General features: G+C 53.7%; 206 protein-coding genes and 9 pseudogenes (2 of these 215 running past the window's edge). 107 read left to right on the top strand and 108 right to left on the bottom strand.

Features of this window, described 5'->3' with window-relative positions; translation table 11 throughout:
- Both ynaL and dbpA read left to right on the top strand, forming a co-directional pair.
- Positions 1 to 112, top strand: the 3' portion of a protein-coding gene (gene ynaL / locus BH714_RS24475) for a proline-rich small protein YnaL (protein ID WP_020882481.1). The gene continues 71 nt to the left of window position 1, outside the view; the window shows 112 of its 183 coding nt (coding positions 72-183); the start codon falls outside the window, past its left edge; its stop codon occupies positions 110 to 112.
- Positions 113 to 139: 27 nt separating this feature from the next.
- Positions 140 to 1,513, top strand: coding sequence for an ATP-dependent RNA helicase DbpA (gene dbpA, locus BH714_RS08055; RefSeq protein ID WP_014170312.1), 1,374 nt, complete (start codon positions 140 to 142; stop codon positions 1,511 to 1,513).
- 58 nt (positions 1,514 to 1,571) lie between these two features.
- Here the strand turns inward: dbpA and ttcA are convergent, their stop codons facing one another.
- A complete protein-coding gene (ttcA, locus tag BH714_RS08050) occupies positions 1,572 to 2,507 on the bottom strand; it encodes a tRNA 2-thiocytidine(32) synthetase TtcA (RefSeq protein WP_032678259.1) in 936 nt (311 codons plus the stop codon).
- Between the two features lie 141 nt (positions 2,508 to 2,648).
- Positions 2,649 to 2,765 (bottom strand): annotated as a pseudogene (locus BH714_RS23545) (site-specific integrase); the annotation flags it as partial.
- Between the two features lie 90 nt (positions 2,766 to 2,855).
- On the opposite strand from BH714_RS23545, the gene BH714_RS08045 reads away from it, so the two are divergent.
- The 5 genes from BH714_RS08045 (at position 2,856) to BH714_RS24310 (ending at position 4,690) form a co-directional block, all read left to right on the top strand.
- Positions 2,856 to 3,200: a DUF1294 domain-containing protein gene (locus BH714_RS08045; protein WP_040017614.1), complete on the top strand. Its 345-nt coding sequence runs from the start codon at positions 2,856 to 2,858 to the stop codon at positions 3,198 to 3,200.
- Positions 3,201 to 3,344: 144 nt separating this feature from the next.
- Positions 3,345 to 3,794: a hypothetical protein gene (locus BH714_RS08040; RefSeq protein ID WP_040017613.1), complete on the top strand. Its 450-nt coding sequence runs from the start codon at positions 3,345 to 3,347 to the stop codon at positions 3,792 to 3,794.
- Positions 3,795 to 3,928: 134 nt separating this feature from the next.
- Positions 3,929 to 4,126 (top strand): hypothetical protein, encoded by a 198-nt coding sequence (locus BH714_RS08035; protein WP_014170281.1) that lies wholly within the window; start codon positions 3,929 to 3,931, stop codon positions 4,124 to 4,126.
- A gap of 3 nt (positions 4,127 to 4,129) precedes the next feature.
- A complete protein-coding gene (locus tag BH714_RS08030; RefSeq protein WP_020884007.1) occupies positions 4,130 to 4,543 on the top strand; it encodes a GFA family protein in 414 nt (137 codons plus the stop codon).
- Between the two features lie 69 nt (positions 4,544 to 4,612).
- Positions 4,613 to 4,690, top strand: coding sequence for a hypothetical protein (locus tag BH714_RS24310; RefSeq protein WP_223263916.1), 78 nt, complete (start codon positions 4,613 to 4,615; stop codon positions 4,688 to 4,690).
- A 58-nt stretch (positions 4,691 to 4,748) separates the two neighbouring features.
- On the opposite strand, the gene BH714_RS24040 is transcribed toward BH714_RS24310, so the two are convergent.
- The 3 genes from BH714_RS24040 to nifJ all read right to left on the bottom strand — a co-directional run bounded on the left by BH714_RS24040 (position 4,749) and on the right by nifJ (position 10,125).
- Positions 4,749 to 4,955: a hypothetical protein gene (locus tag BH714_RS24040; protein WP_063934306.1), complete on the bottom strand. Its 207-nt coding sequence runs from the start codon at positions 4,953 to 4,955 to the stop codon at positions 4,749 to 4,751.
- A gap of 143 nt (positions 4,956 to 5,098) precedes the next feature.
- Complete coding sequence (gene ompC, locus BH714_RS08020) at positions 5,099 to 6,208, bottom strand: porin OmpC (RefSeq protein ID WP_032678256.1); 1,110 nt, start codon at positions 6,206 to 6,208, stop codon at positions 5,099 to 5,101.
- Between the two features lie 392 nt (positions 6,209 to 6,600).
- Positions 6,601 to 10,125: a pyruvate:ferredoxin (flavodoxin) oxidoreductase gene (gene nifJ, locus BH714_RS08015; RefSeq protein WP_040017609.1), complete on the bottom strand. Its 3,525-nt coding sequence runs from the start codon at positions 10,123 to 10,125 to the stop codon at positions 6,601 to 6,603.
- Between the two features lie 272 nt (positions 10,126 to 10,397).
- Here nifJ and BH714_RS08010 point away from each other — a divergent pair, with 272 nt between their 5' ends.
- Positions 10,398 to 10,664 (top strand): putative hemolysin, encoded by a 267-nt coding sequence (locus tag BH714_RS08010; RefSeq protein WP_040017607.1) that lies wholly within the window; start codon positions 10,398 to 10,400, stop codon positions 10,662 to 10,664.
- On the opposite strand, the gene hslJ is transcribed toward BH714_RS08010, so the two are convergent.
- The 4 genes from hslJ to BH714_RS07990 all read right to left on the bottom strand — a co-directional run bounded on the left by hslJ (position 10,665) and on the right by BH714_RS07990 (position 13,767).
- Complete coding sequence (gene hslJ, locus BH714_RS08005) at positions 10,665 to 11,102, bottom strand: heat shock protein HslJ (RefSeq protein WP_014170275.1); 438 nt, start codon at positions 11,100 to 11,102, stop codon at positions 10,665 to 10,667.
- Positions 11,103 to 11,228: 126 nt separating this feature from the next.
- On the bottom strand, positions 11,229 to 11,357 hold the full coding sequence (locus tag BH714_RS08000; protein WP_014170274.1) for a DUF2474 domain-containing protein: 129 nt from the start codon (positions 11,355 to 11,357) through the stop codon (positions 11,229 to 11,231).
- Complete coding sequence (gene cydB, locus BH714_RS07995) at positions 11,357 to 12,367, bottom strand: cytochrome d ubiquinol oxidase subunit II (RefSeq protein WP_040017606.1); 1,011 nt, start codon at positions 12,365 to 12,367, stop codon at positions 11,357 to 11,359. The genes BH714_RS08000 and cydB overlap by 1 nt, the downstream gene beginning before the upstream one ends.
- Positions 12,367 to 13,767 (bottom strand): cytochrome ubiquinol oxidase subunit I, encoded by a 1,401-nt coding sequence (locus BH714_RS07990; protein ID WP_040017605.1) that lies wholly within the window; start codon positions 13,765 to 13,767, stop codon positions 12,367 to 12,369. The genes cydB and BH714_RS07990 overlap by 1 nt, the downstream gene beginning before the upstream one ends.
- Positions 13,768 to 14,161: 394 nt before the next feature.
- On the opposite strand from BH714_RS07990, the gene ymcF reads away from it, so the two are divergent.
- From ymcF to BH714_RS07945, 9 genes are all read left to right on the top strand, one after another.
- The gene (ymcF, locus tag BH714_RS07985) at positions 14,162 to 14,350 is read left to right on the top strand and encodes a cold shock small protein YmcF (protein ID WP_020884014.1); all 189 of its coding nucleotides are present in this window, start codon (positions 14,162 to 14,164) and stop codon (positions 14,348 to 14,350) included.
- Positions 14,351 to 14,432: 82 nt separating this feature from the next.
- Positions 14,433 to 15,842, top strand: coding sequence for an aminotransferase-like domain-containing protein (locus BH714_RS07980; protein WP_040017603.1), 1,410 nt, complete (start codon positions 14,433 to 14,435; stop codon positions 15,840 to 15,842).
- 273 nt (positions 15,843 to 16,115) lie between these two features.
- Positions 16,116 to 17,261, top strand: a complete 1,146-nt coding sequence (gene ydcS / locus BH714_RS07975; RefSeq protein WP_020884016.1) for a putative ABC transporter substrate-binding protein YdcS — start codon at positions 16,116 to 16,118, stop codon at positions 17,259 to 17,261.
- Between the two features lie 15 nt (positions 17,262 to 17,276).
- Positions 17,277 to 18,290 carry an ABC transporter ATP-binding protein gene (locus tag BH714_RS07970; RefSeq protein ID WP_020884017.1) on the top strand — a complete coding sequence of 338 codons (1,014 nt, stop codon included), beginning with the start codon at positions 17,277 to 17,279 and terminating at the stop codon, positions 18,288 to 18,290.
- Between the two features lie 43 nt (positions 18,291 to 18,333).
- The gene (locus BH714_RS07965) at positions 18,334 to 19,236 is read left to right on the top strand and encodes an ABC transporter permease (protein WP_200900464.1); all 903 of its coding nucleotides are present in this window, start codon (positions 18,334 to 18,336) and stop codon (positions 19,234 to 19,236) included.
- Positions 19,226 to 20,032 carry an ABC transporter permease gene (locus tag BH714_RS07960; RefSeq protein WP_040017600.1) on the top strand — a complete coding sequence of 269 codons (807 nt, stop codon included), beginning with the start codon at positions 19,226 to 19,228 and terminating at the stop codon, positions 20,030 to 20,032. Before BH714_RS07965 ends, BH714_RS07960 begins: the two co-directional genes overlap by 11 nt.
- Positions 20,033 to 20,056: 24 nt before the next feature.
- Positions 20,057 to 21,481: an aminobutyraldehyde dehydrogenase gene (gene patD / locus BH714_RS07955; protein ID WP_040017599.1), complete on the top strand. Its 1,425-nt coding sequence runs from the start codon at positions 20,057 to 20,059 to the stop codon at positions 21,479 to 21,481.
- Between the two features lie 155 nt (positions 21,482 to 21,636).
- Complete coding sequence (locus tag BH714_RS07950; RefSeq protein WP_032670341.1) at positions 21,637 to 21,810, top strand: GhoT/OrtT family toxin; 174 nt, start codon at positions 21,637 to 21,639, stop codon at positions 21,808 to 21,810.
- A gap of 85 nt (positions 21,811 to 21,895) precedes the next feature.
- Positions 21,896 to 22,654, top strand: coding sequence for an alpha/beta fold hydrolase (locus BH714_RS07945; protein WP_020884021.1), 759 nt, complete (start codon positions 21,896 to 21,898; stop codon positions 22,652 to 22,654).
- Between the two features lie 33 nt (positions 22,655 to 22,687).
- Here BH714_RS07945 and BH714_RS07940 read toward each other — a convergent pair whose 3' ends face one another.
- From BH714_RS07940 to BH714_RS07930, 3 genes are read right to left on the bottom strand one after another with little or no spacing between them, the layout of a single operon-like run.
- Positions 22,688 to 24,862, bottom strand: a complete 2,175-nt coding sequence (locus BH714_RS07940; RefSeq protein ID WP_040017598.1) for a virulence factor SrfC family protein — start codon at positions 24,860 to 24,862, stop codon at positions 22,688 to 22,690.
- Entirely contained in the window at positions 24,859 to 27,840 is a 2,982-nt protein-coding gene (locus BH714_RS07935) for a virulence factor SrfB (RefSeq protein ID WP_020884023.1), read from the bottom strand. Before BH714_RS07935 ends, BH714_RS07940 begins: the two co-directional genes overlap by 4 nt.
- 4 nt (positions 27,841 to 27,844) lie before the next feature.
- Complete coding sequence (locus tag BH714_RS07930) at positions 27,845 to 29,197, bottom strand: SrfA family protein (protein ID WP_040017597.1); 1,353 nt, start codon at positions 29,195 to 29,197, stop codon at positions 27,845 to 27,847.
- 283 nt (positions 29,198 to 29,480) lie between these two features.
- Here BH714_RS07930 and BH714_RS07925 point away from each other — a divergent pair, with 283 nt between their 5' ends.
- Together BH714_RS07925 and BH714_RS07920 are read left to right on the top strand one after the other, a co-directional pair.
- Positions 29,481 to 31,079: an ABC transporter substrate-binding protein gene (locus BH714_RS07925; RefSeq protein ID WP_040017595.1), complete on the top strand. Its 1,599-nt coding sequence runs from the start codon at positions 29,481 to 29,483 to the stop codon at positions 31,077 to 31,079.
- A 51-nt stretch (positions 31,080 to 31,130) separates the two neighbouring features.
- Positions 31,131 to 31,364, top strand: coding sequence for a YdcY family protein (locus BH714_RS07920; RefSeq protein ID WP_020884026.1), 234 nt, complete (start codon positions 31,131 to 31,133; stop codon positions 31,362 to 31,364).
- A gap of 14 nt (positions 31,365 to 31,378) precedes the next feature.
- On the opposite strand, the gene BH714_RS07915 is transcribed toward BH714_RS07920, so the two are convergent.
- Entirely contained in the window at positions 31,379 to 31,828 is a 450-nt protein-coding gene (locus tag BH714_RS07915) for a DMT family transporter (protein WP_014170257.1), read from the bottom strand.
- On the bottom strand, positions 31,825 to 32,343 hold the full coding sequence (locus BH714_RS07910; protein WP_040017594.1) for a GNAT family N-acetyltransferase: 519 nt from the start codon (positions 32,341 to 32,343) through the stop codon (positions 31,825 to 31,827). Before BH714_RS07910 ends, BH714_RS07915 begins: the two co-directional genes overlap by 4 nt.
- Positions 32,344 to 32,493: 150 nt before the next feature.
- Between BH714_RS07910 and BH714_RS07905 the strand changes: the two genes are divergently transcribed.
- From BH714_RS07905 to BH714_RS07895, 3 genes are all read left to right on the top strand, one after another.
- Positions 32,494 to 33,069, top strand: coding sequence for a helix-turn-helix domain-containing protein (locus BH714_RS07905; RefSeq protein WP_014170255.1), 576 nt, complete (start codon positions 32,494 to 32,496; stop codon positions 33,067 to 33,069).
- Between the two features lie 65 nt (positions 33,070 to 33,134).
- Positions 33,135 to 34,175: an NADP-dependent oxidoreductase gene (locus BH714_RS07900; protein ID WP_040017592.1), complete on the top strand. Its 1,041-nt coding sequence runs from the start codon at positions 33,135 to 33,137 to the stop codon at positions 34,173 to 34,175.
- A 254-nt stretch (positions 34,176 to 34,429) separates the two neighbouring features.
- The gene (locus BH714_RS07895) at positions 34,430 to 35,098 is read left to right on the top strand and encodes a GntR family transcriptional regulator (RefSeq protein WP_020884031.1); all 669 of its coding nucleotides are present in this window, start codon (positions 34,430 to 34,432) and stop codon (positions 35,096 to 35,098) included.
- A 133-nt stretch (positions 35,099 to 35,231) separates the two neighbouring features.
- On the opposite strand, the gene pqqU is transcribed toward BH714_RS07895, so the two are convergent.
- Positions 35,232 to 37,346 carry a TonB-dependent receptor PqqU gene (gene pqqU, locus BH714_RS07890; protein ID WP_040017591.1) on the bottom strand — a complete coding sequence of 705 codons (2,115 nt, stop codon included), beginning with the start codon at positions 37,344 to 37,346 and terminating at the stop codon, positions 35,232 to 35,234.
- A gap of 241 nt (positions 37,347 to 37,587) precedes the next feature.
- On the opposite strand from pqqU, the gene yncE reads away from it, so the two are divergent.
- Positions 37,588 to 38,649: a 7-bladed beta-propeller protein YncE gene (yncE, locus tag BH714_RS07885; protein ID WP_040017589.1), complete on the top strand. Its 1,062-nt coding sequence runs from the start codon at positions 37,588 to 37,590 to the stop codon at positions 38,647 to 38,649.
- A gap of 71 nt (positions 38,650 to 38,720) precedes the next feature.
- On the opposite strand, the gene ansP is transcribed toward yncE, so the two are convergent.
- On the bottom strand, positions 38,721 to 40,217 hold the full coding sequence (ansP, locus tag BH714_RS07880) for an L-asparagine permease (protein WP_020884034.1): 1,497 nt from the start codon (positions 40,215 to 40,217) through the stop codon (positions 38,721 to 38,723).
- Between the two features lie 347 nt (positions 40,218 to 40,564).
- Positions 40,565 to 42,100 carry a methyl-accepting chemotaxis protein gene (locus BH714_RS07875; protein ID WP_040017587.1) on the bottom strand — a complete coding sequence of 512 codons (1,536 nt, stop codon included), beginning with the start codon at positions 42,098 to 42,100 and terminating at the stop codon, positions 40,565 to 40,567.
- 343 nt (positions 42,101 to 42,443) lie between these two features.
- Here BH714_RS07875 and BH714_RS07870 point away from each other — a divergent pair, with 343 nt between their 5' ends.
- The 10 genes and pseudogenes from BH714_RS07870 (at position 42,444) to pptA (ending at position 51,528) form a co-directional block, all read left to right on the top strand.
- Positions 42,444 to 42,983, top strand: coding sequence for an AAA family ATPase (locus BH714_RS07870; protein ID WP_025204120.1), 540 nt, complete (start codon positions 42,444 to 42,446; stop codon positions 42,981 to 42,983).
- A 110-nt stretch (positions 42,984 to 43,093) separates the two neighbouring features.
- Positions 43,094 to 44,113, top strand: a complete 1,020-nt coding sequence (locus BH714_RS07865) for an LLM class flavin-dependent oxidoreductase (RefSeq protein WP_040017586.1) — start codon at positions 43,094 to 43,096, stop codon at positions 44,111 to 44,113.
- A complete protein-coding gene (locus BH714_RS07860; RefSeq protein ID WP_040017585.1) occupies positions 44,092 to 45,213 on the top strand; it encodes an amidohydrolase in 1,122 nt (373 codons plus the stop codon). Before BH714_RS07865 ends, BH714_RS07860 begins: the two co-directional genes overlap by 22 nt.
- Positions 45,214 to 45,229: 16 nt before the next feature.
- Positions 45,230 to 47,493: pseudogene (locus tag BH714_RS24305) on the top strand (NtaA/DmoA family FMN-dependent monooxygenase).
- Positions 47,494 to 47,502: 9 nt separating this feature from the next.
- Entirely contained in the window at positions 47,503 to 48,012 is a 510-nt protein-coding gene (locus BH714_RS07845) for a GNAT family N-acetyltransferase (protein ID WP_020884041.1), read from the top strand.
- 9 nt (positions 48,013 to 48,021) lie between these two features.
- The gene (locus BH714_RS07840; RefSeq protein WP_020884042.1) at positions 48,022 to 48,948 is read left to right on the top strand and encodes an amino acid ABC transporter permease; all 927 of its coding nucleotides are present in this window, start codon (positions 48,022 to 48,024) and stop codon (positions 48,946 to 48,948) included.
- Positions 48,932 to 49,705, top strand: coding sequence for an amino acid ABC transporter ATP-binding protein (locus tag BH714_RS07835; RefSeq protein WP_014170239.1), 774 nt, complete (start codon positions 48,932 to 48,934; stop codon positions 49,703 to 49,705). The genes BH714_RS07840 and BH714_RS07835 overlap by 17 nt, the downstream gene beginning before the upstream one ends.
- Before the next feature lie 9 nt (positions 49,706 to 49,714).
- Complete coding sequence (locus BH714_RS07830; protein WP_040017582.1) at positions 49,715 to 50,602, top strand: transporter substrate-binding domain-containing protein; 888 nt, start codon at positions 49,715 to 49,717, stop codon at positions 50,600 to 50,602.
- Between the two features lie 40 nt (positions 50,603 to 50,642).
- Positions 50,643 to 51,260 (top strand): glutathione S-transferase family protein, encoded by a 618-nt coding sequence (locus tag BH714_RS07825; protein WP_020884044.1) that lies wholly within the window; start codon positions 50,643 to 50,645, stop codon positions 51,258 to 51,260.
- 37 nt (positions 51,261 to 51,297) lie between these two features.
- On the top strand, positions 51,298 to 51,528 hold the full coding sequence (gene pptA, locus BH714_RS07820; protein WP_040017580.1) for a tautomerase PptA: 231 nt from the start codon (positions 51,298 to 51,300) through the stop codon (positions 51,526 to 51,528).
- Between the two features lie 43 nt (positions 51,529 to 51,571).
- Here pptA and BH714_RS07815 read toward each other — a convergent pair whose 3' ends face one another.
- Positions 51,572 to 51,871 carry an ArsR/SmtB family transcription factor gene (locus BH714_RS07815; protein WP_014170235.1) on the bottom strand — a complete coding sequence of 100 codons (300 nt, stop codon included), beginning with the start codon at positions 51,869 to 51,871 and terminating at the stop codon, positions 51,572 to 51,574.
- 160 nt (positions 51,872 to 52,031) lie between these two features.
- Between BH714_RS07815 and fusA the strand changes: the two genes are divergently transcribed.
- Positions 52,032 to 54,131: an elongation factor G gene (gene fusA, locus BH714_RS07810; RefSeq protein WP_040017577.1), complete on the top strand. Its 2,100-nt coding sequence runs from the start codon at positions 52,032 to 52,034 to the stop codon at positions 54,129 to 54,131.
- Between the two features lie 42 nt (positions 54,132 to 54,173).
- Here the strand turns inward: fusA and BH714_RS07805 are convergent, their stop codons facing one another.
- Entirely contained in the window at positions 54,174 to 54,749 is a 576-nt protein-coding gene (locus BH714_RS07805) for a flavin reductase family protein (RefSeq protein ID WP_020884047.1), read from the bottom strand.
- Between the two features lie 143 nt (positions 54,750 to 54,892).
- On the opposite strand from BH714_RS07805, the gene nhoA reads away from it, so the two are divergent.
- The gene (gene nhoA / locus BH714_RS07800; protein ID WP_020884048.1) at positions 54,893 to 55,738 is read left to right on the top strand and encodes an N-hydroxyarylamine O-acetyltransferase; all 846 of its coding nucleotides are present in this window, start codon (positions 54,893 to 54,895) and stop codon (positions 55,736 to 55,738) included.
- A gap of 42 nt (positions 55,739 to 55,780) precedes the next feature.
- Here the strand turns inward: nhoA and narI are convergent, their stop codons facing one another.
- The 6 genes from narI to BH714_RS07770 form a co-directional block, all read right to left on the bottom strand.
- Positions 55,781 to 56,461 carry a respiratory nitrate reductase subunit gamma gene (gene narI, locus BH714_RS07795; protein ID WP_014170231.1) on the bottom strand — a complete coding sequence of 227 codons (681 nt, stop codon included), beginning with the start codon at positions 56,459 to 56,461 and terminating at the stop codon, positions 55,781 to 55,783.
- Positions 56,458 to 57,153 carry a nitrate reductase molybdenum cofactor assembly chaperone gene (gene narW / locus BH714_RS07790; protein ID WP_025204126.1) on the bottom strand — a complete coding sequence of 232 codons (696 nt, stop codon included), beginning with the start codon at positions 57,151 to 57,153 and terminating at the stop codon, positions 56,458 to 56,460. The genes narI and narW overlap by 4 nt, the downstream gene beginning before the upstream one ends.
- Entirely contained in the window at positions 57,153 to 58,697 is a 1,545-nt protein-coding gene (gene narH, locus BH714_RS07785) for a nitrate reductase subunit beta (protein ID WP_020884050.1), read from the bottom strand. The genes narW and narH overlap by 1 nt, the downstream gene beginning before the upstream one ends.
- Entirely contained in the window at positions 58,694 to 62,434 is a 3,741-nt protein-coding gene (locus BH714_RS07780; RefSeq protein ID WP_040017575.1) for a nitrate reductase subunit alpha, read from the bottom strand. Before BH714_RS07780 ends, narH begins: the two co-directional genes overlap by 4 nt.
- 66 nt (positions 62,435 to 62,500) lie before the next feature.
- Positions 62,501 to 63,886 (bottom strand): NarK family nitrate/nitrite MFS transporter, encoded by a 1,386-nt coding sequence (locus BH714_RS07775; protein ID WP_025204128.1) that lies wholly within the window; start codon positions 63,884 to 63,886, stop codon positions 62,501 to 62,503.
- Positions 63,887 to 64,092: 206 nt separating this feature from the next.
- A complete protein-coding gene (locus tag BH714_RS07770; protein WP_040017574.1) occupies positions 64,093 to 64,668 on the bottom strand; it encodes a TetR family transcriptional regulator in 576 nt (191 codons plus the stop codon).
- 116 nt (positions 64,669 to 64,784) lie between these two features.
- On the opposite strand from BH714_RS07770, the gene BH714_RS07765 reads away from it, so the two are divergent.
- Positions 64,785 to 66,272 (top strand): MFS transporter, encoded by a 1,488-nt coding sequence (locus tag BH714_RS07765; protein WP_040017572.1) that lies wholly within the window; start codon positions 64,785 to 64,787, stop codon positions 66,270 to 66,272.
- A 38-nt stretch (positions 66,273 to 66,310) separates the two neighbouring features.
- Here the strand turns inward: BH714_RS07765 and BH714_RS07760 are convergent, their stop codons facing one another.
- The 3 genes from BH714_RS07760 to yddG form a co-directional block, all read right to left on the bottom strand.
- A complete protein-coding gene (locus tag BH714_RS07760) occupies positions 66,311 to 66,769 on the bottom strand; it encodes a GFA family protein (RefSeq protein WP_020884055.1) in 459 nt (152 codons plus the stop codon).
- Positions 66,770 to 66,848: 79 nt separating this feature from the next.
- Positions 66,849 to 67,922 (bottom strand): porin OmpD, encoded by a 1,074-nt coding sequence (ompD, locus tag BH714_RS07755; protein WP_020884056.1) that lies wholly within the window; start codon positions 67,920 to 67,922, stop codon positions 66,849 to 66,851.
- Between the two features lie 630 nt (positions 67,923 to 68,552).
- Positions 68,553 to 69,431 (bottom strand): aromatic amino acid DMT transporter YddG, encoded by an 879-nt coding sequence (gene yddG, locus BH714_RS07750; RefSeq protein WP_014170222.1) that lies wholly within the window; start codon positions 69,429 to 69,431, stop codon positions 68,553 to 68,555.
- A 221-nt stretch (positions 69,432 to 69,652) separates the two neighbouring features.
- Here yddG and fdnG point away from each other — a divergent pair, with 221 nt between their 5' ends.
- From fdnG to fdnI, 3 genes and pseudogenes are all read left to right on the top strand, one after another.
- Positions 69,653 to 72,700 (top strand): formate dehydrogenase-N subunit alpha, encoded by a 3,048-nt coding sequence (fdnG, locus tag BH714_RS07740; protein WP_088202968.1) that lies wholly within the window; start codon positions 69,653 to 69,655, stop codon positions 72,698 to 72,700.
- An 11-nt stretch (positions 72,701 to 72,711) separates the two neighbouring features.
- On the top strand, positions 72,712 to 73,596 hold the full coding sequence (fdxH, locus tag BH714_RS07735; RefSeq protein WP_014170219.1) for a formate dehydrogenase subunit beta: 885 nt from the start codon (positions 72,712 to 72,714) through the stop codon (positions 73,594 to 73,596).
- Positions 73,589 to 74,241: pseudogene (gene fdnI, locus BH714_RS07730) on the top strand (formate dehydrogenase-N subunit gamma). Before fdxH ends, fdnI begins: the two are co-directional and overlap by 8 nt.
- Positions 74,242 to 74,284: 43 nt before the next feature.
- Here fdnI and ppk2 read toward each other — a convergent pair.
- Positions 74,285 to 75,103, bottom strand: a complete 819-nt coding sequence (gene ppk2, locus BH714_RS07725; protein WP_025204134.1) for a polyphosphate kinase 2 — start codon at positions 75,101 to 75,103, stop codon at positions 74,285 to 74,287.
- A 166-nt stretch (positions 75,104 to 75,269) separates the two neighbouring features.
- Between ppk2 and araJ the strand changes: the two genes are divergently transcribed.
- Entirely contained in the window at positions 75,270 to 76,448 is a 1,179-nt protein-coding gene (gene araJ, locus BH714_RS07720; protein ID WP_040017569.1) for an MFS transporter AraJ, read from the top strand.
- A gap of 30 nt (positions 76,449 to 76,478) precedes the next feature.
- Here the strand turns inward: araJ and BH714_RS07715 are convergent, their stop codons facing one another.
- Positions 76,479 to 77,681, bottom strand: a complete 1,203-nt coding sequence (locus tag BH714_RS07715) for an NAD(P)/FAD-dependent oxidoreductase (RefSeq protein ID WP_040017566.1) — start codon at positions 77,679 to 77,681, stop codon at positions 76,479 to 76,481.
- A gap of 199 nt (positions 77,682 to 77,880) precedes the next feature.
- Between BH714_RS07715 and BH714_RS07710 the strand changes: the two genes are divergently transcribed.
- Complete coding sequence (locus BH714_RS07710; RefSeq protein WP_014170178.1) at positions 77,881 to 78,387, top strand: RrF2 family transcriptional regulator; 507 nt, start codon at positions 77,881 to 77,883, stop codon at positions 78,385 to 78,387.
- Between the two features lie 43 nt (positions 78,388 to 78,430).
- On the opposite strand, the gene adhP is transcribed toward BH714_RS07710, so the two are convergent.
- From adhP to BH714_RS07680, 6 genes are all read right to left on the bottom strand, one after another.
- Positions 78,431 to 79,441: an alcohol dehydrogenase AdhP gene (adhP, locus tag BH714_RS07705; RefSeq protein ID WP_040017565.1), complete on the bottom strand. Its 1,011-nt coding sequence runs from the start codon at positions 79,439 to 79,441 to the stop codon at positions 78,431 to 78,433.
- Between the two features lie 204 nt (positions 79,442 to 79,645).
- On the bottom strand, positions 79,646 to 81,355 hold the full coding sequence (locus BH714_RS07700; protein WP_040017563.1) for an ABC-F family ATP-binding cassette domain-containing protein: 1,710 nt from the start codon (positions 81,353 to 81,355) through the stop codon (positions 79,646 to 79,648).
- 323 nt (positions 81,356 to 81,678) lie between these two features.
- A complete protein-coding gene (locus BH714_RS07695) occupies positions 81,679 to 83,376 on the bottom strand; it encodes an NAD-dependent malic enzyme (RefSeq protein WP_020884079.1) in 1,698 nt (565 codons plus the stop codon).
- 176 nt (positions 83,377 to 83,552) lie between these two features.
- Entirely contained in the window at positions 83,553 to 83,690 is a 138-nt protein-coding gene (sra, locus tag BH714_RS07690; protein ID WP_013096533.1) for a stationary-phase-induced ribosome-associated protein, read from the bottom strand.
- Between the two features lie 95 nt (positions 83,691 to 83,785).
- The gene (gene bdm / locus BH714_RS07685) at positions 83,786 to 84,001 is read right to left on the bottom strand and encodes a biofilm-dependent modulation protein (RefSeq protein WP_020884080.1); all 216 of its coding nucleotides are present in this window, start codon (positions 83,999 to 84,001) and stop codon (positions 83,786 to 83,788) included.
- Positions 84,002 to 84,232: 231 nt separating this feature from the next.
- On the bottom strand, positions 84,233 to 85,084 hold the full coding sequence (locus tag BH714_RS07680; protein WP_025204138.1) for a Vmh family MBL fold metallo-hydrolase: 852 nt from the start codon (positions 85,082 to 85,084) through the stop codon (positions 84,233 to 84,235).
- A gap of 111 nt (positions 85,085 to 85,195) precedes the next feature.
- Here BH714_RS07680 and BH714_RS07675 point away from each other — a divergent pair, with 111 nt between their 5' ends.
- Positions 85,196 to 86,071 carry a LysR family transcriptional regulator gene (locus tag BH714_RS07675; protein WP_020884082.1) on the top strand — a complete coding sequence of 292 codons (876 nt, stop codon included), beginning with the start codon at positions 85,196 to 85,198 and terminating at the stop codon, positions 86,069 to 86,071.
- A 23-nt stretch (positions 86,072 to 86,094) separates the two neighbouring features.
- Here the strand turns inward: BH714_RS07675 and BH714_RS07670 are convergent, their stop codons facing one another.
- Complete coding sequence (locus BH714_RS07670; RefSeq protein ID WP_032678222.1) at positions 86,095 to 87,054, bottom strand: hypothetical protein; 960 nt, start codon at positions 87,052 to 87,054, stop codon at positions 86,095 to 86,097.
- Positions 87,055 to 87,181: 127 nt separating this feature from the next.
- Between BH714_RS07670 and BH714_RS07665 the strand changes: the two genes are divergently transcribed.
- On the top strand, positions 87,182 to 87,610 hold the full coding sequence (locus tag BH714_RS07665) for an OsmC family protein (RefSeq protein ID WP_040017560.1): 429 nt from the start codon (positions 87,182 to 87,184) through the stop codon (positions 87,608 to 87,610).
- A gap of 78 nt (positions 87,611 to 87,688) precedes the next feature.
- Here the strand turns inward: BH714_RS07665 and BH714_RS07660 are convergent, their stop codons facing one another.
- From BH714_RS07660 to BH714_RS07650, 3 genes are all read right to left on the bottom strand, one after another.
- Positions 87,689 to 88,108, bottom strand: coding sequence for a hypothetical protein (locus BH714_RS07660; RefSeq protein ID WP_040017559.1), 420 nt, complete (start codon positions 88,106 to 88,108; stop codon positions 87,689 to 87,691).
- Positions 88,086 to 88,478 (bottom strand): polymorphic toxin type 44 domain-containing protein, encoded by a 393-nt coding sequence (locus tag BH714_RS07655; protein WP_040017558.1) that lies wholly within the window; start codon positions 88,476 to 88,478, stop codon positions 88,086 to 88,088. Before BH714_RS07655 ends, BH714_RS07660 begins: the two co-directional genes overlap by 23 nt.
- 146 nt (positions 88,479 to 88,624) lie before the next feature.
- A complete protein-coding gene (locus tag BH714_RS07650; protein WP_040017557.1) occupies positions 88,625 to 89,530 on the bottom strand; it encodes a LysR family transcriptional regulator in 906 nt (301 codons plus the stop codon).
- 153 nt (positions 89,531 to 89,683) lie between these two features.
- On the opposite strand from BH714_RS07650, the gene BH714_RS07645 reads away from it, so the two are divergent.
- On the top strand, positions 89,684 to 90,433 hold the full coding sequence (locus BH714_RS07645; protein ID WP_020884087.1) for an SDR family NAD(P)-dependent oxidoreductase: 750 nt from the start codon (positions 89,684 to 89,686) through the stop codon (positions 90,431 to 90,433).
- Between the two features lie 29 nt (positions 90,434 to 90,462).
- On the opposite strand, the gene BH714_RS07640 is transcribed toward BH714_RS07645, so the two are convergent.
- The 7 genes from BH714_RS07640 to BH714_RS07610 are packed head-to-tail and all read right to left on the bottom strand — an operon-like array spanning position 90,463 to position 97,297.
- Positions 90,463 to 91,392: an oligopeptide/dipeptide ABC transporter ATP-binding protein gene (locus BH714_RS07640; protein WP_040017554.1), complete on the bottom strand. Its 930-nt coding sequence runs from the start codon at positions 91,390 to 91,392 to the stop codon at positions 90,463 to 90,465.
- Positions 91,385 to 92,371 (bottom strand): ABC transporter ATP-binding protein, encoded by a 987-nt coding sequence (locus BH714_RS07635; RefSeq protein WP_040017552.1) that lies wholly within the window; start codon positions 92,369 to 92,371, stop codon positions 91,385 to 91,387. Before BH714_RS07635 ends, BH714_RS07640 begins: the two co-directional genes overlap by 8 nt.
- Positions 92,368 to 93,264, bottom strand: a complete 897-nt coding sequence (gene ddpC / locus BH714_RS07630; protein WP_020884090.1) for a D,D-dipeptide ABC transporter permease — start codon at positions 93,262 to 93,264, stop codon at positions 92,368 to 92,370. The genes BH714_RS07635 and ddpC overlap by 4 nt, the downstream gene beginning before the upstream one ends.
- Positions 93,261 to 94,283 (bottom strand): ABC transporter permease, encoded by a 1,023-nt coding sequence (locus BH714_RS07625; protein WP_040017551.1) that lies wholly within the window; start codon positions 94,281 to 94,283, stop codon positions 93,261 to 93,263. The genes ddpC and BH714_RS07625 overlap by 4 nt, the downstream gene beginning before the upstream one ends.
- A gap of 23 nt (positions 94,284 to 94,306) precedes the next feature.
- Positions 94,307 to 95,839: an ABC transporter substrate-binding protein gene (locus tag BH714_RS07620; protein ID WP_040017550.1), complete on the bottom strand. Its 1,533-nt coding sequence runs from the start codon at positions 95,837 to 95,839 to the stop codon at positions 94,307 to 94,309.
- A 15-nt stretch (positions 95,840 to 95,854) separates the two neighbouring features.
- A complete protein-coding gene (ddpX, locus tag BH714_RS07615) occupies positions 95,855 to 96,430 on the bottom strand; it encodes a D-alanyl-D-alanine dipeptidase (protein WP_014170160.1) in 576 nt (191 codons plus the stop codon).
- Positions 96,431 to 96,442: 12 nt separating this feature from the next.
- A complete protein-coding gene (locus BH714_RS07610) occupies positions 96,443 to 97,297 on the bottom strand; it encodes a MurR/RpiR family transcriptional regulator (protein ID WP_025204147.1) in 855 nt (284 codons plus the stop codon).
- 266 nt (positions 97,298 to 97,563) lie between these two features.
- Here BH714_RS07610 and BH714_RS07605 point away from each other — a divergent pair, with 266 nt between their 5' ends.
- From BH714_RS07605 to BH714_RS07555, 13 genes and pseudogenes are all read left to right on the top strand, one after another.
- A complete protein-coding gene (locus BH714_RS07605) occupies positions 97,564 to 99,045 on the top strand; it encodes an alpha/beta hydrolase (RefSeq protein WP_040017548.1) in 1,482 nt (493 codons plus the stop codon).
- A 93-nt stretch (positions 99,046 to 99,138) separates the two neighbouring features.
- Positions 99,139 to 100,350 (top strand): diguanylate phosphodiesterase, encoded by a 1,212-nt coding sequence (locus tag BH714_RS07600; protein WP_040019032.1) that lies wholly within the window; start codon positions 99,139 to 99,141, stop codon positions 100,348 to 100,350.
- An 89-nt stretch (positions 100,351 to 100,439) separates the two neighbouring features.
- The gene (locus tag BH714_RS07595) at positions 100,440 to 101,345 is read left to right on the top strand and encodes an aminoimidazole riboside kinase (RefSeq protein WP_040017547.1); all 906 of its coding nucleotides are present in this window, start codon (positions 100,440 to 100,442) and stop codon (positions 101,343 to 101,345) included.
- 173 nt (positions 101,346 to 101,518) lie between these two features.
- The gene (locus BH714_RS07590) at positions 101,519 to 103,036 is read left to right on the top strand and encodes a carbohydrate porin (protein WP_014170154.1); all 1,518 of its coding nucleotides are present in this window, start codon (positions 101,519 to 101,521) and stop codon (positions 103,034 to 103,036) included.
- 67 nt (positions 103,037 to 103,103) lie between these two features.
- Positions 103,104 to 104,474 carry a sucrose-specific PTS transporter subunit IIBC gene (locus BH714_RS07585; protein WP_025204151.1) on the top strand — a complete coding sequence of 457 codons (1,371 nt, stop codon included), beginning with the start codon at positions 103,104 to 103,106 and terminating at the stop codon, positions 104,472 to 104,474.
- Complete coding sequence (locus tag BH714_RS07580; protein ID WP_040017546.1) at positions 104,474 to 105,880, top strand: sucrose-6-phosphate hydrolase; 1,407 nt, start codon at positions 104,474 to 104,476, stop codon at positions 105,878 to 105,880. Before BH714_RS07585 ends, BH714_RS07580 begins: the two co-directional genes overlap by 1 nt.
- A 28-nt stretch (positions 105,881 to 105,908) precedes the next feature.
- Positions 105,909 to 106,925: a LacI family DNA-binding transcriptional regulator gene (locus BH714_RS07575; RefSeq protein WP_040017544.1), complete on the top strand. Its 1,017-nt coding sequence runs from the start codon at positions 105,909 to 105,911 to the stop codon at positions 106,923 to 106,925.
- A gap of 97 nt (positions 106,926 to 107,022) precedes the next feature.
- Positions 107,023 to 108,573: a methyl-accepting chemotaxis protein gene (locus BH714_RS07570; RefSeq protein WP_040017542.1), complete on the top strand. Its 1,551-nt coding sequence runs from the start codon at positions 107,023 to 107,025 to the stop codon at positions 108,571 to 108,573.
- A gap of 148 nt (positions 108,574 to 108,721) precedes the next feature.
- A pseudogene (locus BH714_RS24470) lies at positions 108,722 to 108,973 on the top strand (replication endonuclease); the annotation flags it as partial.
- A 283-nt stretch (positions 108,974 to 109,256) separates the two neighbouring features.
- On the top strand, positions 109,257 to 109,451 hold the full coding sequence (locus BH714_RS23535; RefSeq protein ID WP_072040318.1) for a hypothetical protein: 195 nt from the start codon (positions 109,257 to 109,259) through the stop codon (positions 109,449 to 109,451).
- 11 nt (positions 109,452 to 109,462) lie between these two features.
- Positions 109,463 to 110,047: an ABC-three component system protein gene (locus tag BH714_RS07565; protein WP_040017541.1), complete on the top strand. Its 585-nt coding sequence runs from the start codon at positions 109,463 to 109,465 to the stop codon at positions 110,045 to 110,047.
- A complete protein-coding gene (locus BH714_RS07560) occupies positions 110,041 to 110,541 on the top strand; it encodes an ABC-three component system middle component 5 (RefSeq protein WP_040017540.1) in 501 nt (166 codons plus the stop codon). The genes BH714_RS07565 and BH714_RS07560 overlap by 7 nt, the downstream gene beginning before the upstream one ends.
- Positions 110,528 to 112,474 (top strand): AAA family ATPase, encoded by a 1,947-nt coding sequence (locus BH714_RS07555; protein WP_040017538.1) that lies wholly within the window; start codon positions 110,528 to 110,530, stop codon positions 112,472 to 112,474. The genes BH714_RS07560 and BH714_RS07555 overlap by 14 nt, the downstream gene beginning before the upstream one ends.
- Positions 112,475 to 112,784: 310 nt before the next feature.
- Here BH714_RS07555 and BH714_RS07550 read toward each other — a convergent pair.
- Positions 112,785 to 113,397: pseudogene (locus tag BH714_RS07550) on the bottom strand (phage portal protein); the annotation flags it as partial.
- Between BH714_RS07550 and BH714_RS24300 the strand changes: the two are divergent.
- The 8 genes from BH714_RS24300 (at position 113,387) to dsbG (ending at position 120,000) form a co-directional block, all read left to right on the top strand.
- Positions 113,387 to 114,337, top strand: a complete 951-nt coding sequence (locus BH714_RS24300) for a hypothetical protein (protein WP_236918397.1) — start codon at positions 113,387 to 113,389, stop codon at positions 114,335 to 114,337. The pseudogene BH714_RS07550 and the gene BH714_RS24300 sit on opposite strands and share 11 nt — an antisense overlap.
- A gap of 11 nt (positions 114,338 to 114,348) precedes the next feature.
- On the top strand, positions 114,349 to 114,777 hold the full coding sequence (locus tag BH714_RS07540) for a WapI family immunity protein (RefSeq protein WP_040017536.1): 429 nt from the start codon (positions 114,349 to 114,351) through the stop codon (positions 114,775 to 114,777).
- Positions 114,778 to 115,054: 277 nt separating this feature from the next.
- Positions 115,055 to 115,474 (top strand): hypothetical protein, encoded by a 420-nt coding sequence (locus tag BH714_RS07535; RefSeq protein WP_014170113.1) that lies wholly within the window; start codon positions 115,055 to 115,057, stop codon positions 115,472 to 115,474.
- A gap of 5 nt (positions 115,475 to 115,479) precedes the next feature.
- Positions 115,480 to 116,040, top strand: a complete 561-nt coding sequence (locus BH714_RS07530) for an RNA polymerase sigma factor (RefSeq protein ID WP_080010525.1) — start codon at positions 115,480 to 115,482, stop codon at positions 116,038 to 116,040.
- A gap of 87 nt (positions 116,041 to 116,127) precedes the next feature.
- Positions 116,128 to 116,499: a hypothetical protein gene (locus BH714_RS07525; protein WP_040017533.1), complete on the top strand. Its 372-nt coding sequence runs from the start codon at positions 116,128 to 116,130 to the stop codon at positions 116,497 to 116,499.
- Positions 116,500 to 116,546: 47 nt separating this feature from the next.
- Positions 116,547 to 118,580: a protein-disulfide reductase DsbD family protein gene (locus tag BH714_RS07520; RefSeq protein ID WP_040017532.1), complete on the top strand. Its 2,034-nt coding sequence runs from the start codon at positions 116,547 to 116,549 to the stop codon at positions 118,578 to 118,580.
- Between the two features lie 7 nt (positions 118,581 to 118,587).
- Complete coding sequence (locus tag BH714_RS07515) at positions 118,588 to 119,199, top strand: DsbA family protein (protein WP_020884110.1); 612 nt, start codon at positions 118,588 to 118,590, stop codon at positions 119,197 to 119,199.
- Between the two features lie 42 nt (positions 119,200 to 119,241).
- Positions 119,242 to 120,000, top strand: a complete 759-nt coding sequence (gene dsbG, locus BH714_RS07510; protein ID WP_040017530.1) for a thiol:disulfide interchange protein DsbG — start codon at positions 119,242 to 119,244, stop codon at positions 119,998 to 120,000.
- 47 nt (positions 120,001 to 120,047) lie between these two features.
- Here dsbG and BH714_RS07505 read toward each other — a convergent pair whose 3' ends face one another.
- From BH714_RS07505 to BH714_RS07495, 3 genes are all read right to left on the bottom strand, one after another.
- Positions 120,048 to 121,340 (bottom strand): glycoside hydrolase family 10-like protein, encoded by a 1,293-nt coding sequence (locus BH714_RS07505; RefSeq protein ID WP_040017529.1) that lies wholly within the window; start codon positions 121,338 to 121,340, stop codon positions 120,048 to 120,050.
- 7 nt (positions 121,341 to 121,347) lie between these two features.
- On the bottom strand, positions 121,348 to 121,635 hold the full coding sequence (locus tag BH714_RS07500; RefSeq protein WP_014170105.1) for a VF530 family protein: 288 nt from the start codon (positions 121,633 to 121,635) through the stop codon (positions 121,348 to 121,350).
- 153 nt (positions 121,636 to 121,788) lie between these two features.
- The gene (locus BH714_RS07495) at positions 121,789 to 123,279 is read right to left on the bottom strand and encodes a UbiD family decarboxylase (protein WP_040017527.1); all 1,491 of its coding nucleotides are present in this window, start codon (positions 123,277 to 123,279) and stop codon (positions 121,789 to 121,791) included.
- A gap of 115 nt (positions 123,280 to 123,394) precedes the next feature.
- Here BH714_RS07495 and BH714_RS07490 point away from each other — a divergent pair, with 115 nt between their 5' ends.
- Entirely contained in the window at positions 123,395 to 124,279 is an 885-nt protein-coding gene (locus BH714_RS07490) for a LysR substrate-binding domain-containing protein (RefSeq protein ID WP_040017526.1), read from the top strand.
- Here the strand turns inward: BH714_RS07490 and BH714_RS07485 are convergent.
- The 4 genes from BH714_RS07485 to BH714_RS07470 all read right to left on the bottom strand — a co-directional run bounded on the left by BH714_RS07485 (position 124,270) and on the right by BH714_RS07470 (position 127,773).
- A complete protein-coding gene (locus BH714_RS07485) occupies positions 124,270 to 125,181 on the bottom strand; it encodes a LysR family transcriptional regulator (RefSeq protein ID WP_040017525.1) in 912 nt (303 codons plus the stop codon). The two genes, BH714_RS07490 and BH714_RS07485, sit on opposite strands and share 10 nt — an antisense overlap.
- A gap of 13 nt (positions 125,182 to 125,194) precedes the next feature.
- Positions 125,195 to 126,181: an MBL fold metallo-hydrolase gene (locus BH714_RS07480; protein ID WP_040017524.1), complete on the bottom strand. Its 987-nt coding sequence runs from the start codon at positions 126,179 to 126,181 to the stop codon at positions 125,195 to 125,197.
- Between the two features lie 142 nt (positions 126,182 to 126,323).
- Positions 126,324 to 127,067 (bottom strand): 5'-nucleotidase, lipoprotein e(P4) family, encoded by a 744-nt coding sequence (locus tag BH714_RS07475; protein ID WP_249221881.1) that lies wholly within the window; start codon positions 127,065 to 127,067, stop codon positions 126,324 to 126,326.
- A gap of 178 nt (positions 127,068 to 127,245) precedes the next feature.
- On the bottom strand, positions 127,246 to 127,773 hold the full coding sequence (locus tag BH714_RS07470; protein ID WP_020884118.1) for a GNAT family N-acetyltransferase: 528 nt from the start codon (positions 127,771 to 127,773) through the stop codon (positions 127,246 to 127,248).
- Between the two features lie 132 nt (positions 127,774 to 127,905).
- On the opposite strand from BH714_RS07470, the gene treZ reads away from it, so the two are divergent.
- The 3 genes from treZ to glgX are packed head-to-tail and all read left to right on the top strand — an operon-like array spanning position 127,906 to position 134,250.
- Entirely contained in the window at positions 127,906 to 129,693 is a 1,788-nt protein-coding gene (gene treZ, locus BH714_RS07465) for a malto-oligosyltrehalose trehalohydrolase (protein WP_040017521.1), read from the top strand.
- Positions 129,690 to 132,158, top strand: a complete 2,469-nt coding sequence (treY, locus tag BH714_RS07460; RefSeq protein WP_040017520.1) for a malto-oligosyltrehalose synthase — start codon at positions 129,690 to 129,692, stop codon at positions 132,156 to 132,158. The genes treZ and treY overlap by 4 nt, the downstream gene beginning before the upstream one ends.
- A gap of 16 nt (positions 132,159 to 132,174) precedes the next feature.
- Positions 132,175 to 134,250, top strand: coding sequence for a glycogen debranching protein GlgX (gene glgX / locus BH714_RS07455; RefSeq protein WP_025204167.1), 2,076 nt, complete (start codon positions 132,175 to 132,177; stop codon positions 134,248 to 134,250).
- Here the strand turns inward: glgX and BH714_RS07450 are convergent, their stop codons facing one another.
- Positions 134,251 to 134,799 (bottom strand): winged helix DNA-binding protein, encoded by a 549-nt coding sequence (locus BH714_RS07450; protein ID WP_014170092.1) that lies wholly within the window; start codon positions 134,797 to 134,799, stop codon positions 134,251 to 134,253. It lies immediately after the preceding gene.
- A gap of 245 nt (positions 134,800 to 135,044) precedes the next feature.
- On the opposite strand from BH714_RS07450, the gene BH714_RS07445 reads away from it, so the two are divergent.
- The 3 genes from BH714_RS07445 to BH714_RS07435 are packed head-to-tail and all read left to right on the top strand — an operon-like array spanning position 135,045 to position 137,772.
- Complete coding sequence (locus BH714_RS07445; protein ID WP_014170091.1) at positions 135,045 to 135,767, top strand: DUF969 domain-containing protein; 723 nt, start codon at positions 135,045 to 135,047, stop codon at positions 135,765 to 135,767.
- Positions 135,764 to 136,750: a DUF979 domain-containing protein gene (locus tag BH714_RS07440; protein ID WP_014170090.1), complete on the top strand. Its 987-nt coding sequence runs from the start codon at positions 135,764 to 135,766 to the stop codon at positions 136,748 to 136,750. The genes BH714_RS07445 and BH714_RS07440 overlap by 4 nt, the downstream gene beginning before the upstream one ends.
- 26 nt (positions 136,751 to 136,776) lie before the next feature.
- Positions 136,777 to 137,772: a DUF2891 domain-containing protein gene (locus BH714_RS07435; protein ID WP_040017518.1), complete on the top strand. Its 996-nt coding sequence runs from the start codon at positions 136,777 to 136,779 to the stop codon at positions 137,770 to 137,772.
- Between the two features lie 35 nt (positions 137,773 to 137,807).
- Here the strand turns inward: BH714_RS07435 and BH714_RS07430 are convergent, their stop codons facing one another.
- Positions 137,808 to 139,217 (bottom strand): MFS transporter, encoded by a 1,410-nt coding sequence (locus BH714_RS07430; protein ID WP_040017517.1) that lies wholly within the window; start codon positions 139,215 to 139,217, stop codon positions 137,808 to 137,810.
- Between the two features lie 116 nt (positions 139,218 to 139,333).
- On the opposite strand from BH714_RS07430, the gene BH714_RS07425 reads away from it, so the two are divergent.
- A complete protein-coding gene (locus BH714_RS07425; protein ID WP_014170087.1) occupies positions 139,334 to 140,257 on the top strand; it encodes a LysR family transcriptional regulator in 924 nt (307 codons plus the stop codon).
- On the opposite strand, the gene BH714_RS07420 is transcribed toward BH714_RS07425, so the two are convergent.
- Both BH714_RS07420 and silR read right to left on the bottom strand, forming a co-directional pair.
- Positions 140,244 to 141,704, bottom strand: coding sequence for a Cu(+)/Ag(+) sensor histidine kinase (locus tag BH714_RS07420; RefSeq protein WP_040017515.1), 1,461 nt, complete (start codon positions 141,702 to 141,704; stop codon positions 140,244 to 140,246). The two genes, BH714_RS07425 and BH714_RS07420, sit on opposite strands and share 14 nt — an antisense overlap.
- Positions 141,694 to 142,377, bottom strand: a complete 684-nt coding sequence (gene silR / locus BH714_RS07415) for a copper/silver response regulator transcription factor SilR (RefSeq protein WP_032670366.1) — start codon at positions 142,375 to 142,377, stop codon at positions 141,694 to 141,696. Before silR ends, BH714_RS07420 begins: the two co-directional genes overlap by 11 nt.
- A gap of 190 nt (positions 142,378 to 142,567) precedes the next feature.
- Between silR and BH714_RS07405 the strand changes: the two genes are divergently transcribed.
- The 5 genes from BH714_RS07405 (at position 142,568) to BH714_RS07385 (ending at position 149,268) form a co-directional block, all read left to right on the top strand.
- The gene (locus BH714_RS07405) at positions 142,568 to 143,953 is read left to right on the top strand and encodes an efflux transporter outer membrane subunit (RefSeq protein ID WP_040017513.1); all 1,386 of its coding nucleotides are present in this window, start codon (positions 142,568 to 142,570) and stop codon (positions 143,951 to 143,953) included.
- A 33-nt stretch (positions 143,954 to 143,986) separates the two neighbouring features.
- Positions 143,987 to 144,328: a cation efflux system protein CusF gene (cusF, locus tag BH714_RS07400; RefSeq protein WP_014170083.1), complete on the top strand. Its 342-nt coding sequence runs from the start codon at positions 143,987 to 143,989 to the stop codon at positions 144,326 to 144,328.
- 11 nt (positions 144,329 to 144,339) lie between these two features.
- On the top strand, positions 144,340 to 145,590 hold the full coding sequence (locus BH714_RS07395) for an efflux RND transporter periplasmic adaptor subunit (protein WP_040017512.1): 1,251 nt from the start codon (positions 144,340 to 144,342) through the stop codon (positions 145,588 to 145,590).
- Positions 145,591 to 145,600: 10 nt separating this feature from the next.
- On the top strand, positions 145,601 to 148,735 hold the full coding sequence (silA, locus tag BH714_RS07390) for a Cu(+)/Ag(+) efflux RND transporter permease subunit SilA (RefSeq protein WP_040017510.1): 3,135 nt from the start codon (positions 145,601 to 145,603) through the stop codon (positions 148,733 to 148,735).
- A gap of 221 nt (positions 148,736 to 148,956) precedes the next feature.
- On the top strand, positions 148,957 to 149,268 hold the full coding sequence (locus BH714_RS07385) for a hypothetical protein (protein ID WP_040017509.1): 312 nt from the start codon (positions 148,957 to 148,959) through the stop codon (positions 149,266 to 149,268).
- 156 nt (positions 149,269 to 149,424) lie between these two features.
- On the opposite strand, the gene BH714_RS07380 is transcribed toward BH714_RS07385, so the two are convergent.
- The 3 genes and pseudogenes from BH714_RS07380 to BH714_RS24295 form a co-directional block, all read right to left on the bottom strand.
- Entirely contained in the window at positions 149,425 to 150,627 is a 1,203-nt protein-coding gene (locus tag BH714_RS07380) for a serine hydrolase domain-containing protein (RefSeq protein ID WP_040019030.1), read from the bottom strand.
- Between the two features lie 77 nt (positions 150,628 to 150,704).
- Positions 150,705 to 151,436, bottom strand: a complete 732-nt coding sequence (locus BH714_RS07375; protein ID WP_040017508.1) for a putative quinol monooxygenase — start codon at positions 151,434 to 151,436, stop codon at positions 150,705 to 150,707.
- A 29-nt stretch (positions 151,437 to 151,465) separates the two neighbouring features.
- A pseudogene (locus tag BH714_RS24295) lies at positions 151,466 to 151,567 on the bottom strand (hypothetical protein); the annotation flags it as partial.
- A 4-nt stretch (positions 151,568 to 151,571) separates the two neighbouring features.
- Here BH714_RS24295 and BH714_RS07370 point away from each other — a divergent pair.
- A pseudogene (locus BH714_RS07370) lies at positions 151,572 to 152,156 on the top strand (substrate binding domain-containing protein); the annotation flags it as partial.
- A 49-nt stretch (positions 152,157 to 152,205) separates the two neighbouring features.
- On the opposite strand, the gene BH714_RS07365 reads toward BH714_RS07370, so the two are convergent.
- Together BH714_RS07365 and BH714_RS07360 are read right to left on the bottom strand one after the other, a co-directional pair.
- A complete protein-coding gene (locus tag BH714_RS07365) occupies positions 152,206 to 152,667 on the bottom strand; it encodes a hypothetical protein (protein ID WP_236918396.1) in 462 nt (153 codons plus the stop codon).
- 138 nt (positions 152,668 to 152,805) lie between these two features.
- A complete protein-coding gene (locus BH714_RS07360; RefSeq protein ID WP_236918402.1) occupies positions 152,806 to 153,501 on the bottom strand; it encodes a hypothetical protein in 696 nt (231 codons plus the stop codon).
- 792 nt (positions 153,502 to 154,293) lie between these two features.
- On the opposite strand from BH714_RS07360, the gene BH714_RS07355 reads away from it, so the two are divergent.
- The 6 genes from BH714_RS07355 to BH714_RS24035 all read left to right on the top strand — a co-directional run bounded on the left by BH714_RS07355 (position 154,294) and on the right by BH714_RS24035 (position 161,858).
- Positions 154,294 to 154,704 carry a hypothetical protein gene (locus tag BH714_RS07355; protein WP_040017505.1) on the top strand — a complete coding sequence of 137 codons (411 nt, stop codon included), beginning with the start codon at positions 154,294 to 154,296 and terminating at the stop codon, positions 154,702 to 154,704.
- Positions 154,705 to 154,864: 160 nt separating this feature from the next.
- A complete protein-coding gene (locus BH714_RS07350) occupies positions 154,865 to 155,254 on the top strand; it encodes a hypothetical protein (protein WP_040017503.1) in 390 nt (129 codons plus the stop codon).
- Positions 155,255 to 155,679: 425 nt separating this feature from the next.
- Positions 155,680 to 157,878: a hypothetical protein gene (locus BH714_RS07345; protein WP_208599396.1), complete on the top strand. Its 2,199-nt coding sequence runs from the start codon at positions 155,680 to 155,682 to the stop codon at positions 157,876 to 157,878.
- Between the two features lies 1 nt (position 157,879).
- Entirely contained in the window at positions 157,880 to 159,811 is a 1,932-nt protein-coding gene (locus BH714_RS07340) for a hypothetical protein (RefSeq protein WP_040017501.1), read from the top strand.
- A gap of 3 nt (positions 159,812 to 159,814) precedes the next feature.
- Positions 159,815 to 160,792, top strand: a complete 978-nt coding sequence (locus BH714_RS07335) for a coiled-coil domain-containing protein (RefSeq protein WP_040017499.1) — start codon at positions 159,815 to 159,817, stop codon at positions 160,790 to 160,792.
- A gap of 589 nt (positions 160,793 to 161,381) precedes the next feature.
- Positions 161,382 to 161,858, top strand: a complete 477-nt coding sequence (locus BH714_RS24035) for a hypothetical protein (RefSeq protein ID WP_061356415.1) — start codon at positions 161,382 to 161,384, stop codon at positions 161,856 to 161,858.
- Between the two features lie 101 nt (positions 161,859 to 161,959).
- Here BH714_RS24035 and BH714_RS07330 read toward each other — a convergent pair whose 3' ends face one another.
- Together BH714_RS07330 and BH714_RS07325 are read right to left on the bottom strand one after the other, a co-directional pair.
- Positions 161,960 to 162,880: an AbiTii domain-containing protein gene (locus tag BH714_RS07330; RefSeq protein WP_040017498.1), complete on the bottom strand. Its 921-nt coding sequence runs from the start codon at positions 162,878 to 162,880 to the stop codon at positions 161,960 to 161,962.
- Between the two features lie 245 nt (positions 162,881 to 163,125).
- Positions 163,126 to 164,226, bottom strand: coding sequence for a hypothetical protein (locus BH714_RS07325; protein WP_040017497.1), 1,101 nt, complete (start codon positions 164,224 to 164,226; stop codon positions 163,126 to 163,128).
- Positions 164,227 to 164,624: 398 nt separating this feature from the next.
- On the opposite strand from BH714_RS07325, the gene BH714_RS07315 reads away from it, so the two are divergent.
- From BH714_RS07315 to BH714_RS07295, 5 genes are all read left to right on the top strand, one after another.
- The gene (locus BH714_RS07315) at positions 164,625 to 165,227 is read left to right on the top strand and encodes a site-specific integrase (RefSeq protein WP_040017496.1); all 603 of its coding nucleotides are present in this window, start codon (positions 164,625 to 164,627) and stop codon (positions 165,225 to 165,227) included.
- Positions 165,228 to 165,435: 208 nt separating this feature from the next.
- Positions 165,436 to 166,803: an HNH endonuclease signature motif containing protein gene (locus BH714_RS24290; protein ID WP_236918395.1), complete on the top strand. Its 1,368-nt coding sequence runs from the start codon at positions 165,436 to 165,438 to the stop codon at positions 166,801 to 166,803.
- 660 nt (positions 166,804 to 167,463) lie between these two features.
- On the top strand, positions 167,464 to 169,851 hold the full coding sequence (locus BH714_RS07305) for an ABC-three component system protein (protein WP_040017493.1): 2,388 nt from the start codon (positions 167,464 to 167,466) through the stop codon (positions 169,849 to 169,851).
- Complete coding sequence (locus BH714_RS07300) at positions 169,844 to 170,389, top strand: hypothetical protein (RefSeq protein ID WP_040017492.1); 546 nt, start codon at positions 169,844 to 169,846, stop codon at positions 170,387 to 170,389. Before BH714_RS07305 ends, BH714_RS07300 begins: the two co-directional genes overlap by 8 nt.
- Positions 170,382 to 173,123 carry an AAA family ATPase gene (locus tag BH714_RS07295; RefSeq protein ID WP_236918394.1) on the top strand — a complete coding sequence of 914 codons (2,742 nt, stop codon included), beginning with the start codon at positions 170,382 to 170,384 and terminating at the stop codon, positions 173,121 to 173,123. Before BH714_RS07300 ends, BH714_RS07295 begins: the two co-directional genes overlap by 8 nt.
- A gap of 41 nt (positions 173,124 to 173,164) precedes the next feature.
- On the opposite strand, the gene BH714_RS24465 is transcribed toward BH714_RS07295, so the two are convergent.
- Positions 173,165 to 173,323, bottom strand: coding sequence for a pPIWI-associating nuclease domain-containing protein (locus BH714_RS24465; protein ID WP_162182836.1), 159 nt, complete (start codon positions 173,321 to 173,323; stop codon positions 173,165 to 173,167).
- Between the two features lie 303 nt (positions 173,324 to 173,626).
- Entirely contained in the window at positions 173,627 to 174,544 is a 918-nt protein-coding gene (locus BH714_RS07290; protein ID WP_040017491.1) for a hypothetical protein, read from the bottom strand.
- Positions 174,545 to 175,061: 517 nt separating this feature from the next.
- Here BH714_RS07290 and BH714_RS07285 point away from each other — a divergent pair.
- Positions 175,062 to 178,301, top strand: coding sequence for a hypothetical protein (locus BH714_RS07285; RefSeq protein ID WP_040017489.1), 3,240 nt, complete (start codon positions 175,062 to 175,064; stop codon positions 178,299 to 178,301).
- A gap of 338 nt (positions 178,302 to 178,639) precedes the next feature.
- Here the strand turns inward: BH714_RS07285 and BH714_RS07280 are convergent, their stop codons facing one another.
- From BH714_RS07280 to BH714_RS07275, 3 genes are all read right to left on the bottom strand, one after another.
- Entirely contained in the window at positions 178,640 to 180,943 is a 2,304-nt protein-coding gene (locus BH714_RS07280) for a hypothetical protein (protein WP_250637391.1), read from the bottom strand.
- 61 nt (positions 180,944 to 181,004) lie between these two features.
- A complete protein-coding gene (locus BH714_RS24410) occupies positions 181,005 to 182,141 on the bottom strand; it encodes a DEAD/DEAH box helicase (RefSeq protein WP_250637390.1) in 1,137 nt (378 codons plus the stop codon).
- Positions 182,128 to 182,904 (bottom strand): HamA C-terminal domain-containing protein, encoded by a 777-nt coding sequence (locus tag BH714_RS07275; protein WP_016237032.1) that lies wholly within the window; start codon positions 182,902 to 182,904, stop codon positions 182,128 to 182,130. Before BH714_RS07275 ends, BH714_RS24410 begins: the two co-directional genes overlap by 14 nt.
- A 227-nt stretch (positions 182,905 to 183,131) precedes the next feature.
- On the opposite strand from BH714_RS07275, the pseudogene BH714_RS24285 reads away from it, so the two are divergent.
- Positions 183,132 to 183,384, top strand: a pseudogene (locus tag BH714_RS24285) (hypothetical protein); the annotation flags it as partial.
- 893 nt (positions 183,385 to 184,277) lie between these two features.
- Here the strand turns inward: BH714_RS24285 and BH714_RS23520 are convergent.
- The gene (locus BH714_RS23520) at positions 184,278 to 184,574 is read right to left on the bottom strand and encodes a helix-turn-helix domain-containing protein (protein ID WP_061356411.1); all 297 of its coding nucleotides are present in this window, start codon (positions 184,572 to 184,574) and stop codon (positions 184,278 to 184,280) included.
- A gap of 312 nt (positions 184,575 to 184,886) precedes the next feature.
- Complete coding sequence (locus BH714_RS07265) at positions 184,887 to 185,435, bottom strand: hypothetical protein (RefSeq protein ID WP_040017488.1); 549 nt, start codon at positions 185,433 to 185,435, stop codon at positions 184,887 to 184,889.
- 97 nt (positions 185,436 to 185,532) lie between these two features.
- Here BH714_RS07265 and BH714_RS23515 point away from each other — a divergent pair, with 97 nt between their 5' ends.
- Positions 185,533 to 185,865, top strand: coding sequence for a helix-turn-helix domain-containing protein (locus tag BH714_RS23515; protein WP_072040316.1), 333 nt, complete (start codon positions 185,533 to 185,535; stop codon positions 185,863 to 185,865).
- A gap of 174 nt (positions 185,866 to 186,039) precedes the next feature.
- Here BH714_RS23515 and BH714_RS07260 read toward each other — a convergent pair whose 3' ends face one another.
- From BH714_RS07260 to BH714_RS07245, 4 genes are all read right to left on the bottom strand, one after another.
- The gene (locus BH714_RS07260; RefSeq protein ID WP_001140767.1) at positions 186,040 to 186,543 is read right to left on the bottom strand and encodes a hypothetical protein; all 504 of its coding nucleotides are present in this window, start codon (positions 186,541 to 186,543) and stop codon (positions 186,040 to 186,042) included.
- Positions 186,536 to 187,390 (bottom strand): hypothetical protein, encoded by an 855-nt coding sequence (locus tag BH714_RS24280; protein ID WP_236918393.1) that lies wholly within the window; start codon positions 187,388 to 187,390, stop codon positions 186,536 to 186,538. Before BH714_RS24280 ends, BH714_RS07260 begins: the two co-directional genes overlap by 8 nt.
- 48 nt (positions 187,391 to 187,438) lie before the next feature.
- A complete protein-coding gene (locus BH714_RS24275) occupies positions 187,439 to 188,212 on the bottom strand; it encodes a hypothetical protein (protein WP_236918392.1) in 774 nt (257 codons plus the stop codon).
- Between the two features lie 568 nt (positions 188,213 to 188,780).
- Positions 188,781 to 190,400: a mechanosensitive ion channel family protein gene (locus BH714_RS07245; protein ID WP_040017485.1), complete on the bottom strand. Its 1,620-nt coding sequence runs from the start codon at positions 190,398 to 190,400 to the stop codon at positions 188,781 to 188,783.
- Positions 190,401 to 190,626: 226 nt separating this feature from the next.
- Between BH714_RS07245 and BH714_RS07240 the strand changes: the two genes are divergently transcribed.
- Positions 190,627 to 190,989, top strand: a complete 363-nt coding sequence (locus tag BH714_RS07240; protein ID WP_020884136.1) for a TIR domain-containing protein — start codon at positions 190,627 to 190,629, stop codon at positions 190,987 to 190,989.
- 60 nt (positions 190,990 to 191,049) lie between these two features.
- Here BH714_RS07240 and BH714_RS07235 read toward each other — a convergent pair whose 3' ends face one another.
- Positions 191,050 to 191,823, bottom strand: coding sequence for a DeoR/GlpR family DNA-binding transcription regulator (locus BH714_RS07235; RefSeq protein ID WP_040017484.1), 774 nt, complete (start codon positions 191,821 to 191,823; stop codon positions 191,050 to 191,052).
- Positions 191,824 to 191,909: 86 nt separating this feature from the next.
- Between BH714_RS07235 and BH714_RS07230 the strand changes: the two genes are divergently transcribed.
- Positions 191,910 to 192,494 (top strand): NUDIX hydrolase, encoded by a 585-nt coding sequence (locus tag BH714_RS07230; RefSeq protein WP_014170069.1) that lies wholly within the window; start codon positions 191,910 to 191,912, stop codon positions 192,492 to 192,494.
- Positions 192,495 to 192,576: 82 nt separating this feature from the next.
- On the top strand, positions 192,577 to 193,335 hold the full coding sequence (gene tam / locus BH714_RS07225) for a trans-aconitate 2-methyltransferase (protein ID WP_040017483.1): 759 nt from the start codon (positions 192,577 to 192,579) through the stop codon (positions 193,333 to 193,335).
- 6 nt (positions 193,336 to 193,341) lie between these two features.
- Here the strand turns inward: tam and BH714_RS07220 are convergent, their stop codons facing one another.
- The 5 genes from BH714_RS07220 to BH714_RS07200 form a co-directional block, all read right to left on the bottom strand.
- Entirely contained in the window at positions 193,342 to 194,532 is a 1,191-nt protein-coding gene (locus BH714_RS07220; RefSeq protein WP_040017482.1) for a cytochrome c biogenesis protein/redoxin, read from the bottom strand.
- A 137-nt stretch (positions 194,533 to 194,669) separates the two neighbouring features.
- Positions 194,670 to 195,968: an ATP-binding protein gene (locus BH714_RS07215; RefSeq protein WP_020884141.1), complete on the bottom strand. Its 1,299-nt coding sequence runs from the start codon at positions 195,966 to 195,968 to the stop codon at positions 194,670 to 194,672.
- Positions 195,965 to 196,705: a response regulator gene (locus BH714_RS07210; protein WP_025204193.1), complete on the bottom strand. Its 741-nt coding sequence runs from the start codon at positions 196,703 to 196,705 to the stop codon at positions 195,965 to 195,967. Before BH714_RS07210 ends, BH714_RS07215 begins: the two co-directional genes overlap by 4 nt.
- Before the next feature lie 44 nt (positions 196,706 to 196,749).
- A complete protein-coding gene (locus BH714_RS07205; RefSeq protein ID WP_040017481.1) occupies positions 196,750 to 197,745 on the bottom strand; it encodes an alpha/beta fold hydrolase in 996 nt (331 codons plus the stop codon).
- Between the two features lie 145 nt (positions 197,746 to 197,890).
- Positions 197,891 to 198,331 (bottom strand): GNAT family N-acetyltransferase, encoded by a 441-nt coding sequence (locus tag BH714_RS07200; protein WP_014170062.1) that lies wholly within the window; start codon positions 198,329 to 198,331, stop codon positions 197,891 to 197,893.
- A 143-nt stretch (positions 198,332 to 198,474) separates the two neighbouring features.
- Here BH714_RS07200 and BH714_RS07195 point away from each other — a divergent pair, with 143 nt between their 5' ends.
- Positions 198,475 to 199,023: a GNAT family N-acetyltransferase gene (locus tag BH714_RS07195; RefSeq protein WP_020884145.1), complete on the top strand. Its 549-nt coding sequence runs from the start codon at positions 198,475 to 198,477 to the stop codon at positions 199,021 to 199,023.
- Here the strand turns inward: BH714_RS07195 and BH714_RS07190 are convergent.
- The 9 genes from BH714_RS07190 to sad all read right to left on the bottom strand — a co-directional run bounded on the left by BH714_RS07190 (position 199,011) and on the right by sad (position 209,380).
- A complete protein-coding gene (locus BH714_RS07190) occupies positions 199,011 to 199,925 on the bottom strand; it encodes a bestrophin family protein (protein WP_040017480.1) in 915 nt (304 codons plus the stop codon). The two genes, BH714_RS07195 and BH714_RS07190, sit on opposite strands and share 13 nt — an antisense overlap.
- Positions 199,926 to 200,127: 202 nt before the next feature.
- Positions 200,128 to 201,579 (bottom strand): tagaturonate reductase, encoded by a 1,452-nt coding sequence (locus BH714_RS07185; RefSeq protein ID WP_040017479.1) that lies wholly within the window; start codon positions 201,577 to 201,579, stop codon positions 200,128 to 200,130.
- Between the two features lie 117 nt (positions 201,580 to 201,696).
- Entirely contained in the window at positions 201,697 to 202,224 is a 528-nt protein-coding gene (locus BH714_RS07180) for a GNAT family N-acetyltransferase (protein WP_020884147.1), read from the bottom strand.
- An 82-nt stretch (positions 202,225 to 202,306) separates the two neighbouring features.
- A complete protein-coding gene (locus BH714_RS07175) occupies positions 202,307 to 203,272 on the bottom strand; it encodes a sensor domain-containing diguanylate cyclase (RefSeq protein ID WP_014170057.1) in 966 nt (321 codons plus the stop codon).
- Between the two features lie 109 nt (positions 203,273 to 203,381).
- Positions 203,382 to 204,827 (bottom strand): sensor domain-containing diguanylate cyclase, encoded by a 1,446-nt coding sequence (locus BH714_RS07170; RefSeq protein ID WP_040017478.1) that lies wholly within the window; start codon positions 204,825 to 204,827, stop codon positions 203,382 to 203,384.
- A 113-nt stretch (positions 204,828 to 204,940) separates the two neighbouring features.
- Positions 204,941 to 205,297 carry a DUF4186 domain-containing protein gene (locus tag BH714_RS07165; RefSeq protein WP_014170055.1) on the bottom strand — a complete coding sequence of 119 codons (357 nt, stop codon included), beginning with the start codon at positions 205,295 to 205,297 and terminating at the stop codon, positions 204,941 to 204,943.
- The gene (gene glsB / locus BH714_RS07160) at positions 205,297 to 206,223 is read right to left on the bottom strand and encodes a glutaminase B (protein WP_025204200.1); all 927 of its coding nucleotides are present in this window, start codon (positions 206,221 to 206,223) and stop codon (positions 205,297 to 205,299) included. Before glsB ends, BH714_RS07165 begins: the two co-directional genes overlap by 1 nt.
- A 62-nt stretch (positions 206,224 to 206,285) precedes the next feature.
- Positions 206,286 to 207,875 (bottom strand): methyl-accepting chemotaxis protein, encoded by a 1,590-nt coding sequence (locus tag BH714_RS07155; protein ID WP_040017476.1) that lies wholly within the window; start codon positions 207,873 to 207,875, stop codon positions 206,286 to 206,288.
- Between the two features lie 116 nt (positions 207,876 to 207,991).
- Positions 207,992 to 209,380, bottom strand: coding sequence for a succinate-semialdehyde dehydrogenase (gene sad, locus BH714_RS07150; RefSeq protein ID WP_040017474.1), 1,389 nt, complete (start codon positions 209,378 to 209,380; stop codon positions 207,992 to 207,994).
- Positions 209,381 to 209,479: 99 nt separating this feature from the next.
- On the opposite strand from sad, the gene ptrR reads away from it, so the two are divergent.
- Positions 209,480 to 210,358, top strand: coding sequence for a putrescine utilization regulator PtrR (gene ptrR / locus BH714_RS07145; RefSeq protein ID WP_014170051.1), 879 nt, complete (start codon positions 209,480 to 209,482; stop codon positions 210,356 to 210,358).
- Here ptrR and BH714_RS07140 read toward each other — a convergent pair.
- Complete coding sequence (locus BH714_RS07140) at positions 210,312 to 210,794, bottom strand: GNAT family N-acetyltransferase (protein ID WP_014170050.1); 483 nt, start codon at positions 210,792 to 210,794, stop codon at positions 210,312 to 210,314. The genes ptrR and BH714_RS07140 overlap by 47 nt on opposite strands.
- Before the next feature lie 61 nt (positions 210,795 to 210,855).
- Entirely contained in the window at positions 210,856 to 211,767 is a 912-nt protein-coding gene (locus BH714_RS07135) for a LysR family transcriptional regulator (protein WP_236918391.1), read from the bottom strand.
- A gap of 92 nt (positions 211,768 to 211,859) precedes the next feature.
- Between BH714_RS07135 and BH714_RS07130 the strand changes: the two genes are divergently transcribed.
- Complete coding sequence (locus BH714_RS07130; protein ID WP_040017472.1) at positions 211,860 to 212,822, top strand: NmrA/HSCARG family protein; 963 nt, start codon at positions 211,860 to 211,862, stop codon at positions 212,820 to 212,822.
- Positions 212,823 to 212,873: 51 nt separating this feature from the next.
- Here BH714_RS07130 and BH714_RS07125 read toward each other — a convergent pair whose 3' ends face one another.
- The gene (locus BH714_RS07125) at positions 212,874 to 213,674 is read right to left on the bottom strand and encodes a PhzF family phenazine biosynthesis protein (protein ID WP_040017471.1); all 801 of its coding nucleotides are present in this window, start codon (positions 213,672 to 213,674) and stop codon (positions 212,874 to 212,876) included.
- Positions 213,675 to 213,701: 27 nt separating this feature from the next.
- Positions 213,702 to 214,490: a PhzF family phenazine biosynthesis protein gene (locus tag BH714_RS07120; RefSeq protein WP_040017466.1), complete on the bottom strand. Its 789-nt coding sequence runs from the start codon at positions 214,488 to 214,490 to the stop codon at positions 213,702 to 213,704.
- A 177-nt stretch (positions 214,491 to 214,667) separates the two neighbouring features.
- Here BH714_RS07120 and BH714_RS07115 point away from each other — a divergent pair, with 177 nt between their 5' ends.
- Positions 214,668 to 215,864, top strand: a complete 1,197-nt coding sequence (locus tag BH714_RS07115; RefSeq protein ID WP_020884157.1) for a sugar transporter — start codon at positions 214,668 to 214,670, stop codon at positions 215,862 to 215,864.
- 58 nt (positions 215,865 to 215,922) lie between these two features.
- Here BH714_RS07115 and BH714_RS07110 read toward each other — a convergent pair whose 3' ends face one another.
- Complete coding sequence (locus BH714_RS07110) at positions 215,923 to 216,588, bottom strand: MarC family NAAT transporter (protein ID WP_020884158.1); 666 nt, start codon at positions 216,586 to 216,588, stop codon at positions 215,923 to 215,925.
- A gap of 256 nt (positions 216,589 to 216,844) precedes the next feature.
- Between BH714_RS07110 and marR the strand changes: the two genes are divergently transcribed.
- Genes marR through marB form a run of 3 tightly spaced genes read left to right on the top strand, consistent with a single transcriptional unit; the run spans position 216,845 to position 217,931 of the window.
- Positions 216,845 to 217,279 (top strand): multiple antibiotic resistance transcriptional regulator MarR, encoded by a 435-nt coding sequence (gene marR / locus BH714_RS07105; protein ID WP_020884159.1) that lies wholly within the window; start codon positions 216,845 to 216,847, stop codon positions 217,277 to 217,279.
- A gap of 20 nt (positions 217,280 to 217,299) precedes the next feature.
- Positions 217,300 to 217,680: an MDR efflux pump AcrAB transcriptional activator MarA gene (marA, locus tag BH714_RS07100; RefSeq protein ID WP_008502237.1), complete on the top strand. Its 381-nt coding sequence runs from the start codon at positions 217,300 to 217,302 to the stop codon at positions 217,678 to 217,680.
- 32 nt (positions 217,681 to 217,712) lie between these two features.
- Positions 217,713 to 217,931, top strand: a complete 219-nt coding sequence (gene marB / locus BH714_RS07095; RefSeq protein WP_014170042.1) for a multiple antibiotic resistance protein MarB — start codon at positions 217,713 to 217,715, stop codon at positions 217,929 to 217,931.
- A 38-nt stretch (positions 217,932 to 217,969) separates the two neighbouring features.
- Here the strand turns inward: marB and eamA are convergent, their stop codons facing one another.
- Entirely contained in the window at positions 217,970 to 218,869 is a 900-nt protein-coding gene (gene eamA, locus BH714_RS07090) for an O-acetylserine/cysteine exporter (RefSeq protein WP_020884160.1), read from the bottom strand.
- Positions 218,870 to 219,116: 247 nt separating this feature from the next.
- Between eamA and ydeE the strand changes: the two genes are divergently transcribed.
- Together ydeE and BH714_RS24025 are read left to right on the top strand one after the other, a co-directional pair.
- Positions 219,117 to 220,319 carry an efflux MFS transporter YdeE gene (gene ydeE / locus BH714_RS07085; RefSeq protein WP_040017463.1) on the top strand — a complete coding sequence of 401 codons (1,203 nt, stop codon included), beginning with the start codon at positions 219,117 to 219,119 and terminating at the stop codon, positions 220,317 to 220,319.
- Positions 220,295 to 220,456: pseudogene (locus tag BH714_RS24025) on the top strand (efflux MFS transporter YdeE); the annotation flags it as partial. The gene ydeE and the pseudogene BH714_RS24025, both read left to right, overlap by 25 nt.
- A gap of 48 nt (positions 220,457 to 220,504) precedes the next feature.
- Here BH714_RS24025 and zinT read toward each other — a convergent pair.
- The 8 genes from zinT to BH714_RS07045 all read right to left on the bottom strand — a co-directional run bounded on the left by zinT (position 220,505) and on the right by BH714_RS07045 (position 228,521).
- On the bottom strand, positions 220,505 to 221,143 hold the full coding sequence (gene zinT, locus BH714_RS07080) for a metal-binding protein ZinT (RefSeq protein WP_040019025.1): 639 nt from the start codon (positions 221,141 to 221,143) through the stop codon (positions 220,505 to 220,507).
- 52 nt (positions 221,144 to 221,195) lie between these two features.
- Positions 221,196 to 221,894, bottom strand: coding sequence for an urea ABC transporter ATP-binding subunit UrtE (gene urtE, locus BH714_RS07075; protein WP_014170038.1), 699 nt, complete (start codon positions 221,892 to 221,894; stop codon positions 221,196 to 221,198).
- A gap of 9 nt (positions 221,895 to 221,903) precedes the next feature.
- Positions 221,904 to 222,701, bottom strand: coding sequence for an urea ABC transporter ATP-binding protein UrtD (gene urtD / locus BH714_RS07070; RefSeq protein WP_040017462.1), 798 nt, complete (start codon positions 222,699 to 222,701; stop codon positions 221,904 to 221,906).
- A complete protein-coding gene (gene urtC, locus BH714_RS07065; RefSeq protein WP_032678138.1) occupies positions 222,701 to 223,774 on the bottom strand; it encodes an urea ABC transporter permease subunit UrtC in 1,074 nt (357 codons plus the stop codon). Before urtC ends, urtD begins: the two co-directional genes overlap by 1 nt.
- Positions 223,774 to 225,348 carry an urea ABC transporter permease subunit UrtB gene (gene urtB / locus BH714_RS07060; RefSeq protein ID WP_040017461.1) on the bottom strand — a complete coding sequence of 525 codons (1,575 nt, stop codon included), beginning with the start codon at positions 225,346 to 225,348 and terminating at the stop codon, positions 223,774 to 223,776. Before urtB ends, urtC begins: the two co-directional genes overlap by 1 nt.
- A gap of 24 nt (positions 225,349 to 225,372) precedes the next feature.
- Positions 225,373 to 226,644: an urea ABC transporter substrate-binding protein gene (gene urtA, locus BH714_RS07055; protein WP_020884166.1), complete on the bottom strand. Its 1,272-nt coding sequence runs from the start codon at positions 226,642 to 226,644 to the stop codon at positions 225,373 to 225,375.
- 203 nt (positions 226,645 to 226,847) lie between these two features.
- The gene (locus BH714_RS07050; protein WP_040017460.1) at positions 226,848 to 227,951 is read right to left on the bottom strand and encodes a cobalamin-independent methionine synthase II family protein; all 1,104 of its coding nucleotides are present in this window, start codon (positions 227,949 to 227,951) and stop codon (positions 226,848 to 226,850) included.
- Between the two features lie 156 nt (positions 227,952 to 228,107).
- Positions 228,108 to 228,521, bottom strand: a complete 414-nt coding sequence (locus BH714_RS07045) for a rhodanese-like domain-containing protein (RefSeq protein ID WP_040017458.1) — start codon at positions 228,519 to 228,521, stop codon at positions 228,108 to 228,110.
- A gap of 73 nt (positions 228,522 to 228,594) precedes the next feature.
- On the opposite strand from BH714_RS07045, the gene ftrA reads away from it, so the two are divergent.
- Positions 228,595 to 229,596, top strand: coding sequence for a transcriptional regulator FtrA (gene ftrA, locus BH714_RS07040; protein ID WP_040017456.1), 1,002 nt, complete (start codon positions 228,595 to 228,597; stop codon positions 229,594 to 229,596).
- Positions 229,597 to 229,754: 158 nt separating this feature from the next.
- Here the strand turns inward: ftrA and BH714_RS07035 are convergent, their stop codons facing one another.
- Positions 229,755 to 230,117 carry a hypothetical protein gene (locus BH714_RS07035; protein WP_020884170.1) on the bottom strand — a complete coding sequence of 121 codons (363 nt, stop codon included), beginning with the start codon at positions 230,115 to 230,117 and terminating at the stop codon, positions 229,755 to 229,757.
- A gap of 242 nt (positions 230,118 to 230,359) precedes the next feature.
- Here BH714_RS07035 and BH714_RS07030 point away from each other — a divergent pair, with 242 nt between their 5' ends.
- The gene (locus BH714_RS07030; protein ID WP_025204219.1) at positions 230,360 to 230,590 is read left to right on the top strand and encodes a DUF2554 family protein; all 231 of its coding nucleotides are present in this window, start codon (positions 230,360 to 230,362) and stop codon (positions 230,588 to 230,590) included.
- On the opposite strand, the gene BH714_RS07025 is transcribed toward BH714_RS07030, so the two are convergent.
- Positions 230,591 to 230,686: the 3' portion of a peptidase U32 family protein gene (locus tag BH714_RS07025; RefSeq protein WP_040017455.1), read on the bottom strand. Its footprint extends 1,869 nt past the window's final position; only the last 96 of its 1,965 coding nucleotides appear in the window; its start codon lies beyond the right edge, outside the window — the gene reads right to left on this strand; the stop codon is at positions 230,591 to 230,593.

The raw sequence follows: 230,686 nt of genomic DNA, 5'->3' as shown, positions 1-230,686 counted from the left end.
GATGCCCGATCCTGTTCCGCGTCCGCAACCGATGCCTGACCCGCCGCCCGATGAAGAACCGATTAAATTGTCGCATCGAACCCCGAGATCTGCGAGGATACGCGCCATCTGACCGCAAAGATGACCACGAGAGACTATTGTGACCGCTTTTTCAACCCTGAATGTACTGCCCGCCGCCCAACTCGATAACCTCAACGAGTTGGGATACCTCACCATGACGCCTGTTCAGGCGGCCGCATTGCCCGCCATTCTTGAGGGGCGTGATGTACGCGTTCAGGCTAAAACAGGGAGCGGAAAAACGGCGGCTTTCGGTCTGGGTCTGCTGCAGCATATTGATGCTGCGCTGTTTCAGACGCAGTCTCTGGTGCTGTGCCCAACCCGCGAACTGGCGGACCAGGTCGCGGGCGAGCTGCGTCGTCTGGCGCGATTCCTGCCTAATACCAAGATTTTAACCCTCTGTGGCGGACAACCGTTTGGCGCACAGCGTGATTCGCTTCAGCATCCACCACACATCATTGTGGCGACGCCTGGCCGACTGCTCGATCACCTGCAAAAAGGTACGGTCTCGCTGGATGCATTACACACGCTGGTCATGGATGAGGCAGACCGGATGCTGGATATGGGCTTCAGCGATGCTATCGATGAAGTGATCCGTTTCGCGCCTGCAGACCGTCAGACGCTGTTATTTTCGGCGACCTGGCCTGAAGCGATCGCCGCAATCAGTGGCCGCGTGCAGAAAAATCCGCTCACCATCGAAATTGACAGTGTTGATGCGCTGCCTGCTATCGAGCAGCAGTTTTATGAAACGTCCCAGCATGGAAAAATCGCGCTCCTGCAGAAGGTGCTCAGTCAGCATCAGCCCGCTTCCTGCGTGGTGTTCTGTAACACCAAAAAAGATTGTCAGGCGGTCTGTGACGCCCTGAATGCCGCAGGTCAGAGCGCGTTATCGTTGCATGGCGATCTGGAACAGCGCGATCGCGATCAGACGCTGGTCCGTTTCGCCAACGGCAGCGCCCGCGTGCTGGTTGCCACCGACGTGGCGGCGCGCGGTCTGGATATTAAATCGCTTGAGCTGGTCGTGAACTACGAGCTGGCATGGGATCCTGAAGTACACGTTCACCGTATCGGCCGTACTGCGCGTGCCGGAAACAGCGGTCTGGCCATCAGTTTCTGCGCACCGGAAGAGGCGCAGCGCGCCAATATTCTGTCTGAAATGCTGCAGATTAAGCTTAACTGGGTGAATGCACCGGGCAACGTCAGTCTCGTTCCGCTGGAAGCTGAAATGGCAACGCTGTGTATTGATGGCGGTAAAAAAGCCAAGATGCGTCCGGGTGATGTGCTCGGTGCGCTGACCGGAGACGTGGGGCTGGATGGGGCGGATATCGGCAAGATTGCGGTACATCCTGCACATGTTTATGTTGCTGTTCGCCAGTCGGTTGCCCATAAGGCCTGGAAACAGCTGCAGAACGGGAAAATCAAGGGTAAAACCTGTCGCGTTCGTCTGCTGAAATAAAGTTTAAACGCGTCTCAGACGGTGGTCTGAGACGCGTTTGCGTTATTTCACTATTTCACTATTTTACTTCCACGACATTCAGGCGCAGTTCTTCAAACTGATTGTCATCTTCTTCTGGCTGCCAGCCAGCAGGTTTCACGGGGATCTCTTCCCGGTCAAACGCCAGATCGCCGCCATTCACCACTTCCGACTCATGGTTGATACCTTTGAAATCGAAAAGCTCAACGTCCGCGAGGTGAGAAGGCACCACGTTCTGCATCGCGCTGAACATGGTTTCGATACGGCCCGGGTAGCGTTTGTCCCAGTCACGCAGCATGTCACCAATCACCTGACGCTGCAGGTTCGGCTGAGAGCCGCACAGGTTACATGGAATGATCGGGAACCCTTTGGCCTGAGAGAACCGCTCGATATCTTTCTCGCGGCAGTAGGCAAGCGGGCGGATCACAATGTGTTTGCCGTCATCGCTCATCAGTTTTGGCGGCATGCCTTTCATCTTGCCGCCGTAAAACATGTTCAGAAACAGCGTCTGCAGGATATCGTCGCGATGATGGCCGAGTGCGATTTTGGTTGCACCCAGTTCTGTCGCGGTACGGTACAGGATGCCGCGGCGAAGACGAGAGCAGAGCGAGCAGGTGGTTTTGCCTTCCGGGATCTTCTCTTTCACAATCCCGTAGGTATTTTCTTCTACGATTTTGTACTCAACGCCCAGTTTTTCCAGGTATTCCGGCAGAATGTGTTCCGGGAAACCAGGCTGCTTTTGATCGAGGTTAACCGCCACCAGGGAAAACTTCACCGGCGCGCTTTGCTGAAGATTACGCAGGATCTCCAGCATGGTGTAACTGTCTTTACCCCCTGACAGGCAGACCATAATGCGGTCGCCTTCTTCAATCATATTGAAGTCTGCAATGGCTTCACCGACGTTACGGCGCAGACGCTTTTGCAGTTTATTCAGGTTGTATTGCTCTTTCTTATTAATATCTTGATTTTGTTGCATTTAATCTGTACTCAAATTTCAAATGGGGCACCAGTGGGGCAAACGGTTTAGAGGGGCAGCTTATGTCAGCATTGCCCTCTCTTTGCTGTTCATCTCTTCACTCTATGAAGCTTAGATTTCAAACACCCTCTGCGCAGTTTAGTGCCCCATCTGACTGGCAATAAAAGACGGGTCAGCGCCTGCGGTTAACCACCAGCATGCGAAAGTGTGCCGTGTATGGTACGGATTGTTGCGCCGAATGCCAGCACGTTTTACAGGATTTTGAATTGTGGACGGCAGCAACCTTGCTTTGTGATATCGCGTATAATGCGGCTTCGACATACTCTGAACATTCCAGTGGCTTGTGCTATGACCCTCAATCGCTTTTGTTATTTGCTTCTGTTGATCGCCGCAATAGGAAGTCTATTCACCTCGCATCCGTTTATCCTGTGGCTCCTGCTTATCAACGTACTGACGTTAGCGACGTATGGCGCCGACAAAATGGCGGCGCGAAGGGCCATGCGCAGAGTGCCGGAAGCCACACTGCTGGTATTTGGCCTTATCGGCGGATGGCCCGGGGCGATTATAGGTCAGCAACTGTTTCGCCATAAAACGCAAAAGCAGCCCTTCAAAACCTACTTCGTTGTCAGTGTCATCGTCAGTATTTCAGCGATGGTGGCGGTGTACCAACTCTTTCCTGTTTTAACGTACTGAGCGTGTACAAACGGAATGCAATAACGCGCTGACCACGGTAGATAACTAAAAACGACTGCCAATAGTAGTAGGAATATTCTTGAGGTGTTGCTGTTTTTTGCACGATCTGAATAATGTGTGCAACGACACGGATGACAACATCTCATGAAAATTCAAACTATTACACTGGCAATGCTGGTGGTCGTTTCTGCGCCTTCGAGGTCAGCTTTTCAGGAGCGGGAATATAATACCTGGTATATAAAAAATGCTGTTCTTTACGATATGACCCAGACTTCAGACGGTTTCCCGGTCATGTTGAGCATCTCCCAGCCTGAGCGGAAATCAGCAAATTTGCTGGTCTCCTATATCACCGAAGGGCGCTGTGACGGGACCCGGCAAGAACTTAACGTGAATGGCAAAGTGCTTGCGGCCACGTATTATTGTGTTCAGGTCGGGCAGAACCGGATAGAGCATTTTTCGGTGAAAGATGCGCAGAGCGTTAACGGCATGGTTAACCATCTGAAATCGGATTTCACCTTACTTCTTCAAAACGACATCAAGGTCTGGGCTGCGAACATTAATGCGCCCAAATACGGCCTCGCGCCGCGATTCTGACACGTACACCTCGACCTCATCGCCTGTTAGCGTAGGGGTTACGCCCTGTATCACAGAATAAATAGCATCCGTGACAACGCCACGTTTTACCACAATCCTGCTACGCTTTTTGTGTTGTACAAGGGAGCACAAACATGAAGAACAAAGATGAACAAACGGGATTAGTGGGACTGGCAATTGGTGCCGCCGTTATCGGTCTTGTTTCAGCACAGCAACCCATCCATCGAGACAGTATTGTGAGTGAACTGGTCAGACTCGGCAGACAGAAAGGCGATGGCGTTGAAGACGAGGTTTTCGTTAAGGCTGCCGAGCTCGTGAGAAAGGGGGTGTAACCGATGGCTGATATTCGTCATGCACAGTGCCATTGTGGCGCGGTGGCGTTTACCGTTGAACTTTCAGACGGATTAAATACCGCCCGGCGCTGCAGCTGCTCTTTTTGCCGGATGCGGGGCGCCGTGGTGGTCTCGGCACCGCTGTCAGGCATTACCGTAACAAAAGGGGCGGATAAGCTCACGGAATATCGTTTTAACACAGGAACAGCCCGCCATTTCTTCTGCTCGGTCTGCGGGATTTATACCTTCCATCAGCGGCGTTCAAATCCCAACGAATACGGCGTGAATGTGGCCTGTTTTGAAAATGTGACCCCCTTTGATTTTGCCGAAGTGGCGGTGATGGACGGCGTTAATCATCCCGCGGATGGCGACAGCGGGGTTTTCGGCTACCTCTCTTTTCGTCAAAAAGAAGCATAACTGCCGCCTGGCCAGATTTTAACAATGCGGCCTATAGTGGGGAGTGGGTATCCGAAACAGGAGAGAAATATGCTGTATGTTGAGAAAGACGATCCGCGTGAGGCGCCTGAGTCAGGTGATAAAAAGCCTCAGCCGGTCAAAAAATAGTCCGTTGATACGTTTCCCGCCACCGGCCCTGCTGGTGGCGTATTGTTTGGGGGAAACCTTAACTGCCATCCAGATGGTTCAACAGCGCGCCGAGATGCCCAACGACACCACCAAAATCAAAAATTAACGCCATCCATATAATCGCCAGAAGGGTAAGTACGGCAACTGATACACGACCAAACAATGCAGTTATCCTTAATGAAGCAAAGTCTATAAGGTGAGTGTACACGGGTTTCTTTAAACTTACCCTTAACGACACCGTCATAAATTTTCCTTTTGAGATGATTCACACATTCACTGAGCCGACAGGCGCGCAGAGAGGGAAATATGATGGGAGAGAAGAGGAGGGCTGGCTTCAGGCGTCGCAACGAAAATAACGAGCCCGCATCACGATGCGGGCTCTTGGGATCAGAACTGGTAAACCAGACCTAATGCAACGACATCATCCGTGCTAATGCCGTTATTTTTGTAGAAACTGTCATCTTCATCCAACAGGTTGATTTTATAATCAACGTAGGTGGACATGTTTTTGTTGAAGTAGTAGGTTGCGCCTACGTCAGCATATTTAACCAGATCCTGATCGCCCTGACCGTTGGCCAGGTCTTTACCTTTAGACTGCAGATAAGAAATTGCCGGGCGCAGGCCGAAGTCGAACTGATATTGCGCGGTCACTTCAACGTTTTGCGTTTTATTGGCCACGGCATCCGTATTATCGCCATAAGGGGTCATATTGCGGGTTTCAGAATACATTGCCGCCAGATAAATATTGTTGGCGTCATATTTCAGGCCTGCAGTCCAGGCATCCGCTTTATCGCCACCGGCAGTGGTATTCATCACCTGTTCGTTGGTACGGTCAGAAGAGGTATAGGCAGCACCCGCGCTGATACCCATGCCAAAGTCATAGGTGGTGGAGATACCGAAGCCGTCACCGTTCTCATGGCGCGTGTCGCGACCATTGTTGGTGCCTTCCTGGTTGTTGCTGGCATCTTCGTTCTTACCCTGATACTGCAGGGCAAAGTTCAGACCCTGTACCAGACCATAAAAGTCAGTGTTACGGTAGGTTGCGACCCCGTTGGCACGGCCAGTCATAAAGTTGTCTGCATTGGTGTAAGAGTCACCACCGAATTCTGGCAACATATCGGTCCAGCCTTCCACGTCGTACAGAACGCCATAGTTACGACCGTAATCGAAGGAGCCATAGTCACCGACTTTAATACCGGCGAAGGCCAGACGCGTCCATGACTGGTTATCAGACCCTTCAGTGTTATTGGCCTGGATGTTGTATTCCCATTGGGCGTAACCGGTCATCATGTTGTTGATCTGGGTTTCACCCTTGAAGCCCAGACGCATGTAAGTTTGATCGCCATCTTTAGAGGCATCGTCGGAGAAGTAATGCAGACCATCTACTTTTCCGTACAGATCTAATTTGTTGCCGTCTTTATTATAAATTTCTGCAGCATGCGCAGCGCCAGCCATTAACAGCGCTGGAATCATCAGGGCCAGTACTTTTCTTTGCATTTTGGAATTCCTTTGCAGTTGTTTTTATTTAATTACGTATTGAACTTTCCGCACGAGAAAGCTGTCTCATGCTAAATCACTCCTGACCAAGAATAATAAAATATAATTGTTACGAGTTAAGTTAATTCTTAACCGGATTATGCGACGGAAATAGTCATTGGTTTTGTGAATGATTTAAAGCTAATCATATTAAATAAAAATTATTAATTGCTCATTAAATCGGATAATCTCAGCGGCGTTATATGCCTTTAAGATTTTTCATCCATAATTTATGTGAATGTCATTTAGTGAATTAACGTGATATTCATTAATTATCTGGACTCGCCCGGTGTGAATACATCGGGCTTTTTTTATGGCAAAAAAATGCCCGGACAAGCCGGGCAGAGGGAGAGTCAGTCGCGGGTGGGTTTTTCCGCTTTTCCGGCCATTTGCGCCAGGAAATCATACCGTTTTTGCAGATCGGCGGCGGCATCTTTCCACAACTGCTCGGCCACCTCTGGTTGTTGCGCGTTGAGGCGGCGGAAACGTTGTTCCTGCATTAACGTTTCGGCCAGCGCATCGGAAGGCGGACGTGAATCCAGCGCCAGAGGCAATTTACCTTCATCGGCGCGGCGCGGGTCGAACCGGTAGAGCGGCCAGAAACCGGTTGCGGTCAGCTGGCGCATCTGATCGTGGCTGAGTGCCAGGTCGTAGCCATGCTCTTCACACGGGCTGTAGGCAATGATCAGCGACGGACCCGGGTTGGCTTCCGCTTCCTGAATGGCTTTCACCGTCTGGTTCAGCTGCGCGCCCAGCGAGATTTGCGCGACATACACATGGCCGTACATCATCATGCTGACGCCGAGATCTTTACGCGCCTTGCGCTTGCCGTGTTCACCAAACTTAGTTACTGCGCCAAGCGGGGTAGCTTTTGACGCCTGGCCACCGGTGTTGGAATAGCACTGCGTATCCAGAACCAGAATGTTGACGTTTTCGGTAAGGCTTAACACGTGATCCAGCCCGCCAAAGCCGATGTCATACGCCCAGCCGTCACCGCCGATCAGCCAGATTGATTTTTCCACCAGCGCGTCAGCGTCGGTCAACAGCTGCCCGGCACCTTCCACGTCCTGCAGAGCGTTGCGCAGTTCCGCAACCTGCTCACGACGACGTTCTGGCGTTGCATCGGCGTGCAACGCCTCATTCAGCTCCGCCGGGATGTGGCCAGCAAACTGTTCCAGTAACCGCATCACGCGTGCGCGGTGCTGGTCAACGGTCAGACGGAAGCCCAGACCAAACTCGGCGTTATCCTCAAACAACGAGTTCGCCCATGCCGGACCGCGGCCATGGGCGTCGGTGGTGTACGGCGTGGAAGGCAGATTACCGCCATAGATTGATGAACAGCCCGTGGCGTTAGCGATCAACATTCTGTCGCCGTACAGTTGTGTGAGCAGCTTGATATACGGCGTTTCACCGCAGCCGGAGCAGGCGCCTGAATACTCGAACAGCGGAGTAATGAGCTGCGAGGTACGAATATCAATACGCTCCAGCGTGCTGCGGTCGATCTCCGGCAGGTTCAGGAAGAAGTCATAATTTACCTTCTCTTCTTCGACATGCTCGAGGCGCGACATCATATTGATGGCTTTGATGTCCGGATCCTGACGATCTTTCGCCGGACAGACCTCAACGCACAGATTACATCCGGTGCAATCTTCCGGAGCGACCTGCAGAACATACTTCTGTCCGCGCATATCACGGGATTTCACATCAAGTGAATGCAGGCTGGCCGGGGCGTCTTCCATCGCTTCCGGGGAGACAACTTTGGCACGAATGGCCGAGTGCGGGCAGGCTGCCACGCAGTGGTTACACTGGGTACACAGCTCCTCTTTCCAGATGGGGATTTCTTCGGCGATGTTGCGTTTTTCCCAGCGCGTGGTGCCCATCGGCCAGGTGCCATCGGGTGGCAGTGCGGAGACGGGAAGGGCATCACCCAGCCCGGCCAGCATGGCTGCCGTCACGGTTTTCACGAAATCCGGTGCCGCGTCAGAAACCACCGGTGGACGGTTCGGGCTGGACGCATCAACCGCTTGCAGCGGTACTTCAAATAAAGACTCGCGTGCCAGCGCCAGCGCCTGCCAGTTACGCTCGACCAGCTCCTGACCTTTACTGCTGTAGCTTTTGGCAATCGCCCCCTGCAGTTCCATTAGCGCGCTGTCTCCCGGCAGGATCTGCGTCAGGTGGAAGAAGGCCATTTGCATCACGGTGTTAATTCGCGCGGAAAGGCCACACTCGCGGGCAATTTTTGCAGCGTTAATGACGTAGAAGCGGGCTTTTTTCTGGTTCAGCACCGCCTGCACTTCCTGCGGCAGTCGCGACCAGACTTCATCCACGCTGTACGGCGTATTGAGCAGGAAAATACCGCCCGGTTTCAGGCGCTCTGCCATCTGGTACTTATCGATGAACTGCAGCTGGTGACAGCCCACAAAATCAGCCTGCGAGATAAGGTACGCCGAGCGGATAGGGTGCTCGCTGACACGCAGGTGGGAAACGGTCAGCCCGCCTGCTTTTTTAGAGTCGTAGACAAAATACCCCTGGGCATACCACGACGTGGAGTTCCCGATGATCTTAATGTTGTTCTTGGTCGCGGAGACGCTACCGTCGCTGCCCAGTCCATAAAACAGTGCCTCAAGTTTTGCGGTGGAAGGCAGCGTGTTTTCCGGCAGGGGCAGAGAGAGGTTGGTCACGTCATCATAAATACCGACGGTAAAGCGCGGTTTTGGTTTAGCCTCGCTCAGCTCATTAAACACCGCCAGCACACAGTCCGGGCCAAACTCTTTGGAGGACAACCCATAGCGACCCCCGATCACGCGCGGCAGTGTTTCGCGCTCACCGCAATTAAACGCTTCAGCCAGCGCGGACATGACGTCCAGATACAGAGGTTCTGCGTGGGCGCCAGGCTCTTTAGTGCGATCGAGCACCGCCACGGTGCGCGCGCTTTCCGGCAGGGCGGAGAGCAAATGTCGCGCGGAAAACGGTCGGTAGAGCCGCACTTTGAGCACGCCGATTTTTTCACCACGGGTCAGCAGTTCATCCACCACCTCTTCACAGGTGCCAATGGCTGACCCCATGAGCACAATGACCCGTTCCGCCTGCGGATGACCGTAGTATTCAAACGGTTTGTATTGACGTCCGGTGGCCGCGGCAAAATCATCCATCGCCTGCTCAACGTGATCATAAACGGCGTTGTACCACGGGTTCGTTGCTTCCCGGGACTGGAAATAGGTATCCGGGTTGGCCGATGTCCCGCGGATCACCGGGTGTTCCGGGTTCAGCGCACGGGCGCGATGCGCGTCGATTTCCGCCTGCGGCAGAAGATTGAGGAGGGTGTCGTCAGCCAGCGGAACGATTTTATTGATTTCGTGAGAGGTACGAAAACCATCAAAGAAATGAATAAAGGGCACGCGACTCTTCAGCGTCGCCATATGCGAAATTAACGCGAAGTCCTGTGCTTCCTGAACGCTGCTGGCGCACAGCATGGCGCAACCGGTCTGGCGGACGGCCATCACGTCTGAGTGATCGCCAAAGATGGAGAGGGCGTGTGTCGCAACGGTTCGTGCGGCAACGTGAAGCACAAACGGGGTAAGTTGTCCTGCCAGTTTATAGAGCGTCGGGATCATCAACAATAATCCCTGCGACGAGGTGAATGACGTCGACAGAGCACCGGTCTGCAGCGCCCCGTGTACGGTCGCGATAGCGCCAGCCTCAGACTGCATTTCCACGACTCGTGGGACGTCGCCCCAGACGTTTTTCAGTCCGTTGCCCGCCCAGGCATCGGCCTGCTCGGCCATCGTAGAACTTGGCGTAATTGGGTAGATGGCGATAACTTCACTGGTGCGAAACGCGACGGACGCGACTGCACCATTACCGTCAATAGTTTGCATAGGACAACACCCTTACATTGCGCAAAAAAAGGAGCCCGAAAAAACTCAACGGGCTTTGAATATTATTCCCTTAGTTTAGCAAAGGTCGGATTTTACGATTTTCGCTTTTGTGTCCTCGGTATTCTCGACATCAATGAGTAGATCAATCTTTTGGTGAAAAAATTGCGAGAAATTGTTTCAGGAGCGCATAAATACGCACTTTCGCTCTCGACGACACGGCATGTGATGCCTATTATGCATAGGTTTCGCATTATTAATGGGGGAGAGAGAGCATGCGTTCAGCATTTTGGGTCGGGTGTGCCGCGTTATTATTATCGGCATGCAGCAGTGAACCTGTTCAGCAGGCAACGGCGGCACACGTAACGCCGGGAATGAAAGCGGCGATGTCCAGCTCCGGACAAGCCAACTGCGCGATGATTGGCGGCTCGATGTCTGTTGCCCGCCAGCTTGACGGCTCAGCTATCGGGGTGTGCGCATTGCCAAACGGCAAACGCTGCAGTGAACAGTCGCTTGCCGTAGGATCCTGCGGAAACTACTGATTACTCCGCACGCTTAAACATCAGCGTTTTATCGGCTGTCGCCAGCGTTAACTGGTCTTCAGTCAGGTCGACCTGCGCCCCTTTGCGCAACATGTCGCCAATGGCCTGATCCAGTTCGTTTAACTGTGGTTCGGTACAGAGCTTGCGCGTCATGGCGAGCGTTTTGACCTTGAGCTCACCTTCGGACAATTTCCCCTGTCCGTTAAACGTGTTACACATCACGCCGGAAACGCTAATGTTATTAACCAGACTGATATCAGACAGGGCTTTGAAGCTGATCTCTGGTTGCGTTGTCGTGGCCTTAACGGCTTTCCCGTCCACATTCTCCAGTACAAAACGGTGGCTCTTAAGTTGGTCCGGCTGAACGGAGGCTTTACCAGGATTAACGCACCCGGTGAGGACAAGACTGATAACACTTAACGCAATGAGCTTTTTCATTTTTCTTCTCAGACGATAGATACTGTGAATCTTTTTTCAGTGTAACGATACTCTGCCGTGCGTTAATGGGGTTTATCTGAAAGTGCGGGCGGGTACCGGGCAACGTTGTCGTTGCCCGCAATACGATCAGTGCGATTTAAACCCTGCGGCCGTCATTAACATGCGAAAGAGCATACTGACCGCCGCCAGTGCCAGTACGCTGCCGCCCCAGATAATGGCCAGCCACATTACTCTTTTCCAGAAAGGTTGTTGCATCAGTGATAACCCTCTCCATGCTGTACTTTTCCGCGAAACACGTAGTAACTCCAGAAGGTGTAGACCAGAATCACGGGAATGATCAACAACGCGCCCACCAGCATAAAGCCCTGGCTTTGTGTCGGAGCCGCCGCCTGCCAGAGCGTGATTGACGGGGGAATAATGTGCGGCCAGATGCTGATCCCAAGTCCGCTAAAGCCGAGAAAAATCAGCCCTAACGTCAGGATAAACGGCAGATGATGGCTCTCTGGGTTATTCAGGCAACGCCACTGACATAGGCTCAGGATCACCACCAGCACCGGCACGGGCAGCAGGAAGAAGAGATTCGGCAGGGTAAACCAGCGCGCGGCGATGGCCGGCTGCGCCAGTGGCGTCCAGAGGCTGATTGCTGCAATGAATACCAGAAGCAGGATCAGGAGCGTTCTGGATACCCGTCGCATTCGCTGTTGCAGCGCGTTTTCGCTTTTCATCACCAGCCATGTCGAGCCTAACAGCGCGTAGGCCACCACCAGACCTGCGCCGCAGAACAGGTTAAAAACGGTCAGCCAGTCGAACGGTCCGCCACTGTAGGCACGCCCGGTGACGCTAAAGCCGTTAATCACCGCGCCCACCGTCATGCCCTGGGTAAAGGTCGCCAGGATCGAACCGCCGATAAACGCTTTGTCCCAGAAAGGGCGGTGTGCCGGCGTGGCTTTAAAACGAAACTCAAATGCCACGCCCCGGAAAATAAGTCCGATCAGCATTAACGTCAGCGGAATAGTGAGGGCATCAATAATGACCGCATAGGCCAGCGGAAACGCGCCAAACAGCGCCGCACCGCCGAGCACCAGCCAGGTTTCATTGCCGTCCCAGACCGGCGCAACGCTGTTCACCATCACATCGCGATCGTCGGCATCAGGCGTAGCCGGGAACAGGATACCTATCCCCAGATCAAAACCATCCATCACGATATACATCAGCGTGGCAAAGACGATGATAACAAACCAGATAATGGAAAGATCGATACCCATTATGGTTGCTCCTTATGTTCAGTAGTAACGGCAGAAAGCGGGCGTGCGGGACGTCCATCGGACTCGGTGGCAAACGATTCATGAGGCTGAGGTCCTTTTTTAATCAGGCGGACCATATAGCTGTAACCCACGCCAAATACGGAGGTGTAGACGACGAAGAAGGACAGCAGACTCGCGCTCATATGCAAGTCACCATGGGCAGAAACCGCATCCTTCGTTCGCTGAAGCCCGTAGACGACCCAAGGCTGGCGGCCCACTTCGGTAGTGACCCATCCGGCCAGGATGGCAATCAGCCCGGTGGGTCCCATCAGGAGGGCAAACCACAGGAAGGGACGCGAAGCGTACACGCGCTTTTTATAACGTAACCAGAGTGCCGTCACCCCAAGCAGCAGCATCAGCATGCCTAAGCCCGCCATAATGCGGAATGACCAGAAGACGATGGTGGAATTTGGCCGGTCTTCTTTTGGAAATTCTTTCAGTGCCGGAACCTGTTTGTCGAGGCTGTGCGTCAGAATAAGGCTGCCAAGCGCCGGGATCTCCAGCCCAAAGCGGGTGCGCTCCTGTTCCATATCCGGCCAGCCAAACAGCAGCAGCGGGGTGGGTTCACCCGGTGGGTTCTCCCAGTGGCCTTCAATGGCTGCTATTTTGGCGGGCTGGTGCTTCAGGGTGTTCAACCCGTGCATATCACCTACCATCGCCTGAAGGGGAGCCACAATCAGGGTCATCCACAGCGCCATGGAAAACATCGCACGGATGGCGGGGGTGTTGTTTCCGCGCAGCAAATGCCAGGCTGCGGATGCGCCGACAAACAGGGCGCTACTCAGGAAGGCCGCTATCGACATATGCAGCAGGCGATACGGGAAGGAGGGGTTAAACACCACGGCAAACCAGTCTACCGGCACCACCTGTCCGTTGACGATTTCAAAGCCCTGTGGCGTCTGCATCCAGCTGTTTGATGAGAGGATCCAGAAGGTTGAGATAATGGTCCCCAGTGCCACCATACAGGTTGCAAAGAAATGCAGACCCGGCCCGACTTTATTCCAGCCGAACAGCATAACGCCGAGGAATCCTGCCTCGAGGAAGAAGGCAGTAAGCACTTCGTAGGTCAGGAGCGGGCCGGTAATACTGCCGGCAAATTGTGAAAACCCACTCCAGTTGGTCCCAAACTGGTAGGCCATGACCAGCCCGGAGACCACGCCCATACCGAAGTTAACGGCAAAAATCTTCGACCAGAAATGGTACAGCGAACGCCAGACCGGGTTTTTGGTTTTCAGCCACAGGCCTTCTAGCACAGCGAGATAACTCGCCAGACCGATGGTGATTGCCGGGAAAATAATGTGGAAGGATACGGTAAAGGCAAACTGTATCCGTGCAAGATGAAAAGCATCTAAACCAAACATGCACAACCTCAATGTCAAACGGTGTGCTGTTATGGTATAGGGGCGAAATAACCAGTATCAGACGCAGAAAAGCGAAATTTACCTATAACAGTTCATGAAAACATCACGCTTTGCACATCTGATATAGCTTGCGTGAGAGAATAAAAAAATTATTTTTATGAATTTTATGCATTAAACAGCTTGCCTTGTTATCAACAACATGCGTTAATGGCCCTCTGGGTTTGAGTCCAAATAAACATCTGACGTAGTTTTATAAAGCAGTTCTCATCACGTTGTGCCTCTCCGCAGCCTCTCTTGGGTCTTTTTCTACACTCCGATTAGTTTTTGTTTCAAACCACTATCGCCTGAAGGGCCCATTAAGCAATTAACGTTTTTACGTTTACAGGAGAATCCTATGACTTCTTATATCCATTTCCGCTGCCCATGCTGCCATGGTTCGCAGTACCGTACCTCAGCTTTTGATGTGTCTGAGAAAAACCCGTTCGGTGCAAAATGCATTTTTTGCAAATCGTCGATGATTACCCTCGATCATCTGGCCGCTGCCCGCCACGCTCAGCGTAACGTCACCGAACTGCGTAAGTAATGCATCTGGCTAACTATAACAGTTAGCAAAATCTTCTCTTTTTCTCCTGCTGATATACACTGTCGGTCATAAGGAGAATCTGATGAAAAAATACCAGCGTCTGGCGCAACAAATTATCTCGCAGATCGAGCTTGGCGTATGGTTGCCGGGCGATAAGCTGCCTTCTCTGCGAGAGCAGGTCGCGAGCAGCGGCATGAGTTTTATGACCGTGGGCCACGCGTATCAGATGCTGGAAAGCCAGGGGCGTATCGTCGCCAGGCCGCAGTCGGGCTATTACGTTGCCTCGCGCCCGACCGCACAACAACCTGCGCCGCCTGCCCAGGTGATGCGGGACGAAGTGGTAGATATCAACACCTATATCTTCGACGTATTACAGGCCAGCCGCGATCCGTCGGTTGTTCCTTTCGCTTCGGCCTTCCCCGACCCCCGGCTTTTCCCGCTGCAGCAACTTAACCGTTCGCTGGCCAATGTCAGTAAAACCGCCACAGCAATGAGCGTGATTGAAAACCTGCCTCCGGGTAACGTTGACCTTCGCCACGCCATTGCCCGCCGCTATGCGCAGCAGGGAATGAATATCTCGCCGGATGAGATTGTCATTACCGCAGGCGCACTCGAAGCCCTGAATCTTAGCCTGCAGGCCGTTACCGAGCCTGGTGACTGGGTGATTGTCGAAAACCCCTGTTTCTATGGTGCACTGCAGGCGCTGGAACGCCTGAAACTTAAAGCGCTGTCGGTGGCGACGGACGTCCGCGAAGGGATCGATCTGAATGCGCTTGAGCAGGCGCTCAATGAGTATCCGGTCAAAGCCTGCTGGCTCATGACCAACAGTCAAAATCCCCTCGGCTTCACGCTCAGCGCAGAAAAAAAAGCGCACCTGGTCGCGCTTCTCGCCAGGCACAACGTCACCCTGATCGAAGATGATGTCTACAGCGAACTCTATTTTGGCCGGGAGAAACCCCTGCCAGCGAAAGCATGGGATCGTGACGATATGACGCTGCACTGCTCGTCCTTCTCGAAATGTCTGGTGGCGGGGTTTCGCATCGGCTGGGTGGCGGCAGGTAAACATGCGCGACGCATTCAGCAGCTACAGCTGATGAGCACCTTATCGACCAGTTCACCCATGCAGCTGGCGCTGGTGGATTACCTGGCGACAAAACGCTATGACGCCCATCTTCGCCGCCTGCGACGCACGCTGGCCGAACGCAAACAGCAGGCGTGGCAGTCGCTTTTACGCCATATGCCGGCAGGCGTAAAAATTCATCACAACGACAGCGGCTATTTTTTATGGCTGGAACTCCCGGCGCAGCTGGACGCCGGACTGCTGAGTGAGAAAGCGCTAATGCACCACATCAGTATTGCCCCCGGTAAGATGTTTTCGACCTCTGACGCCTGGACACCGTTCTTCCGGTTTAATACCTCCTGGGCGTGGGGGGAGCGGGAAGAACAGGCTGTGATTCAGTTAGGGAAATTAATTAGCAGCATGCTCGAATAATAATCTCCGCACCTTTCTAAAATAATCATTCCTTATCCTGATGGCGGCACGGCGAATATTCCGCAGTACCGCATCATAGGAAATCTGCATACCGCCTCTCAACGCTAACTCCTTGTCTATAATCCAGTTAACGGGGAATGCGCCCTCGGTCACACCTTGATGAAATTTCTTTAAGCCGCACGGTACGGCGCATTTGCGCGGTCTACGTTTAATAAGGGAGATATTTTTACGGCACGGCTGCCGCTAAATTTCATTGCGACAGGAGTAATTCTTATGAGCAAAAAATTTGCCCGCAGCAGCCTGTGCGCGCTCGGCATGACCCTCATGACAGCGCACGCCGCAGAGCCACCGAAGGCTATCGGCGACGGGGAAGGACGACTGGATATTATTGCCTGGCCCGGGTACATCGAACGGGGACAAACCGATAAAAATTATGACTGGGTCACCCAGTTCGAAAAAGAGACCGGCTGCGCGGTGAACGTAAAAACCGCGGCCACCTCGGATGAAATGGTCAGCCTGATGGCGAAAGGAGGATACGATCTGGTCACTGCCTCGGGCGATGCCTCACTGCGCCTGATCATGGGGAAACGCGTTCAGCCGATTAACCCCGACCTTATCCCAAACTGGAAAACCCTCGACCCGCGGATCGTCAAAGGTGAATGGTTTAACGTCGGCGGAAACGTCTACGGTACGCCGTATCAGTGGGGGCCAAACCTGCTGATGTACAACAGCAAAACGTTCCCGACGCCGCCGGACAGCTGGAGCGTCGTCTTTACGAAACAGAATTTACCTGACGGTAAAACCAATCAGGGTCGCGTGCAGGCCTATGATGGCCCGATTTACATCGCCGATGCGGCGCTGTTTGTCAAAGCCACGCAGCCGCAGCTGGGTATCACCGACCCGTACCAGCTAACAGAAAAACAGTATGCCGCCGTACTGAAGGTATTGCGTGACCAGCATGCGCTGATCCACCGCTACTGGCATGACACCACCGTTCAGATGAGCGACTTTAAAAATGAAGGCGTAGTGGCCTCCAGCGCCTGGCCCTATCAGGCCAATGCCCTGAAAGCGGAGAACCAGCCTGTCGCCACTGTTTTCCCGAAAGAAGGGGTAACCGGCTGGGCGGACACCACCATGCTGCACGCGCAGGCCAAGCACCCGATGTGCGCCTACAAATGGATGAACTGGTCGCTTACGCCTAAAGTGCAGGGCGATCTGGCGGCCTGGTTTGGCTCGCTGCCCGTGGTACCGGAAGGGTGTAAAGCCAGCACATTGCTCGGCGATAAAGGCTGCGAAACGAACGGCTACAACTATTTCGACAAAATCATGTTCTGGAAAACCCCGATTGCAGAAGGCGGCAAATTCGTTCCTTACAGCCGCTGGACACAGGATTACATCGCCATCATGGGCGGCCGTTAATCGCAGGAGCAGAACATGACGTACGCAGTAGAGTTTAATGACGTTTCCCGTCTGTACGGTGACGTGCGGGCGGTGGATGGGGTCACCATTGCTATTCATGACGGAGAGTTTTTCTCCATGCTGGGGCCTTCGGGCTCCGGCAAAACTACCTGCCTGCGTCTGATCGCCGGTTTTGAGCAGCTGTCAGGCGGCGCAATCAAAATCTTCGGTAAAGAGGCGAGCGCACTTCCCCCCTGGGAACGCGATGTGAATACCGTGTTCCAGGATTATGCGTTGTTCCCGCATATGTCGATCCTCGACAACGTCGCGTACGGGCTCATGGTCAAAGGTATCGACAAGAAAACGCGGCATGCGCAGGCGCGTCAAGCGCTGGAAAAAGTGGGACTAAGCTTTGCTGTCACGCGTAAGCCTTCGCAGCTTTCCGGCGGGCAACGTCAACGTGTCGCCATCGCGCGGGCGCTGGTCAATGAACCCCGGGTATTGCTGCTGGATGAACCGCTCGGCGCGCTCGATCTTAAACTGCGTGAGCAGATGCAGTTCGAGCTGAAAAAGCTGCAGCAGGAGCTCGGCATCACCTTTATTTTCGTCACTCACGATCAGGGGGAAGCCCTGTCGATGTCTGACCGGGTCGCGGTTTTCAATAATGGCCGCATTGAGCAAGTCGACACCCCGCGCGATCTCTATATGCGTCCAGGAACGCCCTTCGTGGCGAGCTTTGTCGGGACCTCGAACGTGTTTGACGCCGGTATGGCACACAACGTGTGCGGGATGGAAGGCATCTATTCTTTACGGCCGGAACATATTCGCCTCAATGAGAGCGGTGAGGTTCAGGTTGAGGGCGTGGTGCAGGCAGTACAGTATCAGGGGGCGGCAACGCGTCTTGAGCTAAAACTCGCTGATGGTGCAAAACTGCTGGTCAGCCAGGCCAATTTTAGCGATGCCGCAACGCTGAGCGGCGTGACGCCGGGACAGGCGGTGATGGCGTCGTGGTCACGTGATGCCATGGTTCGCCTGCAAGAGGAGAGGTGACATGAACACGCATGTCGCGCAGCCTCCCGCCCACCGTAGCCGCATGAGCCGCCTTACCGCACTGTTCTGGCGTAAGCCATCGCTTGGGCTGTTCCTGCTGCTGCTCGCGCCGCTAATGTGGTTTGGCATCGTTTATCTGGGATCGCTTCTCACGCTTTTATGGCAAGGGTTTTATACCTTTGACGATTTCACCATGGCGGTCACGCCGGACCTGACGTTTGCTAATATCCTGGCGCTTTTTAATCCGGCAAACTATGACATCATTCTGCGTACGCTGATGATGGCCATTGCGGTGACCATCGCCAGCGCTATCCTCGCGTTTCCGATGGCGTGGTACATGGCACGTTACACCCGCGGCAAGTGGAAGGCGTTCTTCTATATCGCCGTGATGCTGCCAATGTGGGCCAGCTATATTGTTAAAGCCTATGCCTGGACGCTGCTGCTGGCGAAAGACGGGGTGGCGCAGTGGTTTCTGAGCCACCTGGGGCTGGAGCCGATCCTGACCGCGATCCTTACGCTACCGGCCATTGGCGGAAACACGCTTTCCACCTCCGGGCTGGGGCGTTTTCTGGTGTTCGTCTATATCTGGCTGCCGTTTATGATCCTGCCGGTACAGGCGGCGCTGGAGCGGCTGCCCGCGTCGTTACTGCAGGCTTCAGCCGATCTCGGCGCGCGACCACACCAGACTTTTCGTTACGTCGTTTTGCCGCTGGCAATCCCGGGCATTGCCGCAGGGTCAATCTTCACTTTTTCCCTGACGCTGGGCGATTTCATTGTTCCACAGCTGGTGGGGCCGCCGGGGTACTTTATTGGCAATATGGTCTATTCCCAGCAGGGCGCTATCGGCAATATGCCCATGGCCGCGGCCTTCACCCTTGTGCCAATTGTCCTCATCTCTCTTTATCTGGCGTTCGTGAAACGTCTGGGAGCATTCGATGCACTCTGAACGCGCACCGTTGTTCCTGAAAGTGGCAGCCTGGGGAGGCGTTATCTTCCTTCATTTCCCGCTGCTGATTATTGCGACCTACGCCTTTAACACCGAAGACGCCGCGTTCAGTTTTCCGCCGCAGGGGTTGACCTTGAAGTGGTTCACCGTGGCAGCGGGGCGTGGCGACATCACTGAATCAGTGACGTTGTCACTTCAAATCGCTGCGCTGTCGACGGCTATCGCGCTGGTGCTTGGCACGCTTGCTGCAGCGGCGCTGTGGCGAAGCGCGTTTTTTGGCAAAAATGCGATCTCGCTGTTGCTGCTGTTGCCGATTGCGTTACCGGGGATTATCACCGGTCTGGCGCTGTTGACGGCGTTTAAAACCATTGACCTTGAGCCGGGTTTTTTCACCATCGTGGTCGGTCACGCCACGTTCTGCGTGGTGGTGGTGTTTAACAACGTGATTGCCCGTTTCAGACGCACCTCCTGGAGTCTGGTCGAGGCGTCAATGGATCTGGGGGCCGACGGCTGGCAAACCTTCCGTTACGTGGTCCTGCCAAATCTCGGTTCGGCGTTGCTGGCCGGGGGGATGCTGGCGTTTGCACTCTCGTTTGACGAAATCATCGTCACAACATTTACCGCGGGACACGAGCGCACGTTACCGCTGTGGTTGCTTAATCAGCTCGGGCGTCCGCGCGACGTGCCGGTCACCAACGTCGTCGCACTGCTGGTGATGCTGGTCACAACCCTACCCATTCTGGGAGCCTGGTGGCTAACCCGCGACGGCGAAAACAGTGCCGGAAGCGGGAAATAACATTGATTTCAACAGGACAATGCTATGCAAACACAACTGCTGATAAATGGTGAACTGGTCGCCGGAGACGGGGAAAAACAGCCGGTCTATAACCCTGCCACCGGAGAGGTACTTCTGGAGATTGCTGAAGCGTCAGCAGTGCAGGTCGACGCGGCGGTCCAGGCCGCCGATCGCGCATTCATTGAATGGGGACAAACCACGCCTAAAACGCGTGCCGAGTGTCTGCTGAAGCTGGCTGACGTGATTGAAGCCCACGGCGAAGAATTTGCCCGTCTCGAATCGCTCAATTGCGGTAAGCCGCTGCACTGTGCGTTGGGAGATGAAATTCCGGCTGTGGTCGACGTTTTCCGCTTCTTTGCCGGCGCCGCCCGCTGCCTGAACGGGCTGGCCGCCGGCGAATATCTTGACGGTCACACATCGATGATACGCCGCGATCCGGTGGGCGTGGTCGCCTCCATTGCGCCATGGAACTATCCGCTGATGATGGCGGCATGGAAGCTGGCACCCGCGCTGGCCGCGGGTAACTGTGTGGTGATCAAACCTTCGGAGATTACCCCACTGACGGCCCTCAAGCTGGCGGAACTGGCGAAAGACATCTTCCCGGCAGGCGTTCTGAACGTTCTGTTTGGCCGCGGAAAAACGGTCGGTGATCCGCTGACCGGCCACGAAAAGGTGCGTATGGTGTCGCTCACCGGTTCTATTGCCACCGGCGAACATATTATTGGACACACGGCGTCCTCGATTAAACGCACCCATATGGAGCTGGGCGGCAAAGCCCCGGTTATCGTTTTCGACGACGCCGATCTTGATGCGGTTGTTGAAGGGGTACGTACTTTCGGCTTCTACAATGCCGGGCAGGATTGTACGGCAGCCTGTCGTATTTATGCGCAGAAGGGCGTTTATGCCGCGCTGGTGGAAAAACTGGGTGCCGCGGTGGCGAGCCTGAAGATGGGCGCGCCGGAGGAGGAAACCACCGAACTGGGACCGCTCAGTTCCGAAGCCCATCTTTCACGCGTCTGTAAGGCAGTTGATGAGGCTAAAGCCCTGAGCCATATTCGCGTGGTGACCGGCGGCAGCAAAAAAGAGGGGGCAGGCTACTATTTCCAGCCAACCCTTCTGGCAGGGGCAAAACAGGACGATGCTATCGTTCAGCGAGAAGTGTTTGGCCCGGTTGTAAGTGTCACCGAGTTTGATGACGAAGCGCAGGTGCTGGCATGGGCGAACGATTCGCAGTACGGCCTGGCATCATCGGTCTGGACCCGCGATGTAGGGCGTGCCCATCGGATGAGCGCGCGTCTGCAGTACGGCTGCACCTGGGTTAATACCCATTTTATGCTGGTGAGCGAAATGCCGCACGGCGGGATGAAGTTATCCGGCTACGGCAAAGATATGTCGGTGTACGGCCTTGAAGATTATACCGTTGTTCGCCACGTGATGATAAAGCACTAAGCCCCCATGCCCGGTCGCATTCAGCGCCGGGCATTCTCTCCTTTCAGTACATTATCCATAGTATTCAAATGGTTATTCTGTAACGAAAAAACTTGATCTGTATCAACATATGACGCATATTGCGTGCGGTTATTTTTTCGGCTCTGGTAAACAGAATGACGTTGTATCAAAAGATGTTGGTTTTTTACGCAATCATGGCTTCTGTCTGTGCATTAATTACCTGGTTCCTCTCTAAAGACCGCAAACGTATCCGACTGCTCAGTGCTTTTCTGGTGGGGTCAACCTGGCCAATGAGCTTTCCCGTTGCGCTGTTGATCTCGCTTTTCTGAAGCACGCTCCCGTTTTAAAAGATGAACATAGCATTCCAGACATGAAGACTGTATAAATACACAGTAAATCGTTAAAGGAGTGCTTATGAACAGTTTTTACTCGCAGCAGGCCGGCTGCGTTGTGCGCTGGCACGATCTTCCCGGCTCTGGCGATCCTGTGGTGTTTATTCACGGGTTAGGCTGCGCCTCTTCTTATGAATATCCTCGTATCGTCTCTGACGCCCGGTTTGGTGCGCGCAGAGCCATTCTTATCGATCTCCCGGGCAGCGGTTACAGCGACAAACCCGTGCAGTATCGTTATCGCACCAGCGAGCAGGCGCGAGTGGTGGCTGAACTGTTGGACCATCTCAAACTCAATAGCTTCTGGCTATATGGTCATAGTATGGGTGGCAGCATTGCTATCGAGGCAGCAGGACTGATGGCGCCACGCGTAAAAGGGTTGATGGTGTCGGAACCCAATTTTCACGCCGGAGGTGGCATGTTCAGCCGCTCTATTGCTGCACAGACGGAACAACAGTTCCTGGCGCAGGGGTATGATGCGCTGCTCAGTGCAGAAACCTCACCCTGGGCGGGCAGTCTGCAAAGCAATGCGCCGTATGCCGTGTGGCGTGGCGCGTCCAGCCTGGTGGAAGGGGTAGAGCCGGAATGGGAGGTTCAGTTTTTGTCTCTGCGCTGTCCGGTGACGTTGATTTTCGGCGAGTGGTCTCTACCTGATGATGATGTGGACTCTCTGCAAAAGCGGGGCGTTGAGGTGAAAATCATCCCAGCGGCCGGACACTCCATGTCATGGGAAAATCCGTCGGCACTGGCGCAGACGTTAGCAGAGTGTATGACCACGACCTGAAAGGATAGCCCGCATCTCTGCGGGCCAGGAGCGCTATCGTAACAGGGCTTGTAAGGCCTGGCGTGCGGCAGGCTGTACATCGTGCGGGTGGCGGAAATCGATGTTCTCTATTGCCCGGCTATAGAGGGCGACCAGCCAGTCATAGACATACACCGTTGCCGCATGTACGGGTTGTTCTCCCAGACGCGTCAGGCGCGGCGCGGTACTGTTGACCACCGGCGTGACAAAGATTGCCTGGCCTTTACGGATGCGGCTCGCCGGGCGTGCCTCTGCGGGTGTCCGATCGTAGCCCAGCCAGCCAATGAAGTTGCCCATCACGGCATGCAGTTGAGCAGCGCTGCTCTTGTCGGTTTCAACGATGTTCTGCAACTGCTGTGGCAGGTTCAGTCGGTAGCTGGCCACCACCAGAACGTCGGCAATTTGCTGCAAAACAGCGGGTTCCAGCCCAAGGCGCGCGGCAGTGGCATCGTTGCGGCTCCACTGGCGCAGATGGTTTATCCAGACTTTATGCGCCAGGCGAGCTTTGTCTTTGGTCTGGAATGGACTGGCGTTCTCCTGGGCATGCTCGGCAAACAGGTCAATGGTATCCGTAAACAGTCCGTTCACCTGCTCCTCGCGGGGCTGCTGAACGGCCAGCAGGGTTTCAAAGGCTTTAAGCGGCGGTAGAAGACCTTCAAGCAGTTCACCGTGGCGGGCGGCGGAGCTTTGCAGAACGCGCACCATGTTTTCGGCCTGAGTTCGTCTGGCGCCGGGTTCCTCAACCAGCGGTGCCAGATACCCCTTCATCAGGGCCGAGAGTTCCTGGCGCAGCATTGCTTTCAGCGTGCTAAGACGCTTCTGCCGCTGAGCGGGTAACGTGGCCTGAGACAACCACTCGATCACGCGCTGCATGCTGTGGCTGTCCAGCGCCTGCAGTGTCCCCCAGCGCACACCCGGTTTGCCCAACAGGTGCTGGACCGTTTCATCAAGGTTCTGACGGGTGGTAAAACGTGCGTCGTGAGGCGTAATCGCCCACACCAGCCCCGGCAGGGCGGATTCTTCAACGGGCTGAGTCTCTTTGACCCAGTTCATCAGCACCCGGGCTTTTTTAGCCGTTTGCTCGTGCTGGGCTGTCGCATTGCAGATAACAAGCACGTCCGGTTGCAGCTGCTGGCGATAATGCTCCAGCAACCACTGGCATTTAGCCTGATTCAGTGTATCGGCGCTGTTATCTGAAAAGACCGGAATATCAATAATATCGACATTATCCAGGGCGCTGCTTTCGACCGGCAAGACCAGCTCACGCGTCAGGAAGGCGAGCGTATCGACAGGGATACTGATGGCGTTAAGCATCTCGCCGTTGTTCAGCGGATGAAGCAGCGTCTCCTGGGCCTCCGGAAGGGTAAAGGTGCCGTGAGTCAGGAACCCTTCGCCCGGAAGCCCGAAGTTATCGACCAGCAGGCTGAGCGGGGCGGCGAGTGCTCCGGCATGGCTGGTCTGATGCAGGACATGAGCGAGCTTTAACCACTGCTGGGTCAACTCCTGTTGCTCACCCCACAGCAGCGACCAGACGCTGGCTCGCGTGCTGAGATCGAGCGAAGGGACCAGCTGTGCAAACTGATGCCACAGGGCATCATCAATTTGCTGTTTCGCGGCAGGAACTGAGCTTTGCCAGAAGCGGGCGATGGCACCCACGTCCTGAGCCGTAATACCAGGAACGCCCTGCGGCTGGCGCAGGCCACGCCACTTCTCCAGGCGCGTCTCAATGACCGCTTTATCCACGGCGCGGATGTCCGGCTGCAGCGTGGTGCGGGCGATAAACAGCTGAACCAGCTCTGCCTCTGTCACCAGGCTCAGGCGCAGCGGGAACGCCTCATCCACCACCTCTGCATTTCCGCGAGTGAACCGCACGGCCATGTTGGTCAGGGCATGTCCCGGATTAATGTGCGAAAAATAGTCAAATGTACGCTGGCCTGGCGTAACGTTCAGGCGGCCATTACCACTGCCGCACAGCGATAAAAGCAGATGCGCTTTAGCACTCTGAGAATGACCGTAAAGTCCAATACTGCCCGGGCGGGACAGGGCGCGGTCAATGGCCTGCTCCCGTGCCTGCGTCGCGTTGATGCGCGCAAGAAGGGCATCGGCCTCGTTATCCAGCACTGGGGCGTTCAGGCGCGTCTCATTTATCCACCCGATTAAGGCCTGAGTGGTGGTCATCGTCGCAGTCATTTCAGGTATACGCTCCCGCTGTCGATCCAGTAGTGGCTGCCGCTATGACGGCGATCGGCCAGAGTATTCAGTTTGAAGGTTAAAGCATCAGGCGGAACCGGCGTCCCGTCCTGCAACCAGGCATCGCTCAGCGCGAAGGATTCAGGCCCTTCATGCTTATTGCCGCCACAAAGTTTGAGCCGCACGTTCAGCACGCCGTCACCCGCAATCGCTTTGGCCAGTTCGGCCGAGTTGATGCTAAGCGTATAGAGCGGCGTTGCCGGCCAGCGCGCGTTCGCCAGCTGGCGGAAACCGAGCGTCACATTTCCGCGCAGGGGGAAGTGCAGACGGGCGTCGAGTTTCGCACCCGGTTTATCCAGGTCGATATCCTGATACCAGACGTTTTCTTCACGCAGGGTGTTTACGGTGTTATCCAGGACGCCCAGATAGCGAACCGTTGAATATGCACCGATATCCGCGGCTTTAAAGTTAAAGCGCGGCAGTCGCAGGTCTAGCGCCAGGCTGCAAAGCATCGCGCCGACGGCGGCGGTCGATTTTGGATTACCAATGCGTCCTTGCTGGCTGAACGGGTACCATTCATGAACCTGGTATTTATCCAGCCAGACGATGCGATTAACCGGCACCGGCTGCAGGTGGCGAATAAGCGCCTGAACGCCAGGCAGGCAGCCCGGACGCCCCGTGATCAGCAGAATATCGCAGCTGTAATGTGAAATGGCCTCGCACACCGCATGCAGGGGTGACGCCAGCGTGAACTGGCCTGCCAGCATCGCATCCTGCATTTCACGGAAATTCACGTGCAGCGGAACGGCAAACAGATCGAAGGCTTCTGAACCTGCCGGCAAGGCATGATCGACGGCCTGTTGCAGATAATTCATCACGTTGCGGGTCGGTTTTTGCGACAGCAGATCGCCAAAGGTGGCATGCAAGCCTGCCAGCGGATCGTCGATGTCGCTGGATTCCCACGCGGCAAGGATGGCGTGACCAATCGGCATAAAGAGCTGAAGCGCCGTTTGCTGGCGCAATACCGCCTGAGTATCGATACGTCCTGAGTCACCAAACAGCGAGGCCATCAGCAGAGAGGCATCGGCAATGCCGGACTTCTGCAGCTGGGTTTGCAGGGCGGGTAACACATAGCGCTGGATGACGTCCAGCAGGGTGTCGTCGCCGGCCACTTTAAACCCTTCACGGAACAGCAGCTGCGGCGTGATTTTGACGTTGTTACCGGAGCCGTCATCCAACTGATAATGGGTGATCGCCATGTCGGTTGTGCCGCCGCCAATGTCGATAGAGGCGACACGCAGCGAGCGCCCCGGCTGCACGCCCGGTTCAGGTTCACGATCCGGGCGGGCGAGGGAGGCGAAGAACGCTTCCGTCTGACCACCAAAATGTGAGATCGCTTCGTTGTACAGCCACACCAGTTGACCACAGCTGGCCTCGTCCCACTCCATCTGGATTGCAGGTACCGGCACCACGCTTTTTTCCTGGTGCTTACGGGTGGCAAAATCGTCGTCCTGCGGGTGCCAGCCCATCGCTTTCCAGACGATAGCGATCGCCTCGAACATGCGGCGACGGAAGATCTCGCGTTCCTGCTTCGGCATCGCCGAGGGCAGGGTCAGGATCAGCGTACGCAGCTGGCGTGGCGAGGCCGGAAAGCCCAGACGCAGGCGCGTGGCAACGCTGTTGATCTGCCCCAGCGCCTGTGCCAGCAGTTCGCACAGCATATGCGTCATCAGCGTGCTGCGGCTGTACTGCGGGGAGAAGACCGGCAGTCGCTCGTCCTGCGGCAGCGTAAAGAGTGGTTCACCGTCATCGTTCATCAGGTTCATCAGCGGGAACGCGGTCGCCAGCGGTTCGCGCTGGGTTTTGCTGTTCATCTGGCTAAAGCGCCAGTCCTGGACCACCGGGGTTTCATCCCACAGGTAGCGACGCGGGCTGGAGATACCGCTGTTACCTTCCGTGCCCAGACGGCGCGTAGCCAGTTTGCGGGCTTCATCGCCCACGCGGACAATAGACGGCCAGACGAAGGCATCTTCACGCCCACTCTCCACCGAGAAGTGCTGCTTGCCAAAACGCGCTTCTGAAAACTCCAGACGACTGGTAAACAGCGGTTCATTGAGGAACTGTGGCTCGCTTAACGAGCGCACCTGCAGTTCGGCCGTCTGGCGCAGACCGTCGTTCGCATCACCGTGATCTTCAATAATAACGCCGCAGGTATGGGTATTCCCGACGTCGAGGATCAGGTCGACCGGAATAGCCGGCGTACTGAGGGTATGGGTGACAAATTTCACTTCCGGCACGGTAAGCTGTTCACCGAGCATGGACAGCAGGTTGAGCCAGTGTGCCTGGTACTCAAAGCTGCGCATTGCCTGCTGCAGGTCGCGTTCCGCGCGGTTTTCAACGTCGGTCGCATAGTGGGTAAACGCCTCGCGCAGCCAGCCGTCAATCCAGGTCTGGTCGAGGAAGCTTTCCACCTCATCGTCACGCCATGCCAGTCCGAAACGGGTGCCGTTGAGAATGTCATTTTCAACCGGGGACAGCGCGGCAGTAGCATGCTCTGCAATCTGGCTGTCGAGAGCGAGCGTGACGCGGTGCGTATTGCCTGCTGCATCAGGCGTTTCAAGTTTACGCACCTGGACACGCGCCCAGTTATCCGGCCCGTCAACAAAGGTACGTGGCGGATTGAAGCGCAGGAAGGGAATGGGGAGCCAGACGCCATCCAGCACCGTCAGAGACTGATGCAGTGGGATCGTGGTTTCCGGTTTCACCACTTCAGGCTGTCCGCCGTTCAATCCCGGCAGCGTGTAACGCCCGTTGACGAGATCGAAATCGAGACGCAGAAGCGGACCGTTGGCGGTTTTACGTACGAAGCGCCCGTTGCTGGCGGTGTCCTGCGGAGTCAGGCCAAAATCGAGGAATTGCACGCCGCTGTTGGCAATAAGCGTGACGCTCTGTTTATAGTCGCAAAGATTTACCAGCATAGGGTCAGGCACCTGCTTTCTTGAACGTCAGTGGAACGACGGTTTTGGCATCATAACGGGCATTACATTCAGCGACATCGCTGGTACCTGCTTTGCAGGCAACTTCCGGCATCGGGTAGCGTGAACCGTCTGTGCAGCGGGCATTACCGCGACTCTTGATCATCAGTTCACCATTGCTGTGCAGCCCGGAGAAAACCTCCACGCGGCAGACAACATTGTCACCGTGAACAACACGAGCGAAGCCTTTATTGTTCTGGATCTGATAGCGCAGCGACGGTGGTTTGCCGGTAATCGGATCTTTCACGTCGAGGATCGCACGCCATGTTCCGTTCAGAAAACGCGTCGACCCCGCTTTCACCTGGTTTGCTTCCATGACCATGGCGTCTTTCGGGATCGCCGCAATCACAACCGGTGCAGGTGCTGGGGCGGCAACGGGAGCCGGTTCTTTTTCTTTGCTCGCGACCACCTCTGCCTGATGCAGCGGTAATTTCATCGGCAGTGGCTCAACGGCTTTAATCGGCTTTGGCGCAATGGCGACAGGTTCAGGGGCAACGACAGCCACTGGCTCGGCAGAAGGGGCCTGTTTTGGCCACAGCAACGGGGTGGCAATCGCGGCAACGATCACGGCGGCAACCGGAAGCGTCCACAGGGGAACGCGGCGTTTTTTGGCTACGATCGCAGGCTCTGGCTCGGGTTCTTCCACAGGTGGCAAAGTGACCGGTGCAGGTTCAGGCGTATACAGTTCGTCCGGCGTGATGCGTACCACCGTGGCCGGGGCGATCAGCGGCTCATCGGCCTGTTCAAAGGTCAGGACTGGGGTCGGTTCCGGCTCGGGTTCAGGGTCTTCAATGACAATCGGGGCTGGCTCAGGGATCAGCGATTCGCGTAAACAGTCGAGTACGTCGTCACGCGCATTCTCATTGAGATTTACAAACCCCCAGAAGCTTATGACCGGCTTTCCATCAACCAGGAAAAGGAAATTTTCGCCGGGAAACTGAAATGCTTTCGACAGCAGGGAGCCGAAAAGCTGTTGCGCTGTTTTTGGCGACTGCAGGCACTTCTTACTCAGCGATTCAACGCTGGCCAGCGTATTTTCCAGATAGCGAAGGGCGCGATAACGATCGTCTTCGTTCGCCGCTTTCCAGCTGGTTACGCAACCGTCGACCGGCGAATACCAGTCGACACGGTCGCCACCATCATTGACCTGCGGAATAGCCAGACAGTCGACAATCGCCTGTTGTTTGCGTAACCGGAGCGCTTCCCGGATTTGTAACGCTGATTCAAAAACGGCTTGTCCGCCGCCGCCAACGGCCTGAAAGTCATCCAGATTACCGCTGCGTAAAAGAGTTTTTGCCACGATTTGATCCCATATACTTCTTCACACCGTTACTTTAACGAAATCGGGAAGCAACCAAACGGAGGAAGAGACGCCAAAAGGGACGATTTCTTGTGGCATAGAAAGGTGCGGTTGTGCTTGACGAATAATGGCACTTAAGGCAAATCAACCTCTGGCGCACTGGCTGTAAAACCAGCGGAAAACGTTGCTTTAGAATAACCTGATAGTGATTCGTTATTTGCCAGGTTATAGCGGCTGTGCTGTTATTACAGTCCAATATAATAAAACTGCCAGGGTTATAACCATGTCTACAGGGAAAACGCTGCTCGCCCTCGCGCTGAGCACTCTCTTACCAGCAGGTGCCGCATGGGCGGCGAATAATGACACCATCATTTATTGCTCTGAAGCATCACCGGAGTCTTTCAACCCGCAGATCGCCAGCTCAGGCCCGTCATTCGTGGCCAGCTCTCAGGTCCTGTATAACCGCCTGATCAATTTCGACCCGGTGAAAAACACCCCGGTACCGTCGCTGGCAGAGTCCTGGACAATTTCCCCGGACGGTAAGACTTATACCTTTACGCTGCGTAAAGGGGTCAAGTTCAACAGCAATAAATACTTCAAGCCGACCCGTGATTTTAATGCGGATGACGTTATTTTTTCCGTCATGCGTCAGAAAGATCCTAAGCATCCTTATCACAATGTCTCGCAAGGTAATTACGAATACTTTAATGACGTAGGCCTGGACAAGCTGATTCAGGACGTCAAAAAGGTTGATGATTATCACGTGCAGTTTACGCTGAGCGAACCAAACGCCGCTTTCCTTGCTGACTGGGGGATGGATTTCGCCTCTATTCTTTCCGCTGAATACGCTGACGCGATGCTGAAAAAAGGGGCGCCTGAGAATGTCGATACCTGGCCGATTGGTACCGGGCCATACGTTCTGCAGCAGTACAAAGTGGATTCGCTGATCCGCTACGTCGCTAACCCGAACTACTGGGAAGGTGCGGTTCCGACGAAACACCTTATTTTCTCCATCACGCCAAACGTAGAAACGCGTCTGGCGAAGCTGCAGACCAACGAATGTCAGATTATTCCTGCGCCGTCACCGGTTCAGTTTGATGTTATTAACAAAAATAAAGACCTGAAGCTGCACGCCGTGGAGGCGTTGAACGTGGGGTATCTGGCGTTCAATACCGAGAAAAAACCGTTTGATAACGTGCTGGTGCGTCAGGCCCTGAACTATGCGACGGACAAAAAATCCATCGTGAATGCGGTCTTTATGGGTTCCGGTACGGTGGCGAAATCACCCATTCCGCCGAATATGCTGGGCTTTAATAACGATCTGAAGGACTACAGCTACGATCCTGAAAAAGCGAAAGCTTTGTTGAAACAGGCCGGTCTGGAGAAGGGCGCGGACGTGACGCTGTGGTCAATGCCTGTGCAGCGTCCGTATAACCCTAACTCGAAGCGTATTGCGGAGATGATCCAGAGCGACTGGGCAAAAGTCGGCGTGAAGGCCAAAATTGTCTCTTACGAGTGGGGCGAGTATCTCTCCGGTATGCGTAAAGGGGAGCATGATTCCGCGCTGTTTGGCTGGATGTCCGATAACGGCGACCCGGATAACTTTGCTGATGTACTGCTGGGATGCGACAGCATCAAAACCGGATCGAACGCCGCGCGCTGGTGCGATAAGGGGTATGATGATCTGGTCAAGAAAGCCAAACTGACCAGCAACCCGGGTGAGCGTGCGAAACTCTACAGCCAGGCGCAGGAGATCTTCTATGCTCAGGCACCGTGGATTGCGCTGGCGAACGGCAAAACGTTCTACGCCACCCGCAGCAACGTAACGGGGTACAGCGTGAGCCTGATGGGCAGCGATTTCTCCAAAGCGAAACTGAACTGACATTTTTCCCGGCAGGCACCGCGCCTGCCGGGCATCTGACAAGGAGTGACAATGTCACATTTAAATGAAGTTATCGCCCGTGTCGATACCGCCATCGAAGAGGGAGTGATTAGCCGAATGAATGAACTGCTGATCGAACTGAGCGACGACGCAGCGTTAAGCCGTGAAGATCGCTACAGTCAGCAGCAGCGTCTGCGTACCGCGATTGCACATCATGGTAAGCAACATAAAGAAGAGATGGACGCCCGTCAGGAATTGCTGACCAAAGGCGGTACGATTCTGTAGCGGTAAGCCGGGGGTCAGAACTGGCGTCTCGCGACCAGCCACGCCCCGACCACCAGCATTACGGCACCGCACACCGGGCCAATCAGCGCGCGCAAGGGGATGCCATTGCTTCTGAGTACATCCATCACCAGCCCGCCAATCAACTGGCTTGCCACCAGCACGGCGATGGTTGTCGCTGCGCCAACATTTTGATAGCCGCTGATACTGGCAAAAACAAAAAACGACCCTAACAGCCCCGGGATCAACGTCCACCAGCGGATCGTTGAGGCCAGCTCGCTAAATCCGGCGAAGCCCTGTTTTAGCAGCAGAATGCTGACAAACAGCACAATGCCAACCAGCGAATTCAGCAGCATCGCGATAAGAATGGTCGAGGAGGACTGAGTGATGCGCACCATTAAGGTGTTTTGCACCACCAGGCCAATTCCCGCCGCCACCAGAAAAGCCAGCGTCAGAGACTGATTCATGAGATAGCGTCCGGATCGCTGCGCTCATCAAGCTGCAACTGCATAAAGGTCAGATCCAGCCAGCGGCCAAACTTGGTGCCCACCTGCGGCATCTGGCCGGTGGTCACAAAACCGAGCGTCTCATGAAGATGAATAGAGGCCTGGTTTTGCGCCTCAATGCCCGCCACCATGACGTGTTTGCCGAGGGTCCGCGCTTCAATAATCAGCGCGTTCATCAGCGTGCGGCCAATACCTTTGCCCTGATGATCCGGATGAACGTAGACAGAATGCTCTACCGTATGCCGGAAACCGTCAAAGGCGCGCCAGTCGCCAAACGAGGCGTAGCCGGTGATAACGCCATTCTCTTCACTCACCAGCACCGGGTAGCCTGCGAGGGCACGCGCCTCAAACCAGGCAATGCGGTTATCCGTATCGACGGTTTTATCATTCCAGATCGCGGCAGTATGCAGCACCGCGTGGTTGTAAATCTCCCCAATAGCGGTGCAGTCTTCTTTGCAGGCATGACGAACGATCATGTTTGAACCTCTGAGTGTGTTGTTCACTATAGTATTACGTTATGAGTACGATATTACACAACTGTACAGACGGATGGCTATGACATAAGCCAGATTTTTTTGTTATCAAAACCGCGTTGAAATGCCGTTCATACACTATAGTATGACGTCATGAATACTATGGCAGACACAATGAATCAAAGGATTAGCGCGCGAATTCGCCTTGAACGCGAGTCGCGAGGATGGTCATTAAGCGAGCTTGCTGACCGGGCCGGCGTCTCGCGCGCCATGATCCACAAGATAGAGCGCGGGGACAGCAGCCCGACGGCGACCTTGCTCGCGCGGTTATCCGGCGCGTTTGGCATCAGCATGTCAACGCTGATCGCCAGAGCCGAAATGCAGGAAGGAAAGCTGCTGCGTCTGGAAAACCAGCCCGTCTGGCGTGACCCTCAGACACACTATCTCCGCCGCCACGTGTCACCCCGCACCGATCTGCCCATCGATCTTGTTCAGGTTGAGCTGCCGGCGGGAAGCGATGTCCCTATGCCCGCCTCGTCGTATGCGCTGGCGCGCCAGCTTATCTGGCTGCAGTCTGGCGAACTGGTTTTCCAGGAGGGCGATACCCGTCATGAAATGCACGCCGGTGATTGCCTGGAACTGGGGCCGCCCAACGACTGCCGGTTCATTAATGAGACGAATGAAACCTGTATCTATCTGGTTGTGCGGCTTAACCAGTCTGGCTCGTAAAGTTAAAGCGTTTACGCCGATCATGAGCCAGGCTCTAATGACATTTGTACCAGAAGGAGTTCCTGATGAATCAATCTGTTTCGCAAAATCGCCGCTGGGTTCTGGCTTCTCGTCCGCACGGTGCGCCGGTCGCGGAGAATTTTCGTCTGGAAGAGCAGCCTGTTCCTGAACCTCAGGCAGGACAGCTTTTGCTGCGCACGGTCTGGCTGTCGCTTGATCCTTACATGCGTGGGCGCATGAGTGATGCACCTTCCTATTCACCGCCAGTGGAAATTGGGGCGGTCATGGTGGGGGGAACGGTCAGTCGCGTGGAGCAGTCAAACCATCCGGACTATACGCCGGGTGAGTGGGTGCTGGGCTACAGCGGCTGGCAGGAGTATGAAATTTCAGACGGCAGCGGCCTGGTGAAACTGGGCGATAATATTTCTCACCCCTCGTGGGCGCTGGGCATTCTGGGTATGCCAGGGTTTACCGCCTATATGGGGCTACTGGACATCGGCCAGCCTAAAGCCGGTGAAACGCTGGTGGTTGCGGCGGCGACGGGGCCGGTTGGTGCGACGGTCGGGCAGATCGGTAAAATCAAAGGTTGCCGGGTGATCGGCGTTGCCGGTGGTGCAGAAAAATGCCGCCATGCCGTAGAGGTGCTCGGGTTTGACCAGTGCCTGGATCACCATGCCGATGACTTCGCGGCCCAGCTGGAAAAGGCCTGCCCGAAAGGGATTGATGTTTATTATGAAAACGTCGGCGGGAAAGTCTTTGACGCCGTGTTGCCCTTACTGAACACCTCAGCGCGCGTACCGGTATGTGGTCTGGTGAGCGGTTACAATGCGACGGGTCTGCCGGAAGGGCCGGATCGTTTGCCGTTATTGATGGCGACGATTCTGAAGAAACGTATTCGTATGCAGGGGTTTATCATCGCTCAGGACTACGGCCATCGCATCAAGGAGTTCCAGGATGAGATGGGGCGCTGGGTGCAGGAAGGCAAAATTCACTACCGTGAGCAGGTCACAGACGGCCTGGAGAATGCGCCTGAGGCGCTGATTGGCCTTCTTGAAGGAAAAAACTTCGGCAAAGTCGTGATTCGCGTCGCGGGTGACAATAAATAATCTAAAATATGGCGGGGTTTCCCGCCATATTTATTTGTGAAGATACGATATATTGTCTTTAATTAACTGGACATGGCTTTTCGCGCCTTCCGTTCAGATGAGCACGAAAACGAAAAAAAATAAATTTTGCATTTCTTGACATTTTTACAGACTTCCCATCACCAGGCATGACGATACAGGATATATCGGAACAGCGTCGTTTATAAAAAACGGCGTTTAAAAATAGCATTAAGTATTAGCTACAGGAATTGAACATGCTTGATTTGGACCATTTAGAAAAAGCGCAAAGGATCAGTCTTACCATGCAAGTCGAACTCAGTTTGAAAGGCGCGTTAATTACAGGCTCACTGAAACCTGGCGCTCGACTGATTACCAAAGAAATTGCTGATAAATTAGGAACCAGTATTACCCCGGTTCGCGAGGCGCTTTTGCGTCTGGTGTCGTCTGGGGCATTGCACGCCACGCCAGCCCAGGCATTTCTGGTTCCTGAGGTCACGCTTGAGCGTTATAACGAGATTAACGCCATCAGGAAACAGCTTGAGCCTATGGCGGTAGCTGCCGCCTGTCAGCATATGACGGAAAATAAGCTGGAGGTGTTGCGCAAGTTATCAGAGACATTCCATGAAGCCATGCGCAACGGGCACGTTCAGCAGGCGCTGCATGCAAACCGCATCTTTCGGTTTACGCTTTATCAGTACGCGGAAATGCCGACACTCAGCGCCTTAATTGAGCAGCTATGGGTGCGTATTGGACCTTGCATGAACTATCTGCATCAGGAGCTTAACGACATCAAGGTGTCGACTTATCACTACGCCGAGCTCCTGTCCGCGCTTGAGCGAAGAGATGTTGATGGCAGTCAGAAGGCGATAGAGACGTTGATTGATGAAGCGAACACGCTTTTACAGCGACAATATTTTAACTGAGAGATTATTTAGCAGAGCGACTATATCCTGCCGCGAATTATATTCCTGGTTAAATACTCCTGATGGCTTATTGCCATCAGGAGCGTTATTCCATTTATAAAAATAATATTCAGCAAAAAAGAATGCTTTTTGCTTACTCGAAGCGATAAGAGACCGACAGACCTACGCCGTAGTTACGGCCCGGTGCAGGTTCGTAATAACGCCCGTTGGATTCATTCACGATAACCGATCCGACATACTCTTTATCGAACAGGTTATCGACGCGACCAAAGACGTCCATTCCCCAGTTACCGTAGTTGAATTTATACCCGGTATTCAGCCCAACCACCGTGTAGGACGGGGCTTTCGCCGTGTTCTCGTCATCCGCCATGATATCGCTCATGTAGCGCACATCCGATCCCGCATACCAGCCTTCTTCCGGCTGCCAGCCAAACGAGGCATAACCCATGTTGCGGGCAATGCCTGGCATACGGTTGCCGTTACAGTCGCCGGTGCTGCACACGTTGGTACGATAGGTGGCGTCCAGATAGGTCCACGCCATTTTCAGCTTCCAGTTCTCAGCAAACTGCTGATCCAGGGAAACTTCAACCCCCTGACGACGGGTTTTACCGGCGTTTTTATAGCTGGTACGACCGCCAGCGCTGGCATCGACGACAATCTCGTCATCCGTATCGGTGCGGAACAGCGCTGCCGTCAGCAGACCATTACCGATACGGGTTTTGCTGCCCACTTCATAGGTATTGTTCGTGGAAGGTTTCAGGCCAATGTTGAGGCCGCCCTGGTTATCCGCACGATAAGAGAGCTCATTGATGGTTGGCGTTTCAAACCCGCGACCTGCCGCAGCATAGAGATTCCACGCATCGGTCACGGCATATTTCACCGATCCGGCCGGGAGCCACTTGTGATAGCTTGCGTCACCGCTGTCGTCTCCGTTGCCCGGGGTCACGTAATGGTCGTTGGAGTCAAACCAGACCGAGCTGTAACGGACGCCGGCATCCACGGAGAGTTTCTGCGTTAACTGCCAGCTGGTTTGCAGGTACGGGTCGACGTTCCACATCAGGTTACGTTCGTTACGACGTTTATCGCCCTTGACGCCGTACTCCGGCACGCCGTTGTTCATGACGAAGTTCTCGTATCCGCGACGATCTTCGCTCATGTTTTCGTAGTTCAGACCGGTGGTAAAGGTTACTGGAACCAGCAGTTCGCCACGGTGCGTCCAGCGGGTATCGATCCCCTGGTAATGGCGCTGCATATCAATCACGCCGCCGGAGTGGGAAGGTCTCAGCTGAGGCTGATAAGGAATTGACTGGTACTGTGTCATTTCACGTTCGCCGGCGTACATCATGACGCTGAGATCGTCCTGGGTGCTGAGCTGACGATCGTAGCGCAGGCCAGCCTGGGTCTGCTTGATGGTCTTGCGCGTATTGTATTGATCGCCACGCGGAGACTGCCGAGGGTTGTCATGCCATTCCTGGGTACTCAGTCCACCCGGATCGTTGGCTTTCATGTCCACGCTGTTGAAAATCAGCGTCAGCTTACTCACGTCATCAATACGAACACCCAGTTTAGCGTTGGCGAGATTCTTCCGCGCGCCGCTGTGGTCGCGATAACCTTTGGTCGTGAAACGGGTAGTGGACACGGTGTAGTCCACATCCCCGGCATGCGTCCCGTCACCCATCGCGCCGGTGGCTTTCATTCCATAGCGCCAGGTACCGTAACTGCCGTAATAGCTGCTGGCCTCGATGGTCGGCGGCTGCTGCCCGGTCTGGGTCGTCATGTTGATCACGCCGCCAGAGGCGTTGCCATAAAGGGCAGAGAAGGGGCCGCGCAGCACTTCTACGCTGTCCACGCTGGAAAGATCGATATTGGAGGTTTGTCCCTGTCCATCCGGCATGGTTGCCGGAATACCGTCGACATACATACGGATACCGCGCACGCCGAAGGTTGAGCGGGCACCAAACCCACGCATTGAAAGCTGGAGATCCTGAGCATAGTTCTGGCGGTTCTGGATCTGCAGTCCCGGCACGCTGCCAAGAGATTCAGACAGGTTAATGCGTGGCGCAGCATGACGCATATCCTCGCCATTCACGACGCTAACCGCCGCCGGGGTATCGAGCTCCGAGACGGTTTGCGGCGTGGCGCTGACGATCATGGTCTGTTCATCGGCACTCATCGCAGTGAGAGGCGCAGAGATAACAGGAACCAGCAGCAGTGGAAGCGTTGCCTTACGGGCAGAAATGATTTTCATGAAATAGACCGGTTATGGAAAAAACGTACCAAATGGAACATGTCCATATATGTTAAATCTTTTGTAAATCTTTTGAAAACTATAACCGCACATTGCGTTAATGAAAGGCCGGGAAGGAAAGAAAAACTCCACATTTAACTCATAAATGATTACTATTCTCATTATCAAAACGGCAATGCCATGACGTTGCCTGCCGGAAGTGATGTCAGCAGTAAACCCTGTGTTCAAAAAAGGAATTGTTATGTCTTTACGTCATCTGTGCTCGCCGCGCCTGAGTATGTCTCTGCTGTCAGGGGCGTTACTGTTTGCCGGAACCTTCCAGGTTCATGCTGCCGAAGAGATGTTGCGCAAAGCGGTAGGGAAAGGCGCATATGAAATGGCCGTGAGCCAGCAGGAGAATGCGCTGTGGGTCGCGACATCGCAGAGCCGCAAAACGGACAAAGGCGGGATTGTCTATCGCCTTGACCCGGTCACGCTGGACGTGACGCAGGTCATTCATAACGATCTCAAACCGTTCGGTGCCACCCTTGATAATGCCACCCAGACGCTGTGGTTTGGTAACACCATCAACGGCGCGGTAACCGCGATTGATGCCAAAACGGGTGAGGTGAAAGGGCGACTGGTGCTGGATAACCGTCAGCGCAGTGAAACCGTCAAACCGCTGCAGCCGCGCCAGCTGGTGGCCGATGACAGCGCAAACACGGTTTACATCACCGGCGTAGGCCAGGAGAGCGCGATTTGGGTGGTGGATGGTGCAACGCTGAAGCTGAAAGAGACCATCGGCAGTACCGGTAAATTCAGTACCGGCCTGGCGCTGGATGCGAAGGCAAAACGTCTTTACACCACCAATGCTGATGGCGAACTGGTGACGATTGATACGGCAACCCATAAAATCCTCAGCCGTAAAAAAGTGCAGGACGACGGTAAGGAGCACTTCTACCTGAATCTGAGCCTGGATACCGCCGGACAGCGTGCGTTCTTAACCGACTCAAAGCAGCCGGAAGTGCTGGTGGTGAATCTGAAGGACGGCAGCGTCATCAAGAAAATTGCCGTGCCTGAATCGCTAGCCGTTCTGTTTAACCCGGCGCGCAACGAAGCGTATGTGACGCACCGTGAAGCGGGTAAGGTGAGCGTAATCGACGCGAAAACCTACAACGTTACCAAAACCTTCGACACCCCGGTCTACCCGAACAGTCTGGCGCTCTCAGCGGATGGCAAAACCCTGTATGTGACGGTAAAACAAAAATCGACCCGTCAGCAGGAAGCCACCCAGCCTGATGACGTGATTCGTATCACGCTCTAAGTTTCGCTCCTCAACACAAAGAAAAAGGGAAGGCGCAATGCCTTCCCTTTGTATTAACCAGCAGGTCGATATTAACGCGACGTCTCTTCAACCAGCGGGGCGTCGTGTTTGGCATCATCAGGATGAACCGGCGCCGTGCTGTGAATTTCTTGTACGCGTTTACGCACGCCAAACCAGCCGGCAATCAGCAATACGGCCAGCAGAGGAATGGTGGCGATCGTGTAGGTACCGTTCGGGTAATCAAACGCCATCAGCACCAGCACGCTGAACAGGAACAGCAGGGTGAGCCAGGAGGTCACCGGTGCGCCCGGCAGCTTAAAGCTGACTTCAGCGGCTTTGCCTTCTTTGATCGCTTTGCGCAGACGCATCTGGCAGACCACGATAAAGGCCCAGGAGGCGATGATGCCGAGCGCGGCAACGTTCAGCACGATTTCGAATACCTGAGACGGTACCAGGTAGTTCAGGAACACGCCGAAGACATACACCACCAGCGTCGCCAGAATGCCCGCGTAAGGCACATGCTGACGGCTCATCTTCGACATGAATTTCGGCGCCGAACCGCCCATCGACATGGAGCGCAGGATACGACCGGTAGAGTAAAGACCCGAGTTCAGACTGGAGAGCGCAGCCGTCAGCACCACGATATTCATGATGCTGCCAACATAAGGCACGCCCAGTTTAGAGAAGAAGGTCACAAACGGGCTTTGACCCGCCTGATAGGCGTTCCACGGCAGCAGCAGAACCAGCAGCACCACGGAACCAACATAAAAGAGACCGATACGCCAGATAACGCTGTTAATGGCTTTAGGTACCATGGTCTGTGGGTCTTTACATTCACCCGCCGCGGTGCCGACCAGCTCAATGGACGCGAAGGCGAACACCACACCCTGAACCAGCACCAGCGCAGGCAGCAGGCCATGCGGGAAGAAACCGCCGTTATCAGTGATCAGGTGGAAACCGGTGGCATTGCCATCAAGCGGTTTACCGCTACCGAGGAACACCGTACCCACGACCAGGAACACCACGATGGCCAGCACTTTTACCAGCGCGAACCAGAACTCCATCTCCGCGAACCACTTCACGCCGATCATGTTCATGGTGCCGACAATGGCCAGTGCGCCCAGCGCAAACACCCATTGTGGCACATCACCAAACGCGCCCCAGTAGTGCATGTAAAGCGCGACGGCGGTGATATCGACAATACCGGTCATTGCCCAGTTGACGAAGTACATCCATCCAGCAACGTAGGCCGCTTTTTCACCGAGGAATTCGCGGGCATAAGAGACAAAACTGCCGCTGGAAGGGCGATGCAGTACCAGTTCGCCCAATGCACGAAGAATGAAGAAAGAAAAGATCCCGCACACCAGATAGACCAGGGCGAGAGCCGGGCCAGCCATCTGCAGACGAGCGCCAGCACCTAAAAACAGACCCGTTCCGATAGCGCCGCCGATGGCGATCATTTGAACCTGACGGTTGCCCATCGCTTTGTGGTAGCCCTCTTCATGGGAGTTTAACCAGCGACGTTTAGCAGCGTGATGATCGGCTGCGCTTTTATTGCTTGTTTTCATTGAGTTACCTGTTTGCCTGTCTGAACCATTATCGTGATAGTCCTGCCTGGCAGAGTGCAATACAAACGATTGCTTCTGCGCAAACACATGTTGCCTTCCCAGTCATTCTGCGTATGGATAAGGCGAAACATGGCGAGGCATCCTACCTGCAATTCATAAGCGACGCAAAATATAACCGTGCCGAAAGTGATGCACGTCGAAGGAAATCGTGTGGTCAGAGCAGACGGGGATCACAACACGCTGAATAGCGGTGAGTTTTTAGACAAATCCATTAATGAAGTGGTGCTTTAATCATCAGTTTCGCTTAATGATTGCGCAAAGCAACCAGCGCATAACGGCGCCTTTGCTCAACCGCCAAAAACGGCAATCGCCTGTTGCAGGCGGGTCGTACGCTGCGTCAGATGGTGTGCGGCGTCCGTCACGTTATCCACCATACCGGTATTGTTTTGGATCATTGTACCGATGCGGGAGATGGACGCGTTAATCAGGGTCAGCGCCTGCGTTTGCTCCTGCGTGGCGTGGCCTATCTCCTTAATCAGAGAAGACATCTCCATGACATTGCCAATCATCACCGTGAGCTGCGATTCAGTTTGCTCGACCTTCTCCACGCCGGCGTTCACGCTGGAAACGTTTTTCTCTATAAGCGTTTTGATCTCTTTGGCCGCCGTGGCAGAGTGCTGGGCAAGGTTGCGGACTTCGGCCGCCACGACCGCAAAACCGCGTCCGGCATCACCCGCACGCGCCGCTTCAACGGCCGCGTTCAGCGCCAGAATATTGGTCTGGAAGGCGATACGATCGATGACGCTGATGATGTCGACGATCTGGCTGTTATCCTGCGACACGGACTGCATCATGCCGATAGTCTCTTTCATCATTGCTTCACCGCGGTGAGCGCTGGTGCGGGTGCGATCTGCCATCAGGATCGCGTCTTTCGCCGTTTCAGCCGTCTGCTGAACTGCGCTGGCAATTTCTTCCACGGCTGAGGCCGTTTGCTGCAGAAAGTCTGCGGTTTCTTCGGTACGCGTTTGTAATGCCATACCTTCTTTCGCCACCTGCTGGCTGATTGTACTTATACCGCTGATTTGCGCACCGACATCGTCCACCAGCGAATGGAGGTTCAGACCCGACTGATTCACCATGCGCATCATCAGGCCGATTTCATCGACGCGGTCAAAATGGTAATAGTCCGCTTTACGTCCTGAAACCACCCGCTGCATTTGCTGGACAATGGATTTAACCGGCTTCGCAATTTGCGCATGAAGATAAACGGCCAGGGCAATAAATAGCAGAGCCAGACCTACAGTCTCAACAATACGATCGGCAAATATAAACAGCTGCAGACAAGCGAGCAGGGCGGTTATCGCAATACCAAGATGGATCCTTTTACTGGTGCTGAGGCGTTTAAACAGCGACGTAAAAGAGAACAGACCGTGGCGAACAAACAGGCCTTTATAAAAGCGGTGATGTTTTAATTCATTATTGCGCACTTTCTCATACCGTTTTTCACTGACAGCAATCTCTTCACGCGAAGGAATATTTCGCACAGAAATATAGCCGGTTAACGTTTCATTCTGATAAACCGGGGTGACGTTTGCGCGCACCCAGTAGTGATCGCCGTTCAGGCGGCGGTTCTTGACCAGCCCCGTCCAGGTCTCACCCTGTTGCAGGGTAAACCACATGTCGCCAAACGCCTCGGCAGGCATGTCGGGATGGCGAATAAGATTATGCGGCTCACCGAGAAGACTCTCTTCTTTATAGCCGCTGGCGTCAATAAAGGCAGAGTTCGCATAGGTAATATGGCTGTGCGTATTGGTGGTCGACATAAGCGTCGAACCTTCGTTAAGTAAATACTCGTTTTGTGTAACGGGAGTGTTATTCCGCATCAGTAACCCCATGGTCATATATCAATAAAAAAGAGTCCGTTAAACATTCAGGCAAGTTTGAAAGGTTTGGTTTTTTATTTTTACTGTCGGCATATTCTCTACGAAAGTTATGCGTTCCGGAATACCCTGTATTTAGTATTTTTTATTTTTAAAATGCATTCGATGTAATAAAAATGAAAATATTTATCGGTGCGTTTTTGTAGCACCCTGCAAATAAACGCCATAAGGCAAATTAAAAGCGGGAGATCACTCTTCGACGTAAACTGACCCGCCGAAATAGCGTTTCGTTAACAAGATGAAAACGCTATGCTTTAAGGGTTTTTCTTCAACAGGGGGCAACAGGGTGAAAGTGAATGTGATTGGCACCAGCGGGAGTGGAAAAAGCACCCTGGCGAAGCGTATCGCCGCAGAACTGGATATTCCTTACATCGAAATGGACCGACTTTACTGGTGTCCGGACTGGCAGGGCACCCCGGACGCTATCTTGCTGGAAAAACTGGAGACGACGCTAAAGGCGTCAGCGGAGTGGGTGCTTGATGGCAACTATAACCGTACGCGCCCTGTGAAATGGCGAGACGTGGATCGGGTGGTGTGGGTGGATTATGGGTTCGCCCGAACTTTGTATCAGGCTGTCACCCGAGCGTTCACGCGCGCCTGGCACAAACAGGAACTGTGGCCCGGTACGGGAAACTGTGAGAGTTTTCGTCGCTCATTCTTGAGCCGTGAGTCCATTATTATCTGGACAATCAAAACCTGGCGCAGCAACCGCGCACGTTATGCACGCGATATGGTAGACCCGCAATACGCCCATATTCATTTTGTCCGCATTACCCGCCGCAGTGAGGTGGAAAACCTCATTTCATCGCTTAAGTCACACGCGTAGCATGGATTTATATATCTGATTTCCGGCAAACCAAATGTAAATTAATTGTTTCTCAGAGGTGAAATACGCCTTTAATAATGACGACATGTTAAGTCAAACGAGAACGCAACATGTCCTGGCGAATCAGTATTCTGGATAAAAGCCCCATCGCTGAAAACGAAACGGCTGCCGATGCACTGGCGCGAACCCTGGCGCTGGCACAGCAGGCAGAAAATCTGGGCTATCACCGTTTCTGGATTGCCGAACACCACAACACGCCCCAGCTGGCCAGCCCTTCACCCGAACTGTTAATCGCCTGGATCCTCGGGCAAACACGGCGTATCCGCGTGGGCTCTGGTGGCGTCATGCTCCAGCACTACAGCCCTTACAAAGTCGCAGAAAATTTCAACCTCCTGGCCGCGCTTGCTCCCGGGCGCGTGGATCTGGGCGTCGGGAAAGCCCCAGGCGGCCTGCCGCTCTCCACCCGGGCGCTGCAACAGGGCCTCGATCAACAGCAAAAAGGCAGTTTTGCCGAACAGCTGACACAGCTTCATCACTGGATCCAGCCGGAAAATCAGTCGGTGGACGAGGCCGTTCGCGCGACGCCGCTGCCGCCGGTTCCGGCGCAGGGGTTCCTGCTGGGGGCCAGTACCGAAAGCGCGCTGCTGGCCGCGAAACTTGACTGGCATTTTGTCTTTGCTGCTCACCTGAATGGGGATCCGGCGCTGCTGCGTGAAGTCATCACCACCTGGCGTAACCACAGCGCCCGGGATGCGATTGTGGCGGTGCAGGTCATCGTCGCCCAGTCGCAGGCTGAGGCGGAGGCACTGGCACAACAGGTTGAAGTCTGGGGCGTCGAACTGGCAAATGGGCAGCGCGTCACCGTGGCCAGCGAAGAGCAGGCCTATGCCTTTGCCCGACAGGCGGGCAGCGAGCCGGTGCGCATTGCCCGTCGGGCACAGTCGCTGCTGGCGGGAACAGCTGAATCGGTGCTGGAACAGTTGAACGCCCTGCACGAAAAATGGGGCATTGATGAATTCATTATTGATACGCCCGTTGCGGATGGCGTAACGCGAATACAGTCCCTGCGTCTGCTGGCGCAGGCGAAGCTTAACAAGGAGGCCGCCGTATGCGTTTTGACGAACAACTGATTGCCTGGCGCCGGGAGCTGCACCAGAACCCGGAGCTGTCCGGCCAGGAGGTCGAAACGACCGCTCGCCTGCGTCAGTGGCTGACTACGGCTGGCATTACGCCGCTGCCTTATGCGCTTCAGACCGGCGTGGTGGCCGAAATTGGCACGGGGAAAAAGCTGATTGCGCTGCGGGCCGATATTGACGCCTTGCCCATTGAAGAGCGCAGCGGCGTGCCGTTTAGTTCACAGCGTGCGGGTGTGATGCATGCCTGCGGACACGATATTCATACCAGTGTGATCCTCGGGGCGGCGTTAAAGCTTAAAGAGCGTGAAGCGTCTTTAAACGGGCGTGTGCGGATCCTTTTTCAGCCGGCTGAAGAGAACTTTGGCGGCGCGAAAAGTATGGTGCGGGCCGGTGCCTTACGTGATGTCAGTGCCATCTTCGGGATGCATAACGAGCCGGGGCTGCCGGTCGGGGAATTTGCCACCCGCGGTGGGCCGTTCTACGCCAACGTCGACCGGTTTGTTATCCGAATTACCGGTAAAGGCGCGCATGCTGCACGTCCGCATGAAGGTAACGACGCCATCGTGCTGGCGAGCCAGCTGGTAACGGCGTTGCAGAGCGTTGCCAGCCGCAACGTCAACACGCTTGATTCCGTGGTGCTGAGCGTCACGCGCATTACCGGGGGCAATACCTGGAACGTCCTGCCGGAAAGCGTTGAGCTGGAAGGCACGCTTCGCACCCACCGCGTGGAAGTGCAGCAGAATGTGAAAGCACGCGTCGGCGAAATTGCCGCCGGGTTTGCCAGCGCGTTTAGCGCGCAGATCGACATTACCTGGTACGCCGGGCCTACCGCGCTGGTCAATGACGCACACTGGGCCGAATTTGCCACCGCCGTCGCCAGAGAATCTGGGTATGAAACGCAGCACGCCGAGCTGCATATGGGCGGGGAAGATTTCGCGGTGTATCTGCAGCAGGTCCCCGGGGCGTTTGTCAGCATCGGCAGCGCCAGTCCGTTCGGTTTACATCACCCGGCCTTCAACCCGGATGAAGCATTAATTGAGCCCGCTGCCCGCTATTTTGCACAGCTTGCGGAAAAAGCCCTGCAACACGTTTAATTCTGAAGAGGTGAATATGTCTGCAACCCGACAATTGCGGCTGGGAACCATTTTGCATGGTGCTTCCGGGAACATGTCTGCCTGGCGTCATCCGGCGGCGGTCGCCGATGCCAGCATTAATTTTGATTTTGTAAAAGCCACGGCGTTAAAAGCCGAAGAGGGGAAGCTTGATTTTTTATTCGTCGCCGACGGCCTCTATATTAACGAGAAATCCATCCCGCATTTCTTAAACCGGTTTGAGCCGTTAACGGTCTTGTCTGCACTGGCAAGTCTGACGTCGCGCCTCGGTCTGGTCGGTACCTTATCGACCTCCTACAGCGAACCGTTTACCGTGGCGCGCCAGTTTGCCAGCCTGGATCATTTGAGCAACGGACGCGCAGGCTGGAACGTGGTGACCTCACCGCTGGAAGGGTCGGCGAAAAACTTCTCGCGCGAGAAACACCCTGAACATGCGCTGCGCTACCGGATAGCGGATGAATACCTCGACGTGGTGAAAGGACTCTGGGATTCCTGGGAGGGGGATGCCTTTGTGCGCAACAAAGAGAGCGGGCAGTTCTTTGACCCGGCAAAACTGCATACGCTTGATCACCACGGCGATTTCTTCCAGGTGGCCGGTCCGCTCAATATTGGCCGCACGCCGCAGGGACGCCCGATTGTTTTTCAGGCAGGTGCATCGGATGACGGAAAAAAACTGGCCGCGAAACATGCTGACGCCATTTTTACCCATCATGAAACGTTAGAGGAAGCCAAAGCGTTTTATCGCGACGTGAAACACCAGCTTGAATCGAATGGCCGCAGGGCATCGGACTTACATATTTTTCAGGGCGTCAGCGTGATTGTTGGCAAAGACGCGGAGGACGTGGAGAACCAGTATCAGACAACCGCGGCTCTGGTGTCGATTAACGATGCCCTGAATTACCTCGGCCGTTATTTCGAACATCACGATTTCAGCCAGTACCCGCTCGACGAGCCGTTCCCGGACATCGGTGAACTGGGTAAAAACAGTTTTCGCAGCACGACCGATGAAATTAAGCGTAATGCTCGCGAACGCAACTTAACCCTGCGTCAGGTTGCACTCGAAGCAGCATCCCCGCGCCCGCGCTTTTCCGGTACGCCGGAGGAGGTGGCAGACGGTCTGCAGGGCTGGTTTGAGGCATTCGCCGCGGACGGCTTCATTATTCAGGGTGGAACGCCGGACACATTCCCGCGTTTTGTTGACCAGGTTGTCCCGGTGTTACAGGCCCGCGGGTTATTCCGCACCGACTATCCCGGCACTACGCTGCGCGACAGTCTGGGTTTAGACGAACCGCAAAACCAGTTCACACAACAATAATAGAGAACCTCGTTATGCAGAAATCATCGCTTATTCTGGCGCTTGCGCTGGCCTTTTCCCCTGCCGTCTGGGCAGAGAATGTTAACATTAATGGCACTGGCGTGAGCCTGGAAGCCAACAAAACGCCCGTCAACACCGCCAAAAACAGCGACGCCATCGCGCAACTGCCGAAAGATTATCGCTTCGCCGTGCCGGGCAAATTCACCGTGGCGGTTGCCGCGCTTAACTCACCGCCGCTGACCGTTTTTTCCGACGACAATAAAACGCTGCTCGGAAGCGAGGTGGACGTTGCCCGTCTGGTGGCCGACAGCCTTGGGCTGGAGCTGAACGTGGTGCCAACCTCCTGGGAGGACTGGCCTCTCGGCGTCGTCTCCGGGAAATACGATGCGGCGATCAGCAACATCACCGTGACCAGAGAGCGCAAAGAGAAGTTTGATTTTGCCACTTACCGTAAAGATTCCCTCGGTTTCTATGTGAAATCGACCAGTCCGATTACCTCGCTGCAGAAGGCGGAGGACATCGCCGGGCTGCGCATCATCGTAGGTTCCGGGACCAACCAGGAGGCTATCCTGCTGGCGTGGAATGCGGAGAACGTGAAGAAAGGCCTGAAGCCGTTTACCCCGATCTACACCAAAGACGATGCATCACAAACCCTGTCTCTCCAGTCAGGCCGCGCAGATGCGTTCTTTGGCCCGAACGTGACTGGCGCATGGAAAGCGGCGCTGACCGGGAAAACGAAACGGGTTGGGATTGTCGACGGCGGCTGGCCGAAGGCGGCGCACATTGCGGTGACGCTGAAAAAAGGCAGCGGCCTGGTCGAGCCGGTACAGACTGCACTTAACGGGGTCATCAAAAACGGCGATTACGACAAAGTGCTGAACCGCTGGGGGGAAGGGGTAGAACGTATCCCTCAATCAGAAGTGAACCCGGCAGGACTGGGTGACTAAGGAGGCGCTATGCGCGAGCAATTTCGGGACGTGTCACCGGAAGACGCCGATCTTCAGCCCATTATCGACGGATTATTCGGTGAATATGCCGCCCGCTATGGCGACTACTTCTCTAAAGACGCGGAAGTGGAGCTCACGGAGTGGTACCTGGCCCCGCAGGGGCTGTTTATTGTCCTTGAGCGTGACGGCGACATCATCGCCACCGGCGCGTATAAACCGTTTGATGAACGCACCGCTGAAATCAAACGAATCTGGACGCACAAGGCGCTGCGTCAACAGGGGCTGGCGGCCCGCGTCGTCCAGGAGCTGGAGCGTCGGGCGGTACAGGCCGGTTACAGCCAGATCTACCTCACCACTGGTTTTCGTCAGCCGGAAGCGGTCAGGCTCTATATCAGCCAGGGCTATCAGCCGCAGTTCGATCTGAACCGCGATCCGGAAGAGTACAGCCAGCCGCCGTTTGATGGCCGGCTGCGTTTCACCAAAACGCTGATCAGTGAAGCGTTCAGTAAAACAGCATGAGGAATGACGATGAGCAACGTTGAAACCATTAAGGTGGTCCCGGCGCGTTATCCGCTGCGGACTGTCGGTGCCGTGGTGGCGCTGTTTGTGCTTGCGGTGGTCATTCAGTCCGTGGCCTTTAACCCGCGCTGGGAGTGGTCTGTCTTTGCCCGCTGGTTCTTTGATCCGGTTATCCTCGAAGGCGTAGGGCAGACATTGCTGTTGACCCTGATCGGCACTGCGCTGAGCGTGGTCATCGGCGGCCTGCTGGCGCTGGCGAGGCTCTCTTCATCCTGGCTGCTGAGCAGCCTGGCCTGGGGGTATATCTGGCTGTTTCGTTCGTTGCCCCTGATTGTGGTTCTGATCATTCTCTATAACTTTTCCTATCTCTACGACACGCTCTCGCTTGGCGTACCCTTCACCGCCATTACCTGGGGTCGCTTCGAAACCATCAACGTGCTGGGACAGTTTTCCACCGCCGTGGTGGGACTGACGCTGGTTCAGAGCGCGTATACCGCCGAGATCATTCGCGGCGGTTTTCTGGGGGTGGATCATGGTCAGTATGAAGCGGCGGCGGCGCTCGGTCTGCCAGCCTGGCGTCGCACGGTGCGTATCATTTTGCCGCAGGCGCTACGCACGATTCTGCCGTCCGGATTTAATGAAATTATCAGTCTCGCGAAAGGTACGGCCATGGTGTATGTCCTGGCGATGCCGGAACTCTTCTATACCATTCAGATGATCTATAACCGCACGCAGGAGGTTATCCCGCTGCTGATGGTCGGTGCGGTCTGGTATCTGGTGATTACCACCGTGTTGTCTGCCATTCAGCATGTTGTGGAGCGCGGGCTTGCCCGCAGCGAACGTCGTTCAGCCGTTAATCAAAACCGGGTAGCCAGTCGCGTCCGTTCCGTATCCACCGCATCAGTACAGGAGCCCGTCCATGCAAACCTCTCCTGAAGGGCATATTTCGATTACCGGCGTCAGTAAGTTTTTTGGCCGCCATAAAGCGCTTGATAACGTCTCGCTGGAGATCCCGCCCGGATCGGTAACGGTGATCCTCGGGCCTTCCGGATCGGGTAAATCGACGCTTCTGCGCACCATTAACCATCTGGAACGCGTCGACGAAGGGTTTATCCAGATTGACGGTGATTACATCGGTTACCGCCGTCAGGGTGACAAACTCTACGAGCTGAAAGAGAAAGAGATCCTCAAGCAGCGCGTCAATGTGGGCTATGTCTTCCAGAACTTTAATCTCTTTCCGCATCTCACGGTGCTGGAAAACCTGATTGAAGCGCCCATCGCCCATAAAAAACTGAGTAAGAAAGAAGCCGTTGAAAGGGCATACAGCCTGCTGGATGTGGTCGGGCTGCGCGATAAAGCCGACGCCTGGTCGCGCCATCTCTCCGGTGGCCAACAGCAGCGTATTGCCATTGCCCGCGCGCTGGCGTTACGTCCCCGGGTAATGCTGTTTGATGAGCCCACTTCAGCGCTCGACCCGGAACTGGTTGGCGAAGTGCTGGACGTGATTAAAAAGCTCGCCCGCTCGGGTACCACGCTGGTGGTGGTCACCCACGAGATCGGCTTTGCCCGGGAAGTGGCGGATCAGGTGGTCTTTATGGTCGACGGCAAAATTGTGGAGCAGGGCAGCAGTGACGACGTATTAACCCGTCCGTCGCACCCGCGAACGCGCCAGTTCCTGTCAAAAGTGCTGTAAGGAGCGCAGATGAAATATGCTTTTCTGGCCGGTCTGGCTTTTACGACCGCGAGCCATGCGGGTATCGATTTACACGCCAACGAGCAGCCGCTGCCGGTGACGGTAGATCGGCAGGCCGTCGCGAAGATCCCCGCGAACTATAAATTTGTTGAGCCGGGCACGCTCACGGTAGCGATCTCAGCGCTCAACTCTCCACCGCTGGCGCTGCTTGCCAGCGATAACCGGACGCGGATTGGCAGCGATCCGGATATTGCCCGCTTGCTGGTGGGCAGTCTGGGGTTAAAGCTGAAGCTGGTTCCCACGGCCTGGGAAGACTGGCCGCTGGGGATCAGCTCCGGACGCTATGACGTGGCGCTGGTGAATATTGCGGTGACCGAACAGCGAAAAGAGAAATTTGATTTTGCGACCTATCGCGTCGACTCACTGGCGTTTTCCGTGAAATCCACCAGCGCGGTCCAGGCGATTAACAGCGCAAAAGATCTGGCAGGCAAAAAGGTGATTGTCGGTTCCGGGACCAATCAGGAGCGCATTCTGCTGGGCTGGAATGAAGAGAACAAAAAAGCCGGTCGTGAGCCTGCGCTGCCGGTCTATCTGACCGATGATGCTTCCGGCAACCTCTATATTCAGTCCGGCAGGGCGGATGTGTTCTTCGGGCCTCAATCCGTATCCGCCTATAAAGCGGCGTTGACCGGCAAAACGCGCGTAGTGGGTCTCGGGCCGAAGAGAGCCTATGTCGCCACAACGACCAAAAAGGGCAATGGGCTGGTTTATGCTTTGCAGGCTGCGCTGGAGGGCGCTATTACGCGTGGAGAGTACCAGCGGGTGCTGGCACGCTGGGGGGAAGAGGGCGAAGCGGTGACGCAATCCGACGTGAACCCGCCTGGGATAACCTATTAGTCATGTCTACACTTAGGGTTTTCATCTCGGAGGGGGCAACATGATTAAACTCTATGGCGTACCCGGCTGGGGATCGGCAATCAGTGAAGTGATGCTGACGCTGGCAGACATCCCTTATCAATTTATCAACGTGGACGGGTTTGACCAGCCCGGTCCGCAGCGTGAGTTGCTGAAAGCACGCAATCCGCTGTGTCAGGTACCCACGCTGGAACTGGAGAACGGGGCGATCATGACCGAAACGGCGGCGATTGCGCTGATGGTGCTGGACAGATGTCCCGATCTTGCGCCTGCCGTCGGCCAGGCTGAGCGGCAGCAGTTTCAGCGGTTGCTCATCTGGTTTGTTGCGAACGTTTATCCCACCTTTACCTACGCCGACTACCCTGAACGCTGGGTGCCGGATGCGCCGGAGCAGTTGAAAAACAGCTGTATTGAATACCGAAAATCACTCTATCTGTGGTTTGACAGCCAGCTCAGTGCCACCCCTTTTGCACTCGGGGAACGGCTGACGCTGCTTGACGTCTACATCACGGTTGCACGCACCTGGGGGCCTCGCCATGCATGGTTTGCGGCGAATACGCCGAAGATAACGGCGATTGCGGATACCGTGTGCCAGCTGGCGGAACTGCACAAGGTGTTAAAGGCAAACGAGATAATCTGATAACGTGGAACTCACATTCATAACTGGAAGCCTGCATATGCCACACGTAGATATCAAATGTTTTCCCCGTGATTTGAACGACGACCAAAAAACCGCGCTGGCGGCGGATATTGCCGAGGTGATTACCCGTCATCTGAACAGTAAAGATCGCTCTATTTCGGTCGCCCTGAATGAAGTGCAGGAAGCCGACTGGAAAGCGCAGGTCTGGGATACCGAAATTGAACCCAACCTGGATCACTTAATTAAGAAACCCGGCTATTCAATATGAGAGAGGGTCGGGCGGCGCGGAGTCGCCCGACACGACACACGCGTTACTTCGTCTGCAGCAATATTGCCATCAGCCCCGGAAAGCGGGCATCAAGATCGTCTCTGCGCAGTGAAATCATATTTTCTCGTCCCTGCGGGCGCTGCCAAATCACGCCGCTGTCGCGCAGCACGCGCCAGTGATGGGTCATCGTCGATTTCACCACCTCGTCCGGGCGCAGCGCGTTACAGCTCAGTTCGCTGCCATCGGCCAGCCTGCGGATAATCGACAGCCGTAGCGGGTTACCAAGGGCAAAAAGCACATTTTCCAGCAGTATTTGTTCAGTTTCAGGGTGGTTCGGGATCATCGTTTTCCTGCGTCTGGTGTCAGATTGAGCTATATCAACAATAGGTCAACCGTAAAAAAATAGTTCGATAATACTCGTACAATAGGACTATTATAGCAAACGAACGAACACGCGACCATCCCGGTCGTCACAACGCAGTCTTAATGACTAAGGAAATATTATGCCCCGACCCATCCCTCTCGAACGTTATCGCAACATCGGTATCTCCGCGCATATCGATGCCGGTAAAACGACCACCACCGAGCGCATCCTGTTTTATACCGGTATGAGCCACAAACTGGGTGAAGTACACGATGGCGCGGCAACTACCGACTGGATGGCACAGGAGCAAGAGCGCGGGATAACCATTACCTCTGCGGCAGTCAGCTGTTTCTGGCCAGGTATGGACCGGGGCTTTGAACCGCACCGGATCAACATTATCGACACCCCGGGCCACGTGGATTTCACCATTGAGGTGGAACGTTCCATGCGTGTACTCGACGGCGCTGTCATGGTGTATGACTCCGTCGGTGGCGTGCAGCCGCAGTCGGAAACCGTCTGGCGTCAGGCGAACAAATATCATGTCCCGCGGCTGGCCTTCGTCAACAAAATGGACCGCCCGGGTGCGGACTTCTTCCGCGTCGTGCGAATGATGCAGGAGCGTCTGAAAGCGAATCCGGTCCCGATTGTTATTCCGGTGGGGGCAGAAGAACACTTCACCGGCGTGGTGGATCTCATCAAAATGCGTACCATTTTGTGGGACGATGCTACCCAGGGCATGGTGTTTACCTATGCTCCTGTGCCGGATGACGTAGTGAGTACTGCGCAGGAATGGCGGGAAAAAATGGTCTCTGCGGCGGCGGAAGCCAGCGATGAGCTGATGGATAAATACCTGGAAACGGGTGATTTAGAGGAAGCGGAAATCATCAGGGGGCTGCGTATGCGGACCATCTCCGGTGAAATCCAGCCGATGCTGTGCGGCAGCGCGTTTAAAAATAAAGGCGTGCAACGCATGCTCGATGCGGTCATTGAACTGATGCCGTCGCCTCTGGACGTGCCCGCCATTGATGGTGTGGATGAGAATGGGCAGCATGCCGAGCGTCATCCAGACGACAACGAGCCGTTCTCCGCATTGGCCTTTAAACTGATGAGCGACCCGTACGTCGGACAGCTGACCTTTATCCGCGTTTACTCTGGCGTGCTGCGCAAAGGCGACGCGGTGTACAACCCGGTGAAAGGGAAGAAAGAGCGCATTGGGCGCATCGTGCTGATGCATGCTAACGATCGCCACGAAGTGGATGAGCTGCGCGCGGGCGATATCGCGGCCTGCGTTGGGTTGAAAGATGTGACAACCGGTGACACGCTCACCGACCCGAATGCCGTCATCACGCTGGAACGGATGGAGTTTCCGGACCCGGTTATCTCGCTTGCGATTGAGCCGAAAACCAAAGGCGATCAGGAGAAAATGGGCATTGCATTGCAGCGCCTGGCAGCGGAAGACCCTTCGTTTCGTCTGCACACCGATGAAGAGTCCGGCCAGACAATTATCTCCGGGATGGGTGAGTTACATCTTGAGATTATCGTTGACCGCATGCGGCGTGAGTTCGGCGTTGAGGCGAACATTGGTCGCCCACAGGTCACGTACCGTGAAACCCTGCGTAAAGCGGTGAAGGATATCGAAGGGAAATTTGTCCGACAGTCCGGCGGTAAAGGGCAGTACGGCCATGTGGTGCTCAGTCTGGCACCGTTAGAGCCCGGCAGTGGTTTTGTGTTTGAAGATGCCACCAAGGGCGGCGTTGTCCCGCGCGAGTATATTCCGTATGTGGAGAAAGGCCTGCGCGAAGCCATGAACAGCGGTGTCCTGGCGGGGTATCCGGTTGTCGATGTGAAAGCGACCCTGACGTTTGGCTCCTATCACGAGGTCGACTCCTCGGAAATGGCGTTCCGCATGGCGGCGATCCTCGGCTTTAAAGAGGGCGCTCGCAAAGCGGACCCGGTGATTCTTGAACCGGTCATGCATGTCGAGGTGGAAACACCGGAAGAGTACGCCGGCAACATCATGGGCGATCTCTCTTCCCGCCGCGGCATGGTGCAGGGAATGGAAGAGCAGTACGGTAGTCAGATTATTCGCGCGGATGTGCCGCTGGCGGAGATGTTTGGCTATGCCACGACGCTGCGTTCGATGTCGCAAGGCCGCGCGACCTACACGATGGAATTCCATCATTTCGCGGAAGCACCGCGTAATGTTGCGGATGAAATTATTGCACGGCGCGCGAAGTAATTTAAAAGCCCTTTCCCTCGCGGAGAGGGCTTTTTTTATAGGCTATTTTTCCAGCGCCTTTACCATTTTCCCACTGGTCACAAACGTCCCGGCCCCCAGATGATGCAGGGTATTCAGCTTATCGCCGTCAAACTGCCAGCGTCCGGCGACAAACGCGCGTTCATCTGCGGCTGCCGAAACAACCTCACCAAACAGCGTGTCGTATTTTTCTGCGGCTGCGGTAACCGGGAGTAAACGACACTCCATCCACGCCAGGCATTTCTCTTCAATCACCGGCAGTCCGAGTACCGGACCTTGCACAACCGGGATCCCGTAGCAGTTGAACTTGTCTTCGTCGCGCCCGCTCACGCTGCCGACGGCGTAAGCCCAGTTAGCCGCTGCCACGCCGGGGATGACAATACCGAACTTTCCGCTGCGCTCAATCAGTTCGCGCGACCAGGTGCTTTTGTCCACCACAATTGCGATACGCGGTGGCTCAAACTCTACCGGCATCGACCAGGCCGCGGCCATGACGTTACGACGGTCGATAGACTCATCGCGGCTGGTAATCAGCACCGTAGGGCCATGGTTCAGCAGACGGCTGGCATGCTTTAATTCAACGGGACGAAACGCGCTCATGAACATTCCTCTCAGCAGGTATTCTGGCATTAAACGTCTGATGGGGAGCCGAAATCAAGATGCACCCGCAAAAAGCACTTTTGCGCATATGGAGGCCGGAAAATAGTTTATAAACAGGGAACATCACATCATGGAAGCGAATCATGTCCCCATTTCTGAGTGCTTATTTTGCCCGTACGGGCTGGCAACAGCCTGTTCAGGTTGACATCGACACCCTGCGGGCGCTGCATCTACACCACAACTGCGCGATCCCCTTCGAGAATATTGACGTCGTGATGCCGCGCGAGATCCATCTGGAAGATCAGTGCCTGGTCGACAAACTGGTGACGGCGCGTCGTGGAGGCTATTGCTTTGAGCAGAACGGCCTGTTCGAACGCGTTTTGCGTGAAGTGGGCTTTACGGTTCGCAGCGTGCTGGGCCGCGTGGTCTTAGCCAGTCCGCCACAGATGCCGCCGCGTACGCATCGTCTGCTGCTGGTTGAACTCAACGGCGAGCGCTGGATTGCCGACGTCGGTTTTGGCGGACAGACGCTGACGGCGCCGATTCGTTTGCTCGCCAACGAGGAGCAGGAGACACCCCACGGGCTGTACCGTTTGCTGAGCGAGGGCAACGACTGGATCCTGCAGTTCAGCCACCACGATCACTGGCAGTCGATGTACCATTTTGATCTGACAACACAGTATTTCAGCGATTACGTGATGGGCAACTTCTGGTCTGCGCACTGGCCGCAATCCCATTTTCGCCACCATCTGTTGATGTGTCGCCATCTGCCTGACGGCGGAAAGCTGACCCTGACCAACTTTAACTTTACCCACTGGCAGAAGGGGCATGCGGAAGAGCAGGTCCATCTTCCCGACGCGAACGCGCTGTATCAGGTGATGCAGTCACGGTTTGGACTGGGCGTTGACGATCCAAAACACGGGTTTTCGCTGGACGCGCTGACGGCGGTGATGGCCGGGTTTGATACACATCCTCAGGCCGGGAAATAGAACGGTGGCGCTGCGCTCAGGCGTAGCGCCACCCGGCAACACTCAGCGGCGCGATCTCACCACCTGATACCTGCGCGTTAAATACTCCACCGGCGCGCTCCAGACGTGCACCAGTCGGGTGAAGGGGAAGATCAGGAAAATGGTCATGCCCAGCACCAGATGGACACGGAAGATAAACGCCACGCCCGCCAGATGTTCGGACGAGCCACCGCGGAAGGTCACTACCGACTGCGCCCAGTCCACCAGCTTGAGCATCTCGCTGCCGTCGGGATATTTCGCGGAAAACGGAATGGTGGTGAGCCCAAGAATACACTGCACCAGCAAAATGCAGAGGATCAGGATATCTGCCGTGGAGGAGGTCGCCCGGATACGCGGGTTCGTCAGCCGGCGAATCAATAATCCCGCACCGCCCACCAGCGTGAGCACGCCGCAAACGCCACCCAGAATCATCGCCATCAGCTGTTTCTGCGACATCGGCAGAAACCACGAATAAACCCAGTGCGGCGTCAGCATCCCGAAAAGATGTCCGAAGAAGATCCCCAGGATCCCGATATGGAACAGATTCGACCACAGCACCATGCCGCGCTTATCCAGCATCTGGCTGGAGGAGGCGCGCCAGGTATACTGCCCGTAGTCATAACGAAGCCAGCTTCCCACCAGAAAAACCGTGCCGCACAGGTAGGGGTAAATATCGTAGAAAAAGACGTTCAGAAACTGGATCATTTTGGGCCTCCCGCACTGACGTCGACATACTGCGGGGCAACGTCCTGGCTAAAGCGTCGTTGATATTGCTGCATCGGTGAGGTATCACACGATGTGGCGTTGTCCTCGATAAACTTGACCTGTTCCTCTTCCCAGACGGCGTCCAGCGCCTGGCGGGTATCATCCCGTTTCTCGGTGGAAACCTGTTTCGCCACGCTGTCGCTGGTCAGACGCGTGCCTGCGAGCGTCAGGAGCGCATCGAACAGCTGATAATGCGCCACGCCGCGCTGCTTCAGGCGACCGCCAATCAGCGCCAGGATCGGCGCAACGTTGTGTAGCCCTTCGCGGGCCTCGTCGTCGGTGACGAGGCTGAGATACTCCAGGTAGAGCGGCAGATAGTCCGGCAGCTCGCGACAGTCCAGCTGCAGGCCGGCTTTTTCGTACTGGCTCATCAGGTCGACCATCGCCTGGCCGCGATCGCGGGATTCAGCATGAACGTGCTCAAACAGCAGCAGCGAGGTCGCACGACCCCGCTCAAACACCTCGCACCATTCGGCCTGCTTATCCAGCAGCGCGGCATCCAGATGCTGGCGGGCAAAGGGCAGTAACGCAGGGAGATCCTGTTCTATCAGGGAAAGTGCTTCCTCGCGATTTTCCCATAATGTTTCATCGGGATACTCAATCAGCAGGGCGATGATTTTGAGGATCTGCATCACTCTCCCTCCCCGTGGTCGCGCACTTCGGTGATGTTGATGGCATCTATGCGGCTGCTGTTAAAGAGGTTGAATTTGGTGTCGGAACCGTGGCACCCGTCGCCAAAGGAGAAGCCGCAGCCGTTGCGTTCCGGGAAGGCGTCGCGCGCCATTTCGCGGTGGCTGGTGGGGATCACGAAACGATCTTCGTAGTTGGCAATCGCCAGATAGCGGTACATCTCTTCGACCTGCTCGACGCTAAGGCCCACTTCTTCGATGGCGCGGGTATCGGTCACGCCTTCAACGGTCTGAGAGCGTTTGTAATGACGCATGGCCATCATGCGTTTCAGGGCGCGCAGCACCGGAGCAGGATCGCCCGCGCTGAGCATGTTGGCCAGATACTGCACCGGTATGCGCAGGCTTTCGACCGCCGGTAACACGCCGTCGTTGAGCGGCAGGCCGCCCGCGTCTGCGTAAGACTGGATCGGTGACAACGGCGGAACGTACCAGACCATCGGCAGGGTGCGGTATTCCGGATGCAGCGGCAGGGCCAGCTTCCAGTCCATCGCCATCTTGTAAACCGGGGAACGCTGGGCGGCGTCAATCACGTTCTGCGGAATACCTTGCTTGAAGGCTTCTTCAATGACCGCCGGGTCATGCGGATCAAGGAATACGTCACACTGGCGTTCATAGAGGTCGGTTTCATGTTCGGTGCTGGCCGCTTCTTCAATGCGATCCGCGTCATACAGCAGCACGCCCAGATAGCGAATACGCCCGACGCAGGTCTCCGAACAGACGGTTGGCTGGCCAGACTCAATGCGCGGGTAGCAGAAGATGCATTTCTCCGACTTTCCGCTTTTCCAGTTGAAGTAGATTTTCTTGTACGGGCAACCGCTGATGCACATGCGCCAGCCACGGCATTTGTCCTGGTCAATCAGCACAATGCCGTCTTCTTCACGCTTGTAGATGGCACCGCTCGGGCAGGTGGCCACGCAGCTCGGGTTCAGGCAGTGTTCACACAGGCGCGGCAGGTACATCATGAAGGTGTTTTCAAACTGGCCGTACATCTCCTTCTGGATCTTGTCGAAGTTGCGGTCGCGGGCGCGTTTTTCGAACTCGCCGCCAAGCAGTTCTTCCCAGTTCGGGCCGCCAACAATTTTGTCCATCCGTTTGCCGCTAATCAGCGAGCGCGGGCGGGCCGTCGGGAGGTGATCGCCTTGTGGTGCACGGTGCAGATCCTGGTAATCAAACGTGAAGGGCTCGTAGTAATCATCAATGCCGGGCAGGGACGGGTTGGCAAAGATTTTTGACAGCACGCCCACGCGCCCGCCGAGACGCGGTGTCAGCTTGCCGGTGATCCCGCGTACCCAGCCGCCTTGCCACTCCTCCTGATCTTCCCAGTTTTTCGGGTAGCCAATCCCCGGTTTGGTTTCGACGTTGTTGAACCACGCATATTCCATACCTTCACGCCCGGTCCAGACGTTTTTACAGGTGACCGAGCAGGTGTGACAGCCAATGCATTTGTCGAGATTCAGCACCATTCCAACCTGTGAGCGTATTTTCATTTTTTCGCCTCCTGTACCTGATCCCGACCTTCGCCATCCAGCCAGTTAATGTTTTTCATTTTGCGGATCATGATGAACTCGTCGCGGTTAGAGCCGACGGTGCCGTAATAGTTGAAGCTGTACGCCAGCTGGGCGTAGCCGCCAATCATGTGTGTCGGTTTGGGACAGACGCGCGTCACCGAGTTATGGATCCCGCCGCGACGACCGGTGACTTCTGAACCCGGAATATTCAGGATACGTTCCTGCGCGTGGTACATCATGGTCATGCCCGGCGGGACGCGCTGGCTCACCACTGCCCGGGCGGTCAGGGCCCCGTTGGCGTTGAAGGCTTCGATCCAGTCGTTGTCTTCAATGCCTAACTCTCTGGCATCGGTTTCGCTGATCCAGACGATAGGCCCCCCGCGTGACAGCGTCTGCATCAGCAGGTTTTCACTGTAGGTCGAGTGAATGCCCCATTTCTGGTGTGGCGTCAGGAAGTTCAGCGCCTTCTCCGGGAAGCCGTTCGGCGGGATTTCGCGCATATGGCTAACGCTTCGGGTATCAATCGGTGGGCGATAGGCCACCAGACTCTCCCCGAACGCGCGCATCCACGGATGGTCCTGATACAGCTGCTGACGACCGGAAAGGGTGCGCCAGGGAATAAGCTCGTGAACGTTGGTATAACCGGCGTTATAGGAGACATGCTCGCTCTCAAGGCCCGACCAGGTGGGGCTGGAGATAATTTTCCGCGGCTGGGCCTGAATATCGCGGAAGCGGATTTTCTCATCTTCTTTGTTCAGCGCCAGATGGGTGTGATCGCGACCGGTCAGTTCGCCCAGCGCTTGCCAGGCTCGCACTGCCACCTGGCCATTCGTTTCAGGGGCGAGGGCGAGGATCACTTCAGAGGCGTCAATCGCCGTTTCAATACGCGGGCGTCCTTTTGCCGGGCCATCAAGCTTGACGTAGTTCAGCTTGCCAAGGAAATCGACCTCGCTCTGGGTATTCCATGAAATGCCTTTCCCGCCGTTGCCGAGTTTGTCCATCAGCGGGCCGAGTGAAGTAAAGCGCTCGTAGGTTTCCGGATAATGCCGTTCGACCACCGCAATCGTCGGCGCCGTTTTACCCGGAATGAGATCGCATTCGCCTTTGCGCCAGTCCTGAATATCAAACGGCTGTGACAGTTCCCCCGGGGAGTCGTGCTGCAGCGGCTGCAGTACCACGTCCGTTTCGGTGCCAAGATGGCCGATGCACACCTCTGAGAAAACGCTGGCAATACCTTTGTAGATCTCCCAGTCGCTGCGGGATTCCCAGGCCGGGTCGACGGCAGCTGAAAGCGGATGAATAAACGGATGCATATCCGACGTATTCATGTCGTCTTTTTCATACCATGTCGCAGTGGGCAGCACGATATCGGAGAACAGGCAGGTGCTGGACATGCGGAAATCGAGCGTCACCAGCAGGTCAAGCTTGCCCTCAATGGCCTGAGTTTGCCACTCCACCTCTTCGGGCTTAACGTCATCCGTCGACCCTAAATCCTCGCCCTGGATGCCGCTTTCGGTACCGAGCAGGTATTTGAGCATGTACTCGTGACCTTTCCCCGAAGAACCAAGCAGGTTAGACCGCCAGACAAACAGATTGCGCGGGTGGTTTTTACCGTTGTCAGGCTGTTCGCAGGCGAAACGTATATCGCCCGATTTTAATGCCTGCACGGTGTACTCCTGCGGGGTCATGCCGGCGGCGTCGGCCCGGGCTTTAATGTGCAACGGATTGAGGTTTAACTGCGGTGCCGAGGGCAGCCAGCCCATACGCTCTGCCCGGACGTTAAAATCGATCAGGTGACCGGTGAATTTTGTCGCGTCCGCCAGCGGAGAGAGTAACTCCTGCGCGGTCAGCTTCTCATAACGCCACTGGCAGGCGTGGTTGTAGAAGTACGACGTACTGTTCATCTGGCGCGGGGGACGGTTCCAGTCCAGCGCAAACGCCAGCGGCAGCCAGCCGGTTTGCGGACGCAACTTCTCCTGACCCACATAGTGTGACCAGCCGCCGCCGTTTTGACCCACGCAGCCGCAGAACACCAGCATGTTGATCATCCCACGGTAGTTCATGTCCATGTGGTACCAGTGGTTCACCCCGGCACCGAGGATAATCATCGACCGGCCGTGCGTTTTGTGCGCCGTGTCGGCAAACTCACGGGCAATTTTCTCTATCAGGTAAGCCGGGACGCCGGTGATCTGTTCGCCCCAGGCGGGAGTGTAAGCTTTGATCTGGTCATAGCTGCCCGCCGCGTTGCTGTCTTCCAGACCACGATCGAGACCGTAGTTAGCGAGAATCAGATCGTAGACGCTGACCACCCGTTTCTGGCTGCCATCGGCCAGCATCAGGGTTTTACTCGGTACACGGCGCGTCAGGACCGGATCCTGCTTGACGCTACGGAAGTGTGGATTTTCATTGCCGCCAAAATAGGGGAATGCCACCTCTGCCACGCTGTCGTGGGTAATCAGCAGCGAGAGGGTGAGCTCAGTTTCATGATCTGCCGCCAGCGGCGCCAGGTTCCATTTGCCTTTTTCGCCCCAGCGGAAACCAATGGACCCGTTCGGCACCACCAGATCGCCGGCGATATCAAAGGCGACGGTTTTCCACTCAGCATTATTGGCTTCTCCCAGCCCGTCCGTGAGATCAGAAGCCCGAAGCATCCGCCCCGGCACCACGCGGCCATCGGCCTGTTCATCCAGCAGCACCAGCATCGGCATGTCGGTGTAGCGGCGGCAGTAGTTGAGGAAGTACTCGCTGGGGTTGTCGAGATGGAACTCTTTGAGGATCACGTGGCCCATTGCCATCGTCAGCGCGCTGTCGGTGCCTTGCTTGGGTGCCAGCCACTGATCGCTCAGTTTGGCGACCTCGGAGAAGTCCGGGGTGATGGCCACGGTTTTGGTGCCTTTGTAGCGGACCTCGGTAAAGAAGTGGGCATCTGGCGTACGCGTTTGCGGAACGTTAGACCCCCAGGCAATGATGTAGCTGGAGTTATACCAGTCTGCGGATTCCGGCACGTCGGTCTGCTCGCCCCACGTCATGGGCGAGGCGGGCGGCAAATCACAATACCAGTCATAAAAGCTGAGACAGGTGCCGCCCAGCAGAGAGAGATAACGCGTCCCGGCGGCATACGAGACCATCGACATCGCCGGAATCGGTGAAAAACCGGCCACGCGATCGGGGCCGTAGTGTTTAATGGTCCAGACGTTGGCGGCAGCAATCAGCTGGTTTAGCTCTTTCCAGCTGGAGCGGATAAATCCGCCGTGTCCGCGTGCCTGCTTGTAGCTCCGGCTCTTCTGCGGATCGTTCTGAATGGCATCCCAGGCCAGCACCGGATCGCTGTGTTGCGCCAGCGCGTCACGCCACAGTTCGATCAGCGTGCGGCGCACCAGCGGGTATTTCAGCCGGTTGGCGCTGTAAAGGTACCAGGAATAACTTGCACCGCGCGGGCAGCCGCGCGGCTCGTGGTTAGGCAGGTCGGGGCGGGTACGCGGGTAGTCGGTCTGCTGGGTTTCCCAGGTAACCAGGCCGTTTTTGACGTAGATTTTCCAGCTACAGGAGCCCGTGCAGTTCACGCCATGGGTGGACCGCACAATCTTGTCGAACTGCCATCGCTGTCGGTAGCTGTCCTCCCAGTCACGGTTGGTGTTGTACACCTGCCCGTGTCCACTGGCGAAGCTGTCGCCTTTTTGTTTGAAATAGCGAAAGCGATCCAACAGTTTACTCATGACATTTCTCCTGCTTCGATAGCCTTTTCGGAGAGGGCTGCCCACTCTCAGGCGAATGTGTAATTGTTATTGTTGTGAAGATTTGCGGCCATAAACCAGCCAGGTCACCAGGACGCAGACGATGTAAAACACGAGAAAAACTTTCATGGCACCCACAGGCGAGCCGGTCATGGCCAGCGACGTGCCGAAGGCTTTCGGAATGAAGAACCCGCCGACGGCACCGATGGCGGATATGAAGCCCAGCGCTGCCGCGGTTTCGGTCACTGCTTCATGCTGCGCCTGCTCGTCACTTCCCCCTTGTTGCTTCACGCGGGTGAGGGTGATTTGGCGGAAAATGATGGCAATCATCTGAAACGTTGACCCGCTGCCCAGTCCGGCGGTGAGGAACAGACCCATAAAGACCAGATAGAAGGCGAGAAAACTGCCCGACCCGGAACCGGGAAGCGTCAGGAAAAGCAGGGCGCTGAAAAGCGCCATAAAGACGAAGTTAATCAGGGTGACGCGTACGCCGCCGAGTTTGTCTGAGATCATCCCGCCCGCAGAACGGGCCAGCGCGCCAATCAGTGGGCCAAAAAAAGCCAGATGGAGGATATTGACGTCAGGAAACTGGGTTTTCGACAGCATGGCGAAGCCTGCTGAAAAACCGATAAACGAACCGAAGGTTGCCAGGTAGAGGAGGCTCAGGAGCCACAGGTGAAAACGTTTTAACACCGGTAGCTGGCTGGCAATCGTGGCCTTAGAGCTCGCGATGTCATTCATGCCGAAAAACGCCGCAATCGTGGCCAGCAGGAGAAGGGGCGCCCAAATCCACGCGGCATTGGCCAGCCACATCGTTGAGCCGTCATCCTGCGGCACGCCGTTTACGCCGAGAAAGGTGAACATGGGCAGGAAGATCACCAGCGGCGCGACCAGCTGCATTACGCTCACGCCCAGATTCCCCAGCCCGCCGTTAATCCCCAGGGCGCTACCCTGTTTCGTTTTCGGGAAGAAGAAGCTGATATTGCCCATGCTGGAGGCGAAGTTAGCGCCGGCAAAACCACACAGCAGCGCGATGACGATAAAGATCCAGTAGGGAGTGGCAGTGTCCTGAATCGCGATCCCTAACCAGACGCAGGGAACAATCAGGATCACCGTGCTTAACACCGTCCAGTAGCGTCCACCAAAGAGAGGAACCATAAACGAATAGGGGACGCGCAATATCGCACCGGACAGGGAGGGTAAGGCTGTTAGCATAAAAAGCTGGTCGGTGGAAAAATTAAATCCAACTTTATTCAGATTGACCGCAATGGCACTAAATAACATCCATACGCAAAACGCTAATAACAGGCAAGCCACAGAAATTAAAAGATTTCTTCGGGCAATATGCTTTCCTTTATTTTCCCAGAATTGCGCGTTTTCGGGTTTCCAGTTGCTCAGCAGATAAGGATTATTCTTCTCACTTTGTTGTGACATGTCGCCCTCTTGCTTAACCATAAAAAGAAAAAATGGAGTAAAAACAGGTGGATGTCTGACGGTGTGTTTCTGGAATTATTGGATGGTTTGGGATACATCTGAAAGGATAGATAAAAAAGCGAATCCCTGAGCCGGGAGGGGAAATAAGGGTTCGCTTAATGTGTTACGAATTGTAAGTGAGGGCTGTTAATACTCATAAGTGAGTATTAACACAATTCCAGAGAGATTAATTTATCAAGATGGTTATTAAAGGCATCGTCGTCCATCTCTGGGATATCTAATATATAAATGCCGTCCAGGCCACACACCAGACCAATTAAACGCCAGGCAATATTTTCTGGCCGATCGCCCGGGGTAAAATCTCCCGCGTCAGTGCCTGCTTTGATAAGGGCGACGGTCTCCTGGTGCCACATCTCCATGGTCAGTACATATGCGCCCCTGATGTCCGTATCCCGGCTTGCCAGGATCTGCGCCTCACGCCACAGGCGAATATAGGGCTCAAACCGGCCATCATCGCTGCCGAGCATGGCATGCAGCTGATGTCGCCAGCTGGCCTGCTTGCCGACCACATCCGCATCCAGCAGTTCACGGATCAACCGCACAAAAGCCAGCGATTTTAGCTCCCCGCCAGAGGTGAAATGGTGGTGGACCTGTCCGGTGGCGACGCCGGCTTCGGCGGCAATTCGCCGTACCGTCATTGCGGAAAGTCCGTCAGAGAGCGCCACGCGCATAGCGGCCTGTAAAATCTCTTCCCGCCTTTCATCCTTGCTCAGATATCGCATTTTCACTCACTCTTAATGGGACTGAAACAAGTGTAACAAAAAGCTGGACACTCGTTCAACTTTACGTAGGATCGCAAGCTGGACATGTGTCCATGATTTAAAAGAAAAGGAAATTTATGTTTCGTCAGTGGTTAGCGTTAGTCATTATCGTGCTGGTGTATATCCCGGTGGCGATCGACGCGACGGTACTGCACGTAGCGGCGCCGACGTTGAGTATGACGCTGGGTGCCAGCGGTAACGAATTATTGTGGATCATCGATATATACTCGCTGGTGATGGCGGGGATGGTGCTGCCGATGGGCGCACTGGGTGACCGCATTGGTTTTAAACGGTTGTTGATAATTGGCAGTACGCTGTTTGGCTTGTCATCGCTGGCAGCTGCATTTGCGCCTTCAGCAGGATGGCTGATTGCTGCCCGCGCCTCGCTGGCGATTGGGGCGGCGATGATCATCCCGGCCACGCTTGCGGGGATCCGCACGTTGTTCGTTAATGCGCGCGATCGCAACATCGCGCTTGGGGTCTGGGCCGCCGTCGGTTCAGGCGGTGCGGCGTTTGGTCCGTTGATTGGCGGTATGTTGCTGGAGCATTTTTACTGGGGATCGGTCTTTTTGATCAACGTGCCGATCGTGGTCATCGTTGTTTCCCTTGCCGCGCGTCTGGTGCCTCGTCAACAGGGACGCCCGGAACAGCCGCTGAATATTGCCCATGCAATCATGCTGATTGTGGCGATATTGCTGCTGGTCTACAGCGCGAAAACCGCGCTCAAAGGGGTGCTTTCTCCGTGGCTGGTGGCAATGACGCTGCTCACCGGAGCGGTGATGCTGATGATCTTTGTGCGGATCCAGCTTCGCGCCCGCGTGCCGATGATCGACATGCGTCTGTTCTGTCATCGCATTATTTTAAGCGGTGTCGTGATGGCGATGACCGCCATGATCGCGCTGGTGGGGTTTGAGCTGTTGATGGCCCAGGAGCTGCAGTTTGTGCATGGCTTTACGCCATTTGAAGCGGGGATGTTTATGCTGCCGCTGATGGTTGCCAGCGGGTTTAGCGGGCCGATTGCCGGTGTGCTGGTCGGTCGTCTGGGGCTGCGGCTGGTGGCGGCAGGTGGAATGGGGCTGAGTGCCGTCAGCTTTATCGGTCTGTCACTGCTCGACTTCAGCACGCAGCACTGGCAGGCATGGAGTCTGATGGTGCTGCTGGGCTTCAGTGCCGCCAGTGCGCTGCTGGCCTCAACCTCGGCAATTATGGCGGCTGCGCCAAAAGAGAAAGCGGCTGCCGCAGGGGCGATTGAAACCATGTCCTATGAGCTGGGCGCAGGGTTGGGCATTGCCATTTTTGGTCTGCTGCTAACCCGCAGCTTCTCGGCGTCAATTGTCCTGCCGCAGGGACTGAGCGCGACGCTGGCCGATAAGGCCTCGTCATCGATTGGCGAAGCGGTAAACGTGGCGCAGAGCCTGACTCCAGGGCTGGCGGAGTCGTTAATTGCGGCGGCAAAAACGGCCTTTATCACGTCACACAGCGTGGCGTTAGGCAGTGCTGGCGCAATGTTACTGGTGCTGGCGGTCGGGATTTGGTTTAGCCTGGCAAACGTACCGAAACAGTAAAAAACAGGCCCGGTGGCGCGATGCTTACCGGGCAACCCTCAGTGTGCGTCATGGGGAGTCAGCAGGCAGCGCTTGTCGTGTGCTTCAATTTCGGTGCCGCTAAAGCGCGCGTATTGCCCGGTCAGGCCAAAGAATGCGGGTTGCGTTTCAGTATAGATTTCAGCGGCAAGTATCAGACGGCGACGTTCGTCTTCGCTCATCTCAAGCTGCGTCCAGGGAATGAAATAGCGCGTCGTTGAGCGTGCGGTCAGCGTGAACCACAGCGGGCAACCGCATCCGGGACAAAACCAGCGTTCGCCGCGCGCAGATGACGTGAAATGAGAGGGGGCTATCGACTCTTCTTCCACAAGCGGTTGACCCTGCGCTTCCAGATACATGGCCATTCCCCCCGACCATTTCTGGCACTGGGTACAGTGGCAGGCATAGACGTCGAAGTTGTTGAGGGAAACGCTGAATTGGCTCATCCCACACAGGCAGCGTCCTTTGAAAATATGCATGGCGTGCTCCTTTATTACGCCAGTCAAACCGAATAAAAAAAGCCAGCCACGAAGGCTGGCTTTTTTATACTAACAAATCTTAGAACTGGTAGGTCAGACCAACAGCAACGATGTTGTCGGTAGAAACGCCAGCTGCTTTAGTGAAGCTGCTGTCGTCAACCAGGTTGATTTTGTAATCAACGTAGGTAGACATGTTTTTGTTGAAGTAGTAGCTCGCGCCAACGTCAACGTATTCAACCAGATCCTGGTCGCCGTATGTACCAATGTCTTTACCTTTGGATTTCAGGTAAGCAATGGATGGACGCAGACCGAAGTCGAACTGGTACTGAGCAACCACTTCGAAGTTCTGCGCTTTGTTAGCGATGAAACCGCTACCGAAGTTGGTCATGTTACGGGTTTCAGAGTAGGTGGTTGCCAGGTAGATGTTGTTGGCATCGTACTTCAGACCCGCAGCCCATACTTCGGCGTTTTCGCCGCCTGCATTCAGATTGCTTGCAGCAGCAACCTGACGGTCAGTACGGTCAGATTTCGCGTAGGTAGCACCTACACCGAAGCCTTCGAATTCATAAGTAGAAGACAGACCCCAGCCGTCACCGTTCGCTTCGGTGATGTCGTTACGGTCGTTTTTACCCTGGTACTGAGCAGCCACGTTCAGGCCATCAACCAGACCGAAGAAGTCGGTGTTACGGTAAGTTGCAACGCCAGTCGTACGGCCAGTCATAAAGCCATCAGTCTGAGTCCAGGTATCACCACCGAATTCTGGCAGAACGTCAGTCCATGCGCCGATATCGTAAGCAACACCGTAGTTACGACCGTAGTCGAAAGAACCGAATTCGTTGAATTTCAGGCCCGCGAATGCCAGACGGGTTTTGTTGCCGTCAGAACCCTGAGATTCAGAGCGGTTGCCTTTGAACTCGTATTCCCACTGGCCGTAACCGGTCATCTGGTCGTTGATCTGAGTTTCACCTTTGAAGCCCAGACGAACATAGGTTTTGTCGCCGTCGTTGCCAGCGTCATCAGAGAAATAGTGCAGACCTGTTACTTTGCCGTACAGATCCAGTTTGTTACCGTCTTTGTTAAAAACTTCAGCCGCGTTTACAACGCCTGCTGCCAACATGGAAGTCACTGCCACTGCAACTAATTTAAGTTTCATCTTAAATATTCCTTATAATTTTCTTCAGTATTTCCTGAGCCACTTTGAATGATTTCTAAACGAGGCTAATCATCAATGGCATGCTATTTTTAAGAATCTTGTAGTAGGGTTTCAATAATAAGTTTCAAAATATTAGCAATAATTTCAATTAGTGTGATCCGGATCGGATAAATTGCGGCTGTAACGAATGAGATGGTGGGGATTTGTGCATTTTTTGATGAATTATTCAACAAAACCATTGGCCGCAATATAGTTTTCGGCCATTTTAGTTTCTTTTGTTAATTGTCGGTATTTTCTGTCTTTTTGCGCATTTGATATAAATGTCAGCCGTTTAAAATCAATGGGTTAACTATTCCATTGTACGGGATAATCGTTGTTGGACATGAAACACACAGAAACACACTATTGCACTTTGTGCTATATACATTGTTAATATTCGCAAGGGATTAATAACGTAACGGTGTCAAGTTATGTCAATAAAAGACGACGGGGATTTACGAAAGGGCGGTAATATAAACAGAATCTAAACGGCTTTTCTAACGCGCCGATCATTATTTTGACGCGCGATCACATATTAAATTTATGTTAATTCCCGCCGGGCGATTATGGACCCGGCAGAAGATAGCGATATTATTTTCGCGTGGCGTACCAGCACAACAATGACCCGGCACAAACCATTAATGCGCCTTGCCAGAAAGAAAACGAGAGGGGGGAATTCAGCAATACGGCAGCGAGTGCTGCTGAGAGTACAGGCGTGAAATAGGATACCGCTGCGAGTACCGTGACGTTGCCATGAAGAATACCGATATTCCATGCCGCATAGCCAAACCCCAGTGCGACGCTGCACATGATGAGCTTTACGACCACCGGGAGAGTAAACACCATTTGCGGCTGTTCGCTGAACGCATATTTCACCCACAGACTGAGCGCGGTGAGCAGCACGAAAAGCGTTATCCCGTTTTGCCCGTTGGCAAACTTACTGGTGACGGTGCAGTAAGCCGCCCAGATAAAAGCCCCGGCGAACGCCAGCGCGTAGCTGAGCGGGCTTGAGATGACATTACGCATGATGTCATCAAGATGTAGCCCTTGTTCTCCGCCTAATACCCAACAGACGCCCAACAATGAGACGGCTAAGCCCGGGATCACCCACAGGGTGGACCGTTGGCCGTTAAATAAAATGGCAAACACTATCGTCAGGCTTGGCCAGAGATAATTGACCATTCCCACTTCGATAGCCTGGGAGCGCGTTGCGGCATAGCCTAACGACAGGGCGAGGCAAATTTCATAGCTGACAAACAGCACGCTGCCGGCAATAAGATACCGGGGTGAAAACCGTCTGATATCAGGAAATCCTACCGTCACCAGGCACAGTAATCCGCTGAGGGTGTATATCATTGCGGCGCCTCCCACCGGTCCCAGCCCCTCACTGACGCTACGAATGAGGCCAACCATGGTGCTCCACAACAGTATCGCCGCCAGTCCCGTGAGCGTTGCTCTCTTTCTGTCCATAACCCTGCCACCGCTATAAAAATCAAAGGAAAAATTTATAGCATTAATCCTCCTGCCATCGCGAATTATTCTCTTAAGTCTTTAATCAAAAAGAGGTATTTAAATTCCGTGGGGGTGACTATTAAGGGGGTGAAGACAAGTGACCTTGATTTGACGCAAAAAAATCAGGGGCTTTACTGCTAGTTTGCGGCGCGAAGTCTTATATGAAAACGAGGACAACAATGGACGTCAGCCGCAGACAATTTTTTAAAATCTGCGCGGGCGGTATGGCCGGAACAACAGCCGCAATGCTGGGATTTGCACCCAAAATGGCGCTGGCTCAGGCACGCAACTATAAACTGCTGCGCGCGAAAGAGATCCGTAACACCTGCACATACTGTTCCGTAGGTTGTGGGCTTTTAATGTATAGCCTGGGCGATGGCGCGAAGAACGCCAAAGAAGCGATTTATCATATTGAAGGGGACCCGGATCATCCGGTGAGCCGTGGCGCACTTTGTCCGAAAGGGGCGGGTCTGCTGGATTATGTCCACAGCGAAAACCGTCTGCGCTATCCGGAATACCGTGCGCCAGGATCTGACAAATGGCAGCGTATCTCCTGGGATGAGGCGTTTTCCCGAATCGCAAAACTGATGAAAGCTGACCGCGACGCCAACTTTATCGAAAAGAACGCGCAGGGCGTTACGGTGAACCGCTGGCTGTCGACCGGCATGCTGTGCGCGTCCGCGGCAAGTAATGAAACCGGCATGCTGACGCAAAAATTTGTGCGCTCCCTCGGCATGCTGGCGGTAGATAACCAGGCGCGCGTCTGACACGGACCAACGGTAGCAAGTCTTGCTCCAACATTTGGTCGCGGTGCGATGACCAACCACTGGGTTGATATTAAAAACGCCAACGTCGTGATGGTGATGGGCGGTAATGCCGCTGAAGCCCATCCGGTGGGTTTCCGCTGGGCGATGGAAGCGAAAAACAATAACGATGCGACGCTGATCGTTGTCGATCCGCGCTTTACGCGTACGGCATCGGTGGCGGATATCTATGCGCCTATTCGCTCCGGTACGGACATTACGTTCCTCTCAGGCGTTCTGCTGTACCTGATTGAAAACAATAAAATTAACGCTGAATACGTTAAGCATTACACCAATGCCAGCCTCCTGGTACGGGATGATTTTGCCTTTGAAGAGGGGTTGTTCAGCGGTTATGACGCGGAAAAACGGCAGTACGATAAATCGTCCTGGAACTACCAGTTCGATGAAAACGGCTACGCCAGACGCGATGAGACCCTGAGCCATCCGCGCTGCGTATGGAATTTGCTGAAACAGCATGTTTCCCGCTATACGCCGGACGTCGTGGAGAATATCTGCGGTACGCCAAAAGCAGATTTCCTCAAGGTGTGTGATGTACTGGCCTCTACCAGCGCCGCCGACAGAACCACGACGTTCCTGTATGCGCTCGGCTGGACGCAGCATACCGTCGGTGCGCAAAACATCCGCACCATGGCAATGATCCAGCTGTTGCTTGGAAACATGGGGATGGCCGGCGGCGGCGTGAACGCCCTGCGCGGACACTCCAACATTCAGGGCTTGACCGATCTGGGCCTGCTGTCGACCAGCCTGTCAGGCTATCTGACGCTGCCGTCTGAAAAGCAGACTGATTTGCACAGCTATCTGGCGGCCAACACGCCAAAAGCGACGCGTGCCGATCAGGTGAACTACTGGAGTAACTATCCGAAGTTCTTCGTCAGCCTGATGAAGTCGTTCTATGGCGATGCCGCGCAGAAGGAAAACGACTGGGGCTTCGAGTGGTTGCCGAAATGGGACCAGGCCTACGACGTCATTAAGTATTTCAACATGATGGATAAGGGCAACGTTACGGGCTACATCTGCCAGGGCTTTAACCCGGTGGCGTCTTTCCCGGACAAAAACAAGGTCGTTCGCAGCCTGAGCAAACTGAAATACATGGTGGTTATCGATCCGCTGGTGACCGAGACCTCCAACTTCTGGCAGAACCACGGCGAAATGAACGACGTCGATCCTGCATCGATTCAGACCGAAGTGTTCCGCCTGCCGTCCACCTGTTTTGCAGAAGAAGACGGGTCGATTGCCAACTCCGGCCGCTGGCTGCAGTGGCACTGGAAAGGCCAGGATGCACCGGGTGAAGCGCGTAACGACGGCGAAATCCTGGCCGGGATTTACCATCGTCTGCGTGAAATGTATCGCACCGAAGGGGGGAAAGGCGCTGAACCGCTGCTGAGGATGAGCTGGAATTACAAACAGCCGGACCATCCTGAATCCGAAGAGGTCGCCAAAGAGAATAACGGCATTGCGCTGGCGGATCTGTATGACGCGAACGGCACACTGCTGGCGAAGAAAGGTCAGTTGCTCAACAGCTTCGCGCTGCTGCGGGATGACGGCACGACCGCGTCGTCATGCTGGATCTACACCGGTTGCTGGACGGAGCAGGGTAACCAGATGGCGAACCGCGATAACGCCGACCCGTCAGGGCTGGGCAATACGCTGGGCTGGGCGTGGGCATGGCCACTGAACCGTCGCGTGCTGTACAACCGTGCTTCTGCGGATATCAACGGCAAACCGTGGGATCCGAAACGGATGCTGATCGAATGGAACGGCAGCAAATGGACGGGTAACGATATTCCGGACTTCAGCACCGCCGCACCGGGCACTGAGACCGGGCCGTTTATCATGCAGCCGGAAGGGCTGGGACGCCTGTTTGCCCTTGATAAGCTGGCGGAGGGGCCATTCCCGGAACACTACGAGCCGATGGAAACGCCGCTCGGTACCAACCCGCTGCACCCGAACGTCATATCCAGTCCGGTGGTGCGTATCTATGAAGAGGACGTCCTGCGTTTAGGCAAGAAGGACAGGTTCCCGTATGTCGGGACAACCTACCGCCTGACCGAGCATTTCCATACCTGGACCAAGCATGCACGGCTTAACGCCATTGCCCAGCCGGAACAGTTTGTGGAGATCAGCGAAACGCTGGCGAAAGCGAAGGGTATTGCCAACGGTGACCGCGTGAAGGTGAGCAGCAAGCGTGGCTTTATTCGCGCGGTTGCGGTGGTTACGCGTCGTCTGCAGGTGCTGAACGTGCATGGTCAGCAGGTGGAAACTGTCGGTATTCCGCTGCACTGGGGCTTTGAAGGGGTGGCGCAAAAAGGCTACCTCGCCAATACCCTGACGCCAAACGTCGGCGATTCCAACTCGCAAACGCCGGAGTACAAAGCGTTTCTGGTCAACATCGAGAAAGCGTAAGGAGCGAATACATGGCAATGGAAACACAGGACATTATTAAACGCTCCGCGACCAACTCTATCACCCCCGCGCCTCGTGCGCGGGATGATAAGGCAGAAGTCGCCAAGCTTATCGATGTCACTTCCTGCGTGGGCTGTAAAGCCTGCCAGGTGGCCTGCTCGGAGTGGAACGATATCCGCGATGAAGTGGGACACTGCGTCGGGGTTTACGATAATCCGGCGGACCTGAGTGCCAAATCCTGGACGGTGATGCGTTTTAGCGAAACCGATCAGAACGGCAAGCTGGAGTGGCTGATCCGTAAAGACGGTTGTATGCACTGCGAAGATCCGGGATGCCTGAAGGCCTGTCCGTCAGCCGGGGCCATCGTCCAGTACGCCAACGGGATTGTCGATTTCCAGCAGGATAACTGCATCGGTTGCGGCTACTGCATTGCGGGCTGTCCGTTTAATATTCCGCGCCTCAGTAAAGAGGATAACCGGGTCTACAAATGCACCCTGTGTGTCGATCGCGTGAGCGTCGGGCAGGAGCCTGCCTGCGTGAAAACCTGCCCGACCGGGGCTATCCACTTCGGGACAAAAAGAGAGATGCTGGAGGTAGCCCAGCAGCGCGTGGACAAACTGAAAGCGCGCGGTTACGCCAGTGCGGGCATTTATAACCCGCAGGGTGTGGGGGGAACGCACGTGATGTATGTTCTGCACCATAACGACCAGCCGGAGCTGTACCACAATCTGCCGAAAGATCCTGCGATCGATACCTCGATCAACCTGTGGAAAGGGGCGCTCAAACCGCTCTCTGCGGCGGGCTTTATCGCTACTTTCGCCGGGTTGATTTATCACTACATCGGTATCGGACCCAACAAAGAGGTGGATGACGACGAGGAGGAACCTCATGAGTAAGTCATGGATTGTGCGCACGAAGTTTGTCGACCGTGCCTGTCACTGGACGGTAGTGATCTGCTTCTTCCTGGTGGCGGTCTCGGGATCTCCTTCTTCTTCCCGACGCTGCAGTGGCTGACGGAAACCTTCGGGACGCCACAGATGGGGCGTATTTTGCATCCGTTCTTCGGCGTGCTGATTTTCGTGGTGCTGATGTTTATGTTTGCGCGCTTCGTACATCACAATATTCCGGACAAGCATGACATTCCATGGCTGAAGGGGATTATTGAGGTTCTGAAGGGCAATGAGCATAAGGTTGCGAAGGTCGGCAAATACAACGCCGGGCAGAAGATGATGTTCTGGACCATCATGAGCATGATTTTTGTGCTGCTGGTCACCGGCGTCATTATCTGGCGGCCGTACTTTGCGCACTACTTCCCCATTCAGGTGATTCGCTACGCGCTGCTTATTCACGCGACGTCAGCCATCATTCTGATCCACGCCATCCTGATCCACATGTATATGGCCTTCTGGGTCAAAGGGTCGATTAAAGGCATGATTGAAGGGAAGGTGAGCCGCCGCTGGGCGCAGAAACACCACCCGCGCTGGTACCGTGACGTTGAGCGGCTGGAAGCGAAACAGGACAGTACGAAAGGAATGCCGTAAGTCCCGCGCTCGCGGGTCATTCTCTGACCCGCGAACGCTTCAGTCAAAAACGCTCTTCAACATACCGGAACGGGTATTGGGTCGGCTTCACTTTACCAATCTTACGCTTCGGCAAACTCACCGCTTCGATGTGAATGGCTTTGTACGGGATTTGCGCCAGCAGGTGCGAAATAATGTTCAGGCGCACGCGTTTTTTATCTTCCGAACGGGCGACAAACCACGGCGCCCAGGCGGTGTCGGTGGCAGCAAACATCGCATCTCGCGCCACGGTATATTCATCCCATAGATTGAAAGACTTAATGTCCATTGGCGATAATTTCCAGGTCTTTCGCCCGTCGTTAATACGATCGCGCAGACGACGCTCCTGTTCTTTCGGCGTGACCTCCAGCCAGTATTTGAGCAGGATGATCCCGGCATCCACCATTGCTTTTTCCATCACCGGCGTGCCATCAAGAAACTTCTCGACCTGCTCCGGTGTGCAGAATCCCATCACCCGTTCAACGCCCGCACGGTTGTACCAGCTGCGGTCAAAAATGACAATTTCGCCGGCGGCTGGCAGGTGGGGGACATAACGCTGGAAATAGAGCTGGGTCTTCTCTTTTTCCGTCGGGGCGGGGAGCGCAACAACCCGGAAGACGCGTGGGCTAACGCGTTCAGTGATGGCTTTAATGGTTCCGCCTTTACCGGCACCGTCGCGCCCTTCAAAGACAATACAGACCTTTAAACCCTTTGCGACGACCCACTGCTGGAGCTTAACCAGTTCAACGTGGAGGCGACGAAGCTCTTTTTCATACTCTTTCGTTTTTAACGGCTCATGCTTTATGACATCAACTGCGACACTGGTTTTCTTCTTGCTTCCCATGATTGTCATCCTCAGGTTGTCCGGCGCGGGAAAAAGCGGGGCCGCACTATGAAGTGTAATCCACCTGAATTAATGGATTAACGTGTCAGCCAGCTGATTTGAACTGGCTCACCATACAAGATTGTTCAATAATGCCTGTCGCGCGTTGTTAACCAGTGGTTGTGGTATGAAAAAGACAATTTTTTCGTTGGCACTTGGCACGTTTGGCCTGGGAATGGCTGAATTTGGCATTATGGGCGTATTAACTGAACTGGCCCATGACACCGGAATTTCAATTCCCGCCGCCGGGAATATGATTTCGTTTTACGCCTTTGGTGTGGTGATTGGTGCCCCGATTGTGGCGTTGTTCTCAGGCAAGTTCTCGTTAAAATCCACGCTGTTGTTTCTGGTGGTGTTGTGTGCCGTCGGAAATGCAATTTTTACCTTTTCAACGTCGTATGCCTGGCTGGCTATAGGGCGGCTGATTTCCGGTTTTCCGCACGGCGCCATTTTTGGCGTCGGGGCGATTATTCTCTCGAGAATTGCGCCTCCGGGGAAGGTGACGGTCGCCGTGGCGGGCATGATAGCCGGCATGACGGTTGCCAATCTGGTGGGCGTACCGCTGGGCACCTGGCTGGGTCATGAATTCAGCTGGCGCTATACCTTTTTCCTGATTGCCCTGTTTGATGCTCTGGTGATCATCTCGGTACTGGTCTGGGTGCCGCACATCCATGATCGCTCCGAAATCAAATTGACCGCGCAATTTTCCTTTCTGAAAAAACCGGAGCCGTGGCTGATTTTTGCCGCCACCATGTTTGGCAATGCTGGTGTGTTTGCGTGGTTCAGCTTCGTCAAACCGTTTATGGTCAACGTCTCTGGCTTCTCCGAAGGCGTCATGACGGTCATCATGATGCTGATGGGGCTGGGTATGGTGTTAGGTAATCTCCTGAGCGGGAAATTATCGGGTCGCTTCAGTCCGCTGCGTATTGCCGCCACCACCGACATGGTCATTGTCGCGTCACTGCTGTTGCTATTCGCCTTTGGGGAACATAAAACGGCGTCGCTGGTGATGGGCTTTATCTGCTGTGCCGGGCTGTTTGCACTCTCTGCGCCGCTGCAAATTCTTCTCCTGCAAAATGCGAAGGGCGGTGAGATGCTGGGTGCCGCAGGCGGGCAGATGGCATTTAACCTCGGCAGTGCGATAGGGGCGTATTTTGGCGGGATGATGATCACGCTTGGCTTTAGCTGGAGCTATGTCACGCTGCCAGCGGCTGTGCTCTCTTTCTCAGCCATGAGTTCACTGCTGATCTACGCGCACCTTCGGGCCAGAAAGGCAGACGCCGGTTCGCTCGCTTCCGCACGTTGAACCGCGCCGGTAAGGCGCGGTAGAAGGGCATTAGACAAATTTCGCCAACGGATCGGCAGCGGCAAACGCCACGGCTTTGTCCGCTGCTGGCGGGTAGATAAGTTCATTGGTGATGGCGATTTTGATTTTCTTTGCGTCATCACGCACCGATTTGACGGCCTGGTCCCACCCTTCAGTGTAAACGGCACCCCAGGCACCCAGGTCCAGACAGGTCACGTAGTTAACCTGGCGGTAAGGATAAGGCGTGCGATTCAACAGGCTGGCTGCCGCGTTGTGGCCGGCAAATTTACCCAACTGGATCGCGTGCTGGCAGGTCATTAGCGCCGTGTTCCCCATCTCGTCCGTTCTGGCGTAGGCCATATCTCCCGTCGCGTACACGTCCGGATGAGCCGGAACCTGCAGCGTTTCTGTCACTTTCAGACGCCCCTGGTTATCGCGTTCGCCGTTAATCTGTTGTCCAAGCGGGTTTGCTTCAACGCCTGCCGTCCAGACTACGGTTGCAGCGGGGATACGTTCGCCGTTTTTCAGCGTTACGCCGTTCGCATCGATGGCCTCAATTTCACTGTTCAGACGCCACTCAATCCCCAGTTCCTGGCTCGCGTCTTCAATGGTGTTACGCAATGCTTCACTGTATCGTCCGCCAATGACATGACCCCTTTCAACTACGATAACTCTTGTCGCTGTATCATCACCGAAGCGAGCGCGCAGTCGGGCAGGAAGCTCGGTTGCCAGTTCAATGCCGGTAAAACCGCCGCCACAGACAACCACGGTATTGCGCGCAGTGGTGGAAGGGCGCGAGACCAGGGAGTCAAGATGCTGCTCAAAGGTCTGTGCGGATTCAAGCTGATCGATATCAAAGGCGTACTCAGCCAGCCCGGCAATCGGTGGACGCTTGCTCTGACTGCCGGTGGCCAGCACTAACCGCTCGTAACTCACTGCGGCAGTTACGCCATTCGCATCACGATAGGAAACACTTTTCCCTTTTATATCAATGAATTCTGCTTTACCGGCGATAAAATCAATACCCAGTTCAGCGAACAGTCCGGTCAGCGGCGAGACCAGCGACGTCACGTTCTCTTCATAGAAGCGCGGGCGAACACGCAACTCGGGGGCGGGTGCCAGCACGGCGATCTTCAGGCTGTTATTGCCCTCCAGCGCATTCAAACGCGCGGCGCTGACGGCAGCCCACATGCCGGAAAAACCACTGCCCACAATTAAAATCTGCTTCTTCATCTTCGATCCTTTTGATCATCATGCTGTATACCTGACATAACTGCAACTATACTTGTCGCAGTTAACTGCGACAACTTCTTTCTGAGTTAAATTTTAATGCTGCGTAAAATCAGCGTGTTAATGAAAAAGGGGAGGGTAGTTGTGATTGTGGGCAATAACGCCGTTATAATGACCCAGATAAATAACTTCGGAGTTAACCATGGCGTTTTACAGTTCCGGTGTGGAATACGGCATTCACAGCCTGATGTGCATGGTGGATGCAAAAGGCAATGAGCGTGAGATGAGCGTCCGGGAAATGGCCGCCCTGCAGGGGGTGCCGTATGATTACCTGGGAAAAATCTTCACCCGTTTGTCACGTGCCGGGCTGGTGAGCAGCACGGAAGGTAAGGGCGGCGGGTTTAAACTGGCGCGCCCGGCGGAGTTGATCACCGTACTGGATGTGGCGCACGCCATTGACGGTGAGAAGAACATGTTTGAGTGTCGCGAGGTGCGTCAGCGGCTGGCGGTGTTTAATGAAACGCCTCCTGCCTGGGTGTGCAATGGCCCGTGCGGCGTACGTTCGGTCATGGACAGCGCACAGCAACGGATGGAAGAGGAGTTAGCGCGACATACCATTCTCGATCTGGCGCGCAAGATGTACCGCAAAGCGCCGGATACCTTTCAGATTGAGGTTCAGGAGTGGATTTCTGACCGGCGATCGTCGTAGTGAAATGCCGGGTAAGGCAAAACCGCCCCCCGGCAACCGGCGATTAAGAGCGTAAATCAATCACCATACGACCGCGGATTTGACCCTGCTCCATCTCTTTAAAGATGGCATTGATATCTTCCAGCGGACGCATTGTCACTTTTGGCACCACTTTGCCCTCTGCTGCAAACTGGAATGCCTCCATCAGGTCCTGACGGGTTCCCACCAGCGAACCGACGACCTGAATGCCGTCCAGAACCAGGCGTGGAATATCCAGGCTCATCGCTTCCGGCGGCAGGCCCACGGCGACCACGCGGCCACCGGCACGCACGGCATCCACCGCTGAGTTGAAGGCTGCTTTTGCCACGGCAGTTACCACCGCGGCATGTGCGCCTCCGGTTTTCTCCTGAACAATTTTCGCTGCATCTTCGCTGCGAGAGTTAATGGTTAAATCTGCCCCCATGTTCGCGGCCAGTTTCAGCTGTTCATCGTTCACATCAATGGCGATGACCTTGGCGTTGAATACGTTTTTAGCGTACTGCAGCGCAAGGTTACCCAGACCACCAAGACCGTAAATCGCAATCCACTGGCCCGGCTTAATGTGGGACACTTTTACCGCTTTGTAGGTGGTGACCCCCGCGCAGGTGATGCTGCTCGCCGCTGCGGAATCCAGACCGTCCGGCACTTTTACCGCATAATCGGCGGTCACGATGCACTCTTCAGCCATCCCACCGTCAACGGAATAACCCGCGTTTTTCACATCCCGGCACAGGGTTTCGTTGCCGGTATTACAGTATTCGCAGTGTCCACAGCCTTCAAAAAACCATGCCACGCTCGCACGGTCGCCAATTTTCAGCGAGTTGACGCCTGGGCCAATCTCTTTAACGATCCCTATTCCTTCGTGACCCAGGATCACCCCGGTCTTATCGCCGAAATCACCGTTCTTCACGTGAAGATCGGTATGACATACGCCGCAGCATTCCATCTTCAGCAGGGCTTCTCCATGCTTAAGCGGACGTAATGATTTTTCGGTGACATTGACCTGATGATCCTCAGTGACAACAGCAGCCTTCATATGTTTCTCCTTGTTCATGATGAGATTCTGCATAGCAGGTGTACTACTTCTTAAGGATTAATACTTAGGCGCGTTAATGCAAGGTGGCAGCAACATAATGTCATCATTTGATTCGATTTCGGATTAAGAATACAGCGATCCTCTAATAATCAGGGGGGCGTTCAGGGGTAGAGCGGCCCGGCGAGACGCTCGCCGGGCGCGGACTTACAGTTTTGCTTCTATCGCCTCAATCTCCTGGCGCCATTGCGCCTGCAACTGCGGCTTCTGGTGCTTCGGTTTGCGGGCCAGGTCTTCCTCCAGCAATGTATCCAGCGCGATCAGCCGTTCAAGCAGGTCGTCAAACTGCGAAGGGCGATCGTGCTGTTGTTTCGGTGAACACGGCGATGTTATCAGGCCTGCACTTTCACGCAGCCGTTCAAAGACCGCTTCGGCGTCATGCCATTCACTCAACCTGCCGTCCTCAATCAGCCAGAAACGGTTGCAGCTTTGGCTGATTAATTGACGGTCATGGCTGACCAGCAGCACGCCACCTTCAAATTGCTGCAGGGTTTCCGTCAGCGCCTCTTTGCCTTCCATGTCCAGATGGTTGGTCGGTTCATCCAGCATCAGCAGGCTATAGCGCGCTAACGTCAGGCCAACAAACAGCAGGCGAGAGCGTTCTCCACCGCTGAGCGTACTGACTTTCTGACCGTGACGTGGCCACGCAAAGCCGGCACCGATCAGGGCCATCTTGCGATTCTGCGGATCGGGTGCAAACGGCTCCAGTGCATCAAACAGCGATGCATCATCCGGGAGCTGGTTCAGCGTCTGGTCATAATAGCCAGGCGATACGCGTGGATGGAGTTTCAGCCCATCGTCAGCCTGCTCGCCGCGAAAATGCCGCCAGATCAGCTTCATCAGGGATGATTTACCACAGCCGTTACGTCCAACGATGGCCACGCGATCGCCGCTTTTGAGACGCGCGATGTCAATGTTAAACAGCGCAGGCAGCCCGGGCGCCGGCGGCACCGCGAGGTTTTCCAGCTCCAGCAGACGATCGGCCCGTAGCGCGTCGCCGCGCAGGGTTAATGTCCACTGACTTCCCGCCGTGATCTCCGTCTGGCTCTCTTTCAGCCGTTCAACCTGCTTTTCCATCTGTTTCGCTTTGCGGGCCAGGTCTTCGTTGTCGTAGACTTTGCCCCAGGTCGCCAGTCTTTTTGCGCTGGCCGCGACGCGGTCGATCTCCTTTTGTTCTGCCTTGTGGCGCTGCGCATCACTTTCGTCTTTCGCATCCAGCGCTTTGCGTGCGGCGGTGCAGGGAAGGGCAAAGTAATGCAGCATCTTATCGCGCAGGATCCAGCTGCCGTTGGTCACGGCATCCAGCAGCTGCCTGTCATGTGAAACCAGCACAAAGCTGCCTGACCAGGCCTGTAAAAACTGCTCCAGCCAGAGCATGGTGGGTAAATCGAGGTGGTTACTCGGTTCATCCAGCAGCAGCAGGTCCGGCGCATTAATCAAAGCCCGCGCCAGCAGCAGACGCGTATGTTGCCCGCCGCTCAATGTTGCCGAGGTTAATGTCCAGTCCTGCGGCGTAAAGCCCATACTCGCCAGCAGCGTTTCCGCTTTCCAGCGCAGGCTCTCGCGTTCAGCTGCAGGCAGTTGTGCCAGCACGGCATCCAGCATGCTCAGGGGGTAAATCCCGTCCGGCAGATGTTGTTCTACGCGCGCCATGATGCAGTGCCCGGCCAGCGCGACCGTTCCGGCGGTAGGCGTGTCCGTACCGTCCAGCACCTTCAGCAGCGTACTTTTACCGCAGCCGTTGTCGCCCAGCAGACCGATGCGATCGCCTTTTTTCAGCGTAAAGGAGAGAGAGTCGAAGAGCGTACCAAACGCCGTATCAACACGTAGAGATTGTGCAGTGAGTAAAGTGCTCATTGTTGCTTACCCAAGAGTTACAGGCATGTTTATGCCTCGTCAAACATCGCTGACGATAACTCAGTAAGCCCGAGAGAAGGGATTTCAGGGGTTGGTGTCTTCGCTCAAGCAGAAGTTATCGCAGCACGATACCGATAACGCTTGAGCTGGTGCGATCACCAAATGTATGTGAAACATTGAAAATTTCACAGTACAGCATAATTGGCCTCCTTATATATTCAGTAGGTTAATGGATGAAGGCAGTGTAGCGGGGATTTTACGGCCCGGCAAGCGCGGGCAGAATGGCAGGCCGGGAGGCATGATTGCCTGACCCGGCCTGTTCTTTAGATAGACGTTCTGCGATAGCTGCGGTATTCCGGCATCCAGAAGTTGTCGTCAATGGCCTGCTGCAGCGCATCGGCGGAGGTTTTCACCGCCACGCCTTGCTGCTGTGCCATTTTTCCTACTGCGAAAGCGATCGCGCGGGACACTTTATGAATGTCTTTCAGCTCTGGCAACACCAGGCCTTCACCGTTATTCACCAGCGGTGAGTGTTTCGCCAGGGTTTCGCTGGCGGACATCAGCATTTCATCGGTAATGCGTGACGCACCGGACGCGATAACCCCCAGACCAATCCCCGGGAAGATGTAGGAGTTGTTGCACTGCGCGATCGGATAGGTTTTATCCTTCCACACCACCGGGTCGAACGGACTGCCGGTTGCCACCAGTGCGTTACCTTCGGTCCAGGCGATGATGTCCTGCGGCGTTGCTTCTACACGGGAAGTCGGGTTAGAGAGCGGCATCACGATAGGGCGTTCACAGTGTTTGTGCATTTCGCGAATAATCTCTTCGGTGAAGAGACCGGTTTGCCCGGAAACGCCGATAAGAATGTCCGGCTTCACGTTGCGCACCACGTCCAGCAGGGAGAGCACCTCGTTGTCGGTATCCCAGTTTTTCAGGTTCTCACGTTTCTGAACCAGTCGGGTCTGGAACGGCAGGAGGTTAGGCATACCGTCGGTCAGCAGGCCGAAACGGTCAACCATATAGACACGGGAACGGGCCAGTTCTTCACTCAAGCCCTCGCGCTGCGTCTGAGCAATAATCTGCTCGGCAATACCGCAGCCCGCAGAGCCTGCGCCCAGGAAGACGATTTTCTGGTAGCTCAACTGGCTGCCTGCCGCACGGCTGGCGGCGATCAGCGTCCCAACGGTCACGGCGGCGGTGCCCTGAATGTCGTCGTTGAATGAGCAGATGTCATCGCGGTAGCGATTCAGCAGCGGCATGGCGTTCTTCTGCGCAAAGTCTTCAAACTGCAGCAGCACGTTCGGCCAGCGTGCCTTAACGGCCTGGATAAAATCATCAACAAACTGATAATACTCATCGTCGGTAATGCGCGGATGACGCCAGCCCATGTACAGCGGATCGTTGAGCAGCTGCTGATTGTTGGTACCCACATCCAGCACTACCGGCAGGGTGTACGCCGGGCTGATACCTCCACAGGCGGTGTACAGGGAGAGCTTACCGATTGGGATCCCCATTCCGCCAATGCCCTGATCCCCGAGGCCGAGAATACGTTCCCCGTCGGTCACAACAATGACCTTGATGTTGTGGTTCGGCACGTTCTGCAGAATATCGTCCATATTGTGGCGGTTCTGATAAGAGATGAATACGCCGCGGGAACGACGGTAGATCTCAGAGAAACGTTCACAGGCCGCACCCACCGTTGGGGTGTAGATCACCGGCATCATCTCTTCGAGGTGGTTCTGAACCAGGCGATAGAAGAGGGTTTCATTGGTGTCCTGAATGTTACGCAGGTAGATGTGCTTGTCGATTTCAGTCTTGAAACCCTGATACTGGATCCACGCACGTTCAGCCTGTTCTTCAATGGTTTCCACCACTTCGGGCAGCAGACCAAGCAGGTTAAAGCTGCTGCGCTCTTCCATGCTGAAGGCGCTGCCTTTGTTGAGCAGGGGGAATTCCAGTAAAACCGGACCGGCATAAGGGATATATAAGGAACGATGTTTTTTCAGTTTGTTGTCCATGTCACTCACTCTTTTTTTGAAGATCCGTCCCTGACACTGCTGTTTGTCATCTTTCTGGCCTGTGCGGTGGGGTGCGGTCAGGCGGTATTATAAAGGAGCTAAATGTTAATTACCGCAACACATAAACAAAAACACCATCGGTTTTGCCGATGGTGTTCAGGATCTCTTACTGGAACTTACTTGCCAGCGTGGCGTTTTCTGCCGGTGGCATGGGTGACTTGCGTTTCACTGTCGCCCTCAATCACCACTTTACGTTGGTTAGAAAGCTTGTAGTTCAGTCCCAGAATATGGCGTGCCTGACGGTTCGATTTCATCTTTACTCCTCAATCCTGTTGATAGTTTTAAGGACAAGTTTGCTTACGCAAACGAAATGTAACCCCTTAGGTTGCAGATCCAGCTTAGCAGGTTTTTACAAAGAGGCATTCTGTCCACTGACCACGTAGTTAATGGTCTGTTGGTAGATGTCACTGAGGATGTCATTGTCTGTGGATTCCACCCATTTGGTCAGTTCCATCAAAATGTCATCTTCAGTCACAGCACCGTGTTCGGCGTGAAGACCCTGTGCTATCGCGTTAACGAGTTCAGGTTGTGCTGCTGCAGTATTTGCCGGGTAATAAGTAAACATGCTGCCTCCGTGTCGTTGTCTGTGTAATGGTACGGCTCGCAAATAATGTAATTCACAAACAGAATGGCAAATATTTTCCTTGCTGTGTCTAAGATTCATCTTAGAAATAAAAATGACATAAGTGCATGCTTTTAGACACTTTTAGAAATGGAGGAATAATAACAGGGGACGAGGGGGGATATTTTGATGCTGCTCCTGCTATCCGAGAAAATAGCAGGAGCAGAGATTAATTTACCATTTCATTTCGCCGGTATTCACTTTCGCACTTAATTCCAGCGAGCTCTCTTCGGCCAGGCCCGGATACGCTTTTTTCATGGCGCTAATGACGCCAGCAGAATCTTTGTGATTAGCCAGCGTCTGCTCGAACCGCTGCAGATATTCACGGGTAAAATCGATAGCGCCGGTACCTGACGGTGGCGTTCCCAGATAGTGACCCGGGATCACGCGCTCCGGTTTGTGCGCCGCCATGTTTTCCAGCGTGTCCTGCCACTGCTGGCGACGCGCCCGGGTCTGGGTATCGGCCGTCCACAGATGGATGCCCCATGAAACGCCCGTGCCGCCAAGAATCGTCTTCGCTGATGGGATCCAGACATAGGCCGCGTAGCTGTCTGGCTGTTCAATATCGATTTTCTCACCATCAACCATAAACGTGGTGGAGGTCAGCACCTGAGGAACGATCAGCGTTGTTGGCGCGCCGTCTTTCATCTGTGGGCCCCAGAAGGCCAGCTTGGCATCTTTGGTGGCCTTGATATGGTCAACCACCTGCTGAGTCGCCACGACTTTCGCATTCGGGAATGCTTTAACCAGCGGCTGCAGACCAAAGTAGAAGTCCGGATCGCCGGAGGTGATCACAATCTTGTTCAGGGTTTTACCGCTGCGGCGAATTTTCTCCACCAGTGCTTCACCGTCTTTCACGCTGAACTGCGCGTCAAACAGGACGGCCTCTTTCGGGCCGGACACCAGCGTCGACGAGACCGCAAAGATGCCTTTCTCCTGCGGGTTCCAGGTATCAATGGTCAACGGTGCGGCGAAGACCGCCGGCGTGAAGAGGGTGCATAGCAGTGCAAGGCGAGTGAGCTTCATCATCATGTCTCTTTTTATCAGGAAAGACCCTATTGTACCGAACTCTCCATTTGCCAGAATTCCTGAAACAAGACATGCTTAGTTTCATAAATCGAGCAAATGGAGCGTTATATGGATCGCGTTATTGCCGCACAGGTCTATAACCGGATTTGCGAGCTGGGAAGTTTGAGTGCCGCAGCCCGTGCGCTGGGCATTTCCCGGCCCATGGTAAGCCGTTATCTTGAGCAGATGGAGAAGTGGGCGGGGACCCGGCTGGTGAACCGCTCAACGCGTAAGCTGACGCTGACCGCAGCAGGGGAAAAGGTACTGCAGAAAACGCGTACCCTTTCGCAACTGTCGCAGGAGATTGAAGGCCAGTCGGAGAAAGATTTACCTTCCGGCACCTTACGGGTAGCCTGCGCGCACTTTACCGCCATGCACATGATTGCGCCGGTACTGCCCGGGCTGCTGGCGCGTTATCCGCAGCTCAGAATTGAACTGGATGTGAATAACCATCCCGTGAGTCTGGTGGGCGAGCGTATTGACGTAGCCGTGCGTATTACCGATAACCCGGAGCCGGGGATGATTGCCCGCAGGCTGGGTGAGTGCCGTTCGGTGCTTTGCGCCTCGCCGGACTATCTTGCGCAGCACGGCACGCCCGTGACGCCTGAGGATTTGGCGCAGCACAATTGTCTGCATTACAGCTTCTTTGCGGGTCAGTCGTGGCATTTTGTGACGCTGGAAGGCGAAAGCGTGAGCGTCGCGGTGAGCGGCAATCTTAGCGCCAGCATCTCGTCGTTGTTGATGGACGCGGCGGTTAAACATTGCGGTATTGCAATGCTGCCCGAGCACGAAGCGCAAGGGGCGCTCGAGCAAGGGCTGCTGGTCCCGGTGCTAACAGACTTAGTCCCTAAGCCGCTCGCCATTCACGGGATTTACCAGTCGCGGGAATATCAGCCTGCGGCCCTGCGCGTCTTTCTTGATGAAATTGCAGGGCATCTGAACTGATGCCCGCGCAGTGAGCCTGTGGCTTATTTCGTCGTCAGCCAGGGCGACGTCGTGCTCCAGAAAATAATATCTGCGCCGAGATACGCTTCTGCGAACTGAACAAATTCATCTTTGGTGAAGGGCTTGCCGGTAGCCGGGTTTCGGTAGGTGAGCGTGGGCTCCTGAACGGCCATGGCGACCAGCGGCAGTTTGTTTTTATACTGGTTAAAGAACGGATAGGCGTTTTTCATTTGCGCCTTGCGGTTGGGAACAATATCCGGTCCGCCAAGCCCGATATTATGGGCACTGGCGTATTCAAACAGCCGCCCCATGTAATTATGGTCATTGTTCCATTCACACGGCCAGAAGTTCACATATTGTACGACATGGGATTGCGTGAAAACCTTTCGCGCAAAGGCGAGGTTTTCCATTTCTCCGGCAAAATAGTTGTCGCACGAAAATCCTGTCGGCGGCTTTTTCTCATCAAGGTCAATGGCGGTTTCCGGTAAGTTCACACCGTAAACCTGGCCATCAAAACGCTTCGCCAGGGCTGCCAGTAAGGCCTGATAACGTTCACGCACGGCAGGATCCCACTGCCGGGCTACCCAGCCTGAACCTGTTGGTTTCCCTTCACCAGGGTTGTCAAACTGCGGAGAAATACCGCCGCTGTACTTTGTGTCTGCCATCAGATAATCAGGGACATACCGGGCATCTTTTTCGAAGAAGCGATCCTGAATTTGAATAAACAGCTTTTTATTGCTGGCCTTCAGGCGCGCCAGGTCTCGCTCTATGGATGAGAAGTCATATCTGTTTTTCTCAGGCTCCAGTGCACGCCAGTTATAAACGATCTGCGCGCCACCGATATCACGACGGGCGATAAGCGCGGCGGCGGCATCAAGGTCGCCCGAGCTGGTATAGATAAAATTCTCCGGCGTGCTGGCAAAGAGGGGGAACGTCACGGCGAGCGTGGTCAGCGCCACGACAATCCTGGTGTTTAGCATCATAGGCCTTTCCCTTTTGATGGTTCGAAGTAATGTATCGCATCAACGCCAACCAGAATACTCTGTGTTCCAGGACGCGTCAGATCTCTGGTCTATACTTAACCCTTTGTAAGCCAAAAGGAGAGCAAGAATGACAATTCATAAGCACGGTTCAGCACACTGGTCTGGCGATATTAAACGCGGAAAAGGAACTGTTTCTACCGAGAGCGGCGTTCTCAATCAACAGCCTTACGGCTTCAACACCCGTTTTGAAGGCGAAAAAGGGACCAACCCGGAAGAACTGATTGGTGCCGCACACGCAGCCTGTTTTTCGATGGCACTGTCGCTGATGCTGGGTGAAGCAGGCTACACCGCCGATTCCATTGATACCACCGCCGACGTGTCACTGGATAAAAAAGAGGTCGGTTTCGCCATTACGAAGGTCGCACTGCAGAGCAAGGTTACTGTCCCTGGCATTGACCCTCAGCAGTTCGATGGCGTTATTCAGAAAGCGAAAGCCGGCTGCCCGGTTTCACAGCTGCTGAACGCGGAAATCACGCTGGATTACACGCTCAATTAAACCAAAGCTCATTAAAAGCCCTCATGCGCGCAGCTGTGCGCATGAGGATAGGTGTATTTGTGGGTAGCAAAAGGAATCTTAACGCGTGCCGGTTGCGTTAAGGCTGATAATGGGCATGATGGCCACATTACCTGCGTAAAAGAGATCTGAATTCGTAAACGAATAAACACGCCCGGTAAGGTTTACATTGACGTGAGAGCCGTAGCCAGAGATTTTGGCGTCGCCAGTGTCAGCTACCATAAAGGGTGAGCGTTTCTTCAGGTGCTCCAACAGATTATCCTGCAGTTTTGTGTCCAGGTAATAGCGATAAACATCTGAAACCGTCGCACCCCCGCCTTTGTACTTTGTAACGTACAAATAGACCTCGGGTGTAATTTGTTGTTGTGAGTAAAGGTCATCATCCGGTGGCTGGTTTGCAAAATACTGAAACCCTACAAAAACCAGCAGCGCGCCAGTTAGCGCTCTGTGCAGCCACTTAATAACCGTGCTGTTTGGCATAATCTATTCCCTGTTTAATCCAAAACTGGTCATGAGGGTCATCCCCATAAGGTAACTCACCGTACCATGTTCCCCATTGCGGCTTCGACGTTCCCGCCCGGCTTTGTGCAAAACCCGCGCCCATATACAAGGTTGCTTCTGATATCCCTGCTGCAAACCCGGCGGCCCCATAATTAAAATTATCAAAATTAGCCAGGTCACGGCGTTGCTGTTTGTAATCCCACGGGCCACGATTTTTGACCTGTTGATAGAACCAGTAATAGGTTTGCGGTAGCGCCATATTCCGCCCTGCGCCATGCGTGCTAGCTTCACGCATATTGCTATCAATTAACCTTGTGCCTCCACTCGGCATTTGTGGCAATACAGCCATAACGTCATCCTTAACGTTTGATTTTTGGTTAGATATCAAATCATTATCCGCAACAGGTCAATAAAAACGCTGAATTAAAGGATAGAAATAAATGCATTAGCACCGGATTTTCATGGATTATAAAGTTTATCCGTATTTTGCTCCGGCTATCCCTTCAGCGCGGCAGGAAACACCTCTGCCAGCCAGGCGATAAACACTCTCAGTCGATGTGTCAGATGCCGGTTCTGCGGATAAACCACATGAAACGGATAAGCGTCAGGTCGCCAGTTGCTAAGAATTTCAGTTAACGTCCCCGCCTGTAAATGCCTTTTTGCCGAATACTGAAACGTCTGAATAATGCCTAAACCTGCCACCGCCGCCGCCAGATGAGCGTTGCTTTCATTGACCCCAAGGAAGTGCGGAATACTTATCTCCAGCCTTTCTCCCTTTTCCCTGAAGCGAAACGGGAACGCCCGACCGGTGACGGGAGAAAGGTAGCTAATCAGCTTATGCCCATTGCACAGCTCCCGCGGATAGGCCGGTACGCCATGATGTTTTAAATAATCGGACGTCGCGCAGGTGACCATTTCAGCGTCGCCCAGATGACGGGCAATAAGGGAGGAGTCGTCCAGAGGGCCGCCGCGGATCACGCAGTCAACGTTACCGCTGATCAAATCCACGGGCCGGTCGGCCACGCCAAGGTCGATGCGTATTTCCGGGTAACGCTGCATAAAATCCGGCAGCAGGGGGATCAGCACGTCGCGCGCGGTAGAACCGCCCACATCCACGCGCAGATGGCCTTTCGGCGTCGCGCGAGAAACGCGAAACGACGTATCGATATCTTCAATATCAATCAGCACCCTGAGCGCTTTTTCATAGTACCCGGCACCCTCCGGTGTGGTGACTACCCGTCGTGTTGTGCGGTGTAAAAGCCGGATCTCCAGGTGCGCTTCGAGCGATTTCACCAGCTTGCTCAGGGTGGCGATAGGCATATTCAGAGAATCAGCCGCACGCGTAAAACTTCCGGTTTCCACCACCCGCGTAAATGCGCGCATTGCCATGAGCTGGTCCATTCGTACTCCGGATTATTTCCACCTGTGAATAGTGATTTTCATTTTTGCCCGTTTTTCATTAATCCTGCAACCGATAGAGTTTATTCAACGCAAGCGAAAACCTCTTCAACCGTTTTTGCGGGCATCCTGAAAACATGATTAAAGGTGAATAGTATGAATACGTCTCTCGCAGGTAAAATTGCCCTGGTTACGGGCGGTAGCACAGGTATCGGTCTCGCCACCGCACAGGAACTGGCGGCCCAGGGCGCGAAGGTTTATATCACCGGACGTCGTCAGGCGGAGCTGGACGCTGCCGTTGCACAAATTGCCACCGCGGCGGTCGGCATCCGTGCGGACGTCTCTCAACTTTCCGACCTCGATAAAGTCTATGCGCAGATTGCAAAAGACGAAGGGCGTCTGGATATTCTGTTTGCCAATGCGGGGGGTGGCGACATGCTGCCGTTAGGCGCTATCACTGAAGAGCAGTTTGATCGCATCTTTGCAACCAACGTTCGCGGTGTACTGTTCACCGTGCAAAAAGCGTTACCGCTGTTATCAGCCGGATCGTCGATCATTCTGACCGGATCCACGGTATCCATTAAAGGAACCGCAAACTTTAGCGTATACAGCGCCAGTAAAGCCGCCGTGCGCAACTTTGCCCGTTCGTGGGCGCTGGATTTGCAGGGGCGCGGTATTCGCGTCAACGTGGTGAGCCCGGGGCCCATCAAAACCCCAGGGCTGGGTGACCTGGTGCCAGAAGAACATCGTCAGGGGCTGTATGACGCGCTGGCCGCCCAGGTGCCGCTGGGACGCTTAGGCGCGCCGGGGGAAGTGGGGAAAGCGGTGGCGTTTCTGGCCTCAGATGCAGCAAGCTTTATCAACGCCACCGAACTGTTTGTCGACGGTGGAATGGCGCAAATTTAAACGTGAAACAGCGCCACCCTGCGTGGCTATTAGCTCAGATTGCGCCAGCAACGCACGCTACAGCCCTCAACTGAAGGCTGTAGCGACTGCGAATGCTCGCATCCTTGCGCTGCCTGCGGACAGCGGTCCCGGAAATAACAGCCGGTGGGAAGGTGACGATTGCCAGGAAGCTCTGTTTTACGCAGCGCCAGGTTTTCATCCAGCGGTTCACCGGTTCTGGGGACGGAATCAAGCAGCAGCCGGGTATAGGGATGGCGCGGCCTGACAAGCACCTGATCGGTGGTTCCCAGTTCCACGATCTGGCCCAGATACATCACCGCCACACGATCGCTCATGTGTCTGACCACCGAGACGTTATGTGAGATCAACACATAGGTGAGGTTCCGTTCCTGCTGCAGTTTTACCAGCAGGTTGAGGATTTGCGCCTGCACGGAAATATCCAGCGCGCTGGTGGGTTCGTCGAGCACGATGATGTCTGGATTGGACGACAGCGCCCGGGCGATAGCAATGCGCTGGCGCTGCCCGCCTGAAAAGGCATGCGGTAACCGGTCAAGATATTCCGCACGAATACCCACCTGCATCGCCAGCGTCTCTGCAAGCTGGCGCCGTTCGCGTTCACTGCTGCGTTTTTGCACCCACACCGGCTCGGTGATGATGCGCCACACCGGTAAACGCGGGTCGAGGGACGAGAGCGGGTCCTGAAAAACCATCTGCATGCCGCCCGCGTGATGCGTCCGCTGATAGTCGCCGGTGCTGGGCCTGAGCATGCCCATCAATAGCTGTGCCAGCGTGCTTTTCCCGCAGCCGGATTCCCCTACAATGCCCAGCGTTTCGCCGCGACGGATCTGCAGGTCCAGCCCATTGAGGGCATGCACCTGTTCCGTGACGCGGCCCAGCCAGTTTTTGCGCGCGGGAAAGTTGACATGCACGCTATCCAGTTCAAGCAAAATGTCAGACATGGTGTTTCTCCCGTTGCGGGTACCAGCAGGCAGCCATCTGGCCCTCTGCACCATTGGGAAGCAAGCGCGGTGCCTCACCGCATTTCGTCCCGGCGGCAAAGCAGCGCTCGCGGAACGCGCAGCCTTGTGGAAGCTGGCTGAGATTAGGCACCGTGCCGGGAATGGCCGGAAGCAGCTCGCGCGGCGCACCGTTTTCAGGTGCACATTGCAACAGGCCGATGGAGTAGGGATGAACGGGATGGTGGATCAGCGTTTGCGTGGCACCGCTCTCAATTACGCTTCCCGCGTACATCACATACATCCGGTCACAGAGCTGGGAAACCACGGCCATATCGTGGCTGATAAACAGTACCGAGGTTCCGCTGGCCCGCGCCTTGTGCTTCAGCAGACGCAGGACCTGCAGCTGCACGGTCACATCCAGCGCCGTGGTCGGCTCGTCGGCGATGATAAGTTCAGGCTCGCAGGAGAAGGCAAGGGCGATCATCACCCGCTGACGCATGCCGCCGGAGAGTTCAAACGGATAACGCGCCATCACCGCTTTCGCGTCCGGGATTTGCATCTCCTCCAGCAGGGCAATCGCTTTTTGCTGCGCCGCGCGACGGTCGAGCGGCTGATGCTGGCGGATCACCTCCACCATTTGCTTACCAATCCGTCGCGTTGGGTTCAGGGCGGTCATGGGCTCCTGAAAAATCATCGCCACTTTTGCCCCGCGCCACTGGCGAAGCTGTTTTTCCGATGCGGTCAGAACATCTTCTCCCAGCAATGTCACCTGACCGTGATGAATTCGGTAGCTGCCTTCCGGCAACAGGCGCATGGCGAGCATGGCGGTAACTGACTTCCCCGACCCCGACTCGCCCACTACGCCGACAATTTCGCCCCGTTTAATCTCCAGCGAGACGTGGTTCAGCGCATGAACCTCACCGCGGTATATCGGGAAACTCAGATGTAAATCCTTGATGGTTAAAACAGAGTCGGTCATGACTGTTTCCCTCCTGATTTCGGATCCAGCAGGTCGCGGATGCCGTCACCAAAAAGATTAAAGCCCACGGCGGTAATCAAAATGGCCGCACCAGGAAAAGCGCAATACCACCACTGGTCGAGAACATAGTTGCGCCCTACGGCAACCATCGCGCCCCATTCGGCGGTGGGTTGCTGTGCGCCCAGACCGATAAAGCCCAGCGTGGCGGCCATCAGAATGGCGCTGCCAATATCCAGCGAAGCCTGCACAATCAGCGGCGGCAGGGCGTTGCGCAGAATATGCCAGCTGATTAAATGCCAGCGTGATGCGCCGAAGGTGCGGGCCGCCTGAACATAGGTAAACTGGCGCACGACAAGGGTTTGCCCGCGTGCCAGACGCACGTAAAACGGGATACGTACAATCGCGATGGCGAGCATTGCGTTAAACAGGCTCGGCCCCAGCGCCGCCGCCAGTGCCATGGTCAGCACCAGCGATGGAATGGAGAGCATAACGTCCATAATGCGCATAATAATGGCGTCGCCGCGCCCGCCCAGTACGCCAGACAAACAGCCCAGCAGCGAGCCAATACCACCCGCAATCACCACGACGGCCAGCCCCGCGCTGATCGACTGCTGGCTGCCGGCGAGCACCCGGCTGAACAGATCGCGGCCGACCTCATCGGTGCCAAACCAGTGTTCGGCAGACGGAGCCTGCAGACGCGCGGTCAAATCCAGCGCATTGGGGTCATGCGGTACAATCCACGGTGATGTCACCATCAGCAGGAGCATCAGGATCATGATCGCGGCGCCAATCAGCGTGAGGGGACTTTTACGCAGCATCCAGAACAGTTTTGCCCAGTTGATGCCTGCTTTCGCTGTTTTAACCGGGACGGGCGTTTCCTGAGTCAACATCATTCGGCACCTCCGCGCCCGATTCGCGGGTCAACCCACAGATAGAGCAGATCGACCACCAGATTAACCAGCACATAGGCCAGTGAGACTACTACCGCGAAGCCCATGACGGCAGGGAAATCGAGCGCCTGAATAGAGGTGACGACCCAGGCGCCCATTCCCGGCCAGGCAAAGACGGTTTCGGTGAGGACTGCGCCATACAGCAGATCGCCCAGCGCCAGTCCAAGCACGGTAATCGACGGGATCATCGCATTGGGCAGGGCATAGCGCAGCACGATGTACCAGCCGGGCAATCCGCTGGCGCGTGCGGTTCGTATGTAATCTTCACTGAGCTGCTCCAGCATGGCCGAGCGAACCTGACGCGCCACAATGCCGAGATGAACAAATGCCAGCGTCATCGAAGGTAAAATCAGATGCTGCAGGGCATTGAAAAAGACCTCCCCGTTGCCTTCCAGCAGCGCATCCACCAGATAAAAGCCGGTGACGTGCGTCGGTGGATCGAGCCAGTCGTCAAGCCTTCCGCCGCCCGGCAGAAGTTGCAGATGCCCGTAGAAGAGGACAATCACTCCCAACCCAAGCCAGAATGCGGGCGTTGAAATGCCCGTCATCGCCATTAAGCGCACCAGATGATCCAGCCAGCGGTCACGGTAGACCGCCGATAAAATCCCCAGCGGCACGCCGATAACCAGCGCCAGCAGCAGGGAACAAAAAGCCAGCTCCAGGGTGGCCGGGAAAAAGGCCTTCAAATCTTCCGCAACCGGTCGCCCGGTGCGGATAGAGGTGCCTAAATCGCCATGGGCCAGCGCATCCACATAGCGACCAAACTGGATATACAACGGTTGATCCAGCCCCAGCTGCTGGCGGATACCTTGCACAATGTCGTCGCTGGCGCGGTCTCCGGCCAACAGGCGGGCCGGATCGCCGGGGATCAGGTGTGAAATAATAAAGGTGATGATACAGACACCGGCCACCACCAGGATTAACCCCCAGCAGCGCTGGCGCACAATGCTCCAGAACGTCATACACTTTCCCCCGGCGAGAACCGTTATTTACTCATGGTGGCAATGTTAAAGACCTGCTCCAGCATTGGATTAAAGGTGAAGCCTTTCACCTCTTTGTTCATCGCCAGCTGGTAGTTCTTCTGGAACAGATACACGTAGGCCGCCTCGTCGATCACCACCTTCTGCGCCTGCTGGTAATCGTGGGTACGCTCCGCCTGATCGGTGGTTTTCAGGGCCGCCTTCAGCAGGGCGTCGACCTCTTTGTTCTCGTAAAACGAGCGGTTACCCGGCAACCCTTTTTTGTCCGACTCAAACCAGTAGTTCATGAACATGTACGGGTCGGCAAAGTCCGGGCTCCAGTTGCCAATGGCGATGTCATAGTCACCTTTCCCGACACGATCGCGCATGGTGGCGTTAGCCAGTTTTTCCAGCTTCACGTTGATGCCGATCTTGCCGAGGCTCGCCTGCGTGGACAGGGCGGTCGGCTCCCAGTTGGGGTCGTTGTCTGAATAGAGGAATGTCAGGCTTGTCGGCTTGTCTTTGACTTTCTCCAGCGCGGCTTTGGCTTTGGCCTCGTCAAAGCTGTACTGCATTGCCGTGGCGTCAAACCCCCACATGCCGTCCGGTATCGGGCCGCGCATCTGTTTACCATTGCCGCTCAGGATGCCTTTCACCATCCCCTGATAATCCGTTGCCCAGGAGACGGCCCGACGTAAATCCACCTGATTGAGCGGGGCTTTGCTGTTATTCAGATAAAGATAGGTCACGCGCAGGGACGGATATTCCGCCACCGCCACTTTGCCTTCTTGCTTAAGGGCTGAAAGCTGATCGACGGGCAGTGAATCGGCGATATCCAGATCGCCACGGGAAAGCTGCAGGCGGCGTGAAGCGCTTTCACCAATAATTTTCACCGAAACGCGCTTGAAGTGCGGCTTCTCACCCGCCCAGTGTGGGTTCGGAACGAGCACCAACTGCTGACCTTTCTGCCAGCTTTTCAGCATGAAAGGCCCGGACCCGGCGGTGTTTTGCGCTAAATAGCCGCGAGCATCATCAGCAGCGTTCGCTTTTAGCACCGCCGGGTTAACGATCGACGCACCGTCGTTGGCCAGGGTGTAGAGGAACGGGGCAAACGGCTGGCTGAGGGTGAATTTCACCGTGTGCGGATCGACCGCATCAATTTTGAGATCTTTCGGGAACGCTTCAGACGGCCCCTGGCTAAGCTTCAGCAGACGTTCAAAGGAGAGTTTTACCGCCTCGGCAGTAACCGGCGTGCCATCGGCGAATTTTGCGTTATCGGTAAGGGTAAAGGTCCACTCTTTCTGATCCGCTGACGCCTTCCAGCCCGTTGACAGGTCGCCCTCCACCTCGGTGGAGCCTGGCTTGTACTTCACCAGACGCTGATAGGCGGGGTAAGTCACCGTCCAGTCGTTGTTATCAATGGTCACCGCCGGGTCGAGCGTTTGCGGGTCGGCCGCTTTTCCGATCACCAGCATATCTTTCGGGACGGCAGCCAGCGCAACCGGGGCGCTGAGTGCCAGCGAGGCGGCGATCAGGGTGGTAAGAAGCGTTGTTTTCATGGCAGTGCTCCAGTTTTAAAGAGGGGTGTGCGTCAACGGGAAACAGGCAAAACGATCGTCAAGCAGGGGATAGCTGGCCGCGTTCGGCAGCTCGAAGTGCCACCATTCGCTGCTGATCCCCACAAAGCCGCCACCGGACATGATGGCGTTAAGCAGCAGGCGATTGCGCTGCGCGTGCGGCGGCACGGACGGGTGCCAGGCGTGCGAGCGGTCGTGCATTTCGTCAAAACCGGCTCCCATATCCAGCACGGTGTTCTGTTCGTCCATCAGCGTAACGTCGATGGCCGTCCCGCGGCTGTGGTTGGAACCAATCGCCACATCAACCACGTATTCCGGGTTCGGGCAGGCATCCCACAACTGAGCCTGCGCCTCCTGCGGGCGATAAGCGTCGTAGACCACCAGCTTCAGCCCGGCCAGTGCGGCGATGCTGATGGCTTTCGCCAGCGCGGTGGCCGCATCGGTATGCAGCAGGCACAGCGCCTCCTGATAAATCGGACGACCCGTGATGTTGTCGGCTGTGGCGTATTTCAGATCGATATGCAGCGCAGGGAAGGTCTTCGCCACATCAATCAGTTCACTCTCTGGGGGCATAGCTCCGCTCCTTTAGCGTTCGAATTGACCAAACTCTTGTTGTAATTGCCGGTTTACCGCCAGCCGCTGTGGAAGGGCATCACCCAGCGCTTCCACGACACCTGACAGCAGCAGGTTGAACAGACAGCTCACAGGTGCCAGCGAATCCCAGAAATGGCCGGTTTCGGTTTTCACCTGCAGTAAATCAAGCGGGTAATCCCGCGCCCACGGGCACCAGATATCGGTGATCAAGGCCAGCGAAATACCTTTTTCGCTCGCGACCCGACAGTACTGACGCGCAATGGTGGAATAGGTGCGGGTATCGGTCAGCACCACGTAGGGGTGGGCGAAACCGGAGTTCAGGGATTCAACCCAGCTGCCGGACGCGCCTTCGGCGTAGCTGACGCGCGGGCGAAGGTACTCAAGATGACTGAAGAAGGCGTTGGCTATCCCGCGTGTCGACTGGATCCCCAGCACGAAAACCGCATCGGCGTGGGCAAGCTGATGAACCACCTGGCGGAATGCGTCGGTGTGCGCCAGTTGATAAACCTGGGTGATGGCATCCACCTCCAGCGACAGAGAGTGCTGAAGGCGGTTGGGCAGAGGGGACTGCTGCTGCCAGGAGTCCAGCCGCTCGTTCATACCCCAGGGCTGATGCGGGTCGCGCAGGCTCTTTTTGGCATCTTCCAGATTGCGGTAGCCGAGTTTTCGCAGAAAGCGTCCCACGGTAATGCCGCTGGTGCCGGTCGCCAGACCCACGCTTTCAGCCGTTTCAAACGGGATCTGTGCGGCATGCGCCAGCAACCAGCTCGCCACCCGCTTCTCGCTGGGGGTCAGCTGGCTGAACGTGGCTTCAATACGGCTCAACACCTCGGGTTTCGTCGTCATACCGCCTCGCTGTTAACAGGCTGTCAGTCATCAGGTTTGTGTTATTTGATTAACAATGCATGACGCGTGCCATGTCCACAGAGCGACGGGACGCCGCTGTGTTGTAAACTTCATGCAATATTTAGTTAACCAATGATCAACATTTGTGCAGCGTAGTTCACTTTTGGTGCACTGGCTGAGCGGGGAGGTATGAATTTCGTGAATACGTCAGCGTCTTCACATTTTTGATAAGATAGAGACAACGTAAATATGAAAGGGATCCCGGCATGGCGAACTTGCCCTGGCGTATCAGCGTGCGCCTGATGGCGCTCGCAAAGAAAATGGCGATGATCGCAGGAGTGGTACTGATCGTCCTGCTCGCGGTTCGGGTTTATCTCTCGCAGCAGGGGCCGGAACTGCATCTCTGGCATACCTGGCGGGCAGATGAGATGTCCGTACGCGAGATCGATAAGGCGAATTTTGCCCAGTATGTCGCCCGGGAAAACGCCATTTTCGCCGATCTGGATAACGCGGTAACGCGCAAAACCCAGGGTGAGGAGCGCACGCCGTTAAACCGCTACTACCGTCAGAGCCTGGTTTGGCCCGGTAAATTTTCACCCGATGCCAACCGCTCCTTTGTGCTGATGCCTGCCGGAACGCCACGCGGCGCGGTGGTGTTGCTGCACGGGCTAACAGATTCGCCTTACAGTGTCCGGCATCTTGCCCGTGATTATCAGCAGCACGGTTTTGTGGCGGTGGTTCCACGCCTGCCCGGGCACGGCACCGCGCCCGGCGCGCTGACGGACGTTGACTGGGAGAGGTGGCTGGCGGCGACGCGCCTCGCCGTGCGCGAAGCCACGCGGCTGGCGGGAGACAATGTTCCCCTGCATCTGGTGGGTTACTCCAACGGTGGGGCGCTGGCGATGAAATATGCCCTTGATGCGCTGGACACGCCTGCGCTTCACAAACCGCAACAGCTCATTCTGCTCTCGCCAATGATTGGCGTCACGGCGTTCGCCCGGTTTGCAGGATTGGCCGGATTGCCGGCGATGTTACCGCCGTTTGCCAAAGCGGCATGGTTAAACATCTCGCCGGAATATAACCCGTATAAATACAACTCCTTCCCGGTCAATGCGGCGCGCCAGTCATGGCTCTTGACCCAGGCCCTGCAGGAGCAAATGGGGCGGGATGCCCGGGAGCACAGACTGGACCAGCTGCCACCGGTACTCGCATTTCAGTCGGTGATGGATTCAACGGTCAGCACCCGCGCCGTGGTCACCGGGTTATTTGACCAGCTTCCGGCGAACGGCAGCGAGCTGGTTGTATTTGATATCAATCAGGCCGCCAGCTTCCGTCCTCTCTTTAAACCGTCGTCGTGGGCGGCGACCTCTGAGTTACTGCCTGTGGCGAAAAGACGTTACGGTGTCACGATTATTACCAATGCCAGCGCGGACAGTTTCGCCGCGGTGGCGAAAATAACCCCGGCGGGAGGCACCGATGAGACCGTGGTACCGCTGGCGATGTCCTGGCCGCAGGAGGTCTATTCACTGTCGCATGTCGCCGTGCCGTTCCCGCCTGATGACGATCTCTATGGCCGGCATCCTGCGGAGAAAAACCGCTATGGCATTAGCCTCGGCACGATTGCGCTGTGGGGGGAAACCTCCGTGCTGAGCGTAGGCAAAGACGCGTTAATGCGGGTGACGTCGAACCCGTTTTATGCCTACATGCAGGAGAGGATTGACAGACGCATCGGGGATGAGAAAAAGTAGCCTCTCCCGCAAGGGGTTAATCTGTTAGGTCGCGCAGATGAAGTATGTTAAACAGTAATGTCCAACGCATACCTCTTATCGGAACACGTTTTTGTGCTGACTACTCTTATCTACCGCAGCCAGTTGAATTTATCCTGCCGATCCGCCGAACTCCAGGCGCTGGTTGAACAGGCCAGGACGCGCAATGCCGGATTGAATATTACCGGCGTTCTTCTTTCAAAAGGAGATGATGTCCTGCAACTCCTCGAAGGCTCGGAAGAGAGTGTGGTAAGGCTGTTTCAGAAGATCCGTGAGGATAAGCGGCACAGCGGCGTGGTTGAGCTTATGCGGGATTACGGCCCCCGCAGACGTTTTGAGAATGTCGGTATGCTGCTGTTTGACCTGCAGAACCAGTCGCCGAAAGACGTTCTGCAGTCGGTACTGCACTACAGCAAACTGGACAGTTATCTGACATCTGATGATCGGGTGTTCAAATTTATTCAGACGTTTATTACCGGCAAACGACCGGCCCCGTCGGGGGCGCGTTTTGCCCCGGAGAAATGGACGCTCTCGCCTGAGAAATCGCCGTTTGGCGAGAGTCTGGGTCTGCTGGACAAACAAACCTGTCAGTTCGCCCTCCAGCCTATCGTCGAACCGCTGGAAGGGAAAATCAGTTCACTTGAAGCCCTTATCCGCGGTAATGACGGCGGAAGCCCGGAGCATTTTTTCAGCCGCCTCGATCAGGACAAAATCTATGAAGTCGATCTCCAGACCAAGGCCTGGGCTTTTGCGCTGGCCGACAAACTGGGGATCGGGAGCCATAAAATCGCGGTGAATCTTCTCCCGATGTCGCTGGTGAAAGTGCCTGGCGCCGTGGAGTTTCTGGTTGAACAGATTAAACAACATGGGCTTCAGCCGGAGCAGGTGGTCATTGAAGTGACCGAAAACGAGATGATTTCCGGGTTCAACAAGTTCAATAGCGCCATTAAACACCTGCGTGCTGAAGGTATTGGCCTGGCGATCGATGATTTCGGTTCCGGTTACGCCGGGCTTTCATTGCTGACCCGATTCCAGCCGGATAAAATTAAAATTGACCGCGAAATTGTCAGCAATATCCATCTCAGTGGGCCAAAACAGGCGATTGTGCGCTCGATAGTCAGCTGCTGCACCGACCTAGAAATCACCCTGGTGGCGGAAGGCATCGAGAAGCTGGAAGAGTGGTGCTGGCTTGAATCTGCCGGGATCCGACGTTTTCAGGGCTTTCTGTTTGCCCGTCCAGCGCTGAATGGCGTAGGCGATATTAGCTGGCCACACCTGGTGCGTTAAGCCAATTTTCCTTCCGTATTATTTCCCCTTCGTCCTGCCTGTGCTTAAATAGCTAAAACGGTTTAACATTGTTTAGCTGAGAGGATCACATGCAAAAAATCTGGGTACTTGGCGATGCGGTAGTGGATTTATTACCGGAGGGAGAAGGCCGGTTGCTGCAATGCCCCGGCGGCGCGCCGGCGAACGTGGCGGTCGGTATTGCCCGTCTGGGCGGGAAAAGCGCCTTTATCGGCAGAGTCGGCGACGATCCTTTCGGTCGCTTTATGCATAAAACGCTGGCTGACGAGCAGGTTGACGTAAACTGGATGCGCCTCGACCCGGCACACCGCACGTCAACCGTGGTCGTGGATCTGGACGAACAGGGCGAACGCTCTTTCACCTTTATGGTTCGCCCGAGCGCCGATCTGTTTCTGGCGTCAGCCGACCTGCCGCCCTTTAGCGCAGGAGAGTGGCTGCATGTTTGTTCCATTGCCCTGAGCGCTGAACCGAGCCGTTCTGCAACGTTTCAGGCTATGAACGCAGTCAGGGAAGCGGGGGGTTATGTCAGTTTCGACCCCAATATCCGCCCGGATCTCTGGCCGGATGAGGACGACCTGCGCCGCTGCCTCGAACAGGCGTTGCAATGCGCTGACGTCGTCAAACTCTCCGTCGAAGAACTGGCTTTTTTAACCGCCGACCTTGGGGTCACGAAAGGGCTGACCGCGCTGATGCGCCGCTGTCCGGCCCGGCTGGTGCTGGTCACTCAGGGCAAAGATGGGGTCATCGCCTGGCATGACGGAACGATGAAGCATTATCCGGCAACCCCCGTTGAATGCGTGGACACCACCGGCGCAGGTGATGCCTTCGTGGCGGGACTGCTTTATGGACTGGCTTCCGCTGGGCGTATCGACAGCCACGATCTTCCACGCGTGATCGCATTAGCCCAGCGCTGCGGCGCGTTAGCCACCACGGCTAAAGGGGCGATGACCGCGCTGCCTTATCACCCGCAACTGTAATTCTTCCCGCAACGGGCCGTCTGTCGGCGGCCTGAATTGTCGCCTCGATCACACTTACTAAATCGGTTTAGCAAAAAAGATTGCCGATCCAAAATTGGCAGGTTTAGTATCATCAACCTAAACCGGTTTAGCAATTTAGCACTTTCAATGACTTCTTTTAGGGATGCGACAAAATGTATAAAAAACGCAGACTTGCCGTGATGATAGGCATGCTGGCCGGGAGTACCTCTGTTTTTGCCCAAACGGATATGACGAGTATCGAAGCGCGTCTTGCTGCCCTGGAGCAGCGTCTTCAGGCCGCGGAAACCCGCGCGCAGGTTGCGGAGAAACGCGCCACCGACGCAGAACAAAAAACGCAGCAGTTGGTGACTGCCCAGCAGCAGGCGCAAACAACAACCCAGCAAGTGGCGCAGCGTACCGCCGCCCTGGAGAAGAAAGCCGATCAGAGCAGTGGGTTTGAGTTTCATGGCTATGCCCGTTCTGGCCTGCTGATGAACGATGCGGCGTCGAGCAGTAAAAGTGGCCCTTATCTGACGCCAGCCGGGGAAACCGGTGGCGCGGTCGGGCGTCTGGGGAATGAAGCCGATACCTACGTTGAGCTGAATGTGGAACACAAACAGACCCTGGATAACGGGGCGACCACGCGCTTCAAGGCTATGCTGGCGGATGGTCAGAAAACCTATAACGACTGGTCCGCTGACACCAGCGATCTCAATATTCGTCAGGCGTTTGCTGAACTGGGCAATCTGCCTGATTTTACCGGCGCGCTGAAGGGCAGTACCTTCTGGGCCGGTAAACGCTTTGACCGGGATAACTTTGATATTCACTGGCTGGATTCCGATGTGGTGTTCCTGGCCGGTACCGGTGGTGGCGTGTATGACGTGAAATGGAATGAATCGCTGCGCAGCAACTTCTCTCTTTACGGGCGTAACTTCGGCAGCGAAGAGCAAATCGACAATAATGTTCAAAACTACATCCTGAGCATGAACCACTTCGCCGGGCCGTTCCAGCTGATGGTGAGCGGCCTGCGGGCAAAAGACAACGACGACCGCAAAGACAGCAATGGCGATCTGATAAAAACCGACGCCGCCAACAATGGCGTTCATGCCCTGGTCGGATTGCACAATGAAAGCTTCTACGGTCTGCGTGAAGGTTCAGCCAAAACGGCGCTGCTGTACGGCCACGGGCTGGGGGCAGAGGTGAAGAGCATCGGTTCCGATGGCGCATTGCTGTCTGAAGCCGATACCTGGCGCTTTGCAAGTTACGGTGTCACGCCTCTTGGTGGCGGCTGGCATATCGCGCCTGCCGTTCTGGCCCAGAGCAGTAAAGACCGCTATGTCAAAGGCGACAGCTATGAGTGGGTCACGCTCAATACCCGCCTGATTAAAGAGGTCACGCAAAATTTTGCCCTGGCGTTTGAGGGCAGCTATCAGTACATGGATTTAAACCCAGAAGGGTATAAAGACCGAAACGCCGTCAACGGAAGTTTCTACAAGCTGACCTTTGCCCCAACGTTAAAAGCGGGCAAGATCGGCGATTTCTTCAGCCGTCCTGAGTTGCGTCTGTTCGCCACCTGGATGGACTGGAGCAGCAAACTGGATAATTACGCCAGCGATGATGCCTTTGGCAGCAGCGGTTTCAACGCCGGCGGGGAATGGAACTTTGGGGTACAGATGGAAACCTGGTTTTAACCTTTTACGCTCCCGCAGTGCGGGAGCGTTTTTCACATCATAAAAATACAGTCAGGCAGAGGTATCTATGGATTTTGATAATATCGCCCGCGCGCTCATTCCGCTGCTCGGTGGCAAAGAGAACATCGCCAGTGCGGCGCACTGCGCAACGCGTCTTCGACTGGTGCTGGTCGACGACACGCTTGCCGATCAGCAGGCCATCGGCAAGGTTGACGGCGTAAAAGGCTGTTTTCGCAACGCCGGGCAGATGCAGGTGATTTTTGGTACGGGGGTGGTTAACAAGGTCTACGCTGCGTTTATCCAGGCGGCAGGGATTAGCGAATCCAGCAAGTCCGAAGCGGCTGACCTGGCGGCACGCAAGCTGAACCCGTTCCAGCGCATTGCCCGACTGCTCTCAAACATCTTTGTGCCGATCATTCCAGCGATTGTGGCCTCCGGTTTACTGATGGGCCTGCTCGGGATGGTCAAAACCTACGGCTGGGTCAATGCCGATAACGCGCTCTATATCATGCTGGATATGTGCAGCTCAGCGGCGTTTATCATTCTGCCGATCCTGATTGGCTTCACGGCCGCGCGTGAATTTGGCGGTAACCCATATCTGGGGGCGACCCTCGGCGGCATTCTGACGCACCCGGCGCTGACAAACGCCTGGGGCGTGGCGTCTGGCTTCCACACCATGAACTTCTTCGGCCTTGAGATCGCCATGATTGGCTATCAGGGAACGGTGTTCCCGGTGCTGCTGGCCGTCTGGTTTATGAGTATCGTGGAGAAAAACCTGCGCCGTATTATTCCGGATGCGTTAGATCTGATCCTGACGCCGTTCCTCACCGTTATTCTCTCCGGCTTTATTGCCTTGCTGATCATTGGCCCGGCCGGGCGTGCGTTAGGGGATGGCATCTCCTTTGTTCTGAGCACCCTGATCGCCCATGCGGGCTGGCTGGCCGGGCTGTTATTTGGCGGGCTTTACTCGGTTATCGTTATCACCGGTATTCACCACAGTTTCCATGCCATTGAAGCCGGGTTGCTGGGGAATCCGTCGATTGGCGTTAACTTCCTGCTGCCTATCTGGGCGATGGCCAACGTGGCGCAGGGGGGAGCCTGTCTGGCGGTCTGGTTTAAAACCAAAGACGCGAAAATTAAAGCCATTACGTTACCGTCTGCGTTTTCGGCCATGCTGGGTATTACCGAAGCGGCAATATTTGGTATCAACCTGCGTTTCGTGAAACCGTTTATCGCCGCGCTGATTGGCGGTGCGGCAGGCGGGGCGTGGGTGGTCTCGGTACATGTTTATATGACCGCCGTCGGGCTGACTGCCATCCCGGGCATGGCGATCGTGCAGGCAAGCTCGCTGCTCAACTATATTATCGGCATGGTGATTGCCTTCGGCGTGGCGTTTACCGTCTCGCTGCTGCTGAAATATAAAACGGATTCTGAATAATGACGTTACCTTCCCGCTGGCCTGCAATCCTGCAGGCCGTCATGAAAGGCCAGCCGCGTGCGTACGCCGACAGCCATTATCCGCAATGGCATCCGGCACCGGCGACGGGGCTGATGAACGATCCTAACGGGTTTATCTGGTTTGCCGGGTGCTACCACCTGTTCTATCAGTGGAATCCGCTGGATTGCGACCATCGCTATAAGTGCTGGGGACACTGGAGCTCCGCAGACCTGGTGCACTGGCAGCATGAACCGATGGCGCTGATGCCCGATGAGGAGTATGACCGCAACGGCTGCTATTCCGGCAGCGCCGTCGATAACAACGGTGTCCTGACGCTGTGTTATACCGGTAACGTGAAATTTGATGATGGCAGCCGCACCGCCTGGCAGTGCCTTGCCACGCAACAGGCTGACGGTACGTTCAAAAAACTCGGTCCGGTTCTTGCGCTGCCGGAAGGCTACACCGGCCACGTGCGTGACCCGAAAGTGTGGCAGCACGACGGGGTGTGGTACATGGTACTGGGGGCGCAGGATCTGCAAAAACGCGGCAAGGTGCTGCTGTTCACATCTGCCGATTTGCACCACTGGGCGTCTTGCGGAGAGATTGCCGGTCATGGCGTGAACGGCCTGACCGAGGCGGGGTACATGTGGGAGTGCCCGGACCTGTTTGCCCTCGACGGGACACACGTACTGATCTGCTGCCCGCAGGGGCTGGCGCGCGAACCGCATCGCTATCTCAATACTTATCCGGCCACGTGGATGAGCGGGGCGTTCGACCATACCCGCGCTTCGTTTGAACATGGCGAGTTGCACGAGCTGGACGCCGGTTTCGAGTTCTACGCTCCCCAAACCACGGTGGCGGAAGACGGACGGCGGATCCTGATCGGCTGGATGGGCGTGCCGGACGGAGAAGAGATGCTTCAGCCCACACGGGCGCAAGGGTGGATCCATCAGATGACCTGTCCGCGAGAATTACACTTCCGTGACGGCAAACTGTGGCAGACGCCGGTGCGCGAACTGCACGCACTGCGCGAAGAGGAATGTCGCTGGCAGGGTAACGCCAGCGATGCCCCGGCTCTTGATGCGACGCGCCTTGAGTTCGAACTCACCTCATCTTCAGTAACCGTGGATTTCGCCGGTGCGTTGCGCCTTATCGTCGAGGACAGCGGATTGCGTCTGGAACGCACCAGCCTGAAAACCGGGGAGACATTGACCCGTTACTGGCGGGGCGACGTTCATCATTTACGCATTCTGTGTGACAGCTCCAGCGTTGAAATTTTCATCAATCATGGCGAAGGGGTGATGAGCAGCCGCTATTTTCCTGACCATCCGGCACGGGTGCGATTCGAAGGTGGGTCCGACATCACATTACGCTACTGGTCGCTGCGCGGCTGCATGGTAGAATAAGGGTTTTGGCAGCCGGATCTAAGTCGTTGTGAGAAAAACAAAACGCGTCACAATTAAAGACATCGCGGAACTGGCGGGGGTTTCAAAAGCCACCGCCAGCCTGGTACTGAACGGGCGCAGCAAAGAGCTTCGCGTGGCGGAAGAGACGCGTGAGCGCGTGCTGGCGATTGCGAAAGAGCATCACTACCAGCCCAGCATTCACGCGCGCTCGCTGCGTGATAACCGTAGCCACACCCTCGGTCTGGTGGTGCCGGAGATCACTAACTACGGCTTTGCGGTGTTTTCTCACGAACTGGAGACACTGTGCCGTGAGGCAGGCGTTCAACTGCTCATCTCCTGCAGTGATGAAAACCCGGGCCAGGAGACGGTGGTGGTTAATAACATGGTGGCGCGTCAGGTGGACGGGCTGATTGTGGCCTCCAGTATGCTCAATGATGCCGACTACCAGAAGCTGAGCGAACAGCTGCCGGTCGTCCTTTTTGACCGCCATATGAACGACAGCACATTGCCGCTGGTGATCACCGATTCCATTACCCCGACGGCGGAACTGGTGGCCGACATTGCGCGCCAGCATCCTGATGAAATTTACTTCCTTGGCGGGCAGCCGCGGCTTTCCCCGACGCGCGATCGTCTGGAAGGGTTTAAGCAAGGGCTGCAAGAGGCCAATGTGGCGCTGCGCCCGGAGTGGATCATTCACGGCAACTATCACCCGAGCTCCGGCTACGAGATGTTCGCCGAGCTGTGCGCCCGCCTGGGACGCCCGCCAAAAGCCTTGTTCACTGCCGCCTGTGGTCTGCTGGAAGGGGTATTGCGCTATATGGGTCAGCATAACCTGATGCAAAGTGATATCCGGTTAGCCAGCTTTGACGATCACTACCTCTACGACTCGCTCACCATTCCGGTTGATACCATTCGCCAGGATAACCGCCAGCTGGCGTGGCACTGCTTTGATCTGATTGGCAAACTGATCGACGGCGAAACGCCACAACCGTTACAGCGAAAACTGGATGCCACCCTGCAGCGGCGCTATAAAGCGAAAGCATAGCCCTGGCTGTTGAAGGGAAACGTTAATAACTTTAATTAATTTAAGTTTTGGATCGGCCGATAACGATAGGGAATGTTTATTCTTGAGGTATCGGTCCATGTCGTTAAAAAAATCATCCCTGATTGTCCTTTTTGCTCTGCTTTTCTTCTTTGTCGTCAGCACCATTACCAGCGTTGGCCTCATCATTAAAAGTAATAATTCCCTGGATAATGTGAACAAAGAAATCCAGGTTGTGCTGTCGATCATTGACCCCATCAACCACAGCCGTACCTTGCGCGTCAGGGTGATGGAGTACGTGAAGATGGTGGAAGCGGGGAACTCGGCTGATGAGTCAGCGAAACTTTCCGCGGTTAAAGAGGCCCTCACAAAAGCGGATCATGCTTTTGCGGCGTTTATGGCGTCTCCGCGCCTGTCGGATGAAGCGCCGCTGGTGAGTGCGTATCAGGATGCCTGGCAAAACTACCGTAACCAGGGGCTGGCACCGTTGATTGATGCCGCCGCTGCGCACGATGTCGCAAAGTTTAATGCGCTTATCCCGGAGGTGTCCCGCCTCGACCGTCAGTATGAAATCGTTCTCGACCAGGTACTTGCCGTTCACCAGAAATATGCCAAAACCCTGAACGAGGATGCGAGCAGTAATTTCATCTCCGGTCTGGCGATCATTGCGGCGATTGCTTTCCTGTTTGTAATCGTGATTGTTGCCGTCAGCCTGCTGATGAAGCGCTTTGTTTTCGCACCGGTCAACCTGGCACGCGAGCACTGCAGCCAGATTGCCGCCGGTAAACTGGACATTCCAGTGCCGGTAAAAGGCACCTCCGGCAATGAAATCGATCACCTGATGGGCTCAATGGAGCAGATGCGCCAGGCGCTTCTGTCGACTATCGCCCAGGTGCGTGACGCGAGCCAAACCGTCACCCACGCCGCGCAGGAAATTGCTTCCGGGAATATCGATCTGGCTTCACGCACCGAGCAGCAGGCCTCCGCGTTAACCCAGACGGCGGCCAGCATGGAAGAGCTGAGCGCGACCGTGGCGAATAACACCGATAACGTTCATCAGGCAGGAAAACTGGTGCAGGACGCGGTGAACAATGCGCACACCGGTGAGGCCGTGACCCGCGAAGTGATCGAAACGATGAATACCATCGCGGCGAACTCTAAGCGCATCGAGGACATCACCAGCGTCATCAACAGCATTGCTTTCCAGACCAACATTCTGGCGCTCAACGCCGCGGTTGAAGCAGCACGCGCCGGCACACAAGGACGCGGCTTCGCCGTGGTGGCCAGTGAAGTGCGCACCCTTGCGCAGAAAAGCGCGGTTGCCGCGAAAGACATTGAAAGCCTGATTGCCCAGTCGGTTTCCAGCGTCAAAAACGGTGCTGAACTGGTGAACCGCTCAGGCGAGGTCATTGATTCTATTATCAGTTCCGTGAATAAAGTGAATACGTTGATGGAGCAGATCTCCGTTGCCTCTGAAGAGCAAAGCCGTGGGATCAGCCAGGTCGGACAGGCGGTGACAGAGATGGATGGCGTGACCCAGCAGAACGCCGCGCTGGTTCAGCAATCCGCCGCAGCCGCCGCTTCCCTGGAAGAGCAGGCGCAACAGCTCTCGAGGAGTATTTCGAGCTTTAGTTTGCCGGCGCAGGCGTGATTGATAATGAGAGGCTCCTGAGGGAGCCTTTTTAATGTCTGGTGTAAATGGAAATCTGTGGAAGCACTCCTGCGAGGGAAAGCGTGGGGGCATTTACGGCCAGCATTTGGACTCCGAGCTGGTACAAATTACCTGAGTAGTCGAATGACGCATCGTTCCACAGTTTTTGGTTGTTGAGCCTTTGACTTTAAAAAGCGGCATGGCCGCGCCTCGGAGTCCTGTTAATAACTGTGGAAAGCTCACCAGCGATGGCTATCCAGTTATGGCGTGTTCGCTTTCTGGGCAAGCCGCAGCGGTATTAAATTTGGTTGATAGTTGAGTTGTGGGATGGGATGACACGGAAGTTGTGACGGTGCTCAGGAGTGTATTGAACCGTGGCACATTGCAGCAAAATGTTCAGGTAGTAGCAGGAGATTGGAATCGTCAGGGCTAAAGCTTCATACTGAATAGTGGAACACAAAGCAAAAAAAATGATTTAAAATCAATTTGTTATGTGAAATTTGTAAAATTTGTAAGATAGGTATAGAAAAAAAATGATATCAACTGTATATTTAAACAGTGGTTTGGGTGTGGGGAATCACAATATCAAAAATTATAGAATATCCATTCGTCTTATTGTTGTGCATGTTATTGATAATCTCTATGATGTTCTGTGACTTTAACTCCTTATAGGGACTTTTTGAATGGAATGGGTTACTCACATCATTACTCTTTTAGCTGGTTTAGGGGCTGGTTGGACTCTTCGTGTTGTCTATACATCTCGTAAAACCGCTGTTGAGGTTAAATCAAACGACAATAACTACAACGTGAGTCAAAACCGAAACAAAGTATCGAACGGTAGCATTGTTGGTCGTGATCAATCTGATTCTCATCATTAAGAGGTTAGGTTGTGTTCACCTCTCACCAATCAGAGCAACTTACGCAACAGAAAGGCAATAAAGTCGATGGCGGCGGAAGTATTGTCGGCCGTGACCAGCATAATCATTTTTATGCACATCAAGGTATAAGTAGAGAGCTCCTTGATTTATATGAACGCTTAAAGATAGATGGTGTTGGTGAGCGTAGCGTTGAGTTTTGTGAAAAACTTAATCATTACATGACGCCACAGACTGAAACTGACGTCAGGGGACTTGATGCTAAGCTAGCTGATGGTGATCGTAATGATTTATTAATGGCTGCGAAGCTTATGAAAGAGCAAGCGACCAAAGCCATTATGAAGCGACAAACTTCTAAAACAGCACAAAGAATATTTGTATTATTACTTGATCGCATATATTTTGATTTTCTATTAAAGGTTACCCCACTAATACAAGGTGACAGCGATAGAATTACAGTCGATGATAAAATAAGTCAGATCATTGACTCCCTTTATTCAACATTAGGCGAGAATCTTCTCGAGCTAACAGCTATTGATTTATTGGGTCTGTTATTCTTTCTTGGTGGAAATTGTCATATAAGGTGGGATAAATGTTAATTTATCATCCTGCATTTGATGCATATCATTGTCTATTTCGCATGATCGCGCTTAGTGATCATTTAAATACAGTTGAAGTAGAAAAAATACGCATTTTGGATTTTTATATGATTTTCCCTTCATTAGTATCAAAGATTAGAATGCCTGCAACTCATAATGATGCTAAAGCAGAGGCTAAGAAGTATATTAATGAGTATAGAGATCCAATAAGCCCATTGGCAACTTTTCGTGATATGCATCAAATTCAAATCTCTGCGCTTAAGTGTCTTGCGGCAGCTGGCCTTATAGATATGGAAAAGTTAGAGCATGGTGTTATTATTAGAACTCAAATGGAAATACCTGATGGATTATTGCTTGAAATGAAAAGTTTCCTAAATGAAAAACCAAAAATATATGATTTTATCATTGATAAACTTTCACAGTTTCATCTGCTAGGTAAGGATGGTTTAAAGGATAGAACACAGCTAATGGAGTATCGATATGACTTTTCTTAGTCCAACATTTCGAGTCAGTGAACTAAGGGTTTTTCAAAAGGGACATCAGGCATTTAGTTGTAAATTTCATAAAGGTGTTAATGTCCTTCGTGGTCGTAATAGCTCAGGCAAAACTACTATTATGGATTTGCTTGCTTATTCCTTGGGGGCCGAAAATATCCCATGGAAACCGGAGGCTTTACTCTGTACTGAAACATTAACTGAAGTCTATCTTAATGATGTTCCTGTATGCTTCAAGCGAGAGTTAGTTGCTAATGAACATCAAAAACCCATTGTTTTTTATATGGGTGGAATTGAATCAGCATTGAAATCAGCACCTAGTGAGTGGCAAAAGCACCCCTTCAAACGTTCTGAGAAATCATTAAGTTTTTCTCAAGTAATTTTCAACTTATTAGGTATGCCATTAGCCCAAGGGGATGGTGCTTCGATACTGACGATGCATCAGATCTTGCGTGTTTTATATGCTGATCAACCATCGCTTCATAGTCCTATATTTCGTGTGGATAGTTTTGATCGAGCTTTGACTCGTGAAACTGTTGGCGATTATCTCTGTGGTATTTATGATGATGAGTTGTATACTTCTCAGATTCGGTTGAAGCAGGTTGATTCTGATTTAACTAAAAGCATTGGTGAACTTAAGAGTATATTTAAAGTTTTAGGTCGTTCTGGGCAGTCTGAAAACATTCATTTTATTGACGAACGTATTCAAGATTTAAAAATAAAAAAAGAAGAACTGCTTACAAAGCTTAATGAGATTAAATTCGGTAAGGTGGACAGAAGTGATGCTTTACAGGATGATAAAGAAAAAACAGAAGCGTTAAGAAAGGCCCTCAATAAAGCAAAATCTCTTGAGCTTAAAAATAGAGACGAAATAGATCGTCTTACATTTGATATTTCTGATTCGGACATGTTTATAGCTGAGTTAGAGTCTAGGTTGCGCAATCTCAATGAATCTGGCAAGGCTAGAGAATATTTTAATGGAGTGCAATTTCAATTTTGTCCGAGTTGTCTAAGTGAACTTCACTCGGAGAATGATGCTAGTTGTCATTTATGCAAGTCTGATTTAGATGATGGAGATGGTGCGTCTAAATTATTAAGAATGAAGAATGAAATAGCTATTCAGCTAAAAGAGTCAAAGTTTTTATTAGAGCACAAAAATAAAGAGCTTCAAAAGTTAAAGAAAAACTCACCAGTATTAAAGAAAAATTTTAAAAATTTAACTGAAGAATATAATTCCGTCTCTAATAATTGGCAGACTGTTTATGAAATTGAGTTCGAAAACATCTCAAGGGAATTGGGCGCTATTGATGCAGCAATAGATCAGGCCTATGAGCATCAGAAACTTAATTCGGTAATTGAGGATCTTCAACGGTCAAGAGATGGACTCCAATCCGAGAAGGAAAGGCTGGAAAGTTATATAGAATTTCTCGAGTCTAAAGAAGAACAACTTAAGTCGGATGTCTCGGATGAAATAGAATCTACAACCATTAGGCTTTTGAAGCAAGATTTCCATCTTCAAGCAGAGTTTATAGATCCCAAACAAGTCAAATTCAGCTTTGAAGATAATACTGTATATGTCAACGGCTCGAAGAATTTTTCAGAAAGCTCAGCGGTTATTTTACGACATCTTTTCCATTTGGCACTATTAACTACAAGTTTAAAAAAACCATATATGAGACTTCCACGTTTTATGATGCTCGATGGAATAGATGACGGAGGTATGGAAAAAGGGCGAAGTCACAACCTGCAAAAAATAATAGTCAATGAAACTGCTAATTATGAGCATGATTTTCAGCTAATCTTTGCAACATCAGAGATCAATCCTGATTATGAGGATACTGAGTTAACTGTTGGTAGATACTACAATCCATCTGCTCGTTCTTTAGACGTTCGTTACGTTGGTGTTACACCCAATCTACTGGATGGCGCTTGAAGGTTGAAGTATTAGCTCGTGGCATTGCCATGCTGCATGATTCTGCATGACTAAATTCAGTTTCTGTATATCTGAGGCCCGCTAGGCTTGGCGGGCTTTTTTCATGTCATGCAATTTCATGACATCCGCCCCATTTAGCGGGCAGGCGAGGCGGGGATAGCACTGTGCGCGTCGTGGTGGCGCGCTGTGATGTGAAGTCGGTCAAGCTTGCGTCGCGTGTGCGGCGTCTGGCTTGCTCTCAGAATGTGCCGCCCGGAGGCGGGGTTTAGTCGGTCTCGATGCTGTAATCCTTAAAGCGGATCACCTCCATTCATAACCAATCGTTAATCTCTTTAAACCGATCCTGCAGCGGCGTCAGCTCGTTACGCACAAATACCCGCGCCACCTTCTCGATATCGCCCATCGAGCCGATATTTTCAGGCTTGCCACCCATGAGCTTGAACGGCACGCGGTGCGCGTCGAGCAGGTCAGCGGCGCTTACTTTCTTGATGTTAAAAAAATCATCCTTCGTGACGACTTAACTCAGCGGCACAATCTTGATGCCATCCGGTTTCCCGTTCGGGGCGTAGAAAAACAGGTTTTTGAAATTCCCGAGACCTTTCGAGTCGCGCATCGCGGAGCACAGCGTCGGTCATGTACATGATATAGCCCGCGTGCGCGCCGTTCTGGTAATACTTTAGACGAAACAACGTGGCGGATTCATTCAGCCAGGCGGAATTGAGCACTCAGGTATTCCGGCATCCTGTAGAGCTCCTGATTGATCTCAGGCTCAGGCAGAAGAAACACCGAACCGGGGCGAACTGGTGCGGGTGCGTATAGTCCGACACGTACCAGTAAACGCCATCCTCAACGCCACTGCGAGTGTATTTGGCCGGTGAGGTTTCCAGCTTCATGAACTGACCGGTCACGCTTATGCGCTTTTCACGAATTGATGCAGATACAATCGACGGTGTATTTCTTGGTCAACGCCCGGACGACCTCGGCCTGTTCGGCAAACCCCATACCTTTCCACTGATAACGCTTGTCGACAGTAAGTTGCCGTCGGCGCTGAAGAAATTTGCTTTCAGTATTGGCGAGGTTGAACGAGGCGTTAGCGTTAAATGCGACTTAAGCTCAAGTCATGAAAAGTGGAATGAAACGAAAACGTCAATTATGATGACCACAAGATTAAGTCAAAAGGAAATCATGCTAATGACTGTTGGATTGGCTACAGACGAGCCCGGACGCTACTACACCTTCCAGTCAAATTTACCCTCCGGTGAATACTTCCAGTTTCGACCTCGCAATCCTCCACTGAATTCTAAGCCTATCGTAGATGATGAGAGTGGAATGTGTATTGGCTACTCCGTCGCTCAGGCGCCCGGTTTATGGCAGATATATGATGCTGATGGTGTGTTCATCAGGCTGGAAGAAGCGCCATTAGAAGCCCCTCTGATTGATCCAACTGACCTCGCTTTAATTGCCTTTGGCGCATTTCGTCTTTTCCGCGCAGGTAAAGCATTACTGGAGAGTGGTGTCAAAACCGCCGTAACTGTGAGACTCAGCGAGGCTACCATCAGTCTCTTGCGTGGACGCCTGAAAATGGGCTTATCTGCACAGTCTCTTAAAATGACTGAAACCCCTGCTAAACATATGCTTAATCCCGGGCGCTATGTTCCTTTGCAACTTCAGGAAAAAGTTATTCGCTACGGAAAAAGAACTCCTGACCCTCAAAAGGTTCCTGGGCTTTTTCGTTACGAATCAGAAATATATAAACTCGTAGAGAATCGGGCAGAAAAGGGCACCTATATTTATAAAAAATACACACTAGAGGTGTTGGTGCGTGAAAAAGACTGGACAATAACTCACTTTCTATACAAGTGATGGAACTGAATATGATTGAAATAATTAGCGACAGGAAAGTACTTCGGATTACCCCCTTTGAGCGGGAAAATACACCCGAAGCCCCAGCGTATGACTGGATACAAACTTATGTAGAGTATGAGCTACCAGAGCTTAAGGCTCAATATAAGGCTTCTTTTAATGTCGGTGAACTTAGAGCTTTAAAAGATAAGCTCAAAAATTTACATGCGAATTTAGTTAATGGCGTTAAAGCGCAGGACGTGGTTTTTGATAGTACGGAGAACCAGTTAAACCTGATATTTTCACCCTCATCTGTTGGTCGGGGTGTGCTTTTGACATTAACTCTCAGACCGGAAAACCCTGCCGAAAGTGTAGTTGTTAACGATAGTCTTGGGCTGGATGAAAGTTACTTTCCTGCACTACTTTTAGGGCTGGACGAAATCATTAATTGGGCAAATTAATTTTGAATGTTAGTTGTGCATGCATCAGGTGCACGAGTTTGCAGATACTTTAACGCCGTTTTTGCTGACCCCGCCAGTGTCACTCAGGGGGGCCTGAGTGATGCCCGGCTAACTTGCGAAATTGTATTTCGTAAGCCGGGTAAGCGTTGTGTCACCCGGCAAAAACCGCGTTTCCACAAGCCTCAAAAAATTTCCCATTTCCCCAGCAATATTTCCCCGCCTCATCCGTCTACCTCATCACAAGCCATACTCAATCACTGTAAATGAGGTAAACACCATGAGAGATTTCGATATGCACGGAAGAGGGCACGGACGCGGGTTTGGCCGCCACCGTATGGGTAAAGGGCTGGTGATAGGCGCGGTAATCGTCCTTGTACTGGGACTGGTGGTCATGACCCTGTGGAATGCCTTACTCCCGGCCATTCTTGGCGTGAAAGCCATCGGTTTCTGGCAGGCGCTGGGAATTCTGGTATTAAGCCGGATCCTGTTCGGCGGGCTGGGTTTCCGCCCGGGGATGTTCGGCGCGCACCGTCGTATGCACGAACGCTGGATGAATATGACCCCCGAACAGCGTGAGGCGTTTATTCAGCAGCGTCGCGAAGGCTTTGGTCGCCATGGTCGCGGGCATTGCGGCTGGCACGGTCATCGCGAAGATAAACGCGACGACAGCGCGCCGAAAACGCCGGAAGCAGAGTGAGCGATATGAAAACCGGGCTGGCGGGAGAGTCATTGCTGATGTCGGCGCTTAATGCCTGCCGCGCCCGGCTGAAAGCCTTTATCCGCGGACGAACGTCCGTGCGCGATGATGCCGACGATATTTTGCAGGAAGTTACCTATCAGCTGATGAAAGTGGAGCAGCCGGTCGAAAACGTCGCCGCCTGGCTGTTTCGCGCGGCACGTAATGAGATGACCGATCGGGCGCGGAAAAAGCGTGAGGTCTCTCTTTCAGGATATTTTACCGGGGATGATGATGAGGACTTCCCCGAAGATGAACTGGCGGAAACCCTGTTCGGTGTCCCGCATACGCCGGAGGAGGAGTACCTCAAAACGCTGCTGTGGGAAGAACTGGGTCAGGCGCTGTCTGAACTTCCGCCGCCACAGCGCGAGGTTTTTGAAAAAACGGAGCTCCAGGGCTACAGCATTAAAATGCTGGCAGAGGAAACCGGGGCCAGCGAGCAGGCGCTGTTATCGCGTAAGCACAAGGCGGTGCTTTTCCTGCGCACGCGACTGCGGGACGTCTATGATGCGTTGACCGGTGACTAACGCCGACAGACAAAACCTTACATTGTCAGGACTTGTAGATTCATCACTATCGTTTATGATCGGGGCGTCTGGTAAATTTGGAACGTTATGCGCAACCGTCAGCTTCTGGGAAAATGGCTTTTGATAATCACGTGTCTGGCGATGGCTATTTGCCTGGTGCAGCGTGCGGTTTATCTCAACCATTTTTTGCAGGGACTGGATCCGCAAACGACCCTGATTGCTGATGCCCCGGCTCAAACCAGCGACGCTGAGCCGTCCGGGCCATCGCCGTGTCAGTTAGGCGCACACTCGCTGCTTTGTGCTCAGCCACTGTTCTTTGATGGTGCGCTACCGGCGATTATCATCTTCTTCGCGCTACTTCAGTTGTTTACGCAAGGGCGGGCATGCGTTCCGAGAGAACAGCCCGTTCAGGCACCGCCTCCCCGAATACACCTCAAAAACTGCGTTTTCCGTGAATGAAAAGCATCGTCACCACACGATAATTTTCACTATTCACGGAGTAAAACATGTTTAACCTCTTCAGGGGATTCGTCTTCCTGTGGCTGTCCTGCATCGGCATTGTCCATGCGGCGGATACAGGCTGGCTGGTTTCCCCGCAAAACGATCATGCCCGGATCCGCGTTCAGGCGGAAAGGGAGCAAAACCGCATCCTCGCGCTGCTCACCGTTGAGCTGCAGCCCGGCTGGAAAACCTACTGGCGTTCACCTGGCGAGGGCGGCGTAGCCCCGAAAATCACCTGGCCGGCTGGCGTAACGGATGACTGGCACTGGCCGGTGCCTTCGCGCTTTGATATTTCCGGGATGACCACCCAGGGCTATCACGATAAGGTCATCATCCCCATCACCCTCGACGGTGCGGCGGGGGATGCGCTCGACGGGACGCTTACCCTGTCCACGTGCAGTAATGTCTGTCTGCTGACGGACTATAAGCTGCATCTTGATTTTAACCAGCCGGTGGATGAGGGATTCAGCCACGCGTTTAAACGCGCGATGCAGGCCATTCCCGCGACATCTGGCGTGTCCGCAGACCTGTCAGCCTGGTTATCAGACGACAAGCTGATCATTACGGGAACCACACAAGGCCAATGGGACAAGCCGGGGATCTATTTTGACCCGCTGGAAGGCGACATTCTTCCCGGTGAACCGACCCTCAAAGCCGACGGCAATCAGCTTCGGGTAACGGTGCCCGTGACCGATGAGTGGGGAGATAAACCCACTTCACTGCAGGGAAAAGCGCTGTCGTTTGTGCTAACCAATGGCGATAAAGCGCAGCAAACCGTGATGACCGTCGGGGCAACGCCCGCGGAACCGTCAGCGGCGGGCGTGTCTGAGGGAACCGGCAAAATGGTGCTCTTTGCACTACTGGGCGGCTTGATCCTGAACCTGATGCCTTGCGTGCTGCCGGTGATGGGCATGAAGCTCAACAGCGTGCTCCATGCGGGCTCAGACAGACGGATGATCAGGCTACGCTTTCTGGCAACCAGTGCCGGGATCCTGGTCTCCTTTATGCTGCTGGCCGCAATGGTGACCGCGCTTAAGCTGACCGGTGCCTCGCTGGGCTGGGGTATTCAGTTCCAGAATCCGTGGTTTATTGGCCTGATGGTCGCGGTGACCTTCCTCTTCGCACTCAATCTGTTCGGGGCGTTTGAGATGCTGCTGCCTTCTGCCGCCGCAGGACGGCTGGCAACGGCAGGGGGAACGGGGCTTGCCGGCAGTTTCTGCGAAGGGATGTTTGCCACGCTGCTGGCCACACCATGTTCTGCGCCGTTCCTCGGCACGGCGGTGGCCTTTGCCCTTGGCGCACCGCTGCATTCCCTGTGGCTTATCTTCCTGATGCTCGGCGTGGGGATGAGTTTGCCGTGGTTGTTCGTTGCGCTGGTTCCAAAAACCGCCATGCTGCTGCCAAAACCTGGTCGCTGGATGAACGGCCTGAAGATTATTCTTGGCCTGATGATGCTGGCTTCCAGCCTGTGGCTGGTGACGTTGCTTAGCCCGCATCTGGGTGAGGCGGTGAGCCAGAGCGTGATGTTAGTGCTTATCGTCGTCGCTATCGCACTGCTTGCGATGACCGGGCAGAAAACCTCGCCGCTGTTCTGGTGCGTGGTGATCGCGCTGTCAGCCTTTGGCGGGTACCAGCTGCGCGGGTTGCTTACCTCACCGCCTGTAACAAACACCGCAAGCGTCGCTCAAGCAATCCCGTGGCAACCGCTAAGTGAAGACGCTATTCAGGGTGCCCTTGCGCAGGGCAAACGGGTCTTCGTGGATATCTCCGCGGACTGGTGTGTTACCTGCAAGGTAAACGAGCATCGGGTGTTGAACCAGCCTGACGTTATTGCCGCGCTTAGCCAGCCGGACGTGGTGGCGCTGCGTGGCGACTGGAGCAAGCCTTCAGCGTTTATCGCCGAATTCCTTGAAAAGCGAAACCGTTACGCCATCCCGTTTAACGAGGTGTACGGCCCGGGCTTCCCTGAGGGGGAGATGCTTTCGCCGCTGCTGGATAAAGACACGCTTATTGCCACCCTGAACAACGCTAAAGGCTAAATGTATTATGAAAAGAATCCTTATTACGCTTCTGCTACTGTTGACCTCAGCGCAGGTGATGGCGGCGCAGACCATGACGCCGGAACAGGAGCAACGTGCACAGAAGATGGTTTATGACTTTCTGTTTAACGACCCCGACTCGCCGCGCATTGGCGCTAAGGATCCGAAGCTCACCCTGGTGGTCTTTACGGATTACAACTGCCCGTACTGCAAGAAATTCGATCCTTACCTGGAAAAGATCGTCGAAAAACACCCGGATGTGGCGGTGGTATTTAAGTTTTTGCCTTTCCGGTCGGAAAGTTCACTGACCTCAGCACGCGATGCCTTAACCGTCTGGCGCGCGCATCCTGAGCAATTTATGAAATTTAACCATACCCTGATGGCTAAAAAGGGATATCACGATGACGCCAGCATTCAGGAGGCGCAAAAACGGGCCGGAGTGAACGTCACAACGCCTGATGATGAGAGCCTGGTGACGATCAAACGCAGCCTGATCATCGCCGAAAAGATGGGGATCCAGGGAACACCGGCCACGCTGATTGGCGAAGGGTTACTCCCGGGCTGGGTTCCTTTTGAACAGTTCGATGAAATGGTCAGTGACGCACTGAAAAATCGTTAACGTGAAGGGGGCGGTTCGCCCCCAATAATCCCGGAGCGGAAAATGAAAAAATTACTGTTACTGTCGGTGCTGGCAACGTCAGGGCTGGCGCAGGCCGCTGAAGCGATACCGGATGTGGTGAAGCTCTTCAGCGAGCAGCAGAATATCAAAATCATTAAGAAAATTGATGCGCCAGGGGGCGCGCCGGCCTGGCTGGGGCAGTATCAGGATATGGGCGTTACGCTGTTTTTAACCCCTGACGGCAAGCACGTAATTTCTGGCTATTTGTACGATGAAAAAGGAAAAAACCTGAGTGAAGACTATTTCCAGAAAGAGATCTACGCCCCGATGGGACGCGAAATGTGGAAGCAACTGAACGCGGCGCATCCCCTGAAAGAGGGAGCGGATAACGCTCCGCGCAAAGTCTTCGTCTTCGCCGATCCGTTCTGCCCGTACTGCAAGCAATTCTGGTCCGAGGCGCAGCCGTGGGTGAAGGCGGGCAAGGTGCAGCTTAATACGCTGCTGGTGGCGTTTCTCAACCCTAACAGTGGGCGTAATGCCTCCGCTATCCTGAATGCGAAAGATCCCGTTTCGGCCTGGCGTGATTACGAGCTTTCTGGCGGGAAAAAATTGCCAAAACCACAGGGCACTGCATCCCGTGAAACCGTCGACATACTGCAAAAACACCAGACGTTAATGGACAACCTGGGCGCGAACGCTACGCCCGCCATTTATTATCTGAATGCTGATAATGAGCTTCAGCAGGTGGTCGGCATGCCTGATGAGAAACAGCTTGAGGCGATGTTTGGGCCGAAGCCGTAGTAAAAAAAACAGGCAGAAACAGGGTGTTTCTGCCTGATGTTGACCGGTCAGCTACCCCAGCGTCCGCGCAGGTAGCTGACGGCTTCCTGTGTCTGCGGCTGGTTAAGATAATCTTCGCGGAACAGGATCGTGCCATTCACGTTGGGCAGTGAATCGTTCAGATCGAGCTGTTTTTTCAGCTCCGGCACGCCGCCCTGAACCGTCCAGTCCGGTTCATTTTTCGACGGTTCACCTACCTTGTAGAACGCAATGCCGATATACAGGCGGGTATGCGTCGGTTTCACCACCTCTGCCCACCATTTCGTCAGCACGTCATAACGCGCCGCATCCCGGGAGAAAGGCCAGTAAATTTGTGGCGCGATATAGTCCAGCAGACCCTGCTGCACCCACTGACGCGTGTCGGCATAGGATTCATCGTAGGCTGCGGCACCGCGCGTGTCTGAGCCTGCCGGGTCGAATGAGCGGTTACGCCATACGCCAGCCGGGCTGACACCAAACTCCACGCCAGGCTTCGTCTGCTTAATGGCCCGGGAAACCTGCACAATCAGCTGCTGCGTATTGTGGCGGCGCCAGTCGGCTTTAGAGGCAAATCCCTGACCGTATTGTCTGAAAGTCTGCGCGTCATTGAGCGCGGATCCCGGTGATTCGGTATAGAAATAGTCGTCAAACTGCACGCCATCAATGGGATAGTGCGCAACCACTTCGGTGACCACCTGCGTTATCCAGTCACGCACTTGCGGAATGCCGGGGTCGAGCACAAAACGATCGCCGGCAATACGGATCCATTCCGGGTGCTGGACATAAACGCTGGAAGGCTGCAATGACGACGTGCGGTTCAGCGAGGCAATGGTCGACGGTTTGGTATTGGTTGAAACGCGGTAAGGGTTGAACCAGGCATGGACTTTCATGCCGCGCTTGTGCGCTTCATCGAGCATAAACTGCAGCGGATCGTAGCCCGGGTACTCGCCGATATTGCCGGTGAGCATATCTGACCACGGCAGAATTTTAGACGACCAGAGCGCCGTGCTGTCCGGTTTGACCTGGAAAAACACGGTATTAATACCGAGGTGCTTAAGCTTGTCGAGCTTGTTCGTCAGGGCCTGTTTTTGCATCGCGATACGGTCTTGCGCATCGCGACCATTCACTGAGGCCACCGGGGGCCAGTCCAGGCGTGAGACGGTTGCCAGCCAGATCCCACGCATCGGCTCGTTAGCCTGCTGGGTCGGTTTGCTCGCGGTCGGGAGAGGCGTTACCAGTGATTTTGGTGGTTTTGAGGAGCAACTAACAAGTAAAAGTGCACAGGCAGTCAGCGCACCAATCCGTTTTACATGTCGCGTCATTTGCGTTTTAGCTCTTGGTTATCCGACTGTTAGCCCAGGGGTTAAAGGCGGGTTCGTCCGGTTCTGCGATCCCCTCATCATTCAGGGAATCAAGATACAGGGCTTCAACTTCTGCGCGAGCCCAGGGCGTGCGGCGCAGAAATTTCAGGCTCGATTTAACGCTTGGGTCTTTTCTGAAACAGTTAATTTTGATTCGATCGCCCAACTCACTCCAGCCATATCGTGCAACCAGGGCATTGACCTGCATCTCCAGCGTTACGCCATGTAAAGGGTCTTTAGAAAGGTGTGCAGTCATAAGCGTCCGGATGTCTCAGTTCTTGTGGGGTTGGGGTTAACGACGAAAGGGTACAAGAAAGCAGGGGAAGCGGCAATTTCCCTTTTTGCCTGCGATGAAAAACAGAAGAGCGTATGACCCGAAAGCCATACGCTCTTCTGTATCGCGAACGCGCTAGTCGTGTTTTGCGTCAAACAAATCTGGTGCCCACGGACGTGGGTCAACCTCCATAAACGGCGCGCGTTCGAAGCGGTCCTTCAGCGCCCAGGGTACCGTGCAATCGAAGATGGTCTTACAGGAAATGCCATTTCCGCGAATCGACGTGCTGTAATCCGGCGACTGCGACGGATCCAGCTGGTGACCGCGGATCCCTGGAATAGTGGTGATGCTGACATCTCCCTGCATGCGGGTAGTCATCGCCCACAGGATGTCGTCACTGTCGAAAATATCCACGTCTTCGTCGACAAGAATGATGTTTTTCAGTTCGGAATAGGTCGCGAGTGCGATAAGCGCCGCCTGTCCCTGACGTCCTTCATCGGATGGCTGGCGTTTTTTCACCTGCAGAATGCCGAGGAACTTACCGCCGCCCGCGGTATGCGCATAGACATTTTGCAGGAAGCCCGGAATGGCCTCTTCAACGGCATTGCGGATGCTGGCCTCCGTTGGCAGGCCTGCGAGCGTGGTGTGCTCTTCACCTGGCCCCACCAGCGTTTGCAGGATTGCCTGGTGACGCAGGGTGACGGCTTTCACTTTGATGACGGGCAAAGAAGGATTTGCCTCGCCGCAGTAGCCCGGAAATTCCGGCATCGCATGGCCACTGTTGGTGTGCTGATCTTCTCTAACGCGCACGCCTGGCAGCAGTTCGCCTTCGATAATGATTTCAGCCCGCGCGATCGCTTTCTCTTTTACCGCCACGCCCTGTACCAGTTCGACCGGTTTCTGACGCAGCGCCCCGGCAACGCCCAGTTCGTTATAACCAAACGGCGTCGTGGGCGCTTCAAAGCAGGCGCCGATATAAATCGCCGGGTCGAGCCCCATGTTGATCGTCACCGGCAGCGGTTTTCCGGCTGCTTCAGCCTTTTTACGAAAGACCTCAATGTGGCGCCCCGCGGCCAGGAACATGGAAAGCTCATCGCGCTCCTGAACGCAGAGACGGTGAATCGTGACGTCAGTCAGCGAACTGTCTTCCGGATCGCTTGCCAGTACCAGCCCCAGACAGAAGAACGGGCCAGCATCAATCGGCGTGTTGGTCGGGGCCGGAAGCAGTTTACGCAGATCAAAATCAGGATCGTCAGCGTAGAATACCTGCTCCTGGCAAGGGGCCTGCGATGCCGGGACAACAACCGGCGCGATCGGGTTTTTCACGGCCTGACCGACGTGCTGCGCGAGCGTCGAGGGTTCACATCCCAGAAGGAGTGCCGCTCTTTCCCGGCTGGCGTGCATGCCCACCAGGATACGCGAATCCGGATAACCTTTAACGTTATTGAACATCATGGCCGGGCCCGTTCGGGTAGGGCGTTTCACCGTGCCGCCCGCACCAATGTGTCGATAAACACCCGCCAGCTCCGCGTTGGGATCCACCGGATGATCCGTTTCAATATACTGTCCTTCGTGGCGTTGCAGTAACGCGATGGCACTTCTGAGATCGTTGACTGGGCTTTCCATTTTTTCCTCCCGTGTTTGCATGCCTCCATTTTTATGGCAATAGCCCATAGCATCAATTGCATCATTACTGCTATTTTGATAATAAATTTGTTATCAAAAAATCCGGGGAAGCGTTATGCAGTTTCGTCAGATGCGTAATTTCATTGTCGTTGCGGAAGAGCTTCACATGCACCGGGCTGCGGAGCGCCTGAACATGGCACAACCCGCGCTGAGTCAGCAGATTAAAACGTTAGAGGAACGGTTAGGCGTTACGCTCTTTAGCCGGGCGAACCGCCGTTTAACCCTGACGCCGGCCGGTGAAGCTTTCCTGGAGAAAGCCAGGCTGGCCATCGCCCTGACGGAACAGGCGGTGCTGGACGCCAGGCAAACGGCGAGGGGGGAGCAAGGGGTGTTGAATCTCGGGTGCGTATCGAGCGCCATGTTTGACACCAGGCTGCCTGCCGCGCTGCGCCAGATGCACAGTCGGTGGCCTGCCATAACCATGTCGCTAATGACGGGGAATGTGCAGACGCTCTATACCGCCGTGCAAAGCAACCAGCTGGATGTGGCCATCATCCGGGCACCGCTGCCGTCTCTGCCAGACGACCTGCAAAGCCGCCCGTTTACGTCCGAGAAAACGGTGCTGGCGCTCTCTTCGCAGCACCCTCTGGCGAAATCGTCCGCGCTTACGCTCGCCTCGGTGAAAGATGAAAAATGGATCTCCCTGCGCGACCCGGAGGGAATGGGCCTCGAACAGTACTTCTATGACGTTTGTTACGGCGCAGGTTTCCAGCCTGAAGTGGTACAAAACGCCACCGACGTACCTACTGTCATCAGCCTGGTCTCTGCGGGTTTTGGCATGGCGCTACTGCCGGCCTCCGCCAGGGCGGTCAGCGTGGAGAATGTCGTGTACATCGACATCATTGACAGGCTCAGGGAAAGCGAACTGAAGCTGGTGTGCCACCGGATCATTCGCTCAGAGGTGTTAAAGAAATTTCTGCACACCCTCGATCACATCTGACGTCCCGCGGCCAGCAGCAGTTGCTCGCGCAGCCAGAGGCTTGCCGTATCCTGACTGTTTTTCGGGTGCCAGTACATGCTGATGGTAATCGGCTGCAGCGGCAGCGGCGGGGGAAAGATATCCAGCGTCGAGGCAAAGCGTTGCAGCATACGTTCCGGTAAGGTGCAGAGCAGGTCCGTGCTGGCGACAAGCGGAGGTGCCATGGCGTAGCTCTGCGTGGACATCACCACGTTGCGCTGATAGCCCAGTCCGCCCAGGGTTTGATCCACAAAGCCGGTAAACGGGTCACCCTCTGAAGAGACCACCAGATGAGAGAGCGCGCAATAGTGCTCCAGATCCAGTGGCCCGACACCGCGGGGGTGGCCTTTTCGCTGGGCTGTTGCAAACTGGTCATCGAAAAGTTTACGTCTGACCCAGCCGTCGTGCGCGCCGGCGCTCACACCGATATAGACATCCACATCACCCTTTTCCAGCTGCTGTGGCAGGGTTGCCATTTCTGGCAGCGCGAACCGCAAGCGGATCCCCGGGGCATGGGCCCGGAACTGATTAAGCAGTTCGGCACCCAGCATCAGGGCCGGATTTTCATGCAGGGCAATCACAAATGTCCGCTGGCTGGTTTGCGCATCAAAGGTGGTGGGGGCAAACATCGCGTTAATGCCCCGCAATACGGTCATGACCTGCGGCCTTAGCGCCTCCGCTCTGGGCGTGGGCAACACCCCACGTCCATGTGGGGAAGGGATAAACAACGGTTCGCCAAAGAGTGAACGCAGGCGCGCCAGACGGGCGGACATCGCGGGCTGGCTGATGCCGAGCCGCGCGGCCGCATGGGTGATGTTCTGATCCTGGAGCAATGCATCCAGCGTCAGGATCAGGTCGATATCCATCTCAGCAACGGGCGTCATCGTGTTATCCGTTTTAATTTGCGCTGTGGCTGTCGCGATTGGTGTAGGTGACGGGCACCCAGGCATAACCGCCGTGCTTGCCTTTCGTGACGTAACCGATACCCGGGAACGGCAGGTGGGGGGCTGCGACAAGGTCTCTGTTTTTCACAAAATCAGCAAAAGCATCCTGGCGGACACGTGCCGCACCGTCCTGATCCTGGTCGTAGGCGATGGTCACGGCGGGCTGCGGGAACTGTACCGCCGCGACGTGGATAATATCGCCGACAAAGGTGATTTTCTCGCCTTTACTTTCCAGCGTATAGAAGGCCGAACCAGGCGTATGGCCCGGGTGAACCGTGCCGGTTATCCCGGGCAGAAGCTGCGAGGTTCCGGAAAAAGGAACCACCTTGCCGGCATCACGATACGGTTTTAAGGTTTTCTGCGCGACATCGAAGTAGTTCTGGTCGTAGCCGGTTTTTTTCTGATTATCGTTGTTAAAGAAAAAGTCGATGTCAGGTTTGCCGACAAAAACGCGCGCATTGGTAAACACCGCCTTACCATCTTTGACCAGGCCACCGGCATGATCGGAGTGCGCATGGGTCAGTAAAATCTCGGTGATGTCCTGCGGCGCGATCCCCTGCGTTGCCAGACTCTCAATCAGTCGCCCGCCGTTACCGGGGCCAAAAAGCTGGCCTGAGCCGGTATCCACCAGAATCTTGTGGCCGGGTAGCGCAATCAGAAAAGCGTTAATGGACGCCTCTACCGGGTTGGTCTGGAAATTTTGTGCGAGCAACGCATCGGTCTTCTGCGGGGTCGTCCGACGAAGTAATTTGTGCAGGTCTTGCGCCACGGTACCGTCGGTAAACGAGGTCACCATAATATCGCCAACCTGCACACTGTACCCCCCGGCAGGCTGTTTAACCACGTGCTGGGGCGTTTCTGCCGAAGCCTGAAGCGCAGGGTAGAACAATAACGAACTGGAAATCAGCGTTGTCAGGGCAAGTTTTTTTACGGTCAGCATAAGGGTCTCCTTCAGAAAGAGCTCATCTTACTTCTCCGTAAAATTATATGAACCCGCCTGATAATGATAGGACCTATAAACGGGATGAATAGGTCGGATCAAATGTCGGGTGGCTGCAATGTGCCACCCGGCAAGCCAGACGTTATTGCTTCAGCGGGGCTTTCCAGCCTTCAAGTGTGGCTTTTGACCACGAGCCATACGCGGCATTGGGCAGCACAATCCAGTCACTGCCAAAGCGATCGGCGCTGGCCTCAACGAGTTCACGCTGCGCTTCGCTCGGCTTTTTGTTTTTAAATTGCGCGGCGAAATCAGGCAGGCTGTCACCGAAGAGCATGATTATCTGCTGTTTCTTCAGGATGCTCTGGCGGCGGGCTTCTTTACTGACCGTATCGAGCAGAACGCTATCCTCTGAAACCTGCGGTAAGCCAAGGGATTTTAATGTATTGAGCGTATCTGCTTTGTTTTCCTGCATGCGGTCAGATACATAATAAATACGGACCTTACTTTGATTCACGCGATCAAGAAACGCCTTCGCACCAGGAATTAATCCCGGTTTTCCCTGTTTTTCCCAGTCACTCCAGGTGTCCCATTTCGTGTAGTCGTGGCACTGTTCGGCATCACGCGCCAGTAACGGAGTGTTATCCAGCACCGTTTCATCAAGATCCATCACAACGGCATAATTCTCTGGCGTAGTCAGCCCTTTTATTTTTTCGTTAAAACGCTCGGTGGCGAAACGATAGGTCTGCAGCTGAAGAGCCATGATTTCTGCCGATTTCTGTTGATAGCGCAGCGCCATCTCATACGCTTTCGGCTCACAGATTTCGTGGTCGGCTGCCGTGGCGGTCGCGCTCATAACAGGTAATGCCAGCAGTAATGCCTTAGCCATTGAATTCACTCTTCTTTCCTTAACGTCATTGTCAAAATCATGTAAGCGTATTGAAATTAAGTGACAGAAAAATGAAGGGAGGCAGGCGAGTCATATTCTGACGCACATTCCCTTGCGCGCCGGGTGGGTAATTTTCAGACAAATCGCTTTCGTCCGCCAATATCCGTTAGAGCCAGAGTCAGATCAGCATGTAATACCAGAACAGGGCGATTTCGTCTTTTTCCGGTAATGCGTTGTAGAGGAAACGATCGTATCCGCCTAACGTAAAGCCATAATGACGGTAGAACAGGCAGGCAGATACATTCACATTCTGGGTTTCAAGCCTTAATCCAGCCGCGTTGACGCTACGCGCCCACACGTGTGCGGCCGCCATCAATTTTTGCGCCGCGCCAGCTCTGCGTTTCGTGCGCTCAACGGCAATATAGTCAACGGCGATAAATTTATTCCAGCTCATTGACGCGGTGATAAAACCGGCAATTTCTCCCTCATCTGTTTCGGCCACAAGAAATATGGCATCCGGATTAACGCAATGATTTTCAAGGGTCTGCATATCGAGCTCATACGTTTTACGATAAGGCACGGCGACAGCGTCGATATGCAAATCACAATGTATAAAAGGCTCCCGCGCAACGTGACTGACGGTGAATGAAAAGTCACAGCATTCAAGACGTGCGAGGTCGGTATTTAATCCTTTTCGAATCTGCATGGTATTCCTTGTGGTGAATATTTTTATAAATAATAGATGAAGCCATTAAAACCGCTGGCGTAACACTCTTTTGATCCTGAACTAAGCTTGTACTTCATTCCGCGTAAAATGTGGGTCATTCGAGGACAATGAATGGAATTCAGGACATTTCAAAAACACTGGGGTGCTGAGTTTATTTCCAATGACGTTGTACGTTTTCGCGTCTGGGCAGAAGGACAGAAAGAACTTACGCTACGTCTGGCAGAAAACGACTTGCCAATGACGGCGGTCGGCAGCGGCTGGTTCCAGATTGACGTCCCCGGCGTCACGCACGGCACAGAATATCAGTATGTTTTGCCGGACGGCATGGCCGTACCCGATCCGGCGTCGCGCGCCCAGGCTGGGGATGTTAACGGTCCCTCGGTTGTTATCGATGCCAGACGGTATCCGCCCGGCAACCGGGAGTGGGCAGGGCGGCGGTGGGAAGACACGGTGATTTACGAGTTGCACATCGGCACCTTTACCCCGGAGGGCACCTTCCGGGCCGCCATTGAAAAACTGCCTTACCTGGCTGAACTTGGCATTACCCAGATTGAAGTCATGCCCGTCTCACAGTTTGGCGGATCGCGCGGCTGGGGATATGACGGGGTATTGCTGTATGCACCGCACGCTGCCTATGGCACGCCAGAAGATTTCCACGCCTTTATCGATGCTGCGCATGGGCTTGGGCTTTCTGTCGTGCTGGATATTGTGCTTAACCACTTCGGCCCGGAAGGGAATTATCTGCCTGTGCTGTCACCCGCGTTTTTCGACGCGGAACGGATGACGCCCTGGGGCAACGGGATTGCTTACGAGGCTGAGCCAGTCAGGCAATACATTACCGAAGCCCCGCTGTTCTGGCTGACGGAATACCATCTTGATGGATTACGGTTTGATGCCATCGACCAGATTAAAGACACATCGGATAAACATATCCTGCAGGAGATTGCCGAACGCATTCGCGAGGCTATCCCCGGGCGGCAGATCCATCTCACCACCGAAGACAGCCGTAACGTTATCTTCCTGCATCCGCGTGACGCACACGGTGCGACACCGCTTTTTACCGCGGAGTGGAACGATGACTTTCACAATGCCGCGCATGTCTTTGCCACCGGCGAAACGCATGCGTACTACCAGGATTTTGCCTTTGAACCGGAGAAAAAACTCGCCCGTGCGCTGACGGAAGGTTTTGTCTATCAGGGCGAGGTTTCTCTCCAGACCGGCAAATCGCGCGGCGTGGAATGTCACACGCAGCCGCCACAGTTTTTTGTCGATTTTATTCAAAACCACGATCAAACCGGCAACCGCGCTCAGGGAGAGAGACTGATCGCCCTTGCGGGGGCCGATAAAACACGGGTGTTGCTTGCTGCACTGCTGCTTTCGCCCCATATTCCGCTGCTGTTTATGGGGGAAGAGTTTGGTGAAACCAATCCGTTTTTGTTCTTTACCGATTTTCACGGTGAGCTTGCCAAAGCCGTGCGAGAAGGGCGCGCAAAAGAGTTTACCGGCCATGCCGGGCACGGTGCGTCCGTCCCCGACCCGAATGACGTGCAGACCTTTGTTCGCTCTAAAATTGACTGGAATAAGGTCGCCACCGATGACGGTAAAACGTGGCTTCGCTTCACGCGAACGCTGCTGACGTTGCGCCATCGTCATATCGTTCCGTTACTGCGAAAGGGCGTCATGGCGGAGGGCAAGGTCATCAGGACGGCGCCCGGCATGATTGCAGTGAGCTGGCGATTCCCGACCGGAACGTTGTCTCTGGCGTTCAATACAGGCAGTAAGGCTGTTGATGTGCCTGCACTGGCAGGAGAAACGCTCTTTAGCTGGCCGGAGGTGAACGAGGTGTTACCGCCGAACAGTATTGTTGTTCGCTTTGCTGATGGAGAAGCATCGTTATGATCCCTTCCGCGACCTACCGTATTCAGTTCCGCAACGGCATGACGTTTGACCGTGTCGTGGAACTGGTGCCGTATATGAAAGATCTCGGCATCAGCCATCTTTACGCCTCACCTGTGTTTACCGCCACAACCGGCTCTACGCACGGCTATGACGTGACCGACCCGAATAAAATCGACCCCGCCATTGGCGGACGAGAAGGATTCGACCGTATGGCGGCCGCGCTCAGGCAGGCGGGAATGGGCTTGATACTGGATATTGTGCCTAACCACATGTCGACCTCGCTGGAGAATCACTGGTGGCGAGACGTGATTGAGCATGGCAAACAGAGCCGCTACGCACGCTATTTCGATATTGACTGGTCACGGCCGCTTACGCTGCCGTTTCTGGGCGACACCTTTGAGGCGGAGCTTGAGAAGGGCGCCATCACTGTAAAACGTGACCCTGTCACGGGCAGAGCAGCGCTGGTCTACTACGACACCGCCTATCCTCTTAACCCGGGCACCTTTGTGGAGGGTAAAAGCATTGCGGCGCTGCACGAGGCCCAGAGCTGGAGGCTGATGTCCTGGCGTGAAGCCCCGAAACAGCTCTCGTGGCGGCGTTTCTTCGAAATCACCGGCCTGGTGGGCGTGCGGGTTGAAGACGCGTCGGTATTTAATGATACACACCGATTGATCCTTGAACTGGTTCATTCTGGCGTCGTTGACGGTCTGCGAATTGACCATATCGACGGTCTGGCCGATCCGCTGGGCTATCTGCAGCGTCTGCGCCAGGCAACCGGACCGGCGTGTTACATCACGGTTGAAAAAATTCTCGCCAAAGGGGAACAGCTGCCCGTCGAATGGCCAGTCTCCGGTACCACGGGGTACGAGTTTATTGCCTCGCTGGCGGAAGTTCTGGTGGACGACAGCCGCCTTGACCGCCTGGAGAAAATCCATGACGACACGCTCGGGGAAACCGTTGATCGGTTTGCAGCGTTACGGGATGCCAAAGGGCTGATGACCGATCGCAATTTTGAGGGCGAATTCACTACCCTGTTAACTATCGCCATCGATCTTGCCCGACGCAATGCGGTTGAACTGCAACCCGATGAGATCCACCATGCGTTGCGCGAGTTGCTGATCGCGTTTCCGGTGTATCGGACCTACGGCACCCGTGATGGATTAACCGCCTCTGACGTGGCGCTGCTCAATCGCGTTGTCGCAAGCGTTAACACTTCTGAAGCGGCCCTGAGCCTGATCGTGTGCATTCTCACCGGCGATCTTCCTGAAAATTGCCACGACGACGCGGCACGTTTCAGAACCCGCTTCCAGCAACTCACCGGGCCACTGATGGCGAAATCCGTGGAAGATACGCTGTTCTTTCGCCATAACCTGGAGCTGGCGCTTAACGAAGTGGGGGCAGACCCGACGCCGCGCGCCTTTTCGCTATCGCGTTTTCATCAGGAAATGCGCATCCGTCTTGCCCGTCAGCCTGACGCCTTACTCGGGACATCCACCCATGACACGAAGCGCGGTGAAGATGCCCGGGCACGCCTCTATACCCTGACGGAAGCGCCGGAACAGTGGGGCGAAAATCTGGCCCGCTGGCGGCAGATGAATCAAACCCACGTGCGTTTTCTGAGCGACGGTACCGCGCCGAACGCTGCCGATACCTGGATGATTTATCAGGCTCTGGCCGGCGTCTGGCCCGCCACGCTGTCACCTGACGATGTCGACGGGCTGAAATCACTCGAAGAGCGCTTCCTCGGCTTCCTGGAGAAAGCGCTGCGCGAAGCCAAACAACGCACAGACTGGATAGACAGCAACGAAAGCTATGAGAGCGTGGTGTTGAGCTATGCCCGGCATCTGCTTTCACCGGACAACACGCTGTTCCTGAAGGATTTCAGTGAGGCGATGCAGCCCTTTATCCGTGCCGGGCTGATGAACAGCCTCAGCCAGACGGTGATCAAACTCACCGCACCCGGGGTACCGGACATCTATCAGGGCTGCGAAGCGCTTAACTTTAGCCTTGTCGACCCGGATAACCGACGGGAACCGGATTTCCCCGCGCTGGTGCACCACCTCAGCACGGCGGATGCCGGGGTGTTTGCCCGCCCGGAATGCTGGCGAGACGGAAGCGTTAAGCAATATGTCACCGCCACGCTGTTACGTCTTCGTCCGCATTATGCCGCGCTATTCCATTACGGTGACTGGCTGCCGCTGAAGGTGAGCGGCGAGCGGGCGGAGAACCTGATTGTTTACGCACGCGTGAAAGACGAGGAGGCGCTGATTGTTGCCGTGCCGCGGCTGGTCTTCGACGTGACAACCCATGAAGCACTGTGGGCCAATACCACTATTGCTATACCCGATGCGCTGGCAGGAAAACGCTACCGGGATCTGTTCACCGGTGAAAGCCGGGTTCTGCAAGAGACGCTGGATGTAACGTCTGAAACGGGATGCTTAATGGTTCTGCTTACCTGCGAATGATCGTGGAGAACAAAAAATGCCAAAGGATAATACGTTTGAAATTCGGGCCGGTCATGGCCAGCAGCAAGGCGCAAATTATGACGGGAAGGGGGTCAACTTTGCGCTGTTTTCAGCACATGCGGAGCGAGTTGAGCTCTGTCTGTTTGACCCTTCAGGAAAAACCGAAATCGCCCGGCTGGAGCTGCCGGAATATACCCATGAAGTGTGGCACGGCTATGTGCCGGACCTGAAGCCTGGCACGCTGTACGGCTATCGTGTTTACGGCCCCTATGACCCGGAAAACGGGCATCGCTTCAACCCCAATAAACTGCTTATCGATCCGTATGCCCGTGAACTGGTGGGCGATATCGACTGGAACGACGCCCATTTCGGCTATGAGCTGGGTCATGACGATCTTGACCTCAGTTTTGATACCCGCGACAGCGCGCCGTTCACGCCAAAATGCAAGGTCATCGACCCCAATGCTTTTGACTGGCAGGATGATAACCGGCCAACCATTCCGTGGCCGAATACCGTTGTGTATGAGAGCCACGTGAAGGGCTTTACCCAGCTTAACCCGGCGATCCCGCCTGAACTTCGCGGTACGTTTGAAGGGATGGGACACAAAGCCTCGGTCGATTACATCAAAAGCCTTGGCATCACCTCGGTTGAACTGCTGCCGGTTCACTGGTTCCCGGACGATCAACACCTGCTCGACAGGGGGCTGAAAAACTTCTGGGGCTACAACACGCTCGGCTTCTTTGCGCCGGCGTCACGCTATTACGGTCCGGCGGGGATCCAGGGTTTTCGCGATATGGTGCGCGCCTATCATGACGCAGGCATCGAGGTGATCCTTGATGTTGTCTATAACCACACAGCAGAAGGCAATGAGCTCGGCCCAACGCTGTCGTTTAAGGGGATCGATAACTTCAGCTATTACCGCACCTTACCCGATCAACACCGGTATTACATTAACGACACCGGCACGGGGAATACGGTGAATACCTCCCACCCGAGAGTGCTGCAGATGGTGATGGATTCACTGCGCTACTGGGCCGAATCGATGCATATTGACGGTTTCCGTTTCGACCTTGGGACAATTCTGGGCCGTGAGCCCGAAGGCTTTGATCCGCGCGGTGGCTTTTTCGATGCCGTCACGCAGGATCCGGTGTTATCCCGTCTGAAGCTGATTGGTGAGCCCTGGGATATCGGCCCCGGCGGTTATCAGGTCGGCGGCTTCCCGCCAGGCTGGGGGGAGTGGAACGACAAATACCGCGATACCGTACGTGAGTACTGGAAGGGCGATAACGTGTCTAACGACTTCGCCGCGCGCCTGCTAGGTTCCGGTGACTTGTACGACCTGCGCGGACGCCGTCCGTGGGCCAGCATCAACTTTATTACCGCCCACGACGGCTTTACGTTGAACGACCTGGTGTCTTACAACGAAAAGCATAATGCCGACAATGGTGAAGACAATAACGACGGGCATAACGATAACCGGTCGTATAACTACGGAGAGGAAGGGCCGACAGAGAATCCGGATATTATCGCTACCCGGGAGCGGCAGAAGCGTAATTTCCTCACCACGCTGTTGTTCTCTCATGGCACGCCAATGCTGCTGGCCGGGGATGAGTTTGGCCGTACGCAAAAGGGCAACAATAACGGGTATTGCCAGGACAGCGAGATCTCCTGGATCGACTGGAAGGGGTTATCGGAAAACGACACCGCTCTGCGCGACTTTACCCGCCATCTGATTGCCCTTCGCGCGAAACAGCCGTTGCTGCGGCGTGAAAGCTGGCGCGACGGGCTTGAGATCCGCTGGTTTAACGCCGGCGGCGGCCCGCAGCAGGATGAGCAGTGGGATGAAGGTTCAACCCTCGGCGTATCCATCAGCAGACCGGACCTCAGACAGGAGCCGGGCCTCTGGCACGATGTGCTGATGCTGTTTAACCCGTTTGAAGGCACCGTGCCGTTCCAGATCCCCCAGTTTGGCGAAGGAGGATGGGTACTGGAACTCTCCACGGCGGATGACGTTGTCCCCGGGACGGTCATCACCAAAGCCGTGGAATACCATCTGGCCGGACGAAGTATTTCGCTTTTCAGACGCCCTTAACTACAGTGATGCCGCCGCCCGCGCGGCGGTGTCATACAGGGAAGATATGGTCCGAAGCAGCTGCGCGGTGTCACCTATAGACGCTCCGGAAATCCCGCTCTCCGCATGGATATTGATCAGGCACGCTTCCCGCACGTCGCGGTATTTCATGCATAGCGCTTTCCCTTCCTCCGTCGTTGAGAAATAGAGCTCTTTTCCGGCTTTTTCACTCGTCACGTAGCCCGCCTTGACCAGCTTCTTCAGTGCATACGTCACCACATGGGTATCTTCCACGTTCAGGACAAAGCAGATGTCGGCCAGCTTTTTCTTGCGGTCGCGGTGGTTCACGTGATGCAGAAGCGAGACATCAAAAGCGCCCATATCTGGCTCACCGGCGGCGGTCATGCAGCGCACCATCCATTTGTTAAACGCGTTGCTGGTCATGATCAACGCGTACTCCAGCTCTGATAATTCCGCGCAACGTTCCGATACCAGATGGCGAGAGGACACGATACGGCCATCGGTTATATCGTCGTGATTTGATGATCCAGCACTCTTCTTTGCAGTCATAACGTTCCTTACGGGGGGGTGACGTTGGTCCGGAAATGTAAACTCATCGATAAAATAAGAACATTTTATTGATAAATTGTTTACATGTTTTTGTGGTTCAGATATAGCTTTTTAGTGCAGGTTCTGCGGAGCCTGACGCAAAACACAACATCGCGCGCCGCACTGCATCCCGCTTCGCCATGATGCGAAGTATTAAAAAAATAGCCGCCGGCGCGCAACGCTCACTTTGGATAGGGTAAACGTTTATGGACGGTTCGACACTGTTGCCGCTCATCGGTATACCGGTGGTGGTTATTGGTTTTGCTCTGCGTTTCAACCCGCTACTGGTGGTTGTGGTGGCGGGGCTGGCTACCGGACTGCTGGTTGGCATGGATTTTGGGATGTTGCTGGAGACCTTTGGCGAGAAGTTCGTCAACAGTCGTTCCCTGGCGACCTTTATTCTGATCCTGCCGGTTATTGGCCTGCTGGAATATTACGGGTTGAAAGAGCGGGCGCAGGCGTGGGTGGCAAAGATTGCCAGCGCCACCTCGGCACGTATTCTGATGCTCTATTTTGTGGCGCGTGAAGGGACGGCCGCGCTGGGATTGATGTCGCTGGGTGGGCATGCTCAGACGGTTCGTCCGCTGCTGGCACCGATGGCCGAAGGCGCAGCGCTCAATGAGTATGGCGAACTGCCGCAACATATCCGGGACAAGATCAAAGCGCATGCCGCGGCGTGCGACAACATCGCGGTTTTCTTTGGCGAAGATATTTTTATCGCGTTTGGCGCGGTGCTGCTGATCGACGCTTTCCTGAAAGAGAATGGGATACAGGGCATTGAACCGTTGCATATCGGCCTGTGGGCCATTCCGACCGCCATCGCGGCGTTGATTATTCATATGACGCGCCTGTTGCGTCTGGATGCCAGCATCCGTCGTGACGTTATGTCCTGGCGCGCTGAGCAGGGTACACAGGAGATCGCGCCATGATGACCCTGATCACCATTAACCGCGTGTATTACCTGATCGGCTTTGTCGTGATGCTGCTGGTCGTGATGACCCTGCGCGATCGCGCGAATCCTAAACGTTTTACCACCGCGCTATTCTGGTTCCTGTTCGGCGGGATCTTCCTGTTTGGCGACCTGATGGTGCAGGAGCTGGGCAAATCCCTTGCTTATCGAATTATCGGCGGCTGCGTCATTGTGATTGCTCTGCTGGCGGGCTTTGGTCTGGTCGGGAAGGGGCATTATAAAATGGCTACCGATGCCGAGCGCGAAGCCTCGTCAACGCGGCTGAAAAACTGGCTTTTCCTGCCTGCGCTGATGATCCCGGTGGTTACGGTGATCGGGACATTATTCCTGAAAGGGGTGTCGATAGGGGGCGTATTCCTTCTTGACCAGAAACAGCTCACGCTGGCGGCACTGTGCGTCGCCTGTGTGGCGGCGATCCTGACCGGCTGGTGGCTGACAAAAGGCACGCCATTGCAGGCTATTCGCCAGTCCCGGCGCCTGGTCGACACCATTGGCTGGGCGGTGATTTTGCCACAGATGCTGGCCATGCTGGGCGGGGTGTTTGTGGTGGCGAACACCGGTGAGTCAGTCCAGAAGGTCGTTAGCCTGTTTGTGAACCCCGATAGCCGGTTCATGCTGGTGGTGATTTACTGCGTGGGCATGGCGCTTTTCACCATGATCATGGGCAACGCCTTCGCGGCATTCCCGGTGCTCAGCGCCGGTATCGCCTTGCCGTTCCTGATTAACGTTCACCATGGTAACCCGGCACCGCTGCTGGCGATTGGCATGTACGCGGGCTATTGCGGCACGCTGATGACGCCGATGGCGGCCAACTTTAATATCGTTCCGGCCGCGCTGCTGGAGCTTAAAGATAAGTACCAGGTGATCAAGATCCAGATCCCAACGGCGTTAACCCTGCTGGTGGTCAACGTGTTCTTAATGTATTTCCTCGTTTTTCGCTAAGCGCGGCAACGATCTAAGGAGCTGATATGGAATTAACGCAACACCAGGCCGACGCGTTTGCCCGCATGCCTTTGACCTATTTACGCCAGGAATATCCGAACCACATTATGCACCTGCTTAATGATGACGGTGATGTCCTGCCACCCCGCGAACTGCACCCCATTTTTTATGGCTGCTTCGACTGGCACTCGGCGGTGCACGGCTACTGGCTGCTGCTGCGCTGCGTGCGGCTTTACCCTGAACTGTCGTGCCGGGATGAAATTGTCGCCCTGTTTGATGAACACATCACGCAGGAGAAGGTGGAGAAAGAGCTGGCCTATTTCAATGCACCGTTTCGCGCCTCGTTCGAGCGCCCTTATGGCTACGGCTGGCTTCTGGCGCTGGCGCAGGAGCTGAAGCAATCCGCGTTACCTCAGGCCGCCAGCTGGCATCAGACACTGCAGCCGTTAACGCAGGACATTCGCGACAGGCTGGTGGATTACCTCAGCAAGCTCACCTATCCGATCCGTGTCGGTACGCATTACAACACCGCTTTTGCCCTGGCGCTGGGGATTGATTACGCCCGTGAAGTGCAGGATAACGCCCTTGAACAGGCTATTCTGACGGCGGCGACGCGCTTTTATCTGGCTGACACGCATTACCCGGCTCACTATGAACCGGGTGGTGATGAGTATATTTCCGGCGCGCTGACGGAAGCGCTGTTGATGAGTAAGGTGGCGGAGCATTTCCCGACGTGGTTTGACGCCTTTCTTCCTGATGTGGGGTCTGTTTCGGCCCTGATGCACCCGGCAGAGGTGAGCGATCGTACCGACCCGAAAATTGCCCATCTGGATGGGTTAAACCTCAGCCGCGCCTGGTGCATGAAGCATATTGCCCGCGCGTTGCCGGATAACCATCCGGGACAACAGGCGCTGCGCGAGGCAGTCAACGGACATCTGACGGCAAGCGTCGAGCATGTGGTGGGCAGCCACTACAGCGGTGGACACTGGCTGGCGAGTTTTGCGCTGCTGGCGCTGGAGTAAATCACAGGTGCAGCGCGTAGTGCGCTGCTCCGTGTTTATGCCGTAGCCTGACGCGTGGCGCGCAGCCGGCTCACGCTAAACACGACAGAAACCGCCGAAGCAATGACCGCAATCCACAGTGCATAATGAACGGCCCGATCGTCAAAAGCCGGCTGATTCGGCGTTGTGGCCAGCAGAACGCCGACCACGGCAGCCCCCAGGCATTGTCCAAACGTCCGCACGATAGCCAGTACGCCGGATGCGTAGCTGGCATACTCCCGTACCACGTTAGAGAGCATTTCCCGGTTATTGGGACTCTGGAAACAACCAAAACCGATCCCGCACACCAGGCTTCGCAGGCAGATATTCCAAGCGGAAGGGCTGGCGGGCAGTGTCGCGAGCAGGATCAATCCCACCACAAACACGAATAGCCCAAGGGTAGATATCAGCGGGGCTGAAATTGTGTCTGCCCAGCGGCCCGCATGCGGCGCGATCAGTACGATGCCTATCGGCCAGGGCGTGAACAGCAGCGCGGAGACCACCGGACTGTAGCCGTACACGCTCTGAAACAGGAACGGCAGGGCGATAAAGGTGATGCCCTGGCTCACAAACGAGGCCAGCGACGTGAGCGCGGCGAGCGTAAAGCGTCCGTTGTGGAAAATAACGGGAGGCAGTATGGGGCTTCGGGCGCGGCGAATATGCCAGACAAAGGTGATGGCGCTAATCGTGGCGAGCAACGCCCAGCTGATGGCCTCGTGGCTGATGTGGTGCGAAGCATGCTGGAAACTGTTGGCCGTCATGATCATCGCCCCCAACAGGACCGCGGAGAGCAGTGCCCCCGGGGCATCGAACGGAGAAGGATCTGAAGCCGGTTGTCGTGGTAAGGCCTTCCAGGCCAACAGCAGGGCAATCGTTCCGGGAACAAGGTTAATGGCGAATAACCACTGCCAGCGCAGTACGTCCAGGATCGTCCCGCCCAGTACGGGTGCAATGGCCGTGCTGGAGGCGATCAGCAGGGCGTGCAGTCCCAGAATGCGGCCAAGCAGTCGACCGGGAAAGACGGCGCGCAGTATCGCCGGGGCAATACTCAATGTGGCCGCCCCGCCAATCCCCTGCAAAATCCGCATCCCGATCAGCATGTCCGGGGTGCGGGCCAGCGCGCAGCCGAGCGAGGTGAGTGTAAAGACGGCAAGTCCGGTCAGAAACACCGGGCGGTAGCCAACGCGGGCCGCCAGGGCAGCGAAGATGGCCAGAGTCATGGCCGCGGACAACAGATATCCATTGGCGAACCAGACGGCCACATTCGCGGGCACCTGCATCGCGCTTGCCATCGAAGGCAAGGCGATGTTGATCATGATGCCATCAAAAACGCCCATCAGCGTGGTGGTCATTACCGCGGCCATCACCCGGGCGCGTTCATGGCCGGGCAATCCTTCGTCGCCGGGCTGGTTTGAAAATAGCGTCATCGTCGTAACTCCGGAAAGAATGTTGATGACGAAACTATAATCATGGGATATACAAGGCGGAAGACGCAGCAGTTGCACTGTTCAGTTGCATATAACGCCTTATCTGAGGATGCATCATGTCCGATCCGGATTTTAATTTGCTTGTCGCCCTCGACGTCCTGCTGGCCGAAGCCAGCGTGGCGGGCGCGGCGCGGCGTTTAAACCTGAGTACGTCAGCCATGAGCCGTACCCTGAGCCGGCTGCGAGAGGTGACCGGCGACCCGATCCTGGTGCGGGCAGGGCGTAATATGGTGCTGACGCCCTGGGCCGAGGCCACCCGGGAGCGAGCCAGAGGGGCCGTGTATGAGGCAAGAGCCGTACTGCAGCCCTCCACTGAAACGCTGAAGGTGGAAAACCTCGAGCGGCTGTTCACCATCAGAGCCAATGATGGTTTTGTGGTCGCATTTGGCCCATTGCTGATTGCCGCCGTGGCCGAAGCTGCGCCCGATGTGTGTATTCGGTTCTCGCCGAAGCCCGAGAAAACGTCACGCTATCTGCGGGAAGGGCTGGTTGACCTGGAAATTGGCGTGCAGAGCAACATGGGACCTGAAATACGCCTGCAGCGATTATTTCAGGATCGGTTCATTGCCGCGGTGCGTAAGGGACATCCGCTGGCGGCACAACCCACGGTCAGCCTTCACGATTATGTTTCCTGGGGCCACGTGGTTGCCGCGCCCGACGGGTCGCTACACGGCTTTGTCGACGATGCGCTGGCAGAAGTGGGGATGAAGCGCAAAATTGCCAGCGTCGTGCCCGGTTTCCCGACGGCGCTATCCGTGGCGCTGGCGTCCGATCTGATCGCCATGGTTCCGGCATTGTATCTGCTGAACCAGCCGATGGCGCAGAGTGTGCATGTTTTTGAACTGCCGTTTAAAACCCGAACCATTACGGTATCGCAGATGTGGCACCCGCGAATGGAAAGGGATCCGGGGCACCGCTGGCTGAGAGAGAAAGTGCTGGACGTGTGTCGGGCTGTGCAGCAACCACTCAGTGCTGAGTAACCCGCTTAGGCACGGACAAGATAAAGCGTGTCGACTGAGCATCCGATTCGACGCGGACTTTGCCATGATGCGCGGTGACAATTGACTTCACAATGGCAAGACCAATCCCGCTGCCTTCGCCTTTTCGCTGCCTGGAAGGATCCACCCGGTAAAAACGGTCAAACAGCCTGGGTAGATGTTCTTGCGGGACAGGTTTCCCGGGGTTGGCAATCATCAGCTCAAAATCGTTTTCCCGTTCGTCGATTGAGACGGTCACCGTCTTGCCTTCCGGCGTATAGCGCAGGGCATTGGATAACAGGTTGTTGATTGCGCGTCTGAACATCTGCGGATCGCCTTCGATCAGGCAGGGCATCCCGTGAAACGTCAGCGCGATATGACGTTCTTCCGCCCAGGCCTCGAAGAAATCAAAGACTTTAATGACCTCCGCGCTTAAATCAAACATCACCCTGTCCGGGATCAGCTGATTATTATCCGCCTGCGCCAGGAACAGCATATCGCTGACCATCCGGGTCATCCGGTTATACTCTTCAAGGCTTGAGTAGAGAATATCTTCCAGCTCTTTCGGCGTCCGGTTCTGGCTGAGTGCGATCTCAGTCTGGGTCACCAGATTGGTGATGGGGGTTCTGATTTCGTGGGCGATATCGGCAGAAAAATTCGCCTGGCGGGTGAACACATCTTCAATCTTTTCAATCATATGGTTGAACGAAATCACCAGTTGCTCCAGTTCAACCGGAACGCGCGACGGTTCCAGCCTCGCATCGAGATTTTCAGAGGTGATATTTTTAATGGCATTGCTGACGTTACGCAGCGGCAGGTGTCCCTGACGGACCGCGATTCGAATGATAAGAATAATCAGCAGGCTGATCACCACGGCAATCGCAATCAGGTTCTTTTTCAGCGCATCGAGGTAATGGAGATGGAAATTAATAGAAAGCCCGATCAGCATAACGTAATTCTGCGCTTTTCCCTGCAGCGTTGCCGTGCCTGACGAGGCGATAATCCGGTACGTGTCACTTTTCATCTCAGCGCCGGAATGACGCTGCAGGGTGGGGGCATCTACCGTCCAGAGAAACACATCCCGTGCCCGGCTGTGCGTGCTGAATGCCGCCGTGTTCACGGCAGGGCGTAACGCTGCCCCCTGCGCCGTACTGAACAACACCTCTCCACGCGCGTCGAGAAGAAGAACCGCAACGTTACGATAGCTGGCAATTGACTCTTTGATTTTACTGATTTTCTTCTCGTCCGGATCTGCCGCGGACTGCAGGATACGGTGCATCGCGGTACTGATTTGCTGCAGATCGTTGATATCCTGCTCGGCAAAATGCTTTTCAACGGAGTGCAGCATAAACCAGGTGAAGGCGAAAAATGCCAGTATCGTGGAGAGGCTGATAAAAAACGTCAGCCTGAGGGCTAGTGAAAAAGGGCGTCTGGGTAATTTAACGCGCATCCGGTGCCTCCAGCATGTACCCCACGCCGCGGACCGTCTGGATCAACTTCGGTTCATAATCATTGTCTATTTTCGCGCGAAGCCGTTTGACGGCGACATCAATCGCGTTGGTGTCGCTGTCAAAATTCATGTCCCAGACCTGGGATGCAATCAGGGAGCGGGGCAGCACTTCCCCCTGGTGTCGCATAAAAAACTCCAGCAGGCTGAACTCTTTACTGGTCAGCAGGATGCGGTTCCCTGCGCGGCTCACCTTTCTGGACACGAGATCAATCATCAGATCAGCCACCTGAAACTGGCTTTCCGTGATCACCGTATTGCCCCGTCGCAGAAGCGTCCTGACGCGGGCGAGAAGCTCCGCAAAGGCAAAGGGTTTGATCAGGTAATCATCCGCGCCCAGTTCAAGACCCTTCACCCGGTGTTCAATAGTGCCAAGGGCTGAGAGTAACAGAACCGGCATTCCCTTCCCGGCAGAACGTAGCATGCGGATGATATCCCAGCCGTTCACGTCGGGAAGCATGATATCCAGAATCAGGAGGTCATACTCGGCGGTCATGGCGAGATGATATCCGGTCAGGCCATTGTCAGCGTGGTCCACCACAAACCCCGCCTCAGTCAGCCCCTTGCTGAGGTACTCCCCGGTTTTTATCTCGTCTTCAACGATCAGTATTTTCATCTTGCTCCCCTGACTGGCTGCTCTGGACATTCTAGAGAGCCTCAAACCGTTATCAATGACTTACGTTAAGAATGACAACATTGTCATTATCCTGTCACCAGGCAAACAGGAAGCACGCTGTAGAGTAACCCTGGTAATACTCTGGACTTCATTTGAAACATTTACCAGGCCTGCCTGGACGAGAAGCGTGATGTGCACATTAAAACGACTTAGCATTAGCACAATATTTTTCCTGGCAGGCTGCGTCTCGCTGGCACCAGAATATGCGCGCCCGCCAGCACCGGTTCCGCAGCAGTTCTCGTTATCCCGCAATAGCCTCACGCCGGTGGTAGCGGGGTATCACGACAGCGGATGGCGTAGCTTTTTTGCCGATCCTCAGGTTGCAGCACTGATCGCCGAAGCCCTGAATAACAACCGTGATTTAAAAATGGCCGCCCTCAAGGTTGAAGAGGCGCGCGCGCAGTTCAACGTGACGGATGCCGACCGGTATCCGCAGGTGAATGCCTCGTCAGGTGTGACCTACAGTGGTGGGCTGAAAACGGACAAGCCGACCACACAGCAGTACGACGCAGGGTTGAACCTCAGTTACGAACTCGATTTCTTCGGCAAGCTCAGGAATATGAGTGATGCCGACAGACAGAACTATTTTGCCAGCGAGGAAGCCCGCCGTGCCGCGCATATCCTGCTCGTCTCCAGCGTGTCGCAGAGCTATTTCAGCCAGCAGCTGGCCTACAAACAACGTCGTATTGCCCGCGATACGCTAAAGAACTATCAACAATCCTGGGCTTTTGTTGAACAACAGCTGGTAACGGGCAGCACCAACGTTCTGGCACTTGAACAGGCCCGGGGGCAGATTGAAAGTACCCGTGCAGAAATAGCGAAAAGAGAAGGCGAGCTGGCTCAGGCCAATAATGCCCTGCAGCAGGTTCTGGGAACCTATCGCGCGCTGCCGGCAGAGAAAGGAGGCGGCGTCGATGAGATTACACCCGTCAAACTGCCGCCTCGTCTGCCGTCAGAAATATTGCTTCAGCGCCCGGACATTATGGAAGCGGAGTATCAACTGAAAGCGGCTGATGCCAATATTGGCGCGGCGCGCGCCGCCTTTTTCCCGTCCATTACGCTAACCAGCGGGCTTTCAGCAAGCAGTACGGAATTATCCAGCCTCTTCACCGCAGGAAGCGGGATGTGGAATTTTATTCCGAAAATTGACATTCCTGTTTTTAATGCCGGAAGGAATAAAGCCAACCTCAAACTGGCTGAAATTCGCCAGCAGCAGTCAATCGTCAATTACGAACAAAAAATTCAGGCGGCTTTTAAACAGGTCGCCGACGCGCTCGCATTGCGGGACAGCATCAGTCAGCAACTCGACGCCCAGCAGCGTTATCTTGATTCGCTACATATCACCCTGCAGCGAGCCAGAGGTTTATATTCCAGTGGCGCGGTCAGTTACATTGAAGTGCTCGATGCTGAACGTTCTCTTTTTGCAACACAACAAACCATTCTCGACCTTATCTATTCCCGACAGGTGAATGAAATTAACTTATTCACCGCGCTGGGTGGCGGTTGGGTTGAGTAATTCCTTTTAATTACTCCATCAGGAAATCAAAAAATGAACAGTTTATTTAACGCGGTCGTACTGGGTGCACTCTCCGTTATATTTTCTGCAGGCCTGCATGCTGAAACACATCAGCACGGGGAGATGAGCACAGCCGCACAAGCCACGCCAGAGCAGGTTATCGCGGGAACCGGCGTGGTGAAAGCGGTTGATCTGAGCACTAAAAAAATCACTATCGCGCACGATGCTATTCCAGCGATTGGCTGGCCCGCCATGACCATGCGTTTCACCTTTGTCCAGGCAGACGAAACTATTCTCGCCTTAAAAGCCGGCAGCCACGTTAATTTTACGTTTGTTCAGCAGGGCAATATCTCTTTACTCAAGAGCATTAAATAGCGAGAAAAAGCATGGCCTCTTTAAGAATAAAATTTGCTGCCGTCACCCTCGGCAGCCTTATTGCAGGAGGGCTGATTTCAGTTATCGCCTGGCAGTCTGTGCATTCCGCAGAAAAAACAGAACAGACCACGACGGAGAGAAAGGTACTTTTCTGGTATGACCCGATGAAGCCGGATACCCGGTTTGATAAACCCGGCAAGTCTCCGTTTATGGATATGGATCTGGTGCCGAAATATGCCGATGAAAATGACGAAAAAAGCAGTGAGGGTATTCGTATTGACCCGACGCAGGTTCAGAACCTGGGACTCAAAACGCAGAAAGTGACGCGGGGATCGCTGAATTACGCCCAGACCATACCGGCCAACGTCAGTTATAACGAATATCAGTTTGTCATTGTGCAGGCGCGTTCTGAGGGTTTCGTCGAGAAAGTGTACCCACTGACCGTGGGCGATCATGTTAAAAAAGGGACGCCGCTTATCGATATCACCATTCCGGAATGGGTAGAAGCGCAAAGCGAGTTCCTGTTGTTATCGGGTACCGGCGGAACCCCTACCCAGATAAAAGGTGTTCTGGAGCGACTACGTCTTGCCGGCATGCCGGAAGAGGATGTTCAACGTCTGCGTGCGACCCGGAGTATCCAGACCCGTTTTACTATCAAGGCCCCCATAGATGGCGTGATTACGGCGTTTAACCTGCGCACGGGCATGAACATTACCAAAGATAACGTGGTGGCACAGATACAGGGGATGGATCCGGTCTGGATCAGTGCGGCGGTGCCGGAATCCATTGCGTATCTTCTCAAAGACAGCTCGCAGTTTGAAATTTCAGTGCCCGCGTATCCGGATAAATCGTTTGCCGTTGAAAAATGGAACATTCTCCCCAGCGTGGATCAAACTACCCGCACGCTGCAGGTCCGTCTGCAGGTCTCCAACAAAGACGAAAGCCTGAAACCCGGCATGAACGCCTACCTGAAACTGAACGCCAGGAGCCAGGAGATGCTGCTGATCCCATCCCAGGCCGTGATTGATACGGGCAAAGAACAGCGGGTGATTGTGGTCGATGCGGAAGGGCGTTTTGTGCCAAAAAACATTCATGTTCTGCATGAATCTCAGCAACAGTCCGCGATTGGCAGCGGACTGAACGAAGGCGATGCTGTCGTGGTCAGCGGTCTGTTCCTGATTGACTCCGAAGCCAATATTAGCGGTGCATTGGAGCGCATGCGTCATCCTGAAAAAACTGACGACGCGCATTCGGGCCATTAAGGAGACGATGATGATTGAATGGATTATCCGGCGCTCCGTCGCCAACCGTTTCCTGGTGATGATGGGCGCTTTGTTTCTCAGCGTCTGGGGAACATGGACTATCATCAATACCCCTGTGGATGCATTGCCCGATCTGTCTGATGTGCAGGTGATCATTAAAACCAGCTATCCCGGTCAGGCTCCGCAGATTGTTGAAAATCAGGTCACGTATCCGCTCACGACAACCATGCTGTCGGTACCCGGCGCAAAGACCGTGCGTGGTTTTTCCCAGTTTGGCGACTCCTATGTGTACGTCATTTTTGAAGACGGTACTGACCTGTACTGGGCCCGCTCGCGCGTTCTGGAATACCTGAACCAGGTTCAGGGCAAATTGCCTGCCGGTGTAAGCTCAGAAATAGGACCAGATGCCACCGGTGTCGGCTGGATATTTGAATATGCCCTGGTGGATCACAGTGGAAAACACGATCTTGCAGAACTGCGTTCCCTTCAGGACTGGTTCCTGAAATTCGAGCTGAAAACCATCCCTAACGTCGCGGAGGTTGCGTCAGTAGGCGGCGTGGTTAAGCAGTATCAGATTCAGGTTAACCCGTTGAAGCTGGCGCAGTACGGTGTCACGCTGCCAGACGTTAAACAGGCTCTTGAATCATCTAACCAGGAAGCAGGGGGATCATCCATTGAAATGGCGGAAGCGGAGTACATGGTCCGCGCCAGCGGTTACCTTCAGTCCATAGATGATTTCAATAATATCGTCCTGAAAACGGGCGAGAACGGCGTGCCGGTTTATCTGCGCGATGTGGCCCGCGTGCAAACGGGCCCGGAAATGCGGCGCGGCATTGCAGAACTTAACGGCCAGGGTGAAGTTGCTGGTGGCGTCGTGATCCTGCGCTCGGGGAAAAACGCACGTGAAGTCATTACCGCAGTGAAAGACAAACTGGAGACGCTGAAAGCCAGCCTGCCAGAGGGTGTCGAGGTGGTGACCACCTACGATCGCAGCCAGTTAATTGACCGCGCCATTGATAACCTGAGTAACAAACTCCTTGAAGAGTTTATCGTGGTAGCCATCGTCTGTGCGCTGTTCCTCTGGCATATCCGCTCTGCGCTGGTGGCGATCGTTTCTCTGCCGCTTGGCCTGTGCATTGCCTTTATCGTCATGCATTTCCAGGGGCTAAACGCCAATATTATGTCTCTGGGCGGGATTGCCATTGCCGTGGGGGCGATGGTGGATGCCGCCATTGTGATGATTGAAAATGCGCATAAACGGCTGGAAGAGTGGGATCATCAACACCCTGGGGAGCAAATAGACAACGCAACCCGCTGGAAGGTCATTACCGATGCGTCCGTTGAAGTGGGCCCGGCGCTGTTTATCAGCCTGCTGATCATCACCTTGTCGTTCATCCCCATTTTCACGCTTGAGGGACAGGAAGGGCGCCTGTTTGGGCCGCTGGCCTTCACGAAGACGTATGCCATGGCGGGCGCGGCCGCGCTGGCAATCATCGTCATTCCTATATTGATGGGGTTCTGGATCAGAGGGAAAATCCCCGCGGAGACCAGCAACCCGCTGAACCGACTGCTGATTAATGCCTATCACCCGTTATTGCTTCGCGTGCTCCACTGGCCGAAAACGACCTTGCTGGTTGCGGCGTTAACTATTTTTACGGTCATATGGCCGCTGAGTCAGGTCGGGGGGGAATTTCTGCCAAAGATCAATGAGGGCGATCTGCTGTACATGCCTTCAACGTTACCTGGCGTATCGCCGGCAGAGGCTGCCGCGCTCTTGCAGACGACAGACAAATTAATCAAAACCGTCCCTGAAGTGGCGTCCGTATTTGGTAAGACCGGTAAGGCTGAAACGGCGACCGACTCCGCGCCACTGGAAATGGTCGAAACCACCCTTCAGCTCAAGCCTGAAGATCAGTGGCGACCAGGAATGACGATTGACAAGATCGTTGATGAGCTGGATAAGACCGTGCGTTTGCCCGGCCTGGCTAACCTCTGGGTACCGCCGATCCGTAACCGTATAGATATGCTCTCCACCGGCATTAAAAGCCCAATCGGTATCAAGGTGTCTGGCACCGTTTTGTCTGATATTGATGCCACTGCACAACGTATCGAAGCGGTGGCTAAAACCGTGCCGGGCGTGGTTTCAGCCCTGGCAGAACGTCTGGAAGGCGGACGCTACATCGATGTGGATATCAACCGGGAGAAAGCCTCCCGATACGGAATGACGGTGGGTGATGTGCAGCTGTTTGTCTCATCAGCCATCGGTGGCGCAACAACCGGCGAGACGGTTGAGGGCGTAGCCCGTTACCCGATCAATATCCGCTACCCTCAGGATTACCGAAACAGCCCACAGGCACTGAAACAGATGCCCATTCTGACGCCCATGAAACAGCAAATTACCCTGGGCGATGTCGCTGATATTCGTGTCGTTTCCGGACCTACCATGCTGAAAACGGAAAATGCCCGTCCTGCCAGCTGGATTTATATTGATGCCCGTGGCAGGGATATGGTGTCGGTTGTGAACGACATTAAAACCGCTATCAGCCAGCACGTAAAATTAAGACCGGGCACCAGTGTCTCTTTCTCCGGACAGTTTGAATTGCTGGAGCACGCCAATAAAAAACTGAAACTGATGGTGCCGATGACGGTAATGATCATATTCATTTTGTTATATCTGGCATTCCGTCGTGTTGATGAGGCACTGCTTATTCTGATGAGTCTGCCATTCGCCCTGGTCGGCGGAATTTGGTTCCTGTACTGGCAGGGCTTCCATATGTCCGTGGCGACCGGAACCGGCTTTATTGCCCTGGCCGGGGTGGCAGCAGAGTTTGGCGTGGTGATGCTGATGTACTTGCGTCATGCCATTGAAGCCCATCCGGCGCTTGCCCAGCGGGAAACCTTTACCGCGGAAGGGCTCGATGAAGCCCTTTATCAGGGGGCGGTACTCCGCGTGAGACCGAAAGCGATGACCGTAGCGGTTATCATTGCCGGTCTGTTGCCCATCCTCTGGGGAACCGGTGCGGGCTCAGAAGTCATGAGCCGGATAGCCGCGCCGATGATTGGAGGAATGATTACGGCTCCGCTGTTATCCCTGTTCATTATTCCGGCCGCCTACAAATTAATCTGGCTGCGAAGACATAAATAAACGCGCGACGATATTAAAAGGACACGCTGGAGTGTCCTTTTTTATGCGTATGGGGCAGGGGGTTATTCCCCGTATGGCCCAGTGACAGAAATGTCATCAGCCCGTCACGGGATAAACAGAGGTCGGTTTTTATAATCAATGATAATTCAGACGCCGATGCATTTATCTCTGACTTTTCATTCAGCGATATTGCAGAGCATGTAAACTTAGGAGATTCGACCATGAAAAAGATCCTGTTATCCATTGTCACCATTATGGCTGTCACATCATCTGGCTGGGCAGCAGAAACGATCAACATGCACGACCAGGTTAATAACGCTCAGGCAACTGCGCATCAAACCATGGCTGAGAAGCACAAGAAAATGCTCAAAGCTGGCCCCTGTAATACTACTCCCGAATCGGCAAAGTCTTTCTCTGCGATGAATGAGCATGAGAAGGCCGCCGTTGTGCATGAAACGGTGAACAATGGGCAGTCTTCTGTTATTCATCAGCAACAGGCAGAGAAACATCGCCGTATGAATCAGGCGAATTAACTGGCGCGTGGTGGATGTCACGGCTATACGCCCCTCGAGTGAGGGGCGTTTTCAGCATCTTTTAGAAGGTCGCAGTAAGGATGCAGCCACCGCTGAGCAGTATCATGCTGATACGGAGAAGCGCTGCAGTTGGTTTGCAGACATGACCAGGCGAGGTTACAGCGCGCGAGAATGTTCTTCTCTCTGGCTATCGTTCTTCGCCATATCCATCAATAGTGCGATACCAATATAGTTACTCCAGTTAAATGCATTTTGAAGCACGACTACCGCATTGCCTTTTTGTTTATCGAAACCGATAAAGCTTGAGTAGCCGCCAATATAGCCTACCTGATAAGTAATTTTTTCCAGACCGATAAAGTCGGTGGTCCAGGCAATACCCTGTACACCGTCGGGGCGTTGAATATCGGTATTACTGACTTCAGCAAAGACGCTATCCAATAAGCGATTGTCGGTTGTCGCCACGTGATAGCGGGCATACGCGGCCAGATCTTCGGCGTTACTGTATAAACTCGCTGCCGCTACCATGTTGTTGGAAAAATGCCAGTCGGGCGTCAGCTGCCCGCGCGGGATGAATTTGGGCTGATCGCCAGCGTGGCCAAGCGCACGCTGTGGGTATCCCTTTAACGTCTGGGGAGTAAAACTACTGTTAGCCATTTGCAGCGGTTGAAAAATATAGCGCGAGGCTAAACTCTGAATATCTTCGCCGGTTTTGTGTTTCAGGATATAGCCAATCAGGGCATAGCCGGTATTAGAGTATTGCGGCATTTTATGCTGCGGTGCATGCCAGTTGGCTAAATAGCGCAATACGTTATCGCTATCCAGTTCGCCATAAAAGTTATCGCCACTGCTTAAATAGCTGATGAATTTTCCCAGCATCGGAACATCCATATTCTGACGGGGCAGGCCAGAGGTGTGGGTCACCAGTTCCAGTAGAGTAATTTTTTGTGCATCTGCGCTTAAGGGCGTACCCGGTGGCAGCAATGTCGACAGGTTATCGTCCCAACTCAGCCTTCCTTCGTTCACCAGACAAGCCACCACTTCCGCCGTAATCCCTTTGCTGAGCGAACCGAGGGCAAACAAGGTATTGGACCCGATCGGGTAGCGATTGGCCGCATCGGTTACGCCCCAACTGTAAAACTGCGGAGAACCGTAATTATGGATCACCGCAACCGTCATCCCGGGAACGGATTTTTGCGCCATATAGTGACGGACCACGCTATCAACGTCGCCGTCCAGCGATTTATGGGTGAGGAGTTCCTGTGTTCCTGCCGGGGAGGACATTTGCGAGAGGGTGCCACAACCGCTCAGTGACGGGATAACAAGCAGAAGCCAGCGAAATTGTTGAGTTATGTTCTGCATACCTGTCATGTGTGGTGGTCATTAGAGCGCCCGGAATGTATCACACCTGGCCTGCGTAAACGCCATTTTTCTACGCTTTAGCCGCCAGGGGCGATTTCTGCGGTTATCCCGCCTTTATTACGCAGAAATAGTGGTTTGACAGGAATAGACGTTTTACGGGTACACATGCGCGCCGTTTGCTTTAGATAATACTTAAAGTGCGGCGTCTGTCTGTGGAGTTGATAATCTTCCTCACTGGCGTAAATCTCATAGAAATACCAGCGCTGGGGATCATCTACGTCTGTCGCGGCATACATGGCAAGCACGCCTTTTTCTATGTTGAGCGACTGAGCCATTTCAGGAAGGACAATGTTTTTGAACTCAGTCTGATATTCCGGCTTCACCTCAACTACCACCAGATTATTGATGGTCCGCTCATCGGGTATGATGTGTTTGTCCCCCGTAAATTGCGGCACGAGTGTGATTTTCAGCTTCCGATCAATCATATCAGGTGCTTGAGTAACAAACGCTTTGTATGGAGAGGCATCCAGATGTTTGCGGTAGGCCAACTCGCTTGCATAAAGCTCAACCATATATGCCTGACGCGCATTGTCACTGCGTTTCAGCGCGTACATCGCCAGCGTGCCCACTTCATGATCAACCGAAGCGGTGATTGTTTGCCTGGCAACCTCATCAAAATGCCTGTCCCGATCGGGCGTGATGCTTATCTCAACGATATTCATCACGGGCGTATCCTGTATGCCCTGACTTTTTGCAAAGGCAGGGCTGCTTATTAGCAGGAAAGTTAAAAACATGAGACTCTTTTTCATGATGATCCTTTTTCTAAACCAGAGACAGGCTACCGCGTCCACACCTGCTTAACGTCTTTGGTATGCGGCGTATTTTGCGCCATAACCCCCGTCAGAAAGTGGGGCTGATAGCATTCTTCCAGATAGCGGATCGCCTTGTTAATTCTCAAGCCTGCAATGGCCGCGTTCTGTCAGCAATACCCAAGGATTCAACTGGAAATTTCGGTCTTCGACGGTACCGTGAATATTATCGAGGAGCGTTTTGACCTGGGGATTCGTTTTGGCGATATTCTGGAGGGTGGGGTGGTAGCACGGCCGTTAATGAAACCGTTTCGTGAAGGGTTATACGCATCCTCTGCCTATCTCGCTGAACAGGGTATGCCTGAGGTGCCGGCAGATCTCAGTCATCACCGATTGATTGGTTACCGTTTTATCACTAACAACCGCATCCTTCCGTTGATCCTGAACGATCGCGGAGAACAGTTAACCGTTGAGATGCCCGGACAGTTAATCAGCAACGATATTGATGTTATGGCAGACGGAATTCGTAACGGACTGGGAATTGGGCGCTTGTTCGAACCCATCTGGCGGTTACAGCCAGATCGGGAACAATTTGTACCTGTGATGGAGAGATTCTGGAAAACCTATCCGCCAGTGTATCTCTATTACCCGAAAAACGCGGGGAAAACGAAAAGGGTGAAAACCCTGATTGATTTTCTGATCTCCGCGACCGAGCGATAAGGTTGCGCAGTCACAGGGCGAAGTCCCGCCAGTAGTGGCGGGAATGTGTTTAACGCTGCATGTTATTGCGTGTCTGGCGGATTTGCTGGCGCCAGGCGCGGTTATGAAGGGTAAATAGCAGCATCTTATAGAAGGAAGGAGATCGTATACAGAAACCGCTGAGCAGCAACATGACAACACTCACCAGTGCGGCTGTTAAATTGACGCCTGGCCAGATGGTGCCGCTCAGAGCCGCAATCAGATAAACGACCGTTAGCAGAAGGCTTATGAATGCCAGAGAAAGATGTACCCGCACGGCGCGAATACTGCCTTTACCCATCATAAACATCGTCAGACCGTTGATGCCGGCGAACAGAAGGGCAATCAGCACTACCCACACAAATACCTTTTCTGCCGGCTGATTGAGTACGGCGAATACGCCGTAGCCCAACCATAGCTGCGGAATAGCAAAACTGACAATCACCCCGAGGGTGCTGATTGCCGCAGGGATACCCATAGTATGTAGCCCCACGGGCTTACCCATCTGCTGGACCAACTGCGTTTTCAGTTCTTGCAACTGTGAAGCGTTGGCATTGTTTATACGTACCGCTATGTCGTTACAGTGTTGTAGACGACGGGATAGCTCTTTAAGCATTTGAATACTCTACGCTTAATTTGGGGAAAATGACTGTAATAGTCCTACCACATAGCGCCCAGACTTGACTGTGTTCTGTGGATTTCGAATGGTGCCCGTGAGTGAACTACCAACAAATGCCGAGGCATTGGTTACCGCATTAACCAACTCACGCTGCAGTGATTTTTGCAATGATTCGCTGGGGAATCGTTTCGGATAAACACCTGCACGAATTGCAGCCTTAACTCCGGAACTGGAGATGCCAGGATTCTGAGCTTTGATGATTTCTTCTGTAATTCGTTTTCTCTCAGCACGACTAAGGCTCTGGAACCAAGTTATAACTTTACTTGAGGAAGCCGCTTTCATCAGCTTGTAAGTTTCTAATGTACCTTTCAGTGCCGTTCCAGCAGCAGCCAGCGAAATAACATCCAAGACTGTAGAAGTGGCAATATACCAGTCCTGGCTGTCCAGCCAGGCAACATCGGATCCGTGATCGTTATTAATAGCCAGCAGTCTGCCAGCTCCAATCATGCACTGCGCACCGGTCGCGAGTGCACCTGATAGACTAATTGCAGCTATTACCCCGGATCCTCCCGCAGTCATTGGTACTGCCGCACCGGCACCAAACGCCATGACCAACGTTACGATCATCGCACCACAGGCAAAACCAGAATAGGTAGGAATTAGAAAAGGGTAGGATTGCGTAATGAGTGTTGCCCAAGAATGGATCATAATAGTCAATTTAACTATTCTGGGTTTACGGGTGCTACATAACTAAATCTATAATCAAAAAATTTTGCAATATCCTGTATTAAAATAACTTTATTCATGAAACAATCAAAATCACACAGTTATGAACTCAGTTTGAGTTCATAACTGTGTGAAAATCGGGCCATAATTTATACAAAATTGCGATTGTTTGTTCATGAGCCTGCTTTTCTGATTTCGTGATTAATATCACATTTTTATTTAGGCCCGCTTATCGCTCAAAGCGGCCATATCAAATGGATGCATGACAGGATTGGTTAGTAGCAGGAAGAGGACGTTTGGGCATCTGGCCCACATGAACAGCGCGTCTTTGTCCGGAGCATTTGCTGATGTTGGTGACGCCTTTGAAATGCAGCGTGAACCACAGCATGGCCTGCCATTGAATACCTGCTGATTTCTAAACAACTTTATGAGGTTCGATCTGGCGGAAGAGGGCAGAAGGACGTTAAGAAAAGTGACGACTCCACTTCCCAATAAAACGGCAACCAATAATGCTGCATATGTAATCGAAGGAATCTCCCTCGTTTCTTCGTGATAGTGCCAGCATCCACGCCAGCAATGTGTTGGCCATCATCATGGCTATCTTGCCAGGAAAAGCGATAAGTAATTCTCGTTTCTGGTGACATGAAATGTGTAAAAATCACTTTTGCCGAATGAGAGTTACCGCGAGTCTGCGCTGTGGTCCGTGACGCTCTGATTCATCCGCTCTGTAAGACAGTGACTATCCCTCCGATTCATCATAAACAAGGAAAGACCATGTTCGGATTCTTTAAAAAGAAAAAACCTGACGCTGCGCCCGGGCAGGGTTCCCGACTGACGGCGCAACAGTTTATCGCGCTGACGCTGAGTGATGAAAAGCTGTCAATGCCTGTGTATCTGCCGGGGATCCGCAGTGAGGCCGAATGCGACGAACTGGGTTTATGGCCACTCATCTACATCTGGAATGTGGATCGTGCCGCTGGCACGTTCAGCCTTTCTGTTAACGGTAAAGCCATCGCCCACCTCCTTGAGCCTTTCGTGCCCCGTGAAGACCAAGCGTATGTCGAAATTCGTGATGAAGCGATGAAGGTTATCGCTGAGGCTTCAACGCAGTCCGTGCTGGCAACCATAGAGAAAACGGGCCTCATGCCCGATGTTTTGTTCGCGTACCACGCTGAGGATGTATAGCAGGAGCAGGGCTAACCGTCAGGGAGTGCGTGAGATTACGCCAGGGATTTTATTAGTCAGTCCTGTCATCCTAATGCTAAATATTCGTCAAGAAATGCTTCAGGTTGCCGAAATATACGATAAGCGTTATTCAAGAACATAACTAAAAGGATGGATCCATATGAAGAAACTGCTGCTTCTTGTTCCGCTCGTGTTTGCTGCTCCGGTACTGGCTTCTGAAGTGACGGTGGGTCAGGTTTGCAAGGCTGTTTCTGCGGCAATGTTCGGTCGTGACCTCAAAATCATGCGGCTGGATAAAGTCGAGTCAGGTATTGCTTACGTACATTATATCCGACATAACGATGGAACCCGCTGGGCCATCAAGTGCAAACTTATCGGCAATCAAGTGATGTGGGCATCTGACAATCCTGACAGCACCGGTCGCTGGCGGGATGATCCTGCAGACAGCACGGTCAGATATGCTGTTGAGGGTAAAAAAATCATTATTACTGAGGCCTACAGCGACGGTTCCAGCAGCTCCAATTCTTATCCGTTGAAGCAACTACAGTGACTACACACAAGCTTCTAAATATAGCCTGTGAGCGACTGGTCCCTTCAGGGCGCATTTGACTATGCTGATGAGACCTTTGACGTGTGCCAGGAGCGGACTTTACTAACGCCGCTGATGTATTAATCCATGAAGAGCAGGTCATATTTTTAATATAAATTGACTGGTGCGCTAATTATTACAGGAACATCACCGATACATATTACCGCTTCCATTGCTTTTTTAAGCGCGTGTACATTTGTACGACTGGTGGCTGTGCCGGTGACCTTTTCCGAAACTGTCGTGGATGCTGCTGGGACAAAAGGTTCTTTGAAAGGGACGTTACTCACTCCAACTTCAAAACCAACCGCCGTTGTTCTTATCGTACCAGGCTACGGGCCGACCGATAAGGATGGATAATTAAGACCTGCTGAGGATAAGAAATGCCAATGGAATCACCTGAAATTCAGCTCAAGGCTCTGAATAATGCTTTGCGTCGTTTACGTGGGGCCTGTTCCGCACTTGACGGTGAGGAGCTTGATGAAAAATTACTTGAGGTCATGCGACGACTGCTGCTTGCTGAGGTGCTCGCCGATACCTGGATCGTGGCGATAGGCGGCTCGCAAGGGGCGGGTAAAACGACGCTGATGGCGAGCCTGTATAACCTGCATCATGACAATAGCGGCTGGTTACGCAGTAATGAAGGACGCGGCGAGAAAATGCCGGTACTGATCCTCGAGAGTCGTGAGACTAAAGTAGCGCAGGGTTATGTCCGCCGCCTGGTCGAAACTGGAAATGGTTTGACGCTGGATGATATCGACGTCGACGTCAACGAGTTTCAGCGCGCGGTCTGCGATCCTGATGCCGGGGATTTACTGCCGATACTGAAGGTACCGCAGCGTTATTTTACCCGCAATAACCAGGCCTGGTTACTGCTTCCTGGTTATGAAAAACAAGAGCGTGAAAATCGTGAGTGGCAGGAACTGATGCGTCAGGCGATGATAGCGGCAGGCGGTTGTATTATCGTGACCGATGAGACGCGACTGGCAAACCAGCAGCAGCTCGAAATCGTCAAAGATATGCTGGAAAAAGAGCTTAAGAATTGTAAACCTTATATTGTTATCTCCAAGACAGAAGCGTTTCGCAACAATCCGCAACGTCAAGCTGAATTAAGAAAAAGCGCGGCCGAAACCTTCAATGTCGCTGCCGAATATGCCGATAACAACATTATTTTAACCGGCACCGACGATCCGGAATACGTAACAGAATGGATGCCGCACCTTCGTCGGGCCATTGACGACCTTAACTTTTCCGGACAAACCAACCGTTATCTCCAGTTAACCCACCTTACTGGGATTGTTAGTAAGGATCTGCCGCGCGTCATGAATATGATCCGTACCCAGTCACGTCTGTATTACCACAGTGATAAAGGCGGCCAGGACGATGGCAGCCAGGTGCTGGCCGAAGCTCTGGAAGTGTTTGACACTGCCGTGCAGGAACTGCGGGAGGAGCATACCAAAAAGGTAAAAATGTGCATCGCTAAAACTTTTGAGGCGGCGAAGGCTAATATGGACCGTAGGCTGGTCAAGGAGCATGAGGGATTTGCCAACTGGATATCGAATGCATTTGATACCACCAGTGAGACAAAAGGCAAATTGCAGCAACTGGTTCAGGATTCATGGCAGGACGCATCAGCTGATTTCTTCGACGACTATGTGAACAGTCTGCAACAATTGACGGCGGCGAAACTCAAGCCCATTCCAAACGGCAACGATCGCCCAAACTTGCCTGCATCACCGAAGCTGGAGAAGCTGGTAGCACTTGGCTATATGAATAGCGCCGGGCAGCCCGTGCAACACGAACAGCTGGATGCGGAAAAAATAAGTAATATCAAAATGTTGCTAAATCATGGTGCCACGTCGAATGCGGAAAACATCCCAGTGGTGAATAAACAGCTGAGGAAGAGCGTGGAATTGATCCCGGTGCTCTCGCTAGAGTACACCCGCCTTGTGTACGCCATGCCTGAGATTTGCAAAGAGCTGCGGCCCTACGTAACGCTTGAGCAGGACGATGGCGAGACATCCGCGGGTAACGTCGCGGCAGAAGGGGTTCAAACTCTCAACGCAGGGGTTGATCTTGGCAAGACCGCAATAAAATCACTGGCCGCGGTGCTGGTGATTGACGTTGTCAGCGATGGCGATTCCGATATCCTCGGCGCGCTCTTTGGCCAGGATAAGCCTTCTGCTGACCCGACGGGTTCACCTCTTCCCCCCGCACCGGTGATGATGCATCCTGCTGCCGTTGCGGTAACAGCCGTTGTGGCGGCGGCCTACGTGACCGCGGCTGCAGTAACGCGAATGCGTACTTTTGAGAAAAAAGCGAGCAGCCAGGCACACGTCATGCTTGCCAGTGTTCATGACCACCATATTGAGCATTTACGCAATCAATTCGATGACACGATGAGCGCGGCGCGTAAGCGGATTAGCGAAACGTTACGTGCGCGTTATCACATGGACGAAATGCTGATGCGCAAGGATCGGCTCGCGAAAGCCATCGCCGATGTGAATGCCCTTATCGACGACCTGCGCAATGAGCTGGGTTCATCGGCTACGGGCCTGCAAGTATTAATCACCAGCCGTGGTGAGTGAGATGACGTCCGGGAAAGTTATTGATTATTGGCAGCGGTTAGAGTCACGGCAGTCGGAGTGGGCTTTTCGCGCCTACGATCGGCTGATTAAGACATTAAGTCATGACGTTCAGGAAAGGATACAACTTAAGGAAAGCGATGCCGAACCGTACGTGGTCATATTTGGTAAGACGCAGGTCGGCAAAACCACCTTACTGCTCGACCTGATGGATATCGATCTGCAGCAGATGGCAACGCTATCGCACGTGCTACGCGGCGGGCGGGAAGCCGGAAAATCATCCACCGCCACCGCCATGGAATATCGTCGTTCAACGGACCAGCGCTGGGGATTGTTTGTGCAATCGAAAACGCACTGGTTTGCCTCTGACGACGATATGACAGAGACCTTAGCGCAGCTCAGAAAGCAGATGGAACGGGGTGAACTGGTTGTTGATTCTCCCTGTATTGTGCATATTCCAAGGCGTTTTTTCAGGATAAAAACTTCGGGAGCGCCTGGCGTGCGTATTCTGGATCTGCCTGGTGATAATCCCGCCAATATGGAAGAGCAAAAGCATGTAAATCACATGGCGAAGACCTATCTTCCCTTCGCTGATTTGGTCCTGCTGATTGGTCGTGGCGACGATTTGAGCTTCCTGCTGCCACAGGTTATCACCCTGCCGGGTATTGAGGACTGGCAGGCGATGCCGCATCGGTTTCGTATAGTGACGACCTATTCTTACTCAGCGCAGTCGGTGAAGACGCTGATTCGCAACGATCCGGCTATCGATATCGCGCAGTTACGTCAGCGCCTTATTGAACAGATTGAACGCTTTAGCAACCTGAGCGACGCGGCGAAAGATCGGAACCTCTACTTTCCGCTCGAGTTTGGCAGCAGTTGGCTGAGTATGGCCGAAAACGATACCGCCCTTTACGCCCGGGTTGCCCCCATGGTCAGCCACTTGCGTAGCGAACTGTTGGAACAAATTGCAACATCGACAAGCCCACTCGGACGGCTGCGAAGTACCCTGGATACCCACCTCAGCGTTAAATATATCCAGGAGGAAAAAACGGCGGCAATCGAAAGAGAACTGCTGGGGCTAAAAAAACAGCAACAAGAGACAAAAGATAAACTGACGGTTTGGAAAAACGCTATTACTCAGACGCAACAGAAATTAAAAGAAACGGAGAGGTTATTAAAAGATAACGGTTTACCTGTCAGCCGACGGCTTATCGATAAAGCTGCGGAAGAGGCCGCAAACTTTAAATTGAAGGGAAGTTACAGCAGTGAAAAATGTACCACTTTACATAGCATAATCGCCGACTATTGCTCTAAAATTAAAAATATCCAGCTGGATGTGAAAAATAAGACGGTCTACTGGCAAAAAGTGGCCCGTAACAAAGTTGAACCTACGAGACAGGCGGTTCAGGATATTCTTGATGAAAACTTCAGTGCTATTCGCTATAGGCTCAATGACTACTGGATCGACACCTATCTTAGTTCTGCGAATTATTTATCGGATAAAAACAGTGTCATCCATGCCGCTGATAATGCCAAAGTGGAAGTCATTCAGTTGTGGACCTCACAATGGATGGCTGCCGCAGAGAACGTCCATAATCAATACAAAAGCGAACTCACCAAAGATGGGGTAATTCTCGAGGAGTTGCGGGTAGAGCAGAATAAATCCCTTCAGAAACAGATATCACTTAAGCAACAGGCCGTATCGTGCGAAGACGAGTTAAAGAGAATTGCTGTTGAATCACAAGAGGATCTTGTCCGCTGCGAGCAGTTTGTTCACTTTCTTGATGAAGAGTATCTCAAAACATTAAGTACGCGTCTGGATTCAGTCTTTCAGGAACGTGATGATTGTGATGCGTTATTACAAGTTTTCTCCTGCGTTGCGTTGAAAAATCAGCGGGAAGATTTAATGAATTTAACTGAAAAGTATTCTGGATAAGGCATGAACGTGACCAGTGAAATAAAAAATAAAGAAAAATCGCTCGCCGAGTTAATGGTAAAAATACTCAAGGAGCCGCTCAACCCCCTTGAGAGTTCGTTAAAAAAACTCAACACAGAGGTTCTGGACACCAAAGATAAGGTTGAAGAAATCAATGATGCCATTAATGCGGTAGGTGCAAACACCGAAGAAATCATTAATCCACTGAAAAAATCGTTACGTGAGCTGCAAGACGACGATGTCCCTGGGGCGATAAGTAAGCTGAGAGATTTTATTTCGACGCAGGTTGAAGAAAAAAAACAGAATATTAGTGCCGCGCTTAGCCAACAATCGGCACACTATGATAGCCAGCTGAAAGCCGCGACCGGTGAGGTCTTTGAAAAACTGTCGGATGTTCTTGGCCAGCAAAATGAGAGTGTCCAGGCAGCAATACAGCAGTATCAGCAAACGGGTATCGACAGTGCTGAGGCCTTATTGCAGCAACTGCTGAATGCTAACCGCTTCCTGGAGGAAACCTGCGCTGCGAATGCCAGCGAGCAACAGTCGACACGAGAGCGTGACCAGCGGTTGGCTGAACGGCTGGAAAGTATCATGCAGGCCCAACAGCAAATAAAGCAGTCGATAAGCGAACTTGACCAGCAGCTCAAGGGCGTGAGCCAAGGAGTGCAAACGACGCGAACCATGCTCGCGGAACGGCAGGAAAGCGATCGGAGGCAAGTGTTAAGCAGCCTTGAAACGTTGTCTTCCGACGTCCCGGCAGCACTGGTGCAGCATTTGACCCCACTAACCCAGGCAATTGAGTCTCTGCAAACCAGCCAGCAGGCGTTGACCGAGGCAGTGAGCCAGCAAAAGAGCTATCTGGAGGCGCAAAGTGCCGCAAGTCAGGGTAGATTCCGCTACGTTGTCATCTTTTTTGCCCTGTTTGCTACCTCAACGCTAGCTTATATCGGCTATGACATCTGGAAAAATTTAACTCCCTGACAGGGCGAAATTGCGTTGCGTCTAACACTTTTTTCAGGACATCATTTCGACCTGACTGGCGATGAGCGTATCCACTTTACTCTGTACTGGAATCAGCAGATCGACACTGGTCTCCGGTACATGGAAGGAGATGGTGAGGTCGTAGCGCGCTTCAGAATCATCGCGTTCCAGAGCGCATCGTGTTATCCCCTAACACTGCTTCCAGGCAAGCGATTTGGTTGTTGGGAAGGGAAGGGCAAAGCTTGTAGGAGCTATATCTTAGTTGCCAGAGCCTTGAGCGCGGGAGTCCGCTTTGTGCCAGGAGCGGACGTTTACTCATGAATGGAATAAAGCCTAATACCAAGAATTGTGATAAACACAATCTGGTCGGGCAACATAGGGATGTTTAGTATTGAAATTATTACTGAGTGATTATAGCCGTTTTATCTAGATAGCTAAATTTACGTAATGTGGCAAATCTGGTAGTAGTGCATTCCAAACGATCGTAGTATTATCTATAACATCCTAACTCAAATGGACACTTCTACTTTTCGAGACTTAGTAGTTAAAAAATAGTCTAATTATCTAAATTATCACTAGGAGGCCGAAATTGTTTTTAGAAATAATTGGTGGTTTAGCAAGTGTCGCATCCATCTCGGGCATCACAGCTAAAGAGTTGATTCCATTTATATCTGATCCGGATAAGAAACTGTTTGAGAAATATTTCAGTTATCTTGAAGGTAAAAAGGTTTTAACTGCACCATTCGATTCAGAGGTTTCCCAAGCAGTAATCAAAAGTTTAGAATCAATCAAAGATAAAACAGAGCAACTAAGATTGGACATAAAATCCAAGCAAGCGCAACATTTAATATTAGATTTAATCCACACTCTAAGTCAAAATTTAATGTTATTATATAAGCATCAAAATTCGACAGATGAAGTACTTTTTTATAAATCTTTGCAAAAAGTACGAGTTAAATTTGCAAGAGTATTATCTTTATTATGTTTTACGTATGAAGTCGATTTATCAAATCAACAAACTGATTTAGCTAGATTGGTGTTGGAACATGCTTACCGAGTAAGATAAAATTACACGGCTAAATCTTCATAATGGGGCACTAACTACTTTGGAATGAACATTTAGCTTTACTATACATATAAATATGGCCGCAAAATGCGGCCCATGACTTACTGCAAACCATAGTATTTCAGTGCAGCCTCCGTCAGAACTTTGGTTGCAACTGCCATCCCGACTTTCCAAGTCCCATCGGCAGCTTTTCTTATATTTGATGCAATCCAATTTTTTGCACCTTCCCCAAAAGGTTCTTCAGAACTTGATGGTGTTTCAGACGCTACAATCAGTGAGAAATCACGCGCATCTTCTTCAGAAATACCTGAATCTTTCAGATAGTTTGCTACCGATTCTTTATTGTGTGATTGTATGCTTACATTAATAGTTGATTCGCTGCCACTAGAGATGGCATTGCCAACGTTACCATAAATTATTTGTTGTGTTATTTGCTGTGCTTTTGATGCATTATCTTTATCCATACCTTGAGTACCAAAAGTGATGTGTGCTGCTGCGGGAATTGATTTTTCAAATTCAATTGTTAATTCAAGAACTCTATTGCGAACGGCTTGTGAAATTTCTGATAGTGACACTACTGAAATATTTCCAGAGATATCATTACAAGCATAATCTTCATATATCTTCCCTTGTAGAAGAAGGATTAAATTTGACGCATTAATCCCCAAAGAACCACCTTTTGCGCTAACTTTAACAAGTTCGTCAACAGCAGCAATGCTCTCTCTGACGGAGTAGTTATTCCAGCTATCATTTGCAAACGTTTTTATTAATATTGGTGGGATAGGCGCATTTTTTATACCAGAGCCAAAAGGGCCAGAAAACGTGCCTTTATAAGTTACTCCTACTATTCTGTAATCGGGAAGCACAGCATCCTGAGGATAGCCTTCCGATTCATGTTTGACCCATTCTTCTAAATCGTTACTTCCTAATCTTGCTGCCAAGAGTCGGAGTTTGAGCAGTATTGGACCCAAGCTTGATCCATCTTGAACCACAGACTCTTGAATCTGATGTAGCAGGGACATTGACCATCTCCGTATTAAAACCTATTTTGCCAGTTTAAATGTATAAGCAATCGACATAAAGTACTATGCCTAGTAAAACATCAGCCTGAAACGGTTAACCGGACAACACCATTCCCACACTATCCCGAGGATGTTATGTCCGCTCTTCGCTCTCAGCGGACCTTCAGCTCAGTGATATCGTCCGCTCTGTGCCAGGAGCGGACTGTCCAACCCATCCCTGAAGAGCCTAGATTATGTATGGTAATTCAGTCATCAAAATAACGTTGGTCACCATCACAAAATTCACATCCTCGGATATGGCTCAGTTCAGGAACGCTATCGCTCAGGTGACCGCAACAACCACATACATGAAGCTCGGTGTAATAGATGAAACACTGAGTGCAAAGATAGCCGTCTCCAAATTTACATACGCTTTCAGGAGTCATGCAATTGGTACATCCAGCAGGAAATACGGAGAGTAGCTGTTCATCCACACTGTGGAACAACTCCTCATCCAGCAGTTTATACCTATCCGAAGTGTAGTCGCAGTGTTCGCATTCAAAATCACTATCTCCCTCAGGTAGCAATTGAGGTATTTCGCAGTCTGGACAAACTAGGGTAATTTGCCTTACAGCACTGGTGCAAACCTTACACCGCGTAACTTCAAGCTTACGGTTTTCATTACCGGTCGTTTCAGTCCATGTTACCGTCGCATGCTGATGGCACTCATTGCAGTTACCGATTTGAATATTCTTTTCAGAGAGCTGCTCGAGTTCAGGCTTAACCTGTTTAAACCGCACCTCGGCATAAAATTTGTTTCCCCTAATCAGACGAGTTTCACCGAAAGCCAGCTTCCAATTATGTTTGACACCGAAGATAACTTTCCATTCATCCCTTAATAACCGGTTCAGGGCAAACCAGGCGTCAGCTTGTTCTTTGAGTATTTGACGTTGTTCAGCCTCGGTGAAAGTGGGGTGGTAGAAATGAACTACGCGGTTGCGGTGCTTTCTGACCTTATCAAAAGCACTGTCCGTTTCTCTGTCTAGGGGTCTTTCAAGTACGTCCTTAAGCCTTTCACGGGTTTCTTCGTAGGTCACCGACTGAAAATCACCGGCTAGGTAAGCCTGCTTTTTTATTGGCTTTTTCGGGCTGCAGACCAACGACCAGTGTTCGTGCGCCAGCGGAACTTTCAGTAAAATCTCGACCGCAGTCCAGAAACTGACGACGGAGAACTTCGGCTTCGAGGCCTCCAACTCTTCACGGGCTTTATCCAGAAAATCCAGACCATTGTTGATCAGCGCCTGCACATCCTGACTGAGTTCACGGGGGTCGGGAGTATCGGGTGCAGTATCGTCAACATCGAACATCATTATCTCCTTTAATCAGCTTCCACCACGCAGTTGCTACAGCGCGTTAGTTGTATCCAGTGTAAACTGGACTTGGTAGCTGGCAGCCACATCGAGCGCAAAAAACCGTAAATTAACTTCTGTAGACTCGTACTTTTCGTGACCCATGTGTACCCGCAGGATCTTCGGGTGCACGTGACCATAAAGCAGGTGCCTACCAAAGCTGTGGCGATTCAGATCCCTAAACTGATGGGGTCCCAAAAAGTATTCCATAGCAAGTGTAAGTATCCCTAAAATCTGCACTATTCTCTTTTTATAAATCCTCTGACATGTGAATTAGATTACCCTAAAGTGAGCTTCCGCGCCTCGCTCATAAGGACAACCATATTCAAATCTCCCACATTGCAGGAGATTTGAGTATGAACACGTCACCGTGGAACAAAGACCGTATCATAGGCCAAAAAAGACCACTTCAGATATCTCATATCTGGGGTATCCGAATCCGACTTGAACTGGAAGGTAAAACGCGCGATTTAGCTCTGTTCAACATGGCCTTGGACAGTAAGCTTCGAGGCTGTGATCTAGTCAAACTCAAAGTATCTGATGTTGCATATGGTAGCTCTGTTTCAAGCAGAGCTACGGTTCTACAACAGAAAACCGGCAGCCCTGTCCAATTTGAGATAACCAAAGGGACAAGAGAAGCTGTTTCTGCATTGATAAAGCTTGGCAATTTACGCAGTAAAGACTATTTGTTCCGATCTCGGGTCGGTACTAACCAACACATATCAACCCGGCAATACAACCGAATTTTTCATAGGTGGGTAGCAAAACTTGGTCTCGAAGATTCGCTTTACAGTACACATTCCTTGAGAAGAACAAAACCTTACCTGATTTACAAGAAAACTAAGAATCTCAGGGTGATCCAACTTCTGTTAGGCCATAAGAAACTGGAAAGCACAGTCCGTTATCTGGGCATTGAAGTCGATGATGCGTTAGAGATCTCTGAATCGATTGAAGTCTAAGGTTGCCAGGGCTGCAACAGCAGTCCTGTGCCAGAGGCGGAAGTTGTCGTTTTCGGACAATTTAATTGCTCGGCCTCAAAATTATTTTGGTAAATAGGTTGGATACTATCAGTAAAAGCCTTGGTCTATTATTCCCATGCTGGTCACCAAACTTCTAACCAAAGCACTCAAGTAGTAGCCCAGTTTGATAATGTAAAAGAGAGACAATATGCCTATTGAAGTCCGTGGACACCTAATCGTGTCTCCCTTTACCTTTGTGTGTGATGGTAAGCTTTACCGCAGCTCAAATGCAAAGGGCTGGACCAATATTCAGGATCAGTTCGGTTACTCGGTGTTTGGTCGCTACCAAAATGCTTGGCGTGTGCGTAACGTTCCTTGTACGTCTAATCGTGATAGTGAGCTAACGCGTGGCTTCCGTGCGGCCCTGATGCGCCAGACTGGCCTTAACTACTCTCAGATTGATAACTACATCAATGATCAGGTTAGAAAGGGTAATCAGGTGTTGGTTGAAGGAAATAGCGTGAAAGTCTACAACGGCAAGACCACGGTTAAAGTTTCTGGTTTCTCAAATGATATTCCAACCGTTCCAGCAACCACGCCTGTGCCCGTAAAGACGAAGAAAAACAAGACCGAGGGCATGGCCGTACATTTCGCTATGCTTCGTAGTAAAGGAGTCCCCCTTGGTGACGAACAGGCATTTCATGACTGGTACAAGCAGAATCCCAAACAGTCTAAAGGCAAGCCGCTGATTGATGCTATTAAGCTCTGGGGAAATCTGACCGCGGAGGCTGTCGCTCAGCCCGAACCGGAGGTCATGGCCGCAATAGAACCTACCTCCGTGATTAAGTCTGCGAAGGTGAAAAAGCCAATTGCGGAAAACAATATTGCCGTGGGATATCGCAGAAACGGGGTACCAGAGGAACACCTAGAGGCATATCACGACTGGTATTCGAAGCAAGCGGATAAGTATCACGGTATGAAACTCGCTGAGGTAGTTGACATTTGGAAAGCCGAAACTAACTTGGCCAAAGCCCCCCCTGCGCTCGTTATTTTGGATATTCCCGTGCCGCAACTTTGTCTGCCTGCCCCAACGCCAGAATCTCTAGCTGCAGACAAAGTACAAAAAGCGAAGTCGGCCAGAGCTACCCATAAATACCGTGAGCGCAAAAAGCGCAAGCTTGTGGAAGATCGCGATCACGAAGAAGATGTGCCTTTCTATGGGCACCGCCGTCGTAATCAGGCGCAGTTTCGTGCAGATGTAGCCACTAACTGTAACGATCGCTGCGTTGCTACAGGTGCCAGTATAATCCGCTGTGAAGCTGCTCACTTGGTGCAGCATGCTCGTAAAGGTGGGGCCAGCTTTAAAAATGGATTATTACTACGTGCAGACCTACACAGCCTGTTTGATATGGGCGCAATGGCGATTGACCCAGAACAGCTTACTATGCACTTCACCTCAGAAGTTCTAGCCTCTGACCCAGATCTGTGGAAACTTGAAGCGATGAAAATTCGTCCGACCGATAAGCCGATTAAAGTTGAGAATCTTTTGAAACGCTGGGAAGATTTCAATAAATAACTGAGACAGACGCTGATGAATAGAAATGCAGTTATCAAATAATGATGACCTTCTCCTCAGTGATTTTGTCTATTAAAGCTAGACTATTCTCTGTAGGAAATATGTCTGCTCTTCGCTCACAGCGGACCTTCAGCTCAGTTGTCTGGTCCGCTCCGTGCCAAAAGCAGACATTGATAACATTGAAATATGTTAATTGATAGGGAGCAGGTCAATAACGATTTCTGATGACTTATTCCCTTGTGAGCTGGATTCGTGAGCCGTTCTCGCCAGCCTTATTTGCCTGGAGGGAGAAGCTGAAAGGTCAGTCGCGCCGCCCGGGCCCTCACAGGTTTTAACCTGAATGCGCTCCAACGTATAGATTTAACATTGGGCAACTGCGAATCTCGCAAGGATCTGCCAGCCACGCGCCTGAAATTCTTGAAGCTAACGCTTAAGCACATCCCCTTCTGATTCAGCAGGTTGCAGCAAGTGTATTTTTGAATCCGGATCTCATCCATTCGGGATAGCCCTGCCAGGCATTAAAACATGGCGTGCGTTAAATACCTGTTACTGATGGCGATGAAATTTTTAGCATTTCAGGTTTTGTGCCCGACTCAATTGGGAGTAAAGTGCCTTAAAATGATACAAAAAATATTGACTACGTTGTCTAAGGGATGGTGAATGGACGCCTGTATTCATATTTACAGCGATGAAGACGATGTTCGGGAGAGAGCGCGGGCTCACGACAACGCTCGGGATATTTATGCTCATGACTGCGGACAGTTGCCTTTTGGCACGCTTGACCCCAGAGCATTCGAATTAATCGTCCGGGATTTATTTGATGAGAAAAAGGTTGAGGCGACCTGGGACTGGTATGACACTGCCTTTCGGATAAACGATGGTTCCGATAACGGTATAGACGTTCAACTGATGAAAGACCGAGTGATTGCGGGCATCGTACAATGTAAACGGTACAGTTCGAAAGCGTTTACCATGCCAGAAGTTCGCGATGAGTGGATAAAAATCTGCCTGCGCAGTCTGGTGATAAGTGATTTGCTTCCTCCTGACGGTCTCCCATTCCGCTATATTCTCGTAGTTTCTGATAACGTTAACGGCGAAACACATCAGTATTTCCAGCGAAACTCTACTGCGCTGGCCGATCTTATCGGACGAAAAACGGATTACCTCAAAGCACTGGTTGCCGTCCGGGACAAATATGCGTTGCTCAGAAAATCCCCGCTGCTTAAGGAAAAAACCGGACAGGCATTATATGACATGGTGTATCCGCAGTTTGAGCGACTGAATATTGAGCTTTACACCCGTGAATCGCTCTCGCCACTTGTGCGTGCGTCCGACAACCTCATGAGCATCTATTTTCGCCGTGAAGTGTATTTTTCTCAACAGAGCGTTCTGGATTTTTTCCGGGAGGTTTATCCAGAGGGCGCTATTGCGGCGGATGTACGCGCCATGCATGCAGAAAACGTTTATACCCATTACGGAAATGAAAACCTGTTATCCGCAGGCCGGCTGAACGCATTTATTTTTCCTGCGGGTGAAAGACTTTCTGTGCGTATGCTGGGCGAATTCCTAAAAGATAAAATGCCCGAGGTGGCCGGAAACTATCCGGTCATGCTGGTCTGCCCTGCGAATGCTTTTGACCCTGCTGACCAGTGCTCCATTGATGCGCTTATCAGTGAATGTCAGGGCACCGTTATTTTACAGGCAGGCTGCGGCATCGTGCCCGGTACCATGCTAAACACCTGGAAAAACGACGGCTGGCTTTCTGCTGACAGCGAGGGCCTTTACCCGGGAAGGGCTCAGTATCAGGCGGGCTGGTGCTGGGTAAAGTCCGGTGTAGGCGATATTCACCGCTTTATTTTACTGGAAACCTGCGACTGCGATGCCGCGCTGAGTTATGCAGGGCGCGCGCTTCGCCTGGCGTTTAATGATGTGAATCTCTGGCCCGTTCTGAACACCGATTATTACACTCCGGCCGGTTCTTCCGGCACGGTACTGGATGACCGTCTCTCTCTGAGCATTGCTGATGACGGTCACCGGCGACCCAACGTCCTTCTGGTCTCATCATCCTGTGCGCTGACACAGGAGCATTTTAACGCACAAATCCGCCGTTTTGAGAGCCTACGGCAGAAGCGTTTTCTAGGGGTCATTTTCTGCCATCAGTCACAAGTGGAGATTACGGACGGCATACGTTATGCCTCAGGAATTTACCCAGCCAGTGCAGGTGATGATCTTTTGCACGCCGATAACGGGCCGATTCCGGCCCTGTTAATCCGGGATAAGAGCGTGACCTCTGCGATGTTTTGTCTTCGGTTTAATTCGGCGGGTGATGAATTTACCGCGACATCCTCTTACATGTGGCAATGGCACAATGGGTGTTTTTACGAGGTAGCCGATGGTATACAACTTGAGCTTCAGCGGGTGCTGCTGGATCCCTTCACTGATCCCCCGCAATTCCTTGTACAGGAGGGGGTGAATGCATTTCGGCATGCGCTGGTGACATGTGCCCCTCCCTATGCCGGCTATTTTGTTCATTATGCACTGAGCGGGCCCAGGTCCTATGTCTATCCGCAGGTGAACACATTCCTTCAACAGCGCCGGGGCATTCGTAAAGTGATCAGAGCGCTAAGCTACCTTTCAATGCACCCCAGCCTCAGCTGGAACGGTAATCATGCCGTGACGGGGCATCTTTTATGGAACGGTGTGGGGACACCTGAGTCCGTGATGGGATGGTTACCTGATGAAATGAGTGACACGCAGGTTGACGCCATACTGACCCAATGGATACAGGATGGGGGGGAGCATTGCGACCTGAGCGTGTTTGCTGATGTGGAAGAGGACCTACCTTCACACGGTCGTTCAATCCGACAGGATCTAACTCGCGCCAATATTGCTGAACCTGCGGCGGAGGCTGACTCCTTCGCTGCGCCACGTTCAACGCGCAGAGCCTGGCTTTTCCCCCTTAATCCTCTGCTCAGCCGGACGCGAAATGACGATCTGGCTGAGCTTGAGTGCTATCTGAGCAATTTATGGACGGTAAAAAATGGATAGTTTGATTGCTGAATTTGAAACAAAAGCAGCCTTTGCCGGATTCTTCAGGAAAACATTTCCGGCAGAATACCTTGAGGGTTTGTCTGAAGGCAGTCTTTACTGGGAATCCGAATATGCATGCATGCTGCTGTGGCCTTTAAACGCGAAACCTGACCAGATGGAAAGAGAATTGATCGTCAGCGAAAGGATTGCGGACGCTATGGCCCGGACTCGTGAAGGCACGGGTAGGGTCATTGATGCAAGCGTAATATATGCGATGCCGTCAGTTCACTGTGTCCCTGACGGCATGATTACAGATATTGAGCAGAATACCCGTCTGGTCAGAAAGCATTTCGTGTGGATGGAAAATGGGGAGTGGAAACGCATCGGTCGCGTCACAATGCTGGGGCTTGCCCCGCTGGAGCAGCGGGGAATCTCTGCCGTAGACCTTAGGGTCACAGGCAGCACGCAAGCGCTTCTGGCTGAATTTGAGTCGGGAAATTCCCCGCGTGCTATCGCCCTGAACCATGGAAGTAAGTGGGAGAGCAGCGATGTATAATCTTCAGATATTAAACGTGACGATCAGCCGTTTTAGGGGAATACCCGGAAAGGTGACCATTCCGCTTAACTCGGGACTGACCGTTATTTATGCCGCAAATGGTACGGGAAAAAGCACGCTTTGTCAGGCGGTGGAGTGGTTACTGACGGGCATATTACCTGACGTTTCAGAAAGTTCGCTGACCTGTAAGTGGGGGGATGGAGAAACCTTTGTTGCCGCAGACTGCATTATCAACGGTCAGCAGTATCGGCTAACGCGCACGCTGAAGGGACTGGAGAAGTCCGACGGACAGGTCATCACTCAATGCAACACCCTGTCTCTTCTTAGCCTACTCTCTCCGAAGGAAATTGGTGCGGGCAAGAACCGTCCCCAGGCGGTTCTGACAAAGCAGGCCTGGCTTCGCAATAGCCGGTGGCTTTATTCTAATGCCTTATCCCTGCTGGTCGATGAATCGCAAGCCGAACAGCGTTCACAGGTCTTTGCCAACATTCTGGGGTACGGACATCTCATACCTCTACAGCAGTCCATCAACAGTTATCTCCAGTATCTGCCCGGTGTCAGCCAGTTGACACAGCGGCTAGACCGTCTCCGGGAAGAGCTCCGCGCCGTCAATGAGGCTGAAAAAGTAAATGAACCTGCGTCAGATGCGGCTGAGCTGATTTCGCAGCTTGCCGTCAGTCTGAATTCCGGGTTGGACAAGTCAAATCATGAAACCTTCCTTCAACGTGCGCAAACGGATATAGCGGAATACAGACGTGAGACGGAAAATTATGGAGCCATCTGTCTTGATGTTTCAGCCCGGTGGGAAGCCTTTGAGCATGCATCCGGAGAGGAGCAGCAGTTACGCACCCGAATCCTTGTGCATCGCACCGCATGGCAGGATGCCAACCAGAAGCATCAACATGCCGGGGAGCAAAAACTGCGTGACGACGGTCAGGTTCGGGAACTAGACACGCGGCTGAAATGGATGGCTGCGCAAGGATCCCTGGCGCAGGATTATGCTCAGATAATGCAGCAGGCGGGTGTCAGCGCAAATCACCGTTTCACGGATACGCAGCTGCTTGAAAACTACTTTGAAAAGGGTATCCCGTCAGGCGCGTTGCAGGGCTATCACGAAGAACTGAGTCGCTACCTGGATGTGGCACGCAGTGTGTATATTTCAGGACAGGCTCGTGAGGAATGGCAGTCTCGTATCAGGCGCGTGTCGCGGGATGAGGTTGTCGCGTTACGTGTTAAAGAACAACAGGCAGCGGATGAACTTAAGCGGATGACATACTCGGTCAGGGCTCTGGATGATCAGACCGCTGAACTGCACGCACTGGGATTGCAGCTTGTCAGTCAGGTACAGGGGAGCTGTTGTCCGCTCTGCACGCATGACTGGGTTAAAAATGAACGTTTATTAACTGCGTTACGTACGGCCCGCGACAGGCTTTCTCCTGAAGCACAGGCGCTGAATGTGCAGCTTGAGCAAATGCGCAGTGATTATGCGGGCATGGAAGAGAAGCTCAGGGAAAAGGAAGGCTTATTGCGTGATGCAGACGCCTTTTCAGCATCCCTTGCCGCAGCGGAGAGCAAGCTCAGTGAGGCATTTAGGGCGCATTGCAATAGTGTCTTTTTTGAGGAGAGCGGAATAACTTCATCTTCACCCGAACAGTTATCTCAGTTTATCGCTCACTTGGACCTGTCTGCACGTTATGCAGCGTTCAGGGAGAGGCTACTTGCCGCGGAAGCATTTCTAAAGACGGATACAGACGCAGTGGTCGAATTATCTGTCTACGACCGGTGCCAGTCTGTGCAGTCTTCGCTGGCGAAGATGAAGGATGATACTGACATTGCCCTCAAGACGGCGCGGCTGGCGCAGCAGGTATCCGAAATGGGGCTGAAGCAGACCGGGGAAGACGTCTCTAATAGCCTGCAACAAATAACGGCTGCAGAAGCGCAGCTTGTTGCTGTCCTTGCTGACCTTCAGTTCATCCAGACTCAGTGGAGAAAAGTCAGTGCTGCAGACCTGACAAAAGCGAATCTGCTCCAGTGTGAAGAGGCACATGCAAGCATGCAGAACCGCCTGAATCATTTGGAGACGCTATATGCACTGGCTCAGACGGCCGTGGATCTGCACAGGACTATTTCACGCGCGGGAACGCTTCGCACCAGCATTGAGACGCTTGAGCGCAGGATAGATGAACACACACGCAGAAAGCGGGAAGGTGAGCAGGCCCGTGATGAGCTAGCATCCGAAATCGAACGTCTGACCAGCCTCAGTCTTAAGAATCTCATCGAACCTGCTTCGGAGATGTTTTCACGAATGCATGCCAATGAAGTTTACGACGGACTGAAAGTGGCAAAAGACGGCAAGCTGAGATGGAGGGCACTGACAGGTGAAAAAGCGGATGATGAACTTATTACGCAGGATTATTTCAGCCAGGGGCAGCGGCAGGATCTTGCACTGTCCCTATATCTTGCCAGAGCAAGGACCCTGGGCGGCACCTTCTTTCTTGATGAGCCTGTCGCTCACCTGGATGATATGAACCGGGTGGCTATGACGGATATTTTCAGGATGCTGACGATGCAGGAGAAGGGGCTTGGGTTAGTGCTGACGACGGCAAGCGACCCGCTGAGGCGCCACCTGAGACAAAAATTCTCGGCCCTCTCAGGCGATCGTGCATTGCTGAGCATTATCACCATGAACGGTAACCCTCGCCAGGGCGTCTCCTTTGACATTGAGCAGTATTAACACTGAGCGCAAACGTCTGGCCTGTGAGGTGCAGGCCAGGTTTACTCGTACCAAGTCGTAATATCTACGCTAAACTTATTAAGGTTAATGGAACTACCCAATGGTTGTTTAAATAGAACTTCCATTTCACTGTACACGGGAAACGAAGCTGGAATTTCAGCTCCATCACCTTTACGCCGATCGGATGCTGATCCGTACATTGAGCGCTCCAATACTCCCATCGATATGCATTCTCATAGAGCTTACGCCAATTTTAACAACAGAAATTTTTTCTGCTGTTATTTCCTCAATATACTGATGGGTAGATATTTACATTAACTCAACAACCGATTTGCTGTTTATTCTGTCGATCAGAACGCCATTGATATCATTGAAGAGCTTATAGGCAACTTCGGTTCTCAGCTCATCAATCTTATTAATAAAGTCAAGAAGGAGGAGGTTAATGCATAGCAGATACAAAGACCGAACCCTCATTCTAGAAGTTGAAGTTTTATAAAATTCTGTTATCCGTAGAAGTAACTCGATAGCTCGGCTGGGTATTGTTTTCCTAAGGTTATCATTTGGGCCAAATTGGCCTTGGCATTTAACTCTCCTGCAAGCATTCGAAAAACATTGTCAAAGCGATTTATCCTCCCTTCCTTCAAAGAGTACCGCTTTTCGCAGGCGCATACAAAACTCTTTATCTCCTCTAATAACTTATCGCTGACGGGGTTAATTTTAAGATAGTTTCCTGTTGGGCCGCATTTCTCAAACGAAAACTGATGCGCAGCTTGATTTCTCAAATCTTTCAGCAATTTGACAATTGAAAGAAGCTCATTGCTTAGTAGTTTCTCCTTTTCGCAAAAATCTATTTTTCTATTATATGTCATTTTATCAGCAAGATTATATGTGGTTTTTTTGCTGTCAGTTATTATCTTGTAAAGCATACCCTCTATATAAGCTGCATGAGAAATTATATCCGCTCGACACTCGAAATGCCCAATATCAGCATTGTGAGGGGGAATACTTATGCTATCAAATTCCTCGCCGATCGAATGTGCTGAAAGTATAATTCGAATGAAGTGGGGAAAGTTAAGGCTCTCCAGCTTTAGCTTTGATTTTAAATCATGTTGGAACGCAATTCCGTACTCATTAGAGTACTGGGCGATAGCGAATGAGTCAGTGATTATTTCCCAGAATTGCGAAAATGGATATTTTAGTATTACTTTAGATGCACCTTCTTCAAGATGATGAGTTATATTGCCACTAATTGAAGCCCAGTGGAGTCTTTCGACTAAAATGAAAACATCTTCAGGTGAGAGCGTGCTGGATGTAAGTACTTCCTCTTTGCTAGAAAACGTCGCCTTATGTAACGTCTCGATTTGACCTGGTAGTGAGTGGTCTACATAGCCCTTAAGGTGGTAGTTTTCTGGAGTCCCCATATTGCCCTTACTCCTACAAAATTATTTGATTGTCTCAGCCGAGATAAGTTTTTTACCTGCGTTTCTGTGACATATCAACTTTTTCTAATCAAATTCTTAGATTGAAGCTCTGCGATAATTTTCAAAGTCGACGCGGAAGCGTAAACTTCAATCTTTTGGTCGACGTTTTTTCCATATTCTGGGCAGCAGGTGATCCTTCGCACTTCGCTGCTATTGGTCGAAACTGGGCCTCACTGGAGCCGAGGCTGCTTTATTAGAGACGTATCAGGCCTCAGCCTTCTCTACTTAAATTCAGGGAATACCATGAATCGGGGTAAAATCCAGAGAACAGGTAGCATAGCCTTGCAGGTGAACCTAGCGAAGGCAGGACGGTGCTTGTCGCGCTTGGCTTACAGCGAGCTGGAAACATTAGTTTAGGGGCGCTGGAGGTCTAGGCTTGGCGCAGAAGTGCATGGTGACATTCGAACATTTTCTTCGCATGTATACGATGGCGGAACTCGTATTTAAGAGGCAATGAATGGCTGAAAGAGAACAAGTAAAAGGGGTAGCGCCATCAAAATTCATGCGTGAACTGCGTCCTGAATTTTACTCGGATACCAGCGATCGCACAGCATATCAACTCGATGCCTCGGCACTTGAGTACCACCTCGATAGTATTACATCGCGTAACCAGACCCATGATTTCGAGATATTTTGTCGCAAGTTGTGCGAACGCACGATCTGCCCAAACTTGAAGCCTGCTACCGGTCCGGAGGGAGGAGGGGACAGCAAAGCTGATTCAGAAACTATTCCGATTGCCGACGAGATTGCTACTCTCACGTATATGGGGGACGCAAATGCTGCACAGGAGCGTTGGGCATTCGCTTTCAGTGCTAAGAGAAAGTGGGCGGAGAAAGTTCGCAATGACGTTGCAGGCATTGTGGCTACGCAGCGTGGCTATCAGAAAGTTTATTGTGTAACAGCGCAGTTCGCTCGGGCGAAGGATCGCGCCCGCGTCGAGGATGAACTTTCGAAACAGTACGGTGTGACCATCACTATTCTTGACCGGAGTTGGATTGTTGATCAGGTCGTCAGTAATGATCGTAAGGACCTAGCCTTTAATTACCTTGGTGTAGGGCAGGAGGTTGCAGGCTCAAGGCGTATGGGGCCCACAGATTACTCCCGCTCACAGCAACTTGAAGACATCGAGAAAACGCTCGGCAATCCGGAGGCATTTTCTGGGATGAAAATGCAACGAGTTACGGAATCTCTGGTGGCAGCTAAGTTGTCGCGTAATCTAGAGCTCCCACGAATCGAGACAGATGGTCGGTTTGCTCGTGCAATTCGACTCGCTGAACAAGATGGAACTTATCGCCAGAAGTTGGAAGCGCACTACGAGTCCATCTGGACCGCCTTTTGGTGGTTCGATGACATCGCGTATTTGAACGAAAGGTATGACGAGTTTGCGAATCTGGTGTGCGACACGGATCACGCCATAAACCTTGAGTTTCTTTGTAATCTAGTACAATTGCTATTCAACTCGGTCATTCATCAGCATTTGACGGTCGAAGAGGCTAGGCTTGAAGAGCGAGCATCTAGATTGACCGAGAGGTTAAAGGTAATTGCTGAGAATAAAGAACGTCCAAATAATGCCTTGGAGGCCCTGTCGTCGTTACTCGTCATAGAAGTCAATCAGGCGATACTTAAACAAGATACTGAAAAACTGAGTTCGCTATGGCCGCAGTTCTCGGATGTCGTCAAGCGTGCGAGAGGTCTCGGTGAGTTTTCTGCTGAGCGTTTGACTAAAATGATTGAGGTGTTCGGGCTCGTCGCCGGTAAGGACAGTAGTTATGTCCAACTGGTTGACGAGGTAGCAGCGTTTGTTTCTGAGCGTACCGGTGAGGCTCAGGGGGCGTTAGTGCTTCTCAAGCGAGCGCAACAACTCGATTTCGAAGATAACTTCGAAATCATTCGTTTGTTGGGCAAAGCCGCGCGTCAACTCACTAAAAAAGAATATGCCGATTCTCTGATCGAAGCACTGCAACTGCTCACGTTTGCTTATCGTAGTGCCGGATTGCTCTGGGCTGCGCGGGCTACATGCATTTTTGCAATGGCTTCGATGTTCATCGAAGCCGAGGAGGACAGTGACCTTTCGGCTTCGATCGTACCCATGGTTATGGCCCTCGCTTGGATTGCTGTCGAACTTCGGCATCTTCCAGACGCTCTCGAAGCTGTTCGGTTAGTTCGAGGTTGTACGGCGATGCTTCCGCTCGACGACTCATCAAAAGATCGTATCGCGAAGCGACTTACGGAGTTAGATCTTATTCTGGCGAGCCAAATCCTAAATTTCACAGCGGAAGAACTTCAACACGTTGTGCGATTACCTGACGTTCTTGGTGGACTCGGTCTGCAACAGAGTCGAAACTCGCTGATTTACGCGCTCGGCCATGAAGCCGAACTTCGTCGGGAGGGATCAATACCGCAAGAAGAGACGCCAGAGAAGGTGGCCGAGTTATTTACTTTGCTTGCTAGCCAACCGGTATCTAGCAACCAGCATGGTCCTGTCATCTTTAACGAGGCAGACTCGCAGTGCCTTGTCTCAAGAGTTCAGGGCATTCGTGTGGCAGTCTTTCACCCGTGCTCCGATGCCTTAGTTCTTGCCGCAGAAGCAGTAATAGGATCCGTTGAAGCATTTTTTGCAACCGCAATCGAAAGCGGCGCCGTAGCGCATACAGAGAACTTCACTATATCACTTCAAGATAGTTCTGAAGTGCTGGCACCTGACTACACGATCAATACTGATGAAATGACGGCGATAGTTCGCTGGCCGACTGGGTTCAAACCAGCTACATTTGCCCGGCAGGCCGACATCCAGAAAATGCTGATTGGATTGGCTGCTGAGATTTTTGCTGCCACTTGCTACGTGGAGTATATGCGAAAAACGATCGAACATCTCTTCAGCAGTGAGGCGGTGCTTGATCGCATTAGCATGGTCGTAATTGTCGGCAATAGTCGGCAACGCGTATTCAAAGAAGGGCTATCGAAGCTCAGTGATTGGACGCAGATGGCGATATCGGAGTTCACTCTTGAGTCGTCTCGTCCCGTAATCATCCGCCGCTTATTAAACACGGTTGAGGATCAGGAAAGATGCTCGACGGTAGGAAAACGAGGTTCCCCGCCCCTAACAAGTGATCATCGCGATCTGGGTGTTCGCTCAGTTATAGATGTTCATCTTTGGGATCAAGCTGGTTGGAATGGAACTGCTTTTACTCATTGGGGGCCCTCGTATCCTCCAGCGATTGCGCTCATGTTTAAGCACGAGGATGCCGCGAGGAAGATTTTTTCACGTTGGCGTCAACGTCTAGGAACGGTCGATAAGCAGGACGAAATTTACCTGGCGATTCTGCGTGGAATATCCGTTGACGAACCGGCGCATTACCGTGTTCTTATCACTTCTAGGCTTTCTAATGATGAGGGCGAAACGTCAGGCAAGACCTTCATGATGGCATCACGTATGCAAACCATGCATGCAGAAACCGATGTCAACCTGATCCGCTTTCTTAATATTTACAGGCAGTCACGCGCGTATTTGCTTCTTCCTGCGATATTTAATGGACGGGCTGAGCCGAAGTTTATTCCAGAGCTAGCAATCCTAAAGCGGGAGCTTAGTGTAAAGAACGCTATCGAGGTGAACGAGCATGACGTTGAGGTGATGGCTCTTGGGGCAGAAGAGTATCGCCGTCGGTTCGGAACGTCTGGGCCTGGCAACAGAAGTTAGGTACTGATATCTGGTACTGCAATGAGCCCATTGATGGAATAAGTCCTGCTACGGACTAGGATGTCAACTCAGTGAAGCTCTTCTTCCGCGAAATCGCGTTGCGCGATTTCGCGGAAGGAGATATCGAAGTGCTCTTTCCAAACGAGGTGCCAAGAAACTTCTGGCTAACTCCAGGGATTACAGTCGTCCGCCTTATGCCACCCATGGGGCGCATTCTCGACAAGCATAACGGCGGTTAGCATGTCGCCACAGTCATGGCAGTTGATTCACTCTCCCTTCGCGACAGGTGCGCGCTTCTGTTCGTCGATCCAGGCATACAGCATCTTGACCGTTCCCTTTTAGACGTCGGCAGTCGGCCAACGCAACTTTCCGCGGCCGACGCGTAGAGCATCCACGAGCCGGGTTTTGCCCGGCAACTGTCCCGAGAATAGACTGGGCTTGGGATCAACCGCTGGCTTCTTGAAGACGGCGATCCGCTGGTAGTCGGGGGTTGTCAGCCAAGTCCGCGCGTCGCCTTCGTCGGTGAGGATTCGATAGAGGCCAGCGGGCGGGGAGGACTCGGTATCGAGTAGGCGCTTATAGCGTTCGACGGACCATTTCTGGATGCCTCCGCTGAGAGCTTCGGTTCGGAAGCGGGCCCATAACGCGGAGGTGTCGGGTGTTGGCCAGTCGCCTGCGTCGGTTTTGGCCGTAATCTCGTCGGATTCAAGCCAGGCCCGCATTTCTGCGGGCGTGACGAAGATTGGTTCAGCATCTTCGATGGCCGCCATTGCCGCGCGCCGTGACGGCAGGCCTGCGCGGATCAGCATCGCCATCATGAACTGTGGGACACCGGTTTCGACCACAGCCGCAGCGGCGCCCGCCACCGTATCCGGCGACCAGCCGAAGGACATGCGCCGGGTGCGGACGGCTTCTAGCGCCCAGACTAGCCGATAGGTGAAGGCATCTTCGACCGCCCGCATGTTCTGCGGGCCGATCTTGGAGACTTCTTCCCCGGACACCCAACTACGTAGGATAGCTTTCCAGTTCGGCGGCAGCGCGTTCGCCTTGTCAGGGATGAAAGGCCGCATGAACAGCAGGCGTTCGCCGAGTCCGCCGAGAGCATCGGCGAGTTCGTTGATGTCGCCGCTCAACGCTGCACTGTCTGCCCTGTCGATGAGTTCGGCCAACTCGTCCGCCATAGCGTCAATGAGGAGGCCAGCTTCGAGCCCTACTCCCATCGCGAAATGCCCGCGTCGCGTAGGGGGGGTGGTAGCTTTCCAGATGAGAGCAGCGCGTGCTTCGAATACCTTCCGGTGCAGGGAAGCGACATCCTCGTCCTCCCGAGCAATTTGGCGAGCCCAGAGTGACCCCCTGAGCGCCTCGTCTAGAAGTTTAGGTAGATCGGCGCGATCAGCGTCTAGGGCTTCGATCAGACCGAATACGGTGGCGTCGAGGCGTTCGACGAGCTGAGACAGGGGCTCCTCGTCGATGGTTTCCTCCTCGTCATCCGTCTCGTCTTCATCGTCGGTGGAAGCGTCGTATTCCACTGCGGCTGCCAGTCGTTCTGCTACCACTGCTTCTTCTTCAGGTGACCTCCAAGCCTCGCGGGCGTTGGCGAGATATTCCCAGGCGTCATCTATATCCAAGACGCCCTCGCGTGATAGACGCTCAAGGATTTCGGCAACGATCTGAATAAGGCCGCTTTTAAGCGTCCTGGCCTTGGCAGAGGCGACCAGTTCCCTCCATTCTTTCTTTCGCCATTTGATTTTGTCGAACATGACATGGACGATCAGCCCCTCGACATCGACGAATGCACGTCCGGCGCGGCCGGCCACGTTCGCGAACTCCTCTCCTTTGATCTTCTCTGAGGCGCGATATAGCGCGGGCACAAGCAGCACGGCAGCGTTGAGATTGAGGCCCTGCGAGAGCGTCGGCGAAGCGACAATGACCTTTAGCGCTCCTTCGGATAGAAGCAGTTCCAGTTCGCGTAGGAACGGGCTCGGCAGTCGGCCGTGATGAATGGCAACGCCCACCTTCAGGCTGGCCACGGCTGGGTGATCCTCGCCCAACCATTCCTTGCCGACTTCTAGGGCGCGGGCGATTGGAGCCTCGTCTTCCAGCAACGAGTCCAGATAGCCGCGCTTGCAGAGGTCCACGACTTGTTTGCCGTAGCTCTCGACCCAGTTTGCTTGGGTAGAGAAGATCAAGGTGCGCTTGCCCTGGCTCGCGAACTCCCATGCCGCGAACAGAGCGAGGTGCGAGTTCTTGCGTGGATAGGGCTTCTTCTCCTTCCCGAGCGCTGGTTTTTCCGCGACGAATTTGTCAAGGAAGGGGCCATCGTCGTCTAGATCGAGCCGTAGCAACGCGTCCTTACCTCGCCAGGTAAGCGCGCCGAATCTCTGGCGCGTTGGGCGCCAGTCGGAACGCACAGGCTCCCCGGGTTCGTCGGAACGAATCCATGCGGTAAGGTCGTCGAGTTCGTCGCCGCTTGGCAGGATCGCGGAAAGGCAAACTATTCGGCGCTCTGCCGCATCCGTGCGCCGAAGTAGACGCTGCACGAGCGTCTCATAGCGGATTTCGCGCTCACTAGGACCGATCATGTGGCCTTCGTCGAGGACGATCAGGCCGACATCGTCAATCAACGTCTGGTCGCTTCTCAGCGCGAAGTCGAGTTTTTCGGGCGTCGCAATGATGATCTCCCGTGTGCGGAGGGCGTCTTCATCACCGGGCGAAAGGCCGCTGGCGCCGTAGAGAGAAGAGACACCAAACCCCTAGGGGCGCGAAGGTCTTCCTGAAAGTTCGTTCGGTCTGGGCCGAAAGAGCGCGCAGCGGTGTGACGATTAGCACCCGGCGTGCGGAGGATAGGGTCATTAACGCGGCAATCTCTGCCACCCGTGTTTTGCCCGCGCTGGTCGGCAGGGCGACGACCAGATCGTCCGTGACGTCTGTGGAGCGCTGGGCGGCTTCGCGCTGCGATGGCCATAGCTCCACTTCTGAGGTCTTGCGGGCGTAAAGGGAAGATATAAACAACCGCCGCAGGTCGGGATATCTTTCCTCCGCACCCTCGGGTGGCTCAGTCGGCAAATTCTGGTGTAGTGAGTGTTGCCACAAGTCGTCGATCAGGTGACGGCAGAGGTTCGAGATCCACCACAGCGGGACGTTCTCAGCGTTGTCGGCAAGCCCGACAGCGGTGGTAAGGAGCCCTCGCGCGGCTTCGAACGACTCAACCTCGCCCGTCTCAAGCGCGAAGTCGAAAAATGCCAGGGCACGGCAGATCGTCGTATTGAGAATTGTCGACAGTACTTCGTCGACGTCAGCATCTCCGCCCTGCAGGGCCGCCGCGATCTGCTCATCGCCGTGAGCCCCATAATTCAACCAGTCGCGAACGAAGCCGCGAAGTTGATCGAGATCGCGCAGTATCAGGTGTCGGATCGCTATTTCCCCGGGTGAGACGTTAAGGTCTTCCTCTATCTCGTTGAAGATTGAAAAGGCGACGGCCGAGAAGCCGGCTAGATGGTAGGCTGCAGCAGCAATGGTGCGGCGGAATCCGCGATCAGGCGACTCTGGATCACCATTACGCACGAGGGCTTCGAAGGCGTTGGCTGCGCGCTCAAAGGCCTTGCCAGTGAGTTCCGAAGCACCAGCCTGAGCCCGCAGTGCCATTGCGCCTCGAAGCAGGGCAAAACCGTGCTCGGCAAGATCTGTTTCGATGGTTGCGCCAAGCGGCGGAGCGTTTTGCGGCAATACGCCATTCTTGCGCATCAACGACCAAGCTGCACCGCGATAGAGGAGGCGCCCGAGAATACCGTCAACTGTAGCGGCCGTCAGGAAGGTGCTTAATTCTTCAGTCGTCTCCAAGATCTTCCGCCTCTAGGTACATTGCCGCAATGAAATCCTGATGGTCTTCGACGTGAATGTTCACGACGTAATGGTCCCTGTTGACTCCAGCGGCTTCAAGGTTCTCTTTCAGGGAAGCGTGAGGGCCGTTACCCGACACGGTGAAGAGCATGTGGTCGATGCGATCGGCTGGCATAGACTTAAGACCCACTTCGTCACGAAGGTCGCGACCCAGTGCGTTATCGCCAGCGTCGTTGCTCTCCAGCAGGCGATTGGCGACGAACAGCAGCGAGTCAGGCGTGCAGCGGCCATTGTCGCGGTCGAGGACCTTGCGGGCGGCGGTGACCGTGGTTTTGCCAAGCTTCTGGTTACTTTTAGCTTCACCTTTTAGCAGCCAGAGCTTATTGCCTTGGTAGCCCGCGCCGATGATGTCATCGCCGCGCATGGCCATGTTACGGCCGTCCTTGTAACGGAGCCGGCGCACGGGTACCCGCAGACCGATTTCTTCCTCAACTAGTTCAGTCGCAAGGATTTCGCCGAGGTCGCCAGAGCGGCCCTTCGGGGTATTAGGCATTGCCTCGCGGAGGATCTTGGCAGCAACCTTGTATCCTAGTCGCCCTACGTCATCGGCGATGCGTTCAAGTCGTTCGTAGTGCGAGCGAATGGTCTCAGCAAGGTCCTCGCGGATATCATCGCGGCCGCCGTCCTTCTCGACATACGTCCAGTAATACTTGCGTTCATCATTTTCTTTAATGGATTCACACCACTTCTCATATAGCCCCACGGCGTTTCTCCCTATCAATCAGTTCTGATCACGTCAAGATTTTCCCGATTCGAAATCGGCCTATTGAAAGAATCCATCCTCAGCGCTTTCCCACGTATCTTGCAAAATGGCGTCAATCTCTTCCCGCTCAGTTTCAGTCGCGCCAATCAATGGGAAGCAGCTCATATTTCTTTCAATCACCAACAGGCAAAGATTCCTGATAATGTACCCATAGGAGGGGAGACGCAATGTCAGAGATGAATCCACACGATGCCGCGCAGACTTTGCCCCAGGATCGGGAAACGCTGTACCACTTGGTCTGGTGCGAGCCCGCGGAATGTATAGCTGTGTTGTATGACATCAGTACTGAGTTACTGGCAAAACGATGCAGCGAAATGCGGATACCCAGGCCGCTTGCCGGTTACTGTAAGGCACTTGCGAAAGGTACTGCGCCTGCAATTCCCACTCTGCCCGATCTGAAAAAGGGTAAGACGGTAAAGGTATGTGAGAATGATAATCCATCAATGCACTCTCCTGCCGTTAAGGCATCAAAATCAGCAACTTCATTAGCCCTAAAGCAAGCCCCTGTTACAGGCAGAAACCGCTGTTCAGCAGCGTCTTACTGCCGCCCTGACGCGCGCGGTCACCGCGAACGGGCAGGTACTGGTGATTGGAAACAGCTACGACACCCGCGAGCTTCAGCAGGTGGCCAGCCAGATCCCGGGGGCAACGACCGTCGAAGCCGTCGATTTGGTCGACCTTACCGACTTTGGTGCAGCGTTTAACCTGGAAGCTGCGGATGCGTTGACGCGCCTGGTGCAGTTTGCCGCAGGCGTCATGACCCTAGGTTGGCCCCGCAGCATTGCTGCCCCGCCTAAAAACGCTACGAAGAGGGCGAGCCCGCAACCCGCCGACGGTTGCCGAAGCAGCGTTTGTGGCATTTGCAGAGAGACCAGGTTTTATGCTGGCCGCAGAGGCGTTGCGCCTTCTGACTCGTCAGGACAATGCGCGGGTCTATCGGCCAGAGGTATTGCGCTGTTGTTTGCGCGCCCTGCAGTCGGCTGCAGCCGGAGGCTACACTTTTGCAGACGCCACGGTAAATGAGCGAGAACGCAATCGCCACGAGAGTCGACCGCTGGCCCGGCGTGTAATCGGCAGCTCATTGTTGCTAAGGGGGCTGGAAGGAGAGGTGGCAGTCATCACATCCCCGGAAGAGATGGATGCACGACACCTCTATGTCGCTATGACGCGGGGATCTTCGCGGCTGGTTGTGTGCTCGCTAACTCCCATATTGACGGTCCGCTAACCCCGATGCAAAGCGCCCTTGCTCACAAATCGCACCTTCCTTAGGGGCAGTGCCTGACGTACAGCCCTATCAAATAGCCTGGCTACTATCACCATTCTTCACGCCTTGCCGGTGAATCAAACTCCTTTTCAACCAAATTTGAAGCCTTTGTATAAGTTGAAATAGGTTCAGAACTAAGCGAAATCTCCACTCCCAAAATATTTAACACGTTGTACAGGCGCTGAAAACTTGCTTTTGAAGGGTTTGCCTCAAGGCGAGCATAAGTCTGCTGAGTGACACCCAACCTGGCGGATAATTCTCTTTGAGTTAATCCTTTTGATTTACGAAAACCAATTAAAAGTGGCCGTAACTGGCTAAGAAGTCTGACCGGGAAAACATTATCCATAAGTAGGAGACCATGTCGATTATTTTAAAATAAGTTCACTTTACGTAAAAAACAGCCTACAGGGTGTTTTTTTACTTTACAGCTTTTAAGGTGAAAGGATGACTCGTTGTTTAATTTGTTGCATTTAAGTGTTAAAGGTTGCATCTGGGACTGACTAAGATTATATTTTTCAGGTCTAGCATATAGTGGTACGCGCCGTTAATCTCATATTAGTGAAGTTTATCAGCGCATGAAGGGAGAGGGCGGTCTCGGCTTTGCCCTCTCTTTTTCACGACTCTATTAAACTTTAAATCCTTTCTGGAATTCATTGCCTTATTGAAATGTATGATTAACAATCTCAATCAATGTATTTATTTTTTCATTTATCTTAATGTGTTTTTTGTCTTGCTCTAGAGAAAGTTTCCGGAATTCATTTTCCCTGCTCGGTACGGCAATTATCAATTCTTCATAAATTTCTTTTGCTCCTGATATTTTTTCCAATTCACTGCTGTATTTTTCAATAAGAGTTCTTATTTGAATATTTACATTATTATGTTCATAGCTATTAGCGCTTGAAAACTGGCGAGAACTTTTTTGGGTTGCCTCAATTAATTGCACATTTTCCATTGCGATATTGAATTCTGATGTGGGTGAGTATAAATATTGATACACTCCTGATTTTCTTACTTTATTTAATAATCCTTTTTTAACTAGGCATTGAATTTGGTTATAAGCAAAAGCTTTTGCCTTTAGGTAGGTTTTCGGGAGTGAGAATCGCTCGACAAGAATTATTGCTACATCGTTACTGGTGAAGTTATCTTTGCCAATGTGGATTATTGCAGAAAATATGTACGACTCAGGGTTGGATACTCGACTATTCATATGACTAAAACAATGCAGTTAACTTAGGATTGCTAAGTATACAACAATGGCAGATACTTAGACAATCTAAGCATTCGAGGCTAATGAAGATGAATCAGTGTCTGAAAAAAATCCGATACCAGAACGACTTAAGGAAGCGAGATGCAGGGCGGGTTTATCACAGCGCTCGCTGGGCCTCCTTGTTGGGTTTGATCCCGCTTCGGCTAGCAGTCGTATGAATCATTATGAGAAAGGGCGGCATGTCCCCGATATTGATACGCTTCGACGGATGGCGTCAGAGTTAAACGTGCCGTTAAACTACTTTTTTTGTGATGATCAGACCACAGCAGAACTTGCATTACTCATATCCCGGATGACAGAGGAAGAGCGAAGTAATCTCATCGAAGCACTCAAAACGTCTTCAGGTGTAAAACATGGTGGTAACACATGATGTTCTACAAAAGGCTATTGATCTTTTAGAAGGTAACGAAAGTGCAGCATTAAATTGGTGTAATGAACCAAATCGGCATTAGAATGGAAGACTCCCTTCGACATAAAGGACATAGAAGAGAGAGTATTGATAATTAGTGCGCTAATTTTACGAATAGAGTAGGGCGTTTACTCATTAGCTCATTCTTGAATTTCTTTTGCGCTCAGCAAGTTCTCGAATGAGGTCGTCTGCAAGCATGTCCTCTACTTTGATAGGAGTTGCGTTGTCGATATACTCAATGATGTCGGCGAGCGCCAGTACATTTCTTTCATATTTAGCTTTCAATGCTATAATTTCAGCATCAAGACGATTTGCCTTACTTATATAAGCAGCGCCGGTTCGGCCCATGGCCAATTTAGCCTTTTCATCTGTAGTCAACTCTCGTTTGCCATCTTCGTAGTTGTTATGCTGGCGAAGCCTGTAATTATTGATGATAATTTTTCGAGAGGTGAGGGTACTAATGCCACCTTTAACTATTCCTTTGGCTTTAAGACGTGCATGTAACGTAGATGGTTGAATGGGGGATTTTTCCAGTCCCTCTTGCACCATAGCTTGTAGCTCGGCTTTGATGTAAGCATCAAGTTCCTTACCCTGAATGACTTTATCGTCTGCATTGCGACTGCGCGGGGTCTTAGCCATTATTATTTCTCTCTATACGTTTCTGTTCAATAAAGAAAAGATCAGCTAGGGTTTTTGGAGTTTTGCCAATTAGCATTTGTTTATTAATTCGCTCAATAACTTTATATAATGGGTTGTTCAGATCATCAGAAAACAGGGAAACCAGTTTTTTCTCGCCTTTAACCTTTATAGTATCAGCTTCAAGAGCCTCGAGCACGATGAGAGCTTCTTCCTGTTCTTTTAATGCCAGCATGAAGCCTGGATTCACTATAGTCAACTTACGGAGTTGAATGATTTCTTTTCGCTTGTTTGATAAACGTCGTGATGCTTCTTCCGCTTCGCCAAGACGACCTGTAAGAGTGAAGTAGCCACAAGGTAGACCAGACTGACACTTAAGCGCATGAGGACAACCCCAGCGAGCTACATCTCTCGTACAGGCTCCAAATCCAAGAGGATGCAGTTTTGCATGGCGGTGAAGCAGTGATTTCGCCTTATCAGCCAAATTTTGTTGTACTAACTTGTCATGTGCACGTTTTAGTTCAGGCAGAAACTTATCGGACATTGTGCCAGTTATATAGTCAACAACCTCAGCAGTTGTTTCACCAAAAGTCTGCATGTTCTGCTTCAGATTATGCTCGGTATTGAGCTCAGGATTTATCATTAGTGAGATTGTTAATTTAACGTTTGCAACACCTGTATTTTTTACCGTGTTAGAGGACTGTGATAGAGCTGCCATTCTGCGGCTAAGCTCAGTTCTGGGGGAGGGTGGGTTGAGCGGAATGCGGGGCTTCTGCTGCGTAGTAAAGAGTGATAGCTGGAAACTCTTCGTGAGAGCTTGATTGTTCTCATCATAAGCCTTTTCGAGCATATTGATTGCTAGAGAAGCGGTCTGATAGGACTGTGATTCGGCCTGATGCTAATAGTGTTTATTCTGGGTAATATCAACACGCCCCATTAGGATGGCCTGAATATGATCCGTCACTCCAGCGATTGCCAAGAATGTATTTATGTTATGTCGCGGTACATGCTTTTTGATAATGACACGGGACCCATCATCTTCAAAAAGATTAAAGTGATCAAAGATTGATTTTCGGTTTTGTGTTCCGCCTAACCACGCTTCTATTGAGTTTTCATCAAGTGGAAAAATATGTTGCAATGAAACAAAATCTTTACCAAGTCCAAATGCACCTTCCGGCATGATGAACATCAGGTCTTCATAATTGAAGTGTTCCCAGTCACCATTGTTTTTGGCTGAAATTATGCACTGGTGCCCAGGCTCGAAGTTTTTTGCTTGAGCGTAACGCTGATAGACATAATCATTCAACTGTTCTTTAGTGAAGTACCAGCTGTTCTTCTGTTTATGAACGGGTATTACCTTAGGTTTATGTCCACTAAAGTTCGCAATGGAATTCCGAATACTCTTTCCAAGATCATTCCTAGAGCCACCAGAACCACTAAACATGATGTCTTCAAGATAATTTTGCTCAATCCATTCATCAGGATAATCAGCGATCTTATCTGGGAGCAGGTTAGTGAAATTAGAATCTCTGAAGCCCTGAATCGTTTTACGAAACCCCAAGGTCAATTCTTGAACAGATTTATAAATCATCTCAACGACAGAATAAGTGCTTGGCGCCAGCCAATGGATCCGCCATCCAGCCTTTTTCGCACCAAGATACTCAATACCCAACCTGTAAGTAGGCCAGTCTTGATCTATTGCGTGCCATCAAGCTCCCTGATAAAACAGGAGATATTGTAGCCAGACCGATAGAAATCGTAGTCAAATGTTCGTTTGTGCTTCTTAAAGTAATAGACGTAAAAAAAACGCAGCGAACACAGAATGTTTTCTTGAGTCCCCAGATGTTTCTTGCTCAGTTCATTCATTCCATAAATTGTGGCGAACATGACCGGTAGGGTAGTCACATCATCAACTATGAGATGAGTTCTCTGGTTGTTCCTCGATAAATGTAAGATGGAATATGCCATGAACTTAGCGGATGCCCCGTAATTTTTGCGTTATGAAGCCATCGTAAGTCCACAACTAAACTTTGGCAACTGACTGATTCATCTGTAAGTTCCTGAAAGAGAGGAACTCATGAACTTAAGAACAAACCCACCATATTTAACATAATATACATTATGCGCACTTACATAGATTAAGGCAGAATCTGGCTTTTTATGGTCATCCTTGTTCTGGTGTTTGACAGCCTCTAATGCACATTATCTGCTCCGAATCCTCTAAACCTGCATAGCCATCTTCACTCACGCTGTTTATTCTCTGGCTTCTCTGCCGGCGCTGCATACCAGTTATCTTCCGTCACGACGACCGCGCCTTCTGGTTGCATCACAAAGTTTGGCGACATGATTTGTACATTAAACTCGTTAAAGACATCCTGAATATTGCTGTGCAGTTCATTGCGGGCCTCCGCCAGTGATTGCCCGGCACGCAGCTTCACCTGAAGTTCATAAGCAATATACCAGTCCATCAAACTCAATTGTCTTACCAGCGGCTGTTGTGACTGATCGATACATTTCGCCCGTCTGGCGGCAATCTCCAGCATGGCATGAACTTGCCGCCATGGCGTGTCGTATCCGATAGTGACACCTGTCGTCAGGTTCACGCCACCATCTGGATTTTGCGCGCTGAGATTAGTGATTTTGCCGCTAACTACGACAGCATTCGGTACGGTTACAACGTAATTCTCCCGCGTAATGATTTTCGTCGCGAGCATACCTATCTCGGTAACCAACCCTTCGTTATCCGCGACCCGAATGATGTCGCCTTTTCTCAAGGCTCGCGAGTAAATCAGTACCAGGCCACTCATGGCATGATTCATCACCCCGGCAGATCCCAGAGTCAACATCAGCCCAAAGAATACACTGATACCTTTAAAGGCCAGTGAATTGGCCCCCGGTAAAAACGGGTATGCTGCAGACAGAGCAAATAACCATACCACCACAGAAATTAACTTCCTCGTCGCGCCGACGGTTTCAGGATGGATCCCGGGAAGGTGTAAACGCCCTGCTTCTACCTGATTTAACAAGACTTTAAGGAGTTTTAGAATGAAGGCTGTGATAAGAAAAATAATCAGGACGATTAAAATGCCCGGCATAGCCGAGACAATCGACAGTGCAATATCCCGCAGAACACGCATGGTCCAGTCACCCAGCGATGCCCCCCAAACGCGCGTCCAGGGAAACAGACTGAATGCCCAACTTAGCCAGATATAAAGCCCGAGAATACCCAAAATAATCATCAGCAAAGCATACAAACGAGTCTCAATCGCGCCGACAAACCTGCGCCAGCGTTGTGGAATGATACTGCGGTTCTCAAGAATGCGGCCTCGGTAAAAACGCCTTACTCCACGCCATGACCGCCAGGCACCGTACCAGAAAACAAACAGTGCCAGCAGCCCTGCGGCCGTTTTGCCTGCCGATAATGCCAGCCACCCGGCGTCATATTGATCGCGAAGTGCCGTACGTTGTGCCTCCATTCGGGTCAGCACACGTTGAGCAGCTTCATCAAGCGTCAGGTCGTCACCCTCATCGAGATCGGCTTGTGCCAGTAACATCACCGGCTTGCCGTTCATCACAATCAGTCTTCCCGGTTGGTTGTAACGGGTAACCGGAATAATTTTCAGGGGCTCCCGAACATCCTGTTGAGAGAAATTGCGCAGCGTATTTCGAATGCGCAAAACTCGCTCTTCAGGCGTGGTCAGACCGAATTTTGCCTGCAGCATAACAATCGGCTGATGGAAAATATAAACCGTTCTGGCGCGCTCCCGATCTGTCGGCTCCTGGCGCGGCTCTGCGGCTACGCTGAGAAAAGAGATTACTGAGAGCAAGCATGACACTGTAACGAGCAGGATCCTCTTCATTTCCACCCCCTGAAACGCAAGATTATTGTTATTTTTCAATACGCCCAGAGAATGGCTGATCTCTGCTTTTTGAGCATAGACCAGCTCTACTCTTCTGCAACTGTCTTAAAAAAACCATAATGCACAATATTGCTTGAAATTGCACGAAACTGGCGATTAATATGAAGCCAGAAACAAAAGGCGCACAAACGTGCAAACTCATGCATTTTTACTTACTGAGGTTGATATGACACAACAGTTGATTTTAATCGCCGGCCCCTATCGTAGCGGCACCGATGGCGTGCAGGCGCGCATTGATGAAAACCTTGCTCGTCTTGAAAATGCGGCGTTAGCCGTCTATCAACGTGGCCACGTTCCGGTTATTGGCGAATGGCTGGCCTTACCGTTGGCAAAAGCGGCTGGCTCGAAATCGATGGGTGATGAAATCAGTGAAGCAATGCTGTATCCCGTCGCGCACCGGCTCATAGCGAAATGTGATGCTATCTACCGGATTGCCGGCGCGTCCAAAGGGGCCGATATGGACATTGAGGTGGCGCAAACGCTGGGGCTTAAGATTTACACTGCGCTTGAGGATATCCCTCAGGTTTGATGTTGCCTGCCAGCCTGTCGGCTTACCGACAGGCCGGATCATAAAGGCTTTTCGCGTGGGTTATGCCTTTTCCGGTTCAGAGGTCATCACCACGGAAACGCCCTTTTCTTTTACCGCGTTAATCCAGTCTCTATCGGTATCGTCTTCAACGACAATCGTGTTCACCAGCGACAGATCGCCAATCACAAAAGATGACGCGGTATTGATTTTTTCGGGGGAAGCCAGCACAACCGTTTCGGCGGCTCTGCCGGAAAATGCACGTTTGATACTCGCCTCTTCAAAATCACCGGTCGTCAGGCCCGCATCAGGATGGATGCCAGTTACTCCCATAAAGAACAGGTCCGCATGGATTTTTTCGATGCCTTCGATAGCAGCCGCGCCGACCGCAACAATAGAGTGTTTATACAGACGGCCACCGATCAGGATAACCTCAATGGAGGGATGTTCGACAAGTCCCAGCGCAATGCCTGGGCTGTGCGTGACCACGGTTATCTTCAAATCAGGAGGCAGAAACGTAATCAGCTCTGACGTAGTCGTGCCGCCGTCAATGATCACCACCTGGCCGTCAGAAATCAGCTGCGCACCTTTACGGGCGACATTTTTCTTGGCATTCATCTTTACCGATTTACGCTCAGCAAACGGGGCAATGGCCGAGGATGACGGCAGCGCCCCGCCGTGAACACGCTGTAAACGCCCTTCTGCCGCCAGCTCGCGTAAATCACGCCGAATGGTATCTTCAGACACCGCGAAAAGCGTGCTGAGCGCTTTAGACTGGACCTGACCTTCAGCCTCGAGCTTTTCAAGGATCAATTGTTTTCGCTGCGTTGTGAGCATAAGGAATTCCTGATATTGCACGTTTAATCTTGAAACTGCACGACAATGCTGTTTATGATAATTACTCTACGTAAGGAGGAACAAACGTGCAATCAAAACGTGCAGATGTACGCATCATAGAAAGTGAAACACTGTCTGATAACTGGTACATCCTGAAAAAATTTACCTTTGATCTGCAGCGACGCGATGGCGAATGGCAGCGGCAAAATCGCGAAGTTTACGACCGGGGAAACGGAGCCACCATCCTGCTTTATAACCGGGATAAAAAGACGGTGATCCTGACCCGCCAGTTCCGCTTCCCTGTCTTTATTAACGGGCACGAAGATGACCTTATTGAAGCTGCTGCGGGCTTGCTCGATAACATGGATCCGGAAAGCCGGATTAAAGCAGAAGCGGAAGAAGAGACCGGCTATAGCGTTTCCCGCGTTGAGAAAATTTTTGAAGCTTACATGAGCCCGGGCTCCGTCACTGAAAAACTCTATTTTTATCTCGCCGAATACCAGCCGAAAGACAGAACCAGTGAAGGCGGTGGACTCAAAGCGGAGGGTGAGGATATCGACGTACTGGAAATGACGCTGGAAGAGGCACTGCGCGGCATTGAAACGGGCAGGATTGTCGACGGGAAAACCATCATGCTGCTTTATCATGTTGCCCTGAAAGGCATTCTGTAATTGCTGCAGGACAGACACCTGCCGCAGTGCAGGTGTCTGTGTGTGCTATTCTTGCTGAAGCATGCACAACGGAGATGCAAAGATGGCTGACTGGAACCCTTCCCTGTACCTGCGATACGGAGCCGAACGTACGCGCCCCGCCGCTGAATTGCTCGCCAGAATTCCCCTGGATGACGTGTCATCCATCGTCGATCTGGGCTGCGGCCCTGGAAACAGTACGGCGCTGTTAAAACATCGCTGGCCTTCAGCGCACGTCACAGGGGTCGATAACTCACCTGCGATGCTCGACGAAGCCCGCAGCGCCTTACCGGATTGCCACTTTGTTGAGGCCGATATCCGCCAGTTTAATCCCGGCCAGCCGCTGAGCCTGATTTACGCCAATGCCTCGTTGCAGTGGGTGCCCGACCACTACGATCTCCTGCCGCACCTGGTCTCTCTGCTCACGTTAAATGGCGTATTGGCCATTCAGATGCCTGACAACTGGCTTGAGCCCACTCATGTGGCGATGCGTGAAGTTGCCTGGGAACAAGGCTATCCCGACCGGGGGCGTGAAGCCTTACCCGGCGTGCATGCCTATTACGACATTCTGACAGACGCCGGTTGTGATGTGGATATCTGGCGGACAACCTATTTCCATAAAATGAGCTCACACCAGGCCATCATTGACTGGGTAAGCGCGACCGGTTTACGTCCGTGGCTGCAGGAGCTTAATGAGAGCGAGCAGAAACGTTTTCTCAAGCGCTACCATGAAATGCTGGAAGAGCAGTATCCGCTCCAGGAAAACGGGCAGATACTGCTGGCTTTTCCACGGTTGTTTATCATTGCTCAACGTCAGCCCTGAGCAACGTTATGAGCGGGCCTCTTTAAGCAGCTGCTGGATAACTTTTTCCTGTTCTTCATAGTTACCTTCACCAAAAGAGGTATAACGTAACTGCCCTTTGGCATCGAAATAGTAATGTGCCGGCCAGTACTGGTTTCCGAAGGCGTTCCAGATCTGGTAGTTATTATCCGTCACGACCCGATAAGGTAGTTGCCATTTGTTCACCGCGTTTTTCACCGACGAGAGCGGTTTTTCCCACGGATATTCAGGCGTATGCACGCCGATGACCACCAGACCCTGGGACTGATATCGCGTGGCCCAGTCGCGGACATGCGGGAGCGTATGCTGGCAGTTGATGCAGTCCCAGGTCCAGAAATCAATCAGGACGACTTTACCCCGCAAAGATTCAGACGTGACAGGGTCACCATTAACCCATCCGGTTCCGCCACTTAACGAAGGCAACTGACTGCTGGGTTCGGTCATGACGACCGGCTGCAGTTTTACTGGCGCAGTGGCGGGCTTCGCCAGGGTCAACAGCGTCGTTTCAAGACGGTCTGCCACGCCATTTGCACCTTTCAGCACCGAGTTCATCCCCGTGGCGTTGAACGCCACAGCCGCTAACATCACCACGCCCGCCCCCTTGCGCAACCTTTCCATCAGCGCTGATTTGGCCCGCAGCGGTGCCATCAGTTTCCGACCGCCGGCCATAAGCAGGCCCAGCATAAGCGCACATCCGCTGCCATACGCCGCCAGCAGCGCGCCGGTGGTGATGGCCGAATGACCCGCAATATTGATACTGAAAATAGCCCCAAGAATCGGTCCGGCACAGGGAGACCAGAGCAGACCGACGGCAAATCCGGCCAGGAAAGCGGAAAACATTCCGCGCGTTTGTCCGCTGCGGGTATTGAGGATATTGCCCGCGCTGACCGTAGGCCCGGCTATGCGCTGGGCGAAGGACGGGAAAATTAAGGCCAGCGCGGCTGTAGCCAGAATAATGAGTGCCAGCCAGCGCCCTATTATCGTGGCATCCGTGATCCATTCGCTGGCAACCGTGACAACCATCGCCACCACGGTAAACATCACGATCATCCCTGCCAGCAGAGCCAGGATATGTCTTCGCTGCCCCTGAAAACCGGCAAACAGAAGAGGTATCACCGGGAGCGTACATGGACTGAGCAGGCTTATCATCCCGCCCAGAAACGCGATTATCAAAAACATAAAAACCTCACATTACAGATGGCCTGCGACGCTGCAGTGAGGGTATTTCATCGTACGGATGTGTTTGGGATGTGTGCAAAACGGGACGATTTGTCTGCTCTCGTATCGGTCATGCAACCGGATACAAAACCGTACAATTAGCGACGCGGCAGCGTTACCGTGACCTTCAGCCCGCCTTCAGGAAGGTTTGCCAGCCGCAGTTTCCCGTCAAGCTGCGCGGTCAGCTGCGCGGCAATCGCCAGCCCCAGGCCGGTTCCGCCGGTATCACGGTTACGCGATGTTTCTACCCGATAAAAAGGCTGCAATACCGCGTCGAGTTCAGCCTCAGGTATCCCCGGCCCGCCGTCCAGAATATGGATAGCAATGTGTCCGGCTGAAGAATCATCAATCTCAATAACGGCATAGCCACCAAACTTAAGCGCGTTATCCAGGAGGTTGGTCATCACCCGGCGAAGTGCCTGCGGCCGAGTCACTATCGGCAGGCGGGCGTCGTTTGCCTGAAACTGCACGTTTTTACCAATGTCCTGATAATCACAGGCAATGCTGTTTACCCAGGCATTGAGCTCCAGCTTTAGCGAGGTCTCTTCCAGAGATTCTGATGACCGGGCATAGGCAATCCCCTCCCGCACCAGGCGGGTCATGTTATCGAGGTCGTTCAATAACTTGTCGCGTAACTCGGGTTGATCGGCCATCTCGACGCGCAACTTCATGCGCGTGATGGGCGTCTGCAGGTCGTGAGAAATGGATGCCAGGATCTGCGCGCGTTCGCGGAGATAGGATTGAATGCGCGCCTGCATCGCGTTAAAGGCATGCGCGGCTCTTTGCACTTCTACCGGCCCCTTCTCCGTCATTGGTGTGTTTGCCGCCGGGTCCAGCGCGTCAACCGCACGGGTAAACTGAGAAAAAGGCCGAATCACCTGACGCACGGCGATCCAGGCACAGGCCGCAAGCAGCAGCAGCTGCAATACCAGCACGACAGGTAACCAGCTGGCGACCGGTGGCATGCGTGGTGTCAGATCGATGGTCAACGGTGCCCCATCACGTAAGGTGAGATGCGCCTGAATATGGGAAATGGGACCGGGAACGGCGGTAAACGTGAGCGGGTAGTCAGCCGTAAGGGTCTCTTTTAACGTTCGAATGGCATCGCGTGAACGCTTATCCTCAGGCGGTGCGCCCGGTTCTCCAGGCCCGAGAATATAGCGATAGTTACCGCGCTCCAGCCGCGGTAGCCAGGCCGCCCGCTCCTGAGCGGGAAGCCGGTCAAGAATGGCCACGCTAGTGGCTACATCGTTTTCCAGATTACCCAGCATTACGCTGCGGGCGCTGTGCATGCGTTCAACCATCACCAGCGTCAGGCTGAGGGTATTGGCCAGTAAGAGTCCAGCCAGCACGATGACCAACAGCCGGGACAGCAACGAGCGTGGCCAAAGCGTCATTCATTGGCCTCTTTTATGGTCACCGGCATTGTAAAGACATAACCTTCACTGCGCACGGTCTTGATATAGGCCGGCGTGCGGGCGTCTTCATTCAGACGCTGACGCACCCGGCTCACCAGCAGATCAATCGATCGTTCAAAAAGCTCGGCATCGCGCCCCTGGGTCAGATTTAGCAGTTGATCCCGGGTCAGGACACGCTGAGGGTGATCGAGGAACACGCGCAGCAGACGATATTCCGCCCCGCTGAGCGCCACCACCATCCCTTCACTGTCGATTAAATGACGGGCCACGGTGTCCAGTTGCCATTCTCCGAACGTGACCAGTCGTCCGGCTTCCGTCACCTGTAAATTGGGGGGCATTGTGCGGAAACGACGTAAAATGGCTTTGATCCGCGCGAGTAACTCGCGTGCAACAAAAGGCTTCACGACATAATCGTCTGCCCCCATCTCCAGCCCGAGGATCCGGTCTGTTTCCTCGTTACGCGCCGTGAGCATCAGAATGGGCAAGTCTTTATGTTTACCGCTTCGGAGCTGACGACACAGCGTTAATCCGTCATCGCCGGGCATCATGACATCCAGCACCACAAGATCGATATGCTGTTTATCAAGCACAACTCGCATCTCTTTGCCATTTGCCGCGCCAGAGGCGCGATATCCGGACTTAACGAGGTAATCGACAATCAGCTCACGAATATCCCTGTCGTCATCGACGACAAGGATATGATCAATATGCTCCACAGAAATCTCCAGACTGAAGGGTAACGTATTGAAAATAGCACATTTCAGAGTTTATCTGCGTCCACAACTGCGTTGACGAAATCCTGCGGATCTTCCTGCGGTGGGTTGTGACCTACGGTTTTGCCAAAGGTACGGTGTTCATACTTGCCGGTGAATTTCCCGGCGTAGGCCTGTGGTGCAGGATGCGGCGCCCCGTTGTTTCCGCCTTCAATGGTGATCGTCGGGACAGTAATATTCGGAAGCGTTGCCAGTTTTTGCTCATAACTGTCGTATTTGCGCTCCCCTTTTTCCAGCCCTAAACGCCAGCGATAGTTACTGAGTGTCACCGCGACATGGTCCGGGTTATCAAGGGATTTGGCACTGGCGTTAAACGTTGCATCGCTAAATTTCCAGTCAGGTGATGCCTGTGACCAGATCAAACGGGCGAAGTCATGGGTGTTTTTGGCGTAGCCTTCAGCGCCACGTTCGGTGGCGAAATAGAACTGATACCACCACTGAACTTCTGCTTTCGGCGGTAAGGGTTGTTTGCCAATCTGCTGGCTGCTGATCAGGTATCCACTGACGGAGACCAGCGATTTAACGCGTTCTGGCCACAGCGCCGCGACGATGTCCGCCGTACGGGCCCCCCAGTCGTATCCTGCAAAAACGGCCTGCTTGATGTTCAGGGCATCCATCAGGTTCACAACGTCTTTCGCCATGGCCGAAGGCTGGCCGTTACGCGGCGTTTTATCTGAGAGGAAACGGGTAGTTCCATAGCCACGCAGAGAAGGCACAATCACCCGATATCCTTTGGCAGCCAGCGCGGGAGCAACTTGCGCATAACTATGAATATCGTAGGGCCAGCCGTGTAATAAAATGATCGGTTGACCATTTTTCGGGCCAATGTCGACATAACCGACGTTAAGGTCGCCGGCGTTAATCTGCTGAGGATGATCAAACGCCGTCGTGAAATCAGTACCGGTTGCTTCGGCCTGACAGGACATGACGGTACCAAGAGAAACGGTTAATGCGAGAGTTGAGTATGCGAGTTTGCTGAACATGTTGTTATCTCCGATTGAGTACGATTCACGGGGATATAACAACATCGGTTTGTATAGCGGATATGTGCGAATGGGCCTTTATTGCAAGCCTGTGTATGTATCAGAGGCGTTGATACAATGTGATACAAACACAGGTCATTGCGTCTTAAAGCGAGACGCGATAACGAACGTAATCGTCGGCTTCGCCATATTGGTCGTAGAGTTTACGTGCCGGGTTGTTCTGCCGCGTGACCCAGTAAAGTTTCGACCACCCTTCGCGCTTGCCTTCGTCCATCAGGGCGTCAATGAGCGCTTTTCCGGTCCCTGCTCCCCGTTGGCTGGCAGCAACAAACAGGTCTTCCAGATAACAAACGGGCGCTGTCGACCAGGTTCCTTCGTGCAAAATACACATGGCGAAGCCGATGACGTTGCCGTCGCTTTCCGCAACCCGGCAAAACATCGATGATCGCTCGTCGAGCGCCCTTTGCCATGTCGCGGCTGTCACGGACTCATCGAGGACACAGTCATAAAAATGAGTGTAGCCGTCCCACAGCGGACGCCACTGGGAATAATCTTCTGCGCGTAAAGCTCTTACCGTAACAGCCATATATTCCTCATATTACAAATCGAAAGCCTTTTAAAAGCAGTTATTGGTAGTAAAGAAGTCCAGCACACCGAAAAAGAATGTGATAGAGATGAAAATACCAGAAGGTGAACAAAAACATAACGCTTAAACAGGGAGAACCACGGATGACAATACCGACGCTAACGACAGACCGCCTGTTACTCATTCCCCTGGTCGCGGAAGATGCCGTCCAGATACAGCGGCTTTATCCACGCTGGGAAATCGTTCGCTATATGGTCTCCTCAGTGCCCTGGCCCTACCCGGATAACGGCGCGGAGTATTATGTTAATAACGTTGCGCTGCCGGATATGGAAAAAGGCATTGCCTGGTTCTGGAGTATTCGACGTCGCGAGGCGCCGGATGAGCTGATGGGGATTATCTGCCTGTACGATGTTGAAGATAATAACCGTGGGTTCTGGCTGGCGCCGGAGTTTCAGGGTAAGGGATACATGCGTGAGGCCAGTATTGCGGCGACGGATTATTGGTTTAACACCCTGAACAAGCCGGTGTTGCGTGCGCCAAAAGCGGCTGCTAACAGCCGCTCCCGCCGTATTTCAGACAGTAGCGGCATGCGGCTTATCAGGACAGAAAAGAAAGCGTACGTCAGCGGCATGCTGGATTCCGAACTGTGGGAAATCACCCGTGACGAATGGAATGCCCGTCAGGTCAGTTGATAATACTTATCCGGTAACAGTCTTTCGGGGATCTCTTCTTCATCGTTCATCTGCAACAGGTCACGTTCCATCATGTTGCAGATGGCGTCCAGCGGCAGGTCGTTATCTTCGGTACCAAACGGGTCTTCCAGCTCTTCCGCCAGCGTATCCAGCGAGATAAAGGTGTAAGAAATCAGCGCCGACACAAAAGGTGTCATGTAGTGCAGATCGACGACCAGCGCGAACGGCAGCATGATGCAGAACAGATACACCGTACGATGAAGGATCAGCGTGTAAGCAAACGGTACGGGTGTCGTCAAAATACGCTCGCAACCCGACAGGACGATAGACATGTCGTTCAGCCGGTTGTTGAGACTATGGAACAGGATATCTGAGAGCTCGCCATTGCGACGCCTGACGGCAAGCCACTCCCCTATGATCAGTAAAATACGGTTCGCCGGCGAGTTGGCGTTCATCACCTTGCGTAAATCATCTTCCGTAAGATAACGGGAAAGTTGTTCGGCGTTCGTTTCCCGGCGCAGGGTCATGCGCAAACAGTTGGCAAAGGCAATCTGCAGGCGAACAAACTCGCCGAGATGTTTATCGTCCGGCAGGGTGTTTTTTACCTCGCGAAACAGAGAGCGTGCCGCTATCATCAGTTGCCCCCAAAGCTGGCGCGCCTCAACGTAGCGTGAATAACAGGCGTTGTTTCGGAAACCGAGAAAGATAGCGATCGCCACACCGAGAATGCTAAAGGGCGCAACGGTAAATTTGATGCCAAGGGACGTGTACCACGGCAGCATCAGGATCACGGCGATAGAAAGCAGAAAGTTGAGTAGCAAGCGGGTATAGATTTTTGGCAGTACCGAGCCATGCCAGACAAAGATGAGTTGTAACCAGTGCTGTTTAGGACGAACAATCATAGTGAGTTTCAGGAAAGAAAAAGAGCGTGGCTATTAAACGTGATCCCCCTCACGGTTGCAAGCATGTTAATAAAACATTGAATTTTCTGACCTGGCTAGCCTAAACCGCACGGTGTCAGAGGTGTTTTTTAAAAACAGAGCAAATAGTATGTTGTAACTAATAAGGTCCCCATTAAAACCCGGCCGAAGCCGGGCAACGGTGTTAGCAGAGCGGTTTAACCGCCGCACGCATTCCTTGAAGCAGAATAGCATCCAGATCCCGCGTAACCTGCTCGACCAGGCCGTTAACCTGCGTAAGATCTTGCTCCCAGTGTTCACTCACGCTCAGTACCGATTTTACCAGTTGGCGGGTAGTGATCTGGCGATCGTGATGCTGTGTCCACAGCTGCTGGAAACGCGCCAGCCAGTGCGCGTCGTCCTGTACCGGGTAACTTTCCCCGTTACGCTCCCCGCGATAAAACGCAATCAGTGCCGCTAAAGCAAACGTCAGTCGCGCAGGCAATGACCCGGTTGCTTTCTGCCCTGCCAGCAGCTGCGGCAGAATGCGGGTGCGGAACTTGGTCATCCCGTTGAGGGCAATCGACAGCAGCTGATGCCGGATGTAAGGGTTACGGAAACGGCCCGTTACCGCACTGGCGAACGATTCCAGCTCATCACGCGGCAAATCCAGTACCGGAATAATTTCCTCATAGATAGCTTTTTCGACAAAAGCGCACACGTCAGCATCGTTCATCGCCTCGCCTACCGTGTCCAGCCCGGCCTGGAAGGCTACCGGTACCAGCGCCGTGTGCGCACCGTTCAGAATGGCGACTTTACGCTCTTTGTAAGGGCGGATGTCATCCACGATCAATACGTTGAGCGGGAACTTATCAAGACGCAGTTCGCTGGCAAGGGAGTCAGGGCCCTGAATCACAAACAGATAGAAGCGTTCGGCGGTATCCAGGAACCCGTCCTGATAACCCAGTTCAGCCTGCAGGGCGGCCACTTCGTCACGCGGGTAACCCGTTACAATGCGGTCAACCAGGGTTGAGCAGAAACAGTTGGCATCGTTCAACCATTCAGTAAAGGCCGTCGGCAGCGCCCACTCCTGCGCGTAGCGCAGCACCAGTTCCCGCAGCGCATCCCCGTTGTAGTCAATCAGTTCACACGGAATGATGACCCAGCCTTTGTCTGGCGCACCGTTAAAATGACTGAAACGCTCGAAGAGCAATCGCGTCAGTTTCGCCGGGTAGCTGACGGCAGGCGCATCTTCAAAGGTGTCGCCCGCGTGATAACCGATCCCGGCTTCCGTGGTATTCGAGAACACAAAGCGCATCTCCGGGTTATGAGCCAGCCTGAGGAACGCATCGTATTCATTATAAACGTTGATTTCGCGGTTAACGGAACGGATAAGACGTGCATCGCTCACCGCGTCGCCTTTCTCGTTCAGGCCGCGAATGATCGTGGTATACAGACCATCCTGCGTATTCAGCGACGGCGGAAAATCACTTTGAATGGGACGAACGACCACCACACCGGCGTTGAGATCGGTATGTTCGTTTAACAGGTCGATTTGCCAGTCGATAAACGCCCGCAGGAAATTGCCTTCACCAAACTGAATGATACGTTCCGGATAGTGTGGACCGGGAAAATCATGACGGTTAAGTGTGTTCACAATGGGTTCCTTTTATAATTAGTCATACAGCCTGATAAGATTGGTACGATAACTTATCAAAACTTTACGACCGGGAACCCTGTTTTGATCAATTCATAATGGAGTTGTGAAAAATAATTATAAGAACTTATAGAACACGGAGGTGGCGGTCATCGCGCCATCCGGCATCAATGCATAGCGCGGGATCTCCCCCACTTTTTGCCAGCCAGCACGCTGGTAGAACGTCTCGGCACCGCTGCCGGTGGACGTATCCAGTACCAGGACCGAAATGCCTCTGGCTCTGGCCTGTACTTCAAGTTCTTCCATCAGGGCCATTGCCGCCCCTTTACGGCGCGCTTTTTCATGGACCAGCAGTTTTGCCACATCCGCGCGATGCGGCTGATTCTCCGGCTGATCGGTGATCAACTGTACCGTGCCGATAACACCGTCCTGCGGATCGATACTGGCCAGCACAAGACGTTCATTGCGTCCCACGCTCTCAGCAATACCGCGCCAGAAAGCACGCGCTTTTTCCGGGCTAAAGGGCAACATAAAACTGACGGATGCGCCGCCGTTAACGCAGTTTTCGAGGATCGCGGACAACGCATCAAGGTGGGTGAGGATCTCTTCCCGGGTGAGGTTTTTGATGTGCAGTGAGGTATTCATTGTTTTTCCTTACGTTGAATACCGTCACTGTGCAATTAACATCTTATTAACGCAAACGGATCGATCATAGGCTTTTGTTATGTCATCTTTCGCGGTGGCGTTGCTGCTTCATGGCATACATCTTTTCATCGGCCTCTTTTAGCCACTGTTGCAGGTCATGGCCATTGTGGTCGAATTCACTGAGTCCCCACGAGAACAGAAGCGACCACGGATGCAGTTTGCGGGCATTATAATTTTCGACCTGCTCGGCCAGATACTGCATCGCAATCCAGGCCCCCTGCTCATCCGTATCGGCGAACAGCACGGCAAACTCATCCCCGCCAAAGCGAACCAGCAGATCCGCCTCACGGAAGGAGGAACGCATCAGTTGCGCCATCACGTTCAGCGCCTTATCCCCTTCCTCGTGGCCGTACCGATCGTTTATCTCCTTAAAGCGATCCAGATCCAGCCAGCCGAGGGTTAACGGCTCTGCACGGCGTCGGGCGACGGACAGGGTAAACCGGACGAGCTGATTAAAGCCCCGACGGTTGAATAAGCCCGTCAGTTCATCGGTAGTCGCCGCACTGACGGCGGCAAATTCATCTTCTGCCAGCGCGCCCAGGTCTCCCAGCACGGCAAGATCGGCCGCCGTAAACTCGCGCGGAGAATAATCAATCAGGCAAAGCGATCCGACGCTCGCGCCGTCGCGCAGACGCAGCGGGAAACCAGCGTAGAAACGAACGCCTGGCTCACCGGCCACCAGCGGATTATCGGCAAAGCGGTCATCCTGACGCATGTCCCCCACCACCAGCGGCGCTTCGCTGAGGATCGTATGGCCACAAAATGAGATATTGCGCGGGACAGAGTCCGGTGCCTGGCCATCCGCTGACTTCACGATCAGCGAATGCTCATCGATAAGATTGACCATCGCCAGCGGCACCTGGAAAAAGCGTTTTGCCAGACGCGTCAGGCGGTCAAAGGCCGGCGAACTGTCGATTTCAAGCAGGCCTGATTCGCGCAGCGAGTTCAGACGTTCCGTTTCATTTTCAGGGGTTGCAGGTGTTTTCATAACGTCTCCTGACGCAAGCTTTACTAAAAGCGTAGCTTAAACAGAGACATTGTCAGTGTACGAATATCCTGTTCAGACGCTATTTGTTAACGTCACTGGCTCATGACGACTAATGCAGTGATGTTTCGCTGCCGGAGGTTGCAGTAACCTGCTCATCCGACAGCCGGGCGCTGGTCCGATTTCGCCCCGCTTTCTTTGAACGATAGAGATGATCGTCCGCTTCAGCCATCAGCTTATTAAAGACCTCCGTCAACTGCCATGATTCAGATTTACCGCTGCCCAGGCCAATGCTGACGGTCAGATACAGCGTCTGCTGGCGCCAGGTAAACGGATGATGTGCGACGGTGGTTCGGATGCGTTCAGCCAGTTCAAAACCGTGCTGCGCATCCCCGGAGTTCACGACCACCGCGAACTCTTCTCCGCCCATTCGCGCCACCATACCGTCCTCACCGACAACCTGCTGAACCTGCCGGGCAAAGGCCGCCAGTATGCGGTCACCGCACTCGTGACCGTAGTTATCATTGATGCTTTTGAAATAATCGATATCCAGCAGCATGACGGTTAAAAAACGCGAATGCCGGTGCGCCTCTTCTTGCTTTAACGCTTCATAAAGCCCGGAGCGGGAATAGACATGCGTCAGAAAATCATAATCTGCCCGCAGTGACACCTGACGAATCAGTGAATTAATGGCCGCCACGCTGACGGAGACCATCACCGGACAAATAGCCATGGTGGCAATGCCCAGCCGGGCTGAGAACATCATCGGGGTCGAAAGCGGTGTCGCGACGGCAATATTGATAATGGAGTTAGCAACCAGAATGATCTCAACGGCACCCGTGAGAAACGTCAGTAAACAGGTGACGGGCAGCGGGTAGCGTACCGCACACCAGATAAGCGCCGGCAGCGGGAAACAGAGGCTCCCCGCGCCACCAATCACCACCGACGCCACCACCGAGACAATCAACGCCATAACCGGGAACAGCTGCTCCAGGCGTAGCTGAATATCACGCACGAACAGGCTAATCGTCAGCATACACGGCACAATCAGCACCCCCGTTGAAAACTGCTCGCTAAACCAGTCGGCAAACAGCGGCCAGAAGGTGTGACTGTCGATACCGACCGACCCCACCGCGCCAAGCAAGGCACACAGCAGCGCAGCAATCAGGCAGTAGTTAAACAGACGCAGCGCATTAAGCGGATCGGGGGTTATCATCAGCCGTTTATCACGCAGAACCAGTATGGCGACCACGACGATAAAAATCATATTCGACAGGTTAATCACCAGCGAAGCCATTCCCCAACTGGTGGTGACCGCGTCGTACATCAGCATGGCAACATACGCGACCGCGTAGTTATGCAGACGATTCAGATAAGCATAACGGGCGAATACTCCCGCCATAACGCCATTCAGTGGCCAGAACAGCGACAACGCTTCAACCAGACGCAATTCAGCACCCACAAAATAGAATAAGGTGGTGAGAATAAAGATCCACGACGCATTACGCAGCGGAGTATCGGGTTGAAAAAACCTGAAGGCAGAGAGAGCAGAACGCATTAAATATCATTCCGTATAATAACTTATGGCGATTATGTCGATCGTCAGCAGGATCTGAACTAACTTAACCTGCATCTATAACACAAATACAACAGGATCATAACTCGTCAAATTTAGGCGTTCATCTGCAGCACCAGCCAGTGGTGGATCACGCTGACGATATAATGCTGTTGCTGCGCGCTGAGCTGAACACCCTGCGGAATGTTATGCCACTTTGCCAGACAGCCACGACAACAGGTGGCGGTGGCATGCTGAGCGATAAACACCGGATGACCGCGCATGGGCGTCTGTTTCCCGTCATTGGTGGGATGGGCCGGTGCAAGACGCCGGGCAATAAAATCGGCGGCGTGCTGGTCAATGGTTTCGGCACCTTTGTCCCAGCAGTACTGCCGTTCCTTCGTGCCTAAGCGAAAGCGCGAACGAAAAGGCGATCGTGCCAGGCGGGCAAAAAGCGGATCCAGGGTCGACATCAGTATACGGAACGTCCCAGACGTTGGGTCAGTTTCTCCAGAACTGCCACACCGGCAAGTGAATTTCCCGTTTCATCCAGCTCCGGGCTCCAGACGGCAATCGCCATTTCGTGAGGCACGATTGCCACCACCCCGCCGCCCACACCCGATTTAGCCGGAAGACCGACGCGCCAGGCAAACTCTCCGGCGTTCTGATACATCCCGCTGGTCGCCATCAGGGCATTCACCTGACGCGCCTGCATGGGCGAGACAACATCTTGCGCGAGGTGCGGCGCATGCCCCTGATGGGCGAGGAACAAGAATGTCTGTGCCAGTTCAACACAGCTCATTTCGAGCGCGCAGTAATGGAAATAGTTTTGCAGCACGGTGGCGACATCGTTATGGAAGTTACCAAACGATTTCATGAGCCAGGCGATAGCCGCGTTACGGGCGGAGTGTTCAAACTCCGAGCGCGCCACCACCGCATTGTAGGCAATATCCGCGACGCCCGAGAGCTGGCGGACAATTTCAAGCATGCGCTGGCGAGGGGCGCTGAGACGGCTTTGCAGCATATCGCAAACCACCAGCGCACCGGCATTGATAAACGGGTTACGCGGCTTACCCTGTTCAATTTCGAGCTGAAGCAGTGAGTTGAAAGGCTGCCCGGACGGATCTTTCCCCACGCGATGCCAGATTTCGTCTTCCTCATACTGACGCATGGCCGCAACCAGACTGAGTACTTTTGAAATGGACTGAATTGAAAAACGCTCGGTGGCGTCACCGGCCTGGTAACGCTGCCCGTCTACCGTACAAATGGCAATACCCAGCTTATTCCCGCTGACTGAGGCAAGGGCCGGAATATAGTCGGCAACCTTCCCTTTTCCAATTAACGGACGAACCTGCGACAAAATCTCGTCCAACATCTCATTATGGATGACCGCAGCCACACTTTGCTCCTTGCCCTCAGGCTAAAACGGGCTGCGAGTATAACAGAGGCTTATATGTTGCGTCAGGCGCTAAGACGAAAACGCGAAACCGCCTGCAATAAAAGATCGGATTGCTTATGCAGCCGTTCAGAGGCATCCGACGCGTCAGACACCAGCATGTCGGTCTGACGGGAAACCTGATTCAGCGCCTGAAGCTGCCGCGTCATCTGATGAATGCTCTCCCCCTGGCTCAGGGTCGCGACCGAGATCTCATTCAGCAGACTGCTTAAATTAGCCACCAGCCCGATCACCTGCTGCAGATTATCTTCCAGCAGGTTAACGGCCCGGGAACCGTCTTCGATGCCCTGCAAAGAGTGATTGATCAGCGCCTGAATAGTCTGCGTCGAGTGGCTGCTCTTTCTGGCCAGCAGCCCCACTTCCCGGGCGACAACGGCGAACCCGCGCCCGTGGTTCCCCGCATGGGCGGCCTCGATGGCCGCATTCAGTGCCAGAATGTTGGTCTGAAACGCCACGCTGTCGATCATCGCCACGATCCCGCGCATCTCTGACGATCGGTCAACGATCGCCTGCATGGAGGCATTGACGGTTGTCATCATCCGATCGCCACCCGCGGCTACCTGGCGCGCCTCGTCCGCCCGTGAGCTGGCGAGTTTTGCATAACCTGTATTCCCTTCCACGTGGTTTTCCAGCGCGGCAATGTGTGTCGTCACATCCTCAAGCTCTTTCGCCTGACGAGCCGACTGCAGATACAGCTTCTGGTTGCCCTGCGCCAGCGAGCCTATATTTTCGACCATTGCGTGGGTGGCATTGCTGACCTGGGTCACCAGTTCCTGCAGTCCGTGCTGCAGGGTGGAAACACTGTCGCTCAACTGTCCGATCTCCTTGTTAAAGCGCAGTACGCCCGGCGGTGTACCGGACAGGTCTCCTGCCGCCAGCTGGTTAATGTGAGCAATCAACCGACGCAGCGGCGTAATGACCCAGCGGGACATGCCGAACCACACCAGAATGGCGATGGCAAGTAGCAGAACCGGCGCTATCAGAAAAAGCGTTTGCAGGCCAGAGAGTTGCGCCATCAGGCTCTGGCGGCCCTGCATCGCCTGCTTCTCACTGGCCTGCTGATAGCGGGCATAGTTTTCGTTGAAGTCAGTCTGAAAAGCCTGGGCAGGTACGGCAAAAAAGGCGTCGATCGTGTTGGTCTTGATGAGCCCTTCCGCCTGCTCCTTGATGGCACCGTAGAAAAGCTGGTAGCTGGTGATCAGGGCATCATCTTTTGGCGGATTGAGCGCCAGCCAGGCGTTCCAGGCCTGCTGAGAAACCGTCAGCGACGCCTGAGCTTCGTCCATCAGGCTGTGCCAGCTTCCTTCAGAGCCGGTCTCTTTATCCTGCATAAACCAGACGCCGGAGCGGTTAAGCAGATCGCTTGCTGCCAGCAGAGACACGCGGGCCAGATCCAGTTTGCTCTGTTGCTGGTACGCCAGCAGATTTTGCTGCTCGTTGCGCTGAGCGTCCTTCAGGGAAGCATTGAGCAAAAATGAAGAGGAGAGTTGCAGTGCGGAGAAAAGACCAATAATACAGAAAATACCGGTCAGCAGGCCAAACTGACGAGGGATGAGGCGCTGCGCAATACGGCGAAAAATTTGCGTTAGGTTCATAATTTTCTTCAGTAACAAGACGTTAGACGCGTGCGAGTCTACGAAACGAAAATGACAGAACCATTGCAGGAAAATGACAACGGCCTTCGTGCTGAAGGCCGTTATCGGAGAGCGAACTAGACTCTGTTCTTCCATACCGTCTGCACGTTACAGAACTCGTGCAGACCGAAGTGGGAAAGCTCACGACCAAAACCGCTCTTCTTCACGCCGCCAAAGGCCACGCGCGCATCGCTGGCGCTGAAACCATTGATGAACACCCCACCGCACTCCAGCTCACGGGAGAATTTCTCCGCCAGCGTATCGTTCGCGGTAAAGACGGTTGCGGACAGACCAAAGTCGCTGTCGTTAGCCAGCTGCAGCGCGTGCTCCGCGTCTTTCGCAACGCTAACCGCCGCAACCGGACCAAACAGCTCCTGACGAAATGCCGTCATGCTGGCAGTGACATTCCCCAGCACGGTCGGTGCATAGTAGTTCCCTTCACCGGCGACTTTCTCCCCGCCAAGCAGCAGCATGGCGCCTTCGGCCAGCGTGGCCTGCACCTGCTGATGCAGTTCATCGCGCAGGTCAAATCGCGCCATCGGGCCAATAAAGTTTTCTTCGCGATCCGGCGTCCCCATCTTCAGGGCTGCCGTCGCCTCGACAAAACGCTGGGTGAAAGCATCAGCGATGCCCTCTTCCACAATAAAGCGCTTAGCGGCGGCGCAAACCTGTCCGGTATTCTGATAACGTCCGGCCACGGCTGCTTTCACCGCCAGATCCAAATCAGCATCATTGAGCACAATAAACGGATCTGAACCGCCCAGCTCCAGAACGCATTTCTTGAGTGCTGCCCCCGCCTGCGCACCAATCGCCGCACCCGCGCGCACGCTGCCGGTTACGGTTACAGCGGCAATACGACGGTCGTTGATCGCCTGGCTCACGCCCTCATTCGTGGCATTCACCCAGCCAAAGACACCCTGCGGAAAACCGGCGTCAGCAAATACCTGCGCAATAAGGTCAGCCGAGCCGAGTACGTTTGGCGCATGCTTGAGCAGATAGCTGTTCCCGGCCAGCAGAATGGGTACCGCGCCACGCAGTACCTGCCAGAGCGGGAAGTTCCACGGCATGACGGCAAGAACAGGTCCCAGCGGCCGGTATTCAATCACCGCGTTCTGGTTTTCTACCAGGGTCGGTTCAGGCTGCAGCATTGCCGGGCCGTGTTCCGCATACCAGTCGCAGAGGCTGGCGGATTTTGCCACTTCAGCACGCGCCTGCAAAATGGGTTTGCCCATCTCACGGGAGATCATTCGGGCCATCTCGTCTGCACGATCGCGCAGCGCGCTGGCGAGATCGCGCAGCTTCTGCGCCCGGTCTGAAACGCTTACGCGTCTCCACTGACGAAAACCGGCATCAGCCTGCGCAATTGCGCGTTCAACGTCGTCGGTGCTCGCCCACGGATACGCCGCGAGCGTCTCGCCGGTGGCTGGGTTAACAGAGAGGGCATGTGTAGCAGAGGAATAAGTCATGATGGTCTCCACGTAATAACGGTTGATTCATTGTGGCGCACTCTGCTATTTCTTAAAAATGAATAATACTAACCACCTTGTTCACGAATCGAGAATGGTATGGACTTAACTCAGCTTGAAATGTTTAACGCCGTGGCGCTCACCGGCAGCATCACCCAGGCAGCGCAAAAGGTGCATCGCGTTCCGTCGAACCTGACCACCCGCATCCGCCAGCTGGAGGCCGATCTTGGCGTTGAGCTGTTTATTCGTGAGAACCAGCGTTTACGTTTATCTCCCGCCGGGCATAATTTCCTGCGCTACAGCAAGCAGATCCTGGCGCTGGTCGATGAGGCACGAATGGTCGTCGCCGGTGATGAACCGCAGGGATTATTTGCGCTTGGTGCGCTGGAGAGTACCGCCGCCGTGCGTATTCCGGAAAGCCTGGCGCAGTTTAACCAGCGTTATCCACGTATCCAGTTTGCCCTCTCTACCGGGCCGTCCGGCACAATGATTGACGGCGTACTGGAGGGAACCTTAAGCGCCGCGTTTGTCGATGGCCCCCTTTCGCATCCGGAACTGGAAGGCATGCCGGTTTACCGGGAAGAGATGATGCTGGTCACGCCCGCCGGGCATGCAGAAGTGGCACGCGCCACGCAGGTAAGCGGCAGTGACGTCTACGCCTTTCGCGCAAACTGTTCGTATCGCCGACATCTGGAAAGCTGGTTTCACGCCGACAGAGCCACGCCCGGGCGTATTCATGAGATGGAGTCTTATCACGGCATGCTCGCCTGCGTCATCGCGGGCGCCGGTATCGCGCTGATGCCTCGTTCGATGCTGGAAAGTATGCCAGGCCACCATCAGGTGGAAGCCTGGCCGCTGGCAGAAAACTGGCGCTGGCTCACCACCTGGCTGGTCTGGCGCCGCGGGGCTATGACCCGCCCGCTGGAGGCTTTTATAGCGCTGCTAAACGAACGTCAACCACCAGTGCCTTCTCCATAAACAGGCTCAGCGGGTCATCAACATACGGCGGAAACGCCGGACGTTGCTCATAGCCGCACTGCTCATACAGACGGACGGCGGCATGTTGCCGGATGCCCGTCTCCAGGCGAAGCGTGTGGCAGTGACGGCTCAGGGCTTCATCTTCCAGCGCCGCCAGCAGCATCTCGCCGAGATGTTGCCCGCGATGAGCCGGATCGATATACACCCGTTTCATTTCACCGGTCCCGTCGCCGTTGAGCACCACGGCACCACACCCGACGGCATGAAGCTGCCGGTCCCGAATAATCATCAGGATCAGCGAGGCTGTCGGCAGTTCGGTCAGATCGAGCAGGTGGTTACTTTCAGCGGGATAGAGTTCGCTCTGATAGCGGTCAAGCGCGGCAATCAGATGCAAAATATCAGGGTGATGTGCAGATTCAGCGGTAATGGAATACATGGCGGGCTCCTTGTTGTTTTTATTTCAACATAGCGCAGCCCTGCACACGTGCTTCATACCGTTAACTTATATCAGCATTGCGGTTCAGGCTGACGAGGGTATCCCTTAACCAGCGATGTCCGGCGTGGTTATGGCTGCGTTCATGCCAGATAAGACTGACGTCAAACGTCTCTTTCAGCCAGGGGAGTTCCACCGCGGTGAGCGGGTTAATGGTTCCCATAATCAATCGTCGGGGCACAAGTGCTACCAGATGGCTCATCTGCACCATGCCGAGAACAAACAGAAATGATGCCGCAGACACCGCAACCTTACGTTGCAACCCTGACTCCGCCAGCATGACATCCATCGGCGTGGTAAAACCGCCTCCCGACGGGGACACGATAAGATGCTCAAGTTTTGCGAACGCTTCCATTGTCAGTTGGTCGTTAAGTTCGGGATGCTGAGGGCGTCCGATAAGCACGTACGATTCGTCATAAAGATGTTGCGTTCTGAGCTGCGCCTGCGCAGGGTCTGGCGTGGCTATGGCAGCATCAACATCGCCTGAGCTCAGTTGATGGGCCAGTTGATGCGGATCGTAATTCCTGACAGCAATACGCACGCCGGGGGCAATCTCTTGCAGGGTCACAATCAGCGGCATAATGACCGCGGCCTGCACGTAATCAGTACAGGCCAGAGAGACCGTTAGCGAATCGTGCAGCGGATCAAAGTCCTCATGTGATTGCAGCGTATCCCGTATTTTTGCCAGCGCCCCGCCAAGCGTCGCCATCAGCTCAAGAGCTTTAGGGGTTGGCGTCATCCCCCTGCGCCCCGGGATCAATAACGGATCGTTAAACATCCCCCTCAGCCGGTTAAGCTGCGCGCTGACGGCAGGCTGGCTAAGACAAAGCCGGCTGGCGGCCCTGGTGACATTTTGCTCCGCGACCAGCGCTTCCAGAGTCAGCAGCAGGTTTACGTCAGGCTTTTTGGTATTCATAGGATGGATATCATGTAAGAAATAAATCGATTTCACGCTCGCCGCCCGCATTCCGATAATGCACTACCGCAACAACACAGAGCGAGAATGAAATGTCGTATGATAAAAAACCACTCATAACAGTTTTTGGTGCCACCAGTAAACAAGGACGTAGCGTAACCACAACCCTGCTGCAAAGTGGGCGCTATCGGGTGCGCGCCTTAACGCAAAACACGGACTCTCCTGCGGCGAAACAGCTGGCGGAACGGGGCGCTGAACTGAGACAAATCACCCTTCAGACGGGCAATGATGCGCATCTGATCGGGGCGTTTGCCGAGTCAGACGGAGCGTTTCTCATGACACCGGGTTTCATCCCCGTATCGACGCAGATGCCAACGGGTGAAACGGCGCTGGGTTACAGGCTTGCAGATGCCGCCGTCAACGCCGGCGTAAAGCACCTTGTCTTCAGCAGTCTGGAAAACGTCGAGAGAATAACGGGCGGAACTCTATGGGCTCCTCATTTCAGCGATAAGGGCCGAATTGAGGAGTACATCCGCACACTCCCCGTCAGCGCGTCGTTTATTCAACTGGCGTTCTTTTACACCAATCTGGCAGAATATTATCCGCCGCGTAAAGAAGGCGACGAGCTGATCTTTCCCCTCTATCTCCCGGAAGACGTTCGGGCGCCCTTTGTCGATCCGCTCACGGCAACCGGCCCTGCGGTGCTTGAGATGTTCGATAACCCCGAACACTACAACGGCATGACGTTACCCGTTGTCGGTGAGTGTCTTTCGCCGCGTGAGATGGTGGAAACCTTCACGGAGGTCACCGGCATAAAAGCCCGGTATTGCTCAGCCTACACGCGAGAAGCCCTCCTTCACCACTTCCCCGATTTCGCAGACAACGCGGCACTGGTCAGTGAAATTACCGGCATGACGGAATATGCCGTGAACTACGGCTATTACGGAAAAGACCGGGATCTTACCTGGAGCAGAACCATAAACCCTGCCACCTTAACGTGGCGTGAATTTCTGATTACGTCTGGCTGGCAGGGGGAAAAACGAACGTTTGATTAACGCAAGCCACCGTCATTCCCGATGATGAAATGACGGTGTCCCATTCCTGGCTTACATCGCCTGGCGTAAATAGATATGCCCTTTCAGATACAGGGTGGCCTGACCGCCGATTAACACCCGCTCCCCCGCCAGCTCACAGCGTAAATCCCCGCCCCGTCGCGAGACCTGGCGCGCGTTCAGCACGGTTTTGCCCAGCTTTTCGCTCCAGTAGGGAATCAACATGCTGTGAGTGGACCCCGTGACCGGATCTTCCGGCACCCCTTCTCCCGGACAGAAGAAGCGGCTGACGAAGTCATATTCATCGCCCGGTGCCGTGACGCAGACCATCTTATCCAGCGGAATCATTGCTGAGATATCCGGCGTAAGGGCCTCTACCTGCTGCTGGTTCTCCAGCACCACCATGTAGTCGCGCCCGACACGCACCTCTTTTGCCCGCTCAATGCCCAGCGCGCTCAACAGCAGCGCTGGCGGATTATCGACGACCACCGTCGGCCAGGCCGGGAAGTTGAGCGTCAACCAGTCACCGCTGCGTTTTACCGTCAGCTCGCCGACGAAACGGGTGGTGAAGGTGATTTCCGTGTGTGGATAATCAAGGTATTCGAAAATGACATGCGATGCCGCCAGTGTGGCATGTCCACACAGGTTAATTTCGTCAAGGGTAGTGAACCAGCGCAGCTCGAATCCGCCGTCAGTGCGTACGAAAAAGGCCGTCTCAGACTGATTGTGCTGTTGCGCCATGTTGAGCAGCGTCTCGTCCGGCAGCCACTCTTCCAGGGGGCAAACCGCCGCTGCGTTGCCGCCAAACGCCCTGTCGCTGAAGGCATCGACCAGATAGAAATCAATTTCCTGCATTGTCTCTTCCTCTTTTGTTATGGTTATTTAGCGCAGAAAGACGGTGCCTTTCAGATACAACGAGGCCTGCCCGCTCATCAGCACGCGTGAACCTTTCAGTTCGCAGCGCATATCACCGCCACGAGCCGACACCTGGCGGGCAAACATCGCTGTTTTACCCAGTTTTTCACTCCAGTAGGGAATAAGCATTGTATGCGCGGATCCGGTGACCGGATCTTCCCAGACGGCAACTCCCGGTGAGAAAAAGCGGCTCACAAAATCATAATCCCCCTCTCCCCGCGCCGTCACGCTGACCTTATGTTCGCCAGGCGTCATTGCCGAGATATTCGGCGCAAGCGCCTCAACCTGCTGGCGGTTTTCCAGAACCACCACCCAGGCTCGCCCCTTACGGGCCTCAACGTAATGGCCGATCCCCAGCGCCGCAAGCATCGCCGGCGGGGGCGTCTCTTCCTGCGTCGGGCATGCCGGAAAGTCCAGCGTTATCCAGTCCCCTTCCCGGCTAACCGTCAGCTGGCCAGAGGCGGTATCAAAGTGGATACGCGGGTCAGGATAGTTGAGTTCATTAAACAGGACGTACGCGGCTGCCAGTGTGGCATGTCCGCAAAGGTTGACTTCGGTAAGGGTGGTAAACCAGCGTAACTCAATTCCCGCTTTACTGCAGACGAAAAACGCGGTTTCCGACTGATTATGCTGCTGTGCCATTCTGAGCAGTGTCTCATCAGGCAACCATGCGTCTAACGGGCACACGGCCGCCGGGTTTCCACCAAAAGAGGCATTGCTGAACGCATCTACCAGATAAAAATCAATCTCCTGCATTGTCTTACCGCCTGTTTTTGTTGTGATGTTCTTTTATATTCAATGAAAACCATGCCCCCGGCTACCGCTTTTACCAGGTGAATTTTGAGATCTGCATCACATAATGGTTGAGTTTTCGCCGGTTGACGTTTTAAGATCGTCTCCTCTTCTTTTCAGCAACGAATCTCCGACATCGCTATGACAACGAACACAGTTACCCGCAGAGTCGCGTGGCTACGCGTGGTCACGCTGGCAATTGCCGCGTTTATTTTTAATACCACAGAATTTGTTCCGGTTGGGCTGTTGTCTGACATCGCTGAAAGTTTCCAGATGGAAACCGCGCAGGTGGGCATTATGTTGACCATCTATGCCTGGGTGGTGGCACTGATGTCACTGCCGTTTATGCTGCTGACCAGCCAGATGGAACGGCGAAAGCTGCTGATCGGGCTGTTTGCCCTGTTTATCGTCAGCCACGTCCTGTCGTTTCTGGCGTGGAACTTTACGGTGCTGGTCATCAGCCGCGTCGGTATCGCCTTTGCCCATGCCGTATTCTGGTCGATCACCGCGTCACTGGCCATCCGCCTGGCACCTGCGGGAAAACGCGCGCAGGCGCTGAGCCTGATAGCCACCGGCACGGCACTGGCTATGGTACTGGGCCTGCCGATTGGCCGTATCGTTGGGCAATACTTTGGCTGGCGAACCACGTTCTTCGCTATCGGCATGGGGGCAATGATCACCCTGGTCTGCCTGATTAAACTGCTGCCGAAGCTGCCAAGCGAACACTCCGGCTCGCTGAAAAGCCTGCCGCTGTTAATGCGTCGTCCGGCATTGCTGAGTATCTATTTGCTGACGGTCATTGTGGTCACGGCACATTACACCGCCTACAGCTATATTGAGCCGTTCGTTCAGGTCGTGGCCGGCTTTAGCGCCAACTTTGCCACCGTTCTGCTGTTGATCCTGGGGGGCGCGGGCATTATTGGCAGTATTCTGTTTGGTAAGCTCGGCAATCAGCACGCGTCGGCGCTGGTCAGCAGCGCCATTGGTTTACTGCTGGCGTGCCTGGTGTTACTCATGCCAGCGGCGGGCAGCGAGGGTCATCTGGCCGTCCTGAGCCTGTTCTGGGGAGTGGCGATCATGATTATCGGTCTGGGTATGCAGGTGAAGGTGCTGGCCCTCGCCCCGGACGCAACGGATGTGGCGATGTCACTGTTCTCGGGGATTTTCAATCTTGGTATTGGCGCGGGCGCGCTGCTGGGAAATCAGATTAGCCTTCACGTGTCGATGTCTGCGATTGGCTATCTGGGTGCCATTCCGGCACTGGTGGCGCTCATCTGGTCCCTGCTCATCTTCCGTAAATGGCCGGTCGCACTGGAAGAACAGGCCCATCACGGGTAGACCGCAGTCAACGTAAAACGGCAACCGAGGTTGCCGTTTTGCATTACCGGGCGGGTGATTAATGGTACGTCTTAATAATCTCCAGCACACCGTTGATAATAAACTGCACGCCCATACACACCAGTAAGAAGCCCATCAGGCGGGAAATCGCCTCAATACCGCCCTTACCGACCCAGCGCATGATCGCGCCTGAACTGCGCAAGGATGCCCATACGATGATACCAATCAGTGCAAAAATCAGCGGGGGCGCAACCGTAATGACCCAGTCCGGGAAGGTCGCGCCATCCCGCACCGTTGACGCGGAGCTGATGATCATCGCAATCGTTCCTGGCCCCGCCGTACTGGGCATCGCCAGCGGGACAAAAGCAATATTCGCGCTGGGCTCGGTTTCCAGCTCTTCGGATTTGCTTTTGGCCTCAGGTGACTCATGCGCTTTCTGCGCAGGGAACAGCATACGGAACCCGATGAAGGCAACAATCAGTCCGCCAGCAATACGCAGACCCGGGATGGAGATTCCGAAGGTGTTCATCACCAGCTGTCCGGCGTAGTAAGCCACCATCATGATGGCAAACACATAGACCGAGGCCATCATCGACTGATGGTTACGCTCGGCGCTGTTCATGTTCCCTGCCAGCCCCAGGAAGAGCGCAACCGTCGTTAGCGGGTTAGCCAACGGCAGCAATACCACCAGCCCCAGACCAATTGCTTTAATCAAATCCAACATAGTGCGTCGTTGTCCTTATCCATGTTTATCACCGCAATTATAGGGTGAAAGTGTGACGTTCAGCCATTCGCTCAACGTAACGATTATTTACGGTCATTAACGATAACCCTTCGTTATCTATTTGAATTGAAAGCATGCAAAAAAAGTTCATGAAACGTTTTAGCAATTCGTGGCATCCGCTGATCCATTCAGTTGACTTATACTTGCCTGAGCAATAATATCTGCCGTGACTAAACTACTTGCCAGGGCAACCATTGTGAAAAGCACCAGTGATCTCTTTAACGACATTATTCCGCTGGGTCGTCTTATTCATATGGTTAACCAGAAAAAAGATCGCCTGCTCAATGACTATCTGTCACCGCTGGATATCACCGCCACGCAGTTCAAAGTGCTGTGCTCCATTCGCTGCGAAGTGTGTATCACGCCGGTTGAGCTGAAAAAGGTGCTCTCTGTCGATCTGGGTGCGCTAACCCGCATGCTCGATCGTCTCGTTTGCAAAGGATGGATAGAACGAAGCCCTAACCCGAATGACAAACGCGGCGTCCTGGTGAAACTCACCAGCGATGGCGCGGCGATGTGCGAGCAATGTCATCAACTAGTAGGACAAACACTGCATCAGGAACTAACAAAAAACTTAACGGCAGATGAAGTGGCAACGCTTGAGCTTTTGCTTAAGAAAATACTGCCGTAAACAGAAAAAGAGGTATGACGATGTCCAGACGCAATACTGACGCTATTACTATTCATAGCATTTTGGACTGGATCGAAGATAACCTGGAATCGCCGCTCTCCCTTGAAAAAGTGTCAGAGCGTTCAGGTTACTCCAAATGGCACCTGCAACGGATGTTCAAAAAAGAGACCGGCCATTCATTAGGTCAATATATTCGCAGCCGCAAGCTGACGGAAATTGCCCAGAAGCTGAAAGAAAGCAATGAGCCGATCCTTTATCTGGCGGAACGTTACGGTTTTGAATCACAGCAAACCCTGACGCGTACGTTTAAGAACTACTTCGACGTGCCGCCTCACAAATACCGTATTACCAGCGTGCCGGGTGAATCCCGATACCTGTATCCACTAAAACATTGTAGTTAATCATCGCCTGTAAAGACGTAACCGAGGAAATCATGAAAGTTACAGCCTCCGCCGCCCTCGCCTTGCTGGTGCTGTTTTCCAGCCAGACCTTCGCGGAGCAAACCCCTCGTGCAACGCAGCAAAATAATCGTGACACGATGATTTTGCCGTCAGCACATGACCAGTCACCTTATGACTTCAACCACATGGGTGCTGGTAGTGACAAATCCGACGAGTTAGGCGTGCCTTATTATAATCAGCACAGCTTCTGATTCGTTTTTGCCCCGCGGATGCGGGGCTTTTTTTATGCCTATCCTCTTGCCCGCGTTACCCGACGCACGCGCAAACCAAACACGTTGATGTACAGCCCGGCCATGATCAGCACGGCCCCCAGCAGCTGCAGCGCACTCAGCTTTTCATCGAGCAACAGCGCGGCGCTGGCCAACCCTACCACCGGAACCAGCAGGGATAACGGCGCCACGCGCCAGGTTTCGTAGCGACCCAGCAGCGATCCCCAGATCCCGTAACCAATAATGGTGGCCACAAATGCCAGGTAGATCAGCGATAAAATGGTGGTGAGATCGATTTCCACCAGGCTTTTCAGCATCACATCCGGCCCATCAAAAATGAGCGCCGCAACCATAAACGGAACAATGGGGATCAAGGCGCTCCAGACCACCAGCGACATCACCTTCGGGCGCGCCTCATGCTGCATAATTAGCTTGTTGAAGATATTCCCGCAGGCCCAGCTCAGCCCCGCCGCCAGCGTTAACATAAAGCCCAGTAACGCCACGTGCTGCCCGTTCAGGCTGGCTTCTATCAGCACCAGCACGCCGAACACCGCAAGGGTGATCCCCGCCAGCTGTTTACCCTGCAGACGCTCGCCAAAGACAAACGCCCCGAGAATGATGGTAAAGAACGCCTGAGCCTGTAACACCAGAGAAGCCAGACCGGCGGGCATCCCGAACTTAATGGCGCAGAACAGAAACGCGAACTGGCCAAAGCTGATGGTCAGCCCGTATCCCAGTAAGAGTCTGAACGGAATTTTCGGGCGCGCGACAAAGAAGAGCGCCGGGAAGGCCACCAGCAGAAAACGCAAACCGGCCAGCATGAGTGGGGGCATGTTATGCAACCCAAGCTTGATGACCACAAAATTCAGACCCCATACGATGACCACCAGCAACGCCAGCAGCCCGTCTTTTCGCGTCATACTCTGCCCCTGAATGATTAAATTTTTGTAAACACTTCAAGGTAACGAAAAAAACATGCCACGAGAAGATCATTATTTCTGGCAGTCAACTGAAGCAATTACGGATAAATTAGGTGCTATACAAGCCCCTTATGTCGTGATACTCCTGATATATACCTAAAATAATACACGTTGCAGGATGGCGGCGAGCAAGCGCGGCCAGAATCTCTGCGGCTCAAAAAAACAAACGCAATTGTCAGGCAGGAATATGAAACCATCACTCAGGCGCTCAACCGCAGCGCTGCTGGCGTCGTCGTTATTATTAACCATTGGTCGTGGGGCAACGCTGCCGTTTATGACCATCTATCTCACGCGCGTATTTAATATGAGCGTTGAGAATATTGGTTATGCCCTGACCATTGCGCTTACCGTCGGTGTGGTATTCAGTATGGGGTTTGGCATCCTCGCCGATAAGTTTGATAAAAAGCGCTACATGCTGATTTCTATCGTCGCCTTTATTGCCGGGTTTGTTGCTATCCCGCTGGTGGATAACGTCACGCTGGTGGTGCTCTTCTTTTCCCTGATTAACTGCGCCTATTCGGTATTTTCAACGGTGCTGAAGGCCTGGTTTGCCGATGTGCTGACCTCGAGCCAAAAAGCGCGCGTTTTCTCGCTAAACTATAGCTTCCTGAACATTGGCTGGACGATCGGGCCGCCGGTGGGCACCTTACTGGTGATGTACAGCCTGCAGCTGCCGTTCTGGCTGGCCGCTTTTTGTGCCGCATTGCCGCTCGGTTTTATCCATTTCTTCGTGCAAAAAAGCGTTGCGCTCGATGCCACCGAAGAGAAAATGCCGTGGCAACCGTCTGTACTGCTTAAAGACCGCGCCCTCTTCTGGTACACCCTTTCCGGCCTGCTGGCGTCGTATGTGGGCGGGTCATTCGCCAGCTGTATTTCGCAGTACGTGCTGGCTGCGAATGCCGACAGCAACTTTGCGCAAAACGTGGTCGCCGTGGTGCTGCCGGTGAATGCTGCGGTGGTCGTCACCCTGCAATACGTTATCGGTCGCAAGATCTCCGCCACCAATATACGTCCGCTGATGACGGTGGGAACACTCTTCTTCGTCCTGGGTCTGGGCGGTTTTATGCTCTCCGGGGAAAACCTGGTCTACTGGGGCATTGCGGCAGCAGTGTTTACGCTGGGTGAGATTATCTATGCACCTGGCGAATATATGCTGATCGACAATATTGCCCCGCCGGGTATGAAAGCGAGTTACTTCTCTGCCCAGGCGCTGGGCTGGCTTGGGGCGGCGGCAAACCCGATGATCACCGGTATTATCCTTACCAACCTGCCGCACTGGTCACTGTTTGCGATCATGATGGTTGCCATCGTGATTGCCTGGCTGATGATTTTGCGTGGGATGAGCGTGAAGGCGTGGTGCGAAAGCTTGGGGCGGCGGCAAACCCGATGATCACCGGTATTATCCTTACCAACCTGCCGCACTGGTCACTGTTTGCGATCATGATGGTTGCCATCGTGATTGCCTGGCTGATGATTTTGCGTGGGATGAGCGTGAAGGCGTGGTGCGAAATGCCGAAAGTGGCTTAAGTCCTCAACGCCGGGCGGCATGACGCCCACCCGGCATCGGGCAGGCCATTAATGGTGCAGCATCTCGTCGACCACCTGCTGTTTGTACATTTCGTTCGGGTAGTACGTCGGCCAGTTATCCATCTCTTTTAGCAGCGCCTCGTGGGAGGTGTTGCCCATAAAAATATGGAAATGGGAAGATGCTTTTGGGGCGATGGTATGGTCGCTGAACTGGACAAACTTCGGCGCCTTGCTGTCCGGATCTTTACACTCGAACAGATAGCGAACCCCTTTCTTACCTGATGCATAAGTCAGGATCTTATAGCCGCTGTAATCATACTGGCAGCGACCGATAGCCTTACCTTTGTGGAATACCATCACGTTGTTTTCGATGCCGATAGCCTCAACGTCCGTCGCATACCCTGTGCGGTAGTAAGCTTTCACCTCGTCGAAGGATTTTTTATCCTTCTGCGCTTTCTGTTTAAAAACCGGATCCAGCGCGCCATCGAGCAAAAGCGGATAGACGGATTGCCATGTCCCATCCCAGTCAGACAGCTTTCTGTCTTTGACGTCTTTATCCTCAAAGACGCCGTTCGCCGCCTTCTGTTCCGCTTCCGTCATCTGATGACCATGCGAATGGGCAAACAGCTGACCGCTTACCAGCAGCGCCCCCAGAGTCATTGCAAATTTGCCAATATGTGCAGCCAAAACAAACTCCTCACTCCGTTTTATAAGAATGAGGATGTTATAATATAACATTTCAAATCGCAACCAGTCCGCGAACGCCCTCTTGTTCCATTGTATCGCCCCGTCCACGCTGAATGATGGTCCCGCGCGACATCAGCAGATAGCTGTCGGCAAGTTCAGCGGCGAAATCGTAAAACTGCTCTACGAGCAGGATTGCCATATCCCCTCTGTCCGCCAGCTTGCGGATCACCAGGCCTATCTCTTTGATTACCGACGGCTGAATACCTTCCGTGGGTTCATCGAGGATTAACAGCTGTGGCCGGCTCGCCAGGGCGCGACCAATCGCCAGCTGTTGCTGCTGACCGCCGGAGAGATCGCCTCCACGACGATGCTTCATCTCTTTAAGCACCGGGAACAACTGCCAGATATCCTCCGGGACGCGCTTTGCGTCGCGGGCGGGGAAGCGTGACAGCCCGAGCAACAGATTCTCCTCGACCGTTAAGCGTGGAAAAATCTCACGCCCCTGCGGAACATAGGCCACACCCGACTGCACGCGCTGGTGCGGCTTGCTGTGGGTGATTTTTTTTCCCTGCCAGATAATGTCTCCTGTTTTTACCGGGATCAGGCCCATCAGACACTTGAGCAGCGTGGTTTTCCCCACCCCGTTGCGCCCCAGCAGGCAGGTCACTTCGCCGGTCGCCGCCTCAAAACTGACCCCGCGCAGAATATGACTGCCGCCGTAATACTGATTCAGTTCGTTCACCTGTAACATGACGACTCCTTAGCGTCCCAGATAGACTTCTATGACCTGCTCATTCGCCTGCACCTGGCGAAGTGACCCCTCCGCCAGCACGCGTCCCTGGTGCAGTACCGTCACGTGATCGGCAATGGTTTCGACAAAGCCCATATCGTGCTCGACCACCATCAGGGAGTGTTTGCCCGCAAGGGTTCTGAACAGCTCAGCCGTATAGTCGGTCTCCGCGTCGGTCATTCCGGCCGCCGGTTCATCCAGCAACAGCAGATGCGGGTCCTGCACCAGCAGCATGCCAATCTCCAGAAACTGCTTTTGCCCGTGCGAAAGCAGCCCGGCGCGGCGATCGCGCTCACCGCCAAGCCGCAGCAAGAGCAGCATCTCGTCAATACGGTCCCGCTGCTCGCCGTTGAGTCTGGCCCGCAGGCTCGCCCAGACGGACTTGTCGGTTTTCATCGCAATCTCAAGGTTTTCCCACACCGAGAGCGCTTCAAAGACCGTGGGCTTCTGGAACTTACGTCCGATGCCCTGGCGGGCAATCTCGGCGGGTTCAAGCGCCGTCAGGTCGATGGATTGATCGTACAGCGCTCTGCCGCTTTTAGGCCGCGTTTTGCCGGTAATCACGTCCATTAATGTCGTTTTTCCCGCACCGTTGGGGCCAATCACGCAGCGCAATTCACCCACGCCAATGTTCAGTGAGAGGTCCGTCAGCGCCTGAAAACCATCAAAATTCACGTTGATGGCTTCAAGCTGCAGCACCGGATCGGTCTGGTCACGATAGCGATCCCCGGGTAACTGGCGGGTAAATAATCCTTCGGCTGGCTGCATCAGTGTTCTCCCTTACGAAACAGACCGTAGACACCGCGCGGTAAAAACAGCGTCACGGCGATGAAAATCAGCCCCAGAAACAGCTGCCAGTATTCCGGCAGGGCAACGGTAAAGACGCTCTTCGCACCGTTCACCAGCGCCGCGCCTATCACCGGGCCGACCAGCGTGCCGCGCCCCCCCAGCGCAACCCAGATGGCCGCTTCAATTGAGTTGGTTGGCGACATTTCACCCGGGTTGATAATGCCCACCTGCGGCACATACAGTGCGCCAGCCAGACCGCAGAGTACGGCTGAAAGTGTCCACACCAGCAGCTTGAAACCGCGGGGATCGTACCCGCAAAACGTCAGGCGGTTTTCGGCGTCACGCACCGCGGTCAGAATGCGACCGAACTTACTTTTCGCCAGCGCGAAGCCTGTGCCCAGCGCTATCAGCAACAGCATCACGGTAGCCAGAAACAGCGCGATACGGGTGGTGGTCGCGGTAACGGAAAACCCAAGCAGCGTGGTAAAACCGGTAAAACCGTTATTCCCGCCAAAGCCGGTTTCATTGCGAAAGAACAGCAACATCCCCGCGTACGTCAGCGCCTGGGTCATGATCGAAAAATAGACCCCTTTGATTTTTGAGCGAAAGGCAAACCAGCCAAACACCAGCGCCAGCAGCCCCGGCACCATCACAATTAATACCAGTGCCCAGACAAAGTGCTGCGTCCCCCACCAGAACCACGGCAGTTCACTCCAGGAGAGAAACGACATAAACGCGGGCAGCCCGTCACCCGCCGCCTGGCGCATCAGGTACATGCCCATCGCATAGCCGCCCAGCGCGAAGAAGATACCGTGCCCCAGGGAGAGCATTCCGGCATAGCCCCAGACCAGATCGAGCGCCACGGCGACAATGGCATAGCAGAGGATCTTACCCGTGAGCGTGAGCATCCAGGTCGAAATCGCCAGCGGATGCGTCGCGGGCAGTAAGGCGAAAAACGGTAAAATCAGCAGGCAGGCCACGATCAGGCTACCGGCTATCTGCGTCGTGCGTGGCGCTTTGCGCGCCAGCGTTAAGGTAAGCGGCTGGCTCATCAGTCAGTAACCCTCCCTTTCAGTGCGAATAACCCCTGCGGACGTTTCTGAATAAACAGAATAATCGCCACCAGGATCAGGATTTTGCCCAATACTGCCCCCATTTGCGGTTCGAGAATTTTATTAAAGATCCCCAGCCCAAACGCCGCGGCCACGCTACCTGCCAGTTGACCCACCCCGCCAAGCACCACCACCAGGAACGAGTCGATGATGTAACCCTGGCCCAGTTCTGGCCCAACGTTGCCTAACTGCGATAACGCCACGCCCCCCAGACCCGCAATCCCCGAGCCAAGCCCAAAGGCCAGCATATCGACGCGACCTGTCGGTACCCCGCAGCAGGCTGCCATGCTGCGATTTTGGGTCACTGCGCGCACGTTCAGTCCAAGACGGGTTTTGTTCAGAATGAGCCACGTGAAGAACAGCACCAGCAGCACAAAACCCAGTACCACAATGCGGTTCCACGGTAGCGTCAGATTGGCAAACACCTGCACGCCACCGGACAGCCATGCCGGGTTTGCCACCTCCAGGTTCTGGGCGCCAAACGTCATGCGTACCAGCTGAATAATCATCAGGCTGATACCCCATGTCGCCAGCAGCGTTTCCAGCGGTCGGCCATACAAATGACGAATAACGGTACGCTCGAGCACCATCCCGATGCTGGCGGTCACAATAAACGCCACCGGCAGCGCAACGATCGGGTAGAGCGCCAGCCACTGTGGGGCGAAGCCGGCCATCACCTGCTGAACCATCCAGGTGGCGTACGCGCCCAGCATCAGCATCTCCCCGTGAGCCATGTTAATCACCCCCAGCAGGCCGTAGGTAATTGCCAGCCCCAGCGCGGCGAGCAACAGTACCGACCCCAGCGAGAGCCCCATAAACGCCTGACCAAGCAGATCGCCCCACATCAGGCGATGCTCAATCTGTTTCAGACTTTCGGCAGCGGCAGCACGCACGCCGGCATCCGGCTCCGATCCTGCCTGCGTATACGGCATCAGCCGGGACTGAACGTCCGGATCGTCTGATTGCCCTAACAGCGCCACAGCGTTCAGGCGCACCGCAGCCTTCGGACTTGCCAGCTGGAGGTTCGCCAGCGCCAGCTTCAGCGACTGACGGGCCACATCATCCGTTTCGCTGCTCACCTGTTTTTGCAGGAAATCGAGCATTTCAGGCTGCGCATCCCGCTGGAGTTGACGAGCTGCCGCACGCCTTTCCGTGACACTGTCACTCACAAGTTGATGGGTTGCCATTGCCGTCGCCACCAGATTGCGCAGCCGGTTGGTCAGACGCACGGCTTTGGTTTGGCCTGCTGCGGCTTTTGTTTCACCCAGGGAAACCATTGCCCCCTGGCGTTGTGCAAACGCATGTTTCTGGCTGTCGGTATAGAGACTTTCACTTTGTAGCGCCTGGAGCAGCGGCAACCGTGCCGCCTCCGGTGCGGTTGCCCACTGCGTCAACAGTTCTGCCTGCTGGCTGCGACTGGCGGCCACGAATTGGTCGGCATCCGATGCCTGCACCATCCCTGGCAGCAGTCCGGTAAGCCACACAATAGCGATGATCGTGCGTATGGCGTTCATGACTATTCTCCCTGCGGTGATAACTTAGTTGCTGGCGGTTTTCATCGGCTGATCGGGCTTTTTGTCATTACCGGCAATGAAGGGACTCCACGGCTGGGCGCGCACCGGCTGTTCCGTCTGCCAGACCACATTAAACTGGCCGTTACCTTCAATTTCGCCAATCATGACCGGCTTATGCAGATGGTGGTTGGTGGCATCCATGGTGAGCGTAAAGCCTGAAGGTGCCTTGAAGGACTGACCGGCCATTGCCGCCCGAACTTTATCGACGTCGGTGGTACCTGCTTTTTCAACCGCCTGCGCCCACATGTGGATCCCGACGTAGGTGGCTTCCATCGGGTCGTTGGTGACCACGGTGTCGGCATTCGGCAATTTGTGTGCCCTGGCATACGCTTTGTAATCCGCCACAAACGCCTGGTTGGTCGGGTTATCAACGGACTCAAAGTAGTTCCACGCCGCCAGGTTGCCCACCAGCGGTTTGGTGTCGATCCCGCGCAGCTCCTCTTCTCCCACGGAGAAGGCCACAACCGGAACATCGGTAGCTTTCAGGCCCTGGTTAGCCAGCTCTTTATAGAATGGAACGTTGGAGTCGCCGTTGATGGTGGAAACCACCGCGGTTTTACCTCCGGCAGAGAATTTTTTGATACTGGAAACGATTGTCTGGTAATCGCTGTGACCAAACGGGGTGTATACCTCTTCAATGTCTTTGTCTTCCACCCCTTTCGAATGCAGGAAAGCACGCAAGATTTTATTCGTGGTGCGGGGATAAACGTAGTCGGTGCCTAACAGGAAGAAGCGTTTCGCGCTGCCTCCGTCTTCACTCATCAGGTACTCCACCGCCGGGATCGCCTGCTGGTTTGGCGCGGCACCGGTATAGAAGACGTTAGGTGACATCTCTTCACCCTCATACTGCACCGGGTAGAACAGCAGTCCGTTCAGCTCCTCAAACACCGGCAGCACCGATTTACGCGACACCGACGTCCAGCAACCAAACACCACCGCCACTTTGTCCTGGCTCAGCAGCTGGCGCGCTTTTTCGGCAAACAGCGGCCAGTTCGAGGCCGGGTCAACCACTACCGGTTCCAGCTTCTTACCCAGCACGCCCCCTTTGGCGTTGATCTCATCGATGGTCATCAGCGCAACATCTTTAAGCGGGGTTTCGGAAATCGCCATCGTGCCGGAAAGGGAATGCATGATCCCCACCTTGATGGTATCGGCCGCCTGAGCGCCAAAACTCATCCCCATAGCTACGACAGACGCGGACAATGCGAAGGCTTTTAATAAGGTACGACGGTGCATATTTTCACTCCTGAAAAAGAAAGCTGTGCAAAGGCGTCCGTTACGGCGTGGACGCAGAAAATAAAAACGTCAGCTTAGAGAGAGCAAAAAGGATGCCAGGATGGATAAAGCGCTATGACAGGAGAGGTAACGAAGGATGTAAAAAGAACGACTCAGAATGGTACAGCGCTGCACTTTTATAATGCAGCGCTGTGGCGGAGGGTTTACCAGACTTCGCTGGCGATCTGCGTCACCAGGCGGACTTTGTCCCACTGCTGGGTTTCACTCAGGCTGTTGCCCTCTTCGGTAGAGGCAAATCCGCACTGCGGGCTCAGGCAAATCTGCTCTTTAGCCACGTATTTCGCCGCCTCCTCCAGACGCGCCTTCACCCCTTCCGGGTTCTCCAGCTCGCCATTTTTAGTGGTGATAAGACCGAGCACCACCTGCTGCTTGCCCGGGCGAACAAAACGCAGTGGCGCAAAATCACCGCTCCGGTCATTGTCGTACTCAAGGAAAAAGGCATCCACGTTGACCGTCCCGAACAGCACTTCAGCCACCGGCTCATAGCCCCCTTCGGAAATCCAGGTTGAACGGAAGTTGCCGCGACAGACATGCAGGCCGATGGTGAGATCGTCCGGCTTGCCCTCCAGTGCCTTATTCAGAACGCGGGCATATATACGCGCCAGCTCGTCGGCATCGTCACCACGCTCGCGGATCTGACGACGTTGATCGTCCGAACAGAGATAGGCCCAGACGGTGTCATCCAGCTGCAGATAACGGCAGCCCGCGTCGTAAAACGCCCGGATCGCGTCCCGCCAGGTGGTCGCCAGATCGTCAAAATAGTCCTTCAGATCCGGGTAGACCGTTGCATCAATGTCTTTGCGCCCACCGCGGAAATGCAGCACGCTCGGGCTGGGAATGGTCATCTTCGGCTGAGCATTGCCGCTAATGCTTTTCAGGTAGCGGAAATCCGCCAGCATCGGGTGATCGCCAAAGCCCAGCTTGCCGGTCACGCGCACGCCGTGGGCTTTGGTCTGAACACCGTTGAACTGAATACCCTGCTGAGAATCGTAACGCTCAACACCCTGCAGACCGTCGAAGAAATCAAAGTGCCACCAGGCACGACGAAATTCACCGTCAGTCACCACATGCAACCCACAGGCGCACTGCTGCTCGACAACATGGCGGATCGCCTCATCCTCAACCGCACGTAGCTGCCCGGCATCAATTTCGCCGCTGGCGAATTTCAGGCGAGCCTGTTTGATGGCATCCGGACGTAAAAAGCTGCCGACTACATCGGCGCGGTATGGGGCATGGTGTCGTTGCATGGAAATCTCCTTTATCTGCCGACAATAATTGCCTGCAGTGATAATTCATTACTTGAATCCTTAGACTTCTGGATGTCTAAATGTCCAAAAAAGATGTCATACCTGCCGCCAGCCGGCAAACGAGAAAATTTCACGGGTGTTGAAAAAAATTCATCTTCACAGTGCGGAGAGCGATTCCTGGCTCGCAAACTCAAACTTTTCATCTTCCCAGCCGGTGATCCCGCCGAGCATAATTTTCACCGGCAGCCCCAGACGCGCCAGCTTCAGCGCGGCTCTGTCCGCACCGTTGCAGTGAGGCCCGGCGCAATAGACCACAAACAGCGTGCCGTCAGGCCACTGGGCCATGCGTTCGGCGGTAATCTGACGCCACGGCATATGTACCGCACCGGGAACGTGACGGCGGGTGAACTGCTGCGGGCTCCCGACGACGTGCAGCAGGACGAAATCCTGCTCGTGATTCGTAATGGCATGATGCACATCGGCGCAATCGGTCTCGACGCTCAGGCGGCGCAGAAAATGGGTAACGGCTTCCTGGGGTTCAGCAGCCGGAAATTCAGTAACATAACTCATGATCCTTCCTCATCTTTGGCGTTTGTGTTAACACTACTCTATCCACAAATTCAGCCCGTGAATGCGCTCGCTTATGCCAGAAAACAGCAAAAAGATGACAAACTTAAGACAGATTTCCCGCCCTCAGGTCATTGTGCTGGCGTATGACGGTTTGTGTACCTTTGAGTTTGGCGTGGCAGTGGAAATCTTTGGTCTGCCGCGTCCGGAGCTGGGAGACGAATGGTATCGTTTTGCCGTCGCGGGCGTAGACAGCGGTGAACTTCGGGCGACCGGCGGGATTCGCCTCATCACCGACGGCGATTTAACCCTGCTTGAGACGGCCGACCTGATCGTCGTGCCCGGCTGGCGAGGACTGGATTCACCGGTTCCACCCGCGCTCTGCGCGGCATTACGTAAGGCCAATGCGCGGGGATGCCAGCTTTTGTCGATCTGTTCCGGCGTGTTTGTTCTTGCCGCTGCCGGGCTGCTGGATGGGCGTAAAGCCACAACGCACTGGCGCTATATTGAGGCGCTTAAGGCCCGTTACCCGGCCATCGAGGTGGTTGAAGATGTACTTTATCAGGACGACGGCGACATTCTCACCTCGGCGGGCAGCGCGGCAGGCATCGATTTATGCCTGCACGTAGTCCGGCGGGATTATGGGATGGAAATCGCCAACACCGTAGCGCGTCGTCTGGTCATTCCCCCGCACCGGGATGGCTCACAGCCGCAGCAGCTAAGCCGCCCGGTGGCGCAACTGCGCGAAAGTCAGCGTCTCGGTCAGCTGTTTGATTTTCTGCACACCCATCTTGCCGTATCGCACAGCGTTGATTCACTGGCGCGTCGGGTCGGCATGAGTCAACGCACCTTTCTGCGCCGCTTTCAGGATGCGACCGGCACCACGCCCGCGCGCTGGCTGCTCAATGAGCGCCTGCTGAGGGCAAAGGATTATCTGGAAAGCAGTCGCTTAAGTATCGACAGCATCGCGGAGCAGACCGGATTCGGTCAGGCATCGACCCTGCGTCACCATTTTCGGCAGCAGTTCGCCCTTTCACCGGCCCAGTATCGCAAACATTATTCGCGGCCTGGCCGTTAGTGGCCGGATTGCAGACAAAAAAAACCGCCATAATATGGCGGTAAATGCTTGCATGGATAGATTTGTATTTTGGTCTCTACGTCCCGACACTCCATGGCCGGGCAGCGGATCTCTTACAAACTAACATCCATAGTCTCAATGAAAGGTAAACAGCCTGATTAACCCGCTTTGGTATTGATTTGCAAATAACGCATCAGACCCTGCTCCGCGCTCTGTTTTGCATCATCATTGATGGCTTCCAGATAAAACGAACGCGACACACCATACGGTGCTTTTTCAGACGGATAAACCGCGAACTCGAATGTTTTACCTCTTGCCTGATTGGTGCAGCCTAATTGCCAGCGCTGGTCATCAATTTTGGTGCTATTACAGGCCACGCGTCCGTAATCGCTGGTTAAATATGACCCAACACGCGCTTTCGCGGACTGAATATATTCTGGTTCGTCATTACTAATAGAGTAAATACCTGCACCCGCCCCAACAGCAACCACCAGCAGCGCAAGCGCTATCATTTTTTTCATTTAACAAGACCCATTCCTTAGCCAGAGTTTAACCATTATATAGGATTTATCCTTAAAGCTAGTGGCTAATTACGTACCAGAATTGGCGGTTAACAAACTTGATGCTAATTTTAGGAAAAGTCTCATCACAGCTGTCGCCGCACAGAATTTGACACTCTCTTTGCGCTAATTTGAATTTTTGAATAATTTCCCGACGAAATTATTGGCATGATAGTCCCGCGATGGCATTCAACGGTGAAATAATGATGAGAAAAGGGTTAACGCTGATATTGCTGGTGTGTGGGTTATTTTCAGGTCAGCTGATGGCAGGACATAAAGGCCATGAATATGTGTGGGTAAAGAATGTGGAGCATCAGCTCCGCCATGAAGCGGATAGCGATGAATTACGCAGCGTTGCAGAAGAGTCTGCGGAAGGTTTGCGCGAACACCACCTGTGGCAGAAATCGCGCAAACCTGACACGCACTTTCGGTAATTAATTACCCTTACGCTTCGGCAGGGTTTTCATTAAATCGTCCGGGCTCACGGAGGCCACAACGCTACCCGGCGACGGCATTTTGAAAATATGATT

This window comes from Enterobacter ludwigii, from assembly GCF_001750725.1.
In the GTDB taxonomy this organism is placed as follows: domain Bacteria; phylum Pseudomonadota; class Gammaproteobacteria; order Enterobacterales; family Enterobacteriaceae; genus Enterobacter; species Enterobacter ludwigii.
The sequence above is the reverse complement of the archived record's forward strand: the minus strand, read 5'-3'. Positions and strand labels throughout refer to the sequence as shown.

Coding starts and splice junctions, on each gene's coding strand:
- BH714_RS07350 (WP_040017503.1), top strand. CDS start 154,865: ATGAAGAAACTGCTGCTTCTTGTTCCGCTCGTGTTTGCTGCTCCGGTA.
- cusF (WP_014170083.1), top strand. CDS start 143,987: ATGAACAGTTTATTTAACGCGGTCGTACTGGGTGCACTCTCCGTTATA.
- yddG (WP_014170222.1), bottom strand. CDS start 69,431: ATGGACAGAAAGAGAGCAACGCTCACGGGACTGGCGGCGATACTGTTG.
- nifJ (WP_040017609.1), bottom strand. CDS start 10,125: ATGCAAACTATTGACGGTAATGGTGCAGTCGCGTCCGTCGCGTTTCGC.
- BH714_RS07340 (WP_040017501.1), top strand. CDS start 157,880: ATGACGTCCGGGAAAGTTATTGATTATTGGCAGCGGTTAGAGTCACGG.
- BH714_RS07235 (WP_040017484.1), bottom strand. CDS start 191,823: ATGCTCACAACGCAGCGAAAACAATTGATCCTTGAAAAGCTCGAGGCT.
- BH714_RS07355 (WP_040017505.1), top strand. CDS start 154,294: ATGTTCGGATTCTTTAAAAAGAAAAAACCTGACGCTGCGCCCGGGCAG.
- ansP (WP_020884034.1), bottom strand. CDS start 40,217: ATGAAAACAAGCAATAAAAGCGCAGCCGATCATCACGCTGCTAAACGT.
- BH714_RS07290 (WP_040017491.1), bottom strand. CDS start 174,544: ATGGGGACTCCAGAAAACTACCACCTTAAGGGCTATGTAGACCACTCA.
- BH714_RS07625 (WP_040017551.1), bottom strand. CDS start 94,283: ATGACGTTCTGGAGCATTGTGCGCCAGCGCTGCTGGGGGTTAATCCTG.
- BH714_RS07780 (WP_040017575.1), bottom strand. CDS start 62,434: ATGAGTAAACTGTTGGATCGCTTTCGCTATTTCAAACAAAAAGGCGAC.
- BH714_RS07835 (WP_014170239.1), top strand. CDS start 48,932: ATGCAAACCTCTCCTGAAGGGCATATTTCGATTACCGGCGTCAGTAAG.
- pptA (WP_040017580.1), top strand. CDS start 51,298: ATGCCACACGTAGATATCAAATGTTTTCCCCGTGATTTGAACGACGAC.
- BH714_RS07570 (WP_040017542.1), top strand. CDS start 107,023: ATGTCGTTAAAAAAATCATCCCTGATTGTCCTTTTTGCTCTGCTTTTC.
- BH714_RS07830 (WP_040017582.1), top strand. CDS start 49,715: ATGAAATATGCTTTTCTGGCCGGTCTGGCTTTTACGACCGCGAGCCAT.
- BH714_RS07525 (WP_040017533.1), top strand. CDS start 116,128: ATGCGCAACCGTCAGCTTCTGGGAAAATGGCTTTTGATAATCACGTGT.
- ydeE (WP_040017463.1), top strand. CDS start 219,117: ATGAAACCATCACTCAGGCGCTCAACCGCAGCGCTGCTGGCGTCGTCG.
- BH714_RS07935 (WP_020884023.1), bottom strand. CDS start 27,840: ATGCTGGTAAATCTTTGCGACTATAAACAGAGCGTCACGCTTATTGCC.
- BH714_RS07195 (WP_020884145.1), top strand. CDS start 198,475: ATGACAATACCGACGCTAACGACAGACCGCCTGTTACTCATTCCCCTG.
- BH714_RS07765 (WP_040017572.1), top strand. CDS start 64,785: ATGTTTCGTCAGTGGTTAGCGTTAGTCATTATCGTGCTGGTGTATATC.
- BH714_RS07680 (WP_025204138.1), bottom strand. CDS start 85,084: ATGAAGCTCACTCGCCTTGCACTGCTATGCACCCTCTTCACGCCGGCG.
- BH714_RS07265 (WP_040017488.1), bottom strand. CDS start 185,435: ATGAATAGTCGAGTATCCAACCCTGAGTCGTACATATTTTCTGCAATA.
- BH714_RS07840 (WP_020884042.1), top strand. CDS start 48,022: ATGAGCAACGTTGAAACCATTAAGGTGGTCCCGGCGCGTTATCCGCTG.
- BH714_RS07970 (WP_020884017.1), top strand. CDS start 17,277: ATGACGTACGCAGTAGAGTTTAATGACGTTTCCCGTCTGTACGGTGAC.
- BH714_RS07305 (WP_040017493.1), top strand. CDS start 167,464: ATGGACGCCTGTATTCATATTTACAGCGATGAAGACGATGTTCGGGAG.
- urtA (WP_020884166.1), bottom strand. CDS start 226,644: ATGCACCGTCGTACCTTATTAAAAGCCTTCGCATTGTCCGCGTCTGTC.
- BH714_RS07635 (WP_040017552.1), bottom strand. CDS start 92,371: ATGACCGACTCTGTTTTAACCATCAAGGATTTACATCTGAGTTTCCCG.
- fdxH (WP_014170219.1), top strand. CDS start 72,712: ATGGCAATGGAAACACAGGACATTATTAAACGCTCCGCGACCAACTCT.
- BH714_RS08030 (WP_020884007.1), top strand. CDS start 4,130: ATGGCTGATATTCGTCATGCACAGTGCCATTGTGGCGCGGTGGCGTTT.
- sad (WP_040017474.1), bottom strand. CDS start 209,380: ATGACTTATTCCTCTGCTACACATGCCCTCTCTGTTAACCCAGCCACC.
- BH714_RS07125 (WP_040017471.1), bottom strand. CDS start 213,674: ATGCAGGAAATTGATTTCTATCTGGTCGATGCCTTCAGCGACAGGGCG.
- BH714_RS07500 (WP_014170105.1), bottom strand. CDS start 121,635: ATGACTGCACACCTTTCTAAAGACCCTTTACATGGCGTAACGCTGGAG.
- BH714_RS07135 (WP_236918391.1), bottom strand. CDS start 211,767: ATGAATACCAAAAAGCCTGACGTAAACCTGCTGCTGACTCTGGAAGCG.
- ptrR (WP_014170051.1), top strand. CDS start 209,480: ATGGACTTAACTCAGCTTGAAATGTTTAACGCCGTGGCGCTCACCGGC.
- BH714_RS07665 (WP_040017560.1), top strand. CDS start 87,182: ATGACAATTCATAAGCACGGTTCAGCACACTGGTCTGGCGATATTAAA.
- BH714_RS07695 (WP_020884079.1), bottom strand. CDS start 83,376: ATGGACAACAAACTGAAAAAACATCGTTCCTTATATATCCCTTATGCC.
- BH714_RS07585 (WP_025204151.1), top strand. CDS start 103,104: ATGGATTTTGATAATATCGCCCGCGCGCTCATTCCGCTGCTCGGTGGC.
- hslJ (WP_014170275.1), bottom strand. CDS start 11,102: ATGAAAAAGCTCATTGCGTTAAGTGTTATCAGTCTTGTCCTCACCGGG.
- BH714_RS07640 (WP_040017554.1), bottom strand. CDS start 91,392: ATGTCTGACATTTTGCTTGAACTGGATAGCGTGCATGTCAACTTTCCC.
- BH714_RS07900 (WP_040017592.1), top strand. CDS start 33,135: ATGAATCAATCTGTTTCGCAAAATCGCCGCTGGGTTCTGGCTTCTCGT.
- BH714_RS07375 (WP_040017508.1), bottom strand. CDS start 151,436: ATGAAAAAGAGTCTCATGTTTTTAACTTTCCTGCTAATAAGCAGCCCT.
- BH714_RS07170 (WP_040017478.1), bottom strand. CDS start 204,827: ATGCGTTCTGCTCTCTCTGCCTTCAGGTTTTTTCAACCCGATACTCCG.
- BH714_RS07650 (WP_040017557.1), bottom strand. CDS start 89,530: ATGGACCAGCTCATGGCAATGCGCGCATTTACGCGGGTGGTGGAAACC.
- BH714_RS07030 (WP_025204219.1), top strand. CDS start 230,360: ATGATGAGAAAAGGGTTAACGCTGATATTGCTGGTGTGTGGGTTATTT.
- BH714_RS07965 (WP_200900464.1), top strand. CDS start 18,334: ATGAGCCGCCTTACCGCACTGTTCTGGCGTAAGCCATCGCTTGGGCTG.
- BH714_RS07620 (WP_040017550.1), bottom strand. CDS start 95,839: ATGAAAACAACGCTTCTTACCACCCTGATCGCCGCCTCGCTGGCACTC.
- BH714_RS07285 (WP_040017489.1), top strand. CDS start 175,062: ATGGCTGAAAGAGAACAAGTAAAAGGGGTAGCGCCATCAAAATTCATG.
- silR (WP_032670366.1), bottom strand. CDS start 142,377: ATGAAAATACTGATCGTTGAAGACGAGATAAAAACCGGGGAGTACCTC.
- BH714_RS07535 (WP_014170113.1), top strand. CDS start 115,055: ATGAGAGATTTCGATATGCACGGAAGAGGGCACGGACGCGGGTTTGGC.
- BH714_RS07175 (WP_014170057.1), bottom strand. CDS start 203,272: ATGAAAACACCTGCAACCCCTGAAAATGAAACGGAACGTCTGAACTCG.
- marB (WP_014170042.1), top strand. CDS start 217,713: ATGAAAGTTACAGCCTCCGCCGCCCTCGCCTTGCTGGTGCTGTTTTCC.
- BH714_RS07245 (WP_040017485.1), bottom strand. CDS start 190,400: ATGAAGAGGATCCTGCTCGTTACAGTGTCATGCTTGCTCTCAGTAATC.
- BH714_RS07180 (WP_020884147.1), bottom strand. CDS start 202,224: ATGAATACCTCACTGCACATCAAAAACCTCACCCGGGAAGAGATCCTC.
- BH714_RS24280 (WP_236918393.1), bottom strand. CDS start 187,390: ATGCTCGAAAAGGCTTATGATGAGAACAATCAAGCTCTCACGAAGAGT.
- ddpX (WP_014170160.1), bottom strand. CDS start 96,430: ATGCCCCCAGAGAGTGAACTGATTGATGTGGCGAAGACCTTCCCTGCG.
- fusA (WP_040017577.1), top strand. CDS start 52,032: ATGCCCCGACCCATCCCTCTCGAACGTTATCGCAACATCGGTATCTCC.
- narH (WP_020884050.1), bottom strand. CDS start 58,697: ATGAAAATACGCTCACAGGTTGGAATGGTGCTGAATCTCGACAAATGC.
- BH714_RS07345 (WP_208599396.1), top strand. CDS start 155,680: ATGGAATCACCTGAAATTCAGCTCAAGGCTCTGAATAATGCTTTGCGT.
- BH714_RS07920 (WP_020884026.1), top strand. CDS start 31,131: ATGTCACATTTAAATGAAGTTATCGCCCGTGTCGATACCGCCATCGAA.
- BH714_RS07115 (WP_020884157.1), top strand. CDS start 214,668: ATGACAACGAACACAGTTACCCGCAGAGTCGCGTGGCTACGCGTGGTC.
- narI (WP_014170231.1), bottom strand. CDS start 56,461: ATGATCCAGTTTCTGAACGTCTTTTTCTACGATATTTACCCCTACCTG.
- BH714_RS08000 (WP_014170274.1), bottom strand. CDS start 11,357: ATGCAACAACCTTTCTGGAAAAGAGTAATGTGGCTGGCCATTATCTGG.
- BH714_RS07530 (WP_080010525.1), top strand. CDS start 115,480: ATGAAAACCGGGCTGGCGGGAGAGTCATTGCTGATGTCGGCGCTTAAT.
- BH714_RS07945 (WP_020884021.1), top strand. CDS start 21,896: ATGAACAGTTTTTACTCGCAGCAGGCCGGCTGCGTTGTGCGCTGGCAC.
- BH714_RS07560 (WP_040017540.1), top strand. CDS start 110,041: ATGTTAATTTATCATCCTGCATTTGATGCATATCATTGTCTATTTCGC.
- BH714_RS07905 (WP_014170255.1), top strand. CDS start 32,494: ATGAATACTATGGCAGACACAATGAATCAAAGGATTAGCGCGCGAATT.
- patD (WP_040017599.1), top strand. CDS start 20,057: ATGCAAACACAACTGCTGATAAATGGTGAACTGGTCGCCGGAGACGGG.
- ppk2 (WP_025204134.1), bottom strand. CDS start 75,103: ATGGGAAGCAAGAAGAAAACCAGTGTCGCAGTTGATGTCATAAAGCAT.
- BH714_RS23520 (WP_061356411.1), bottom strand. CDS start 184,574: ATGGATAATGTTTTCCCGGTCAGACTTCTTAGCCAGTTACGGCCACTT.
- BH714_RS07915 (WP_014170257.1), bottom strand. CDS start 31,828: ATGAATCAGTCTCTGACGCTGGCTTTTCTGGTGGCGGCGGGAATTGGC.
- urtC (WP_032678138.1), bottom strand. CDS start 223,774: ATGAGCCAGCCGCTTACCTTAACGCTGGCGCGCAAAGCGCCACGCACG.
- BH714_RS07895 (WP_020884031.1), top strand. CDS start 34,430: ATGCTTGATTTGGACCATTTAGAAAAAGCGCAAAGGATCAGTCTTACC.
- BH714_RS07380 (WP_040019030.1), bottom strand. CDS start 150,627: ATGCAGAACATAACTCAACAATTTCGCTGGCTTCTGCTTGTTATCCCG.
- BH714_RS07990 (WP_040017605.1), bottom strand. CDS start 13,767: ATGTTTGGTTTAGATGCTTTTCATCTTGCACGGATACAGTTTGCCTTT.
- BH714_RS07875 (WP_040017587.1), bottom strand. CDS start 42,100: ATGCGGAATAACACTCCCGTTACACAAAACGAGTATTTACTTAACGAA.
- BH714_RS07435 (WP_040017518.1), top strand. CDS start 136,777: ATGGAATTAACGCAACACCAGGCCGACGCGTTTGCCCGCATGCCTTTG.
- BH714_RS07205 (WP_040017481.1), bottom strand. CDS start 197,745: ATGTTCAGCAAACTCGCATACTCAACTCTCGCATTAACCGTTTCTCTT.
- BH714_RS07335 (WP_040017499.1), top strand. CDS start 159,815: ATGAACGTGACCAGTGAAATAAAAAATAAAGAAAAATCGCTCGCCGAG.
- BH714_RS07770 (WP_040017574.1), bottom strand. CDS start 64,668: ATGCGATATCTGAGCAAGGATGAAAGGCGGGAAGAGATTTTACAGGCC.
- urtE (WP_014170038.1), bottom strand. CDS start 221,894: ATGTTACAGGTGAACGAACTGAATCAGTATTACGGCGGCAGTCATATT.
- ydcS (WP_020884016.1), top strand. CDS start 16,116: ATGAGCAAAAAATTTGCCCGCAGCAGCCTGTGCGCGCTCGGCATGACC.
- BH714_RS07155 (WP_040017476.1), bottom strand. CDS start 207,875: ATGAACCTAACGCAAATTTTTCGCCGTATTGCGCAGCGCCTCATCCCT.
- BH714_RS07360 (WP_236918402.1), bottom strand. CDS start 153,501: ATGATCCATTCTTGGGCAACACTCATTACGCAATCCTACCCTTTTCTA.
- BH714_RS07580 (WP_040017546.1), top strand. CDS start 104,474: ATGACGTTACCTTCCCGCTGGCCTGCAATCCTGCAGGCCGTCATGAAA.
- BH714_RS07660 (WP_040017559.1), bottom strand. CDS start 88,108: ATGCCAAACAGCACGGTTATTAAGTGGCTGCACAGAGCGCTAACTGGC.
- BH714_RS07220 (WP_040017482.1), bottom strand. CDS start 194,532: ATGTTTTTGATAATCGCGTTTCTGGGCGGGATGATAAGCCTGCTCAGT.
- tam (WP_040017483.1), top strand. CDS start 192,577: ATGGCTGACTGGAACCCTTCCCTGTACCTGCGATACGGAGCCGAACGT.
- BH714_RS07505 (WP_040017529.1), bottom strand. CDS start 121,340: ATGACGCGACATGTAAAACGGATTGGTGCGCTGACTGCCTGTGCACTT.
- BH714_RS07610 (WP_025204147.1), bottom strand. CDS start 97,297: ATGACGACGAAACCCGAGGTGTTGAGCCGTATTGAAGCCACGTTCAGC.
- cydB (WP_040017606.1), bottom strand. CDS start 12,367: ATGGGTATCGATCTTTCCATTATCTGGTTTGTTATCATCGTCTTTGCC.
- BH714_RS07440 (WP_014170090.1), top strand. CDS start 135,764: ATGATGACCCTGATCACCATTAACCGCGTGTATTACCTGATCGGCTTT.
- BH714_RS07805 (WP_020884047.1), bottom strand. CDS start 54,749: ATGAGCGCGTTTCGTCCCGTTGAATTAAAGCATGCCAGCCGTCTGCTG.
- BH714_RS07330 (WP_040017498.1), bottom strand. CDS start 162,880: ATGTCCCTGCTACATCAGATTCAAGAGTCTGTGGTTCAAGATGGATCA.
- silA (WP_040017510.1), top strand. CDS start 145,601: ATGATTGAATGGATTATCCGGCGCTCCGTCGCCAACCGTTTCCTGGTG.
- BH714_RS07475 (WP_249221881.1), bottom strand. CDS start 127,067: ATGGCTAAGGCATTACTGCTGGCATTACCTGTTATGAGCGCGACCGCC.
- eamA (WP_020884160.1), bottom strand. CDS start 218,869: ATGACGCGAAAAGACGGGCTGCTGGCGTTGCTGGTGGTCATCGTATGG.
- BH714_RS07710 (WP_014170178.1), top strand. CDS start 77,881: ATGGCGTTTTACAGTTCCGGTGTGGAATACGGCATTCACAGCCTGATG.
- BH714_RS07120 (WP_040017466.1), bottom strand. CDS start 214,490: ATGCAGGAGATTGATTTTTATCTGGTAGATGCGTTCAGCAATGCCTCT.
- BH714_RS07045 (WP_040017458.1), bottom strand. CDS start 228,521: ATGAGTTATGTTACTGAATTTCCGGCTGCTGAACCCCAGGAAGCCGTT.
- ymcF (WP_020884014.1), top strand. CDS start 14,162: ATGACTTCTTATATCCATTTCCGCTGCCCATGCTGCCATGGTTCGCAG.
- marA (WP_008502237.1), top strand. CDS start 217,300: ATGTCCAGACGCAATACTGACGCTATTACTATTCATAGCATTTTGGAC.
- BH714_RS07910 (WP_040017594.1), bottom strand. CDS start 32,343: ATGATCGTTCGTCATGCCTGCAAAGAAGACTGCACCGCTATTGGGGAG.
- BH714_RS07200 (WP_014170062.1), bottom strand. CDS start 198,331: ATGGCTGTTACGGTAAGAGCTTTACGCGCAGAAGATTATTCCCAGTGG.
- urtD (WP_040017462.1), bottom strand. CDS start 222,701: ATGCAGCCAGCCGAAGGATTATTTACCCGCCAGTTACCCGGGGATCGC.
- BH714_RS24310 (WP_223263916.1), top strand. CDS start 4,613: ATGCTGTATGTTGAGAAAGACGATCCGCGTGAGGCGCCTGAGTCAGGT.
- BH714_RS07700 (WP_040017563.1), bottom strand. CDS start 81,355: ATGAGCACTTTACTCACTGCACAATCTCTACGTGTTGATACGGCGTTT.
- BH714_RS07215 (WP_020884141.1), bottom strand. CDS start 195,968: ATGACGCTTTGGCCACGCTCGTTGCTGTCCCGGCTGTTGGTCATCGTG.
- BH714_RS07655 (WP_040017558.1), bottom strand. CDS start 88,478: ATGGCTGTATTGCCACAAATGCCGAGTGGAGGCACAAGGTTAATTGAT.
- BH714_RS24300 (WP_236918397.1), top strand. CDS start 113,387: ATGCGCTTTTCACGAATTGATGCAGATACAATCGACGGTGTATTTCTT.
- BH714_RS07520 (WP_040017532.1), top strand. CDS start 116,547: ATGTTTAACCTCTTCAGGGGATTCGTCTTCCTGTGGCTGTCCTGCATC.
- BH714_RS07140 (WP_014170050.1), bottom strand. CDS start 210,794: ATGTATTCCATTACCGCTGAATCTGCACATCACCCTGATATTTTGCAT.
- ompD (WP_020884056.1), bottom strand. CDS start 67,922: ATGAAACTTAAATTAGTTGCAGTGGCAGTGACTTCCATGTTGGCAGCA.
- dsbG (WP_040017530.1), top strand. CDS start 119,242: ATGAAAAAATTACTGTTACTGTCGGTGCTGGCAACGTCAGGGCTGGCG.
- BH714_RS07190 (WP_040017480.1), bottom strand. CDS start 199,925: ATGATTGTTCGTCCTAAACAGCACTGGTTACAACTCATCTTTGTCTGG.
- BH714_RS07130 (WP_040017472.1), top strand. CDS start 211,860: ATGTCGTATGATAAAAAACCACTCATAACAGTTTTTGGTGCCACCAGT.
- BH714_RS07385 (WP_040017509.1), top strand. CDS start 148,957: ATGAAAAAGATCCTGTTATCCATTGTCACCATTATGGCTGTCACATCA.
- ttcA (WP_032678259.1), bottom strand. CDS start 2,507: ATGCAACAAAATCAAGATATTAATAAGAAAGAGCAATACAACCTGAAT.
- BH714_RS07815 (WP_014170235.1), bottom strand. CDS start 51,871: ATGATCCCGAACCACCCTGAAACTGAACAAATACTGCTGGAAAATGTG.
- BH714_RS08045 (WP_040017614.1), top strand. CDS start 2,856: ATGACCCTCAATCGCTTTTGTTATTTGCTTCTGTTGATCGCCGCAATA.
- BH714_RS07590 (WP_014170154.1), top strand. CDS start 101,519: ATGTATAAAAAACGCAGACTTGCCGTGATGATAGGCATGCTGGCCGGG.
- BH714_RS08010 (WP_040017607.1), top strand. CDS start 10,398: ATGCGTTCAGCATTTTGGGTCGGGTGTGCCGCGTTATTATTATCGGCA.
- BH714_RS07425 (WP_014170087.1), top strand. CDS start 139,334: ATGTCCGATCCGGATTTTAATTTGCTTGTCGCCCTCGACGTCCTGCTG.
- BH714_RS07845 (WP_020884041.1), top strand. CDS start 47,503: ATGCGCGAGCAATTTCGGGACGTGTCACCGGAAGACGCCGATCTTCAG.
- BH714_RS07675 (WP_020884082.1), top strand. CDS start 85,196: ATGGATCGCGTTATTGCCGCACAGGTCTATAACCGGATTTGCGAGCTG.
- BH714_RS07430 (WP_040017517.1), bottom strand. CDS start 139,217: ATGACGCTATTTTCAAACCAGCCCGGCGACGAAGGATTGCCCGGCCAT.
- BH714_RS07775 (WP_025204128.1), bottom strand. CDS start 63,886: ATGTCACAACAAAGTGAGAAGAATAATCCTTATCTGCTGAGCAACTGG.
- bdm (WP_020884080.1), bottom strand. CDS start 84,001: ATGTTTACTTATTACCCGGCAAATACTGCAGCAGCACAACCTGAACTC.
- BH714_RS24290 (WP_236918395.1), top strand. CDS start 165,436: ATGCCTATTGAAGTCCGTGGACACCTAATCGTGTCTCCCTTTACCTTT.
- BH714_RS07860 (WP_040017585.1), top strand. CDS start 44,092: ATGCGTTTTGACGAACAACTGATTGCCTGGCGCCGGGAGCTGCACCAG.
- BH714_RS07325 (WP_040017497.1), bottom strand. CDS start 164,226: ATGTTCGATGTTGACGATACTGCACCCGATACTCCCGACCCCCGTGAA.
- BH714_RS07395 (WP_040017512.1), top strand. CDS start 144,340: ATGGCCTCTTTAAGAATAAAATTTGCTGCCGTCACCCTCGGCAGCCTT.
- BH714_RS07165 (WP_014170055.1), bottom strand. CDS start 205,297: ATGTCGACCCTGGATCCGCTTTTTGCCCGCCTGGCACGATCGCCTTTT.
- BH714_RS07645 (WP_020884087.1), top strand. CDS start 89,684: ATGAATACGTCTCTCGCAGGTAAAATTGCCCTGGTTACGGGCGGTAGC.
- BH714_RS07485 (WP_040017525.1), bottom strand. CDS start 125,181: ATGACGCCCGTTGCTGAGATGGATATCGACCTGATCCTGACGCTGGAT.
- BH714_RS07470 (WP_020884118.1), bottom strand. CDS start 127,773: ATGCAGATTCGAAAAGGATTAAATACCGACCTCGCACGTCTTGAATGC.
- ompC (WP_032678256.1), bottom strand. CDS start 6,208: ATGCAAAGAAAAGTACTGGCCCTGATGATTCCAGCGCTGTTAATGGCT.
- BH714_RS07980 (WP_040017603.1), top strand. CDS start 14,433: ATGAAAAAATACCAGCGTCTGGCGCAACAAATTATCTCGCAGATCGAG.
- BH714_RS07300 (WP_040017492.1), top strand. CDS start 169,844: ATGGATAGTTTGATTGCTGAATTTGAAACAAAAGCAGCCTTTGCCGGA.
- BH714_RS07480 (WP_040017524.1), bottom strand. CDS start 126,181: ATGCTGACCGTAAAAAAACTTGCCCTGACAACGCTGATTTCCAGTTCG.
- glgX (WP_025204167.1), top strand. CDS start 132,175: ATGCCAAAGGATAATACGTTTGAAATTCGGGCCGGTCATGGCCAGCAG.
- BH714_RS07260 (WP_001140767.1), bottom strand. CDS start 186,543: ATGGCTAAGACCCCGCGCAGTCGCAATGCAGACGATAAAGTCATTCAG.
- urtB (WP_040017461.1), bottom strand. CDS start 225,348: ATGAACGCCATACGCACGATCATCGCTATTGTGTGGCTTACCGGACTG.
- sra (WP_013096533.1), bottom strand. CDS start 83,690: ATGAAATCGAACCGTCAGGCACGCCATATTCTGGGACTGAACTACAAG.
- BH714_RS07445 (WP_014170091.1), top strand. CDS start 135,045: ATGGACGGTTCGACACTGTTGCCGCTCATCGGTATACCGGTGGTGGTT.
- araJ (WP_040017569.1), top strand. CDS start 75,270: ATGAAAAAGACAATTTTTTCGTTGGCACTTGGCACGTTTGGCCTGGGA.
- BH714_RS07110 (WP_020884158.1), bottom strand. CDS start 216,588: ATGTTGGATTTGATTAAAGCAATTGGTCTGGGGCTGGTGGTATTGCTG.
- BH714_RS07035 (WP_020884170.1), bottom strand. CDS start 230,117: ATGAAAAAAATGATAGCGCTTGCGCTGCTGGTGGTTGCTGTTGGGGCG.
- BH714_RS07715 (WP_040017566.1), bottom strand. CDS start 77,681: ATGAAGAAGCAGATTTTAATTGTGGGCAGTGGTTTTTCCGGCATGTGG.
- BH714_RS07540 (WP_040017536.1), top strand. CDS start 114,349: ATGATTGAAATAATTAGCGACAGGAAAGTACTTCGGATTACCCCCTTT.
- BH714_RS07960 (WP_040017600.1), top strand. CDS start 19,226: ATGCACTCTGAACGCGCACCGTTGTTCCTGAAAGTGGCAGCCTGGGGA.
- pqqU (WP_040017591.1), bottom strand. CDS start 37,346: ATGAAAATCATTTCTGCCCGTAAGGCAACGCTTCCACTGCTGCTGGTT.
- BH714_RS07760 (WP_020884055.1), bottom strand. CDS start 66,769: ATGCATATTTTCAAAGGACGCTGCCTGTGTGGGATGAGCCAATTCAGC.
- treY (WP_040017520.1), top strand. CDS start 129,690: ATGATCCCTTCCGCGACCTACCGTATTCAGTTCCGCAACGGCATGACG.
- BH714_RS24040 (WP_063934306.1), bottom strand. CDS start 4,955: ATGACGGTGTCGTTAAGGGTAAGTTTAAAGAAACCCGTGTACACTCAC.
- yncE (WP_040017589.1), top strand. CDS start 37,588: ATGTCTTTACGTCATCTGTGCTCGCCGCGCCTGAGTATGTCTCTGCTG.
- ftrA (WP_040017456.1), top strand. CDS start 228,595: ATGCCAGAAAACAGCAAAAAGATGACAAACTTAAGACAGATTTCCCGC.
- adhP (WP_040017565.1), bottom strand. CDS start 79,441: ATGAAGGCTGCTGTTGTCACTGAGGATCATCAGGTCAATGTCACCGAA.
- BH714_RS07240 (WP_020884136.1), top strand. CDS start 190,627: ATGACACAACAGTTGATTTTAATCGCCGGCCCCTATCGTAGCGGCACC.
- BH714_RS08040 (WP_040017613.1), top strand. CDS start 3,345: ATGAAAATTCAAACTATTACACTGGCAATGCTGGTGGTCGTTTCTGCG.
- BH714_RS07495 (WP_040017527.1), bottom strand. CDS start 123,279: ATGGAAAGCCCAGTCAACGATCTCAGAAGTGCCATCGCGTTACTGCAA.
- BH714_RS07405 (WP_040017513.1), top strand. CDS start 142,568: ATGTGCACATTAAAACGACTTAGCATTAGCACAATATTTTTCCTGGCA.
- BH714_RS07670 (WP_032678222.1), bottom strand. CDS start 87,054: ATGATGCTAAACACCAGGATTGTCGTGGCGCTGACCACGCTCGCCGTG.
- treZ (WP_040017521.1), top strand. CDS start 127,906: ATGGAATTCAGGACATTTCAAAAACACTGGGGTGCTGAGTTTATTTCC.
- narW (WP_025204126.1), bottom strand. CDS start 57,153: ATGCAGATCCTCAAAATCATCGCCCTGCTGATTGAGTATCCCGATGAA.
- BH714_RS07825 (WP_020884044.1), top strand. CDS start 50,643: ATGATTAAACTCTATGGCGTACCCGGCTGGGGATCGGCAATCAGTGAA.
- BH714_RS07950 (WP_032670341.1), top strand. CDS start 21,637: ATGACGTTGTATCAAAAGATGTTGGTTTTTTACGCAATCATGGCTTCT.
- ddpC (WP_020884090.1), bottom strand. CDS start 93,264: ATGATGTTGACTCAGGAAACGCCCGTCCCGGTTAAAACAGCGAAAGCA.
- BH714_RS07315 (WP_040017496.1), top strand. CDS start 164,625: ATGAACACGTCACCGTGGAACAAAGACCGTATCATAGGCCAAAAAAGA.
- BH714_RS07925 (WP_040017595.1), top strand. CDS start 29,481: ATGTCTACAGGGAAAACGCTGCTCGCCCTCGCGCTGAGCACTCTCTTA.
- BH714_RS07515 (WP_020884110.1), top strand. CDS start 118,588: ATGAAAAGAATCCTTATTACGCTTCTGCTACTGTTGACCTCAGCGCAG.
- nhoA (WP_020884048.1), top strand. CDS start 54,893: ATGTCCCCATTTCTGAGTGCTTATTTTGCCCGTACGGGCTGGCAACAG.
- BH714_RS07605 (WP_040017548.1), top strand. CDS start 97,564: ATGGCGAACTTGCCCTGGCGTATCAGCGTGCGCCTGATGGCGCTCGCA.
- BH714_RS07865 (WP_040017586.1), top strand. CDS start 43,094: ATGTCCTGGCGAATCAGTATTCTGGATAAAAGCCCCATCGCTGAAAAC.
- BH714_RS07595 (WP_040017547.1), top strand. CDS start 100,440: ATGCAAAAAATCTGGGTACTTGGCGATGCGGTAGTGGATTTATTACCG.
- BH714_RS07420 (WP_040017515.1), bottom strand. CDS start 141,704: ATGCGCGTTAAATTACCCAGACGCCCTTTTTCACTAGCCCTCAGGCTG.
- BH714_RS07295 (WP_236918394.1), top strand. CDS start 170,382: ATGTATAATCTTCAGATATTAAACGTGACGATCAGCCGTTTTAGGGGA.
- BH714_RS24465 (WP_162182836.1), bottom strand. CDS start 173,323: ATGTACGGATCAGCATCCGATCGGCGTAAAGGTGATGGAGCTGAAATT.
- BH714_RS07450 (WP_014170092.1), bottom strand. CDS start 134,799: ATGACTGCAAAGAAGAGTGCTGGATCATCAAATCACGACGATATAACC.
- BH714_RS07940 (WP_040017598.1), bottom strand. CDS start 24,862: ATGACTGCGACGATGACCACCACTCAGGCCTTAATCGGGTGGATAAAT.
- BH714_RS07490 (WP_040017526.1), top strand. CDS start 123,395: ATGCAGTTTCGTCAGATGCGTAATTTCATTGTCGTTGCGGAAGAGCTT.
- BH714_RS07050 (WP_040017460.1), bottom strand. CDS start 227,951: ATGCAACGACACCATGCCCCATACCGCGCCGATGTAGTCGGCAGCTTT.
- BH714_RS08035 (WP_014170281.1), top strand. CDS start 3,929: ATGAAGAACAAAGATGAACAAACGGGATTAGTGGGACTGGCAATTGGT.
- BH714_RS07555 (WP_040017538.1), top strand. CDS start 110,528: ATGACTTTTCTTAGTCCAACATTTCGAGTCAGTGAACTAAGGGTTTTT.
- BH714_RS23535 (WP_072040318.1), top strand. CDS start 109,257: ATGGAATGGGTTACTCACATCATTACTCTTTTAGCTGGTTTAGGGGCT.